Origin of the sequence: Pannonibacter sp. I15F10I1, assembly GCF_900185665.1 — a bacterium.
Classification (GTDB): domain Bacteria; phylum Pseudomonadota; class Alphaproteobacteria; order Rhizobiales; family Stappiaceae; genus Pannonibacter; species Pannonibacter indicus.
In genome coordinates, this window is the sequence record NZ_FYAN01000029.1 from 225,786 (window position 1) to 420,047 (window position 194,262).

Annotated in this window: 183 protein-coding genes, 2 tRNA genes and 1 pseudogene (1 of these 186 cut by a window edge); 91 read left to right on the forward strand and 95 right to left on the reverse strand. The window is 63.5% G+C overall.

Annotation, left to right across the window (positions count from 1 at the left end):
* Both IF10I1_RS21875 and IF10I1_RS21880 read left to right on the forward strand, forming a co-directional pair.
* Positions 1–210: the 3' end of an ABC transporter substrate-binding protein gene (locus tag IF10I1_RS21875; RefSeq protein ID WP_186392126.1), read on the forward strand. It extends 708 nt beyond the left edge of the window; 210 of the gene's 918 nt are visible here — the last part of the coding sequence; its start codon lies off the left edge, out of view; the stop codon is at positions 208–210.
* Between the two features lie 3 nt (positions 211–213).
* Positions 214–1,257 (forward strand): LLM class flavin-dependent oxidoreductase, encoded by a 1,044-nt coding sequence (locus tag IF10I1_RS21880; RefSeq protein ID WP_186424659.1) that lies wholly within the window; start codon positions 214–216, stop codon positions 1,255–1,257.
* Positions 1,258–1,327: 70 nt separating this feature from the next.
* Here the strand turns inward: IF10I1_RS21880 and IF10I1_RS21885 are convergent, their stop codons facing one another.
* From IF10I1_RS21885 to IF10I1_RS21925, 9 genes are all read right to left on the reverse strand, one after another.
* Positions 1,328–2,491: an iron-containing alcohol dehydrogenase gene (locus IF10I1_RS21885; protein ID WP_186392128.1), complete on the reverse strand. Its 1,164-nt coding sequence runs from the start codon at positions 2,489–2,491 to the stop codon at positions 1,328–1,330.
* A gap of 261 nt (positions 2,492–2,752) precedes the next feature.
* Entirely contained in the window at positions 2,753–4,141 is a 1,389-nt protein-coding gene (locus IF10I1_RS21890) for an aldehyde dehydrogenase family protein (RefSeq protein ID WP_186392129.1), read from the reverse strand.
* 37 nt (positions 4,142–4,178) lie between these two features.
* A complete protein-coding gene (locus IF10I1_RS21895) occupies positions 4,179–4,595 on the reverse strand; it encodes a type II toxin-antitoxin system VapC family toxin (protein WP_019963315.1) in 417 nt (138 codons plus the stop codon).
* The gene (locus tag IF10I1_RS21900; protein ID WP_122519317.1) at positions 4,588–4,977 is read right to left on the reverse strand and encodes a hypothetical protein; all 390 of its coding nucleotides are present in this window, start codon (positions 4,975–4,977) and stop codon (positions 4,588–4,590) included. The genes IF10I1_RS21895 and IF10I1_RS21900 overlap by 8 nt, the downstream gene beginning before the upstream one ends.
* Positions 4,978–5,066: 89 nt before the next feature.
* Complete coding sequence (locus IF10I1_RS21905; protein ID WP_186424660.1) at positions 5,067–6,434, reverse strand: glutamine synthetase family protein; 1,368 nt, start codon at positions 6,432–6,434, stop codon at positions 5,067–5,069.
* 113 nt (positions 6,435–6,547) lie between these two features.
* Positions 6,548–7,597: a TRAP transporter substrate-binding protein gene (dctP, locus tag IF10I1_RS21910; protein WP_019963318.1), complete on the reverse strand. Its 1,050-nt coding sequence runs from the start codon at positions 7,595–7,597 to the stop codon at positions 6,548–6,550.
* 214 nt (positions 7,598–7,811) lie between these two features.
* On the reverse strand, positions 7,812–9,149 hold the full coding sequence (locus IF10I1_RS21915; RefSeq protein WP_186392131.1) for a TRAP transporter large permease subunit: 1,338 nt from the start codon (positions 9,147–9,149) through the stop codon (positions 7,812–7,814).
* Positions 9,149–9,745 carry a TRAP transporter small permease subunit gene (locus IF10I1_RS21920; RefSeq protein WP_186392132.1) on the reverse strand — a complete coding sequence of 199 codons (597 nt, stop codon included), beginning with the start codon at positions 9,743–9,745 and terminating at the stop codon, positions 9,149–9,151. The genes IF10I1_RS21915 and IF10I1_RS21920 overlap by 1 nt, the downstream gene beginning before the upstream one ends.
* Positions 9,738–10,544 (reverse strand): N-formylglutamate amidohydrolase, encoded by an 807-nt coding sequence (locus IF10I1_RS21925; RefSeq protein ID WP_186392133.1) that lies wholly within the window; start codon positions 10,542–10,544, stop codon positions 9,738–9,740. Before IF10I1_RS21925 ends, IF10I1_RS21920 begins: the two co-directional genes overlap by 8 nt.
* Before the next feature lie 184 nt (positions 10,545–10,728).
* Between IF10I1_RS21925 and IF10I1_RS21930 the strand changes: the two genes are divergently transcribed.
* Positions 10,729–11,586, forward strand: a complete 858-nt coding sequence (locus IF10I1_RS21930) for a MurR/RpiR family transcriptional regulator (RefSeq protein ID WP_186392134.1) — start codon at positions 10,729–10,731, stop codon at positions 11,584–11,586.
* A gap of 327 nt (positions 11,587–11,913) precedes the next feature.
* On the opposite strand, the gene choV is transcribed toward IF10I1_RS21930, so the two are convergent.
* The 3 genes from choV to IF10I1_RS21945 all read right to left on the reverse strand — a co-directional run bounded on the left by choV (position 11,914) and on the right by IF10I1_RS21945 (position 14,920).
* A complete protein-coding gene (gene choV / locus IF10I1_RS21935; RefSeq protein ID WP_122519312.1) occupies positions 11,914–12,945 on the reverse strand; it encodes a choline ABC transporter ATP-binding protein in 1,032 nt (343 codons plus the stop codon).
* Positions 12,938–13,798 carry a choline ABC transporter permease subunit gene (choW, locus tag IF10I1_RS21940; RefSeq protein ID WP_026355441.1) on the reverse strand — a complete coding sequence of 287 codons (861 nt, stop codon included), beginning with the start codon at positions 13,796–13,798 and terminating at the stop codon, positions 12,938–12,940. Before choW ends, choV begins: the two co-directional genes overlap by 8 nt.
* A 165-nt stretch (positions 13,799–13,963) precedes the next feature.
* Positions 13,964–14,920 (reverse strand): choline ABC transporter substrate-binding protein, encoded by a 957-nt coding sequence (locus IF10I1_RS21945; RefSeq protein WP_186392135.1) that lies wholly within the window; start codon positions 14,918–14,920, stop codon positions 13,964–13,966.
* 242 nt (positions 14,921–15,162) lie between these two features.
* Here IF10I1_RS21945 and betI point away from each other — a divergent pair, with 242 nt between their 5' ends.
* From betI to IF10I1_RS21990, 9 genes are all read left to right on the forward strand, one after another.
* Positions 15,163–15,774 carry a transcriptional regulator BetI gene (betI, locus tag IF10I1_RS21950; protein WP_186392136.1) on the forward strand — a complete coding sequence of 204 codons (612 nt, stop codon included), beginning with the start codon at positions 15,163–15,165 and terminating at the stop codon, positions 15,772–15,774.
* Positions 15,771–17,429: a choline dehydrogenase gene (gene betA / locus IF10I1_RS21955; RefSeq protein WP_208977309.1), complete on the forward strand. Its 1,659-nt coding sequence runs from the start codon at positions 15,771–15,773 to the stop codon at positions 17,427–17,429. The genes betI and betA overlap by 4 nt, the downstream gene beginning before the upstream one ends.
* A gap of 63 nt (positions 17,430–17,492) precedes the next feature.
* A complete protein-coding gene (gene betB, locus IF10I1_RS21960) occupies positions 17,493–18,956 on the forward strand; it encodes a betaine-aldehyde dehydrogenase (RefSeq protein WP_186392137.1) in 1,464 nt (487 codons plus the stop codon).
* A 451-nt stretch (positions 18,957–19,407) separates the two neighbouring features.
* Positions 19,408–19,920: a GrpB family protein gene (locus IF10I1_RS21965; protein WP_186392240.1), complete on the forward strand. Its 513-nt coding sequence runs from the start codon at positions 19,408–19,410 to the stop codon at positions 19,918–19,920.
* A gap of 207 nt (positions 19,921–20,127) precedes the next feature.
* Positions 20,128–21,312, forward strand: coding sequence for an NAD(P)/FAD-dependent oxidoreductase (locus tag IF10I1_RS21970; RefSeq protein WP_186392138.1), 1,185 nt, complete (start codon positions 20,128–20,130; stop codon positions 21,310–21,312).
* 76 nt (positions 21,313–21,388) lie between these two features.
* On the forward strand, positions 21,389–22,450 hold the full coding sequence (locus tag IF10I1_RS21975; RefSeq protein WP_082205850.1) for a LacI family DNA-binding transcriptional regulator: 1,062 nt from the start codon (positions 21,389–21,391) through the stop codon (positions 22,448–22,450).
* Between the two features lie 94 nt (positions 22,451–22,544).
* On the forward strand, positions 22,545–23,003 hold the full coding sequence (locus IF10I1_RS21980; protein ID WP_082205851.1) for an Rrf2 family transcriptional regulator: 459 nt from the start codon (positions 22,545–22,547) through the stop codon (positions 23,001–23,003).
* 461 nt (positions 23,004–23,464) lie between these two features.
* Entirely contained in the window at positions 23,465–23,686 is a 222-nt protein-coding gene (hemP, locus tag IF10I1_RS21985; protein ID WP_244274454.1) for a hemin uptake protein HemP, read from the forward strand.
* Positions 23,687–23,806: 120 nt separating this feature from the next.
* Positions 23,807–24,154 carry a DMT family protein gene (locus tag IF10I1_RS21990; RefSeq protein ID WP_050472133.1) on the forward strand — a complete coding sequence of 116 codons (348 nt, stop codon included), beginning with the start codon at positions 23,807–23,809 and terminating at the stop codon, positions 24,152–24,154.
* Between the two features lie 298 nt (positions 24,155–24,452).
* Here the strand turns inward: IF10I1_RS21990 and IF10I1_RS21995 are convergent, their stop codons facing one another.
* From IF10I1_RS21995 to kynB, 6 genes are all read right to left on the reverse strand, one after another.
* On the reverse strand, positions 24,453–25,658 hold the full coding sequence (locus IF10I1_RS21995; RefSeq protein ID WP_186392139.1) for an ABC transporter substrate-binding protein: 1,206 nt from the start codon (positions 25,656–25,658) through the stop codon (positions 24,453–24,455).
* Between the two features lie 63 nt (positions 25,659–25,721).
* On the reverse strand, positions 25,722–26,687 hold the full coding sequence (locus IF10I1_RS22000) for a branched-chain amino acid ABC transporter permease (RefSeq protein WP_050472135.1): 966 nt from the start codon (positions 26,685–26,687) through the stop codon (positions 25,722–25,724).
* Positions 26,688–26,702: 15 nt separating this feature from the next.
* Entirely contained in the window at positions 26,703–27,575 is an 873-nt protein-coding gene (locus IF10I1_RS22005) for a branched-chain amino acid ABC transporter permease (RefSeq protein WP_186392140.1), read from the reverse strand.
* Between the two features lie 12 nt (positions 27,576–27,587).
* Positions 27,588–28,295 (reverse strand): ABC transporter ATP-binding protein, encoded by a 708-nt coding sequence (locus tag IF10I1_RS22010; RefSeq protein ID WP_019963338.1) that lies wholly within the window; start codon positions 28,293–28,295, stop codon positions 27,588–27,590.
* Entirely contained in the window at positions 28,292–29,062 is a 771-nt protein-coding gene (locus IF10I1_RS22015) for an ABC transporter ATP-binding protein (RefSeq protein WP_050472138.1), read from the reverse strand. Before IF10I1_RS22015 ends, IF10I1_RS22010 begins: the two co-directional genes overlap by 4 nt.
* A gap of 70 nt (positions 29,063–29,132) precedes the next feature.
* A complete protein-coding gene (kynB, locus tag IF10I1_RS22020) occupies positions 29,133–29,768 on the reverse strand; it encodes an arylformamidase (RefSeq protein ID WP_186392141.1) in 636 nt (211 codons plus the stop codon).
* Positions 29,769–30,459: 691 nt separating this feature from the next.
* Here kynB and IF10I1_RS22025 point away from each other — a divergent pair.
* Entirely contained in the window at positions 30,460–32,553 is a 2,094-nt protein-coding gene (locus IF10I1_RS22025; protein WP_186392142.1) for a bifunctional diguanylate cyclase/phosphodiesterase, read from the forward strand.
* Positions 32,554–32,595: 42 nt separating this feature from the next.
* Here IF10I1_RS22025 and kynA read toward each other — a convergent pair whose 3' ends face one another.
* Together kynA and kynU are read right to left on the reverse strand one after the other, a co-directional pair.
* Positions 32,596–33,438, reverse strand: coding sequence for a tryptophan 2,3-dioxygenase (gene kynA / locus IF10I1_RS22030; RefSeq protein ID WP_186392143.1), 843 nt, complete (start codon positions 33,436–33,438; stop codon positions 32,596–32,598).
* Between the two features lies 1 nt (position 33,439).
* A complete protein-coding gene (gene kynU, locus IF10I1_RS22035; protein ID WP_186392144.1) occupies positions 33,440–34,669 on the reverse strand; it encodes a kynureninase in 1,230 nt (409 codons plus the stop codon).
* Positions 34,670–34,845: 176 nt separating this feature from the next.
* Between kynU and IF10I1_RS22040 the strand changes: the two genes are divergently transcribed.
* Positions 34,846–35,544, forward strand: coding sequence for a GntR family transcriptional regulator (locus IF10I1_RS22040; RefSeq protein ID WP_186392145.1), 699 nt, complete (start codon positions 34,846–34,848; stop codon positions 35,542–35,544).
* A 238-nt stretch (positions 35,545–35,782) separates the two neighbouring features.
* Entirely contained in the window at positions 35,783–36,187 is a 405-nt protein-coding gene (locus tag IF10I1_RS22045; RefSeq protein ID WP_186392146.1) for an MAPEG family protein, read from the forward strand.
* Positions 36,188–36,267: 80 nt separating this feature from the next.
* Here IF10I1_RS22045 and IF10I1_RS22050 read toward each other — a convergent pair whose 3' ends face one another.
* The 4 genes from IF10I1_RS22050 to IF10I1_RS22065 all read right to left on the reverse strand — a co-directional run bounded on the left by IF10I1_RS22050 (position 36,268) and on the right by IF10I1_RS22065 (position 39,746).
* Entirely contained in the window at positions 36,268–37,350 is a 1,083-nt protein-coding gene (locus tag IF10I1_RS22050; RefSeq protein WP_186392147.1) for a TRAP transporter substrate-binding protein, read from the reverse strand.
* Positions 37,351–37,490: 140 nt separating this feature from the next.
* Positions 37,491–38,108 carry a GntR family transcriptional regulator gene (locus IF10I1_RS22055; RefSeq protein WP_026355445.1) on the reverse strand — a complete coding sequence of 206 codons (618 nt, stop codon included), beginning with the start codon at positions 38,106–38,108 and terminating at the stop codon, positions 37,491–37,493.
* 81 nt (positions 38,109–38,189) lie between these two features.
* Complete coding sequence (locus tag IF10I1_RS22060; RefSeq protein WP_186392148.1) at positions 38,190–39,263, reverse strand: anhydro-N-acetylmuramic acid kinase; 1,074 nt, start codon at positions 39,261–39,263, stop codon at positions 38,190–38,192.
* A 66-nt stretch (positions 39,264–39,329) separates the two neighbouring features.
* Positions 39,330–39,746 carry a globin family protein gene (locus tag IF10I1_RS22065; RefSeq protein ID WP_186392149.1) on the reverse strand — a complete coding sequence of 139 codons (417 nt, stop codon included), beginning with the start codon at positions 39,744–39,746 and terminating at the stop codon, positions 39,330–39,332.
* 423 nt (positions 39,747–40,169) lie between these two features.
* Here IF10I1_RS22065 and IF10I1_RS22070 point away from each other — a divergent pair, with 423 nt between their 5' ends.
* Complete coding sequence (locus IF10I1_RS22070; protein WP_186424661.1) at positions 40,170–41,594, forward strand: pyridoxal-dependent decarboxylase; 1,425 nt, start codon at positions 40,170–40,172, stop codon at positions 41,592–41,594.
* An 87-nt stretch (positions 41,595–41,681) separates the two neighbouring features.
* On the opposite strand, the gene IF10I1_RS22075 is transcribed toward IF10I1_RS22070, so the two are convergent.
* The 3 genes from IF10I1_RS22075 to IF10I1_RS22085 form a co-directional block, all read right to left on the reverse strand.
* On the reverse strand, positions 41,682–41,975 hold the full coding sequence (locus tag IF10I1_RS22075) for an addiction module antidote protein (protein ID WP_186392151.1): 294 nt from the start codon (positions 41,973–41,975) through the stop codon (positions 41,682–41,684).
* A 2-nt stretch (positions 41,976–41,977) separates the two neighbouring features.
* A complete protein-coding gene (locus IF10I1_RS22080) occupies positions 41,978–42,259 on the reverse strand; it encodes a type II toxin-antitoxin system RelE/ParE family toxin (protein ID WP_186424662.1) in 282 nt (93 codons plus the stop codon).
* Between the two features lie 77 nt (positions 42,260–42,336).
* On the reverse strand, positions 42,337–43,236 hold the full coding sequence (locus IF10I1_RS22085; RefSeq protein WP_050472156.1) for a LysR family transcriptional regulator: 900 nt from the start codon (positions 43,234–43,236) through the stop codon (positions 42,337–42,339).
* A 288-nt stretch (positions 43,237–43,524) separates the two neighbouring features.
* On the opposite strand from IF10I1_RS22085, the gene IF10I1_RS22090 reads away from it, so the two are divergent.
* The 8 genes from IF10I1_RS22090 (at position 43,525) to IF10I1_RS22125 (ending at position 51,835) form a co-directional block, all read left to right on the forward strand.
* A complete protein-coding gene (locus IF10I1_RS22090) occupies positions 43,525–44,322 on the forward strand; it encodes a 5-oxoprolinase subunit PxpA (RefSeq protein ID WP_186392152.1) in 798 nt (265 codons plus the stop codon).
* The gene (locus IF10I1_RS22095; RefSeq protein WP_050472158.1) at positions 44,319–44,561 is read left to right on the forward strand and encodes an acetyl-CoA carboxylase; all 243 of its coding nucleotides are present in this window, start codon (positions 44,319–44,321) and stop codon (positions 44,559–44,561) included. Before IF10I1_RS22090 ends, IF10I1_RS22095 begins: the two co-directional genes overlap by 4 nt.
* Entirely contained in the window at positions 44,558–45,940 is a 1,383-nt protein-coding gene (locus IF10I1_RS22100) for an acetyl-CoA carboxylase biotin carboxylase subunit (protein ID WP_186392153.1), read from the forward strand. The genes IF10I1_RS22095 and IF10I1_RS22100 overlap by 4 nt, the downstream gene beginning before the upstream one ends.
* Positions 45,940–46,815, forward strand: a complete 876-nt coding sequence (locus IF10I1_RS22105; RefSeq protein ID WP_050472160.1) for an allophanate hydrolase subunit 1 — start codon at positions 45,940–45,942, stop codon at positions 46,813–46,815. Before IF10I1_RS22100 ends, IF10I1_RS22105 begins: the two co-directional genes overlap by 1 nt.
* Positions 46,805–47,773 carry a biotin-dependent carboxyltransferase family protein gene (locus IF10I1_RS22110; RefSeq protein WP_186392154.1) on the forward strand — a complete coding sequence of 323 codons (969 nt, stop codon included), beginning with the start codon at positions 46,805–46,807 and terminating at the stop codon, positions 47,771–47,773. The genes IF10I1_RS22105 and IF10I1_RS22110 overlap by 11 nt, the downstream gene beginning before the upstream one ends.
* 48 nt (positions 47,774–47,821) lie before the next feature.
* Positions 47,822–48,895 (forward strand): TMAO reductase system periplasmic protein TorT, encoded by a 1,074-nt coding sequence (torT, locus tag IF10I1_RS22115; protein WP_186392155.1) that lies wholly within the window; start codon positions 47,822–47,824, stop codon positions 48,893–48,895.
* A 388-nt stretch (positions 48,896–49,283) separates the two neighbouring features.
* Positions 49,284–50,801: a sugar ABC transporter ATP-binding protein gene (locus IF10I1_RS22120; protein WP_186392156.1), complete on the forward strand. Its 1,518-nt coding sequence runs from the start codon at positions 49,284–49,286 to the stop codon at positions 50,799–50,801.
* A gap of 23 nt (positions 50,802–50,824) precedes the next feature.
* On the forward strand, positions 50,825–51,835 hold the full coding sequence (locus tag IF10I1_RS22125; protein ID WP_123195580.1) for an ABC transporter permease: 1,011 nt from the start codon (positions 50,825–50,827) through the stop codon (positions 51,833–51,835).
* Between the two features lie 83 nt (positions 51,836–51,918).
* Here IF10I1_RS22125 and IF10I1_RS22130 read toward each other — a convergent pair whose 3' ends face one another.
* Positions 51,919–52,737, reverse strand: a complete 819-nt coding sequence (locus IF10I1_RS22130) for a MerR family transcriptional regulator (RefSeq protein WP_186392157.1) — start codon at positions 52,735–52,737, stop codon at positions 51,919–51,921.
* Positions 52,738–52,988: 251 nt separating this feature from the next.
* Between IF10I1_RS22130 and IF10I1_RS22135 the strand changes: the two genes are divergently transcribed.
* Both IF10I1_RS22135 and IF10I1_RS22140 read left to right on the forward strand, forming a co-directional pair.
* Positions 52,989–54,266 (forward strand): 4-aminobutyrate--2-oxoglutarate transaminase, encoded by a 1,278-nt coding sequence (locus IF10I1_RS22135; protein ID WP_122521079.1) that lies wholly within the window; start codon positions 52,989–52,991, stop codon positions 54,264–54,266.
* A gap of 3 nt (positions 54,267–54,269) precedes the next feature.
* Positions 54,270–55,748, forward strand: coding sequence for an NAD-dependent succinate-semialdehyde dehydrogenase (locus IF10I1_RS22140; protein ID WP_186392158.1), 1,479 nt, complete (start codon positions 54,270–54,272; stop codon positions 55,746–55,748).
* A gap of 146 nt (positions 55,749–55,894) precedes the next feature.
* Here IF10I1_RS22140 and IF10I1_RS22145 read toward each other — a convergent pair whose 3' ends face one another.
* Positions 55,895–56,113, reverse strand: a complete 219-nt coding sequence (locus IF10I1_RS22145; RefSeq protein ID WP_050472167.1) for a helix-turn-helix transcriptional regulator — start codon at positions 56,111–56,113, stop codon at positions 55,895–55,897.
* Positions 56,114–56,123: 10 nt separating this feature from the next.
* Positions 56,124–56,825, reverse strand: a complete 702-nt coding sequence (locus IF10I1_RS22150; RefSeq protein ID WP_186392159.1) for a DUF2975 domain-containing protein — start codon at positions 56,823–56,825, stop codon at positions 56,124–56,126.
* Positions 56,826–57,321: 496 nt separating this feature from the next.
* On the opposite strand from IF10I1_RS22150, the gene IF10I1_RS22155 reads away from it, so the two are divergent.
* Together IF10I1_RS22155 and mgtE are read left to right on the forward strand one after the other, a co-directional pair.
* Positions 57,322–58,026 carry an outer membrane protein gene (locus IF10I1_RS22155; RefSeq protein ID WP_186392160.1) on the forward strand — a complete coding sequence of 235 codons (705 nt, stop codon included), beginning with the start codon at positions 57,322–57,324 and terminating at the stop codon, positions 58,024–58,026.
* Between the two features lie 839 nt (positions 58,027–58,865).
* Positions 58,866–60,245 carry a magnesium transporter gene (gene mgtE, locus IF10I1_RS22160; protein WP_186392161.1) on the forward strand — a complete coding sequence of 460 codons (1,380 nt, stop codon included), beginning with the start codon at positions 58,866–58,868 and terminating at the stop codon, positions 60,243–60,245.
* A gap of 135 nt (positions 60,246–60,380) precedes the next feature.
* On the opposite strand, the gene IF10I1_RS22165 is transcribed toward mgtE, so the two are convergent.
* The 4 genes from IF10I1_RS22165 to dctP (IF10I1_RS22180) form a co-directional block, all read right to left on the reverse strand.
* Positions 60,381–61,214 (reverse strand): shikimate dehydrogenase, encoded by an 834-nt coding sequence (locus IF10I1_RS22165; RefSeq protein WP_186392162.1) that lies wholly within the window; start codon positions 61,212–61,214, stop codon positions 60,381–60,383.
* Positions 61,215–61,393: 179 nt separating this feature from the next.
* Positions 61,394–62,689, reverse strand: a complete 1,296-nt coding sequence (locus IF10I1_RS22170; RefSeq protein ID WP_186392163.1) for a TRAP transporter large permease — start codon at positions 62,687–62,689, stop codon at positions 61,394–61,396.
* On the reverse strand, positions 62,686–63,252 hold the full coding sequence (locus tag IF10I1_RS22175; RefSeq protein WP_094462430.1) for a TRAP transporter small permease: 567 nt from the start codon (positions 63,250–63,252) through the stop codon (positions 62,686–62,688). The genes IF10I1_RS22170 and IF10I1_RS22175 overlap by 4 nt, the downstream gene beginning before the upstream one ends.
* A gap of 209 nt (positions 63,253–63,461) precedes the next feature.
* Positions 63,462–64,463 (reverse strand): TRAP transporter substrate-binding protein DctP, encoded by a 1,002-nt coding sequence (dctP, locus tag IF10I1_RS22180; protein WP_186392164.1) that lies wholly within the window; start codon positions 64,461–64,463, stop codon positions 63,462–63,464.
* Between the two features lie 178 nt (positions 64,464–64,641).
* Here dctP (IF10I1_RS22180) and IF10I1_RS22185 point away from each other — a divergent pair, with 178 nt between their 5' ends.
* The 10 genes and pseudogenes from IF10I1_RS22185 to IF10I1_RS23190 form a co-directional block, all read left to right on the forward strand.
* Complete coding sequence (locus IF10I1_RS22185) at positions 64,642–65,346, forward strand: GntR family transcriptional regulator (protein ID WP_186392165.1); 705 nt, start codon at positions 64,642–64,644, stop codon at positions 65,344–65,346.
* Complete coding sequence (locus IF10I1_RS22190; protein ID WP_186392166.1) at positions 65,343–66,140, forward strand: sugar phosphate isomerase/epimerase; 798 nt, start codon at positions 65,343–65,345, stop codon at positions 66,138–66,140. The genes IF10I1_RS22185 and IF10I1_RS22190 overlap by 4 nt, the downstream gene beginning before the upstream one ends.
* Complete coding sequence (gene aroQ / locus IF10I1_RS22195; RefSeq protein ID WP_186392167.1) at positions 66,137–66,580, forward strand: type II 3-dehydroquinate dehydratase; 444 nt, start codon at positions 66,137–66,139, stop codon at positions 66,578–66,580. The genes IF10I1_RS22190 and aroQ overlap by 4 nt, the downstream gene beginning before the upstream one ends.
* A 65-nt stretch (positions 66,581–66,645) precedes the next feature.
* The gene (locus IF10I1_RS22200) at positions 66,646–67,539 is read left to right on the forward strand and encodes a dioxygenase (RefSeq protein ID WP_186392168.1); all 894 of its coding nucleotides are present in this window, start codon (positions 66,646–66,648) and stop codon (positions 67,537–67,539) included.
* Positions 67,540–67,546: 7 nt separating this feature from the next.
* Positions 67,547–68,329: a 2-oxo-hept-4-ene-1,7-dioate hydratase gene (gene hpaH / locus IF10I1_RS22205; RefSeq protein WP_186392241.1), complete on the forward strand. Its 783-nt coding sequence runs from the start codon at positions 67,547–67,549 to the stop codon at positions 68,327–68,329.
* 49 nt (positions 68,330–68,378) lie between these two features.
* Positions 68,379–69,140, forward strand: coding sequence for an HpcH/HpaI aldolase/citrate lyase family protein (locus IF10I1_RS22210; protein ID WP_186392169.1), 762 nt, complete (start codon positions 68,379–68,381; stop codon positions 69,138–69,140).
* 15 nt (positions 69,141–69,155) lie between these two features.
* Positions 69,156–69,551 (forward strand): magnesium transporter, encoded by a 396-nt coding sequence (locus IF10I1_RS23050; protein ID WP_244284657.1) that lies wholly within the window; start codon positions 69,156–69,158, stop codon positions 69,549–69,551.
* Between the two features lie 50 nt (positions 69,552–69,601).
* On the forward strand, positions 69,602–70,498 hold the full coding sequence (locus IF10I1_RS22220) for an AraC family transcriptional regulator (RefSeq protein WP_371341516.1): 897 nt from the start codon (positions 69,602–69,604) through the stop codon (positions 70,496–70,498).
* 117 nt (positions 70,499–70,615) lie between these two features.
* The gene (locus IF10I1_RS22225) at positions 70,616–71,365 is read left to right on the forward strand and encodes an SDR family oxidoreductase (RefSeq protein ID WP_186392171.1); all 750 of its coding nucleotides are present in this window, start codon (positions 70,616–70,618) and stop codon (positions 71,363–71,365) included.
* 268 nt (positions 71,366–71,633) lie between these two features.
* Positions 71,634–71,918: pseudogene (locus IF10I1_RS23190) on the forward strand (transposase); the annotation flags it as partial.
* 596 nt (positions 71,919–72,514) lie between these two features.
* Here IF10I1_RS23190 and IF10I1_RS22235 read toward each other — a convergent pair.
* Together IF10I1_RS22235 and IF10I1_RS22240 are read right to left on the reverse strand one after the other, a co-directional pair.
* Positions 72,515–73,399 (reverse strand): NAD(P)H-binding protein, encoded by an 885-nt coding sequence (locus IF10I1_RS22235; protein WP_186392172.1) that lies wholly within the window; start codon positions 73,397–73,399, stop codon positions 72,515–72,517.
* Positions 73,400–73,401: 2 nt separating this feature from the next.
* Positions 73,402–73,866 carry a nuclear transport factor 2 family protein gene (locus IF10I1_RS22240; protein WP_058897994.1) on the reverse strand — a complete coding sequence of 155 codons (465 nt, stop codon included), beginning with the start codon at positions 73,864–73,866 and terminating at the stop codon, positions 73,402–73,404.
* A gap of 166 nt (positions 73,867–74,032) precedes the next feature.
* On the opposite strand from IF10I1_RS22240, the gene IF10I1_RS22245 reads away from it, so the two are divergent.
* Positions 74,033–74,638 (forward strand): TetR/AcrR family transcriptional regulator, encoded by a 606-nt coding sequence (locus IF10I1_RS22245; RefSeq protein ID WP_082675857.1) that lies wholly within the window; start codon positions 74,033–74,035, stop codon positions 74,636–74,638.
* Between the two features lie 80 nt (positions 74,639–74,718).
* Here the strand turns inward: IF10I1_RS22245 and IF10I1_RS22895 are convergent, their stop codons facing one another.
* The 4 genes from IF10I1_RS22895 to IF10I1_RS22260 form a co-directional block, all read right to left on the reverse strand.
* Positions 74,719–75,411 (reverse strand): acyl-CoA dehydrogenase, encoded by a 693-nt coding sequence (locus tag IF10I1_RS22895; protein ID WP_208977312.1) that lies wholly within the window; start codon positions 75,409–75,411, stop codon positions 74,719–74,721.
* Entirely contained in the window at positions 75,380–75,811 is a 432-nt protein-coding gene (locus IF10I1_RS22900) for a hypothetical protein (RefSeq protein WP_208981062.1), read from the reverse strand. Before IF10I1_RS22900 ends, IF10I1_RS22895 begins: the two co-directional genes overlap by 32 nt.
* A 235-nt stretch (positions 75,812–76,046) precedes the next feature.
* Positions 76,047–76,123, reverse strand: a tRNA-Arg gene (locus tag IF10I1_RS22255).
* A gap of 481 nt (positions 76,124–76,604) precedes the next feature.
* Positions 76,605–77,999 carry a HAMP domain-containing sensor histidine kinase gene (locus IF10I1_RS22260; RefSeq protein ID WP_208977314.1) on the reverse strand — a complete coding sequence of 465 codons (1,395 nt, stop codon included), beginning with the start codon at positions 77,997–77,999 and terminating at the stop codon, positions 76,605–76,607.
* A gap of 512 nt (positions 78,000–78,511) precedes the next feature.
* Between IF10I1_RS22260 and rpmH the strand changes: the two genes are divergently transcribed.
* From rpmH to IF10I1_RS22295, 7 genes are all read left to right on the forward strand, one after another.
* The gene (gene rpmH / locus IF10I1_RS22265; protein ID WP_026355454.1) at positions 78,512–78,646 is read left to right on the forward strand and encodes a 50S ribosomal protein L34; all 135 of its coding nucleotides are present in this window, start codon (positions 78,512–78,514) and stop codon (positions 78,644–78,646) included.
* Between the two features lie 65 nt (positions 78,647–78,711).
* On the forward strand, positions 78,712–79,143 hold the full coding sequence (rnpA, locus tag IF10I1_RS22270) for a ribonuclease P protein component (protein ID WP_019963379.1): 432 nt from the start codon (positions 78,712–78,714) through the stop codon (positions 79,141–79,143).
* A gap of 9 nt (positions 79,144–79,152) precedes the next feature.
* Positions 79,153–80,964: a membrane protein insertase YidC gene (gene yidC / locus IF10I1_RS22275; RefSeq protein ID WP_186392173.1), complete on the forward strand. Its 1,812-nt coding sequence runs from the start codon at positions 79,153–79,155 to the stop codon at positions 80,962–80,964.
* Positions 80,965–81,078: 114 nt separating this feature from the next.
* Entirely contained in the window at positions 81,079–81,720 is a 642-nt protein-coding gene (yihA, locus tag IF10I1_RS22280) for a ribosome biogenesis GTP-binding protein YihA/YsxC (RefSeq protein WP_058898013.1), read from the forward strand.
* 157 nt (positions 81,721–81,877) lie between these two features.
* Positions 81,878–82,765 carry an acetylglutamate kinase gene (gene argB / locus IF10I1_RS22285; RefSeq protein ID WP_019963382.1) on the forward strand — a complete coding sequence of 296 codons (888 nt, stop codon included), beginning with the start codon at positions 81,878–81,880 and terminating at the stop codon, positions 82,763–82,765.
* Positions 82,762–83,508 carry a pyrimidine 5'-nucleotidase gene (locus tag IF10I1_RS22290; protein WP_186392174.1) on the forward strand — a complete coding sequence of 249 codons (747 nt, stop codon included), beginning with the start codon at positions 82,762–82,764 and terminating at the stop codon, positions 83,506–83,508. Before argB ends, IF10I1_RS22290 begins: the two co-directional genes overlap by 4 nt.
* Positions 83,509–83,600: 92 nt before the next feature.
* Entirely contained in the window at positions 83,601–84,476 is an 876-nt protein-coding gene (locus IF10I1_RS22295; RefSeq protein ID WP_186392175.1) for a LysR substrate-binding domain-containing protein, read from the forward strand.
* A 3-nt stretch (positions 84,477–84,479) separates the two neighbouring features.
* On the opposite strand, the gene IF10I1_RS22300 is transcribed toward IF10I1_RS22295, so the two are convergent.
* On the reverse strand, positions 84,480–85,385 hold the full coding sequence (locus IF10I1_RS22300; RefSeq protein WP_186392176.1) for a DMT family transporter: 906 nt from the start codon (positions 85,383–85,385) through the stop codon (positions 84,480–84,482).
* Between the two features lie 175 nt (positions 85,386–85,560).
* Between IF10I1_RS22300 and dapD the strand changes: the two genes are divergently transcribed.
* Complete coding sequence (dapD, locus tag IF10I1_RS22305) at positions 85,561–86,409, forward strand: 2,3,4,5-tetrahydropyridine-2,6-dicarboxylate N-succinyltransferase (protein WP_186392177.1); 849 nt, start codon at positions 85,561–85,563, stop codon at positions 86,407–86,409.
* Positions 86,410–86,541: 132 nt separating this feature from the next.
* Here the strand turns inward: dapD and IF10I1_RS22310 are convergent, their stop codons facing one another.
* The 3 genes from IF10I1_RS22310 to IF10I1_RS22320 all read right to left on the reverse strand — a co-directional run bounded on the left by IF10I1_RS22310 (position 86,542) and on the right by IF10I1_RS22320 (position 88,985).
* Positions 86,542–87,216 (reverse strand): class I SAM-dependent methyltransferase, encoded by a 675-nt coding sequence (locus tag IF10I1_RS22310; protein ID WP_186392178.1) that lies wholly within the window; start codon positions 87,214–87,216, stop codon positions 86,542–86,544.
* A gap of 125 nt (positions 87,217–87,341) precedes the next feature.
* Positions 87,342–88,511 carry a succinyl-diaminopimelate desuccinylase gene (gene dapE, locus IF10I1_RS22315; protein WP_186392179.1) on the reverse strand — a complete coding sequence of 390 codons (1,170 nt, stop codon included), beginning with the start codon at positions 88,509–88,511 and terminating at the stop codon, positions 87,342–87,344.
* A gap of 48 nt (positions 88,512–88,559) precedes the next feature.
* The gene (locus IF10I1_RS22320) at positions 88,560–88,985 is read right to left on the reverse strand and encodes a DUF805 domain-containing protein (RefSeq protein ID WP_050472190.1); all 426 of its coding nucleotides are present in this window, start codon (positions 88,983–88,985) and stop codon (positions 88,560–88,562) included.
* A gap of 305 nt (positions 88,986–89,290) precedes the next feature.
* On the opposite strand from IF10I1_RS22320, the gene IF10I1_RS22325 reads away from it, so the two are divergent.
* The gene (locus IF10I1_RS22325; protein ID WP_050472191.1) at positions 89,291–90,100 is read left to right on the forward strand and encodes a DUF2189 domain-containing protein; all 810 of its coding nucleotides are present in this window, start codon (positions 89,291–89,293) and stop codon (positions 90,098–90,100) included.
* Between the two features lie 496 nt (positions 90,101–90,596).
* On the opposite strand, the gene truA is transcribed toward IF10I1_RS22325, so the two are convergent.
* From truA to def, 4 genes are all read right to left on the reverse strand, one after another.
* A complete protein-coding gene (gene truA, locus IF10I1_RS22330; protein ID WP_186392180.1) occupies positions 90,597–91,421 on the reverse strand; it encodes a tRNA pseudouridine(38-40) synthase TruA in 825 nt (274 codons plus the stop codon).
* A gap of 22 nt (positions 91,422–91,443) precedes the next feature.
* On the reverse strand, positions 91,444–91,977 hold the full coding sequence (locus IF10I1_RS22335; protein ID WP_186392181.1) for a GNAT family N-acetyltransferase: 534 nt from the start codon (positions 91,975–91,977) through the stop codon (positions 91,444–91,446).
* 34 nt (positions 91,978–92,011) lie between these two features.
* Positions 92,012–92,950, reverse strand: a complete 939-nt coding sequence (gene fmt, locus IF10I1_RS22340) for a methionyl-tRNA formyltransferase (protein WP_186392182.1) — start codon at positions 92,948–92,950, stop codon at positions 92,012–92,014.
* Positions 92,951–93,027: 77 nt separating this feature from the next.
* Complete coding sequence (gene def, locus IF10I1_RS22345; protein WP_050472276.1) at positions 93,028–93,546, reverse strand: peptide deformylase; 519 nt, start codon at positions 93,544–93,546, stop codon at positions 93,028–93,030.
* A 151-nt stretch (positions 93,547–93,697) separates the two neighbouring features.
* On the opposite strand from def, the gene IF10I1_RS22350 reads away from it, so the two are divergent.
* Positions 93,698–94,882 (forward strand): DNA recombination protein RmuC, encoded by a 1,185-nt coding sequence (locus IF10I1_RS22350; protein WP_186392183.1) that lies wholly within the window; start codon positions 93,698–93,700, stop codon positions 94,880–94,882.
* Positions 94,883–94,973: 91 nt separating this feature from the next.
* Here IF10I1_RS22350 and IF10I1_RS22355 read toward each other — a convergent pair whose 3' ends face one another.
* From IF10I1_RS22355 to IF10I1_RS22370, 4 genes are all read right to left on the reverse strand, one after another.
* Positions 94,974–96,005, reverse strand: a complete 1,032-nt coding sequence (locus tag IF10I1_RS22355) for an IS110 family transposase (RefSeq protein ID WP_244293802.1) — start codon at positions 96,003–96,005, stop codon at positions 94,974–94,976.
* Between the two features lie 261 nt (positions 96,006–96,266).
* Positions 96,267–97,142 carry an NlpC/P60 family protein gene (locus IF10I1_RS22360; protein WP_123193515.1) on the reverse strand — a complete coding sequence of 292 codons (876 nt, stop codon included), beginning with the start codon at positions 97,140–97,142 and terminating at the stop codon, positions 96,267–96,269.
* 33 nt (positions 97,143–97,175) lie between these two features.
* Positions 97,176–97,526 carry a MarR family transcriptional regulator gene (locus IF10I1_RS22365; RefSeq protein ID WP_019963398.1) on the reverse strand — a complete coding sequence of 117 codons (351 nt, stop codon included), beginning with the start codon at positions 97,524–97,526 and terminating at the stop codon, positions 97,176–97,178.
* A 62-nt stretch (positions 97,527–97,588) separates the two neighbouring features.
* Complete coding sequence (locus IF10I1_RS22370; RefSeq protein WP_186392184.1) at positions 97,589–98,986, reverse strand: M17 family metallopeptidase; 1,398 nt, start codon at positions 98,984–98,986, stop codon at positions 97,589–97,591.
* A 205-nt stretch (positions 98,987–99,191) separates the two neighbouring features.
* Here IF10I1_RS22370 and IF10I1_RS22375 point away from each other — a divergent pair, with 205 nt between their 5' ends.
* The gene (locus IF10I1_RS22375; protein ID WP_244284659.1) at positions 99,192–100,001 is read left to right on the forward strand and encodes a tetratricopeptide repeat protein; all 810 of its coding nucleotides are present in this window, start codon (positions 99,192–99,194) and stop codon (positions 99,999–100,001) included.
* A 27-nt stretch (positions 100,002–100,028) separates the two neighbouring features.
* Here IF10I1_RS22375 and IF10I1_RS22380 read toward each other — a convergent pair whose 3' ends face one another.
* The 9 genes from IF10I1_RS22380 to IF10I1_RS22420 all read right to left on the reverse strand — a co-directional run bounded on the left by IF10I1_RS22380 (position 100,029) and on the right by IF10I1_RS22420 (position 109,049).
* On the reverse strand, positions 100,029–101,009 hold the full coding sequence (locus IF10I1_RS22380; RefSeq protein WP_050472198.1) for a type II secretion system F family protein: 981 nt from the start codon (positions 101,007–101,009) through the stop codon (positions 100,029–100,031).
* Between the two features lie 9 nt (positions 101,010–101,018).
* Positions 101,019–102,065 (reverse strand): type II secretion system F family protein, encoded by a 1,047-nt coding sequence (locus IF10I1_RS22385; RefSeq protein ID WP_186424663.1) that lies wholly within the window; start codon positions 102,063–102,065, stop codon positions 101,019–101,021.
* Positions 102,065–103,555, reverse strand: a complete 1,491-nt coding sequence (locus IF10I1_RS22390; protein ID WP_050472200.1) for a CpaF family protein — start codon at positions 103,553–103,555, stop codon at positions 102,065–102,067. Before IF10I1_RS22390 ends, IF10I1_RS22385 begins: the two co-directional genes overlap by 1 nt.
* A 136-nt stretch (positions 103,556–103,691) precedes the next feature.
* A complete protein-coding gene (locus IF10I1_RS22395; protein WP_050472201.1) occupies positions 103,692–104,984 on the reverse strand; it encodes a CpaE family protein in 1,293 nt (430 codons plus the stop codon).
* A gap of 21 nt (positions 104,985–105,005) precedes the next feature.
* On the reverse strand, positions 105,006–105,692 hold the full coding sequence (locus IF10I1_RS22400) for a CpaD family pilus assembly protein (RefSeq protein ID WP_208977315.1): 687 nt from the start codon (positions 105,690–105,692) through the stop codon (positions 105,006–105,008).
* 22 nt (positions 105,693–105,714) lie between these two features.
* On the reverse strand, positions 105,715–107,145 hold the full coding sequence (locus IF10I1_RS22405) for a type II and III secretion system protein family protein (RefSeq protein WP_208977316.1): 1,431 nt from the start codon (positions 107,143–107,145) through the stop codon (positions 105,715–105,717).
* Positions 107,146–107,194: 49 nt separating this feature from the next.
* Positions 107,195–107,977, reverse strand: a complete 783-nt coding sequence (cpaB, locus tag IF10I1_RS22410; protein WP_186415280.1) for a Flp pilus assembly protein CpaB — start codon at positions 107,975–107,977, stop codon at positions 107,195–107,197.
* 247 nt (positions 107,978–108,224) lie between these two features.
* Complete coding sequence (locus IF10I1_RS22415) at positions 108,225–108,740, reverse strand: prepilin peptidase (protein ID WP_186415281.1); 516 nt, start codon at positions 108,738–108,740, stop codon at positions 108,225–108,227.
* Positions 108,741–108,869: 129 nt separating this feature from the next.
* The gene (locus IF10I1_RS22420; protein ID WP_055454915.1) at positions 108,870–109,049 is read right to left on the reverse strand and encodes a Flp family type IVb pilin; all 180 of its coding nucleotides are present in this window, start codon (positions 109,047–109,049) and stop codon (positions 108,870–108,872) included.
* A 333-nt stretch (positions 109,050–109,382) separates the two neighbouring features.
* Here IF10I1_RS22420 and IF10I1_RS22425 point away from each other — a divergent pair, with 333 nt between their 5' ends.
* The 5 genes from IF10I1_RS22425 (at position 109,383) to IF10I1_RS22445 (ending at position 113,864) form a co-directional block, all read left to right on the forward strand.
* A complete protein-coding gene (locus IF10I1_RS22425) occupies positions 109,383–109,868 on the forward strand; it encodes a pilus assembly protein N-terminal domain-containing protein (RefSeq protein WP_055454914.1) in 486 nt (161 codons plus the stop codon).
* A 155-nt stretch (positions 109,869–110,023) separates the two neighbouring features.
* Positions 110,024–110,536, forward strand: coding sequence for a TadE/TadG family type IV pilus assembly protein (locus IF10I1_RS22430; protein WP_208975571.1), 513 nt, complete (start codon positions 110,024–110,026; stop codon positions 110,534–110,536).
* The gene (locus IF10I1_RS22435) at positions 110,530–111,135 is read left to right on the forward strand and encodes a TadE/TadG family type IV pilus assembly protein (RefSeq protein WP_055454913.1); all 606 of its coding nucleotides are present in this window, start codon (positions 110,530–110,532) and stop codon (positions 111,133–111,135) included. Before IF10I1_RS22430 ends, IF10I1_RS22435 begins: the two co-directional genes overlap by 7 nt.
* A 120-nt stretch (positions 111,136–111,255) precedes the next feature.
* Positions 111,256–112,668, forward strand: coding sequence for a bifunctional enoyl-CoA hydratase/phosphate acetyltransferase (locus tag IF10I1_RS22440; RefSeq protein ID WP_186424686.1), 1,413 nt, complete (start codon positions 111,256–111,258; stop codon positions 112,666–112,668).
* The gene (locus tag IF10I1_RS22445; RefSeq protein WP_186424664.1) at positions 112,665–113,864 is read left to right on the forward strand and encodes an acetate/propionate family kinase; all 1,200 of its coding nucleotides are present in this window, start codon (positions 112,665–112,667) and stop codon (positions 113,862–113,864) included. Before IF10I1_RS22440 ends, IF10I1_RS22445 begins: the two co-directional genes overlap by 4 nt.
* A gap of 12 nt (positions 113,865–113,876) precedes the next feature.
* On the opposite strand, the gene IF10I1_RS22450 is transcribed toward IF10I1_RS22445, so the two are convergent.
* The 7 genes from IF10I1_RS22450 to IF10I1_RS22480 all read right to left on the reverse strand — a co-directional run bounded on the left by IF10I1_RS22450 (position 113,877) and on the right by IF10I1_RS22480 (position 122,027).
* On the reverse strand, positions 113,877–114,953 hold the full coding sequence (locus tag IF10I1_RS22450) for a phosphate/phosphite/phosphonate ABC transporter substrate-binding protein (protein ID WP_208994301.1): 1,077 nt from the start codon (positions 114,951–114,953) through the stop codon (positions 113,877–113,879).
* Positions 114,883–115,743 carry a DUF1186 domain-containing protein gene (locus IF10I1_RS22455; protein WP_186424665.1) on the reverse strand — a complete coding sequence of 287 codons (861 nt, stop codon included), beginning with the start codon at positions 115,741–115,743 and terminating at the stop codon, positions 114,883–114,885. Before IF10I1_RS22455 ends, IF10I1_RS22450 begins: the two co-directional genes overlap by 71 nt.
* A gap of 73 nt (positions 115,744–115,816) precedes the next feature.
* Complete coding sequence (hrpB, locus tag IF10I1_RS22460) at positions 115,817–118,315, reverse strand: ATP-dependent helicase HrpB (RefSeq protein WP_244293799.1); 2,499 nt, start codon at positions 118,313–118,315, stop codon at positions 115,817–115,819.
* Between the two features lie 419 nt (positions 118,316–118,734).
* Complete coding sequence (locus tag IF10I1_RS22465) at positions 118,735–119,763, reverse strand: ROK family protein (RefSeq protein WP_186424666.1); 1,029 nt, start codon at positions 119,761–119,763, stop codon at positions 118,735–118,737.
* Positions 119,760–120,203: a methylglyoxal synthase gene (locus IF10I1_RS22470; protein ID WP_186424667.1), complete on the reverse strand. Its 444-nt coding sequence runs from the start codon at positions 120,201–120,203 to the stop codon at positions 119,760–119,762. The genes IF10I1_RS22465 and IF10I1_RS22470 overlap by 4 nt, the downstream gene beginning before the upstream one ends.
* A gap of 129 nt (positions 120,204–120,332) precedes the next feature.
* Entirely contained in the window at positions 120,333–121,205 is an 873-nt protein-coding gene (locus tag IF10I1_RS22475; protein WP_186424668.1) for a DUF1194 domain-containing protein, read from the reverse strand.
* A gap of 132 nt (positions 121,206–121,337) precedes the next feature.
* Complete coding sequence (locus IF10I1_RS22480; protein ID WP_208994303.1) at positions 121,338–122,027, reverse strand: DUF1194 domain-containing protein; 690 nt, start codon at positions 122,025–122,027, stop codon at positions 121,338–121,340.
* Between the two features lie 31 nt (positions 122,028–122,058).
* Here IF10I1_RS22480 and IF10I1_RS22905 point away from each other — a divergent pair, with 31 nt between their 5' ends.
* The 12 genes from IF10I1_RS22905 (at position 122,059) to IF10I1_RS22535 (ending at position 134,684) form a co-directional block, all read left to right on the forward strand.
* Positions 122,059–122,625 (forward strand): hypothetical protein, encoded by a 567-nt coding sequence (locus tag IF10I1_RS22905; RefSeq protein ID WP_208994304.1) that lies wholly within the window; start codon positions 122,059–122,061, stop codon positions 122,623–122,625.
* A gap of 69 nt (positions 122,626–122,694) precedes the next feature.
* On the forward strand, positions 122,695–123,705 hold the full coding sequence (locus IF10I1_RS22485) for a sugar-binding transcriptional regulator (RefSeq protein WP_186392195.1): 1,011 nt from the start codon (positions 122,695–122,697) through the stop codon (positions 123,703–123,705).
* A 61-nt stretch (positions 123,706–123,766) separates the two neighbouring features.
* Positions 123,767–124,747 carry a BMP family protein gene (locus tag IF10I1_RS22490; protein ID WP_186424689.1) on the forward strand — a complete coding sequence of 327 codons (981 nt, stop codon included), beginning with the start codon at positions 123,767–123,769 and terminating at the stop codon, positions 124,745–124,747.
* Positions 124,748–124,881: 134 nt separating this feature from the next.
* A complete protein-coding gene (locus tag IF10I1_RS22495; protein WP_186424670.1) occupies positions 124,882–126,435 on the forward strand; it encodes an ABC transporter ATP-binding protein in 1,554 nt (517 codons plus the stop codon).
* Positions 126,432–127,547 carry an ABC transporter permease gene (locus IF10I1_RS22500; RefSeq protein ID WP_186424671.1) on the forward strand — a complete coding sequence of 372 codons (1,116 nt, stop codon included), beginning with the start codon at positions 126,432–126,434 and terminating at the stop codon, positions 127,545–127,547. Before IF10I1_RS22495 ends, IF10I1_RS22500 begins: the two co-directional genes overlap by 4 nt.
* Before the next feature lie 14 nt (positions 127,548–127,561).
* Complete coding sequence (locus tag IF10I1_RS22505) at positions 127,562–128,530, forward strand: ABC transporter permease (protein ID WP_186424672.1); 969 nt, start codon at positions 127,562–127,564, stop codon at positions 128,528–128,530.
* A complete protein-coding gene (gene cdd, locus IF10I1_RS22510) occupies positions 128,527–128,916 on the forward strand; it encodes a cytidine deaminase (protein ID WP_186424673.1) in 390 nt (129 codons plus the stop codon). Before IF10I1_RS22505 ends, cdd begins: the two co-directional genes overlap by 4 nt.
* A 46-nt stretch (positions 128,917–128,962) precedes the next feature.
* The gene (locus tag IF10I1_RS22515) at positions 128,963–129,775 is read left to right on the forward strand and encodes a purine-nucleoside phosphorylase (protein ID WP_050472219.1); all 813 of its coding nucleotides are present in this window, start codon (positions 128,963–128,965) and stop codon (positions 129,773–129,775) included.
* Positions 129,768–130,553, forward strand: a complete 786-nt coding sequence (deoC, locus tag IF10I1_RS22520; protein ID WP_186424674.1) for a deoxyribose-phosphate aldolase — start codon at positions 129,768–129,770, stop codon at positions 130,551–130,553. Before IF10I1_RS22515 ends, deoC begins: the two co-directional genes overlap by 8 nt.
* 1 nt (position 130,554) lies before the next feature.
* Positions 130,555–131,871: a thymidine phosphorylase gene (gene deoA / locus IF10I1_RS22525; RefSeq protein ID WP_186424675.1), complete on the forward strand. Its 1,317-nt coding sequence runs from the start codon at positions 130,555–130,557 to the stop codon at positions 131,869–131,871.
* A 454-nt stretch (positions 131,872–132,325) separates the two neighbouring features.
* A complete protein-coding gene (locus IF10I1_RS22530; RefSeq protein ID WP_186424676.1) occupies positions 132,326–133,552 on the forward strand; it encodes a phosphopentomutase in 1,227 nt (408 codons plus the stop codon).
* A gap of 136 nt (positions 133,553–133,688) precedes the next feature.
* Positions 133,689–134,684 carry an adenosine deaminase gene (locus tag IF10I1_RS22535; RefSeq protein ID WP_186424677.1) on the forward strand — a complete coding sequence of 332 codons (996 nt, stop codon included), beginning with the start codon at positions 133,689–133,691 and terminating at the stop codon, positions 134,682–134,684.
* Positions 134,685–134,736: 52 nt separating this feature from the next.
* Here the strand turns inward: IF10I1_RS22535 and IF10I1_RS22540 are convergent, their stop codons facing one another.
* Positions 134,737–135,999 (reverse strand): MFS transporter, encoded by a 1,263-nt coding sequence (locus tag IF10I1_RS22540; protein WP_186424678.1) that lies wholly within the window; start codon positions 135,997–135,999, stop codon positions 134,737–134,739.
* Positions 136,000–136,253: 254 nt separating this feature from the next.
* Here IF10I1_RS22540 and IF10I1_RS22545 point away from each other — a divergent pair, with 254 nt between their 5' ends.
* The 9 genes from IF10I1_RS22545 to IF10I1_RS22585 all read left to right on the forward strand — a co-directional run bounded on the left by IF10I1_RS22545 (position 136,254) and on the right by IF10I1_RS22585 (position 145,658).
* Positions 136,254–137,477 carry a DUF1688 family protein gene (locus IF10I1_RS22545; RefSeq protein WP_186424679.1) on the forward strand — a complete coding sequence of 408 codons (1,224 nt, stop codon included), beginning with the start codon at positions 136,254–136,256 and terminating at the stop codon, positions 137,475–137,477.
* A gap of 81 nt (positions 137,478–137,558) precedes the next feature.
* Positions 137,559–138,188 (forward strand): uracil phosphoribosyltransferase, encoded by a 630-nt coding sequence (gene upp, locus IF10I1_RS22550; RefSeq protein WP_050472227.1) that lies wholly within the window; start codon positions 137,559–137,561, stop codon positions 138,186–138,188.
* Positions 138,189–138,215: 27 nt separating this feature from the next.
* Positions 138,216–139,190 carry a ribokinase gene (locus IF10I1_RS22555; RefSeq protein WP_186424680.1) on the forward strand — a complete coding sequence of 325 codons (975 nt, stop codon included), beginning with the start codon at positions 138,216–138,218 and terminating at the stop codon, positions 139,188–139,190.
* A 558-nt stretch (positions 139,191–139,748) separates the two neighbouring features.
* The gene (locus IF10I1_RS22560; RefSeq protein WP_208994306.1) at positions 139,749–140,246 is read left to right on the forward strand and encodes a TIGR02281 family clan AA aspartic protease; all 498 of its coding nucleotides are present in this window, start codon (positions 139,749–139,751) and stop codon (positions 140,244–140,246) included.
* Positions 140,247–140,313: 67 nt separating this feature from the next.
* A complete protein-coding gene (locus IF10I1_RS22565; RefSeq protein ID WP_186424682.1) occupies positions 140,314–141,813 on the forward strand; it encodes a phosphomannomutase/phosphoglucomutase in 1,500 nt (499 codons plus the stop codon).
* Between the two features lie 26 nt (positions 141,814–141,839).
* Positions 141,840–142,844 carry an aldose epimerase family protein gene (locus tag IF10I1_RS22570; protein WP_186424683.1) on the forward strand — a complete coding sequence of 335 codons (1,005 nt, stop codon included), beginning with the start codon at positions 141,840–141,842 and terminating at the stop codon, positions 142,842–142,844.
* Positions 142,845–142,854: 10 nt separating this feature from the next.
* Positions 142,855–143,886 carry a histone deacetylase family protein gene (locus IF10I1_RS22575; RefSeq protein WP_186392203.1) on the forward strand — a complete coding sequence of 344 codons (1,032 nt, stop codon included), beginning with the start codon at positions 142,855–142,857 and terminating at the stop codon, positions 143,884–143,886.
* A 116-nt stretch (positions 143,887–144,002) separates the two neighbouring features.
* Positions 144,003–144,800, forward strand: a complete 798-nt coding sequence (locus IF10I1_RS22580; protein ID WP_186392204.1) for a hypothetical protein — start codon at positions 144,003–144,005, stop codon at positions 144,798–144,800.
* A 60-nt stretch (positions 144,801–144,860) separates the two neighbouring features.
* The gene (locus tag IF10I1_RS22585; protein ID WP_186392205.1) at positions 144,861–145,658 is read left to right on the forward strand and encodes a hypothetical protein; all 798 of its coding nucleotides are present in this window, start codon (positions 144,861–144,863) and stop codon (positions 145,656–145,658) included.
* A 95-nt stretch (positions 145,659–145,753) separates the two neighbouring features.
* On the opposite strand, the gene IF10I1_RS22590 is transcribed toward IF10I1_RS22585, so the two are convergent.
* The 4 genes from IF10I1_RS22590 to putA all read right to left on the reverse strand — a co-directional run bounded on the left by IF10I1_RS22590 (position 145,754) and on the right by putA (position 149,944).
* Entirely contained in the window at positions 145,754–146,044 is a 291-nt protein-coding gene (locus IF10I1_RS22590; protein ID WP_122519229.1) for a type II toxin-antitoxin system RelE/ParE family toxin, read from the reverse strand.
* 3 nt (positions 146,045–146,047) lie between these two features.
* Positions 146,048–146,311: a type II toxin-antitoxin system ParD family antitoxin gene (locus IF10I1_RS22595; RefSeq protein ID WP_186392206.1), complete on the reverse strand. Its 264-nt coding sequence runs from the start codon at positions 146,309–146,311 to the stop codon at positions 146,048–146,050.
* An 87-nt stretch (positions 146,312–146,398) separates the two neighbouring features.
* The gene (locus IF10I1_RS22600; RefSeq protein ID WP_186392207.1) at positions 146,399–146,662 is read right to left on the reverse strand and encodes a type II toxin-antitoxin system RelB/DinJ family antitoxin; all 264 of its coding nucleotides are present in this window, start codon (positions 146,660–146,662) and stop codon (positions 146,399–146,401) included.
* A gap of 150 nt (positions 146,663–146,812) precedes the next feature.
* Positions 146,813–149,944: a bifunctional proline dehydrogenase/L-glutamate gamma-semialdehyde dehydrogenase PutA gene (gene putA, locus IF10I1_RS22605; RefSeq protein ID WP_186392208.1), complete on the reverse strand. Its 3,132-nt coding sequence runs from the start codon at positions 149,942–149,944 to the stop codon at positions 146,813–146,815.
* A gap of 123 nt (positions 149,945–150,067) precedes the next feature.
* Here putA and IF10I1_RS22610 point away from each other — a divergent pair, with 123 nt between their 5' ends.
* On the forward strand, positions 150,068–150,538 hold the full coding sequence (locus IF10I1_RS22610) for an Lrp/AsnC ligand binding domain-containing protein (RefSeq protein ID WP_019963446.1): 471 nt from the start codon (positions 150,068–150,070) through the stop codon (positions 150,536–150,538).
* A 180-nt stretch (positions 150,539–150,718) separates the two neighbouring features.
* Here IF10I1_RS22610 and IF10I1_RS22615 read toward each other — a convergent pair whose 3' ends face one another.
* The 7 genes from IF10I1_RS22615 to IF10I1_RS22645 all read right to left on the reverse strand — a co-directional run bounded on the left by IF10I1_RS22615 (position 150,719) and on the right by IF10I1_RS22645 (position 157,999).
* Positions 150,719–150,919: a cold-shock protein gene (locus IF10I1_RS22615; protein WP_019963447.1), complete on the reverse strand. Its 201-nt coding sequence runs from the start codon at positions 150,917–150,919 to the stop codon at positions 150,719–150,721.
* 243 nt (positions 150,920–151,162) lie between these two features.
* Positions 151,163–152,368, reverse strand: coding sequence for a bifunctional diguanylate cyclase/phosphodiesterase (locus IF10I1_RS22620; protein WP_208977321.1), 1,206 nt, complete (start codon positions 152,366–152,368; stop codon positions 151,163–151,165).
* Between the two features lie 407 nt (positions 152,369–152,775).
* On the reverse strand, positions 152,776–154,461 hold the full coding sequence (locus tag IF10I1_RS22625) for a methyl-accepting chemotaxis protein (RefSeq protein ID WP_186415283.1): 1,686 nt from the start codon (positions 154,459–154,461) through the stop codon (positions 152,776–152,778).
* A gap of 13 nt (positions 154,462–154,474) precedes the next feature.
* Complete coding sequence (locus tag IF10I1_RS22630; protein ID WP_244284661.1) at positions 154,475–154,978, reverse strand: hypothetical protein; 504 nt, start codon at positions 154,976–154,978, stop codon at positions 154,475–154,477.
* Positions 154,979–155,277: 299 nt separating this feature from the next.
* Entirely contained in the window at positions 155,278–156,132 is an 855-nt protein-coding gene (locus tag IF10I1_RS22635) for an SDR family oxidoreductase (RefSeq protein ID WP_186392212.1), read from the reverse strand.
* Between the two features lie 17 nt (positions 156,133–156,149).
* Positions 156,150–156,983 (reverse strand): RNA methyltransferase, encoded by an 834-nt coding sequence (locus IF10I1_RS22640; protein ID WP_186392213.1) that lies wholly within the window; start codon positions 156,981–156,983, stop codon positions 156,150–156,152.
* The gene (locus tag IF10I1_RS22645) at positions 156,980–157,999 is read right to left on the reverse strand and encodes a class I SAM-dependent methyltransferase (RefSeq protein WP_244284662.1); all 1,020 of its coding nucleotides are present in this window, start codon (positions 157,997–157,999) and stop codon (positions 156,980–156,982) included. Before IF10I1_RS22645 ends, IF10I1_RS22640 begins: the two co-directional genes overlap by 4 nt.
* A 236-nt stretch (positions 158,000–158,235) precedes the next feature.
* Here IF10I1_RS22645 and IF10I1_RS22650 point away from each other — a divergent pair, with 236 nt between their 5' ends.
* The 5 genes from IF10I1_RS22650 to IF10I1_RS22670 all read left to right on the forward strand — a co-directional run bounded on the left by IF10I1_RS22650 (position 158,236) and on the right by IF10I1_RS22670 (position 164,281).
* Entirely contained in the window at positions 158,236–159,204 is a 969-nt protein-coding gene (locus tag IF10I1_RS22650; RefSeq protein ID WP_208977324.1) for a GAF domain-containing protein, read from the forward strand.
* A gap of 373 nt (positions 159,205–159,577) precedes the next feature.
* A complete protein-coding gene (locus IF10I1_RS22655; RefSeq protein ID WP_058898053.1) occupies positions 159,578–160,279 on the forward strand; it encodes a carbon monoxide dehydrogenase subunit G in 702 nt (233 codons plus the stop codon).
* Between the two features lie 67 nt (positions 160,280–160,346).
* Positions 160,347–160,835 carry a (2Fe-2S)-binding protein gene (locus IF10I1_RS22660; protein WP_050474565.1) on the forward strand — a complete coding sequence of 163 codons (489 nt, stop codon included), beginning with the start codon at positions 160,347–160,349 and terminating at the stop codon, positions 160,833–160,835.
* 198 nt (positions 160,836–161,033) lie between these two features.
* Positions 161,034–163,397, forward strand: a complete 2,364-nt coding sequence (locus tag IF10I1_RS22665; RefSeq protein ID WP_186392215.1) for a xanthine dehydrogenase family protein molybdopterin-binding subunit — start codon at positions 161,034–161,036, stop codon at positions 163,395–163,397.
* 86 nt (positions 163,398–163,483) lie between these two features.
* Positions 163,484–164,281, forward strand: coding sequence for a xanthine dehydrogenase family protein subunit M (locus tag IF10I1_RS22670; RefSeq protein WP_186392216.1), 798 nt, complete (start codon positions 163,484–163,486; stop codon positions 164,279–164,281).
* A 297-nt stretch (positions 164,282–164,578) separates the two neighbouring features.
* Here the strand turns inward: IF10I1_RS22670 and IF10I1_RS22675 are convergent, their stop codons facing one another.
* From IF10I1_RS22675 to IF10I1_RS22685, 3 genes are all read right to left on the reverse strand, one after another.
* A complete protein-coding gene (locus tag IF10I1_RS22675; RefSeq protein ID WP_186392217.1) occupies positions 164,579–167,014 on the reverse strand; it encodes a methyl-accepting chemotaxis protein in 2,436 nt (811 codons plus the stop codon).
* A 427-nt stretch (positions 167,015–167,441) separates the two neighbouring features.
* Positions 167,442–168,527 carry an ATP-binding protein gene (locus IF10I1_RS22680; RefSeq protein ID WP_186392218.1) on the reverse strand — a complete coding sequence of 362 codons (1,086 nt, stop codon included), beginning with the start codon at positions 168,525–168,527 and terminating at the stop codon, positions 167,442–167,444.
* Between the two features lie 4 nt (positions 168,528–168,531).
* Complete coding sequence (locus tag IF10I1_RS22685) at positions 168,532–169,215, reverse strand: response regulator (RefSeq protein ID WP_058898058.1); 684 nt, start codon at positions 169,213–169,215, stop codon at positions 168,532–168,534.
* A gap of 167 nt (positions 169,216–169,382) precedes the next feature.
* Between IF10I1_RS22685 and IF10I1_RS22690 the strand changes: the two genes are divergently transcribed.
* Entirely contained in the window at positions 169,383–170,570 is a 1,188-nt protein-coding gene (locus IF10I1_RS22690; RefSeq protein ID WP_208977325.1) for an efflux RND transporter periplasmic adaptor subunit, read from the forward strand.
* Positions 170,571–170,581: 11 nt separating this feature from the next.
* Positions 170,582–173,680 carry a multidrug efflux RND transporter permease subunit gene (locus IF10I1_RS22695; RefSeq protein WP_186392220.1) on the forward strand — a complete coding sequence of 1,033 codons (3,099 nt, stop codon included), beginning with the start codon at positions 170,582–170,584 and terminating at the stop codon, positions 173,678–173,680.
* A gap of 57 nt (positions 173,681–173,737) precedes the next feature.
* On the opposite strand, the gene IF10I1_RS22700 is transcribed toward IF10I1_RS22695, so the two are convergent.
* Positions 173,738–175,453, reverse strand: coding sequence for a methyl-accepting chemotaxis protein (locus tag IF10I1_RS22700; protein WP_186392221.1), 1,716 nt, complete (start codon positions 175,451–175,453; stop codon positions 173,738–173,740).
* 199 nt (positions 175,454–175,652) lie between these two features.
* Positions 175,653–176,417, reverse strand: coding sequence for an SDR family NAD(P)-dependent oxidoreductase (locus IF10I1_RS22705; RefSeq protein WP_186392222.1), 765 nt, complete (start codon positions 176,415–176,417; stop codon positions 175,653–175,655).
* Between the two features lie 141 nt (positions 176,418–176,558).
* On the opposite strand from IF10I1_RS22705, the gene IF10I1_RS22710 reads away from it, so the two are divergent.
* The 5 genes from IF10I1_RS22710 to pheT all read left to right on the forward strand — a co-directional run bounded on the left by IF10I1_RS22710 (position 176,559) and on the right by pheT (position 182,658).
* Positions 176,559–176,795, forward strand: a complete 237-nt coding sequence (locus IF10I1_RS22710; RefSeq protein WP_019963466.1) for a bacterioferritin-associated ferredoxin — start codon at positions 176,559–176,561, stop codon at positions 176,793–176,795.
* A 32-nt stretch (positions 176,796–176,827) separates the two neighbouring features.
* Positions 176,828–177,313 (forward strand): bacterioferritin, encoded by a 486-nt coding sequence (gene bfr / locus IF10I1_RS22715; protein ID WP_019963467.1) that lies wholly within the window; start codon positions 176,828–176,830, stop codon positions 177,311–177,313.
* Between the two features lie 188 nt (positions 177,314–177,501).
* Positions 177,502–178,539: a M42 family metallopeptidase gene (locus IF10I1_RS22720; protein ID WP_186392223.1), complete on the forward strand. Its 1,038-nt coding sequence runs from the start codon at positions 177,502–177,504 to the stop codon at positions 178,537–178,539.
* Positions 178,540–179,085: 546 nt separating this feature from the next.
* Positions 179,086–180,168, forward strand: a complete 1,083-nt coding sequence (gene pheS, locus IF10I1_RS22725) for a phenylalanine--tRNA ligase subunit alpha (RefSeq protein WP_186392224.1) — start codon at positions 179,086–179,088, stop codon at positions 180,166–180,168.
* Between the two features lie 72 nt (positions 180,169–180,240).
* Positions 180,241–182,658 (forward strand): phenylalanine--tRNA ligase subunit beta, encoded by a 2,418-nt coding sequence (gene pheT / locus IF10I1_RS22730; protein ID WP_186392225.1) that lies wholly within the window; start codon positions 180,241–180,243, stop codon positions 182,656–182,658.
* Between the two features lie 91 nt (positions 182,659–182,749).
* Here pheT and IF10I1_RS22735 read toward each other — a convergent pair whose 3' ends face one another.
* The 3 genes from IF10I1_RS22735 to IF10I1_RS22745 all read right to left on the reverse strand — a co-directional run bounded on the left by IF10I1_RS22735 (position 182,750) and on the right by IF10I1_RS22745 (position 185,780).
* On the reverse strand, positions 182,750–183,508 hold the full coding sequence (locus tag IF10I1_RS22735; protein WP_122519207.1) for an ABC transporter ATP-binding protein: 759 nt from the start codon (positions 183,506–183,508) through the stop codon (positions 182,750–182,752).
* Positions 183,502–184,569 (reverse strand): iron ABC transporter permease, encoded by a 1,068-nt coding sequence (locus IF10I1_RS22740; RefSeq protein WP_186392226.1) that lies wholly within the window; start codon positions 184,567–184,569, stop codon positions 183,502–183,504. Before IF10I1_RS22740 ends, IF10I1_RS22735 begins: the two co-directional genes overlap by 7 nt.
* 77 nt (positions 184,570–184,646) lie before the next feature.
* Positions 184,647–185,780 carry an ABC transporter substrate-binding protein gene (locus IF10I1_RS22745; RefSeq protein ID WP_186415296.1) on the reverse strand — a complete coding sequence of 378 codons (1,134 nt, stop codon included), beginning with the start codon at positions 185,778–185,780 and terminating at the stop codon, positions 184,647–184,649.
* Positions 185,781–185,899: 119 nt separating this feature from the next.
* Between IF10I1_RS22745 and IF10I1_RS22750 the strand changes: the two genes are divergently transcribed.
* The gene (locus IF10I1_RS22750) at positions 185,900–186,709 is read left to right on the forward strand and encodes a class I SAM-dependent methyltransferase (RefSeq protein WP_186392227.1); all 810 of its coding nucleotides are present in this window, start codon (positions 185,900–185,902) and stop codon (positions 186,707–186,709) included.
* Between the two features lie 64 nt (positions 186,710–186,773).
* Here IF10I1_RS22750 and pabB read toward each other — a convergent pair whose 3' ends face one another.
* From pabB to IF10I1_RS22780, 6 genes are all read right to left on the reverse strand, one after another.
* Positions 186,774–188,564 (reverse strand): aminodeoxychorismate synthase component I, encoded by a 1,791-nt coding sequence (gene pabB, locus IF10I1_RS22755; RefSeq protein ID WP_186392228.1) that lies wholly within the window; start codon positions 188,562–188,564, stop codon positions 186,774–186,776.
* A gap of 138 nt (positions 188,565–188,702) precedes the next feature.
* Positions 188,703–189,677, reverse strand: a complete 975-nt coding sequence (locus tag IF10I1_RS22760) for a zinc metalloprotease HtpX (protein WP_186392229.1) — start codon at positions 189,675–189,677, stop codon at positions 188,703–188,705.
* Between the two features lie 70 nt (positions 189,678–189,747).
* Positions 189,748–191,262, reverse strand: a complete 1,515-nt coding sequence (locus tag IF10I1_RS22765; RefSeq protein ID WP_186392230.1) for a methyl-accepting chemotaxis protein — start codon at positions 191,260–191,262, stop codon at positions 189,748–189,750.
* 242 nt (positions 191,263–191,504) lie between these two features.
* Entirely contained in the window at positions 191,505–192,149 is a 645-nt protein-coding gene (locus IF10I1_RS22770) for a hypothetical protein (protein ID WP_186392231.1), read from the reverse strand.
* Positions 192,149–192,835, reverse strand: a complete 687-nt coding sequence (msrA, locus tag IF10I1_RS22775) for a peptide-methionine (S)-S-oxide reductase MsrA (RefSeq protein WP_186392232.1) — start codon at positions 192,833–192,835, stop codon at positions 192,149–192,151. The genes IF10I1_RS22770 and msrA overlap by 1 nt, the downstream gene beginning before the upstream one ends.
* A 64-nt stretch (positions 192,836–192,899) precedes the next feature.
* Entirely contained in the window at positions 192,900–193,220 is a 321-nt protein-coding gene (locus tag IF10I1_RS22780) for a hypothetical protein (protein WP_058898081.1), read from the reverse strand.
* Between the two features lie 357 nt (positions 193,221–193,577).
* On the opposite strand from IF10I1_RS22780, the gene IF10I1_RS22785 reads away from it, so the two are divergent.
* Positions 193,578–193,667 (forward strand) — tRNA-Ser (locus IF10I1_RS22785).
* A gap of 212 nt (positions 193,668–193,879) precedes the next feature.
* Here the strand turns inward: IF10I1_RS22785 and IF10I1_RS22790 are convergent.
* The gene (locus tag IF10I1_RS22790) at positions 193,880–194,146 is read right to left on the reverse strand and encodes a recombinase family protein (protein ID WP_371328549.1); all 267 of its coding nucleotides are present in this window, start codon (positions 194,144–194,146) and stop codon (positions 193,880–193,882) included.
* Between the last annotated feature and the right edge of the window lie 116 nt (positions 194,147–194,262).

The following is a 194,262-nucleotide window of genomic DNA, read 5'->3' on the forward strand; positions in this document are numbered from 1 at the left end:
GAAGTTGGAACCTTGAGTGCAGGCTGGCCGGAACGGTCGGATGTGGCTGTCGTCACCAGAAAGGGCTCGGGTCTGGCTGAGCCGGTATCACAGGTTCTCAATGCCTCGATCGAAGACGGCAGCCTTGCAAAGGTCCTGGCCCGCTGGGGACTTGAAGATGAGATCCTGCCTCGCTCAGAGGTCAATCCTCGCGGCCTGCCGAAGTATTGAGCCATGAGCTTTCATCATTTCGCCTTCCTCACCCCCGGCAACTTCAGCGCGGCAGCGCCCGGTGCGGGGCTTGAGGAGACGCTCAGGCTGATCACGGAAGGTGAGAACCTGGGCTTCGACAGTGCATGGGTGCGCCAGCGTCATCTGGAACGCGGCATCTCCTCGGCCGCCACCTTTCTGGCCGCAGCCAGCCAGCGCACCTCCCGCATTGGGCTGGGGACGGCTGTCATCCAACTCGGCTATGAAAACCCGTTCCGCCTCGCGGAGGATCTGGCAACCGTCGAGGCTTTGTCAGGCGGAAGACTCAACGCAGGTTTCAGCGACGGTCCGGCCCCCTTCGCCAGCCTGCTAGGGGATGTACTCCCCCCGCTTTTCGCCCCCGATGAACCATATGGCCGGGCTGAGCGGCTCCGGCATGCACTTTCAAGCCCGGTTCTGGCCAATGAGCCCCTTGCCGGAAATGCCGCCGGCCCGCAGCTTCCACGCCTGCATCCGCATGTGCCAGCTCTGCTCGACAGGCTCTGGTATGGCGCCGGGTCGCAGCGGTCAGCCACCTGGGCGGGACGCAGCGGCTTTCATCTGCTGACCGGGAACGTCATCACGGCGGAAGCCAGCGAGGATTTTCTGGCCGAGCAGATCAGGCTTGTCGGAACGTTCCGCCAATCCCTGCCTCGCGCACAAACTGGTACAGGGCGTGTGGCAGTTGGCCGTGTCATCCTTCCGCTGGATGGGGCCGGGCCGGAAAGGCGTGAAAAATTCAAGGGCTTTGCCGCATCCCGGCTGGAGCGCACCCGCCAGCCCAATGGGCCGCGCCGCACCATGTTCCTGCCGGACATCGCCGGAACGCTTGACGAAATCGCCAAGGCGCTGCGGGAAGACCCGGTCCTGCAAATCACCGGGGAACTCAGGCTCGAACTCCCTTATGAGTTTGGCATCGAGGACTACCGGCACATCCTGCAGCGCTTTGCAGAAATTGTTCCGGACCTGCGGGCGCCCTCCAGCCCCGGCCAGCCTGCTCCGGTGCTTGCTGCACACCCGGCAGTCTGAGCCCAACAGCAAAAGGCGCAGCCCTCACGGGCCGCGCCTTCCGTCAGTTCACTTCTGCTTCACAACCAGATCACAGCTCGCCGGAGAGGGCTGCATCGAAGATGGCAAGCGCTGCGTCGCGGGTGAGTTCCACCGGGTTGCCGCCTGCGGTCGGATCGACGATGGCCATGTCCGCGATCAGGTCACGCTTGGCGCCATCGACACCGAGGCCGCCGATGGTGTGGGGCACGCCGAGATCGGCACGCATCTTCAGGATATGCTCAAGGAAGCCGTCGAAGCCGCCCTTGATCCCGCAGAACCCGGCCAGACGCTCGATCTTGGCCTCGATGGCGGAGCGGTTGAACTTCAGCACATAGGGCATGAAGACCGCATTGGTCATGCCGTGGTGCGTGTCATAAAGCGCGCCGACCGGATGGGACAGGGCGTGGATGGCGCCAAGGCCCTTCTGGAAGGCCACCGCGCCCATGGCACCGGCGCTCATCATGTGGCCGCGTGCCACCAGATCCTGCCCATTGGCAGCAACCAGCGGCAGGTTTTCCAGCGCAAGACGGGCGCCTTCCACGGCGATGCCTTCCGACATCGGGTGATAGAAGGGCGAGCACAGGGCCTCAAGGCAATGGGCCAGCGCGTCCATACCGGTGCCGACGGTGATCATGCGCGGCATGCCGGTGGTCAGTTCCGGATCGCAGATGACGTAAGACGGCAGCATCTTCGGGTGGAAGATCACCTTCTTGGTGTGGGTCTCCTCATTGGTGACCACACCGGCGCGGCCGACTTCCGAGCCCGTGCCAGCCGTGGTCGGCACGGCAACAATCGGAGCAATACCGGCTGGGTCGGCGCGGGTGTACCAGTCGCCGATATCCTCGAAGTCCCAGATCGGGCGGGTCTGGCCGGACATGAAGGCAATCAGCTTGCCCGCATCAAGGCCCGAGCCGCCGCCCACGGCGACGACGCCGTCATGGCCGCCTGCCTTGTAGGCGGCAACGCCTGCGGAAATGTTGCTGTCGACCGGGTTGGGCTTCACGTCCGAGAAGACGGCAGCCTCGATGCCATCGGCCTTGAGCAGGTCGAGCATGGCTGTGGTCATCGGCAGCTTGGCAAGGCCGGGGTCGGTGACCAGCAGCGGGCGCTTCATGCCCGCAAGCTTCACGACGGCGGCCAGCTCCTTGATGCGCCCAGCACCAAAGCGCACGGCAGTCGGATAGGACCAGTTGACAGAGGGAACGGTGGTCATGGTTCAGGCTTTCAGATTGAAGGTCTCGAAATCAGTCCGCAGAACGTCCCCCTCCCCCTTGAGGGGAGGGGTTAGGAGTGGGGGTATCGGCCTTCCGGTTCAACCGGAAGGCCATTTCTGCTGCGGCGCTGATACCCCCCTCTGTCTGCTCACGCAGACATCTCCCCCTCAAGGGGGGAGAGGGGCGCTGCGGCAAGATCGAAGGCATCTGCAACACTGCGTACCTTCAAATCATTGTCCAGCCAGCGCCGCAAATCCGGTTCAGTGTTCCTTGCGCAGGTGGAAGGACTTGGGCCGCGTCAGGTTGGCGAAGCCCACCTGCGACAGGGCAGCGCCCTTGCCGGTGTCCTTCACGCCGGTCCAGACAAGGCCGGGGTCCACATAGTCGCAGCGGTTCATGAAGACGGTGCCGGTGTCGATCTCGCCGCCGATCCGCTCGGCCGCGTCGAGGTCTTCCGTCCAGATCGAGGCGGTGAGGCCATAGGGGCTGTCGTTCATCAGCTGGATGGCTTCCGCATCGTCCTTCACCTTCATGATGCCGACGACCGGGCCGAAGCTTTCCTCGCGCATCACCGACATCTGGTGATTGACATTGGTCAGCACCTGCGGGGCGAGGTAGGGCGTTCCGGCCTTGTCCATCGGGAAGGCGGACGTGTCGATATGGGCCTTGGCGCCCTTGCGCAGCGCCTCTTCCGTCTGCTCGCGCACCCAGGTGGCAAAGCGCGTCTGCGCCATGGGGCCGATGGTGGTTTCCGCATCGAGCGGATTGCCGAGCTTGTACTGCTTGGTCAGGTCGACAAAACCGTCCACGAAGGCGTCGTAGCGGCTCTCATGCACATAGATGCGCTCGATGCCGCAGCAGCACTGGCCGGAGTTGAAGAAGGCGCCATCCACCAGATTGGCGACGGCATAGTCGAGGTCGGCATCGGCCATGACATAGGCCGGGTCCTTGCCGCCCAGCTCCAGCCCCATGGTGGCGAATGTGCCGGCCAGAGCCTTCTCAATGGCCTTGCCGCCTGCAACCGAGCCGGTGAAGTTGACGTGGTCAACAAGACCGGAGCCGAGCAGCCTTTCCGTGCCCTCGTGGGTCATGACGATATTCTGGAACACGCCCTCCGGCAGCCCGGCCTTCTTGAAGGCCTCGGCAAAGCGCTCGCCCACCAGCAGGGTCTGGGCGGCGTGTTTCAGCAGCACCACATTGCCTGCCATCAGTGCCGGGAAGATGGTGTTTCCGGCCGTCAGGAACGGATAGTTCCACGGCGCAATGACCATGACGAGGCCCAGCGGCTCCATCTTGAGGTAGCGCTTGAAACCGGGGCGCTCCGGCGGAACGATATTGGCCAGTGCATCCTTGGCGATGCTGGCCATGTAGCGGGCGCGCTCTTCCACGCCGCCCTTCTCGCCGCCGAAACGCACCGGACGGCCCATCTGCCAGGCCAGTTCCGGCACGATTTCCTCATTCATCGCCAGAAGCGCCTCAAGCGCCTTCAGGCACAGGCCGATGCGCGTTTCCAGCGGCGTTGCCGCCCAGCCCGGCTGTGCTGCCTTCGCCGCCGTGACCGCCCGGTCAACCGCCGTGGCGTCTGCAGCAGCCCTTTCGGCGTAAACCGATCCATCGACCGGCGATATCAGCTTGATTGTTTCGGTCATGTTCTTCTTCCAGTTGGCAAAAGCCGTTGTGCCCGCATCAGCAGGCAAGTGTCCTGACATGGCCCGCCTCGCCATAAGCGAGGATGGCACGATCCCGTGTGACGATGGTGAGATCGTGTTCACGGGCTGTTGCAATCAGAATTCTGTCCATCGGATCGTTGTGGACCGGCTCCGGCAGATAGGAGGAGGCGATCAGAATGCCCGCCGTCACCTCTTCCACCTGAATGCCTGCCACATCGACAAATTCCTCAAACCAGCGTAGCGGCGGCTTGGTCGATGCCAGCCGCCCCTTGGCCACAAGCACGCCAAGCTCCCACGCCGACATGACAGACAGGCGAAGGGGATGCTTCGCCGTATCCACCGCGCCAATGGCCTTCATCGCCGCATCAGAGACCGGAGCCCCCTGCGACAGCCAGATCATGGCGCATGTGTCGAGCAGCAGCGGCTCAGACATCCTCGTAGACCTTCCCCCACTCCCCGTCGGCAGGCTGCACCAGATCGTCCTCCGACAGCACCGTCAGCGTTCCCTTCATGCAGCCGAAGATGCTGGCCGCCGGACGGACCGCCTTCACTGTCTGCACGGTTTGATCCTTATGCGCCTTGCGGAAAGTCAGCCTTTCCGCCGCCAGATCCACATTGGCCGTCACATAGCCGGCATCGAGCCATGCTTTTGTAATAACACTGTTGCTTGGGTTGTTGCTCCACCAGGCCCGGTGCTTGCGCGCCGAGGCCGGCAGGCTGCCGTCGATCAACCTTTCGATTTCCGAAAAGGTCATCGAGAGAGTCTCGAACTTTCCGGACTTCAAATAGGTTCCAAGCGGATCATACTTGTGCATCGCCAAGCTCCTTCGCACGCTGTGCATCATCTGTCACAATCGTACGGGAAAACAACACACTCATCAACAGTGCATATAGTGTACCTATTTCAGCACCTCTCAAACCCGCGGGCCAGTTCGTAATCCGTGACAACGCGGTCGAATTCTTCCTGCTCCCATTCCCCGGCGCGGGCGTAATGCTCGACAACGCCGTCCCCGAAAGCCTCGCGCAGCATCTTCGACTTGCGCAGGGTCTCCGTCGCATCGCGCAGGGTGCGGGGGATCTGCTTGGCCTTCTGCGCCTGATAGATGTCGCCGGTCATCGGCGGGGCAAGCTCCAGCTTTTCCTCGATGCCGCGAATACCGGCTGCGATCTGGGCTGCAAGGGCCAGATAGGGGTTGAGGTCCGAGCCGCCAATACGGCATTCCACGCGCACGCCCTTCGAGCCCTCGCCGCAGAGGCGGAAGCCAGCCGTGCGGTTGTCGATGGACCAGACCGTGCGGGTGGGTGCGAAGGTGCCGCGCTGGAAGCGCTTGTAGCTGTTCACATAGGGCGCCAGGAAATAAGTGTAGTCGCCCGCATATTTGATGAGGCCCGCCATGTAGTGCTTCATCAGCGCCGACATGCCGAGGCTGTCCGAAGCATCGAAGAAGGCCGGCTTGCCGTCCAGCGTCCACAGCGACTGGTGGATATGGGCGGAAGAGCCCGTGCGGTCCTTGTGCCACTTCGGCAGGAACGTGACGCCATGGCCCTTCTGCCAGGCAATTTCCTTCACCGCATGCTTTGCGATGGTGTGATAGTCGGCGCAGAGCATGGCGGGCGCGTAGCGGATGTTCAGCTCCTCCTGCCCGGCCTCGGCCTCGCCCTTGGTGTTTTCCACCGGGATGCCCGCGTTGTAGAGATGGTTGCGCACCGGGCGCATCACATGCTCTTCCTTGGTGGTGGCGAGGATGTGGTAATCCTCGTTATAGGCGGAGATCGGCTCCAGATCGCGGAAGCCGGACTTGCGGATCTCGTCGAAGCTCTTCTCGAACAGGAAGAACTCCAGCTCCGTCGCCATCATCGCCTGAAAGCCCATCTCCTTCAGCCGGGCGACCTGCCCCTTCAGCAGGGCGCGGGGCGAATGCGGCACGCCGGCGTGGGTGTGGTGATCCTGCACGTCGCACAGCACCATCACCGTGCCCTCCAGCCAGCCGAGGCGGCGGATGGTGGACAGGTCCGGTTTCATCACATAGTCGCCATAGCCGCGCGACCAGCTGGTCGAGGCATAGCCTTCGACCGTGTACATTTCGAGATCCGTTGCCAGCAGATAGTTGCAGCAATGGGTCTCGTCATAGGCGCTGTCGATGAAGTGGCGCGCGTGGAAGCGCTTGCCCATCAGGCGGCCCTGCATGTCGATGATACAGGCCAGAACCGTGTCGACCGTACCTTCCTGAACGGCCTGTTTCAGGGCGTCGAATGTCATGTTGGCAGCCATCTGGAGATCGTTCCGTTCATTCTTGAAAGTGACCGGGCGGCGCAGCCTCCCGCGCCGCCGTTGATCGCAGGCAGCGGCGTGAAGTTCCACGCCGCCGCAAGCCTTGCGCCGGATCAGCCGTAACGGTACGGACGGCCAGCCTTGGCCATGGCGGCGTTGTATTTCTTGATGATCTCGACCACCTTGGCCTTGGTCTCGGACTCGGCGGCAATCTCGTCCCAGAACTTGCCCGCAGCGGCTTCCACCGTCGCCCATTCCTCGTCCGGAATGGAGGTCAGCTGCAGCTTGGTGCCGTTGACGCGCAGGTCCGCCTCGCCGCCCCAGTACCACCACTGGCGGTAGAGATGGGAGGAGTCCATGGCGAGCTGCAGCATGATCTTCAGGTGATCCGGCAGCTCGTTCCAGCGGTCCATGTTGGCGAAGAAGTGGCCGATCCAGGCGCCCGAGATGTTGTTGGTGAGGAAGTACTTGGTCACATCCGCCCAGCCGACGGTGTAATCCTCGGTGATGCCGGACCAGGCGATGCCGTCAAGCTCACCGGTCTGCACCGCCGTCTGAATGTCTTCCCACGGCAGGGTGACCGGCACGACGCCGAACTGCGACAGGAAGCGGCCGGCGGTCGGGAAGGTGAAGATGCGCTTGCCCTTGAGATCGGCCAGGGAGTTGATCGGGTCCTTGGTGGCGAAGTGGCACGGGTCCCAGGCACCGGCGGAAATGTGCTTCACGCCGACGCGCGCATATTCCTCTTCCCAGATTTCCTTGAGGCCATACTGGTTGAACAGCACCGGCACATCGAGCGAGTAGCGCGTGGCGAAGGGGAAGTAGCCGCCGAAAACGGTCACCTCGGTGGGCGAGGCCATGGAGTCATCGTCCGACTGCACCGCATCGATGGTGCCGCGCTGCATGGCGCGGAACAGTTCGGAGGTCGGCACCAACTGGTCGGCGTAGAACAGCTCGATTTCCATCTGGCCGTTGGCCGCCGCATTGAAGGCATCGATGGCCGGCTTGATCACATGCTCGCCAAGGGCAGGCCCGGCATAGGTCTGCAGGCGCCACTTGATCGGCGCCTGGGCGAGAACCGCCGGAGCGGCCAGCGTGGTGGCGCCTGCTGCAACCGTTGCACCAAGGCCCGCATTCTTCAGGAATTCACGTCTGCTGGTCATGTCTGCTAACTCCCCTGTTGGTCATGATCATGGTGTCCCGGACAGCTGCCTTTGCGGCCTTATTATTGCCTGTCCGGCTTCCCCGAAGTGACGGCCTTGCGGATTGCCCCGTGCGCCCGTCCGGTTTCAGTCCTCCCCGTCCGCCTTGCCCCGCGCCAAAAATGCGGGAGAAGCGGATTGCCTTGCCTGCACGCGGGCACCCTGCCCGCACGCCCTATCCGTAGACCTGCTGCGGCAGCCAGAGCGCCACCTGCGGAAACAGCATGATGATAACGAGCGCCAGGATCATCACCAGAACAAAGGGGACGATGGAGGCGTAAATGTCGCTGAGCCTGATCTCCGGCGGCGCCATGGCGCGCATCAGGAACAGGTTGTAGCCGAAGGGCGGCGTCATGTAGGCGATCTGCGTGGTGATCGTGTAGAGCACGCCGTACCAGATCAGCACCTGATCGGGCGGCAGGCCGAGGTCGAGCTTGGCCACCAGCGGCACATAAAGCGGCGCGACGATCACCAGCATGGCCGTGTCATCCAGGAACGTGCCCATGACGAGGAAGGACACCTGCATCAGGATCAGGATGGTCCAGGGGTTGAGCCCCAGTTCCACCGTGAAGAAGCTCTCGATCGCCTTCACCGCCCCGAGCCCGTCGAACACGGCGCCGAAGCCGAGAGCGGCAAGGATGATCCACATGAACATGCAGGAGATCAGCAGCGTCTGGCGCACGCAGGACTGGAAGATCTGCCGCGTCATGCGCCGCTTGACAAGCGCCACGGCAAGCGCCGCAATCGCGCCGATGGCCGAGCTTTCAACAAGGCTGGTCCAGCCCTTGACGAAGGGCACCATCATGACGAGGAAAATGCCGATGGGCAAAAGGCCGGCGGAGAGCAGCCGCAGCTTTTCCCCCATGGGGATGTTGCGCTCTTCCACCGGCAGCGCCGGCCCGAGCCTCGGCTGCAGGGCGCAGCGCACCGCCACATAGAGGATGAACATGGCGGCCATCATCAGCCCCGGCAGGACGCCGGCCAGCCACAGCTGGCCCACAGGTGCGCGGGCGATCATGGCATAGAGCACCAGCACCACAGACGGCGGCACGAGGATGCCGAGAGACGATCCGGCCTGAATGACGCCAGTGACCATGCGCTTGTCATAGCCGCGCCGCAGCAGCTCCGGCAGGGCGATGGTGGCGCCGATGGCCATGCCCGCGACGGAGAGCCCGTTCATGGCCGAGACCAGCACCATGAGGAGGATCGTGCCGATGGCAAGGCCGCCACTGACCGGCCCCATCCACACATGGAACATGCGGTAGAGGTCTTCGGCGATCTTCGATTCCGACAGCACATAGCCCATGAAGATGAACATCGGCAGGGTGAGCAGCGGATACCAGGCCATCAGCTTCATGGCCTGCGCAAAGGGAATGTCGTAGGAGCCCGTGCCCCACAGGGCCAGCGAGGCGATGGTGGCAATGCCGCCGATGGCCCCGAAGACGCGCTGCCCGGTGAGGAGCATCAGCATCATCGAGGAGAACATCAGGATGGCGATCATCTCGTAGGACATCAGATTTTCTCCCCACGGATGCGCGCAACGTCCTTCAGGAACTCGGAGAAGGCCTGCAGCAGCATGAGCAGGAAACCGAAGCACATGACGAATTTGATCGGCCAGAGCTCAGGCCGCCAGGCGCTGCGGCTGCGCTCCAGAAAGCCCAGTACCTTTCCGGCTGCCTCGCTGCCGCCGGTGACATAGGCGTAGATCAGATCGCCAAAGAAATGGAACGGCTGGGTGCCGAAATAGCCGAGCGAATAGGCCGCAGAGCCCATGGCGCCATAGAACAGAACACCGAGATAGAAGATCAGCAGGAAGACGGTGAAGGCGTCGAACCAGGCCTTCTTCTTCAGGGACCAATCCGCATAGAAAAGATCCATCCGCACGCTGCCGCCCGCCTGCATGGCATAGGGACCGCCGAGAACATAATAGGCGACCATGGCGAATTGCGCCGCTTCCAGAGTCCAGAGCGAAGGCTGGAAGAACGTCTTGGAGATGGACGACCACAACAGGATCGCCATCAGAATGAACAGCCCGTACATGACGAGCCGCCCAAGCCCCCGATTGAAGCCATCCACCCAGCGGATATAGGCAAGGGCCGCTCTAGGCATTGCCGCTCCCCTTGCCGCCGGACAGGCCAATCCGGGCACGGGCGGCCTCCAGAATGCGGGCGAGCCTTGCGCCCCATTCCCGTTCCTGCTCTGCCGTCACCAGCTCGTTGTTGCGCACCTCGATCATGACACAGGCCCGGCCCTGGGATTCGCCATGCCGGTTCACCGTGTAATAGACGCCATCGCCGGGCAAGTATGGCTCGTTGTCGCCCACCGTCAGCCCGCCTTCGGCTTCCAGTTCCCGGATCAGAAAATCGGCAAGCCGCCGGTCTTCCGCAGCGATGATGCCGATTTCCCACGGGCGGCTGACGCCCTTGTAGACCGGGGTGTAGGTGTGCACCGACACAACGATGCTGGCCTGTCCGCGGGCATCCCGTTCAGCGAGCACGGCTTCCGCCGCCGCATGGAACGGAGCATGCGCCAGTGCGATGCGTTTCTGCTTTTCTTCGTCCGTCAGATTTTCGTTGCCGGGAATGCGGGTCGTCTCGCTGACGGCCGGGATCAGGTCATGGGCATCATGCTGGCGGTTGCAATCGATGATGAGACGCGACACCAGCGGATAGATCAGCGGCGCATCCAGCAGGCGCGCCATCTCGCGCGCAGTGCCCAGTGCGCCGGGGTCCCAGGCGATATGCGCAACACGGGCTTCCGCGCTGAGGCCAAGGTCGCCATACTCCGGCGGGATCACGTTGGAGGCGTGATCGACAAGCAGGACAAAATCGCTCTGCCCCTGGCGGTTCTCGATGGAAATGGCCGCACCTGTGCCGTGCTCCGGCTGCGGTTCCCCTGCCTGCCCCATAGCTGCTCCCGATACCTCTGGCGGCCGGATCTGCGCTTGTATTTTTTGTTACAGATTTGCGAAGTCCGGCTGTCTGTGTATGATTTGATACACAGTTTGAAGCCGTGTCAAACACAAAACGAAGGCACCTGCCCAACATGTGCCACCTGCCTTCTCAAGCGGCAGACAGAACCGGGAGCAGCCCATGGAACGCGCACTGACCGAGGAAATCCGGGAGCGGCTGGACGAGTTCACCACCACCGAACGGCGGGCGGCGGTGGCGCTGCTGGCCAATTACCCAATGCTGGGTCTGGAGACGGTCGCCCAGTTCGCGGAAGCCGCCGGTGTCAGTTCGCCGACGATCCTGCGTTTTGTCGCAAGGCTTGGCTTTCCGGGCTTTGCCGATTTTCAGAAGCGGCTGCGCGCAGAGCTTGAGAACCAGCTGAAGTCACCCCTTGCCCGCGACCCGGCGCTGCCGGAAGCAGGCTCGGGCTGCGGCAATGCCTTTGCCGACAAGCTGGTCGAGAACCTGCGCGAGACATTCCTGCATCTGCCGCAAAAGGACATTGAAGCCTTCGTCCGGCTGCTCGCCGACGAAAAACGGACGGTTCACATCATCGGCGGGCGCTTCACCGATGCGCTCGCCCGTTACATGGCCGCGCATCTGCGCATCGTACGCCCCGGCGTGCAGCATGTGGCGGGGCAGCAGGGCAACTGGCTGGACCAGCTCATCGGCATGGGACCGAAGGATGTACTGGTCGTCTTTGACATCCGCCGCTATCAGGCCGAAATCATCCGCTTTGCCGAAGCCGCCGCGCGGCAGGGGGTGACCGTGGGCCTGATCACCGACAGCTGGATGTCTCCCATCGCCCGCATTGCCGCCCACGTGCTTCCTGCCCGCGTTGCAGTTCCCTCGCCGTGGGATTCCTCCACCGCGCTGATGGCCATCGCCGAGGCGCTGATTGCCGGTGTGACGCAGGAAAACTGGGCCCGCAGCGAGCAGCGCATGAAAGCCCTCGAAGCCCTCCGCCACACCCGCGACCCGGAGCGCCCGGCGGATTGAGACGATTGTGGCGGAGGAGACCTTTCCCCTGCACTATCCGTATCCGTCATGCCATTGCCCTGACAATGGCATCCATGCCGTAGCCCCACCGCAGGTCACGGCCGCGAGAGGACTGGAAGAAGGACTGCGATCTGGTCATTCGAGCAAGGCGTTTCAGCCCCCCTCCCCCTCGTGGGGAGGGGGAGGGGGGCGGAGGCGTCCAGCCAGAAAGCAAGGGCATCAGTGCGGGCAATGTCCGGACCTGATGCGTCAACCTAACAGCTCTAACCTATGCTATCCGTCATGCCACTGCTCTGACACTCGCATCCCAGCAGAGGCCGCCTCCCCTCATCCCATCGCCGCCAGCAGTTCCCCCTCGCGGATGAGCCCGGCGGGGACGCCGCCGTCGAGCACGACGACAGGGCCTGCCGACTGGCGCTTGAGGGCGATGACCTCGCGCAAGGGCGTGGCAAGATCGCAGCGGGAGCAGTCGTCTGCGGCAGCGGCCTGCGCCTCCACCGGCACCATCACATCCTGCGCCCGCAGCACGTTGAGCGGGTTCATGTGGGCGACGAAATCCGCCACATAGGGCGTTGCCGGAGAGCGGACGATCTCCTGTGGCGTGCCGAGCTGGATGATCCTCCCGCCTTCCATGATGGCAATGCGCGAGCCGATCTTGGCCGCTTCATCGAGGTCATGGCTGACGAAGATGATGGTGCGGTGAAGCTTGCTCTGCAGCTCCAGCAGCTCATCCTGCAGCCGGTCACGGATCAGCGGGTCCAGCGCCGAGAAGGGCTCGTCCATCAGCAGGATCGGCGCATCGGTGGCAAAGGCGCGGGCAAGGCCGACGCGCTGCTGCATGCCGCCGGACAGCTCGTGCACCTGCTTGCCGCCAACGCCTGCAAGGCCGACCAGCTCCAGCTGTTCGGCCACCTTGCGCCGCCGCTCGGCCACCGGCATGCCTGCGACCTCAAGCCCGAAGCCGACATTCTCCGCCACCGTACGCCAGGGCAGCAGGGCGAATTGCTGGAACACCATGGCCACCCGGCTGCGGCGCAGGCGGCGCAGCCGCTCCGGGCCGCAGGTGGCCGGATTGACCAGCCCGTCCTCGTCCCGCACCAGCGCCTCGCCCCGGATGACCGGGTTGAGCCCGTTGACGGCGCGCAGCAGCGTGGACTTGCCCGAGCCGGACAGGCCCATCAGCACGATCACCTCGCCCGGCATGATGTCGAACGTGGCACCGGCAACGCCCAGCGTCTGGCCGGTTTCTTTCTGGATTTCGGTGCGGGTGCGGCCCGCATCGATCAGCGGCAGGGCGGACTTGGGGTCCGAGCCGAAGACGATATCCACATTGCGGAAGGAAACGGCAGCTTCAGTCATTCGCGCCTCCCTTGCGGGTCTTGCCCGAACGGCCCTTGAAGAAACGGTCGAGCACGATGGCAACCAGAACGATGGCCACACCCACCTCGAAGCCCATGGCGATGTTGACCGAATTGAGCGCCCGCAGCGTCGGCACGCCGAGGCCGTTGGCCCCCACCAGCGCTGCAATCACCACCATCGACAGGGACAGCATGATCGTCTGCGTCAGCCCGGCCATGATCTGCGGCAGGGCATAGGGAAGCTCCACCTTCCACAAAAGCTGCCAGCGGGTGGTGCCGAAGGCCTCGCCCGCCTCGATCAGCTGCGTGGGCGTCGAGGACACACCCAGCTGGGTCAGGCGGATCGGTGCAGGCAGCGCGAAGATCACCGTGGCAATCAGGCCCGGCACCATGCCGAGGCCGAAGAGAATGAGTGCGGGAATGAGATAGACGAAGGTCGGAATCGTCTGCATCAGATCCAGCACCGGCTGGAGGAAGGCATAGAAGCGCGGATTATGCGCAGCCACGACACCAATCGGCACGCCAACAGCCATGCAGATTGCAGTCGAGCCAAGCACCAGCGCCAGCGTATCCATCGTGGCCGTCCAGTAGCCCTGATTGATGATCAGCAGCAGCGAGCCCAGCACCAGCAGCGGAAAGCCGATGTTGCGGCGGACCACATAGGCCAGAACGGTCACGACCGCGACGACCGTCAGCGGATGCGGCGTCTTCAGCACCCACAGCAGGCTGCCGATAAAGGCTTCGATTGTGTAGGAAATGGCATCAAAGACCATGTAGGCATTGGTGGTCAGCCAGTCGACCACCGATCTTGCCCAGGGGCCTATGGGAAGCTTGTGGCTGGTCAGCCACTCCACCGCCTGGGCTGGCCATGAACCGGCAGCCTGTGCAGCGGTGGCTAGAGAGAGACCGGGAAAAGACAATATGCACCCCCTTCCGGCCGGGGCGGGGCGCCCGGCCGATCTCGTGGTATCCTGCAGGGAGCCGGCCACGGGCCAGCTCACCGGAGTGTACGGGTGGGTTCAGAGGCCGAGGGCCTGCTTCACAGCCGGAATGGCTTCACCGCCGTCGCGGGTGGTCACGCCCTCAAGCCAGCCTTCGAAGCTGGCCGGATTGGCCTTGAGCCATTCGGCGGCCACCTTGGCGGGATCGGCGTTGTCGTTCAGGATCGCGCCCATGATCTCATTTTCCATCTCGAGGGTGAATTCGAGATTGGTCAGCAGCTTGCCCACATTGGCACATTCGGCAACATAGCCCTGGCGCACATTGGTGTAGACGGTGGCGCCGCCATAATCGGGGCCGAAGACGTCATCGCCGCCATCCAGATAGGCGATTTCGAAACTGGAATTCATCGGGTGCGGCGCCCAGCCGAGGAAAACCACATCCTGCTTCCGGTTGGTGGCCCGGGCGACCTGCGCCAGCATGCCCTGCTCGGAGCTTTCCACCACCTCGAAATCCTTCAGGCCGAACTCATCCTGGTCGATCATGCCGATGATGAGACGGTTTCCGTCGTTTCCAGGCTCGATGCCGTAGATTTTGCCGTTCAGACTGTCCTTGAACTTGGCAATGTCGTCAAAGCTCTTGAGGCCCTTGTCGTAGGTGTATTGCGGCACGGCGAGCGTGTATTTGGCGCCTTCCAGATTGGCGCGGACCGTCTCGACCGACCCATCCTCGCGGTAGGGCGCGATGTCCGCCTCCATGGTGGGCATCCAGTTGCCCAGGAAGACGTCGATGTCCTTGTTCTTGAGCGAGGCGTAGGTGACCGGGACGGAGAGGATCTTGATATCCGTCTCATAGCCCAGCCCCTGAAGAAGCGTGGTGGTGACGGCGGTTGTCGCGGTGATGTCGGTCCAGCCCACATCCGAGAACCGGACCATCTTGCAGCTTTCAGGTTCCAGCGCCAGGGCGCTGCCCGTCAAGGTCACGGCAAGGGCAAAACCCGCTGCCGGCCCGGCGATGAAAGTGGATATACGCTTCATCCGGTTCTTTCTCCTGCTTTCGCGTTGACGCCCTGTAATAACAGGACTCGTCCCCGGTGTTCACGCCCAAATGAACCCGGCAGGACCCCTTATGCAATGGGGAACCTTTTCTACGACCGTCTTTGCGGTGCGGTTTGCCCCTCTGGATTTTGCTACTGAAACATTTTGCCGCAGGCTTGGCAAGTTTTGATTGATTGATCGATCAATTAAAAATATCCATAGGGTGAGGAAAGGAGTGCCTGATGCCGAAAATCGGGATGGAAGCGGAACGCCGCCGCACCCTTATCGAAGCAACCGTGGATGCGATTCACGAGACAGGCTTCTGCGACGTGACGATTGCGCAGATCGCCCGCCGTGCCGGTGTGTCCGGCGGTCTGGCGCACCACTATTTTGGCTCGAAGGATCAATTGCTTGCGGCCACCATGCGGCACCTGCTGCATGAGCTGGGTCAGGGCATCCGCGCGCGCCTTGCCGCAGCCTCGACCCCGCGCGAACGGATTTCGGCGATCATCGCCGGAAATTTCGACCCCGAGCAGTTCCGCGAGGCGGTGATTGCGGCCTGGCTGTCGTTCTACGCGCAGGCCCAGACGGCCGAATCCAATCAGCGCCTGCTGCGCATCTATGCCGCGCGCCTCACCTCCAACCTGACCTTCAGCCTCAAGGCCTTCCTGCCGGAAAAGGACGCGGCCGAGGTCGCCGAAGGCACTGCATCCATGATCGACGGCGTGTGGATCCGTCAGGCCCTGAGCCGGAAAACGCCGGACCGGGAAGCCGCCATCCGCATGGTCGAGGACTATGTGGAAGCACAGATCCGCATGCGCAAATCCGGAGCCGGGAACGAGGTGCAGCCATGAGCGGATATGACTTCATCATCGTGGGGGCCGGGTCTGCGGGCTGTGCCATGGCCGCGCGCCTGTCGGAAGATCCTGCAAACCGCGTGCTGGTGCTGGAATTCGGCGGCACGGATGCCGGGCCCTTCATCCAGATGCCGGCGGCCCTCTCCTATCCCATGAACATGCGCCGCTATGACTGGGGCTTTGCCAGCGAGCCGGAGCCGCATCTGGGCGGGCGGGTGCTGGCGACCCCACGCGGCAAGGTGATCGGCGGCTCGTCCTCCATCAACGGCATGGTCTATGTGCGCGGCCACGCGCGGGACTTCGACACCTGGGAGGACATGGGCGCCAGTGGCTGGGGCTACCGGCATGTGCTGCCCTATTTCCAGCGGATGGAGAATGCCAAGGCCGGTGACGAGAGCTGGCGCGGGCGCAGCGGCCCCCTGCATGTGCAGCGCGGGCCCAAGCACAATCCGCTGTTCAATGCCTTCATCGAGGCCGGGCGGCAGGCCGGTTACGAGACCACCGCCGACTACAATGGTGAGAAACAGGAAGGCTTCGGCGACATGGAGATGACCGTCTACAAGGGTCAGCGCTGGTCCGCCGCCAATGCCTATCTGAAGCCCGCCCTCAAGCGCGGCAATGTGGAGCTGATCACCGGCGCCCTCGTGCGCCGCGTCATCATCGAAAACGGCCGCGCCACCGGCGTTGAGTACCAGCGCGGCAGCGGCGCGCCGCAGGTGGCCCATGCCCGGCGCGAGGTGATCATCTCCGCCTCCTCGATCAACTCGCCCAAGCTGCTGATGCACTCCGGCATTGGCCCGGCGCAGCATCTGAAGGACCACGGCATCGAAGTCGTGGCGGACCGGCCCGGCGTCGGCGCCAACCTGCAGGACCATCTGGAGCTTTACCTGCAGCAGGCCTGCACCCAGCCGATCACGCTCTACAAGCACTGGAACCTTGTCTCCAAGGCCCTGATCGGGGCGCAGTGGCTGTTCACCGGCACGGGGCTTGGCGCTTCCAACCAGTTCGAGGCCTGCGCCTTCATCCGCTCGAAGGCCGGCATCGACTATCCGGACATCCAGTTCCACTTCATCCCCTTTGCCGTGCGCTATGACGGCAAGGCAGCGGCGGAGGGGCACGGGTTCCAGGCCCATGTGGGACCGATGCGCTCCAAGTCTCGCGGCGAGGTGCGGCTCAGAAGCGCTGATCCGCTGGACAAGCCGTCGATCCGCTTCAACTACATGTCCCATGCCGATGACTGGGCCGATTTCCGCGCCTGCATCCGCCTGACGCGGGAAATCTTCGGGCAGGAGGCTTTCACCCCCTTCCGGGGCAAGGAAATCCAGCCTGGCAGCCATCTGCAGAGCGACGCGGAGCTGGACGGCTTCATCCGCGAACATGCGGAAAGCGCCTATCACCCCTGCGGCACCTGCCGCATGGGGGCCAAGGACGATCCCATGGCCGTGGTGGACCCCGAATGCCGGGTGATCGGCGTCGAGGGCTTGCGGGTAGCGGACAGTTCCATCTTCCCGCAGGTGACCAACGGCAATCTCAATGCGCCCTCGATCATGGTGGGCGAGAAGGCCTCGGACCATATCCTCGGCCGCACGCCCCTGCCCGCCTCCAATCAGGAGCCGTGGATCCATCCGGACTGGCAAAACAGCCAGCGTTGAGCCAAAAGACCGAACAGGAGCGTGCCCGCAGCGGCACCCAGTCAACAGAACGGAACGAAGCCCATGCGCGCGCAACCCGCAGCTTCCCACTATATCGGCGGCGCCTATGTGGAGAGCCCCGAAGGCCCCGCATTCGACAGCATCTACCCGGCCACCGGCGAAGTGATCGCCCGGCTGCATGGCGCAGATGACGCCACCATCGAGGTGGCCATTGCCGCCGCCCGCGAAGGGCAGAAGCTCTGGGCCGCAATGCCTGCCACGGAGCGCGGCCGGGTGCTGCGCCGGGCAGCGGACATCCTGCGCCAGCAAAACCGGGACCTGAGCGAGCTTGAAACGCTGGACACCGGCAAGCCCTTGCAGGAAACGCTCATCGCCGATGCGGCCTCCGGCGCCGACTGCCTCGAGTATTTCGGCAATCTCGCTGCCACGCTGACCGGCGAGCACATCGATCTGGGCGGCTCCTTCGCCTACACCCGGCGCGAGCCGCTGGGCATCTGCGTGGGCATCGGCGCCTGGAACTATCCGATCCAGATCGCCTGCTGGAAAGCCGCTCCCGCCCTTGCCTGCGGCAATGCCATGATCTTCAAGCCCTCCGAAGTGACGCCGCTCTCCGCCCTGAAGCTGGCTGAAGCGCTCACCGAAGCTGGCGTTCCTGCCGGTGTCTTCAACGTGGTGCAGGGCGCGGGCGAAGTGGGGGCAAAGCTCGTCTCCCATCCGGCTGTGGCCAAGGTCTCCGTCACCGGCTCCGTGCCGACGGGCCGCAAGGTCGCGGGCCTTGCGGGGGCGAACCTCAAGCATCTGACGCTGGAACTGGGCGGCAAGTCGCCGCTGATCCTGTTCGACGATTCCGATCTCGAAAGCGCCGTCTCGGCGGCGATCAACGCCAATTTCTACTCCACCGGCCAGGTCTGCTCCAACGGCACCCGCGTCTTCGTGCAGAAGGGCCTGAAGGAGACCTTCCTGAAGCGCCTTGCCGAGCGCACCGCCAATGCGGTGATGGGCGACCCGCTGGACGAGGCCGTCAACCTCGGCCCGCTCGTGTCAAAGGCGCAATATGACAAGGTGCTGGGCTACATGAAGCTGGGCCAGGACGAAGGCGCAAGGCTCGTCTGCGGCGGCAAGGCGGCGCAGGTGCCGCAGTTCCCGCGAGGCCTGTTCGTCGAACCGACCGTCTTTGCCGATGTTAAGGACAGCATGCGCATTGCCCGGGAGGAAATCTTCGGCCCCGTGATGTGCGTGCTCGACTTCGACACGGAGGAAGAAGTCATCACCCGCGCCAACGCCACCGAATTCGGCCTCGGCGCCGGCGTCTTCACCCGCGACATCCAGCGCGCCCACCGCGTCATCGGCCAGCTTCAGGCGGGCACCTGCTGGATCAACACCTACAACCTCACCCCCATCCAGATGCCCTTCGGCGGCTTCAAATCCTCCGGCATCGGCCGCGAAAACGGCCACGCCGCCATTGCCCATTACAGCCAGATCAAAAGCGTCTACGTGGAAATGGGACGGACTGAGGCGGCTTATTGAGGGGGGACCTCGTAAGGTCTCGGGGACACACATCGTACAGGAAGAGGCCACAAGCGTTTCTTTGACGCCGGAAGACCAGCAGTTTCAGAGATTTGCTTCTCTGGCGAGGCCTCTCGTTTCCCCTCCCCCTTGAGGGGAGGGGGTAGGGGTGGGGGTCTTCACGCAGGAGCGCAGCTTGACTGGCACTCGTCTCTGCCCCTCAAGCTTGAAATACAAATATTCCGTGTTTTCAGTCCATTACCCCCACCCCTCACCCCTCCCCTCAAGGGGGAGGGGGATAGATAGGCCTTGCCGGGTAAACAACGGCAGCCACGAGGGGGACGGGAGCGGAGAGGCCGTGGCACAATGGGGTAAGATGCAAGGCGTTTATGACGGCAATTACCGGCCACAAGGAGGACATGGACCAGATGAATCGGTTAACGTCAGTTATTCCGATACTGGCGGTACGCTCATGCCCACCCTAGTCGAGATCTGCGCTTACGATCCAAACTGGCCGAGTGAATTCTCCGCTACTGAAGTCCTTTTGAGGACGAGGCTGGCAAAATATGTTGTTTCCATCGACCACATCGGCAGCACTTCCGTGCCAAATCTGGCCGCGAAGCCGGTCATTGACATCGATATCACTGTATCGAGCTTGGCTGACATTCCTGACGCTAGCGCGAAGCTGATAAAAGTCGGCTTTGAGCCTCGTGGAAACCGGTATGATGACGATATGTGGGCCTTCCTGTGGAAGCAGCGCACGCCCCAGATCAGGGCCTATCTTTGCCCGCCCTCAAACCGGACTCACGAGCGCAGGATACTGTTCCGGGACTATCTGCGGCAGCATGACGAGGCGGCTGCCGCATATGCTGCTTTGAAACGCCGGCTTGCAGATCAATTTCCGTACGACGGCGACCGGTACACGTCAGAAAAGAGCGCGTTCATCTCGGAGATCGTAGAACGGGCCCTGAAGGATGGGGCATGACAGGTGCTGCCAACCGCAGCCCTTGCACATTTACCCGGCCGGATAATTCCACGTGACGTTTTTGCTGCATTTGGTGCGTTAGCGCCGGGCGGCGGTGCGTAGCCATTTCGAAGATGTGAGCCTGCATCACGAATTGAGGGTCCGGGAGACATCTACGGTATCATCCCCCCGCTAGCCGTCCCACCGGCAAAGCCCTATAAGCAGCCCATGACCGATATTGATGTTCTTGTGCTCGGCGCCGGGGCGGCCGGGTTGATGTGTGCGATTGAGGCGGGAAAGCGGGGGCTTTCCGTGCTGGTGATCGACCATGCCAAACGCCCGGCGGAGAAGATCCGCATTTCCGGCGGCGGGCGGTGCAATTTCACCAACCTGCACACCACGCCGGCCAATTTCCTGTCGCAGAACCCGCGCTTCTGCGTTTCGGCGCTGAAACGCTATACGCCGCAGCATTTCCTCAAGCTGGTGGAGGCGCACCGCATTCCCTGGCATGAGAAGACGCTGGGCCAGCTGTTCTGCGACAACGCCGCTATGGACATCATCCACATGCTGCTGCGCGAGGCGGAGGCGGCGGGAGTGAAGCTGTGGATGGAGACGTCCTTCACCGCCGTCAGCAAGCCGGATGACCGGTTTTCCGTTGCCACCTCCCGCGGCGCCCTGCGCGCCCAGGCGCTGGTGGTGGCGACCGGCGGGCCGTCGATCCCGAAGATGGGGGCCACTGGCATCGGCTACGAGATTGCCAAGCAGTTCGGCCTTGCCGTGGTTCCGCCCCGCCCCGCGCTGGTGCCGCTGACCTTTTCGGACGACAACAAGATCCTCTGCACCAAGCTTGCGGGTGTCTCGGTGGATGCGGTCGTCAGCTTCGGCAAGACGCGCTTCCGCGAAGGCCTGCTCTTCACGCACCGGGGGCTTTCCGGCCCGTCGGTCCTGCAGATCTCGTCCTACTGGCGCGAGGGCCAGCCGATTACCGTCGACCTGCTGCCGCAGACCGATGTGTTTGCCGCGCTGAAGGCGGGCAAGACCAGCCATGGCAAGCAGGATGTGCGCACCGCGCTGGCCGGACTTTTGCCCAAGCGGCTGGCGGAAGAGCTGAGCGCCGCCCATGGCTTTGGCGGACGGCTGGCCGACCAGCCCGACAAGGTGCTGCAGAAGATGGGCAGCGCCATCAACAGCTGGCAGCTGTTGCCTGCAGGCACCGAAGGCTACCGCACGGCGGAGGTGACATTGGGCGGCGTGGACACCACCGCCCTCTCCTCCCGCTCCATGGAGGCCAACGATGTGCCGGGGCTTTATTTCATCGGCGAGGTGGTGGATGTGACCGGCCATCTCGGCGGCTTCAATTTCCAGTGGGCCTGGGCCTCGGGCCATGCGGCAGGACAGGCCATCCTCGGCTGAAAGCAGCACTTGCTGCATTGCACAAAATTGCTGACAAGCCCGATGCGGCCGCTATAGTCGGGGCAGCTGGGGAGTGATGATGCAGCGTGTGACCATTCATGATGTGGCGGCGCGGGCCGGAGTGAGCCTTGCCACCGTCGACAGGGTGCTGAACGGCAGGCCGGGTGTGCGGGCCGCAACGGTGGAGCGGGTTGAAACGGCCGTGCGGGACCTGGGCTATACGCCCGATGTCCATGCCGCCAACCTGGCCAAACGCCGCCGCTACCGGCTGCATTTCCTCATTCCCCAGAGCACCAACGCCTTCATGGAAGACCTGAAGCGCGAGGCGGAACAGGTGGCGCTGCGTGTTGCGGGCGAGCGGGTGGTGATGACCATCACCCCCATCGACGCCTTTGACAGCCATTCGGTCGCCGGAACACTGGCCGTACTCGACAAGAGCATCTGCGACGGGGTGGCCGTGGTTGCACCCAGCTCGCCGGAAGTGCGTGCCGCCATCGACCGGCTGGCCATGCGGGACGTGCCTGTGGTCACCCTCATCTCCGATCATCCGGCCTCGGCGCGCGCGCATTTTGCCGGCATCGACAATGTGGCGGCGGGGCGCTCTGCCGGGCAGCTGCTCGCCCGGTTCATTGCCGGAAACCGCCCCGGCTCCACGGCCAAGGTCGGCTTCATCGCGGGCTCGCTGGGCCTGCGCGACCATGCGGAGCGCCACGGCAGCTGCCTTGAGGTGCTGGAAGAGCTTCAGCCCGGATTGCAGGCGCTGAAAGTGCGCGAGGGCCGCGATGACAATGAGCGCACCCGTGACATCACCCTGCGCCTGCTCGACGAGCATCCGGACCTCGAAGGGCTCTACAATGCGGGCGGCGGCAACCGGGGTGTCATTTCGGCGCTGGAGGAACGCGGCGTGGCGCGGCAGGTGACCTTCATCGCCCATGAACTGACGCCCTATACCCGCCGGGCGCTGCTCGACGGCACCATTGATGCGCTGATCGCCCAGAACCCCGGCCACGAGATCCGCAGCGCAGTCCGGGTGCTGAAGGCGCTGATTGACGGCACGCCGGTGATCGCGGAACAGGAGCGGATCGGCATCGACATCTTCTTGCCGGGTAATCTGCCCCCGGAGGAGGCAAAAACCTGACGTATCGGCAACAAGTCCGTAAGCCGCAGAATACTGCGATCCTTACGCGTTTACCCCATTGACGGTTGCCCCTCTTGAGGACATATTAAAACCTATGCGTCTTACTCAACAAACCAACTATGCCGTTCGCACGCTGATGTACTGCGCAGCGAACCCGGACCGTCCCAGCAAGGTGGCAGAGATTGCCGCCAGCTTCGGCATGTCCGAAACGCACCTGTTCAAGATCATGAAGATCCTGGTGGATGCGGACCTCATCAAGACCCTTCGCGGCCGCAATGGCGGGATCGTTCTGGCGAGACCCGCCGACCAGATCACGCTGGGCGAGGTTGTGCGGGTTGCCGAAGAATCCTTCTATCTGGCGGAATGCTTCAACTCCGGCCGGAAGGATTGCCCGATCCTGACGACCTGCGGCTTCAACGGCGTGCTGCACGAAGCGCTGGAGGCCTTCATGGACGTGCTGGACAGCAAGACCATCGAAGACATCTCCGAGAACCGCACGGATCTGCGCCAGCTGCTGAACATCGGCGAAATTTCTCTCGCCGCCGCCAGCTGACCGGTTCCCCGCGACGGCAGGCCGCAAGGCGATTGCATTGAGACGCCGGTCCTGACAGGTCCGGCGTTTTTTCTTGGGCAGCAACGGTCAGGCGCTCATGCCGCGACAACCGGAGGGTTGCGCTCAGGTGACTGGCTGTTCCGGAAAATCTGTTCGGGGAAATCTGTTCGGGGAGAGATTGCCTCAAAGGGCAGAATCGGGCCCGCAGGCCTCCCCGCTTGAAGCGGGGAACGCCGGGCTGGCTTGCTGTCTGAGGGAGAGGAGAAAACAGCTGGCTTGCCAGGCATTTTGACTGAAGGTCAGCCTCCTGAGGGCATGTGGTTCGAAGGACGCGATTTCCGAAGCACCGCCGCTCAGGCCTTGTCTTGATAGCTTATTATGAGTATTACAGTCAAGTTAAATGTTGCGGGTGCACCGCACATTGGAACTTGTCCAAACTGTTGAGCTGTCGAGGTAATTTCATGCGCCACGTTCCCCCCTCCCACGCCGTGCCCAGCCAGAACAGCCTGCGCCAGGAAAAGCTGAGCCTTCCGGGCATGCGCAAGAGCGCTGCGGCAGACCATAACGGCATGCTGGACAGCACCTCCCTGTTCAAGGGCTCGCGCGAAGTGCGCATCCGGCACAATGACGAGACCTACCGGCTGACGATCACCAAGCTCGGCAAGCTGATTCTGACAAAATGACGCAGGGAGGGGTCACGAAGGCCTTGCGCGCGCCGCAAACTGCGCGCAAGTGAAGGCGTCTGGTCACGCGGCAGGAATCATGCCCGGCCAGCGCCTTTTCTTGCCGGAGTGCATCCTGACATGGCTTCCCTTCCCGTTCCGCTGGTGACCATCGGTCTCCTGCTGGCCTCCAATATCTTCATGACTTTCGCCTGGTATGGCCATCTGAAGTTCAAGAGCACCGCGCTCTGGATCGTCATCATGGTCAGCTGGGGCATCGCCTTTTTCGAATATTGCCTGCAGGTTCCTGCCAACCGTATCGGCTACGGCTATTTCAATGCTGCCGAATTGAAGACCATTCAGGAAGTCCTGACGCTGACGGTCTTCGTGCTCTTCTCCGTTTTCTATCTGGGCGAGCCGCTGCGCTTCAATCACCTGATCGGCTTCTCGCTGATCGCCGTTGGCGCTGGCTTCATCTTCCGCGGCTGATCACCACCGCATCCAAACAAAAACCGGCAGTCGTCAAAAACGCAGCCATAGCCTTTCCGTCGTCATCCCGGACGCAGCGAAGCGGAGATCCGGGACCGGTGAGCCACGGTCTTGCGGCTCTAGCTCTTGGGACAACCAACTTACACCCCGGCTCACCGGTCCCGGCTCGCGCTACGCTTGGCCGGGATGACGACGGAGAGTGAACAGATCTTCAAACGAAAACCGGCAGCATTTGGGGCCGCCGGTCTCGCATGATCGCATGTCCCGGGTACCGGCCCGCAACGGGGCCGGAACCATGTCACTTCATTTCGGTCAGGACTTCGAAGCCGTTGGCGCCGACCTTGAACAGGGAGTACGCGCCCGGAACGTCACCGGCCTCGTCGAAGGAATGCTCGCCTGCAGCGCCCTGATAGTCGATGGCCTTGCCTTCGGCGATCAGCGCCTTGGCCTTCGCCCATTCGCCCGGCAGGATCGGCTCGCCGCCTTCAGCACCGGCCACCTGACGGATGGCAGCTGCCACCTTGGTCTTGTCGCCGCCTGCCTTTTCGATGGCCAAGGCCATCAGGAAAGCTGCGTCATAAGAGGTGGTGACGAAGATCGCATCCGGATCGCCACCCTTGGCCTTGAATGCCGCATTGAAGGCTTCGAGGGCTGCCGATTGCTCGCCGACCGGAGAAGACGCTACGAAGGTGGTGAGGTTGTCTGCGCCCAGCTCGCGGATCGGAGCGTCGGACTTCATGCCGTCACCGCCGACGAACTTCTCGAAGAAGCCGTTCTCCAGCGCTTCGCGCAGCATGGTCAGGCCGCTGCCATCACCATAGTCGAAGATGACGAGCGTGTCGGCACCGCCCTTGGCGAGTTCAGCGAGGTTCGAGCGGTAGGAGGCGCGCTCGCCTTCATGGGCGGCAAAACCGGCGATCTCTCCGCCGATCTCTTCATATTCAGCCTTGAAGGCATTGGCGAGGCCGGAGCCATAGTCATTATTGAGGTAGGCGACAGCCACCTTGCCATAGCCCTGCTCCTTCAGGGTACGGGCAAGAGCACGGCCCTGGAAGTCGTCGGACGGCACGGTGCGGAACACGGTGTCATTGTCCTTCAGGCTGGTGATTTCCGGCGAGGTGCCCGACGGGGTGATCAGCGCGATGCCGGCCGGGATGGTGACCGAGTTGGCAGCGGCAATCACGGCGCCCGAGCAATGCGGGCCGACGATGCCGACAACGCCGTCGATGTTCACGGCCTTGGTGGCGGCGTCCGTGCCGTTCTGCGGGTTGCAGGCGCTGTCGCCGATGACCGGCACGAGCTTTTCACCGGCCAGAATGCCGCCCTGCTCGTTCACTTCGGCAATCGCCATCTGGGCCGAATCAATCATGGCCGGAGCCATGGCCGCAATCGGGCCGGAAATGCCGCCGAGCAGGCCAATCTTCACATCTGCCTCGGCCGGAACGCTGGCCAGAGCAGTCGCGGCCAGGAGCGAACCTGCCAGAGCGAGAAGCTTATGCGTCATTTCATTACCTCCACAAAGCGGGGGCTTTTGCCCCTCATTGCAAACTTCAGTCCCGCGGCCAGGTCAGGCACCAGTCCCCTGCTTCTGCGGCCTGGGCGGGTTTTCCGGAAGGGTTTCCGGCAACAGCCCCTCGGAGCGGAAGCGCAGGACCAGCTGCAGCATCAACCCGATGAGGAAGACGCGGATGTACTTGGCCTTGACCGCATATTCATGCGGCAGGCGGTCCGTTGCAATCTCTGAAACGGACCAGATGATCCATACAATCGCCGCACCCAGGATTGCTCCCCTGTTATTGCCCGACCCGCCGAGGATCAGCATGATCCAGACGAGGAAGGTGGCAATCATCGGGTCGATGGCTTCCGGGGTGATGGCGCGGTTGAAATGGGCGAAGAGCGCCCCGCCAAGACCCATCAGCGCCGCGCCGAAGATGAAGGACTGCAGGCGGCGGTAGGCAATGTCCTTGCCCATGGCGGTGGCGGCCAGCTCGTTGTCACGGATGGCGCGCATCATGCGGCCCCAGGGCGAATTGATCTGCCGCTGGATCAGCATGTAGGCAATGCCCAGCACCACGATGACAATGGCGAGATAGGCCATCTGCGACTGCACATAGGGCAGATCGCCGAAGGGGCGCGGAATGCGCGTGATGCCGCGTGCGCCGCCCGTCAATGCATCTTCGGACTTGATGACGAGGCGGATGATCTCGGCAATGCCGATGGTGGCGATGGCGAGATAGTCGGAGCGGAAGCGCAGACAGATCTTGCCGATCGGCCAGGCGATGGCGCCTGCCATCAGCATGGCTCCTGCCCACCCGGCAAGAACCGGCAGATCAAAACCGCCAAGCCGGCCAGCCACATGCGGGCTCGTCAGGATCGCCGAGGTGTAGGCCCCGACGGCAAAGAAGCCCGCGATACCGGCATTGAACAGGCCGGTGAAGCCCCACTGAATGTTCAGCCCCAGCGCCAGAAGCGCGTAGATGCCGATGAAGACGCCCATGAACAGGGCGTAGTTTGCAAGGCCAATGAGTTCCATTGCGCAATCTCCCCGTCAGAGCACCTTGCCGCGCAGAAGCCCGGTGGGCCGCACCAGCAGCATGAACAGCAGAATCGCGAAGGCCATTGCCGCCTTGTATTCACTGGGAATGAACACCACGGAGACCTCTTCGGCGATGCCCACAATGAGGCCGCCCAGCACGGCACCTTCCACGCGGCCGACGCCGCCTAGAATGGCAGCCGCGAACATCGGCAGCAGCATGGACCAGCCCATCATCGGCTTCAGCTCGGTGTTGAGCCCCAGGAACACGCCGGCCGCCGCGCACAGGCCGCCCGCGATCATCCATGTCAGCATGACGACCTTGCGGTTGTCGATGCCCGACAGCAGCGCCAGGTTGGGATTGTCCGACATGGCGCGCATGGCCTTGCCCCACTTGGAGCGGGACAGGAACAGCTGCAGGCCGGCCACCAGCGCCAGCATGGCGATGAGGGTGTAGATCTCCCGGTCGCGCACCCGGATGCCGAAGTAGTTCTCCGGCCGCACCAGCCCGCGGGAATAGGTCTGGGTATCGACACCCCAGACCACCTGCACCACGGCGCGGATCATCAGGGCCGCACCCAGCGTTGCCATCACGGTGATGATCTTGGGCCGGTTGCGCAGGTGCTCGTAGAACACCTTGTCGAGCCCCACCGCCACGCCCGCTGTCGCCAGGATGGCAAAGGGCAGCGCCGCCAGAGGCGGAATGCCAAGGGCCGTCACCAGCGCCAGCGCCAGGAAGGCACCGAGCGTTGCCAGATCACCATGGGCCAGATGCGCAAAGCGCAGGATCCCAAACACCAGCGTGATGCCGACGGCACCCAGCGCATAGATGGAGCCCATGACGAGCCCCGGCACGATGTAGAAATTGATGAAATCCAGAAAGGTCATCTTGTCTCAGCCTCACCCGCCCAGGAACATTTCTGCGACCTCGCGGTCGGCGAGAAGCGCCTGCCCCGTGCCTTCGTGCCGGTTGGCACCTGCCGCCAGCACATAGGCCCGGTCGGCAAAGGCAAGGGCCTGCTTGGCATGCTGCTCCACCAGCAGGATGGCGACGCCCGTATCGCGGACATCGCGGCTGATCTGGAAGATCTGCTCCATGTATTTCGGCGAAAGGCCCGCCGTCGGCTCGTCCAGCAGCAGGAGCTTGGGGTCGAGCATCAGGGCCCGGCCCATGGCCACCATCTGCCGCTGCCCGCCGGAGAGATTGCCCGCCGGCGTCTTGCGGCGCGCCTTCAAGTCAGGGAACAGCGTGTATACCCGGTCAAAGGCGGCCGAGAGATCGCCCTTGCGCAGGAAGGCACCCATTTCGAGATTCTCGTGGATGCTCATTTCGCGGAAGATATTGTCCACCTGCGGCACGTAGCAGATGCCGCGCTGGACGATCTGGTTCGGCGCCCAGTTGGTGATGTCGGTGCCGTCGAAGGTGATGGAGCCGCCGCGAATGGTGAGAAGGCCGAAGATGGCCTTCATCGCGGTGGATTTGCCCGCCCCGTTGGGGCCGACGATGACCACGATCTCGCGGTCATTCACCGTCATCGACACCTGATTGAGAATGTTGGTCTCGCCATAGCCCCCGGTGAGGGACTGCATCGTCAGGAGCGCGCTCATGCTGCATCTCCCTGCGTTTCACCGAGATAGGCTTCGAGCACCCTTGGATCGGAACGCACGGTCTGGAAGTCCCCGGCAATCAGCACCTTGCCCTCGGCCATGCAGACGACCGGATGGCAGAGCTTCTCGATCATCTCCATGTCATGCTCGATGAGGATGAAGGTGTAGCCGCGCTCCCGGTTGAGGATCTGGATCTTTTCTTCCAGCTTGCGCAGGAGGGTGCGGTTGACGCCGGCCGCAGGCTCGTCCAGCAGCACCAGCTTCGCATCCGTCATCATGGTGCGGCCCAGTTCCAGCAGCTTCTTCTGGCCGCCGGAGAGATTGCCGGCCCGCTCGCCCGCCACATGGGTGAGTTCGAGGAAGTCCAGCGTTTCCCAGGCCCGGCGGACCACCTCCGCCTCTGTGCTGGCCACCTTGCCCCAGTTGAACCAGTTGGCCAGCAGGTTCTCGCCCGGCTGGGCCGGGGCCACCATCATCAGATTTTCCAGCGCCGTCAGCCGGTGAAACTCGTGCGGGATCTGGAAGGTGCGCACCAGTCCCTTGTGGAACAGCTTGTTGGCCGGCAGGCCGGTCACATCCTCACCGCAGAAGCGGATCTTGCCCGCCACCGGAGGAAATGCACCTGCAATGAGATTGAAAAGCGTCGTCTTGCCAGCGCCATTGGGTCCGATCAGGCCTGTGATCGTGCCTTCCTTCACCTGGAAGGTACAGTGATCAACAGCCGTGAAGCCGCCAAACTGCATGACAAGCTGGTCGAGTTCCAGCATCTGATTTTCCCCGCCGCTGCGATTGACAGCGCCCTTATTGTTTCTTTTTGCGCCCGGTGTCAGATTTCCCTCAGTCCCTCGCAAGCGTGCGCAGGACAGCCCTGACAGGCGCCGCATCCAGTCCTTCTAGCCGGATGGGCAGAGCAATCAACTCATAATCCCCCGGTTCGACGCCCGCCAGTACCAGATTTTCCAGAATTCGCATGTCATGGCGAAACACGGTCATGTGAGAGGGAAGATCCTTGGACGTGTCCGGATCAACCGACGGCACATCGACACCCACCAGCCGCACGCCCCGGGAGGCCAGCAGTTCGACCGTCTCCGGCGCCAGAGTGCGGAAGCCTTCCGGCCACACATCCGGATCAAGGCTCTCTTCGCAGCGCAGGAGCACCCGTTGCGGCACGTCCGTCAGCGCTGCTTCAATATCCTGCGGCTCGACGAGGGGGCCAGCACCTCTTGCGTCGATCACCCGGGCCGGACCGATGTAGTCCTCCAGCGCCAGCTGATCGATCGTGGCGCCCTCTTTCGCATAGTGCAGCGGCGCGTCCGCATGGGCGCCGCAATGCACGGACATGGAGAAAGCCGCCACATTGACCGGGCAGCCGGGACCAATGGAGAAGGTCTGCCGCAGCTCGAAGCGCGCGTCACCCGGAAAGACGGCAGAACTGGACCGAAGCGGCGGGGTTATGTCGATAAGACGGGACAAAGCGAACTCCGGTTACAGCCAGCAATACCAACTCTCACTGGGCCTCACTCATTGAAAGCCGGTCAAGCCGGTGCGGCGCCGGAGCAATCAAGGCGGGATGCGCCAGCATCCCGAAGCCTTGGCCTGACAACGCCCGATGAAGCGCGGAAGCAGTCTGCCGATGAGATTACTTTAAATTTAAAATATATCAAGAGCGCCTTTTCGCCTCCCCTGACAAGGCCGAACCAGCTGGCTGGCCGGAGACGCTTTCCCGGATACCAAAACTGCACGCCTTATAACCACTTGGATTCAACCAGAGATAAATACAACGGCATCTGCTGCCCTGAACAGACAAGATGTGAAATGAAATTCTAAGTATTTTCAATCTCTTCCATATTCCGGCTGTCCGTACCTATTTACCATAACCATCCACCTGAGCGGCGTTAAAACCTGAAAGCGGCATAGTCTCAAACGAATTTGGCAACGCGCATGCATTAAAATTTACTTATTCGTAACTATCCCGATTAAGGCTTGGAAAACACATTCAATGAATACTGATACATGAGAATGCGATTAGAGATTGAAAGAGGCTTGGCATTTCTTTGGATTCTTCGAAGTCTGTCAAGCTTCACGATATCAACGCCAGATCGTCATTGTAGATATATATGCTGATTTTCGAAAATTGACCCCAAGGATATACGGCACCAGTTAAATGAAGTCAGTGACGGACGATATCTTCCAGATTTGCGAGGTGGAAGCAGGAGAGCTGCTTGCCCAGCTCGGCCGTATCTCGACCGCACTCTGGATCTATGACTTTGATCTGAAGCGTATCCTGTGGGCCAATGCCGGTGGCCTCGATGTGTGGGGAGCTTCGAGCATCGAACACCTGCGCTCCCGTGACCTCGGCTCCGATATGTCCCGGGCGGTCGCCGAACGGCTGAACCAGTACAAGGCCGACTTCCAGCGGAGCGATACGCGTTTTGCCGAAACCTGGACACTTTACCCTCTTGGGGAACCCAAAACGCTGCAGGTGATATTCCGGGGAATCCGCCTGAAGGACGGGCGCACCGGCATGCTGTGCGAAGGCATCGTCAACCACGAAATCAGGCCGGAGACCCTGCGCAGTGCTGAAGCGCTGCTGCATACGCCGGTCATGATCTCCCTGTTCTCGCGCAATGGCGCGCCGCTCTACCGCAATCCAGCCTCACGCGCATCGCAGATCGAAGCCGATCTCACCCTCCAGAACCGGCTTGTCGACGGAACCATCGCTGAGGCCCTGATGGGAGCCCTCGACTACGGCTCGGATTGCAAGGTCGTGGCCCAGACCCGCACCACACATGGCATCCGCTGGCACGAGATTACAGCCAGAACCTGCCGCGATGCGGTCACCGGCGTGCAGGCCTATCTGGTCAGCGAGATTGATGTCACCGAGCTGAAGGAAACCCAGGAACGGGCCAGATTCCTGGCGGACCACGACTTCCTGACCGGATTGCCGAACCGGCTCTATCTTCAGTCTCAACTCCCGGCCATGATCAATGCGTCCCTGACCGAAGGCCGGAGCCTCTACCTCTATTTCATCGATCTCAATGGCTTCAAGGCCATCAACGATACCCTTGGCCATGTCACCGGCGATCTGCTGCTGAGTGCAGCCGCGGCGCGGCTGTCCGGCTTTGCGGGTGACAAAGGTACGGTGGCACGGCTCGGCGGCGATGAGTTCATTGTCTGCATTCCTGACCGGATGAACGGCCTCAACCCGCAGGACTTCGGCCGGCAGCTGCTGGATCTGTTCATCGAGCCCATGGACATTGGCGGTCAGATGCTGCAGGTCACCGCCGCCGCAGGGATGAGCGTCTGCCCGGACGACGGCAAGGACATGGACACCCTGATGCGTCATGGCGACCTTGCGCTTTACGAGGCGCGGGGCGGGCGGGCCAACAAGGTCACCCCGTTCTCCATGGACCTGCGCCAGCGCCTTGATGAACGTGTGGCGCTGGAACAGGACCTCTGGCGGGCGCTGGAGAACAACGAGTTCCTCCTGCATTTCCAGCCGCGCGTCTGCGTCAAGACCGGCGCGATCCTTTCGGCCGAAGCCCTGATCCGGTGGCAGCATCCCAGGCGCGGCCTGTTGAGCCCCGGCAGCTTCATCCCGGCCTGCGAAGAGACCGGCATGATCGTGGAGGTGGGCGAATGGGTCTACCGGCAAGTGGCGCTGCACCAGAGGCATCTGCAAGACGCTGGCATTGACATCAGCCTGTCGCTGAACCTGTCCGTGCGCCAATTCCAGGATCAGGAGCTGATCGAAAAGCTTCTGCTGCTGCCGCAGGAGACCGGCTGCGATCCGCGCAAGATCGGCTTCGAGATCACCGAATCCATGCTTCTGGGCGACAGTCCGTCCGTCCGCTTCTCCCTGTCACGCCTGAAGAAGTGCGGCTACAATATCCTGATCGATGATTTCGGCACCGGCTATTCCAACCTTGCCTATTTGCAGAACTATCCGATTGACGTGCTGAAGATCGACCGCACCTTCATCAATGACCTGAAGACGGCAGCTCCGATCACCCGGCTGATCATCTCCCTCGGCAATGTGCTGAATGTGCGGATCGTGGCGGAAGGCGTCGAGACGGCCGAACAGCTTGAGTGGCTGCGGGCCAATGGCTGCGACGAGTATCAGGGCTTCCACTTCAGCCGCCCGGTCCCCTTTGCGGATCTTATCCTGCAGTGTGAAGAGGATCAGGAGCGGCGGCGCAACCAGTCCAAGGTGTTGAAAGTGCGCAAGCCCCGGCAGGCCATCCCCCGCCGGGCCTGATCCGGTCCCGATGAGACTGGCTCACCGGGACCTGCGGTGAGGTCACAGATCGGCGCGCAGATCCCACAGTTCGGGGAAAAGCACCACCTCCAGCATGCGCCGCAGATAGACCACGCCGCTGGTGCCGCCGGTGCCGCGCTTGAAGCCGATCACCCGCTCCACCGTGGTCACATGGTTGAAGCGCCAGCGCCGGAAGTAATCCTCGAAATCCACCAGCTTCTCGGCCAGCTCATAGAGCGTCCAGTAGCGCGCCGGGTCCCGGTAGACCTCGATCCAGGCGGCCCGCACCGTCTCATCCGCCGCATAGGGCTGCGACACATCCCGGTTCAGCATCGCTTCCGAAATCTCGAAGCCGGAGCGGGCCAGCAGGCGGATCGCCTCATCGTAGAGGCTGGTTTCCTGGCGGATGCCCTCCAGCCAGCCGTGAACCTCCGGCACATGCTCGTGCGGGCGCATCATGGCCGCATTCTTGTTGCCGGCCATGAACTCGATCGCCCGGTACTGGAACGACTGGAAGCCGGAAGACTGGCCGAGCGCCGCGCGGAAGGTGGTGTAGTCGCTGGGCGTCATCGTGCGCAGCACATCCCAGGCCGAATTCAGCTGCTCGAAAATCCGCGCCACGCGGGTGAGCAGCTTGAAGGCCGGCTGAGCGTTGCCGCTGGCGATATGGGCCTTGGCTGAAGCCAGTTCATGCAGCGCCAGTTTCATCCACAATTCGGATGTCTGGTGCTGGATGATGAACAGCAACTCGTCATCGGCCTTGGACAGAGGCGCCTGTGCCGTCAGGATCTTGTCCAGCGACAGGTAGTCGCCATAGGACATGCGCCCGTCAAAACGCATCTGCGCGCCGTCTTCCGAGGGATCATAGGGGGTCTTGGCGGTCATCTCAGGTCACCTTGGCGCGGGTCTTGAACTGCGGTGCATCCCAGCTGCGGGTAGCGAGAATGTCCGCCAGAATATCGACAGCCTTCACCACATCGCCGTGAGAGAGATAGAGCGGGGTAAAGCCGAAGCGGACGATGTCCGGTGCGCGGAAATCGCCGATGACGCCGCGTGCGATCAGTGCCTGCATCAGGGCATAGCCCTCGGCAAAGCGGAAGGAGACCTGGCTGCCGCGCTCATCCGCATTGCGCGGGCTCGCCAGTTCCAGACCCTCGCAGCGGCTTTCCACCTCCTTGATGAACAGTTCGCACAGGGAAACGGATTTGGCCCGCAGCACGTCCATATCTACATCGTCAAACACATCCAGCGCCGCATCCAGGGCGGAGAGCGACAGGATCGGCGGCGTGCCGACGCGGAACTGGTCGACGCCCCTGGCGCCGCGGTAATCGAGATCAAAGGCAAACGGCGCATCGTGGCCCATCCAGCCGTTCAGCGGCTGGCGGGCAACGGCCTGGTGCCGCTCTGCCACATAAAGGAAAGCCGGAGCACCGGGGCCGCCGTTCAGATACTTGTAGCCGCAGCCGATGGCAAAATCGGCGCCGCAGGCATCCAGCTCCACCTTGAAGGCACCGGCGGAATGGGCGAGATCCCAGATAGCAAGAGCTCCAGCCTCATGGGCAAGGCGGGTCAGCGCCGCCATGTCATGACGGCGGCCCGTACGGTAGTCGACCTGGGTGATCATCATCACCGCGACCTCGTCCGTGATGGCATCCGCAACCTCTTCCGGCTCGACAAGACGCAGCTCATGACCAGCACCCAGCAGGTCCCGCAGGCCCTGCGCCATGTAAAGATCGGTCGGGAAATTGCCCGTGTCGGAGAAGATCACCTTGCGCTCCGGGCGCAGGGCAAGGGCAGCCGAGAGCACCTTGAACAGGTTGATCGACGTGCTGTCACCGGCAATCACCGTGCCGGGCGCGGCGCCCACCAGACGGCCGATCCGGTCACCCACACGGCGTGGCAGATCCACCCAGTCATGCTCGTTCCAGGCGCGGATGAGGCTCTCGCCCCACTGCTTGCTCACCACATCGGCCACCCGCTGCGGCACATGGGCGGGCAACGTGCCAAGGGAGTTGCCATCCAGATAGATGACGCCCTCGGGCAGGGCAAAGGCGGCACGCTTGGGCCCAAGCGGATCGCCCTGATCAAGCGGATGAACGCTGGATGTTCCGGACATGAAATCTCCCTCAGTCGGTCTTGCCGCGCCCTCTGGGCGCACTGCCGCAGCAACGGCTGCCTCATGCGGTCACGCTAACAGCGGACCTGCACGCTCGCAAGGATTATATATAATTTGACAGGTCATATATTCCTGCTCAGATGCACGGGAAATCTCAACCGGGACCACCGAGCGGAATGCCGAAGACGGAAGACGCCTACAACGCCCTGCGCAGTGCCATTCTGGAATGCACCCTGCCTCCGGATGCGCCGCTGACAGTTTCCCTGTTGAAGGAGCGGTTCGGCTTTGGCTGGACGCCGCTGCGCGAGGCGTTGTCGCGGCTGGAGGCAGAGCGGCTGGTGGTGCTGATGCCAAATCGCGGCTACAGGGTCTGCGGCGTCTCGGCGGAAAGCCTGCGCGATCTTCAGGACGCGCGGCTTGCCATAGAGCCAAGGCTTTTCATCCGCTCCATTGCCGAGGGCGGGGAAGAGTGGGAAGGGCGTGTGGTCGCGGCCCATCACCAGCTGGCTTCAACGCCCGTGCCGGTGCCGCATGCGGCGCGCGATGCCATCCACCTGTGGGAGCGGCGGCACGATGCCTTTCACGCAGCCCTTCTCTCGGGCACGCAGGCCCCCTGGCTGCAGCTTTTTGCCAGCCAGGTAAATGACCAGCTCCGGCGCCACCAGCGGCATATGCTCAGCTCTCTGGAGGTGCGCGCCCGCATGGATGACGATCCGCAAGGGCGGCTGCGGGAGACCTATGAGAAAACGCTTGGCCTTGGCCCGCACACGGAGCTGATGCAGGCCGCTCTCGACCGCGACGCGGACCGCGCTTCCCGCCTTCTGACGGATCATATCGGCTTTTCGCTCGCGGTTTTTGAGGCTTTGTGGTCCTGAGGCCCTGACATTGCTCCGTGTGCGTGGCACTTCTTGCTGAATTGAACCTTCGCGGTGCCGCCGGACGCAGCCAGACAATGGGACGCAGCATCACACTGGCACGCCCGAAAATACAAAGAGACCTCGACCGGAGGCCTCGCCGTGAATATTGTCGAATGTTGAAACCCTGACGGGAGACGGGAGCTTGCTCGCGTCAGCAGGAGAGCGGGCCACTGCGGCCCGCAGCGGGAGAACCATCTTGCAGCAGACAGCACTTCTTCTCAGCGCCACCCCCATCTATGCCGGGATTCTGGGGCTGGTCTATCTCTTCCTGAGTTTTCGCGTCGTCAGCCGCCGCAAGAGCCTGCAGCTGGCGCTGGGTGATGGCGGCGACGCCGAACTGCTGCGCCGTCAGCGCGTGCACGGCAACTTTGCCGAATATGTGCCGCTGGTGCTGATCCTGATCCTCATGTGCGAATTGCAGGGGGCACCGGTTCTGCTCGTGCATGCCCTCGGTCTTGCTTTCACGACCGGCCGCATATCGCACGCCTATGGCGTTTCCCAGCCGAAGGAGCAGCTGATCTTCCGGATGACCGGCATGATCCTCACCTTTGCCACGCTCGCCATCTCTGCGGTCACGGGCATCGTGCTGGCGGTGGTGTGAATCAGGTCCCGGCGGGAAGACCAATCGCCCGTCAAAAAGCAAAGCCCGGATAGCCTGCAAGCTGTCCGGGCTTTTTCATGTCACACGCCCCAGACGGCGGCGCGGTCGTGGTACATGCGCTCTTCCATGGCCTTGGTGTAGGACGCGCATTCCTTGATGTAGGCGATGTAGGAGGCGTGCACTTTTTCGGCTACGGCATCCCCTTGCGGATAGGCCTCCAGCACCTCGCGCGAGGCCTTGCCCAGCGCCGCCACCACATCATCCGGGAAGGCCGAGACCTTGGCGCCCTTGCTGACGAGATCGGCCAGAACGCGGGTGTTGTTGTAGCGGAACTCGGCAATCGTATCCTCGCCCTGCGCCTGTGCGGCGCTGGCGAAGATGGCCTGCAGCGACGGGGACATGTTGCCCCAGACATTCTGGTTCACGATCATCTCCAGCGCCGCGCCCGGCTCGTGGAAGGCCGGCAGGTAGTAGTAGGGCGCGATCTTGTAGAGCCCCAGCGCCACATCGTTCCACGGGCCTACGAACTCGGCCGCATCGACAACGCCGGACTGAAGAGCCGGATAGATTTCCGGCGGCGGGGTCAGCACGGTGACGACGCCCAGCTTGCGCATCACATCGCCGCCAAGACCGGCAATGCGCATCTTGAGGCCTGCCAGATCATCCAGCTTGGTGACCGGGTTCTTGAACCAGCCGCCAGCCTGCGCACCCGATCCGCCCGCATAGAACGGCTTCACGCCGAACGGGGCATAGGCCTCGTCCCACAGCGCCTGACCGCCGCCATAAGCGATCCAGCCCGACAGTTCGGACTGTTCCAGACCGTAAGGCACGGTCGTGTAGTACATGGCCGCGCGCACCTTGCCCGCATGGTAATAGGACGCCGTATGGCCCATGTCGGCTGCACCGCTCGACACCGCGCCGAACACCTCGAAGGGAGGCACCAGTTCACCGCCGCCGTAATAGGTGATCTTCACCTTGCCATCGCTCATCGCCTCGATGCGCTTGGCAAGCTTTTCAGCCCCGGTGCCAACACCGGGGAAGCCGCGCGGGAAGCCGCCCACGAGCTTGAGGTTCAGCGTTGCCTGCGCAAGGGCGGGCGCTGCAAGGGCAGGCGCGGCCGCAGCCGCAAGCGCACCCGTTTTCAGAAAATCACGGCGTTTCATTGATTGACCTCCCGGCGGGCTTCGAGCCCGAAGCAGAATTTCCACCTGTGATCGTAGACCGCATCAAGGCCGCTTGACCAGATGGAAACTGTTGTTTTTGCCCGTTCTTTCCGGGTGGGTAAGACCAGCGGATGCGGGCTTCAGTTCTGCTTCAGGCGGGTCTTCTGGGCGTGTTCGATATGACGGCGGGCAGCCGTCTCTGCGGCATCGAGATCGCGTGAGGCAATGGCCCGCACGATGGCGGCATGCTCTTCAATGGCCGTCTCGCGCCGCTCGGGTGTGTCCAGCGTCGTGCCGGCCATCAGGATCATCGACAGGCGCAGATGGTCGATCTGGCCGACGAGATAGCGGTTGTGGGAGGCGAGATAAATGCGCCGGTGAAACTCCCTGTTGGAGCGCACCATGGACTTTTCGTCCGCCACCCGCTGCCGGTCCGCCTCGACCAGTTCGGTCAGGATCTCGATTTCGGCGTTGGACGCATGCTGGGCAGCCAGGCGGGCGGCTGTGCCTTCCAGCACCTCGCGCATGTAATAGACCTCGGAAATCTGCCGGTGATCCAGCGTCGGGATGACCATGCCCCGGTTCGGCTCGTGAATGGCGAGGCCTTGCGCCTCCAGCCGCTTCAGGCCTTCGCGGATCGGTGTGCGGCTGACGCCGAAAATCTCGGCGAGCTCTGCCTCACGCAGGCGGTCGCCCGGCTTCAGCGTGCGGTCCTCGATGGCCTCCACCAGCCGGCGGTAGATTTCGGCCCCGTTCAGCCGCTCGTCGTGCCGCTCGCGGTTTCCGAAGACCTCGTCTTCGTCAATGGGTCTGCTCTTGTCCATGTATCTTCAGGCGCCTCAGGCTGAGGGGCGGTAGAGGCGTCCGCCGATCACCGGCTCGCGCGCCCCCGTCGTATGCGGATAGCTGGTAGGAAGACCTGCCATGAACCGCGCGCCAAGGAAAGCCATTGCCTGCGCTTCCAGGGCATCGCCGTCGATGCCATGCACATCCGAGCTGACCACATCCGCATCCAGCCGCTGCGCCAGCTCCGCCATGATCGTCTGGTTGCGCCGCCCGCCGCCGCAGACGATCCAGCTTTTCGGCGTGCGCGGCAGAAGGGCGGCGGACCGGGCCACAGCCTCCGCCGTGATGGCTGCGAGTGTTGCCGCGCCATCCAGCCACGACAGGCCCTCCACCCATTTCAGCGAAAAGGCATTACGGTCCAGCGACTTGGGGGCAGGCTGGGCGAAATAGGGATGGCGCAGGGCGATTTCCACCCGTGAGGCTTCCACATGCCCTGCCCCGGACCAACGTCCGTCCCGGTCGAAATCACCGAGGCCGGACTGGCGGATCCAATCATCCAGCAGCGCATTGCCTGGCCCGATGTCAAAGGCCATCAGATGCTCGCCGTCGATATAGGTGAGATTGGACACCCCGCCGATGTTGAGGAAGCACAGCGGCTGCTTCAGGCCTGCGGCCAGCGCCCGGTGATAGACCGGCACCAGCGGCGCGCCCTGCCCGCCCGCTTCCATATCCGCCTGCCGCACATCACCCACGACCGGCAGCCCCAGCACATCCGCCAGCTTCTGCGGGTTGCCGAGCTGCACGGTCTCGCCAGCGGCGGGATCATGCCAGACCGTCTGGCCGTGGAAGACGACGAGATCCGGCTTGCGCTCCAGCCGTGCCAGAAAGGCGGCAATGGCCACGGCGTGATCGCGGGTGACGGCTTCGGCCAGACCCGGCCAAAGATCCCTGCGCCTGGGCCCTGCAGCGATGGTGGCCAGAATGGCCGCGCGGGTCTCGGGAGCATAGGCTTCGGTTTCTGCTGGCCCTGCCGACAGCAGCCGTTCCCCGTCTGTCGTGATCAGGGCCATGTCGATACCATCGGCGGAGGTGCCGCTGATCGTGCCAAGCACTGTAATCGGATCCATGGCTGAAACTCCGGTTTGCCGGCGCGGGCGCGGCACTCCCGGCAAGCTGCCGTTCTGCGCGCCTGCTCAGGCTGCGCGGTATTCCGCGCTCGCAATCATGATGTCGGACAGCGTTGCATAGGCTGCCATCCATGCCGAGCGTACCTCAGGTGTAAAGGCTTCGCCAAGGTGGCTCTCGAGTGTCCACAGCAGGGCATCGCCAGCGGCATGATAATGGGCGGCACTGACGCCATAGGTCACATGGCGCTTGGCGAGGGTTTCCAGCTCCGGCAGAAGCATCTGCAGGTTGGACAGCATGCTCACAACCGCCGATAGCGCCTCAAGAAGCCGCAGTTCCTGTGCGGGAAGCGGGCTGCGGAACAACGGGCGCAAGGAAGGAGACAATTCGAAAAGGCGGCCGTAAAAGCCGGAGATGACGGCAGTCCCTTGCGGGCGCAGCCGGTCGAAGCTTGCTTGCACAAGTTGGATCTGCTCAGGCGTCACCTCGACCCCTCCACTGAACCACATCTGCGGTTGGCACAGGCACCGCCCGTAGGAGCGGAGGCGCTGTGATGTAATGATATTACTGCATTATCAATAATAAATATCTCATCGGGAGACAAGCAGTACCAGCGTGAAATGAAGTGTCCGGCGTGAAAAACTATTTCAAACTCATTTTATCATGCCGCGCCAAAGATGGCGTGATCTGACAGGCGCAAGAAGGGGAGTACCTTCGGACTTCCATGGCGGCAGGCAGAGGCCGCGCAACATATGCCTGAACGGCACATGAGCGCTCCTCATACCGGGCACCTTGCGCGCGAACTGCAAATTCAGAGCAGACATTTCCGCACACGATCCTCTTGCAGCTTGTTGGTCCGCAGGACTGGCGCTAACAGTTTCGCCTTACGTCTTTGCAGGGAGGCATATATGGACGGCGAAGAATTCCGCCACTGGTCGCGGCGCGCAGCCGATTGGGGTGCTGACTACAGGGCAGGCCTCAGGGATCGTCCGGTGCGGGCCCAGACAGCCCCCGGCGAAATTGCCGCCCGCATTGCTGCCAGCCCGCCGGAAGAGCCGGAGGCCATGGAGGCGATCTTCCAGAGCTTCGAGGCCGATATCCTGCCCGGCATGACCCACTGGCAGCATCCGCGCTTCTTCGCCTATTTCCCGGCCAATGCCGCGCCGGTCTCCGTTGTTGCCGAGTATCTCGTCAGCGCGATGGCGGCGCAATGCATGCTGTGGCAGACCTCACCGGCGGCAACCGAGCTGGAAGGCCGGGTGACGGACTGGTTCCGTCAGGCGATTGGCCTTCCTGCAGATTTTTCCGGAACGCTGCAGGATACGGCCTCCTCTGCCACGCTGGCTGCCGTTCTGACCCTGCGCGAGCGCGCCCTTGGCTGGCAAGGCAACAGCAAAGGCCTCTCCGGTCAGCCGCGCCTCAGGGTCTATTGCTCGGGCGAGGTGCACACCTCCATCGACCGGGCGATCTGGTTTGCAGGTCTTGGCGCGGACAATCTGGTGCGCATTCCCATCGAAGGGCCGGGGCGGGCGATGAACCCGAAGGCGCTGCAAGCCGCCATCACCGCCGACCGTGAGGCCGGATATCTGCCGGCCGGCATCATCGCCTGCGTGGGCGGCACGGGATGCGGCGGCACGGACGATATCCGCGCCGTGGTGGAGATTGCCGCCCGCGAGGACCTCTACATGCATGTCGATGCGGCATGGGCTGGGTCTGCCATGATCTGCCCGGAATTCCGCGAGTTGTGGGATGGCATTGAGGGCGCAGACAGCATCGTCATCAATCCGCACAAGTGGCTGGGTGCCCAGTTCGATTGCACGGTGCAGTTCCTGCGCGATCCTTCCCAGCAGGTGCGCGCCCTTGCCATCCGGCCGGAGTATCTGAAGACATCCGGTCAGGACGAAATCACCAATTATTCCGAGTGGTCCGTGGTGCTGGGCCGGCGTTTCCGGGCACTGAAGCTCTGGTTCCTGATGCGCGCCCATGGCCTCACCGGCCTGCGTGAAATGATCCGCAATCACGTGGCCTGGTCGGTGGAACTGGCACAGAAACTCGGCGGCGAGCCGGATTTCGAGATCATCACCGATCCCATGCTCTCGCTCTTCACCTTCCGTTACCGCCCGGAACATCTCTCCGGCGATGAGGAGGCCATTGCGGCCGCCAACCGGGCGCTGCTGGAGGCCATCAATGCGGACGGGCGGATCTACCTCACCCAGACGCTGGTAGACGGCCGCTTCGTCCTGCGCTTCCAGGCCGGCCAGTTCGAAACCACCCGCGATGACGTGATGCTGGCCTTTGATGTGATCACCGGCCTTGCGCGCAAAGACGGGTAGTCAGCCATATGCGGCAGTCAGGCTTCATCTGGCCTGCCTGCCGGTTCCGCTACAAGGATACGGCGGAGGCCAAGACTGCAATTTAAGTCAGGAAGCCGGCGTAATCTCAGCAGACAGCTTCATCCCCAAAGCCCGCATCACTCCCAGCAGGGTTGTCAGGCGGGGGTCTCCCTCTTCACTCAGGGACTTGTAAAGCGCGACACGGGTTACACCGGCCTCGCGGGCGACTTCAGTCATGCCGCGCGCCCGGGCAATAATCCCGAGGGCGGAAGCGATAGCGGCGGCATCTCCGCTTCCCAAGGCTTCGTTCAGCAACTCCGCCTGATCAACCGGATCTGTCAGGTGCCCGGCGGCATCGAACGGAAAGGTTTCAAGTGCCATGGTCATTCCTCCAGATCCGCAGCCATCATCTTAGCCTTGCGGATATCGCGGGCTTGGCTGCCTTTGTCTCCCCCGCACAGCAGGATGATCACCACAGCACCCTTGCGGACGAAATAAACGCGATAGCCCGGGCCATAATCGATACGAAGCTCGCCTATGCCATCGAAGAATTTTACATCGCCCAATAAACCACTTTGCACGGTGGCAATCCGGCTTCGGGCGCGCAAGTCTTTCAGCTCAGCAAACCAGCCGCGAAAGACGGCTGTCTGGCGGACTTCGATCATGCGAGGAATATAGTGCCAGCGGCCGGTGGGTGTAAATTATAATTTACACCCACCCTTACCAGCCTTCTGGTGCCCCCTCACCCCGGCAGGTGGAAAGTCTGGCGGAAATAGCGGCGGATGGCGGCCATGGCGGGGGTGAATTCGGCGTTCTTGCGCCAGGCAAGGCCGACATCCATGGAAGGCACGGGATCGCGCAGGTTGATGGTCTCAATGCGGCGGCCCTCCAGCGACCAAGGGCGGTGCACCATGTCGGAGAGGATGGCGACGCCCTGATCATTGGCGACGAGCGAGCGCACCGCTTCCACCGACGAGGTGCGCAAGGTGATATGCGGCTGATAGCCGGACTGGCTCCAGTATTTCAGCGAGCTATGCGAGGCCTCATCCACCGTCAGCATGATGTAGGGCTCTTCCGCCACTTCCCTGAGGCCGACTGAGGGCGCGGACAGCAACCGGTGCTGGCCCGGCACCCAGAGGCGGCGGGCCGAACTCATCAGCTTTTCCGTGGTCAGTTCCGGATTGAGAATGTTAGAGGTCAGCAGCACGGCAATGTCATGCCGGTTGGTCAGAAGCCCCTCCTCGATGGACTCCCGGTTCATCTCCAGCAGCTGAATATCCAGCCCCGGCAGGCGGCGGCGGATCCGCTCGATATGCAGGGGCAGGAAATAGCCCATGACCGTGTAGGTGGCAGCCACCGTCAGCCGCCCGGTCAGCTCGCTGCCCGTCAGCGACAGATGCGTTGCCTCCTCCACCTTGCGCAGGATCTCATAGGCGTGGGAGAGGAACTGCCGCCCGGCCTCCGTCAGCTCCATGCCGTGGGACACGCGCTCGAACAGCGGCGAGCCGACAATCTGCTCCAGCTCCTTGATCGCCGTCGTCACCGCCGACTGGGAGATCGACAGATGAATGGCGGCCTGCGACACCTGCCCCTGCTCCGCCGTCGCCACAAAGTAGCGGATCTGCCTCAGGCTGATCGACATGATTGCACCCCTCCCGTATTTTCCAATCAGAGCCCATCTGATTTTCAGATGGGGCCGCCTTCATCTTGAGCAGCGAGCTGTCAAATTCTGCTCATGATCCGGCATCTTGTTGATTTTTATTCTTTAATTCCCCAGATGCCTGGACATCACTATTCTTCTTTTCAGATAGAGAAACGCAAAACATAAAAATTTTCAAACGCTCTTTTTTCGCCTAGCGTCATCTATGACGAAAACAGAGGCACCCCACTTCCCTGCTCAAAAGGCAGGCAGGCGGTGAAAGGGCGGACATTGGCACTCGAAGCTGTCGACATCAATTGTGATCTGGGAGAGGGCTTCGGCCGCTGGCGCATCGGCGATACCGAGGATGCCGCGCTGATGGGCCTGATCAGCTCGGCCAACATTGCCACCGGCTTTCATGCAGGCGATCCTAACCTGATGGACCGCACCGTGCGCATGGCCGTGGAACATGGCGTCGGCATCGGCGCGCACCCCGGCTACAACGACCTCAAGGGCTTTGGCCGCCGCCGGATCGACGGCACGGCGCGCGAGCTGCTGAACGACATCATCTATCAGGTCGGCGCGCTGCGCGAGTTCGCCCGCCGCCATGGTGCCAGCCTGCAGCATGTGAAGCCGCATGGCGCGCTCTACATGGAGATGGCGGTCAACACCGAACTCTCCCAGCTGTTCATGACCTACATGCAGACCGTGGCGCCGAACGCCTTTGTCTTCTGTATGTCGGGCTCGGCCACCGAAACCGCTGCGCTTGAGGCGGGCCAGCCGGTGATCCGCGAGTTCTATGCCGACCGGGACTATGACAACAGCGGCTCCATCGTCTTCACCCGCGATGTCGGCCGGCCCGACCCGGAAGCCATTGCCCGCAAGGTGGTGCGTGCCTGCAAGGAGGGCGTAGTGACGACCGTCACCGGCACCGACATCAAGGTGCCGTTCGAATCCATCTGCTTCCATTCCGACACGCTGGGCGCGCAGGAGATCGGCCTGGCCATGCGCGAGGGCCTGAAGGCCGCCGGCATCAAGATCATTCCCGTCTCTGAACTCGCAAAAGAAACCTTCCGGAGAAGCGCATGAGCAAGATCGAGATCAGATCGCCCCTTCCGGGCATCTTCTACCGCAAGCCCTCCCCCGATGCGGCAGCTTTCACGCAGGATGGCGCCAGCGTTGGCGAGGCGGATGTGATCGGCCTCATCGAGGTGATGAAGACCTTCCACGAGATCCCGGCAGGCCTGTCCGGCAGCAACATCACCTTCCATGTGGAAGATGCCGAGCCGGTCATGGCGGGGCAGGTTCTGGCCGAGGTTGAGGCATGATGATCCGCTCCCTCCTTGTGGCCAACCGGGGCGAGATCGCCGTCAGGATCGTCAAGGCGGCCAAGGCCATGGGCCTGCGCACCGTGCAGGTCCATTCCGCTGCCGATGCGGACATGCTGGCGGTGAAGCTTGCGGATGAAGCCGTCGATATCGGCCCGCCGTCTGCCGCAAAGTCCTATCTCAACATCGAGCGTGTGGTGACCGCCGCCAAGGAGGCCGGCGTTGATGCGATCCATCCGGGTTACGGCTTCCTGTCCGAGAATGCCGCCTTTGCGCAGGCCGTCACCGATGCGGGGCTGATCTTCATCGGCCCCAGCGCCGAAGCCATCAGCCTGCTTGGCGACAAGGTGAAGGCGCGCGAGGTGGCTGCGGCTGCCGGTGTGCCCACCGTTCCGGGCAGCGACGGGCTGATTGCGGATATCGAGGCCGCCCGTGCCGTCACCGCCCGCACCGGCTTTCCGGTGATGATCAAGGCCGCAGCAGGCGGCGGCGGGCGCGGCATCCGCATTGCCGCCAGCATGGAAGAGTTCGAGCGTCAGTTTCCGCTGGCCTCTGCCGAGGCCAAGGCCGCCTTCGGCGATGGCGGGCTTTACATCGAGAAGGTGATCGAGCGCGCCCGGCATGTGGAAGTGCAGATCCTGGGCGACGGGGTGGACGCAATTCACCTGTTCGAACGCGAGTGCTCGTTGCAGCGCCGCCGCCAGAAGGTCTGGGAGGAAGCCCCCTCCTGCAGCCTGCCGGCTGATATCCGCGATGCCCTGTGCGCCAGTGCTGTCGCGCTCGCAAAATCGGTTGGCTACAAGGGCGCGGGCACAGTCGAGTATCTCTATGACGAGGATGCAGGCGCCTTCTATTTCATCGAGGTGAACACCCGCATTCAGGTGGAGCACCCGGTGACCGAGATGATCACCGGCGTTGATCTGGTGCAGGAGATGATCCGCATTGCGGGCGGCGGAAAGCTGAGCCTGCGGCAGGAGGACATCCGCCTGTCGGGCCATGCCATCGAATGCCGCATCAATGCGGAAGACCCGGCCCGCAATTTCGTCCCCGGCCCCGGCACCATCTCCAGCCTGAGCGTGCCGGAGGGCGAGGGCATCCGCTTCGACACCATGCTCTACGAGGGCTACACGGTGCCGCCCTTCTACGATTCCCTGCTCGGCAAGCTGATCGTGCATAGCACGGACCGGGCGGCCTGCATGACCCGGCTGGAACAGGCCCTCAAGGACCTGAAGATCGGCGGGCTGGCCACCACCGTGCCGCTGCATCTGGCCCTGTGCCGCGATGACAGCGTGCAGACGGGCGCCGTTCACACACGTTTCCTGGAACCCTGGCTCGAAGAGAGCTTCCAGCCGGATGCCGGACTTGAGGAGGTTGCGTAATGGCGATGCGTTACACATTCGGCGGTGACGAGCACCTCTTCGTGGAATGCAGCGAAGACATGTCCCTCGATGCCTTCTTCCAATCCCTGTCCATGACCAATGGCATCCGCGATGCGGGCATCAGCGGCGTCACGGAAATCTGCCCGGCCAATGCCTCGTTTCAGGTGAAGTTCAATCCGGATGTGATCCATCCGGACGATCTCATGCGCGAGGTGAAGGCCATCGAGGCGGCGGCTGCCAAAGCCGAACCGGTGATCCGCACCCGCATCGTCGAGATCCCGGTGTTCTACAACGATCCCTGGACACATGAGACGCTGATGCGTTTCCGCGAGCGCCATCAGGACCCCTCGGGCACCGACCTCGACTATGCCGCCCGGATCAACGGCTATGACACGGTGAGCGATTTTATCACCGCCCATTCCGGCTCGCCCTGGTTCGTCTCCATGGTCGGCTTCGTCTCGGGCCTGCCCTTCATGTACCAGATGGTGGAGCGGCAGCGGCAGATCGAGGTGCCGAAATACCTGCGCCCGCGCACGGACACGCCCCGGCTGACCGTGGGCCATGGCGGCTGCTTCGGCTGCATCTATTCGGTGCGCGGTGCAGGCGGCTACCAGATGTTCGGCATCACACCCATGCCGATCTATGACCCGGCGCAGGAGACGAGCTACCTCAAGGACTTCATGGTGTTCTTCCGCCCGGGCGACATCGTCAAGTTCAAGCCGGTGGACCGGGATGGCTATGACACGGCGGTGGAAGAGGTGGCCAAGGGGCACTTCACCCCGCCGGTCCGCGAGGTGAGCTTCGACCTCACCGAATTCAGCAAGGACATCGACGGCTACAACCAGAAACTGGAGGGCGTCCTCTATGGCGATTAAGGTTCTCCATCCCGGCCTTGCCACCACGGTTCAGGACCTCGGCCGCCCCGGATATTTCCATCTCGGCATTCCCATTGGCGGGGCCATGGACCGGCTGGCCATGCGAGCGGCCAACCTGCTGGTGGGCAACGACGAGGGGGCTGCCGGTCTTGAGGCAGTGTTCATCGGCCCCAAGCTGGAGTTCACCCGCGATGTGACCGTTGCCGTCACCGGTGCGGACATGCCAGTGAAGCTCGACGGCGAGGCCCGGCCCGGCTGGACCGCCTTTGCGGTGAAGGCCGGACAGGTGCTCAGCTTCGACTTCCTGAAATCCGGCGCCCGCATCTGCATTGCCGTTTCGGGCGGCATCGACGTGCCACTGGCGCTTGGCAGCCGCTCGACCTATGCCATCGGCGCCCTCGGCGGCTTCAATGGCCGGGCGATTGCCGCCGGTGACGAGCTGCCGGTGGGAGACGCCGGTGCCAGCACGGACGGGCGGACCATTCCGGAAGACCTGCGCCGCAAGCCGGGCACCCCGGCACAGCTGCGCGTGCTGCCGGGGCTCTACTGGCACCGCATCACGGAAGAGGCGCAGCACGCCTTCTTTGCCGATGAGTGGAAGGTGGCACCGGAAGCCGACCGCATGGGCTACCGCTTCCGCGGCGGACGCCCGCTTGATTTCGTACCGCGCCAGCCGCCCTTCGGCGCAGGCTCGGACCCCTCCAACATCGTCGACAGCTGCTACCCCTATGGCTCCATTCAGGTGCCCAGCGGCAGCGAGCCGATCATCCTGCACCGCGATGCGGTGTCGGGCGGCGGCTACTTCATGGTGGGCACGGTGATTTCGGCGGACATGGACCTTATCGGCCAGCTGCAGCCGAACACCCCCACCCGCTTTGTCCAGGTGGACATGGAGGGCGCCCTGAAAGCCCGCAGGGAACGGGCAGAGCTGATCGGCCGCATCAGGGCGCTTTTCTGACTTCGCATAACAAAAACAAAACGCAACCTTTCAACCGGGGAAGACAACATGACACGCACTGCCTTCAAGGGGCTTTCGGCCTCAATGATCCTGCTTGCCTCGATGGCCCCGTCTCTGGCGGAGACCTGGTATCCCTATGATGCCACCGAGATCACCCCTGCCTTCTCGGCGGACGGCACGCCCTCTGACGTGCAATACACGCCGCTCGAAAAGGCCAGCCAGCCTTACAAGATCTGCGTCTCCTTCCCGCACATGAAGGATGCCTACTGGCTGGGCGTGGACTATGGCGTTGCCGAACAGGCCAGAGACCTCGGCGTCAAGATGACGCTCGTGGAAGCGGGCGGCTACACCGAGCTCGCCAAGCAGATCTCGCAGATCGAGGATTGCGTCGCCGGCGGAGCGCAGGCGGTGGTGATCGGTGCCATCTCCTATGACGGGCTCAACAATCTCGTTTCGGAACTGGCGGCGAAGAACATTCCCGTCATCGATGTCGTCAACGGCATGTCCTCGCCCAAGCTGACGGCCAAATCCCTCGTTTCCTTCTACACCATGGGCTTCGAGACCGGAAAATACCTTGCCGCCAAGCATCCGAAGGGCAGCGATCCGGTGAAGGTAGGCTGGTTCCCCGGTCCTGCGGGCGCCGGCTGGGTGGAAGCCGCCAACAAGGGCTTCATGGACGCGGTGAAAGACTCGGGCCTCACCATTCTGGACCCCAAATATGGCGACACCGGCAAGGAAGCCCAGCTGAAACTGGTGGAGGACGTGCTGCAGGCCGAACCGGACGTGCGCTACATCGCCGGAACCGCCGTCACCGCCGAAGCCGCACAGGGCCTCATCCGCGAGCGCGGGCTGCAGGGCAAGGTGGACCTTCTCGCCTTCTACATGACGCCGGGCGTCTATGAGGGCATCAAGCGCGGCTTCATCGCCGCCGCCCCCGCCGACTCCATGGTCATTCAGGGCCGCATCGCCATCGACCAGGCCATCCGCGCCCTCGAAGGCAAGGAGCTGATCCAGCACGTGGGCCCGAAGATCTTCGTCGTGGACGAGGACAACATCGCCACCGTCTCCAAGACCAGCATCCTACCCCCGGACGGCTTCAAGCCGGTGTTTACGGTGGAGTGATGCGGATGGTGAGGCGCCATTAGTGACATAGCGCCTCACCTCCCCTCAATGATCAGCGGATTCATACATCAGGTTCGAACTCCGCCCGCAATGACGCATTTGCTTTCCGGGAAGACGCCAGCCGCCCCCCTCCCCCTGGTGGGGAGGGGTGAGGGGTGGGGGGGGCTCTGAGCCTGCAACTACTTGAAAGATAGATACTTTCTTCAGAGGGCTAACAGGTGTTCGGGATCATTCGTCTCTGTACCCGGTGGAGACGCTCTCCCCCCCACCCCTTACCCCTCCCCACGAGGGGGAGGGGGGCGGAGAAGCCCCGCCGGGGAAACAGGTTCCGCCACTGCCGCAACAGCCCGGAAGACACCACAGGCACAGTCCTGAAGGAGAATGGCAGATGTCCGTGAACCGGAAGCCGCTCGTCGAGATGACCGGGATTGCCAAGCATTATCCCGGTGTGAAGGCCCTTGATGGCGTGAATTTCACGCTGGAAGCGGGGGAAGTGCATGTGCTGTTCGGCGAGAACGGCGCGGGCAAGTCCACGCTCATCTCGATCCTTGCGGGCGTGAACCAGCCCAGCGCCGGAGAGATCCGCATTGACGGGGAGCCGGTGCATTTTGCAGGCGTGCGCGATGCACAGGCCGCCGGTGTCGGCGCGGTGTTTCAGGAATTTTCGCTCGTGCCCACCATGACGGTGGCCGAGAACATCTATCTGGGCGATGAGCCCCGGCGCGGCCCCTTCATCGACCGGCGTGCGATGGTGCGCGAAGCCCGCGCCCTCTTCACCCGCCTCGGCTTCGATGTGGACGTGAGCCGCCGTGTGCTGTCGCTCTCGCGCGCCGAGCAGCAGATGGTTGAGATCGCGAAGGCGCTGCACCGCAAGGCGCGCATTCTCATTCTGGACGAGCCCACCGCCTCCCTGACGGAGCGCGAGACGGAACGGCTCTTTGCCTTCATCCGCTCCGCCGTGACCGAAGGCGTGGGTGTCGTCTACATCTCCCATCGCATCCAGGAATTTCAGGCCATCGCCAGCCGCATCACCGTGCTGCGCGACGGGCGGCTGATCGGCACGGTGGACGCAAAGGGCATCAGCGAAAAGGCGCTGGTGGAGATGATGACGGGCCGCCCGGTGGACGAGATCTATCCCGCCATTGACCGCGCCGCCGCGCCTGAACCCGTGCTCACCATCCGCGGCCTTCATGCCTGGGGTGTTGAGGGCGTGGATCTTGATATCCGCGCAGGCGAGGTGCTGGGCGTCGCCGGGCTGGTCGGTTCAGGCAAGTCCCGCTGCTTCCGCGCCATGCTGGGCCTCAACCGCATCGAGGCGGGCGAGGTGCGGCTGAAGGGCCGGGACGTGACGGGGCAGCCGGTGCGCCGCCTGCTGCGCGAAGGCATCTTCTACCTGCCCTCGGACCGCAAGAGCGAAGGCCTGGTGCTGGGCGCCACCACCCGCGACAACCTGAAACTGGCGCTGATGGACCGGGCGGACATGCGCAGCGCCGCCGGTCTGCTCTCCCCCTCGCGCCTGTCGGCGGAGGCAGGCCGCATTGGCCGCAAGGTGGATCTGGCGGATGCCTATATGGGCCGCATGGCCTCCAGCCTCTCCGGCGGCAACCAGCAGAAGATCCTCTTCGGAAAGGGCTTTGCCGAAGACCGGGAGATCTACATCTTCGACGAGCCGACCGTCGGCGTCGACATGGGCACGCGCGCCGCGCTCTACCGCATCATCAAGCAGGTGGCGGAAGCGGGAAAGGCGGTCGTCGTCATCTCCTCCGACCTGCATGAAGTGATGCATCTCGCCCACCGGCTCATCGTCTTCTCGCAAGGGCGCATCTCCGCCGAATTTGATCAGACCCAGATTTCCGAAGAGGCGGTTCTGCGCGCCTTCTTCAGCAACGAAAGGCATGCCGCATGACGCTCGACGCCGGGACCGCCCCCATGGCGGCCAGAACGCTGCCCAGCCGCGCAGGCTCGCTTGCGCGGGAAACCTTCCTGCGCACCGGGGTTCTGCCCCTGTTCATGACCGCTGCCGTGGTGATCTTCACCCTCGCCTCGCCGCAGTTCCTGACGCTTGGCAACCTGACCAACGTCGCCCGCCAGTCGGTCTATCTGATCCTTGTGTCGCTGGGGCAGATGACGGTGCTCATCACCGGCGGCTTTGACCTTGCGGTCGGCACCGCCATCGCCATGACATCCGTGGTCTCGGCCATGATGATGGTGCATCTGGCCGGCATCTTCCCCGATGCCGGCTGGCTGGTGATCCTGCCCGGCCTTCTCGCCGGCCTTGCTGCTGCGCTGGCCATTGGCGCCGTCAACGGCTTTGGCGTCGCAAAATTCGGCGTCTCGCCCTTCATCATGACGCTGGGCGTTCAATCGGCCGGAGCGGGCGCCGCCCTGTTTCTGACCGGCGGCGTTCCGGTCGGCAACCTGCCCTATGAGTTCGGCGACCTCTTCGGCTTCGGCCGGGTGGCGGGCGTTCCCGTGCCGGTGCTGGTGGCACTCGTTGCCATTGCGGTGATGTGGGTGCTGATGAACCGCACCCGCACGGGCGCGCGCATCTATGCCATCGGCGGCAACATCAAGGCGGCGCAGCTGTCCGGCATCAACACGGCGCGTACGCTCTTCATCGCCTATCTCATCTGCGCCGCCCTTGCCTCCATTGCCGGCATCCTGCTGACGGCCCGGGTGGAAAGCGGCGAGACCAATCTGGGCGGGACGATTGCCATGGAATCCATCGCCGCCTGCGTCATCGCCGGGGTGTCGCTGCGCGGCGGCATCGGCCGGGTGGAGAATGTGGTGCTGGGCGCCTTTTTCATCGTGCTGGTGCAGAACGGCATGAACATCATGCAGATCGGCTCCTACATGCAGATGGTCCTGCTGGGCGGGCTGCTCATCCTTGCCGTGGTGGCGGACCAGTACCGCTACCGCATGCTGACCGGCGGGCGGTAACACCCGTTCGGGAAGGGAGGGGGCGGCACCACCCACCACCACACTGGCCGCTCCCTCCCGGCCTCCCTGTTGATTGATCTGCCTTAGAACGACGCCGGAGTGTTGACCCACAGGAGCACGGTTTCGCCGCCGCTGAGATTGCGCCAGGAATGCGGGCGGCGGCTTTCAAAGTAGAAGGAATCGCCCGCCTGCAAGGTGATGAAGCGGTCCTGTTCCAGAATGATTTCCAGCGCCCCGGACAGCACATGGACGAATTCCTCGCCCTCATGCGCATAGGCGCCTTCGCTCGACGCGCCGGGGGCGAGCACGAAGCGGTGGCACTCCATCTGGAACGGCCCTTCCGCCAGCACCTGCACCACCACACCGGAGGCCGTCGGTGGCCAGCTGGCCCAGGTGCCGCTGCGCACCAGTGACTCGCCCGTGCTGTTGCCTTCAGTGCCCGTAAGAGCTGCCAGCGTGGTGCCGAAATGCCCGGCCAGATCGCGCAGCGCCTTCAGCGACAGCCCCTGCGAGGTGCGCTCGAAGGTGGACAGCACCGAAGACGACACGCCAATGGCCGCGCTGACCTGCCCGAGCGTCTGCCCGGCCTCGCGCCGCAGATGCCTGAACTTCGGCCCCAGTTGCGGCACAGCGGCACGGCGGGCGGCCTTGCGCTGCCGGGATGGCTTGCCAACTGTTTCCGCCAGCCCCTCGCGGATGGCTGCCGGATTGATCCCCTTTTCCTGCCGCAGCCAGCTGATCTTCTTCAGCTGCTCCACATGCGCCTCGCTGTAGAGCCGCTGGCCCTTGTCCGTGCGCAGCGGCTCGATCAGGCCCTGGCTCTCCCACAGCCGCAGCGTGGAGGCGGACACACCGGCCATGCGTGCCGCTTCGGCGATCTTGAAACGCACCGGTTCTGTCATGGCCTTGCGCCGCTCCGCTGTTCCGAATCTTCAAGACACTCATACCAACTCTCGATGGGCTTGACTCATCGAGAGTTGGTCAAGCCCGTGCGGCGCCTGAGCCTTGTCAAGGCGTGATGCGTCAGCATCTCAGAGCCTTGGTATAAAAAGTGGCACAGGCGGGATTGCAACTCTACAGAAAAAATGTAGAGTTTTATTCCGGTGAAGCGGGCCGGCAGTTTTCATGAGGTCCGCCCTGTCTGGAGATGAAGATGCAGAATTCTCAGATCGCGGCCCGGCGGGCTGCTGCCATTTCGCGCGGCGTCGGCGTGACGACGCAGGTCTATGCCCACAAGGCCGAGAATGCCGAGATCTGGGATGTGGAAGGCCGCCGCTACATCGACTTTGCGGCCGGCATTGCCGTGGTCAACACCGGCCACCGGCACCCAAAGGTGATCGAGGCCGTGAAGGCGCAGCTCGACAGCTTCACCCACACCTGCCACCAGGTCGTGCCTTACGAGAACTACGTGGCACTGGCCGAAAAGCTGAATGCCGCCGTGCCCGGCGACTTTGCCAAAAAGACCATCTTCGTCACCACCGGCGCCGAGGCGGTGGAAAATGCCGTCAAGATCGCCCGTGCCGCCACGAACCGGCCTGCCGTCATCGCCTTCACCGGCGCCTTCCATGGCCGCACCTTCATGGGCATGACGCTGACCGGCAAGGTGCAGCCCTACAAGGCCGGTTTCGGCGCCATGATGCCGGACGTGTTCCACGTGCCCTTCCCCGTCGAGCTGCATGGCGTTTCCGTCGAGGATTCGCTCTCCGTGCTCGACAAGCTGTTCAAGGCCGATGTGGACCCGGCGCGCGTTGCCGCTTTCATCGTCGAGCCCGTGCAGGGCGAGGGCGGCTTCTATGAAGTACCGCGCGCCTTCATGGAGAAGCTGCAGGAGATCGCCCGCAAGCACGGCATCCTGCTGATCGCCGACGAAGTGCAGACCGGCTTTGCCCGCACCGGCAAACTCTTCGCCATGGAGCATTACGGCGTGGTGCCGGACATCACCACCATGGCCAAGGGCCTTGGCGGCGGTTTCCCGATTGCCGCCGTCACCGGCCGCGCCGAGATCATGGATGCCCCTGCCCCCGGCGGCCTTGGCGGCACCTATGGCGGCAACCCGATTGGCGTTGCCGCAGGTCTTGCCGTGCTCGAAGTGATCGAGGAAGAGGGCCTGTGCGAACGCGCCGTCAGCCTTGGCAACCGGCTGAAGCAGCGCCTCTCCGGCCTTGCCGCCAGCATTCCGCAGATCGCCGATGTGCGCGGCCCCGGCTTCATGAATGCGGTGGAGTTCAACATTCCGGGAACCTCGACACCGGACGCAGAGTTCACCAACCGGGTGCGCGAAAAGGCACTGGAGCGCGGCTTGATCCTGCTCACCTGCGGCGTCTACGGTAATGTCATCCGTTTCCTTGCGCCCGTCACCATTCCCGATGATGTGTTCAGCGAGGCGCTGGACATTCTCGAAGCCGCGCTTCTCAGCGCGAAGGAAGGCTGAACCATGACGATTTCCACCTCTCTCCTGTCCCGCCTGAAGGACGCTTCGCTCGTCACTGACAAGGCCTATATCAACGGCTCCTGGCGCTCGGCCAGCGAAAGCGGCGCCACCTTCGAGGTCACCAATCCGGCCAATGGCGAGGTCATCGCCACCCTGCCGGACATGGGCCGCGAGGAAACCGCGCAGGCCATCGACGCCGCCCATGCTGCGCAGGCTGCCTGGGCCGCCCGCACGGGCAAGGACCGCGCGGCCGTGCTGCGCAAGCTCTTCGACCTGATGGTGGCCAATGCCGATGATCTTGCCACCATCCTGACCATGGAAATGGGCAAGCCGCTGGCCGAGGCGCGCGGCGAAATCCTCTATGGCGCCTCCTACATGGAGTGGTTCGCCGAAGAGGCCAAGCGCGTCTATGGCGACACCATCCCCGGCCACCAGCCGGACAAGCGCATCATCATCATCCGCCAGCCGGTGGGTGTGGTGGCGGCCATCACCCCGTGGAACTTCCCCAATGCCATGCTGGCGCGCAAGCTCGCCCCGGCACTGGCAGCTGGCTGTGCCATGGTCTCCAAGCCTGCCGCCGAAACGCCGCTCTCCGCCCTGGCCCTCGCCGTTCTGGCCGAGCGCGCGGGCCTGCCCGCCGGGCTCTACAACGTGATCCTGGGCACCGATGCGCCCGCCATCGGGCAGGAATTCACCAGCAACGCCAAGGTGCGCAAGCTCACCTTCACCGGCTCCACCGAGGTCGGCCGCATCCTGATGCGTCAGGGCGCGGACAACATCATGAAGCTGGGGCTGGAGCTGGGCGGCAACGCGCCCTTCATCGTCTTCGAGGACGCCGACCTGGATGCCGCAGTCGAAGGCGCCATGGTCTCGAAGTACCGCAACAACGGCCAGACCTGCGTCTGCGCCAACCGCATCTATGTGCATGCGGATGTCTATGATGCCTTCGCCGAAAAGCTCGCGGCCAAAGTTTCGGCCATGAAGGTGGGCGACGGTTTCGAGGACGGGGTGAATGCCGGTCCGCTGATCGACGATGCTGCCCTTGCCAAGGTCAACGATCACATCGCCGACGCCACCTCCAAGGGCGCCAAGGTGATGCTGGGCGGCACGGCCCACACGCGCGGCGGCCTGTTCTTCGAGCCGACGGTGCTGACGGACGTGACCCCGGCCATGAAGATCGCCCGCGAGGAGACCTTCGGCCCCGTCGCGCCCCTCTTCCGCTTCAAGACCGAGGCGGACGTGATCGCCATGGCCAACAACACGGAATTCGGCCTCGCCTCCTATTTCTACTCGCGCGATGTGTCGAAGATCTTCCGCGTCGCCGAAGCGCTGGAATACGGCATGGTCGGCATCAACACCGGCCTCATCTCCACCGAAGTCGCCCCCTTCGGCGGCATCAAGCAGTCCGGCCAGGGCCGCGAAGGCTCGCGCTATGGCCTCGAGGACTACACCGAGATGAAATACCTCTGCCTCAGCATCTGAGGACAGGAACAGACGGAAGCACAAATCCCCCGGGGCGGGCACGCTCCGGGGGATTGTGTTTTTCCGGGCGGTTTAAGTCCGGATGCTCCCTGTTCAGCCCCCTCGGCGGGGGCACTGTCGATGAAAACGGGGCCACCGAAAGTGCTCTAGCTTGAGCTCTCGCCGCTCCGGTAGATCAGAATGTCGCCGGGCTGACATTCCAGCACCTCGCAGATCCGCTCCAGAGTTTCGAAACGGACACCCTTGACCTTGCCGGACTTGAGCAGGGACACGTTCTGCTCGGTGATGCCGATCTTCTCGGCCAGTTCCTTTGACCGCATCTTGCGGCGGGCGAGCATGACGTCGAGTTCTATGATGATGGGCATACCGGAAGCCTCAGACGAACTGCTGGTTTTCTTCATGCGCGAGGGCAGCCTCGCGCATCACCCATCCGAGCAGAAGCACAAGCGCGCCCAGAACCAGGAACAGGATCTGCCCGGCTTCCAGCGAGAGTGAAATCTGTTTCTCGCCTTCCGGCAGGTCAAAGGTCATCAACACCGAACTGACTGGATCGAAAACGAAATCCATCGCCCCGAGGACGAGCAGCCACCTGCCGCTCTGCACGATAATGGACAAGGTGCGGCTTGAGAAAAAGTCCAGCTCGGCAAGACGGGCGAAGAGCTGGCGCAGCTTCCACAGCAGCATCAGCACAGCTTCAATGAGGATGACCAGCAACAGCGTGATGCCGATGCGCTGAGGCAGGCTGATCTCAAGAATGACGCGTGAAACGCCGCCGATATCGACCGTTTCCTCCGGGCCGTATCCCAGCAGCCCCGGCGCCAGCAGCACCACGCAGACCAGCATGCCGAACAGGGCGGTGATAGACGCGAGACCGGTCAGAAGCCACTTCATGCCTCCGGAAAAAGACTGGATGCGATGCAGGCGGTGCGCCTGATCGTCACTGGTCCTGAACAGGGAATGAAAGATGCCGGATGCCATGGGAAACGTCCTGATAGGGGCTACTGGGTTCAGTAGTACCGCCCATGCCGGCACCCCGCAATGAGAAAACAATGCGATTGACAAAAAAATATAATTCATTCATTTGAAAATTATCGCATAACGATAAAAAATTGATCTGATCCGTAGTCCCGGTCAGGGAATTCGACTGCCACCCGGCAGCCCGCCGGCCGGATGATGATCGCCTGGAGCAGAGCCCCATGAGTCTTTCCGCTGTTCCCACCGAGCGCCCCTGCGGCCGCCGCGCTCTATACGCCATCGCCGCTGCGCTTCTGTCGATTGGACTGTTCACCGCGGCAGTTTTGGCTGCTGGTCCCCACAGAACGCTGCCGGAAACGGCACACGAGGGTGCCGGATGCCCTGAGATCTGCCCCGGCGGCTTGTGCCGGATCCGTCTTTAAGGGCGCCTGCCAACGAAAATCCAAAATAATGCTGTTGACAAAAAAATTAGAATTATGAATCTAAAAATTATCGTCTAACAGCAATTTTTCACGCAGAAGGCGATATGATTGAAGTCACCCTTCCGCCGCCGGTGAAACTGCCGGCGTTGCGGCGATCAACCGGAGCAGAACTCTCCATGCGTTTTTCCTTTGTTTCCCCGAACCGCTCTGCCGCCCGCACCGGAGTGCGCGGCTTTGCCGCGGCGATTGTCTGCTCGGCTGCATTGCCAGCCTTCGCCGCCGATATGCCCGGCAGCCTGCCGGACTATGAGAACGTCAGCTCGCATGAGCGCAAAAAGCCGCTGTTTGCCGGCAGCTACATGGGCCTTGAGGCCGGTGTGTCCGGCAATACCGACAGGAGCAAGGGCAGCGGCAAGAAGTCCTCGTCGCGGATGGAAGCGGCCTTTGGTCTGTTCGGCGGCTACAACTGGCAGATGGGCAGCGCCATCGCCGGTGTCGAAGGTTCGGCCACCTATCTCGGCAACAAGAAGACAGCGGCGGGAACCGGTGCGCTCAGCGGCGTACGCTCCCATTCGCCCTGGGCGGCGGACATCAAGGGCCGCGTCGGCATGCCGGTGGGCCAGTTCATGCCCTATCTGTCGGCCGGTGTTGCCCTGACGCAGCACACCCATCAGATGCAGGGCTTCAAGGACAAGAAGTCTGTTGCCGTAAGGCCGGTGGTCGGTGGCGGTCTGGAAATGGCCATGACTGACAACATGCGCCTGCGCGCCGACTACACGCTGACGATGGGCAGCAACAAGAAGCAGTCCTTCGGCTCCACCACCTTCAAGGAAAGCTCCACCAATCACCGTCTGATGTTTGGCGCCTCCTACGCCTTCTGATCCCCTCTGGAAGGTAAAAGACGCGCCAGACCGGGCCGCCGCTCCTGCGGCGGCCCGTTGTTTTTGCTGCGATTTTCTGCAGACGCCAGCAGCCCGCCGCAGGTCTTTGGTGCGGTCAGCGCCATTTTTCCCTTGATCTCAACAAACCATCGGCCTATCTGCCTTTCGTCCGCACTGGTGCAGCTGCGGGCCTATCTGACAATCGAGAGAACCATGGACGGCTATTCTAGTCGTGGCGTCCTGAAGCGGGCGCCACTCCAGACAGAACAGATCGCTCCCGGCAAGGGCCGGGTGACCGGCGGCGTCCACGCCTGAGGGCGGCCCCGTTCACCTCTTCCCCCGCCGTGAGGGGTCGCAGGAGGTGAACAATGAACAAGCTCATCTTGTTTCCGCAGGCTGGCCGGCTTCCGCTGGAGCGTGCGATTTTCCCAGCAGCAAAGGCACAGGCCAGCCATTTCCGGCCTGACGTGCGGCAAGGTGCACGGCCTCTCTCCGGCCGCCAGCTGATCTGCCGCTGGTCTGTCCCCCATTCAAACGGCAAGCTCTGCTGCCGCTGGACCACCGAGGACCCGGCGGCAGACGACGGCGCAAGCATGCAATCTGCACGATTGCCGCTTGCACTGCGCCAGCCTCGCCTTACCGGCTGCCTGCGGGCAGCCTGAACCCAGACCGGAGCACTCCCATGGACGACCGACCTAGACGTTGGGCCGCGCGGCATTCGTGCCCCGTGGCCATGCCCCTCAAGCCCATTCCAACTGCCCGCCGGCGTCTGATCCTGCCACCTCGTTGATGGCGGGTCCTCCGCCGGTGGCCGCCTGACCATCGACGGAGTAATGACCATGACCACCCTCATCACTGCCGCTGCCTTCCGCAGCTTCCTTGACCGCAAGGACACCGGCTCCATCAAGGCCGCGCTTGCCGACCGGCATCCGGCAGACATCGCCGCTGTGACCGCAAGCCTCACCCCGGAGGAGATCACGCAGATCCTGCTGCTTCTGCCCGAACGGCGCGAGGCGGAGGTTTTCGGCTATTTCGAGCCCGCCATCCAGGTGGCGGTTGCCGGTCAGCTGAGCCGGTCCGGTCTGGCCCGGCTTGTCACGGCCATGTCGCATGACGAGCGCGCCGACCTTTTCAACCGGCTGACGCCAGATCAGCAGCAGGCGCTGCTGCCCGGGATCGCCCATGCCGAGCGCGAGGATATCCGCAAGCTGGCCTCCTATCCCGAAGGCACGGCCGGCTCGATCATGACCTCCGACTATGCAACGCTGACGCCGGATCTCACCGTCCGCGAGGCCATCGACCGGCTGCGGCAGGAGGCGCCCGACCGGGAGACAATCTACGAAGCCTATGTGGTCGATGATCAGCGTCGGCTGACCGGTGTCGTGTCCCTGCGCGATCTGCTCCTCGCCCGCGACGAGGTGCAGGTGTCCGGCATCATGCGCAAGGGGGTGATCTTCGCCCATGTGCAGGACAAGCGCGACAGCGTGGTGCAGAAGATTGCCGATTACGACCTGCTGGCGCTGCCCATTGTCAATGGCGGCGATGCACTGGCCGGCATTGTCACCGTCGATGACGCCATGGATGCCGCCGAAGCCCAGCGCGGGCGCCGGGTGCTGCAGTTCGGCGGCAACGTCGCTCCCGGCGGCGGTCCTGACCTCGATCTCAGGGCCTCCAGCTTTCTGGAGATGTTCAAGGTCCGCTCTTTCTGGCTGATCATGCTGACTGTCTTTGGCGTGATCACCAGCACCTTCGTCGCCGCTCAGGAGGAGATCCTGAGCCAGGCCATCGTTCTGGCAGCCTTCATCGCCCCGATCGTCGACATGGGCGGCAATACGGGCAGCCAGTCCGCAACGCTGGTCATCCGCGCCATGGCGCTTGGCGACCTCAAGCTGCGCTGGCGGGACATCTGGTTCGTGATCAAGCGCGAAATCCCCGTGGCGCTGACGCTCGGCGTTGTCATTGCCCTGCTTGAGGCCGTGCTGGCCTATTTCAGCAAGGGCGTGGGAGGCGATGTGCTGCTGGTGGTTGGCCTGTCCATGGCCGCCTGCACCGTGCTGGGCGGGCTGATCGGCGCGCTCCTGCCGTTTGCCGCACGCCGCATCGGCACGGATCCGGCCACGCTGAGCTCGCCGATGATCACCTCGATCATGGATCTGCTCGGCGTCTTCATCTACTTCGGCCTCGCCTATGCCTTCCTCGGGCATCTGCTGGCCGGCTGACGGGCAAGGGATCTGGCTGCAGGCTGACGGCTGCAGCCAGTGCTTGCGTTTCGAACAGCGGCCATGCTGCGGCGAGCCGCTACCGGTTTTGAAGAGCACGGCCCCAGCGGCGTGCCGGCCAGCCCGATGCGGCGCTCAATAGGCGATCCTGGCGACGGCGCGCAGTTCGTCCGCCGTTGCAGAACGGAAGCCGAAGAACTCAAGATAGGCCGGGATCTGCTCGAAAAGCATGTCCGTGCCAACCTGAAACTGGCAGCCGCGCTCGCGGGCCGCGGCAAGGAACGGGGTGATCTCGGTTTTCATCACCACCTCGCCGACAAAGGCCGACGGGTCGATGCGAGACACATCCACCGGCAGCGGATCTCCCTCTTTCATGCCGAGCGGCGTCGCATTGACCACCAGATCGTATCCGGCCGGATCGTTCGAGCCGGTGTTGACGGCAAGGCCGGGGTAGGCCTGCCGCAGACGCGTCGCCAGCCCCAGCATCGACGGCTCAAAACCGTCGAACAGGGACAGCTGGGCAACACCCGCCTTGGCCAGGGACGCCGCGATCGCCGATCCAACGCCGCCGGAGCCCACGACCAGAGCCGTTTTGCCCGAAAGCTCCCGGCCTTTGCGCAGCACACCCCGGACAAAGCCTTCCCCGTCGAACATGTCGCCCACCAGCCTGCCATCGGGATCCAGCCGGATCGCATTGCACGCCCCGGCGACCTGTGCCGTCGTTGACGCCTCGTCAAGCAGCGCCATCGTCGTGACCTTGTGGGGCATGGTCACCAGAGCCCCGTGAATGTTCGACAGGCGGAAGACAAGCCTCAGGAATTCGCTGTAGTCCTCCGCCTTGCAGCCCATCGGAACCACGACGGCATCAATGCCATGCTTCTCGAAAAACGGGTTGTAGATCATGGGAGCCCGGAAGGAACCGGTCGGGTATCCGAGATGGACGATCAGTTTGGTATTGCCCGAGATCACGTTTCACCTTTGTGTTTCGCCATAACCCTGGAGCACTCTCGTTAAAAGCTGCGCCGCCGGAAGTGCTCTATCTCTTTGTTCTCCCGCAATTGCGGGGGGCTAATACCAAGGCGCTGAGATGCTGACGCATCACGCCTTGAAATTGCTCAGGCGCCGCACCGGCTTATACCTGACACATTCTAGCCCTCGTAACCCGTCAGGCGCGGCAGGAAGAGAACGATGTCGGGGATCAGTATCATCGCCAGAAGCGCGGCGAGGAGAACCACCAGAAACGGCACCACGTCACGAATGATGTCGCGCAGCGGAATGCCCGTGACCGCATTGATGACAAACAGCAGGATCCCATAAGGCGGTGTGATCAGGCCGATCATGCAGTTCACGACGATCACGACCCCGAAATGCACCAGATCGATCCCCAGAAGGTTGCAGGCCGGAATGAACAGGGGAACGATAACCAGGATGATCGTGGTGGCGTCCAGCAGACAGCCCAGCACGAGCACCAGCGCGCTCACCGCCAGCAGGAATGTCAAGGGTGAGACGTCGACGTCCACGAGGTGGGCGGCCAGTGCTGCGGGAATGTTCTCCGATGCGACGATATAGTTCAGGATCAAGGCGCCGCCGATGACGATGCCGACAGCCGCCGACGACCGCGCACTTTCCACCAGGATCATGTACAGCGTCTTCATCCGCAGCGAGCGGTAGAAGACGGCCGACAGCAGCAGCGCATAGGCGGCGGCAACGGCTGCGGCCTCGGTTGGTGTCGTGACACCGCCATAGATCCCGTAAAGGAGGATCGCCGGCATCAGCAAGGCGGGAAAGGCCCGGCCCGTCACTCTCGGCAGATCACGGAACGGCACCGGTGCCTCGGTGGCGAAACCACGGCGGTGCGAGATCCAGGAATTCATCGCCATCAGCACGGCGCCCATGAGCAATCCGGGCAGAATGCCGCCGAGAAACAACGCTCCGACGGAGGCATTCGAGACCAGCGCGTACAGCACCATCGGGATGGAGGGCGGAATGATCGGGCCGATTGTGGCCGAGGCGGCTGTGATGGCTGCGGCATAGCCTGCAGGAAAGCGGCCATCCTTACGCATCATGCCGATGATGATCTTGCCGATGCCTGCCGCATCGGCCACCGCCGATCCGGACATTCCGGAGAATATCAGCGACGCCATGACGTTGACATGGCCCAGCCCTCCCTTGAAGCGGCCGACGGTGGCGATGCAGAAGTTCAGCAGCCGGTCCGAAATCGTCCCCGCATTCATGATGTTCGCGGCGACAATGAAGAGCGGCACGGCGAGCAGCAGGAAGCTCTGGTAGATGCCGTCCGTCAGTGTCTTGCCGACGATGCCGATGGAAGCTCCCGCCGCCAGCATGTAGGCCATCGAGGCCACGATGATCGCATAGGCGATCGGGATGCCGATCCCGGACAGGAGAAAGAGGGCACCCACCATGATCAAGAGTTCGAAACTCATTGTTTCTTCTCCGCGCGAACCGGCTCTTCATAGGGAGGCATGTGAAGCTCACGATCAGCGCCGTGGCGGACGCAGTCCCAGGCGCGCAGGACATAGCGCAGACCAACTGCCGCGAGGAAGACGAAGTAGATCGAGTACACAGGCAGCATCTTCACCGGCAGGGTCGCCGAGGATTTCAGCCGCAACAGCTTCATCCGGTCATAGGTTGGCCCGATCGAAGACCAGAGAGCTGCGGCGATGATCAGCGCGCCGGTGACCGCCAGAACCGTGCGGGTTTTCCGGCCCGCCATATTGTAGATGATGTCGAAAGTGACGTGGTCACTATCCCGGACGACGAAGGCAATCCCCCAGAAGATCGTCCAGAGCCAGAGCACGAGGATGAACTCGACGGTCCAGCCGAAGGAAGAAGCATCAATGGCATTGCCAAAGGTCGAGACGAACCATTGCGAGCCAACCGCGTAGCGCACGAAAATCTGCAAGATGAACGTGCCGAAAATGGCGGCCATCATCAGCGCGGAAACTCCTTCGGCTATGTTACGGAGTGTGCTGATCACAGCCTTCATTGCGCCCCCTCCTGCTACCAAGGCCATGAGATGCTGCCGCATCAGCCTTGAAACCGCTCATGCGCCGCACGGGCATGAGCAACGCTGAATGAGTCAAACCTTGCTCTTCTGAGCCGGCATCACGCGGCGGTCAGCATGACGCGCGCGGCTTGCTCCGGTTCCGGAACCACCGGCGCAGCGCAGGACGCGTTGCGCCGGTTTCAGGCGGCTCAGTTGCCGAGAGCGTTGACAGCGTCCAGGACGCCTTCCGGCCAGTTGGCGGCAAAGACACTGCTCAGATAGGCCAATTGCACCGCGCTGCGGAATGCGGCGACATCGGGCTCGTAGATATCCATCCCCTTGTCCTTGAGGAAGGTCACCAGCTCTTCTTCCTTGGCAAGCTGTGCAGCCCGGCCACTGGCGGCAGCAGCAACGGCAGCCGCTGTGACCGCTGCCTGCTGTTCCGCAGTCATGCCGTTGTAAACTTCTGCCGAGATGGCAATGAAGTTCCAGTCCACCAGGTGGGATGTCAGAACGATCTGCTTGGTGACCTCGTAGAACTTCGCGTCAACCACGGTTGGCAGCGGGTTGTCCTGCCCGTCAACGGCGCCGGTCTGCAGTGCAGTATAGACCTCGGTGAAGGCCATTGGGACCGGGTTTACACCAAGCGCGCGGCCAAGGAATTGCCACGCATCAGAGCCCGGCATCCGCAGGTTGACGCCAGCCAGTTCGGCTGGGGTCTTCACGTCAATTTCCGAACGGGGCTGGCGCAGGTTCACCTGGCGGCGCCCGAGATACATCGGCGCCAGCAGCCGGATTCCAAGCTCGCTCTCGACCTTCTGCTTGAAAGGATCCATCAGCGGATCGTTGAAGACCCGGACCTGATGTTCTGCGCTCTGCAGCACATACCCGGCAGCGAAGATGGACCATTCGGGAAAGAACGCTGCCAGTTCCTGAGCGGATGTGATCGACATTTCGAGATCGCCGACGGCAATCGCCTCGAGTTCCGCCCCTTGTGCAAACAAAGTGCCGTTCCAGTGCGGCTCAAAGGCCGCAAAACCGGCAACGGCCGGACCGAAGACATTGATCATCGCGACAGCGCGCTGGTCAGTCTCCGAGTTTACAGCGGAAAGCCGAAGCCGGATCTTGTCCTGGGCGAATGCACCGGTGGCGCTGACAGCGAGCACCGTGGCGGCCGCAAGAAGGGCGCGGCGAGTGATGGCAAAAAACATTCTGATCCTCCCTCGGGTCAACGGCCCCGCTCACTCCTTAAGCGGACGAACCCATGAAAGGTTTCGTATCACCGTAGATCGATACGATCAATTAAAATCGATTTTCTAGCCAATTATAGTTTTTCTCTTTACAGCCTTTTCCGGCCGCGATATCGTCGCCCTGATGAGGAACACACCCATGCCAGTCTTGGATTTCAACGTAAAATCAACGGGTAAGCCCACCATCGCCGGGCAGATCGAGGCGCAGCTGCGCCACGACATCCTGCATGGCATTCTGGCTCCGGGCGCCAAATTGAATCTCGACAAGCTCCGGATTGCGATGGGCGTTGGGTTGTCTCCCCTGCGCGAGGCCGTCACCCGGCTTGTCACGGAAGGGCTGATCGAAGCCGAGGCGCAACGCGGCTATACCGTCACGCCGATCTCGCTCGCCAATCTCGACGAGGTCTGCGCCTTGCGGCTCGAACTTGAGCCTTACGCCCTGCGGAAATCCATCGAAAAGGGCGGTCTCGACTGGGAGGCCGCCGTCATGGGCGCCCTGTACCGTTTGAACAAGACCAGCCGGATCCCCGGCGACCCGGACAGCCTTGCCAATTGGGAGGCTGCAAACAACGCCTTTCACCTGACCCTGATCGAGTGCTGCGGCATGCCGCTGCTGATCAAGATGTACAAGTCGCTTGTCAGCATGAATGACCGTTACAGGCACATCTACCTGAAGGCGGTTGCGGTTCAGCGCGACGTGATCGATGAACACACCGCCATTGCGGAGGCTGCCGTCGAACGGCGCGCGGACGATGCCTCCGCCTTGCTGATCAGGCACATCGAGCGCTCAACCAACAACCTGCGGCGCCTTATCTCCGACGAACTGCCGGCGGTTCCGCTATGACGCGCCCGATCGGTCTGGGACATTTCACCTTTCTCGACCTGCCGCCAGCCGAACTGGTCCGGCTGGCACGGCGGTCCGGATTCGGTTTCGTCGGCCTGCGTTTCCACCCGGTCACTCCCGGAGCGCTGAACTGGCTGCCCGATGCGCCCGGTCTGCGCGAACTGGCGCGCGTCATGGAGGGCGAGGGCATCGGCCTCTACGACATCGAGACGGTCGTCATCGATGAGACGCTTGAGCCGGAGAGCCTGGTTCCGGCGATGGAGGCCGCCAAGGCACTCGGAGCCAAGCGCGTCAATGTTTGCGCGGATGTCTTTCCCGCACTTGCGGAGACCTTCGCAAGGATAAGCGCACTGGCCACCGCTCGCGGGCTGGGTCTTGACCTTGAATGCATGGCGTGGCGCGGGATCAATACGCCGCGCGCCTGTCTTGATCTGATTGCGGCCTCAGGCGCCACCGGTGCGGCCTATCTGGCCGATGCATTGCACCATTCGCGCTGCGGCGGCGTCCCCACGGACATTGCCGCCATGCCGGCAGGCATGGTTGTTTCCGCCCAGCTTTGCGACGCCCCTGCCACCGCCCCGTCCGGCAACAGCGCGCTTCTGGCTGAAGCACGCGGCGGGCGCCTTCTCCCGGGCGAGGGCGGGCTGGATCTCGCCGGGTTCGCACGGGCACTGCCGGCGGCGGCGGCCGTCTCCGTCGAAATCCCTTCTGCCAGCGATGCCCGCCCGCCGCTTGAGCGCGCCCGCGCCATCTTTTCCGCGGCCTCTGCCCTTTTCGCACCGGAGACAGCATGAAGACCATCCTTGTCCTTAACGGTCCCAACCTGAACCTTCTCGGCAAGCGCCAGCCCGAGATCTACGGGCGCGAGACGCTCGATGATGTCGAACGCCTGTGCAATGCCACCTGTGCGGACGGGTTTCGCATCCGTCTGCTTCAGTCCAACCACGAGGGCCAGCTGATCGACTGGATTCACGAAGCCCGTGAGACAACCTGCGGGCTGGTCTTCAATCCTGCCGCGTTCACGCATACCTCGATCGCGATTCTGGATGCGCTCAACACCTACGAGCCGCCGGTGATCGAGGTCCACATCAGCCAGGTGCACAAGCGCGAGGCCTTCCGGCACCACTCCTATGTGTCGCTTCGCGCCGATGGGGTGATCGCAGGCCTCGGCCTTGAAGGCTACGCCGCCGGTGTGCGCCGGATCTGCCAACTCGCGTCCAGCCAGCCGCAGTGACAGCGGCGCGCCAGCCCCGGCTCTGACCCGCGAAACCGCACAGCCATCGAGAAGGAGGGCTCCGGATGACCATCATCCACAATCAGCAGGACGTGACGCCCGCCGTCCTGAAGGTCATGGATCAGACCAGCGATCCGCGCCTGCGCGAGATCATGGTGAGCCTGATCAAGCATCTGCACGGCTTTATCCGCGACGTCCGCCTGACCGAAACCGAGTTTCAGCAGGCGACCCGGATCCTCAACACGATGGGTCAGCAGAGCAACGACAAGCACAATGAATTCGTGCTCATGGCCGGGTCGCTTGGCGTGTCGTCCCTGGTCTGCCTGCTCAACAACGGGGACAATGGCACAACGGAAACCACCCAGTCCCTGTTGGGCCCGTTCTGGCGTATGAACCATCCTGTTACGGAGAATGGCGGCTCGATCCTCCGGTCCGAAACCCCCGGCCCACGGCTCTACGGCACGTTCACCTTCCTGGACCAGAACGGCGCTCCTGTCGAAGGGCTGGAGGTGGACATATGGCATGCCTCGCCCGTGGGCCTTTACGAGAACCAGGACGAAAGCCAGGCCGACTTCAATCTGCGCGGCAAGTTCATCACCGGAGCGGACGGAACCGTGCGGTTCCGGTCGGTCAAGCCCATCGGCTATCCGATCCCGACCGGAACGACGGTCGGCATGCTGCTGGCGGCACAGAACCGCCATCCATACCGCCCGGCGCATGTGCATGTCCTGGCCCACAAGGAAGGGTTCAAGACGTTGATCAACCAGACCTATGTCGATGAAACCAGCTATCTGACCTCGGATGTCCAGTTCGGGGTGACGGCCGCGCTGATTGGCAAGCTCGAGAAGCACACCGGCCCGCATCCCGAGGATGGCGAGGTGGGCGAATGGTACACGCTCGAACACACGCTGACGCTCGAGCCGGGCGTCTCGAAACTCCCCATCCCCCCAATCAAGTGAGCCGATGATGTTGACTGAACAGCAGCGCCAGGATGCCGCCGACGCGATCCTGCAGGCAGAACGGACCCGCCAGGTCTGTCCGCAGCCATCCAAGACATGGCCCGGCATGACCCTTGAGGACGCCTATGACGTCCAGCGCCGCTGGGCGGAGGCGCGCATTGCAGGCGGGGCGAAGATTGCCGGCCGCAAGATCGGTCTCACCAGCCGCGCCATGCAGCAGGCCTCAAGGATGACCGAACCGGACTACGGCGTGATTCTGGACGACGCGCTGTTCTATGACGGCGCGCGGATCAAGGCCGGCACGTTCATTAAACCACGGCTCGAAGTCGAACTCGCCTTCATCATGGGCGAGGATCTGCGTGGGGCCGGGTGCCAGGTGCATGACGTGCTCCGGGCAACGGAATTCGTTCAGCCTGCCCTGGAGATCATCGACTACCGCACCGAAGTGCCGCGCCAGATCGTCGACACCATCGCCGACAATGCCGCTTTCGGCGCGATCGTTCTGGGCGGGCGCACCATTCGCCCGTTCGACACCGATCTGCGCTGGATCGGCGCCACCCTGTCACAGAATGGCGTGATCGAAGAGACAGGCGTCTCGGCCGGGGTCATGGGGCACCCGGCCGCCGGTCTGGCGTGGCTGGTCAACAAGCTGGCGCCGCTCGGCGGCGGCTTGAAGAAGGGCGATATCGTGCTGGGAGGATCCTTTACCCGCCCCGTCGATATTTCCTCCGGCGACGTGATCTTCGCCGACTTCGGGCATCTGGGCTCACTGGGCGTCCGGTTCGAGTGACCGGCCTGCCTGTGTCCCCACGCTCACTTCAACCCGCCGGGAGATGGTCATGAATTTGCCTGCCAACGCTTTCAAGGCCGCGCTGCGCGCCGGACAGATCCAGACCGGCCTCTGGATTTCGCTGTCTGATCCGGCGGTGGCCGAGCTTCTGGCCGGTTGCGGCTATGACTGGATGATGTTCGACACGGAACATTCCACGGCGGGCCCGAACGAAGTGATCAGCTTTCTGCGCACGGTGGCTCCCTACCCGGTCAGCGCGGTCGTGCGGCCCGGCTGGAACAATCCGGTCGAGATCAAGAAGCTTCTCGATGCCGGGGCGCAGACCCTGCTGATCCCCTATATCCAGTCTGCGGAAGAAGCCCGGCAGGCGGTGGCGGCAGTGACCTATCCGCCCAAGGGCGTGCGGGGCGTCTCCGGCATTACCCGCGCCACCCGCTACGGCGCCGTTGCCAACTATGCCACACGCGCCAATGAGGAAATCTGCCTGCTGGTCCAGGTCGAAACCCGCGAGGCGCTGTCGCAGCTCAAAGAGATCGTACAGGTGCCGGGCGTCGACGGCGTGTTCTTCGGTCCAGCCGATCTTGCGGCCAGTTTCGGCCATCCCGGCCAGCCCTCGCACCCCGAGGTCAGACAGGCCATTCTTGACGGAATCGGCGTGCTGCGCGGCCTTGGCGTGCCGGCGGGCATTCTGTCACTCGATCAGGATTTTCTGCGCGAGGCCAGGGCCGCAGGCGCCCTGTTCATCGCGGTTGACACCGACAGCGGCCTGCTGCGCCTCGCCGCCCTCGCACGCCGCGCCGGCTGGTCCTGATTCCGGCGCTGGAACGTGTCCGCCTGGCGCATGGCCGCCTGCACCGTGCTGGGTGGGTTGATCGGCGCGCTCCTGCCGTTTGCCGCACGCCGCATCGGCACGGATCCGGCCACGCTGAGCCCGCCGATGATTACCTCGATCATGGATCTGCTCGGCGTCCTCATCTACTTCGGCCTCGTCTATGCCCTCCTCGGGCATATGCTGGTTGGGTCATGGGCCTGCAAGACAACGGCTGCGGACAGCGCGCGCGTTCCGGACACCTGGCTCTTTGGGACAGGCCGGAGCACGGGCGCTGAAAATGGGCAAGGCGGTAAAATCTTCTTCCCTTACGAGACGAGCATGTCCGCCTATCGCAGGGTCAGATCGGACGTTCCATCAGGCACTGGACTCGACCTCCTGGACGATCCATAATTCTCTTCCAGAATAAACTACGGACCGTCCAAGTGGACCCGCTCAGCGATGTGATAGCCTTGCTTCGGCCGAACACGGCCATCTCCAAGCCCATCTCAGGCCGGGGTGCTTGGGCCGTGCGTTACGCCGCTCATGATGCCCCCGGGTTCACGATCGTCCTGAACGGCGAATGTTGGGTCACGTTCGAGGATGAGCCCCCAATGAAGCTGGAAACGGGAGCCTTTTTGCTACTGCCCACCACGCCAGCCTTCACGCTGAGCAGCCAACCCGGCATGGAGGGAGCGCTGCGTGACCCGATGGATGCCCCCGTCCGCCACGGCGAACAGGAAGGCGAAGCGGATTTCAGGGCGCTGGGTGGAACCTTTCGCATCGAGACTGCGAATGCGCCGCTGCTGCTCGCCCTGCTGCCGCGCATGATCCATGTGCCGCCGTCCGAAGGCCGATCGGCACGGCTCGGCCTGCTGATCGATCTCATTGCGGAGGAATGCCGCAGCGAAGAGCCGGGCAAGGACATGATCCTCCAGCGCATGCTCGAGGTTCTTCTCATCGAGGCGCTTCGCTCGCACGGTACGGCGATGGATGAGAACCGGACCGGTCTGCTTCATGGCATGCGCGATCCTGTGCTGGCGCGCGTGCTTGCTGTCATGCATGCTGATGTGCGTGCCGGCTGGACGGTAGCAAGTCTTGCCCGCATTGCCGGGCAGTCGCGTTCAACCTTTGCTGCGCGCTTTGGCGCCGTTCTTGGCTGCGGGCCGATCGAATATCTGGCCCGCTGGCGGATGGCTCTTGCGAAAGACGCACTGCTGCGCGGCGCAAAGACGCTCGACCGGATTGCCGATGAGATCGGCTATGAATCTGTCAGCGCTTTCAGCACTGCCTTTCGCAAGCGGCTCGGCTGTCCGCCGGGGCAATTCGCCAGGATCAACGGCAGTAGCAATGACGCCTGAAGCCAAAAGCATGCAGCTTCAATATGGACGATTGAGCAATATTTATGGACTTTGGATTATTTATCGTCTCTCGGACTAAAGTTATCAAGGAACCATCCGAAACGAATGGAGGTTCCCATGCAAACGATCCTGATTACCGGTACATCCTCGGGTTACGGCCTGGAAACGGCGCGCCACTTCCTCGACAAGGGGTGGACTGTCATCGCCACGATGCGCCGCCCTGACGCCAGCCTTTTTCCTGCTTCGCCGCTGTTGCGTCTCCTGCCGCTCGATGTGACAAGCGATGAAAGCATCGCGGAAACCATCGCCGCCGCCGGCCCTATCGACGTGTTGGTCAACAATGCCGACATCGGTGTGGTCGGCGCATTCGAGGCGACGCCCATGGCACATGTCCGCAAGGTCTTCGCTACCAACACGTTCGGTGTGATGGCGATGTGCCAGGCGGTCATTCCGCAGATGCGCGAACGCCGCTCCGGTGTGATCGTCAACGTGACATCGAGCGTGACGCTGGCCGCCATGCCACTTGCTGCGGCCTACACCGCCAGCAAGCAGGCCATCGAGGGCTTCACCGGATCGCTCGCGCATGAGCTTGGCTGCTTCAATGTCCGGGCGAAGCTGGTGGAACCAGGTTATGCCCCGACGACGCGCTTTGCACAGAATACGGATGTGCGGATCGAGGATCTGATCCCGCCAGCCTATGCCGGTTTTGCAACACCCATCTTCGAGGCTTACGCCTATCCCGCCATGACGACCAAGGAAGAGGATGTGGCCCGGGCAGTCTGGAATGCCGTCTACGACACATCAGGCCGCCAACAGTTTCCGGCCGGTGCCGACGCGGTTGCGCTCTACGAAGCCCGGCAAGGGTGAGGCCGAAGGCCCAATCACAATCCGGCATCGGCCCACCGGCCGGTGCCACTTGTTTTTCGATAGTTCTCAACATCCGGGGCGTGCGAACTTTTTCCCGCCGGATGCCGCCGTTTTTATGTTCTGAGCAAGCAAGTATGGATATGAAGATCGGCCCCGGCACACGATAGGCAATTACTTTCGCATGATATCGTGCAATCGGTGAGAAAATGGCGCGCCGAACCGCGCCGGGTTTGCTGGAGGCTCCAACTCTTGAGTAGGATGGAGCATCATGAGCAAAACCACGAACAAGTTTTCCTCTGAGGTGCGCGCGCGGGCCGTGCGGCTGGTCCTCGACAACGAGGCCCAACATCTGTCGCGCTGGCAGGCGGTAATGTCGATCGCGGCGAAGATCGGCTGCACGCCCCAGACGCTGAACGACTGGGTGAAGAAGGCCGAGGTCGACAGTGGCCGGCGCGCGGGCATTCCGGCCGAGATGGCCGAGAAGATGAAGGCGCTGAAGAACCCGATCCGACGCGAGTTCCACCTCTTCCTGCTGCTCTCAGGACACCGACCCGATGCAATCAAGAGAGCACGTGTCGAGCACGTCGACTTCCGAACCCGGATCCTTCACGTGCCCAAGCCGAAGGGAGGTGAAGCGAAGGCATTCGATATTCCCCTCTCGCGGGCAATGGTCCTCTGCCTGATACGCGGACTTCGCATAGGAAGGGTGATGCACCCCGCGCAATCACGCGAATGGTTGTTCCCGGCAGAGAGCGAAAGCGGCCATATCACCGAGCGCAAGGAAAAGCGTCACGATTTGCCCAAGTGGGGCAACGATCTGCGTCAGACCTACCGCACCGTGGCCCAGGCAGCAGGCATTCCGGAACTGGCCGTTCACCTGTTGATGAACCACTCGATCCCAGGCGTGAATGCGGGAGACATCACCCGCAACAAGCTGCTGAGCGATCACTTGCGCCTCCAACAGGAAGCGATTTCAAGGAGAATACTGGAGGCGGCAGTGACCTCGCCGAATGGAAGCAATGCTGGTCAGTCTCATTGGTGTGCAATCCCGAGCAGACGAATAGTAGCTGACCTGACCGAAGCCTCGCGAGCAGCGAACTGACGGGAAGACTGGGGACGCGGGTTTGCTTGGAAAACTGCATAGCGCGCCTATCGCGCCCATCCGGAGATGTTACCGCATCCGTGGTTCTGCCGGCTCCAATAAGCCTTGTTGGCCTGCGCGAAATTCTCAAAAGAACGGGCAGGTCGGCCCGTGAGCGTTGCAACGGCGTCAGTGGTTCGCGCCTCACTCCCTCCAGCAAGGAAGTTATCTAGTTGGGCCAGTATTTCGGAATAGCCATCGTCCAAGCCGAACTCGATAAACTTTTGGGCAAGTTCTACTGGATCGAGCCGAAGGTGTCGAATGGGCCGTCCCGCGTGCTTTGAGATGATTTCCGCCATCTCGTCATATGTATGGACGGTCGGGCCGGTCAGGATGGCGTCGCCGTTCAGCGGCCGCCCGGCGCACAGACAGACGGCGCCCGCCTCGCCGATATCCTCTGCCCCGACAAAGGCGATGCCGGCGTCACCAGTGGCTGAATATATGCTGTCCCGGACCCTGATCGTGTCGCCATGATGGCCTAGCGTAAAATTCTCGAAGAACCAAGACGGCCGTATCACCGCCCATTCAGGTGCATTGTCGGCTAGAAATCGGTGCACGCCGCCGAGCACCGGCCCGTCGATTGGGATGGCGGAGGAACTCAAGAGCACAAAGCGTCTGACGCCGCTCTCTATGGCTAGCGAAATGAAGGAGGACATCGATGGCAGTGGATCTGGAACGCCTGCCGGAGCGACCAAGTATACAGCGTCAATGCCCGCCAAAGCGGTCTCGAAGCTACCCTGGTCCATCCAGTCGAAGCGGACTCCATTGGGGATCTTCGGCGGCTTGCGAGACGCGATCGTATGCGCCACGCCGCGACGCCGCAAGCCTTCGACAACGTGGCGGCCGGTTTTGCCGGTGCCGCCCGTGACGAGTACGTTGGTAGCGCCGACCATGCTCAGTTCTCCCCTGCATTGAATGCCGCGATGAAGGACTGCGCATTGCCGAAGGTTTCGATAGCCACGAGCGGATTCCAAAAATCTCGGTAGAGCAGGATTTCTCCGGCATCATTGATTCGCATGAACCCCACATAGTGCTGGTTGTAGGGGCGGTTAGTAGAGAGAGAAGTAGCTTCCAACTTGAGTTCAGCAAATCCCTCGGTGCCGACATCGTTTTGGACCAGGCCAATAATAGTGATCCCCTTAACGTCAAACCGCTCTGGAAAACTGCTCATATATTCGGCGATGGCCTTCTTTCCTACGATGCTTTTCTTGTAACCGGGCGGGGCATAAGGGTGCTCGAACACACCCTCGGCCGCCCACAGGTCGACCCAGGCTGCGATGTCTTTGGCGACAATAGCCTCGGTGTAGCGCTTCACAAGCAGAGACAAATCGTTGCGCCTGCCAATCTCAATGGTGCTCATGCCGGTACCTCCTGATTTGCTCGGCAGAAATTTCAAGGGAGACCTTCGACGACGAGACTGATTCCGAATAGGAACATGACGTGCCGGAACGTCGTTACGATATGATGCGACGTCACTAGCTGTTCTATCGGTGGAATGCAAATGCAATTTGTCATATGAGTGCGTGATGAAACACAAACCCACTTCCACTCGACGACCGGCCGGTGCCGCCCTCCTGCAGGAGAACTTGACAAACGCACTGATGCGCTCGGCACTGATCGAACTGGCCCGCCATGGCTATGCCAATCTTACGCTAGGCGCCGTTGCGCGGCGCGCCAAGGTGGGCAAACCGGCGCTCTATCGCCGCTGGGGCAACAAGGCGGAACTGATGGCCGACCTCCTGCTCCATTTCGGAATCCCGATCATCACGATCGAGGATCTGGGCTCTTTGGAGAGTGAACTCGAGGAGTATGCACTGCGCACCTTGGCGATGCTGAAACGGCCGCTGGCGCGAGCGATTCTGCCTGATCTTTATGGCGAGCTGGCGCGCAATTCCGCGCTGAGCGACCATATTAGGGTACATTTCCAGGAGCCGAAGCGTTTTCAGGCACTGCACATTATCGACCGCGCAATCGCCCGCATGGAGATTCACAGTACGGTCGACCGCTCGCTCGCGCTCGATTTGATGGCGGGGCCGCTCTACTGGCGCCTGATGATCACCAAGGATACGGTCGAAACGGACTTTGCGGCGAAGTTCGCAAGGGCGATCGTTGGTGCGCTGAAGGCCTGCTAGGGTTGATTTCCAGCTGACCATGACGGTTGATCGCGGTCAGCGGAATGTGTTGAGCAGCCAAACGAAGCATCCGGAGCATTTTAGCATGCGAATATGGATGGCGGGGCAGAAAGACAAGTGTCATTGAGGGACGCACATAGTTCCAGCTTGGCTTTCGCCAGGGGTAGCTCATATCGGCTGAAATAGCGGTACGCAGCGAGCTTGCCCTCATAGAAGGTTCGATCTTGAGAGGTATGGTCTTCGTTCGCCAAGGTACAGGCCGCCACCTCGGCCTGGCGCAGCCACATCCACGCAATGACGATGTGGCCGAATGCGTCGAGAAAGATTGTCGCATTTGCCGTTCGCCGGGCGACGCCGGCGGAGTTGAGCAGCACCGTCGTCGTCTCGGTAAGCAAGTCGAGGATTTGAGAAAGACGCGAGCAGTCCTCATCGAGATCCCCCACGCCAGAAACGCGCTCAACTGTCGAACGCACCAAATCGACGAAGCGAAAAAGCGTAGCGCCACCGTCTCGCCCGATCTTCCTTTCCACCAGATCAAGACCCTGGATGCCGTAAGTCCCTTCGTGGATGTGGTTGAGCCTGTTGTCGCGATAGAGGCGCTCGACTGGATAGTCCCGGGTGTAGCCGCAGCCTCTGAAAATCTGGATGGCCCATTTGTTGCCTTCCAGGCAGTGCTCCGACGGCCAGGATTTTACGACGGGCGTCAGCAGCCCAAGCAATTCCCCGAGCCAGCGCTTCTCGTCAGACTCTTCCTGGACCGCAAGTTCGTCCACCAGGGTGGCGCAGTAGAGAGACACAGAGAGACTGGGCGTCTTCCACCGCGGCCTTCTGCGCCATCAGCATCCGCCTGACGTCAGCATGTTCCACGAGCGGGACCTGCGGACTCGAGGGGTCCCTCCGGACGAAGCCACGTCCCTGCGTGCGGGTTTGAGCATATCCCGCCGAATATAGATAGGCGCCGAGCGCAGCCATCGTGGAGGCGTGTCCAACAGCGGTGCGTACCTCGTTCATCATGTGGAACATATGCTCGATGCCGCGATGCGGCTCGCCGATGAGATAGCCGATGCAATCGCCCGTCTCGGCGAAGTTCAGCAGGCAATTCGTCGTACCGCGTTGGCCCATCTTGTGGTTTAGGGCCGCCAACGCGTTCATGTCGACGGCTCGGCGGACCATGCCATGCTGCGTCGCAGAAAACGCCCCTAAGGGCGTTTACTAACTTAATGATTTTCTTTGAGAATTTTGGAGCGAGTGAAGGGATTCGAACCCTCGACACCAGCCTTGGGAAGGCTGATGGCCGGTCCCTGCCGCGATCGAGGCGTACCTTCCCATTGATGAACGACTCCAGTTCGATTTCGCATACTAACTTCGAAATTAGTATGCGGATATCAACTAAGCCTTTGAAATTGAATGGCGCGCCCGAAAGGATTCGAACCTCTGACCCCCAGATTCGTAGTCTGGTGCTCTATCCAGCTGAGCTACGGGCGCGCAGTGCCTGTGTGAGGCAGTGTCTGGTTGCTGGACTTGCGGATATACCTGCAAGGAAACCAAACAGCTGTTCGTTCACCGCGTTGCCGCGGCGGCTGCGAACGAGGGGGTATCTACCGGCCTCCCGGACGGATTGCAAGGGGCGTTTTCGAGTTTTTTTATCCGGCGCTGAAAAACCGCAGACTCCTGCGGCGAAAACTTTGCAGAAAGCCTGTGCACGGCGGTGGATAACATATCCGGCAAAGGGCCCCGCCCCCACGCCGCATCAAACGCCTTCAGAACTGACTTGAACTGTGGGCGGGAGGAGCCCCTGTGCCCGCCAGCCAAGGCTCTGCCGGATAATAAGGACGGCGAAAACACCGTTCCACTGCACGCCGCCTCTCATACCAAGGCTTTTGATGCCGACGCATTACGCGCTGAAAAGACTCTGCGCCGCACGGGCTTGAGAAGCTCCCGGTCTGTCAGGCTCACCGGCAGCCGCTCACGCCTCCGGCGCGGCGCGCTGGGGCAGCTGGATGCAGAAGGTGGTGCCGGGCCCGGTGTCTTCCAGCACGAGGCGGCCGCCGTGGGCGCGGACGATTTCAAGGGCGATGGCAAGGCCAAGGCCGGTGCCGCCGTTCTTTGCCCCGCTCTGGAAGGCCCGGAACAGGCCGGCACGCACGGCAGGGGGAATGCCGGGCCCGGTATCCCGGACGCGGATGAGGCATTCGCCTTCAATCAGCGCCGCTTCAATGGTCAGACGGCAGACATGGGCGGCGTCCGCACCGGCTTCCATCGCCTGCACGGCATTGCGGCACAGGTTCACCAGCACCCGGAACAGCTGCTCCGGATCTGCCTCCAGCTCGAAGCCTTCGGCCACGCGGCTCTCGAATTCGATGCCCGGATGCTCGGCAAGCGCCAGCAGTTCGGCCACGTCGCTCACCACCCGCTCGAGGCGGATCAGGCGGCGGCGCGGCGGCTCTTCCCGCGCCTTGCCATAGGCCATCACGGCCTGGGTGTAGCCGACCGCACGGTCGAGCGTCGCCAGGATCTTCGGCACCAGCCGCTTCACGGTCGGATCGGGCACATGCTCGATACGCTCCATGAACAGCTGCGCCGAGGCCAGAAGGTTGCGCAGGTCATGGTTGATCTTGGACACGGCAAGGCCAAGGTCGGCGAGCCTCTGCTTCTGGTGCAGGGCGCGGGAAAGGCCCCGCTGCATGTCAGCCAGCCGCTTTTCCGCATCGCCGATCTCGTCGTCACGTCCGCCCGGCACAATGATGCGCGCCGTATCCTCGGGATCTTCGGCAAAGCGGGCCATGGACGCCGACAGGCGCTGCAGCGGGCGCACGAACATCCAGCGCAGCGCCAGATAGACGAGGCTGGCCGTGATCACCGAGATGATCAGCGTCAGCCCGAGAATGCGGCCCGAGAAGGCCAGCATGTCCTTGCGCAGCATGGCGACCGGAAGCACGATATCCACCTTCTGCACGTCATCCCCGGCGCTGGAGCCCATCGGCAGCGGCTGGCTGACGCGCATCAGGCCGGAGCCATCGGAAAACAGCACCTCGACACTGTCGCGGATGGCACTCCAGGGCGTCTCTTCCTCCATGTCGATGACATAGCGGATCTCCTCCGGCAGGCCGCTCATGGCGATCAGGCTGCGGCGGCCCTTGTGGGTGAGAGAGATGGCGACGGCCCCCGTCACCCGCATCAGCTCTTCCTGCAGGCGCGGGGCGATGGTGTTGGTCTCGGACAGGACGGCGGCGGCCACACCGGCGGTGGTGAGCTTGTCCTTCAGCCATGTGCTGCGGAAATTGGCGACTGACGGCACATAGACGAAGACTTCCGACAGCATGACGAAAAGCACTGTCAGAAGCAGAAGTTTGCCGGACAAGCCGGCAGAGCGGCGCCGCACAGCCCCCCCTGCGGGAACAGGAGCAGGCGGAACGGCAGGCAGCCCTTCACCGGGGGGCGGAGTGGCCCCTCCGGACGCCGTGGGCGGCTGTTCGTGCTTCATCACTCTGCTCCAGCGCCCCTCATCCGCCCCAAGCACCTGCTTCTGCTTTATAACCCGGCGCAGGCGTCATGTCAGCCACCCCGCCAGCAAGCCGTTGCGCAGTGGCGATTCCCCCGGCCTGCGGACAGGTGCAGGGTAGCACGGACCCGGCGGAACCTGAGCCAGCTGTGCAAATCCTGCCTCCTGCGGCCTGCAGGCAGGGCAAAGCCATGCAATGGCGCGGGAAAAGGCGGTTCTGCGTTGACTCACCGCCAGAGCCCTCGTATAAGCGCGCTCGACTCGGACCGGCATCCGGCCTGTCTCATGGAGCAGGCTTGCCTTGTGGCGGCAGGATGCATCCAGCCTCAAGTTTCAAATAAAAGGGCCGCGCGACGGCGCGGAATAGAAAAATGAAGCGTACGTATCAACCCAGCCGCCTCGTCCGCAAGCGCCGTCATGGCTTCCGCGCACGCATGGCGACCAAGAATGGCCGTCTGGTCCTGTCCCGCCGCCGGGCAAAGGGCCGCAAGAGCCTGAGCGCCTGATAGCGCCCTGCAGCGGCGCTTTGGACCACCCTTTCGAGGCTCTGGATTTCAGAACGCCGCAGCACATGAAAACTCTTAAAAAGCGCTCCGAGTTTCTGGCCGTCGCCAAAGGTGGACGGACAGACCGGCGCGCTTTTGCGTTACAGGGCCTGAAACGCGCGGATGAAGGCCCCGCCCGCGTCGGCTACACGGTGACCAAAAAGACCGGCAACGCGGTCGAGCGGAACCGGATCAAGAGACGGCTGCGCGCGGCTGTTGCGCAACTTGAGGACGAGACCGTACCATCCGGTGCGGATTTTGTGATCATCGGACGCCGCGCCGCGCTGAATCAGCCCTTTGCAGATCTGGTCAGAGAGCTTAACTCAGGGCTCAAGCCTGCTCTGGAGCGCAAGGGCAACGGATCATGGCAGGGCCGCCGTGACAACCGCAAGCCAAAGGCAGGCGGGCAGGCACAAGGCAAGGAACCCGCACAGGGGTCAGGACAGAGACAGGGGTAACCGCAGCTCATGGCTGACAACCGCAACACATTCATCGCCATCGCGCTGTCGCTGGTGGTCCTTCTCGGGTGGCAGTATTTTGTCGCCCGGCCGCAGCTGGAGCAGGCTCAGCAGGCCGCGCAGCAGCAGGCCGAGGCACAGCAGGCCGGCACTCCGGCGCCCGGCGCAACGCCCGGCGCCGCATCCGGCACGGCTGGCGTCCCCGGCTCCGCAGGTGAAGCCACCGGCCCCCTCAGCCGCGAGCAGGCAATTGCGGCGGCTCCGCGCGTTTCCATCGAAACACCGCGCCTGAGCGGCTCCATCAGCCTGACCGGCGCCCGGGTCGATGACCTGCGCCTGAAGGACTACCGCGAGACGGTCGACAAGGACAGCCCGCTCATCACCCTGTTCTCGCCCAAGGGCACGCAGGGTGCCTTCTATGCCGACAATGGCTGGGTGGCTGAACCGGGCGCACAGGTGAAGCTGCCGGGTGCAGATACGGTGTGGACCGTTGCGGGCGAAAGCAATCTGACCCCCGGCACGCCGGTCACCCTGACCTGGGACAATGGCGAAGGCGCCGTGTTCAGCCGCACCTTCTCCATCGACGAGAACTACATGTTCAAGGTCACCCAGTCGGTGACCAACAACACGGGCGCTGACCTGACGCTCTATCCCTACAGCCTGATTGTCCGCAACGGCACGCCGCACACCGAAGGCTTCTACATTCTGCATGAAGGCCTGATCGGTGTGACCGGTGACGAGGGTCTGCAGGAAATCAAGTACAAGACCCTCGCCGAAGACGGCAAGACGATGCCGGCCAAGGCAAACCGGGGCTGGGTTGGCTTCACCGACAAGTACTGGGCTGCAACGGTTGCGCCGGAGCCGGGCACCAGCTTCCAGCCGAGCTTCAGCTACAACAAGGCCACCGACAATTTCCAGGCCGATTACCTGGGCGACGCGGTTTCCATTGCAGCCGGCAGCACGCAGGAAGCAAGCACCTATCTGTTTGCAGGTGCCAAGGAAACCAAGCTGCTGGCCTCCTATGAGGAGAGCATCGGCATCGACCGCTTCGACCTGCTGATCGACTGGGGCTGGTTCTACTTCCTGACCAAGCCGATGTTCTATGTCATCGACTGGCTGTTCCATCTGGTCGGCAACTTCGGCATCGCCATCCTGCTGGTGACGGTTCTGGTCAAGGCGATCTTCTTCCCGCTGGCCAACAAGTCCTATGTCTCCATGAGCAAGATGAAGCTCGTGCAGCCGCAGATGATGGACATCCGCGAGAAATACAAGGACGACAAGGCCAAGCAGCAGCAGGCGCTGATGGAGCTGTACAAGACCGAGAAGATCAACCCGCTGGCGGGCTGCCTTCCGGTTCTGATCCAGATCCCGGTGTTCTTCGCGCTTTACAAGGTGCTGTTCGTCACCATCGAAATGCGCCATGCGCCGTTCTTTGGCTGGATTCAGGACCTTTCCGCGCCGGATCCGACGACGATCTTCAACCTGTTCGGCCTGATCGATTGGACCCCGCCGCACCTGCTCATGCTGGGCATCTGGCCGATCATCATGGGCATCACCATGTTCCTGCAGATGAAGATGAACCCGGCGCCGACCGATCCGGCCCAGCAGATCGTCTTCACCTGGATGCCGGTGCTCTTCACCTTCATGCTGGCCTCCTTCCCGGCAGGTCTGGTCATCTACTGGGCCTGGAACAACAGCCTGTCGATCACCCAGCAGTACATCATCATGCGCCGCCAGGGCGTGAAGGTGGAACTGTGGGGTAACCTCAGGGAGACGTTCAAGCGCAAGAAGGGCGCGCCCGAGGCGGAAAAGAAGAGCTGATCCGGCCTTCTCCAGCACCAAAGACCGAAGGGCCTGCCACACGGCAGGCCCTTCTGTTTGCCACATGCTCAACCTGCGCTCGACGGCGCGGCCGCAGCCAGCTAAAAGCACATCATGACCGACTTGCCCGAATATACCGACGAACAGCTTGAAGCCGGCCGGCTGATGTTCAACCGCCCCTGGACCTTCCAGACCAGCGTTGCCGACATGCGCCAGCTTCCGGCCTCGCGCGGCACGGAAATCGCCTTTGCCGGGCGCTCGAATGTGGGCAAGTCCAGCCTCATCAACGCGCTGACCGGCCGCAAGGGCCTTGCCCGCACATCCAACACGCCCGGCCGCACGCAGATGCTGAACTTCTTCGGCGCCGAGGGCGCCAGCGTCACCGTGGTGGACATGCCCGGCTATGGCTATGCCCAGGCACCGAAGGACATGGTGGATGCCTGGACGAAGCTGGTGTTCTCGTACCTGCGCGGACGGCCGAACCTGCGCCGCGTCTTCCTCCTGATCGACAGCCGCCACGGCATCAAGGAGAATGACCTTGAGACCATGCAGCTGCTGGACAAGGCGGCCGTCGTCTATCAGGTGGTTCTCACCAAGGCCGACAAGATCAAACCCGGCCAGCTGGCCACGCTGATGACGGCAACGGCCGAGATCCTGCGCAAGCGGCCGGCGGCACACCCGGTGCTCATCCCCACCTCCTCCGAGAAGGGTCTGGGCATCGACCTGTTGCGTGCGGAAATCTGCGCACTGCCCTGAGGCGCGCCGGAGCCGGGACTGGATTGAAGCTTTCGTGTCCGGTCACGCGATCCGTTGAGATACCCGGCCAAACCGGTTATAGACGCTGCAAGCCCTTGCTTCTGATCAAGGGCCTCCGCGCCCTTTCCCGCCACCGCAGCAGCGAGTGTTCCCGCACATGAGCACCCCGGACTTCAGCAACAACGCCCATATCATCGCCCAGGCCCTGCCCTACATGCAGCGCTATGACAAGCGGCGTGTCGTGGTGAAGTACGGCGGCCATGCCATGGGCGATGCGGATCTGGGCAAGGCCTTTGCCGCCGACATCACCCTGCTGCGCCAGTCCGGCGTGCATCCGGTTGTCGTCCATGGCGGCGGCCCGCAGATCGGCAACATGCTGAAGCGCCTGAACATCGTCAGCGAGTTCCGCGGCGGCCTGCGTGTCACCGACAAGGCAACCGTCGAGATCGTCGAGATGGTGCTGGCCGGTTCGATCAACAAGGAAATCGTCCAGCTGATCAATGCCGAGGGCGGCCGTGCGGTCGGCCTGTGCGGCAAGGACGGCAATCTGGTGACCGCCACCAAGCTGACCCGCACGGAAAAGGACCCCGATTCCAACATCGAGAAGATCCTCGATCTCGGTTTCGTCGGCGAGCCTGCACACGTCAATCCGGTGATGCTGGACCTGATGCTGAAGGAAGACCTGATCCCCGTGGTGGCCCCCGTGGCCCCCGGCGCGGATGGCGAGACCTACAACATCAACGCCGATACATTTGCTGGCGCCATCGCCGGTGCGCTGCATGCCTCGCGCCTGCTGTTCCTGACCGACGTGCCGGGCGTGCTCGACAAGGAAGGCAAGCTGATCAAGAACCTCACCGTCGCCCATGCGCGTGAGCTGATCGCCGACGGCACCATTTCCGGCGGCATGATCCCGAAGGTGGAAACCTGCATCGAGGCGCTGGACCGCGGCGTCGAGGGTGTGGTCATCCTTGATGGCAAGGTGAAGCATGCCGTCCTGCTGGAACTCTTCACCGACCGGGGCGCCGGGACCCTGATCAGCAAGTGACAGACACCATCCCCACACCGGACGAGGGCCAGGGCGCCCACCGTCATGATCTTCGGGCTTTCACCGGTGTGGAGGCCTGGGTCTTTGATCTGGACAACACGCTCTATCCGGCGGAAATCGATCTGTTCTCGCAGATCGACGTCCGCATCTCCGACTACATCGCGAAGCTGCTGGACATCGGCAGGGATGCCGCGCGGGCGAAGCAGAAGGAGTTCTACCGCGACTACGGCACCACGCTGCGCGGGCTGATGATGCAGCACAAGATCGATCCGGATGACTTCCTCGCCTATGTGCATGACATCGACTACTCGCCGGTGAAGCCGGACCCTGCTCTCGGCGCGGCCATCAGCCGTCTGCCGGGCCGCAAGTTCATCTTCACCAATGGCGACCGGCCCCATGCGGAGCGCACCGCTGCCGCGCTCGGCATCAGCGATCATTTCGAGGACATCTTCGACATCGTCGCCGCAGGCCTGCTGCCGAAGCCGAATCTTGAGACCTACCAGACCTTCATCGCCAAGACGGGCGTCTCGCCCGCCAGAGCGGCCATGTTCGAAGATCTGCCGCGCAATCTGCTGGTGCCGCACAAGCTCGGCATGCGCACGGCCCTGATCGTGCCGAAGGTCACGCGCGAAGTCTTCCGCGAGGAGTGGGAGATGGAAGGCCACGACGCTCCGCACATTGACTTCGTCACCGGCAATCTTGCCGGCTTCCTCGAAGGGGTTCTGGGCGCAATTGAAGCGTGAGGCACTGGACCGGGGGAGCTTCGCCGGTTTATTGATGTAAACTCAATAATCCCGCGAGCCGCCCCGGCCTGCCGAACCCATCGTGTGAACCCATGGTCTCCCTGCGCGCCCTGCATGCCTTTGCTCTTCTTGCCCGCAATGGCCGCGCCGCGCAGGCCGCGGATGACCTTGGTATTTCGCCTTCCGCCCTGTCACATCTCCTGCGCAAGCTGGAAAGCGAGCTGGGTGCCACGCTGGTGCTGCGCGACGGGCGCGGCCTGTCTCTCACCGAAGAGGGCAAGCGGCTGGCCGCCGGACTGGGCGATGCCTTTGAGCGGATCGAATCTGCCGTGGACGGGTTCCGCCGCCGGGGCCGGACGGAGCTGCGCATCAGCACCGTCTCCACCTTTGCCACCCGCTGGCTGATCCCGCGCCTGCCGCAGTTTCAGACCGCGCAGCCCGATGTGGAGCTGCTGCTTTCCGCTTCCACCCGCGTCGTTGACCTCGACCGGGAGAATTACGACTGCGCCATCCGGCTTGGCCGGGGTGACTGGCCGGGCATCGACGCAACGCTGCTGTGGCGCGAGCATCTGGCCGTCGCCATGGCCCCGCGCCTGATGCGCGAAGACGCTGGCCCGGACGCCGCCCTGCCCGGCCTCAAGCTGCTGCACAGCGCCTCCCGGCGTGACGACTGGTCCCGCTGGCTGGCCCATGCCGGGCTGAAGCTGCCCGACGCCAGCTCCGGCATGGTGCTGGAGAGCCGGGATCTTGCCATTCAGGCTGCCATCGCGGGCATGGGTGCCATCGTCATCGACCGGCGCTTCGTCATGCTGGAGCTGGCGGCCGGGCATCTCGTCATGCCCGACTGGCCGGTGCTGCAGCTGGACAGCGGCTACTGGTTCGTCCGCTCCCCCAACCGCCCGCTCTCCCGCCCCATCTCCGGCTTCCGCGACTGGCTGATCGGCACGTCTGCGGCGGATGCCGGGTAGTGATCAGGTACCGGACAGCAGCACCAGAATGGCGGCGACGATCAGCACGCAGCCGGTGATCTCGCGGCCATTGATGCGCTCCTTGAAGAAAAACCAGGAGGCGATGAGGGTGAAGACCAGTTCCACCTGCGCCAATGCCCGCACATAGGCAACCTGCTGAAGCGTCATGGCGGTGAACCAGCCCGCAGATCCTGCAACGCCGGCAAGCCCCACCCATACCGCCTGCCGCCAGTGGCGGATGGAGGCGGCCAGCTGGTCCGGCTCGCGCCAGACCATGTAGAGCCCCATGGCCACCGTCTGCATCAGGGTGACAACCGCAAGGCTGTAGGCGGCCTGCATCAGATAGCCGGGCCCCTCCAGCGAGAGCGAAGCCATGCGGTAGAGCGCCGCCGAGCCCCCGAAGAAGGCAGCCGAAGCCAGCCCGATCAGCGCCGGACGCCCGGCGAGCGAAGCCACAATCGCCCGGCCCGTCAGCGGCACCCGCGCCATGGAAATGAGGATCACGCCCGCAACGCCGATGCCGATGGCCGTTGCCGTCAGTCCGGTTACGTGCTCGCCAAGGATGACCACGCCGAAGATCGCCGCCTGCACCGGTTCCGTCTTGGAATAGGCCGTGCCGACCGCGAAATTGCGGAAGGAGAAGAGGTGGACGAGCAGAAAGGTCGCGATGATCTGGGCAAGGCCGCCGAGAGCCGCCGCCAGAAGGAAGCGGCCATTCATGTCCGGAAAAGGCATGCCGAAGGCCAGATGCAGCACCAGCACATAGGCAAGGGCAAAGGGAAAGCCATAGGCGAATCGCACCAGCGTCGCCCCGCTGGTGCCAAGGCGGCCCTTCAGGTGCTTCTGCAGCGCCGAACGCAGGTTCTGGCAGAAGGCGGCAAAGAGAGTGATGGGAATCCAGAGTTCCATGAGAGGCGGCCTGCGGGCTTGAGAAGATGCGGGAGAAACCGTCCTCAATGTCGCCTGTTTGCGGCCTTTGCGCAGTTGAGCGCTTCTCAAGCCGCATGAACCATTGACTCAAGCCCCGCACCCGCCTTTTATCCGGCGAACCCTAACCGACCCCTTTGCGGAGCCGATCATTTCCATGTCGACCGATCTCGTGAAACTTGCCGCCACCATTGACGCCGCCTTTGAAGACCGCGCCAATATCGACACGCACACGACGGGTGACGTGCGTCAGGCCGTTGACACTGCCCTGAACCTGCTGGATCGCGGGCAGCTGCGCGTCGCCGAGAAGCAGGACGGCGGCTGGATCGTGAACCAGTGGGCCAAGAAGGCCGTGCTGCTCTCCTTCCGCCTCAACCCGATGGACGTCATCAAGGGCGGCCCCGGTGATGCGACCTGGTGGGACAAGGTGCCGTCCAAATTTGACGGCTGGCGCGGTGTGGACTTCGAGGAAGCCGGCTTCCGCGCTGTTCCGGGTGCCATCGTCCGCCGCTCGGCCTTCATCGGCAAGGGCGTGGTGCTGATGCCGTCCTTCGTCAACCTCGGCGCCCATGTGGGTGAAGGCACGATGGTGGACACCTGGGCCACCGTCGGCTCCTGCGCCCAGATCGGCAAGCATGTGCACCTGTCCGGCGGCGTCGGTATCGGCGGCGTGCTGGAGCCGCTGCAGGCAGGCCCCGTGATCATCGAGGACAACTGCTTCATCGGCGCCCGCTCGGAAGTCGTGGAAGGCGTGATCGTGCGTGAGGGCGCGGTGCTGTCCATGGGCGTCTTCATCGGCGCTTCCACCAAGATCATCGACCGCGCCACCGGCGAAGTCTTCATCGGTGAGGTTCCGGCCTATTCCGTCGTGGTGCCCGGCTCGATGCCCGGCAAGCCGCTGCCGGACGGCACCCCCGGCCCGAGCCTCTATTGCGCCGTGATCGTCAAGCGCGTCGACGCCCAGACCCGAGCCAAGACCGCCATCAACGAGCTGCTGCGCGACTGATACCCGGTCCCGTGCGGCGTTCGAGCCGTTTGAAGGCGTGATGCGTCAGCATCGAAAGCCTTTGACCGCACACGCAAACAAAAAGCCCCCGCCGGAGAATGCTCTGGCGGGGGCTTCTTGTTTCCGGCGTTCTCAGCGCAGCGGCATATGCCGCACGGCGGTGAAGGACTTGGTGAGGCCGAAGAACTTTTCCTTCTCCATCACCGCATCGGGGAAGAGATAGCGCATCTGGCGCAGGTCCAGCATGCGGGCGTCTTCCAGCGAGGCCATGGCCTCGTCGAGATTCGCGGCCTTCGGATAGAAGCCCGTGGTCCGGGCCAGATGAATGCGGTAACGCAGCGGGTCCGGCAGCCAGTGCAGGAACAGGCTGCGGGCATGCGGCTCAATCGGGAAGGAGAAGCTGGGCGTCTGGATCGCATAGCTGCGCGCCACCCGGCCCGCCTCCCGCGCAAAGGCCTTCTTGTTGCTCCAGGAGCCCACATGCTCGATGACCGAGTTGGAAAAGGCGAGGTCATAGGCCCCGTCCGCCACCCCGGCCAGGTCACAGGCATTGCCCTGCGTCATGCGCACGTTGGGCATGTCAGTGGTGTTGGGATCGCTGTCCGGAAACAGGTTGACGCAATCGACCGAGAGATTGGCGAAGTCGAGCTCGCTCTTCCACACATCCCAGAAGCCGCGCGTGCCTCCCAGATCGATGATCCGGCAGTGGCCTTTCGCGGCGATATAATCATCAATGATGCGGGCAAGCGACTGCACACGCTTCTTGCGGAACGAGTTCTGCGTGGAAACCGGCGATACATCGAGCAACGGACAACTCCCGGATCTGGGCACAGCAAAGGCTCTGCAGTCCCGGCCGGTGCCGGGACCCAATGACCGGGACTATGACAGGCTACTGATAATTGCCGATTAACGCGGGGGAAGAATGCCTTGCCTCAGCCAGCAAAATAGCTGTCGAGGAAGCGGCGGTAGACGGCGGCGAGCTGGTCGAGGTCGGCGACCGGGGTGCATTCGTCCACCTTGTGCATGGTCTGGCCGACAAGGCCGAATTCCACCACCGGGCAGTAGCTCTTGATGAAACGGGCATCCGAAGTGCCGCCGTTGGTGGACAGATCCGGGCGGCGGCCCGTCACCGCTTCCACCGCGTCCGCCAGCGCCGTGATCAACGCATCATCGCGGGTGAGGAAGGATTCGCCCGCATCGCGGCGGAAGTCGAGGCTGTAGCGCAGGCCGGGACGGGCAGCAGCTGCCAGTGTGTCCTGCAGCTTCGCCTTCAGTGCCTCCAGCGTCCACTCATCGTTGAAGCGGATGTTGAAGCGCCCCTCGGCGCGGGCCGGGATGACGTTGAAGGCCGGATTGCCCACATGCAGGTTGACGATCTCGAGGTTCGACGGCTCGAACCGCTCGTTGCCTTCATCCAGCACCAGCGCATCCAGCGCGCTCATCAGCGCCAGCAGGCCGGGGATGGGGTTGTCGGCGAGTTGCGGATAGGCGGCATGGCCTTGGGTGCCTTCCACCGTGACGATGCCGGAGAGATAGCCGCGCCGGCCGATCTTGATGGCATCCCCCAGCGCTGCCGGATTGGTCGGCTCACCGACGATGCAGGCATCAAACACGTGCCCCTGCTCCTTCGCCCAGGCGAGAAGCTTCGACGTGCCGTTCACCGCCGGGCCCTCCTCGTCACCGGTGATGAGGAAGGAAATGGTGCCGCCGAACGCCTTGCCGCGCGCTTCAATGAAGGCAAGAGCAGCGGCTGCGAAGGAGGCGATGCCGCCCTTCATGTCCACCGCGCCGCGCCCGTAGAGCACGCCGTCGCGGATCTCGCCGCCGAAGGGATCATGCTGCCAGTCACTTTCCGCACCTGCCGGCACCACATCCGTGTGGCCGGCAAAGACGAAATGCGGCGCGCCGCTGCCGATGGTGGCAAAGAGATTTTCCACGTCCGGCGTATCCGTGTCGGAGAAGGTGACGCGGGAGACGGTGAAGCCTGCCTCACCCAGCAGCCGCTCCAGAAACGCCAGCGCACCGCCTTCGGCGGGCGTGACGGAGGGGCAGCGGATGAGATCGCGGGCGATGGCGGCGGCGGGAGACAGAGCTTGGGTCATGGTAGAAGTCCTAGCCCCGCTTGGGGGCATGGGTCAATGCGTGCCGCTTCAGCGGCGGCGGTAATAGCTGTCGGGCTGCGGGCCGTAGCGGTTCGGGCCTTCGGCACTGGGCAGGAAGCCAAGCGTCAGCACCGCGAAGAAATTGATCACCGGCACGAAGGCCACCAGCGCAAAGAAGCCGGGCAGCCCCACATCCTGCAGCCGCTTGATCAGCAGCGCCATCTCGAACCAGGTGACCACGACGAACAGCACCGGAAACAGCGGATTGGAGCCCATGAAGTCGCCGAAGGTGAGCGAGGCGAGGTCCACATCGCCCGGCAGCGACTTCATCCACATGTTGGCGGCGATGGCAATGATCACCCAGTTGAAGGCAAGCCCGTACCAATAGACCTTGCGCGACAGGCGGCCAATCGGGCTGAGCAGCAGCCAGCGGATGCCGGGGCTCAGTTGGGCAGGGGGAAGTCCGGAAACCATTGTTGCTCCAGCGGGTGAGGACAGGTCCTGACGTGGCAGGTACTGCGGCCTGCGGCGGGGATCAAGCAAAAGCAGCACCGCAACGCATATGTAATACCACCTCTCGCTGAGCTTGCCTCATCGAGAGGTGGTTAAGCCTGTGCGGCGCTTGAGCAATTTCAAGGCGTGATGCGTGAGCATCAAAAGCCTTGGTATAAGTGCAGATTAAAAAATTTTGGCCCCTCCTACCGGAAAATACGATTGGCGGCTTGCGGTTTTCACGCCACTCTTCTTCGCAAACCATGCAATCGAGGGAGGAGATGGGTATGGAGGAAACGGGTAACGCCGCCCCGCAGGGAACAGCCTCACACAGGCCAGATCCCAAGGTGCGCAAGATCAGCACCGCCGACATCATCACCGCCCTTGGCAAGGGCCTGCGCGATTTCCGGCGGGCTCCGCAATTCGGCCTGTTCTTCGGCGGCATCTATGCCCTCGGCGGCATCCTCGTGCTGCTGACGGCCTCGGCCCTGCACATGAGCTATCTCAGCTATCCGCTGGCGGCTGGCTTTGCCCTCGTCGGGCCGTTCATTGCCTGCGGCCTTTATGAGGTGAGCCGGCGGCTGGAGCAGAACGAGCCGCTCACCTGGGGCGGCGTGCTCGGCGTCATCTGGGCCCAGCGCAGCCGGGAAATCGGCTGGATGGCCTTTGCCGTGCTGTTCGTGCTGATCATGTGGATGTATCAGGTGCGCCTGCTGCTGGCGTTGTTCCTCGGCTTCCAGTCCTTCGCCAGCTTCCCCGAATTCATCGACACGGTGATCTCGACGCCGGAAGGGCTGATGTTCCTGCTCACCGGCCACATTGTCGGCGCCATCCTGTCGCTGCTGCTGTTCTCGCTGACGGTGATCTCCTTCCCGCTGCTGCTCGACCGGGACCGGGATTTCATCACCGCCATGATCACCAGCGTGCGCACCGTCGCCACCTCGCCCCTGCCGATGATCGGCTGGGGCATCGCGGTGACGCTGACGCTGATCGTCTCGATGGTGCCCTCCTTCATGGGCCTCATCTTCACCCTCCCCATTCTCGGCCACACGACCTGGCACATCTACAGGATCGCGGTGGAGCCGGAGGCGGGATGAGGGGAAAGCGAGGGTTCGCCGTGTGTTGAGGGGGCTCAGGCGTCCTACCGGGTTCACACATCAGGTTCTGACGTCGACCGCAGTGATGCAACAGCTTTCCGGCAGGATGACTCCGCCCCCCTCCCCCTCGTGGGAGGGGTAAGGGGTGGGGGGCTCTGAGCCTGCAAGGAGTTGAAAAGACGAACTTTTCCTGAAGAAGCTGGCGAGGAGAGACTGTCTGTAATCAATGGATACCCTGCCAGCCGGAAAGGCTATCCCCCCCACCCCTAACCCCTCCCCACCAGGGGGAGGGGGGCTGAAACGCTGTGCCGGAATGACCAGAAGGCAGGCTTTCCTCAAACCATGACCGGGAAGCCGGACTGGCAGTTCGATGTAAAAACGCCCCTCTTGCGGGGAGGAAGGCTGAAACTCTCTGTTGCAAACTCACTCGTAACCGCAAGAAACCATCTGCAGCCGTCATCTGAACCTCACAGCAAAAGCCGATCAAAGCCCTCCGTCAAACTTCCCCGTCATCCCCGTCATCCTCCACCACCGCAGAGCGGGCGTGCCATTCGGCGTGGGAGGCGATGTCGGTGGCGGCGGGGCGGTAGTCGACGCGGGTGAGATAGAGCCCGTCCGGCGGCGCGACGGGGCCGCAGGCCTTGCGGTCGCGGGCGGCAAGGGCCTCGCGCACGGTGTCTGCCGTCCAGCGCCCTTCCCCCACCAGCCGCAGGGTGCCCACCATGGAGCGCACCTGATTGTGCAGGAAGGAGCGGGAGGAGCATTCCGCAATCACGAAGTCTCCGTCCCGGCGGACGCTGAAGGTCTCCAGCGTCTTTTCCGGGCTCTTCGCCTGACAGCGGGTGTGGCGGAAGGTGGTGAAGTCGTGGTGGCCGATGAAGACCTGGCTGGCCTCGTGCATGGCCTCCACATCCAGCGGCTGCTTCACGTGCCAGGCCAGCCCCTTTTCGAAGGTCAGCGGCGGCAGGCGGTTGAGGATGCGGTAGCGGTAGGCGCGGCGGATGGCAGAAAAGCGGGCGTCGAAGCCCTCATGCATCTTCTCGCAGGCGAGAATGGCAACCGGGTCAGGCTGGCAATGGAAGTTCATCGCCCCCATCACGGTTTCGGCCGGCCAGTCCTTTTCCAGATCCACATGCGCCACCTGCCCGGTGGCATGAACGCCCGTATCGGTGCGCCCGGCGCCGCCGATGGCGACCTCCTCACCGCTGAAGGCCTTGACGGCACGCTCCAGCACGGCCTGCACGGAAGGGCCATTGGCCTGCCGCTGCCAGCCGCAGAAGGGACGGCCGTCATATTCGATGGTCAGCTTGTAGCGGGGCATCGGCCTACTCGAATTCCCTGATCTATTCGAATTCCTGGAAGGGCGTGGCGAAGCTCACTTCCACCGGCAAATACTCGCGCCCGGCCTCCGTCAGCGCCAGCGCCATGAAGGCAGCCCCCGCATAGGGCGCCTGCACCTGCTTTGCCAGGTCCGCATCAAACCCGAAGCGCGGGTAATAGGCGGGCGGGCCCAGCACCAGAACGAGATCCTCGCCCTGCGACCGCAGTTCCTCGAGCCCGGCCGTGATCAGCGCCGAGCCGATCCCAAGCTTCTGAAGCTCGGGCAGCACGGAGACGGGCGCAAGGCAGGAGATCTGCAGCCGGTGGCCGGCGCCTGCCCCGGTTACCCGGCTGAAGGCGACATGGCCGAGAAGCCGTCCGTCATCCCCTTGCGCCACCAGTTCCACCAGCAGCGCCCCGCAGTGGCGCAGATTATACACCAGCCGGACTTCAGATTGCTGATTGAAGGCGGCGGTGATGACACCAGCCACCTCCTTCTCATCACTTGCGGTGACAGGACGGACCGTGAAGGCGGGGCTGTTCTGCGCTGCAGTCATCACCAGATGCTCCCTCAATCTCAACAAGTGCCGCTCAGCCAACCCGCTCGCCAGCGGCAAGCTTGGCACCGCGCTGGAACTCTTCACCGCCCATCGGCTTCTTGCCGGCACGCTGCACGTTGACGAGGCGCACCGCGCCCTCGCCGCAGGCGATCACCGGCGCACCGTCCACGGACAGCACCTCGCCCGGTGCGCCCTGCCCTTCGGCCAGCGCAGAGCGCAGAACCTTCACCCGCTCGGCCGTGCCGGCAATCACCGGCTCGCACCAGGCGCCGGGGAAGGGCGAGAGACCGCGAATGTGATTGTGGACCTCGCGGGCAGGCCGCGTCCAGTCGATCCGTGTTTCCGCCTTGCTGAGCTTCCTGGCGTAGGTCACGCCCTCTTCCACCTGCGGCACCTGCGCAAGCGCATTGCGCGACAGGGCGGCGAGCGCCCGCACGATCAGATCCCCGCCCAGCGCCGACAGACGGTCATGCAGGTCGCCTGCGGTCATGTCCGGGGTAATCGCAACGGTCTCGGACATGCAGACCGGGCCGGTGTCCAGCCCCTCTTCCATGCGCATCACCTGAACGGCGGTTTCCGTGTCGCCCGCCATGATCGCCCGGTTGATCGGGGCAGCCCCGCGCCAGCGCGGCAGAATGGAGGCGTGGAGATTGAGGCAGCCCTCGCGCGGGGCATCCAGAATGGCCTTCGGCAGCAGCAGGCCATAGGCAACGACCACGGCCACATCCGCATCATGCCCGGCAAAGACGCCCTGCTCGTCGGCGCCCTTGAGGCTGAGCGGGGTGAAGACCGGAATGCCCAGCGCCTCCGCCGCCTCATGCACGGGCGATTTCTTCAGCTCCATGCCGCGGCCTGCGGGGCGCGGCGGCTGACTGTAGCAGGCCACCACGTCATGCCCCTGCCCCACGATTTCCATGAGGGCCGGCACGGAGAAATCGGGCGTACCCATGAAGACGATGCGAAGTGTCATGCGCTGCTTCCGAAAATCTGGGCGGGGCCGCGATGGCCCGGAAAATGCGAACGGCCCACGATGGGCCGTCTGCCGTGTCAGGACTTGCCCGTGGTGCGGGCCTGTTTCTGGAACTTCTTCACCACCCGGTCGCGCTTCAGCTTCGACAGGTAGTCGATGAAGAGCTTGCCGTTGAGATGGTCCAGCTCGTGCTGGATGCAGGTGGCCAGCAGCCCGTCAGCCAGAAGCTCCTGCTGCGCGCCTTCCCGGTTCTGGAAGGTCACGCGCACGGAGGCCGGGCGCTCCACGTCATCATAATATTCGGGGATCGACAGGCAGCCCTCCTGATAGACCGACAGTTCCGGCGAGGACCAGACGATTTCCGGGTTGATGAAGACCATGGGCGCCTTCGGCTGGTCTTCCTTGGCCACGTCCAGCACGAAGATGCGCTGCAGCACCCCGATCTGGCTGGCGGCAAGGCCGATGCCCGGCGCGTCATACATGGTGTCCAGCATGTCGTCGGCCAGCTGGCGGATGTCATCGCCAACGGCGGCAACAGGCGCGCAGACCTGCCGCAGCACGGGATCGGGAAGGGTGATGATGGTGCGTTTCGTCATGTGATCCAGATAGGCAAAGGCGGTTAGCCGGTCAACGCGTTTCCGCAAGCTTTCGCATGCCGGAGCACCAGCTTTTGGTCTTCTGTGGCCTGCGCCGCGCCTGTGCAAGGCAGAGTCTGCGCCCAAGGCCGAATCGTTCTATGTTTGTTTCATGCAAGACACAGTTTTCACCTTCGGCACCCGACCTGTCAGCCTGCTGGAAGCCAGCGTTCTCGCCGCGCTGCTTTTGCTGGCTTTTATCACCCTTCTGGTGGTCAGCGCCCTGCGCCAGATCAAGGCACGGGCCACGAGCGAGGCCATTGCGGCGGACCGGATCGAGGATCTGGAGGAGCATCTGGCCCGGATGCTGCGCTCGCAGGGGGAAATCACCGGACGCATGCAGACCATGGCCGAGGTGTTCTCCAGCCGGCAGGGCGACATGATGCGCGCCGTCAACGAGCGGCTGGATGGCATGGGCCACAAGCTGGGCCTCTCCATGGCCGACACCACCCGCCAGACCCATGACGGCCTGCGCCAGCTGCACGAGCGGCTGGCGGTGATCGACCGGGCGCAGAAGACCATCACCGACCTGTCCGGTCAGGTCGGCCAGCTGCAGGCGATCCTTGCCAACAAGCAAACGCGCGGTGCCTTCGGGCAAGGGCGGATGGAAGCCATCATTCAGGACCAGTTGCCGCCGTCCGGTTACAGCTTTCAGGCCACACTCAGCAGCGGCTCACGGCCCGACTGTCTGGTGCACATGCCCAACGGCGCGCCGCCGCTGGCCATCGACGCCAAGTTTCCGCTGGAGGCCTTCAACCTCCTGCGCAAGGCCCAGTCGGAGGAGGAGCTGAAGCAGGCGCAGGCACAGTTCCGGCGCGACTTTACCAAGCATATCCTGGACATCCGGGAGCGCTACCTCATCCCCGGCGAAACGCAGGACACCGCCTTCCTCTTCGTGCCATCGGAAAGCGTCTTTGCGGAGCTCAACGAGAATTTCGAGGATCTGGTGCAGAAGGCCCACCGCGCCCGCGTGGTCATCGTCTCGCCGTCGCTGCTGATGCTGTCCATTCAGGTCATTCAGGCGGTGCTGCGCGATGCGCGCATGCGCGAGCAGGCCCATCTCATTCAGGCCGAAGTCGCCCATCTCACCGCCGATATCGCCCGCCTCAACGACCGCACCGGCAAGCTGCAGGCGCATTTTGCGCAGGCGAGCAAGGACATCGACCAGATCCTCATCTCCACCGACAAGATCTCCAAACGCGGCCGCAGGATCGAGGATCTGGATCTTGGCGAAGTGCGTGGGGAGGCAATGTCTTCTTCAGGAGAGCGTGTGCGGCTGATGGCGGGGGAGGAGTAGGAAGGGCTCCACTCGCCGGAAATAGCTGGTTCCAGGCCGGAAACTGGCTCTGAGTCACCCCGGCCAAGCGCAGCGTGAGCCGGCAACTGTTTCATTGATGTCTGAATGTGGCGTTCTCCCGGAGCATGGCATTGAGGATTGTGAGGAGTTTGCGTGCGGTCGCGATGATTGCGATTTTCCTGACTTTGGATGCGCTGGTGATGCGGTCTGCGAAGGCTTTCAGCGTTGGATTGATGCGGGCCGCCCTCAAGGCTGCCATGAACAGGGCCCGTCTGACACGGGCTCTTCCGCCCGAGATACAGCGTATTCCCTTCAGTTTGCCCGAGTCGTGATTGAAGGGGGCCAGCCCTGCCAGCGCCGCCAGACGCTTGGGATTGGAGTTGCCCAGTTCCGGCATGAGCGCGAGAAGGATCTGCGCCGTCACTGGCCCAACGCCAGGTGCACTCGCCAGAATGCGGGCCTGATCCCTCAGGGCGTCATTCTCCTGTATCTGGCGCTCGATCTCGGCCTCGATCCTCGCAACAGCCCGGCTGAGATGGCAGATTGTCTCCTCCAGATCCTGGCGCAGGAAAGGATCCGTCAGCTCGCAAAGGCGGGTTTTTTCGCAGGCCCGCATGGCGACCAGCTGGTCCCTTCGCGCCGCCAGCCCTGCCAGACGCGCCCTGTGAGGACAAGGAGCGGGATCCGGATCCGGGCGCAGGCGCTCGCCCATGTCTGCCAGAATGATTGCATCCAAGGCATCCGTCTTGGCCTTGCGTCCGCGTGCCTGTGCATAGCGGCGGACCATGGTCGGGTTCAGCCGTGCACAGGCGATACCCGCCTCATGCAAGCTTGTACGCAGCACACTGTCGTAGGTGCCAGTGGCCTCGAAGAGCACAAAGGCGTTTTGCCCTTGCAAGGAGCTCACAAACACACTGATTGCTTCGGCGGTGTTATCCAGATGCTGAACGCGGCCCGTACGCGGATCGAAAACATCCAGCCAGCACTTGGAAACATCGCATCCGATGTAGTGATGAGATATGCTCATGATGCCTGTCCCTGTGGTGCGAGGTCTGTTGTGAGCAGCCTCATGCAACTGTTCAGGTTGATCTGAGAAAGCGGGACGGGGCCAAAGCCGGCTCACGGTCTTCAAGACCAGGGGTCTAACGGCCTCCGTCCCGCAATCACAATGACAGACTTTCGATACACAGGGGCCTACTCGCTCCCAGAGAGATGCCGGTGTCCGGAGCTGCGCGGCAGACACCAGCCCGGTACACGCTTCTCCGCCGGGCTTCGGGGTTTCACCGCTCTGCGAGCGAGTGGTCCCCGGGTCTGCGCTTCGCTCCGCCCGGGGTGACCGCCTGAGTGAACTGGAAGGCAGCGCACCCCCGCAATCTCCATTCCCTCAAAGCCGCCGGATCGAGGTCAGCGCGCCGTATTCCTTGGCGCCGATGCGGGCAAGGGCGGCGTCGAGGGGTTCCTGCGAAACGGTCATGGTGTAACCGTTGGCATGGGTGAGGACGGTGGGGCTGCTGAGCACACCAACGTGACCGCGCCAGAACAGAAGATCTCCCCGCCGCAGATCCTGCGGCAGCGGGCCGCCTTCCGCGAAATCCAGAGGCACACCGGCTTCGGCTTCCTGCATGTCGCTGTCGCGCGGCAGGACATGGCCGGCAAAAGACGCGCAAAGCTGGATCAGCGCCGAACAGTCGAGCCCCAGCGAGGATTTGCCACCCCACAGATAGGGCGTGCCCAGAAGGCTTTCGGCAATCGCCACCCAATCGGGCTCAATCGTGCCCACCGGTACCAGATGACCGGCCACCACAGCCGAACCGTCAGACAAAAGCGCATAGGCAAGGCCGCGCGTTTCCGCCTGCCCAAGGACACGCACCTTCGCACCGAGAGACAGATGCCCAAGAGCCGGAAGCCGCAGGTCTGCGCCCGGATAGCGGAAGGTGCGCAGCGCCCGCACCACATGGGTGGCCTCTTCCACCGGCGCCAGCGCATCGGAAGGAAGCCAGCCGACGTAGCCGTCACCGTCCAGCTGGCCCCAGGCCCAGCCCTCGGATGTGGTTTCATAGACCATGACCGTTTCGCCATGGAGCGCCTGTGTGTCCAGCCCGCAATCGGGGCGCGGCTCCTTGCGCAGCGCCACCACATCCGCCGCAATGCGCATGCGTTCGCCATCAGCAAAGCGGCGCGGGCTGACCTGGCCCTCATAGGCGCGGGCGGCAAGATCCGGGCGCACGGGATGGCGGCGGCGGTCGAGCGTGTCAGACATGGAGGGCCCTCAAAGCAAATCGAAGCAGGAAGATCAGCGCGGCAGTTCCTTGGCCTTTTCGGACACCAGATCGCCCAGCCGGTCAAGATAAAGCGCGCCGTCCACAGTGCGGGTGATGATGACATTGCGCTTGTCGGCCTCGTCGCGCTTGCGCGAGAGAAGCCGCATGCTGCCCAGCGTGTCCAGCGCCCGGGTGATGGCGGGCTTGGTCACGTTCAGCTTTGCCGCCAGCCCGCGCACGGTATGCGGCGGCGGCTCCAGATAGACCGTGAGCAGGATCGTCATCTGGCGGGCGGAGAGATCCTGCTCCCCGTCGCGCACCAGTTCCAGATTGACTTCGTGCCACAGCCTGAGCGCCTGCGAGGCGCGGATCTCCACTGCCATATGCGGCGCTTCCCCGAATCCCGTTCAGATCCGGAGAAGAGCACAAAATCGTTTCGGATGCGTTATTTCTTTCCGCCGTAGCGTGCCTCCAGCAGGGAGAACAGCGCCCGGATCGCCTGTGCCTCGCCGCCATAGGGCTTGCCGGGCCGCTCGATCGGTGTCCAGGCGAAGATGTCGAAATGCGCCCAGGCCTTGGCTTTTGCAACGAAGCGGGACAGGAACAGCGCCGCCGTCACCGACCCGGCAAAGCCGCCGCCGGACTGGTTGACGTTGTTCATGTCGGCAGTCTTGCTGTCGAGATACTTCATGTAGGGCTGCCACAGCGGCAGGCGCCACAGCGGATCATTGACCTTTTCCGCGTGGGCCGCGACTTCGCCCGCCAGAGCTTCGTCAGCGGTGTAGAAGGGCGGCAGATCCGGGCCGAGGGCGACACGTGCCGCACCGGTCAGCGTTGCCATGTCGATCAGCAGATCCGGCTCTTCCTCATCGGCCAGCGTCAGCGCATCGGCCAGCACCAGGCGGCCTTCGGCATCCGTGTTGCCGATCTCGATGGTCAGGCCCCTGCGGCTGGGCAGGATGTCGCCGGGACGGAAGGAATTGCCCGAGACGGCATTTTCCACCGCCGGAATGAGCACGCGCAGGCGCACCGGCAGGCGCGCGTCCATGATCAGCGAAGCAAGGCCGAGCACATTGGCCGCACCGCCCATGTCCTTCTTCATCAGCAGCATGGAACTGGACGGCTTGATGTCGAGGCCGCCGGTGTCGAACACCACGCCCTTGCCCACCAGCGTGATCTTCGGATGGCTTTCCTCGCCCCAGCTGCAATCGATGAGGCGCGGCGCCCGCGGGCTGGCGCGGCCCACCGCATGGATCATCGGAAAGCCCTCCTCCAGCAGTGCATCCCCGCTGATGACGCGCGACGCCCCGTCATGGGCGCTGAACAGGGCGCGGGCAGCGCCTTCCAGCTCGTCCGGCCCCATGTCATTTGCAGGCGTATTGACCAGATCACGCGCCAGCGACACGGCGCGCACGATCCGGGCCACACGGCTCAGCACCGCCTCATCGGCAATGCGGAAACGCGGCAAAGGCTTGGGCACTTCAGAGCGGTACCGGGCGAACTGGTAGGCGGTCAGGCCGATCGCGACAAGCGCCGTCTCCGCATCCGGAAAACCTTCGGCCAACACGTAATCCCCTTCCGGCAGGGCATTTGCCAGTGCGCCCGGCGCAAAGGGATCGATCAGGCCAGTGTCACCAAAGCCGAAGAGGACCGCAGCCTGGGTGCCATCCGTGGCCGGAACCAGCAGGATGGATCCGGCAGATGCCTTGTAACCCTGCAGGCTGGCCCATGCCTCCGCCGTCCCGCCAATCCGGGCCAGAACATCGGGCAAGGTGGCCGGAGTTACGGCCTCGACAGGCACGGGCGTCAGGCTCGCATCGCTTGGCAGAAGAGCATGGGGCATGTTCATTTCCTTCCAATGTTCCTCAGGATTAGCACAAGTGGTAATGCTCCGGGCCGATTAATGCAATCACGTGCAAATGCTTCCAGACATTAAGCTTTCGCAATCTGCGGCAGGTTAACCATGCATTAGGGTTAACAAGCTATTTCTGTCATCTGGTCAAATCGGCAGACCTCGCCGCAAGAGCAGGTTGCACAGGGAGCTGGTCATGGAACAGGCTGGGAAACTCCGGACAGGGTATCGCGCCGCAAAGGCTGGCCGCATTGCCATGGCCGCGCTCGCCGTGGTCCTGGCCGCGGGCTGCAACTCCACCCGGCAGCAGACCGGCACGAATTCCACGGCCGCAGCACGCGCCTTCGTGCAGCCAGGGTCCGCTGAAGCGATGCGCGAAGTCTCGGCCTGGGCCAGCGCCTATCAGCGCAGCCCGGACGACCGGCAGGTGATCATCGGCTATGCCAATGCCCTGCGCCGCAACGGGCAGATCGAGCAATCCATGGCCGTGCTGCGCAATGCCATCATCAAGCATGGCTCGGACCGGGACATCGCTTCGGCCTATGGCAAGATCCTCGCCATGAACGGCAACCTGCAGGAAGCGCTGAATGTGCTGCAGAATGCCCAGACCCCGGCCACGCCTGACTGGCGCCTGCTTTCGGCGGAAGGCGCGGTGCATGACCAGATGGGCAATCCGCAGCGGGCACGGGCACTCTACAATCAGGCGCTGAAGATCGTGCCGGAAGAGCCGACCGTGCTCAACAATCTGGGTCTTTCCTTCCTTCTGGCCGGTCAGGCACCGGACGCGGAATATTATCTGCGCCGTGCTGCCGCGAGCCCGCGTGCCGACAGCCGCATCCGCCAGAACCTTGCGCTGGCGCTGGGTTTGCAGGGAAAATTCGCCGAGGCCCAGCAGGTGGCGCTCAATGAGCTGGACCCGCAGCAGGCAGAGGCCAACATCGCCTATCTGCGCGCCGTCCTCGCTGCCCAGAGCCCGCGGCAGGGCAAGCCCCAGAGACAGGGCTGAGCGGCAAGGCTGAGCGGCACTGCAATCTCAGCGGAAGGTTGCCATCACCTGCATGACCGCAGGCCCCATGATCACGGCAAACAGAACCGGCAGAAAGAAGATGATCATCGGCACGGTCAGCTTCGGCGGCAGGGAGGCTGCCCGCTTCTCAGCCTCCTGCATGCGCTGTTCGCGCACATCATCGGACATGACCCGCAAGGCCTGACCAACCGGCGTGCCGTAACGCTCGGCCTGAATGAGCGCCATGGTGACGTTCTTCACCGCCGGAACGCCTGTGCGGGCCGCCAGATTGAGATAGGCCTGCCGCCGCTCCTGCAGGAACGACAGTTCGGCATTGGTGAGGGTCAGTTCTTCGGCAAGCGGCACCGACTGGACCCCGATCTCCTCTGCCACCCGGCGGAAAGCCGCCTCGATGGACATGCCGGATTCCACGCAGATGAGCATCAGATCCAGCGCATCCGGCCAGGCACGGCGGATGGACAGCTGCCGTTTGGAGATGACATTCTGCACATAGAGATTGGGGAGAAAGGCGCCGACCCCGCCGGCAAAGAGCGCAATGCACAGTTTGGTCAAGGGCGGAAGAGAGGGCGGCATGACCGCAAAGCCGTAAAAAAGCACCAGCACGAAGAGCACCAGCGGCACCACAAGCCTGGACAGCACGAAGGTATAAAGCGGCGCAGGCCCCCGGAAACCAGCCATGCGCAGCTTGTTGTTCGTCTGCTCGTCGGCAAAGGCCGTCTTGAGGTTGAGCCTGTCCACCAGATTGCGGACCCGGTCCTTCGGCTGATTGCGCAAGGAAACCCGGGCCTCGGCCTTCTCGGTGGCAAGGCGGGCTCTTTCACGGGCGCGCATCTTCTCACGCTCGAGCGCAACCGACTTCATCCGGCTCTTCAGGCCATCGCGCTCCAGCACCGGCAGGACCAAGGCAAACACCGTCCCTGCGACCGCAACCATCGTGAGCGCGGCGATGAGAAACTGGGAGTCGAGGAAGAAGCCGAAAAACGTCATGTCTTCCTCCTAGAAATCGAAATTGATCATTTTGCGCATGACGAGCACTCCGATGAGCATCCAGACAGCACTGCCTGCAAGAATGTAATGCCCCCCTGTCGTGGTGAAGAGAAGAATGATGTATTTTGGAGCAACCGTATAAAGGATCAGCGTAACGATAATCGGCAAAGAACCGATAATGGCCGCGGAGGATTTCGCCTCCGCGCTAAGAGCCTTGATCTTGCCTTTCAGCGTCTTGCGGCTGCGCAGAACCTTGGCGAGATTGCTGAGTGCCTCAGACAGGCCGCCACCGGCCTGCTGCTGAATGGCAACGACGATCGCAAAGAAGTTGGCTTCCGGCAGAGGAATACGGTCCGGCATACGGGCAACGGCATCCGTCAGGGATATGCCCATGACCTGGGCCTCGACGATCTTGCGGAACTCGGTCGCCACCGGTTCCCGCGATTCCGCAGCCACGATGCGGATGCAGTCCGTCAACGGAAGCCCGGCCCGGACGCCGCGCACAATAATGTCCACGGCGTTGGGCAACTCGTCGATGAAATTGTTCAGGCGCCGTTTGCGCCGCATGTTGAGATAGAAGCGCGGCACGCCCAGAGCGCCGACAAAGCCGAGAGCCAGGGCGATCAGCAGCGATCCACCCGAGATGATCAGCCCCAGGAACAGCAAGACTGCGGCGCATGCGGCGCTGAAATACAGGAAATGCTTGCGCTCCCAGTCGAGCCCCGCCTGTTCCATCCGCGCGGCAAGCGTCAGGCTGCTGGCTTTCTTCTGCCGCGCCTTCTGCTTGTCCTCAAACTCCTTGAGCTGGTCCTGCACCGATTTGCGGCGGCGGTCCGCGTCGCGCTGCGGACGGCGGTCCGCGTCGCGCTGCGGACGGCGGTCGGCAGCAATCACGTCCCGCGCCGCGATGGTCTGAAGGCGCTCCTTGCTCTTGCGCGATCCGTTGAGCAGCGGCTCCAGCAGCACATAGAGGATGCCGCCGATGCTGAAGGCAACCAGCAGCGCTGCCGCCAGATTGGCCGTCTCCGGGCTCAGGGTGATGCCAAAGATCTCCATCAGCCCATCTCCGGCGCTTCGGAGGCATCAAGTGCCGCAGCCAGCCGCTGTTCCTCGCCGTAATAACGGGCACGGTCCCAGAACCGCGGACGGCCAATGCCAGTGGACCGGTGGCGGCCGAGAATGCGGCCCTGCGCATCTTCGCCCAGGATGTCGTACAGGAAGATGTCCTGCGTGATGATCACATCGCCTTCCATGCCCATCACCTCGGTGACGTGGGTGATGCGGCGGGACCCGTCACGCAGGCGCGCGGCCTGCACGACCACGTCGACGGAGGATACGATCATCTCGCGCAGGGTTTTGGAGGGCAGCGAGAAGCCGCCCATGGTGATCATCGACTCAAGACGCGACAGGGCTTCACGCGGCGAGTTGGCGTGCAGCGTGCCCATCGAGCCGTCATGACCGGTGTTCATGGCCTGCAGCAGATCGAAAGCCTCCGGTCCGCGCACTTCGCCGACGATGATGCGTTCCGGGCGCATGCGCAGGCAGTTCTTGACGAGATCACGCATGGTGACTTCGCCTTCCCCTTCAAGGTTCGGCGGCCGGGTTTCAAGCCGCACCACATGGGGCTGCTGCAGCTGCAGTTCGGCCGAGTCTTCGCATGTGATGATGCGTTCGGACGTGTCGATATAGGCGGTGAGACAGTTCAGCAGCGTCGTCTTGCCCGAGCCCGTGCCCCCCGAGACCAGCACGTTGCAGCGCGAGCGGCCGATGATCTGCAGCACCACAGCGCCTTCCGCCGAGATCGAGCCGTAGCGGACAAGCTGGTCGAGCGTCAGCTTGTCACGCTTGAACTTGCGGATGGTGAGAGCCGGCCCGTCAATGGCAAGCGGCGGCGCAATGACGTTGACACGCGAACCGTCCGGCAGGCGGGCGTCGCAGATCGGGCTCGATTCATCGACGCGGCGGCCCACCTGGCTGACGATCCGCTGGCAGATGTTCATCAGCTGCGCATTGTCGCGGAAGGCAATGCCCGTCTTCTGCATCTTGCCGCCCGTTTCGATGTAGACCGTATGGGCGCCATTGACCATGATGTCGGCAATGTCGTCGCGTGCCAGCAGCGGCTCCAGCGGCCCGTAGCCCAGAACGTCGTTGCAGATGTCCTCCAGCAGGTCTTCCTGCTCGGAAATGGACATGACCACGTTCTTCAGCGCGATGATGTCATTCACCACATCGCGGATTTCATCGCGCGCATCTTCCGGCCCGAGGCGGCTCAGCTGCGACAGGTCGATCGCCTCGACGAGTGCGCTGAAAATCGCTGCCTTCGTGGCGTAATATTCCGGTGAGCGCTTGCGCAGGCGGTCCTCTGCCGGCGGCTCTGCTGGCGGAGGAGAGGCCTGCGCAGCAGGTCTTGCAGCCGCAGCAGGAACATCCCGCAGATCATTGATCAGCTGAGCAGCCTGATCCGGCGCACGCGAAGCCGGTGCCGCCGGACGGATCTGACCGCCCTGCTCCGTTCCGCTTGTTGGGGTACCGCGCCTGCCAAACATCTGCAGCTCTTGCTCCTGATACCAAGGCCCTGAGATGCTGACGCATCTCGCCTTGAATGTGCTCATGCGCCGCAAGGGCTTGACCATCTCTCAAAGAGCCAGGCTCATCGACAGATGGTGTAAGGCCTTCAGGCCATTACTTGCCCTTCCTGAGCAGATCCATAAGGGCCGCCACCGGCGAGCGCCGGCCCCGTTTGATTTCACCTCGGCCCGATACGGTATGGGCGATCTGCGAAATCAGGTCATTCACCGCGTGGCGGGAATCCAGTTCACCAATCATCTGCCCGTTGTTGGCCGCGGTTCCGAACAGATGCGGATCAAAGGGAATGGCTGCCAGAACCGGGAGATTGAGCGCCTTGGCAAATTCTTCCGGCTTGATTTCAGGCCGCTTCGGCATGCCGACCCGGTTCAGCACCAGATGGGGCGGATGGTCGTTGGGACGCATCTGCCGCAGCGTATCGACCAGGTTCTTGGCATTCCGCAGGTTTGCCAGGTCCGGTTCGGCCACCATCACAACATCGTCGGAAATCTGCAGCAGATGACGGACCCAGTTGTTCCAGGCATGGGGCAGATCCAGCACGATGGCAGGCGTGCCCTGCCGCATCACATCCACCAGCGGATCAAACGAGGTCTCTGAGTAGTCGTAGCCGCGTTCCAGCGATGCGGGTGCCGCCAGCAGGCTGAGGTGATCCGTGCAGCGCGACAGGATGCGGTCAAGAAAGGTCTCATCCAGCCGCTCTGGCGCGGAGACGGCTTCATAGACCCCCTGGAGCGGGTCCTGATTGTAGTCAAGACCGGCCGTTCCAAACGGCAGGTCGAGGTCAGCCAGCACAACTTCGCTTCCAAAGGAGCGCGCGAGATTCCAGGCGACGTTATGGGACAGTGTCGAGGATCCGCATCCACCCTTGACGCCGAAAAAGGCCATGGTCCGGCCCAGCGGTTCGGACTGGGGATCGCTGTAGAGCGCACCAGCCGCGCCGATGATCTGCAGGATCGTAACGGGCGCCACGAGATACTCGCTGACACCGCGCTGGATCAGGTCACGGTAGAGCGCCACATCATTGATGTGCCCGATGACGATCACCTTGGTGCCGGTGTCACAATACTCGGCCAGCCGGTCCAGATCCGCGACAAGGCTCTGCTGGCTCGCACCGCATTCGATGATGATCAGATTTGGCGTCGGAGCCTGTGAAAAATGCTCGATTGCCGCCTGGATGCCACCCATGTGCACCTTCAGGTGCGCCTTGGTCATGCGGCGGTCTTCACCGGCAGCCTCGATGGTGCGCGCCGTCTCCGCGTCCATGCAGAAGGCCTGCACGGAAATGCGCGGCACCGGACGGATATCCGGCACAGGCTTGTAGGAAGCCTCGCCGGCATAGCCGTCTTCAGGTTCCTGCATGACCCAATTCTGGCCGCTTGCATTGCTCATGCCGCCCTCCTCGCCATGCCCTCAGTTTTTGCCCACGCCGGAGACATTGGCACCGGTACCTTCCTTGTATTCCGCCGCCGTCTGCTCGCCCTTGCGGTATTTCTCGAGCACGGCTCCGCGCCTGTTCTGATCCGAAGCCCCAATCGCGCGCGGGCCCATGAGGTCCGCCGGATTGGCGACCATGGCGGCAAGATTGGACTGCGTTGCGCAGCCGAAATCGTAATAGTCGTTGTTGGGACCGATGGTGCTGGCGATATTGTCCGGCCAGGTACCACAGGGACCGGTGGACGCCTTCACCCGGGCGTAGGACAAGCGGACCGGGGTCGAGATCCGCGCGTCTGCGACGCCATAGCTGCGGACCTGCACGTTCCGCTGCGCCACACCGCCCTGGACAAGCGCTGCCCGGATTTGCGGCACCACGGTGCTTGCCGCAATCTCATTGGCCGAGCCGGATGGCACCAGCACTTCGACCGTTGACGCGCCTGACGCGCGCGCTTCGGCACCATACTGGGCGATGCGGGCAGAGTAATCACGGCCAAGATTGCGGGTTGAGGCCGCCAGCGGAATGTCGAGAACCTCCGCCTGCTCGGTGATCATGATCGGATGCCTGACCCGGTAGTCGTTGGATGCCATGACAGTGGGCGTGGGCTGGGTCTGGCAGCCGGCCAGAACCGCTGCGGCACAAACGAGAAAGGCAGCTTTTCCCATCAAGGTGCGCTTGGCTTGTTCCCTATTCATAGATGAACCCCACCTGACCCTGATAGCTGCCCGGCACCGGAGCACCGGCCGTGTTGAACACCCGGTTCAGCTGATTGAAGAAAATGGTTTCGCCATCCGACGGCGGCGCAAAGTTGCTGTCCGGCCGGGCAAGCGCGCTCTGCGCCACCGGCTTGACAACATAAGGGGTCACGAAAACCACCATCTCCGTCTGCTGGCGGAGAAAATCGCGGCTCTTGAACAATGCGCCCAGCACCGGAAGCTGCATGAGGCCGGGCACGCCGCTCACCGTCTGCCGGTAGCTTTCCTTCAGCAGGCCTGCCATCACCAGCGTACCGCCTGAGGGGAGCTCCACCGTTGATTCCGCCCGGCGCACCTTGATCGCCGGGATCGTGATGCCGCCGGTCGTCACTGCCCCTTCATCCGAAAGCTCGCTCACTTCCGTCTTGATCCGGAGGCTCACATTGCCTTCGTTCAGCACAACGGGAGTGAAGTCGAGACCCACACCGAATTGCTTGAATTCGACGCCGAGCTTGTCGTTGTCGTAGCTCACCGGAATGGGAAACTCGCCGCCGGCAATGAAGCTGGCGTTTTCACCGGAAATGGCGGTCAGCGTCGGTTCGGCCAGAGTGCGGATGACACCGTCACGCTGCAAGGCCCGGATCTGCGCGGCAAAACTGTTGCCTCCGGAGGAGAAAGAACCCAGAAGGCTGCCCTGCGACGTAATTCCGGTATTGACGGGGAAGCTGGCCGCATTGGCGATGCCAAGCCCGAAGCTGCCGCTCGACAGCGTTCCGGACATGGTGACGCCAAGCTGCTTGATGACCGAGCGGTCCACTTCCGCCACGGTTACCTTGAGCTGGATCTGATCCTTGCCGCCGACGGAGATCATGTTCAGAACCGGCTGACTGGAGGAGCTTCCCCCCTCCCCATTGCCCTGTCCCAGAAAACGGCTGGCCAGATCGGCAGCCTTCTGGGCATCCGCCGTGCTCGGCGCCGTGCCGGAAAGCACCACGCTGCCATTGAGCGAATCTGCGCGAATGTCGGTGTTCGGCATCAGCTTGCGGATGATGGCATTCAGGTCCGACGTGTCCGGCTCAACCCGCACGCTGAAGCTCGCAATCTCGCGGCCAGTGGTACCGAAAAGCACCACGCTTGCCTGGCCTGCCCTGTTGCCCACCACATAGATGCGGTTGCGGCTGCGCACCGTCGCATTGGCGATCTCGGGCTCCGACACCAGCACATCAGCCACATCTTCGGCGACATCAACCACCACGGAGCGGCCAAGGCCGACACGCAGGATACGCTCGCCGGCCCTTTCGCCGGCAGCAATGCTGACAGATTTCGGGAACCCTTGAGCAACGGCGGGCGCCGGAGTGCCAAGGAAGGCACCAAAAGCCAGTTGTCCCGCCATCAGCATGATGGCCAGCCATCTGCCTGTCATGGCCTTTTCCTTCCCGTTTGCTGTCCCGCCATCAACACGCATCGCGGCCTCACTGTCCTGCGCCGTTGCTGGAGACGCCGTAGCGCACAAAATTGACGCTGCCCCTGTCCCTGCGCGATGCGCTGTCTGCGGCATCGTCAGCAGAATCCTCGGCACTGCGCAGTGTCAGCGAGATTTTGCCAAGCTGCTGAGCCTGGGCCACCACCTCGGCCTGTTCGGGGGAAAGCTCCAGCGTGGCCGTGCGGTCCGGCTGCAGAGACTTGCCTTCCCGCTCTCCGGCAATGACTGCGTCGATGGCAAGCACTCTCACATTCTGCAGTATCGTCTCGGCAACGGCGCTCGTGACGCTGCCTTGCACAGTTCTGGTGAGGATCACGTCAACCTTGTTACCCGGCAGAATGAAACCACCGGCCATCGTCTCGGTTTCGACCGAGACGGCAATGGCGCGCATGCCTTTGGGCAGAACGGAGGCCATGTAGCCATTGGCTGCGGTGATCAGGCGCTGCTCACGCAGCGGCTCGCCGTTATACAGCGGTGCCTTGGCAATCTGCCCCGCCATAGAACTTTCTGCCTCAGGCTGCTGGTCGCGGGTGATGGCACCGGCCGGCACCACATCGCGCGGCCAGTCGGTCCATTTCAGATCATGGGAGTGCACCAGTTCGCCCGGCTTCACGTCGCGCGTGACGATAAGGACGGGCACCGTTGGCTGTGTGGCGATCTCTGCCTGAACCGGTGCGGGCTGTTCGGGAGCACGCGACGACATCACCATGCGCGCCGCGAGAAGTCCCGCGCCGATCGCGATGCCGAGCACCAGAAGCCTTGCATGTTTCATCGCAACTCATCCACCAACACAAGCCAGCCCTTTGCAGGCTCGCTGTTAATGTGGCAGGCAATTCGTCAAAACATAGTTAACCAAGGGTGAGGAATGTTGGTTAACCTGTTTTAACGCCTTACGAACTTCCTCAACGTGGCGCAGAAGAAGTATATTCAGGCAAACAAGGGCTATAGCCAGCGTGTTATACCAAGGCCCTGAAATGCGGGACGCAACATGCCTTGAATTTGCCCGGACGCCGCACGGGTTAGTGCCAGCTGCCGAGCAAGGTGAACCAATGACTGGAGGGGTAAACGTGCAGCGCGGCCGCTGCGAGGGCTATTCCGTAGGGAATACCGGACTTCTGGTCAAGCAGCCGGGCTGACCAGGCATGACGTCCCAGCATTTCAGGGACGAAGGGCATCAGGCGCAGCTGCAAGAGGCCCAGCGTGAGGACCATGCCATAAATTGCGGTGAGAAGCACAAACTCGGTCAAGGACTGGCCAAGTCCGAACCACAGAGCAGCGGCAGCTGCGAATTTGGCGTCACCGCCACCCATCCAGCCCATGGCGAACATCGCAAAACAGGCGGACAGCACGAGCGCACCTGCGGCGAGATGCAGACCGAATACAGAAACAGGCATGCCCGTCGCGGCCGCCAGGATGCAGAAGGCACCGGCGAGCAGGAGAGACACCCTGTTGGGGATCGTCATGGTCAACAGATCAGACGAGGCAGCAAAGGCGGCCAGAACCGGAAAGACGACGAGAAGGGCTGCTTCAATCATCCTGTTCCTCCGGGTTCAAGGATTAACAGCAAGGCACTGACATATTCGAGTGCCAGATGGGCCTGACACTCCAGCTGACGCATGCCCCGCCCCGTCCAGAAACCAGGGCATGCGCAAAACTGATGTGGATCAGCTGCCCTTGGCAGTCGTCAGAGCGGTGTTGATCTTGGTGAACACCGCGGTCAGCGAGCCGCCCATCGTCGACAGGATCGTCACGATCACGACAGACACGAGACCTGCGATCAGGCCATACTCGATGGCGGTTGCGCCGGATTCATCCTTGGCGAAACGTGCGAAAAGCTTCTTCATCTGGTTTGCTCCATAGTCACATGATTGACAACTCCGCCCGCCAGCCTTGTTCCCGGCCGATCGAACTTGAGCTGACGCTACGACCGCCACGTTTCCATCTAGTTAAAATTATCCGCGTTTATCAGAAACCATCCTGACGTTACTTTCTTGGTTAATGAGAGGATGCCTATATAGGTAAACTTTTCCTATAACTTTCCAAATAACCAAAAGTATCGATACCTGATCAGAGAACTTTAAAGATTAGAAACTGCAGCTTCGCATTAGGATTTCATTCACCAAAAAACGTCATGATTGGCGAGATTCATGAGCTTCACGGCCCTGACGGAGTGAGACATGCCGCGCATTCCCCATTCGCTCATACCGCTGGCTGGACTGGCCGTTCTGCTGCCGGTGGCGCTGGCTGCCGCTGAGGGCGTCTCCGTTCCTGTGGATCAGTCGAAGGTCTTCCGGATCGAGCAGCCGGCAAGCACCGTCATCGTAGGCAATCCTGTCTTTGCGGCTGTCACAATGCATGACCGCTATACGGTTGTTGTCACCGGCAAGTCAGCCGGCACCACCAACCTGATCATACTGGACGCCAATTCCGAGCCGATCATCGATGAGCCGCTCACCGTAACCGCCGGATCGCAAAACACGGTCACAGTGATGCGCAAAGACACGCGCTACAGCTACAGCTGTGCGCCGGACTGTGACGCGATACCGTTGCCCGGTGATGGCAAGGATGTGTTCACGACAACTGCCGAGCAAATCAACCAGCGCGACCAGATGGCACTGCAGGCAGCGGGCAAGGCGAGCGCAGGTCAGCCTGTTCAGCGCTAGAGCAATTTCAGCAAAACCGGGAACCGGTTTTGCGTCGGGACTTGCTTGAAACCAAATGGATAGAACACGTCCGGCAGCGTCGCTTTCATCGAAAGGCTCTAGGCAGGGGAATGCAGAAGGTGCAGCAGGAAAGCCAGCGCAAACAGAGACGAGGCTTGTTCCGCGCGTTCCGGCGCGACCGTTCAGGCGCTACGGCGATTGAGTTTGCCATCGTTGCCCTGCCGTTCCTTGCCATCATCTTTGCCATCATCGAGTTTGGCCTTGCCTTCTTCGTCAACCGGATTCTGGATAACTCGGTGGCTGATGCAACCCGGCTGATCAAGACCGGTCAGGCACAGCAGCAAGGGCTTAACGAGGCACAGTTCAGGGCTGCGGTCTGCACACAGCTGACAACAGCCCTTTGCAATGAAAGCCGGCTTGAAATTGACGTACGGGTCTTCAACAGTTTCTCGCAGATCTCCCTGCCGGATCTTGTCGATGCAGACGGTAACTCGACCGGCCGGTCGAGCTATGCCACCGGCAAAGGCGGACAGATTGTCGTCGCGCGGGTGATTTACCGGTGGCCGATGTTCACCTCGCTGCTGCGGACGAATGCCGGAGACACCGGCAACATGGAACGCCTGCTGATCTCCACCGCCGTCTTCCGGAACGAGCCCTTCCCATGGTGAGCCTCCGCATCCTGCTTGCCCCGCTGCGCAAGGCCCTGGCCGCGTACGGATTTCCAACCCGCCGCCTGATCCGCGACAGGGGAGGTGTGGCCGCTGTCGAGTTTGCTCTCATCCTGCCGCTTCTTCTGATTGTGATGATCGGCACGGCAGAAACCACGTCCGCGCTCAACTACAAGCGCAAGATCTCACAAGTCGCCTTTTCGATGGCCGATCTTGTGTCGCAATCGTCCAGCCTCTCCTCCGGCGACATATCCGACATCATGGTGGCGGCCAGAGCCATCATGGAGCCCTTCCCATCCGATGGCCTCACTGTGGTCATTGCCAGCGTAAGCTTTGATTCCAATAGCAAGGCAAGTGTGGACTGGAGCGTGAACCAGACCGGCGGCACCCCCTGGAGCAAGGGCTCCGTTCCTCCGGTCACCTTCCCTGCGGGAACAGCAAGACCGGGCACCAGCGTCATCATTGGCCGCGCCAGCAACACCTACGTCCCCCTGTTCGCCAGCATGGTGCAGAGCATTTTCCCGCGTGCTGCGGAGATCTTCATGGAAGACACCTACTTCCTGCTGCCCCGGCTGAGCGACAAGGTGACATTTAATTAGAGTGCCGGAATTTTCGTCAGGCGCCTTTGAGCTGTGTCATGGGCAGCTGTCATCATCGCTGCGAAAAGCCATGCAATGCTGTCAGATACGGCAGGCACAGGCAAGACCGAGGCAGAGCGCATGGCGAGCAACCGCACTTACGACCAGATCACGATTGGCGAAACAGCAACCGTTTCAAGAACCTGCACTGCCAACGACCTCTATATCTTCGCTCACGCCTCCGGCAACACCAACCCGCTGCACCTGCCGAAAGCAGAAGGCAGCCAGCGCACCGGCGAGCCGCCCTTCGCGCCCTCCATGTGGATCGGCGCGCTTGTTTCCGCCGTTCTTGGCAACATCCTCCCCGGCCCCGGCACCATCTACCGCAGCCAGACATTTTCCTTCCATGGCCGCGTCCTTCTCGGCGACACGCTGAACGTCAGCGTGCAGGTTCTTGCCAAGGAGGCGGACCGGATCGTGCGGCTTGCAACACGCGTGACGCGCGCCGATGGTTCGCCGGTGGCTGACGGCATCGCCATCGTCACCGCGCCCGATGAACAGATCACCTTTGACACGGCGGACCTGCCTTCGCTGCTGCTGGAGCGGCACCGGCATTTCGACCGGTTCATCAGCTGTGCCCGGCGTCTGCCGCCGCTGGTGACGGCCGTGATTGCCCCGGAAGACGCCAACTCGCTGGGCGGCGCCCTGCTGGCTGCCAACGAAGGCCTGATCCGCCCCATCCTGATCGGCGACCGGGCGAAGATCGAAAAGACGGCCCAGTCGCTGAAGGCCCCGCTGGAGGCTTTCGAGATTGAGCACGTTCCCGATGAGGCTGATGCCGCCGCACGCGGCGTTGCCATGGTGCATGAGGGCCGTGTCTCGGCCGTCATGAAGGGGCACCTGCACACCGACCTTCTGCTGAAACACGTGGTCAAGCGCGACGGCGGCCTGCGCACACGGCGGCGCATCAGCCATGTCTTCGTCATGGATGTACCCGGCCACCCCACCCCGGTCCTCATCTCCGATGCGGCGATCAACATCGCGCCGGATCTGGAAACCAAGGTCGACATCATCCAGAACGCCATCAATGTTGGCCTTGCCATCGGCCTGGACGAGCCGAAGGTGGGCATTCTCTCGGCCATCGAGACGGTGAACCCGGCCATAGCCTCCAGCCTTGACGCGGCGGTCCTGTCCAAGATGGCCGAGCGCGGCCAGATCACCGGCGGCCTCGTGGACGGGCCGCTGGCCATGGACAATGCCATCGACCTGCAGGCCGCCCGCACCAAGGGCATCAATTCGCTGGTGGCGGGCCGGGCAGAGGTGCTGATCGTGCCGAACCTTGAGGCCGGCAACATGCTGGCCAAGGAACTGACCTTCCTCGCCCATGCCGAGACCGCCGGGCTCGTCGCCGGGGCCAAGGTGCCGGTGATCCTGACCAGCCGCGCCGATGATGACCGCGCCCGCCTTGCCTCCTGTGCGCTTGCCCTGCTCTATCAGCACTGGCTGACCACGGGCACCCCGGCTGTGACCGGTGACATGGATCCCGCCGAATGAGCGGCGCGCAGATGGATCAGGCGGTGCTGGTGCTGAATGCCGGCTCCTCATCGCTGAAATTCAACCTCTACCAGGGCACGGCAGAGCTTCTGAAAGGCCAGGTCGAGGGCATCGGCAGCACGGCCATGCGGCTGAAGGCGCAGCGGCCCTCCGATGGCACGCGGCTGGACGCGACACTGGAGGCCCCTGCCGGGGCGGCATCAGCAACCGGGCACGAAGCAGCCCTTGCTGCGGTTCTGGGCCTGATCCGTGAGGCCTTCGAGGGCCTTCGGATTTCAGCGGCAGGGCACCGGGTGGTGCATGGCGGCATCGGCTTCGAGGCCCCAGCCGTCATTGATGACAGCGTGATGGCGGAACTGGAGCGTCTGGTTCCCCTCGCCCCGCTGCACCAGCCGCATAATCTGGCCGGTATCCGCGCCGCGCAGAAGGCTTTCCCCAAAGCCCTGCAGGTCGCCTGTTTCGACACAGCCTTCCACCGCAATCACCCTTGGGTGAATGACGCCTTCGCCCTGCCGCTCCCGCTCTATGACGAGGGCGTGCGGCGCTATGGCTTCCACGGCCTGTCCTATGAATACATCACGCAGCATCTGGCGGAGACGGCGCCGGAAGCTGCGAAGGGCCGGCTGATCGTCGCCCATCTCGGCAATGGCGCTTCCATGTGCGCCATTGAGAATGGCCGCAGCATCGGCTCGACCATGGGCTTCACCGCACTCGACGGCCTGCCCATGGGCACCCGCTGCGGTCAGCTGGACCCGGGCGTGCTGCTCTATCTGATGCAGGAAAAGGGCATGACGGCAGAGGCGATATCAGATCTGCTCTACAAGCAGTCCGGCCTCAAGGGGCTGTCGGGCCTCAGCCAGGACATGCGCGAGCTGGAAGCCGCCGGAACGGAAGCGGCCCGCAAGGCCATCGACTATTTCACCTTCCGCGTCCGCCGCGAAATCGGTGCCATGGCCGCCATTCTCGATGGGGTGGACACCATCGTCTTCACCGGCGGCATCGGCGAGCATGCGGTCAACGTCCGCCAGGCGGTCTGCGCCCCGCTCGGCTGGCTGGGTGCCTGCCTTGATGAAGACGCCAACCGCAGCAGCGCCCGCATCATCTCCAGTCCCGCCTCCCGCGTCACCCTCATGGTGGTCCCCACCAACGAGGAAGAAATGATCCGGCGGCATACGGTGACGGCGCTGGGGGCATAAGCAGCAGCCCCATCACGGCGGCGGGAGGTCTCCTTCCCCGCCGTCTTCGGGCAAGGGCGCGGGGGCGGCGGTCTGCTGGTCCGCAAGCTCCTTCAGCATCGCCTGCCATTGCGGCTCCAGCGGCAGCATCACGGCGGAGAAGTCTTCCGGCAGCACCGGCACGAAGCCGCCGCCGAAGTCCGGCTCGATGGCGAAATAGGCGCCCGGCGCTTCGTCCTGAAGGGCGGAGAGCATCTGCCGCAGCCGGTCTTTCAGCTCGGGCGCCACATCGGAGCGCACCACATGCACGGCAAAGGGAATGCGCGGCGACTGCCAGACGACCGTCAGCCTGCCCACATCCAGCCGCATCCTGTCATAGGCCTGAAGCAGGGTGCCGGAGCTGTAGCCGATGTCTGCCTCGCCCAGCAATGTGGACCAGCCCAGCGCGGCTTCGGCCAGACCATCATAGAGCGCGGCAAGCCCCTCCTCAGGGCCGGAAACTGCAACAAGCGCGGAGAAAAACTGGCGCGGATCGCGTCCTGAAACAGCAAGACCGGCCAGCGGCACACGGAAGGCTGCCGTGGAGCGGGCCGGGCCAATGGCCAGCCGCTTCCCCGCCAGCGCCTCCAGAGAGGGTATTTCCCCGGCCTTGGCCACCAGAATGGCGTGAAAGCCGTCTGCACCGTCTCCGTCCCGTGGCGCGGCCAGTGGCTCGACACAGGCGCAGGCCTTGCGTGCAGCCGCATAGGCCGTGGCAGACAGGCGGCCGTACTGCACATGACCAGCGATGAGGGCGTCCGTCAGTTCGCCCAAGGTGTCCATGAGAAACAAGTCGGCCGGAAGGCCCAGCCGGTATTCCAGCTCGTCGCGGAAGGGTTCGGCTTCTGACCGGGCATCATCGCGCCCGGCCGTGACCACGCCAATGCGAAAGCGGCTGCCCATGTCCTGCGCCAGTGCCTGCCCTGCGGCCAGCGGGGCAAGCACCGCGAGGCAGCAGACGGCAAGGCAGTAGATGGCAGGGACCGGCAGCCAGCCGCCGTCAGTTCGGCAGATAGGGCTCTTCGTCCTCGGCAGCTTCCAGGAAGGGCACATCCATCCACTCGTCTTCATCGCCATCCCAGGACCATTCGCCCAGAAGCTCGACCGTATCCTCGAAGGGGAAATAGCGGTTCGACGCCATCCAGAGCTCGCGGGATTCCTCGTTTTCTTCCGACAGGCTGGCCGCTTCCAGATGAAGCGCGAAGTCTTCCGGATCCACCGGACGGAAGCCGCCCTCGTCCATCATGATCGAGCCATCGGTGAACAGCTTTGCGATCGGTTCTTCCAGTTCCTCGAAGCCGAGGTCACCGGCGGCACCGATGTAGCTGCCCCAAAGATAGCTGTCCGGCGCCGGGCGCACGGTCTTCGGGAAGGCCTTCAGCACGGAGAGGGCATGCTCGCGCGGCACTTCGCCGGAGAGCACACCATAGACCCAGGCCACCATCATGGCATCGCGTGCGTAATCGTCGGCGTTGCGGTCAGAGAACCCTTCCTCGAAGACGCTGTAGCCGCCCGGATTGAGGGCGATCAGGATCGGCCCCATGGTTTCGATCAGGCAGTCACCGAACAGGGCTTCAAGATCCTGATCCGTGCTGCGCAGCAGGCGCATCACGGGCTGGAAGGCCGCGGTGACCTTGAGGTCGGCCAGGATGTGCAGCGCGAGGAAGCAGGCGTCGCCCTTTTCGTCGAGCTGGCTGAGCTCACCCGTGCCGCCGGCCACGCGGTCTTCCAGAATGGCCATCAACGCCGGAACGGAGGCGGACGGAGTGGACAGGCACTCGCGGACGTCGGCCTCCGGGAAGCCCTCGCCTGCAGTGAAACGGGCGATGATGTCCTTGGGGTCAAAGGCGGCGGCGGTCATGGCAGATACTCTCTTGAAACTGAAGTTGACGCAGATCTACCACGAAGGCACATGTTAAGCGACCGATAACCTTTCAAGTTCCCCGTGGTTTGGCGCGTCTTGTCGCCTCTGCGGAGGCAGGGTCATCCGGCCAGGGGTGGCGCGGATAGCGGCCCTTCATCTCCGTCTTCACATCCGCCCAGGAACCGGCCCAGAAGCCCGGCAGGTCCCTCGTGATCTGAATGGGCCGGTGGGCGGGCGACAGAAGTTCCAGCGTCAGCGGAATGCGGCCATCGGCGACCGACGGATGCCGGGCGAGGCCGAATAGCTCCTGCACGCGGATGGAAATGGAGGGGCCGCTCTCTGCCCCATAATCAATCGGCACATGCGAGCCGGTGGGCGCGGTGAAATGCGATGGCGCCAGCCGGTCAATCTCCGCAGCGCCGCCATAGCCTAGAAGACCTGAGAGCGCATTGCCCAGGCAGGCGGCATCCACGTCCGAAACACGGGTGAAGCCCGCCATATAGGGCAGAAGCCAGTCTTCCAGCGTCTCCTGAAGGGCGGCATCGGACAGGTCCGGCAGATGCTCTGCCCCTGCGGCCCGCACGAAACCGGCACGGGCGCGCAGGCGCAGCTGATCATTGGTCCAGGGCAGACGGGCAACCCCGCGCCGGGCAATTTCCCCCAGCAGCGCCTTTGCCACCATCGCCGCATCCGGGTTGGCGATCTGCCGGGAGGCCAGTTCCAGCGCTCCCAGCCGGACCACACGGCGCGCCCGCACCAGACCGGAAGGCTCCAGCCGCACGTCATCGGTTTCAGTGATATCTGCGGCAAACATCGTCTCGATGGCCTCAAGCCCGAGGGGCGCTGCCAGCATGATGCGGCCCGACTGGGCCTTGCCCTGAATACCGGCAATGGCAAGGAAGGGCTCACCGGCCAGCGCATGCTCTTCCGGCAGTTCTGCTCCGCGCCCGTTGGCGAGGCGGAAGCGGCCGCGCTGGCCCCGGCCCTGCGCCACCCGCTCGGGAAAGGCCAGTGCCAGCACTTCGCCGGCCAGTTCCGGCGCGCCGCCATCGCTGTCCTGCTCCGTCTTCGCACCGCCTTCGGCCGCCATCTTCTGCCAGCGGGCAGCGAGTGCACGGGCATCGCGGCTGCGCGGATCACTGTCCCGGCGCAGGCGTCTCACCCTCTCCCGCAGATCCACATCCATGCCGCCAAGTCCGGGCTCGGACAGGATCGCCGCCACCTCCCCCGCCAGCCGTCCAAGACCCAGCGCTTCCGCTTCCACGATCATATGTGCAAGGCGCGGCTCGATGGGCAGGCGCGCAAGGCGCTGGCCGTGCGGCGTCAGGCGGCCTTCGCCGTCCAGCGCATGAAGCTGCGTCAGCAGGCTGCGCGCTTCTGCCCAGGCGCCGGAGGGCGGGGCATCAGGAAAAGACAGCGTGGCCGGGTCTGCCGTGCCCCAGGCCGCCAGATCCAGCACCAGCGACGACAGATCTGCTTCCAGAATCTGCGGCCGTTCGGCCGGCATCAGCGCCTGTGTCTGCGCTTCGTCCCAGAGCCGGTAGCAGACGCCCGGCTCCGTCCGGCCAGCACGGCCCCGGCGCTGGTCTGCCGTGGCCCGTGACACGCGCACGGTTTCCAGCCGCGTCAGCCCCGTCTGCGGCTCATAGCGCGGCACGCGGGAGAGGCCGCTGTCGATCACCGTCCGCACGCCTTCGATGGTGAGCGATGTCTGGGCGATGGAGGTGGCCAGCACCACCTTGCGCTCGCCCTCCTTCGCCGGGCGGATGGCGGCATCCTGTGCCTTGCCGTCCAGCGCACCATAGAGCGGGGCGATGCGCACAGTAGCAGGCACCTGCCCCTCCAGCGCCTCGGCCACACGGCGGATTTCGCCCTGTCCGGGCAGAAACACCAGCAGCGAGCCATGCTCCTCGGCCAGCGCCTTGCGCACAGCCCGCACCACCTGCGGCTCGATCCGCTCTTCCGCCTTGCGGCCCAGATAGCGGGTTTGAACGGGGAAGCTGCGGCCCTTGCTCTCGATGACCGGCGCACCGCCGAGCAGCCTTGCGACGCTGGCGGCATCCAGCGTCGCCGACATGGGCACCAGCCTCAGGTCATCACGCAGCGCACCCTGCACATCAAGCGCCAGCGCAAGACCGAGATCACCTTCCAGCGAGCGCTCATGAAACTCGTCAAACAGCACGCAGGCGACACCGGCCAGTTCCGGGTCATCCAGAATCATGCGGGTAAAGACGCCCTCGGTGATCACCTCGATGCGGGTGCGGGCGCTGACGCGGCTTTCCATGCGCACCCGGTAACCAACAGTGCCGCCCACCTCCTCGCCAAGGCTTTCGGCCATGCGCCGGGCAGCGGCACGGGCGGCAAGGCGGCGCGGCTCCAGCAGGAGAATGCGGCCATCACCGCGCCAGAGCGCGTCCAGCAGCGCCAGCGGCACACGGGTGGTCTTGCCAGCACCGGGCTCTGCCACCAGCACCGCATTGCTGCCCGCCGCAAGCGCCGCCAGCAACTCCGGCAGCGCCGCATCAATCGGCAGGGGCGGTGACCGCCAGGTATCCACTCTCTCAGCCACGCGGGCCTCTCCTGCTGCCTGCCCCGGTCATCTGAAGGCAGTGTTCGTTGCGGATGGAATCCCGCAGTACTGCATCTGAACTGTGGCAGGGCGCCTCCGCCCCCCTCCCACTGGTGGGGAGGGGTAAGGGGTGGGGGGCTCTGCGCTGGCAAGGGCTTGAAAAGCCGAATTTTTTCTCAAAAGGCTGGAGAGGAGAGACTGTATGTGAGCCATCGACACTCTGCCAGCCGGAAAGGCCTTCCCCCCACCCCTAACCCCTCCCCACGGGGGGGAGGGGAGCTGATACGCCGTGCCGGAATGCCCAGGACCTACGCTTTCATCAGACCTTAGCCCGGAACCCCACCGGAGTCCGTTGTAGACACTGCCCCCTATTGGGAAGGAAGCGGAGAGGTCCCCCAGAGATCAAACCGCCCAAACCCTCACCCCTGCGAAGTCCAGTGGCGGCCCTTGGTGCCGACGGCGAAGCGGTCCGGGGTGCGGGCGTAGGCGGCAAGTCCGTCCACCGCCGGGTTGGGGTGATGGATCAGGAACACCGGGATCGAGGCCATCAGCTTGGCATGGGGAGCCTTGGCTTCGAAAGCCGCACGGAAGCCGCCCTTGCGCAGGAACGGCGCAATGTGGGACGACACGCCGCCCGCGATATAGACACCGCCGCGCGCCAGCACCGAAAGCGCGAAATCCCCTGCCACACGGCCAAGGCAGCGGGCGAAGATCTCCAGCGTCTCCACTGCCACCGGGTCCCCGGCATTGGCCGCCTGCGTGATGTCCGCCGCAGACGTGAAATGCGGCTCCGCCTTGCGGGCGCGGGCAACAGCTCCGGCAAGGCGCGGCAGGCCGGTGCCGCTCAGCACTTCCTCGGCGCCGATGCGCCCGCCGTTGCGCGGGATATGCGGCCAGATCTCGTAGTCTTCCGGCGTCACGGGCCCCAGTTCCACGTGGCCCCCTTCACCGGGCACCGGCACCCAGGTGTCTGCCGCATAGATCATCGCCGCCGCACCCAGGCCGGTACCGGGGCCGACCACGAACTTGGAGGCACCCGCCAGAGGCTCGCCGCCGCCGATCTGCTCGATATCCTCACCGGACAGGCCGGGCAGCGCCAGCGCCTGCGCCTCGAAGTCGTTGAGGATCACCACGTCCCTGAGGCCAAGGCCGGCGATCATCTGCAGCGGCTCCACCACCCACTTGGCATTGGTCAGGGGAATGCGGTCACCGGTGACGGGACCGGCCACGGCGATGACGGCCGAGCGCGGCGCCGGCACATCCTGCCCCGCAAGGCAGGCGCCGATGGCCGCGTTGATATCCGGATGGGCCGCCGTTGGCTGGGACGGCAGCTTGATGGCAGGTGCGTCTTCATCCAGCACAAGGGCAAAGCGGGCATTGGTGCCGCCCACGTCCCCGACCAGAACAGGGAAAGCGAACGGGCGCTGGCGGGTCTCAGTCAGGCTCATGTGCGCGGGCCGGCCACTTCAGGCGTATCGGAAGAGCTGCGCAGGCCGGTCAGGCGGGCCGAGCGCAGCAGGATTTCGGCGGTCGAAAGGTTGAGCGCCATGGGGATGTCGTAGACCAGCGCCAGGCGCAGCAAGGCCTTCACATCCACATCATGCGGCATGGGCGACAGCGGGTCGGCAAAGAAGATGAGCCCGTGCAGACGGCCTTCGGCGATCATGGCGCCGATCTGCTGATCACCGCCCAGCGGCCCGCTCTTCAGCGGCGTGAGGTCGAGGCTGGGGCAAGCCGCCTTGATGCGCCCGCCCGTGGTGCCCGTGCCGACCAGCCGGAAGGCCGCCAGCTTTTCCTCATTGCGCTGCGCGAAGGCAACCATGGCGTCTTTCTTGGCGTCATGGGCCACAAGGGCCAGCACCGGACGTTCCGCCTCCATCCGCATCATCTCCCGCAAGCTCATACCGGCGCAGAAGCGCCATCAAAATCACGGCAACAGCTTTAGCGCCTTGCGCGGGAAACGCAAAGCGCGAGCTGACGCCCGGTCACAGGAAGATGCCGCAAGGATCGGAGCTGATTATGGCTCCTCGTAGATGAACCGCCGCTGCTGCCAGCGCCGCTCGCCTTCGAGGCAGAAGGGATCGATGCCATCGGCCACCCGGATCAGCCGGGCCTCATCCGGTGCTTCGGGCCGGGGCAAAACCGGCATGGCGATTTCCAGCACCAGCTTGCGGCGCACGGCTTCGGCAAACCGCTCCGCGCCGCGCACCGGCACGATGAAGGAGCCTGGGCCGCCGATGACGCAGGTTTCGTAGTAGCGGTCAAGGTCTGCCATATCGAACCAGCCCGGCCGCACATCCTTCAGCTGCAACGGCAGGCCGTTGATGACGATGCCCTGCGCCACCACCTGGTCGCGGGCGGCGGGCGCATAGGTGCCCTGATTGTTCGGCCCGTCTCCGGAGATGTCGATGACCTTGCGCGCGGCACTGTAGGGCAGCGTTTCGAACTGCTGCGCTGAAAACAGCAGCGCATCGCCGATGGCGGTGCGGTAGGCGCGGCTGATGGGGGCTTCGCCCAGCGCATCGGCAAATTGCTGCGCGCTGGCTTCGTCCGAAATCACATGCCAGTCAATCAGGACCGAGCGGGACAAGCTGCCTGCCCATTCCACATAGATGACAGCAATGCTGCCGGTCAGGCCAGTGCGTATGGCCTCCAGCACATCCGGCGAGGTAATCGCCTGCATGTAGCCCTGCCGCTGCAGCCGCTGTTCGTCGATGTCCATGGAATAGGAAATGTCGACCGCCAGAACGAGGGCCACATCCACTTCCTGCGGCAGCCTCTGCTGGGCATCTGCCCTGCCCGTCACGGCCGCCAGGGCCAGCAGCACCAGCGCCGCGCGGAAACCTCCGGCGCACGAGCGCAACCATCGCAGAATGTTGAAGGGCGTCATGCCGGACCTCCCCTTGCTCCGGCAGCGCCAATACACCGCCGGACACAGAAGAGCTTGTCAGCCTTGCCGCCTAAAACCCAATCGCATCTTCGTGAGCGGCGGCAAGCCACCGCCTCACTGGCCGCCACTCCTCTAGTCAAACAGATTGCAGCTGACGGACTTGCGGCCTGCGGCCGGGATGATCAGAGGCTGATCATCCATCAGCCCGGCAATTTCCAGCACCAGCTTCATCCGCACAGCCTCGGCGAAAGCCTCCTTTGAGCGCACCGGAATGGCAAAAGCCCCCGGCCCGCCAATGACGCAATCCTCGTAGTAGTGATCGAGATGCAGCATGGCCTGCCAGGCGGAGGTTTCCGATTTCATCATCAGCGGCAGGCCGTTGATGGTGACGCCCGCAGCAATGACCTTGTCGCGCATCTGAGTGACAGTGCCGCCCTGATTGTTGGGCCCGTCACCGGAAATGTCGATCACCTTCCTGAGGCCCTCAAATTCATTGGAAGCGATCATGTCCGCCGATTTTTCCAGCGCGGCAAAGATGGACGTTCTCTGGACCTGCCGCAGGGGGGCTTCGGCGATCCGGGCGGCGAAGGCCGCTGCTGTGGCCTCGTCCTGAATGATGGACCATTCGGCCACCATGAAGTGCTCGCCCACCCCTCCCCATTCGAAGTAAGTGATGGCAATCCGCCCGGTGGGGCCGTCCTGAATGGCGGCCAGAACCTCGCGCGAGGTCAGGGCGGAGACATATCCGGCCCTCTGAACCTCCTGCTCGTCCCGGTCCATTGACTGGGAGATGTCAACGGCCAGCACCAGCTCGACATCCACTTCGGCATCAGCCGGGTAGGCGGTGGATAAGATGCCCGAGAGTGAGCGCTCAGCGAAAGCTGTTATTGAAGTAAATGCCAAGATGGCAAGACTGCCAATGGCGGCACAGCAGACGTCACGTCCGGTTTTGCACAGTGTGAGACGCATGGTGTTCTCCATGTCTTGGCCGAAGCCGGTTTCCCACACCTCCCTCTCTACTTTTGTTGTTGCGGCTAAACAGACGGTTAATCCGAGAATCTCAGCAATGTGCCGATATTTTCAGAGCCTTGAACACGCGCCGGATAGAATTGTTCCAAGCAAGCACTATGCCACAGGTAAGGCGGCGAAAATTGTGCCAGCAAATCAAAAGACGCACAGAATGCACCCGCGTGAACCACTCGGCAAAATTTGCCCAGCAACCGGCAGATATTGCCGTATCAGCGCAGCAGCCGGGCAATTCCTGCCTAATGCCCATGCAAACTGCATCACACGGCAGCACCCGCACAGCCATCCATATACCAAACGGAAAAGCTCAAGATTCAGCCGGAAAACACGCCAAATCCGCTTGACGGCGGGCAAGCAGGCAGGCATCTTTCCTGAAAGAATTCACAGCGGCTGAAGAAAATTTCAGCCAACCAGAGGCTCAAGATCCGGGCGAAAGACCTGGGCGCAGCAGACGGGGCAATCCGTGCAGGACGAGGACTGGACCACCTACCTCTCGATCCGCGCCGCGTGGCTCTCCTTCGTCGGGGGCAGCACGCAGGGTGAGATTGCCGCACGTCTTGGCGTGTCACCGGCCAAGGTCCACCGTCTTATTGCCCACGCCCAGAAGGAAGGCCTTGTCCGCTTCCAGATCGAGGGCCGCCCGATTGAATGCCTCGAGCTGGAAGACGAACTGACCCGGCATTTTGCCCTGACCAGCTGCATCATCGCGCCGGACCTTGGCGGCGGTGACCAGACGACGGCCATCCGCGCCGTTGCCTCCGTCGCGGGCCCCTTCCTGTCCAACCTGCTCTCGGGGCCGGAGATCCGTCAGCTCGGCGTCGGCATGGGCCGGACGCTGAAGGCTTCGGTTGCGGCCATGCCGCGCCTTTCACGGCCGGACCTTGCCATCATCTCCATCTCCGGCTCGCTGATGCGCAAGCTTTCGGCCAACCCCTTCGATATCGTGCAGCCGCTGATCGAGCGCACGGGCGGGGAAGGCTACTATCTGCCGGTGCCCTATTTTGCCGAAAGCCTGGAGGAGCGTGACATGTTCCTCGGCCAGCGCAGCGTGCAGGATCTTCTGGCGCGCGCGCGGCGCTCGGATGCCTTTGTCGTTGGCATCGGCTCCATCGATGACGACGGTCATCTGGTGCAGCGCGGCATCATACAGAAGGAAGATCAGGACGGCCTGATGCGCAGCAGTGCGGTCAGCGACCTGATGGGGCGGTTTGTCACAATCGAGGGCGCGCAAGTGCCCGTAAGTCTTGGCGAGTGCGCCGTGGGCCTTCACTACGAGGAAGTCCGCGGCTCTCGTGTCATTGCACTGGTGGGCGGGGAGAGCAAGGCAGACGCCACGCTCGCAGCGCTGCGCACCGGTGTCATCACCGACCTGATCGCGGATGAGACCCTGGCAAGGGCTCTGAAGCAGCGGCTCGGATCGAGCGGCCCTGTGACGGCAGCCCTGCTGCCCCGCAGTGCCCAAGAGGGGAAGTAAACCGGGACCAGCCATGGTGGCCGGGTCCAGTGCCGGAGGATGTAACGTGAAGAAGTTCCTGATGACGGGCGCCGCCATTGCAGGCGTCATGATGGCCAGCACCGCCTTTGCAGCGGATTTCCAGCCGGCAGTCGTCTATGACCTTGGCGGCAAGTTCGACAAGTCGTTCAACGAGTCCGCTTATACGGGCGCCGAGAAGTTCAAGAAGGACACGGGCGTCGAATACCGCGACTTCGAGATCCAGAACGACAGCCAGCGCGAGCAGGCCCTGCGCAACTTCGCCCGCCGCGGCATGAGCCCGATCGTCGCCATCGGCTTCTCCCATGCCAATGCCGTCGAGAAGGTCGCCAAGGAATTCCCGGACATCCAGTTCGCCATCATCGACATGGTCGTGGACCTGCCGAACGTCCGCTCCATCGTCTTCAAGGAGCATGAAGGCTCCTACCTCGTCGGCCTGCTGGCAGCCAAGGCTTCGCAGACCGGCAAGGTCGGCTTCGTCGGCGGCATGGACATCGACCTGATCCACAAGTTCGCCTGCGGCTACAAGCAGGGCGTGATGGCCACCAACCCGCAGGCCGAAGTCTTCCAGAACATGACCGGCACCACCGGCGCTGCCTGGAATGACCCGGTGAAGGGCGGCGAGCTGGCCAAGTCCCAGTTCGACCGTGGTGCAGACGTTGTCTATCACGCAGCCGGCGCCACCGGCATCGGCGTGCTGCAGGCGGCCGCTGACGCGGGCAAGCTCGGCATCGGCGTCGACAGCAACCAGAACGCACTGCATCCGGGCAAGGTTCTGACCTCCATGCTGAAGCGCGTGGACGTTGCCGTGGACAAGACCTTCACCGACGCCAAGAACGGCCAGTGGACCAGCGGCATCGAGGTTCTGGGCCTTGCCGAAGGCGGCGTGGATTACGCTCTTGATGACAACAACGCCCAGCTGATCACCGCAGACATGAAGGCTGCTGCTGAACAGGCCAAGGCCGACATCATCTCGGGCAAGATCGCCGTCCACGACTACATGACGGACAAGACCTGCCCGTAACACCCTGAGGGACTGCGGCCCTTGCCCTGCGCCGGAAGGCCGGGGCAAGGGCTCTTTCCTTGTGACGCCGGGCCATGCGCCCGGCCCCTTCACCGACTGACGCCGGCCCTGTGGCCAGACGCGCGGGAGCATCCATGACCGCCGCCATCGAGCTTCGCAAGATCAACAAGTCCTTCGGGCCTGTGCATGCCAACAAGAACATCGATCTTGTGGTGGGCAAGGGATCGATCCACGGCATCATCGGCGAGAACGGTGCCGGCAAGTCGACACTGATGTCGATCCTCTACGGCTTCTACAATGCCGACAGCGGCGACATTCTGGTGGATGGCAAGACCGTGACCATCCGCGATTCCCGCCATGCCATCGGCCTTGGCATCGGCATGGTGCATCAGCACTTCATGCTGGTGGATCCCTTCACCGTGCTGGAAAACGTCATGCTGGGCGCCGAGGGCGGCAGCCTGCTGGCAGGCGGCGCGGGCAAGGTGCGGGCGGAACTTCTCCGGCTTGAGCGCGAATATGACCTGAAGATCGATCCGGATGCGGTTGTCGGCGACCTGCCGGTTGGCCTGCAGCAGCGCGTCGAGATCCTGAAGGCGCTCTGCCGTGGCGCCGAAGTGCTGATCCTGGACGAGCCCACCGGGGTGCTGACCCCGGCCGAGGCCGACCATCTGTTTGAAATTCTGAAAGTCCTGAAGGCCCAGGGCAAGACGGTTCTGCTCATCACACACAAGCTGCGCGAGATCATGGCCATTACCGATACGGTGTCCGTCATGCGCCGAGGCGAAATGGTGGCGACCCGCAAGACGGCAGACACCTCCATGGAGGAACTGGCCGAGCTGATGGTGGGCCGCAGCGTGCTGCTGAAGGTCAACAAGCAGGCCGCCAAGCCCGGCGAGCGGGTGCTGGCCGTCGAAAACCTCACCGTCACCGACAGCCGGGGCGTCGATGTGGTGAAGGACGTGTCCTTCGAGATCCGCGCCGGCGAGATCGTCGGCATTGCCGGTGTCTCGGGCAACGGCCAGTCGGAGCTGCTGGAAACGCTGGCGGGCATCCGCCGTGCCCGCAAGGGCCGCATGTGGCTGAATGGCGAGACCATCGACCTTGCGGCCAACCCGAAAAACCCGGCGGAAATCCGTGCCATGAGCATGGGCCATGTGCCCGAGGACCGGCACCGGATGGGGCTTGTCACGTCCTTTGCCGAATATGAGAACGCCATTCTCGGCTATCACAACGATCCGGCCTATTCGAAAGGCCCGCTGCTGGACATGCGGGCCATCCGCAAGGCGGCCGAGGCGGAAATCGCCAAATACGACATCCGCCCGCCCAACCCTTTGCTGAAAACGGCCAATTTCTCCGGCGGCAATCAGCAGAAAGTGGTTCTTGCCCGCGAGATCGAGCGGGACCCGAATGTGCTGCTGGTCGGCCAGCCGACGCGCGGCGTCGATATCGGCGCCATCGAATTCATTCACAAGCGGCTGATCGAGCTGCGCGATGCCGGCAAGGGCCTGCTGCTCGTCTCCGTGGAGCTGGACGAGATCCGCTCCCTCTCCGACCGCATCCTGGTCATGTTCGACGGCCGCCTTGTCGGCGAGCGCGGGCCGGATGCCACCGAAAACGAATGCGGCCTGCTGATGGCCGGTGTCACGGATGACGTGCCCGCCCGCGCCGCGCATGGAGGCAGAGCATGAGTGCCGGTTCGCTGCCGCGCTGGATCGACTTCGGCCTGATCCCGCTTCTCAATCTCACTGCTGCCTTCCTCGTCTCCGGCCTTGTGGTGCTGCTGATCGGCGAGAACCCGCTGGATGCGGTTCAAGTGCTGATCTGGGGCTCAATCGGCTATGGCGAGGGCATCGGCTTCACCCTGTTCTATGCCACGAACTTCATCTTCACCGGTCTTGCGGTGGCCGTGGCCTTCCATGCGGGGCTCTTCAACATCGGCGGCGAGGGTCAGGCCTATCTCGGCGGCCTCGGTGCTGCCCTTGCCTGCCTTGCGCTGGATCACTATGCGCCCTGGTGGATCACGGTTCCGGTTGCCGTGCTGGCGGCGGCCTTCTTTGGCGCGGCCTGGGCATCGATCCCCGCTTGGCTGCAGGCCAAGCGCGGCAGCCACATCGTCATCACCACCATCATGTTCAACTTTATCGGCACGGCGCTGATGGGCTATCTGCTGGTGAAGGTGATCAACAAGTCCGGCTCCATGCAGCCGGAGACCCGCACCTTCGCCGAAGGCGGACAGCTGCCGCTTCTGGGTGAGTTCTTCGGCACCAGTTTCTTCGGCTCGTCGCAGGTCAACCTTGCAGTCTTTCTGGCGGTGGCAGCGCTGGTGCTGGTGTGGCTGCTGATCTGGCGCACGCGGCTCGGCTATGAAATCCGCACCTTCGGCGCCAATCCCGCTGCTGCCGTGTATGCGGGCATTTCGCCGGTGCGCATCACCATCATCACGATGCTGATTTCCGGCGGGCTCGCCGGGCTGATGGCCATCAACGAGCTTGTCGGCTCGCAGCACCGGCTGCTGATCGAATATGTCGCCGGCTACGGCTTTGTCGGCATCGCCGTGGCGCTGATGGGCCGGGCGCATCCGGTGGGCATCATGCTGGCAGCCATCCTGTTCGGCATGCTCTACCAGGGCGGGGCAGAACTCGCCTTTGAAATGCCGGCCATCACCCGTGACATGATCGTGGTCATCCAGGGCCTCGTCATCCTGTTCGCCGGGGCGCTGGAATACATGTTCCGCCCGGCGCTGGTGCGTCTGTTCAGCTTCTCCGCCAAGCCGGCCGCTGCTGCCGGCAAGACGGCCTGACGGGAGAACGAGCCATGTTCGAGACCCTGATCCTCATCCTCGACTCCACCGTCCGCCTGTCCGCGCCGCTGCTGCTGGCCTGCCTTGCCGGACTTTATTCGGAACGCTCGGGCATCGTCGACATCGGCCTTGAGGGCAAGATGCTGGGCGCCGCCTTTGGCGCAGCCTCCGTTGCCTTCATCACCGGCAATGCCTGGGCCGGGCTTGGCGCGGGCATTGTTGTCGCGGTCGGCCTCGCGCTGCTGCACGGCTTCGCCTCGATCACCAACCGGGGCAACCAGATCGTCTCCGGCGTTGCCATCAACTTCCTGGCGGCCGGGCTGACGGCCCTTCTGGGGCAGGCCTGGTTCAATCAGGGCGGACGCACGCCGTCCCTGTCTGGCGGCGGGCGTTTTCTGGAGATCGAGCTGCCCTTAGCCACCGCCGTCAAGGACGTGCCCATCATCGGCTATATCTATTTCGAGCTGATTTCGGGCCACAACATCCTCGTCTACATCGCCTTCCTTGCCGTTCCGGCCACATGGTGGGTGCTCTACCGCACCCGCTTCGGCCTGCGTCTGCGCGCCGTTGGCGAAAACCCGGCGGCGGTGGATACGGCAGGCATCTCCGTCACCTTCCTGCGCTACCGGGCAGTGGTCATGTGCGGCATTCTCTGCGGTCTGGCAGGCAGCTATCTGGCGATTGCCCAGTCCTCCGGCTTCATCAAGGACATGACCGCCGGGCGCGGCTACATCGCGCTGGCGGCCCTGATCTTTGCCAAGTGGAAGCCGGTGAACGCCCTCTATGCCTGCCTCCTGTTCGGCTTCCTCGATGCCATGGCCATCCGGCTTCAGGGCCAGCAGGTCCCGGGCATCGGTGAGGTGCCGGTGCAGGTGTTCCAGGCCCTTCCCTATATTCTCACAGTCATCCTGCTGGCGGGCTTCATCGGCAAGGCCATTCCGCCCAAGGCCAGCGGCATCCCCTATCTGAAGGAGCGCACATGAGCGCGGTGGACAAGCTCTTCGAGGCGGCAAAGGCCGCCCGCGAAAACGCCTATGCCCGGTACTCGAACTTCAAGGTCGGCGCGGCGATCCTTGCCGCCGACGGCAAGATCTATCCGGGCTGCAACGTGGAAAATGCCGCCTATCCGCAGGGCGTCTGCGCCGAAGCCGGTGCCATCTCCGCCATGGTTCTGGCCGGTCAGCAGCAGATCGAGGAAGTGGTCGTCATCGCCGACGCCGCCCTTTGCACACCCTGCGGCGGCTGCCGGCAGAAGCTGAAGGAATTCGCGGCCGGTTCCGTCAAGGTCCATATCGCCAATCTCGACGGCATCCGCCGCACCTTCACCATGGATGAATTGCTGCCTGCCGGTTTCCAGCTTCTCGACTGAAGCGGACCCTCAAGGCTGAGACAGAACAACACAAGGGACGAACGCCATGAGCAGCTATGGCAATGACTGCGCGGAAATCGTCCGCGCCGCCCGCCCGGGCAGCTATCGCATCGGCATGATCCTGGGCTCCGGGCTCGGTGAACTGGCGGGCGAGATGGAGAATGCGGTGCGCATTCCCTACAGCAAGCTTCCGGGCTTTCCGGTTTCCACCGTCTCCTCCCATGGCAGCGAGCTGGTGGCAGGCGAGCTGGAAGGCGTGCCGGTGGTGATCCTCTCGGGCCGCGCCCACTATTATGAGAGCGGCAATCCCTCCATCATGCGCACGCCGGTCGAGACGCTGAAGGCGCTCGGCTGCGAGATCCTGCTGGCGACCAACGCCGCCGGGTCCCTGCGCGAGGAGGTGCAGCCCGGCAGCCCGATGCTGATCACCGATCATATCAACTGGTCCGGCCTCAACCCGCTGATCGGGGAGGAAGACGAAAAGCGCTTCCTCGACATGACCGCCGCCTACGACAAGGACCTGCAGGCTGCCATGCACCGCGCCGCCAAGGCCGATGGCCATGCGCTGGCGGAGGGCGTCTACATGTGGTTCTCCGGCCCGTCCTTCGAGACACCGGCAGAGATCCGCATGGCGCGCATTCTGGGCGCTGATGCCGTCGGCATGTCCACCGTGCCGGAGGTGATCCTTGCAAGGTTCCTCGGCATGCGCGTGGCCGCCATGTCGATCATCACCAATCTGGGCGCAGGCATGCAGGCCCATGGCCTGTCCCACGACGAGACCAAGTCCGTCGCCAAACTCGGCCTAGCGCGCATGAAGAAGCTTGTGCGCGGCTTCGTGAAGGAGGTTTCCCATGGCTGATGCAGCCAGCAAGGCGGAACTCGCCGCCCGGGCTCTCGCCCTTGTCGATCTGACGAACCTGAATGACGGCTGCACCGCCGCCGACATCGATGCGCTCTGCGCCCGCGCCGTGACCGGGCATGGCCATGTGGCCGCCGTCTGCGTCTATCCCGCCTTCGTGGCGCAGGCGAAGGCGAAACTGGCCGGTACGCCGGTAAAGGTCGCAACCGTCGTCAACTTCCCCGCAGGCGGTGTGGACACCCGCGCCGTGGTGGAAGAGACAGCCAAGGCCATTGCCGATGGCGCGGACGAGATCGACCTCGTGATGCCCTACCGCGCCTTCATGGAAGGCCGCAGGGGCTTTGCCGAAGAGATGATCATCCGCGTCAAGGCCGCCATTCCGGCCCCGGCCCAGCTGAAGGTCATTCTGGAAACCGGCGAGATCGGCGATCCGCTGCTGATCCATCAGGCCTCTCTCGTCGCCATTGCAGCCGGTGCCGATTTCATCAAGACCTCCACCGGCAAGGTGAAGGTCAACGCGACGCTGGAAGCTGCCGAAATCATGCTGACGGTGATTGATGAAGTGCGCACCGAACAGCCGGGCCGTCAGGTGGGCTTCAAGCCCGCAGGCGGCATCCGCACGCTGGACGAGGCTGCAGCCTATCTGGCGCTGGCCGACCGGATTCTGGGCCCCAACTGGGTCTCCTCGGCCACATTCCGCTTCGGCGCCAGCGGGCTGCTGGATGCACTGATTGACGTGATCAAGGGCGGCGCAGGCAGCGCACGCGAAGGATACTGACATGCTGGCACAGGAACTCATCCGCAAGAAGCGTGACGGCGGCCAGCTGACGCGGGAAGAAATCGCCTTCTTCGTCAAGGGCCTTGCCGATGGCAGCGTCAGCGAGGGGCAGGTCTCGGCGCTGGCCATGGCCATCTTCTTCCGCCGCCTGACCATTGACGAGCGCGTCTCCCTGACGCTGGCCATGCGTGACAGCGGCACCGTGCTGGACTGGTCCGATGTGGACGCACCGGTGCTGGACAAGCACTCGACCGGCGGCGTTGGCGACAACGTCTCGCTGATGCTGGCCCCTGCCCTTGCCGCCTGCGGCGCGGCCGTGCCGATGATCTCCGGACGCGGCCTTGGCCACACCGGCGGCACGCTCGACAAGTTCGACAGCATCCCCGGCTACAAGACCCAGCCGGACAATGCCCTGTTCCGCAAGGTGGTGAAGGAAGTGGGCTGCGCCGTCATCGGCCAGACCAGCGACCTTGCCCCGGCGGACAAGCGCTTCTACGCCATCCGCGATGTGACGGGCACGGTGGAGAGCATCGATCTCATCACCGCCTCGATCCTGTCCAAGAAGCTGGCGGCGGGGCTTCAGGGCCTCGTGCTCGACGTGAAGTGGGGCACGGGCGCCTTCATGCAGAGCTTCGAGGAGGCCAAGGCGCTCGCCGAAAGCCTCGTGCGTGTGGCCAATGGCTCCGGCCTCAAGACCACCGCCCTGCTGACGGATATGAACGAGTCCCTTGCCTCTGCCGCCGGCAATGCGGTGGAAATGCAGAATGCCGTGGACTTCCTGAAGGGCACCTCCATCGACAGCCGCCTGTGGGACGTGACCGTGGCGCAGGGCGGCGAGCTGCTGGCGACCGGCGGCATTGCCGAAAGCGCCCAGGAAGGCTGCAATCTGATGCGCGCCGCCTTTGAAAGCGGGCGCGCGGCGGAGAAATTCGCCGAGATGGTCACCGCCCTCGGCGGCCCGGCGGACTTCATGGAAAAGAGCGAGCTCTATCTCGCCAAGGCGCCCGTCATTGCTCCGGTCTATGCGAAGGAGCCGGGCGTGGTCACCGGCGTTGACGCCCGCGCCATCGGCGTTGCCGTGGTGGAACTGGGCGGCGGACGCCGTGTCGCGGCCGATGTGATTGATCCGTCGGTCGGCTTCACGGAACTGGCCGGCATCGGTCACCGGGTGGATGCGGATGCGCCGCTCGCCATCGTCCATGCCGCCACCGAAGACGCCGCCCGCCGCGCAACCGAGGCCCTCAACGCCGCCTATCGCACCGGCGATGCCGGCAGCGTCGAGGACCACCCGATCGTGGCTGCCCGTATTGCACCGTGAGGGGCGATACAAAGCATGAATGAAATCGCCCCGTGAGGGGCATGAACATGGGATCGCGCCGTGAGGTGCGGTGTCAGTGGACGATCCGGACCGGTTCGCCTGAGGTGTTCAACCGTGGCCGCAGCGCCCCTCTCCCCCCTTGAGGGGGAGATGTCTGCGTCAGCAGACAGAGGGGGGGTGTCAGCGCCACCACACATGACAGCCTCCAGGCCAGGCTGGAGAGGCTGCATACCCCCCTCTGCCCCCTTCCGGGGGCATCTCCCCCTCAAGGGGGGAGAGGAACCGGAGCCGGATCGGGAGCAAAGTCCCCCTCCCCCGCGTGGGGAGGGATTTGGGGGGCTGGGCTGGGCGGGTCTGATCAGGCCACCTCCTTCCGGCCAAACGACAAGCAGCCGCAAGAGCTGCCGTGAAATGAGATGAGAGGCTTTGGCCTCGGGACAAAAGGAAACAGAGCATGCCTCGCGCCATTCTCGTTGTGCTCGACAGTTTTGGCATCGGCGGTGCGCAGGATGCCGCCCGCTTCGGCGATGAGGGCTCCGACACGCTGGGCCATATCGCGCAGCGCTGTGCGGCCGGAGAAGGTGACAAGCCGGGCCTGCGCAGCGGGCCTCTGCATCTGCCCAACATGAACCGCCTCGGCCTTGGCGCCGCCGCCACGCTGTCCACCGGCAAGACCCTGCCCGGCCTTGCGCCGGACCCGGCGCCCACCGGCCTGTGGGGCTATGCGGCAGAAGTCTCCAACGGCAAGGACACCCCGTCCGGCCACTGGGAAATTGCGGGCGTGCCGGTTGAGTTCGACTGGGGCTATTTCCCGGCCACCATCCCCACCTTCCCGGCGGAGATGATCGCCGCGATTGTTGCTGAGACGGGCATTCCCGGCATCATCGGCGACAAGCATGCTTCCGGCACGGAGGTCATTGCGGAGCTGGGCGAGGAGCACCTGCGCACCGGCAAGCCGATCTTCTACACCTCGGCGGATTCCGTCGTGCAGATCGCCGCCCATGAAGAGGCCTTCGGCCTCGAAAGGCTCTATGCCCTGTGCGAGGTGACCCGTAGGCATGCGGACCCTTACAACATCGGCCGCGTCATCGCCCGCCCGTTCACCGGCACAAGCGCTGCGGATTTCGTGCGCACCGCCAACCGGCGTGACTATTCGGTGCTGCCGCCCGAGCCCACCCTTCTGGACAGGCTGACCGCCGAAGGGCGTACAGTCATCGGTGTGGGCAAAATTTCCGACATCTTCGCCCATCAGGGCGTCACCAAGGTGCTGAAGGGCGCCGGCAACGGCCAGCTTCTCGACAAGACGCTGGAAGCCATGGACATGGCGCAGGACGGCGATCTCGTCTTCACCAACCTGATCGACTTCGATTCCCTTTATGGCCACCGCCGTGATGTGCCGGGCTATGCGGCAGCGCTGGAAGAGTTCGACCGGCGCCTGCCGGAGCTGATGGCGAAGCTCAAGGACGGCGACCTGCTGCTGCTGACTGCCGACCATGGCTGCGACCCCACATGGCGCGGCACGGACCACACGCGCGAGCATGTGCCGGTTCTGGGCTTTGCTCCTGGCATCGCTGGCCGCAGCATCGGCGGGCGCAGCACCTATGCGGATATCGGCGAGACCATCGCGGAGCATCTGGGCATTGCCGCCGGGCGTCATGGCCGCAGCTTCCTGAGCGCCTGACTTTCCACCGGGAAGCGGCCTCCATGCGCCGCTTCTTCTTGACGCAGCGTGCGGCGGCGGGAACAACTTTGTCAGTGATTGAGCCGGGTCATGAAATGGACCCGGCAGGCAGCTTTCAGGGAAGGACGGGCGGCCCATGGCAGTGCAGGAGCAGGTGCTCAAGGCGGAATTGCACTGCCATATCGAAGGGGCAGCCCCGCCCGCGCTGGTTCAGAAGATCGCAAAGCGCGAGGAGATCGACGTTTCCTCGATCATCGACGCCAAGGGCCAGTACCGCTGGAGCGACTTCACCACCTTCCTGTCGGCCTATGACCTCGCCAGTTCCGTCTTCCGCCGCCCCGGCGATTATGCGCAGCTGAGCGAAACCTATTTCCGCATGCTGGCCGCCGAAGGAGCCATCTACGGCGAAATCTTCATTTCCCCCGACCATGCCACATCGGCGGGCCTCTCCTACCGGTCCTATGTGGAAGGACTGGCGGCAGGCCTTGAGCGGGCCAAGGCGGAGACCGGCATCGAAGGCCGGATGATCGCCGTCGGCGTGCGCCACTTCGGCGCAGCCTCGGTGGAGCGGGTGGCGAAAGAGGTCGTCTCCAATCCGCATCCGCTGGTCACCGGTTTCGGCCTTGCAGGCGACGAGCGCGAGGGCCATCCGGCCAATTTCGCCCGTGCCTTCCGCATGGCGGGCGAGGCCGGGCTGGGCCTGACCGCCCATGCGGGCGAATTCGGCGGGCCGGAGAGCATCAGCGCGGCTCTCGACTTCCTGCGCGTGCGGCGCATCGGCCATGGGGTGCGCGCCATCGAAAGCCCGGCACTGGTGGACCGGCTGGCGGCAGAGCGGATCGTGCTGGAGGTCTGCCCCGGCTCGAATGCGGCGCTGGGGCTTTATCCGGTGCTGCGCTTCCACCCGGTCAACCTGCTGCGCCGGGCGGGCGTGCGCATCACCCTCAACTCCGATGATCCTCCCTTCTTCCGCACCACGCTGGGGCGGGAATACAGCCAGACGGCCAAGACCTTCAACTGGACCCAGGAAGACCTGCGTGTCTTCACCCGCACCGCCATCGAAGCCGCCTTCTGCGACAAGGCAACGAAGGAACGGCTGCTGGCCAAAGTGGACAACCAGAAGCTCGGCTGAGTGGTTGCGGGCATGGGGTATGTCTGCCGGACATCAAACCGCTGGCAAACCCTCAGGCCGCAGCTTCCTTTTTCTGCTGCTCTTCGTCCGAGCGCGGGTCCATGGCGGCGGTTTCCGGGGTGGAGAGCCGCCCCGTGGTGAGCACCGGAACGAAGTCCGACTTCTCGGCGACACTGAGGCTTGCCCGCTGGGTCATGCGCCAGAGGGTGAAGAGCACCATCAGCAGATGCGCGCCCGCCGTCACATGGAACAGGGCCGACGGCGAGGTGGCCGACATGAGCGCGGCCGCCGCGATGGGGCCGATCATGGTGCCGACGCCATAGAGCATCAGCAGCCCGCCGCTGGTCTTGAGAAACTCCCCCGGCGCCGCATGGTCATTGGCATGGGCGACGATGACCGGATACATGGAATAGATCATGCCGCCGAAGAGCGAGACAAAGATGATCACCGTGGTGCTGCCGGGCGCGGAGAGCAGCGACAGAACAATTTCCACGACCATGGCGACCAGACCCATGCCAATCAGCACGAGGCGGCGGTCGATCCGGTCTGACACCATGCCCACCGGCACCTGAATGAGGGCGCCGATCAGCAGCGACAGCGACATCATGATGGCGACATCGCCCACCTCAAGGCCGATGCGCCGCCCGTAGACCGCGCCCAGCGTGCCGAAGGCGCCGTTGGAAATGCCGGTGAGGACAACGGCGACCACGGCAACCGGCGAATTCTTCCAGAGCTTGCGCGGGTCCAGTCTTGCCTGCGTCAGCGGCGTGGGGGTTGCGGCAGTGGAAAGGGCCGTGGGCAGCAGCGACAGGGAATAGATGATGGAGCCCACCACGAAGAAGACAAAGCCGGTGGGATCACCAAGCGTCAGCAGCATCTGGCCGATCGTGGTCGAGCCCAGGTTGATCATGGTGTAGATGCCGAAGACCCGCCCGCGCGTCTTGTTGTTGGCGCGCTCGTTGAGCCAGCTTTCCACGATCATGGCGCCGCCTGCGAAGCAGAAGCCGGTGAGCGCGCGCAGCGGAATCCAGACTTCCGGCATCATGAACAACAGGTTCAGCAGCATGGAGATGGCAGCAATGGAAGCCATCACGCCAAAGGTGCGGATATGGCCGACGCGCTTCACGATCATCGGCACCAGCAGGCAGCCGGCGATGTAGCCCGCCGCCCAGCCCGCGCCCAGCATGCCCAGAGACGTGTCGGAGAAGCCTTCGGCAAGACCACGCACGGGCAGAAGCAGGCCGTGCAGCCCGCCCGCCATCAGCAAGAGGCCGGAACCGAGAAGGAGGGCGGCGATGGAAAGCACGGTCGACATGAAGAAATCCGGACAGCAGCAGTGGTCTTTTTGTGGCCTCAGCAGCGCATTTGGCGTGAGGAGCGTGGCTCATGCTGCCCGAGACAGAGGTCAGACGACAAGACAAGCTTGTCCCGGATCGTGCATGAGGCTGGTTTATCAACCGTTCATGATTTCACGGCAGCAACATGGCAGCCCCTCCCCTCTAATCTGGCATGACCTGAAGGCCCAACGTCTGTAAGACCAGAGCGTTCCATCGAAAGGACGCAAAGCCGATGACAACGCCCGCCGCCCCCGAAACCCCCTCCGAGGCCATCAGCCTGCTTACCGCGCAAGCCTTGCGCGAAGGTGCCGCCCGCCTGCTGGATCTCGCCAGACAGACTGCGCTTGCCGGCATCCGTCTGGATGAGGGCAAGCTGGAGCCACTGGCTCAGCAGGTGGCTTCGATCCTGCGCGCTGCGGCGCCGGAAGCCGGGCTGGCCCCGCACACCCTGTGGCGGCTGGCAGAGGCAGGCGGAGAAGACCGCTGGGGCATGATTGCCGGTGCGCGTGCCTTTCCCGATGTGCGGATGATGGGCCGTGCCGCCTTTGATGCGGCCATCACCGCGGTGCTGATGACCCCGCCTGCGGATCCAGGCTGGCAGTTCGATGATCCTTTCACCGGAGAGAGGCTTGCAGGCGCTGAAGGCATGACGGCAGCCACCCTGTCCGCTTTCGCCAGCGGGCTTTTCTCCGCCGTGCCCGCCGATCCCATCCGCGCCGATGCCCATGCGCTGATCCGGGTGGAAACGGAAGAGCTTGCCCGCGCCCTGCAGGTGGATGAGCGCCATGCGGCCACTCTCGCTGCCCGCCTGCACCGGCTGGGGGAACTTGCAGGCATGCGGCCCGATCTCTTTGCCCGCGATGACGAGCCACGGCCCGGAGGGCTGTTCGACGTGCTGTTCGATGAGGGGCAGGAAGACGGCAGCCTGAGCCTTGCGCGGATTTTCGCGCTCGTGCTGGAAGGGCTGGTGCCGCTGTGGGAGGGCTCCGAAAGCCTCAACGGCGTGCCGCTGGGCGATACGGTCCGCGTGCCGGCGCTCGAAGGCCGCATGGCTGGCGAGCCTCTGCTGCCGCTGCATGAACGGGCAAGATATCTGGCGCTCTCCCTCATCGAGCCGCTGGCCTGGGCCGGCATTGCGCCGCTGGACCTTGATGCCCTTGGCGGGCCCACGGACACAGCGCATGTGCAGCTGTTGCTGGCAGGGGGTGTTGTTTCCTTCGCCCTGCATGACGGCGATGCCCGGGTGCAGGCGGCCATGCTGCGCGGGCTCACCGGAGCGCTGACCCTTGAGCTGGCAAACAAGGTCCGGGACATTCTGGAAACGGGAGCCGGAGACCTGCCGCTGACCTGCATCGAGGAAGCGGGCACCTTGCCGCTTGCTGCCATGCTTTTGCGGGAAAACCCGGCAGCTGTTGAGGACTTCGGCAAAATTGCCGCCGCCGGGACTGTTTTTTGAGCGCTCTTCGGTGCATAGGAAAAGACAGAGACATCAGAAGACACACCGGCGGAAAGCCGCAAGAACAGGAGACAGGCAGACATGTCCGGAGCCATCGTAGTTGATCATCCGCTGGTCCAGCACAAGCTCACGATCATGCGCAACAAGGCCACCTCCACCCAGGGCTTCCGCCGCCTGCTGCGCGAGATCTCGACCCTGCTGTGCTATGAGGTGACCCGCGACCTGCCGCTGACGCAGATCACCATCGAAACCCCGATCTGCGAGATGCAGGCCCCGACGCTGGCGGGCAAGAAGCTCGTCTTTGCCTCGATCCTGCGCGCCGGCAACGGCCTGCTGGAAGGCATGCTGGATCTGGTGCCCTCCGCCCGCGTTGCCCATGTCGGCCTCTACCGCGACCCGGAAACCCTGACGCCGGTGGAATACTACTTCAAGGCCCCGGAAGATCTGGGCGAGCGCCTCGTGATCGTCGTCGACCCGATGCTGGCCACCGCCAATTCGGCCATCGCGGCCGTCGAGAAGCTGAAAGCCCGCGGCGCCAACAACATCCGCTTCCTCTGCCTGCTGGCAGCCCCGGAAGGCGTTGCCAAGTTCATCGCCGCCCATCCGGATGTGCCGGTCTACACCGCCTCCATCGATGCCAAGCTGAACGACCATGGCTACATCGTCCCCGGCCTTGGCGATGCGGGCGACCGCATGTACGGCACGAAGTAAGACAGACACCGGCAGGAGCAGCCCCGCATGATCACCGTCTTCGGGTCCATCAATCTTGATCTCGTGGCGGCGGTCGAGCGCCTGCCCCTGCCGGGTGAAACGGCAGCCGGGCCGGACCATCAGAACTTTCCCGGCGGCAAGGGCGCCAACCAGGCGCTGGCCGCCCGCCGCGCCGGAGCGGACGTGGCCATGACCGCCGCGGTGGGAACGGATGTCTTCGCCGCCCCGGCCCTTGCCAATCTGGAAGCCGCTGGCGTTGATCTGTCCGGCGTGCGCCGCCTCGATGGGGCGACCGGCATTGCCATGATCGGCGTCGAGGCCAGCGGCGAGAACCTCATCATCGTCGCCAGCGGCGTCAACGCCCGCGTGTCTGCCGGCTGGCTCAAGGGCAAGCTGCCTCAAGGCTCCCTCCTGCTGATGCAGATGGAAACGCCTGCCGCTGAAATCCGCGCCGCCATCGCCGCCGCACGCGAGGCTGGCGCAACGGTGATCCTCAACACCGCCCCAGCCGGAGACCCTGCCGTCAGCGAGCTGGCCAGCCTCAGCGATATCGTCATCGCCAATGAGAGCGAGGCGATGGAGATTGCCGGAAAGCTCGGCCTGCCGGGCGAGCCGGAAGCCTTTGTGCGCACCGTCGCCGAAGGCCGCCTTGGCTCTGCGCGGCTCGCAGTGGTGACGCTGGGCGCCAAGGGCGTCATCGCCCATGACGGCACGGCGCTTTACAGCGTGCCCACGCCGAAGGTGCGTGTGGTGGACACCACCGGCGCAGGAGATGCCTTCTGCGGCGCCTTTGCCGCGGCGCTTGACCGGGGCGATGAACTGGGCGCGGCGCTCGCCTTCGGCGTTGCCGCCGGAAGCCTTGCCTGCACCGCCAATGGCGCGCAGGGCAGCGCCCCCGATGCCGCCGCAATCCGCCAGCTCGCCGCAACGCTTCCCATCACCCGCAGCCTATTGCATGCAAACACTGCATCTGAAGCCGAAGATGGCTTGGGAAAAGCCTGAAGTCCGGTCACTCTGGCACGGTCTTTCAGCCCCCCTCCCCCTGGTGGGCTACCGAATTCACACATCAGGCTCAGACAACGCCCGCAGTGATGCATCTTTTCTGTGGTAGAGCCTGTCCGCCCCCCTCCCCCTGGTGGGGAGGGGTAAGGGGTGGGGGGCTCTGAGCCGGAAACGATATGAAAAACAGATAGATGCCTGAAAAGGTCTCACAAGGAGCAGCTGTCCGAAATCAATGGACACTCCGCCAGACGGAGAGGCCTTTCCCCCCACCCCTCACCCCTCCCCACGAGGGGGAGGGGGGCTGAAACGCCGTGCCAGAGTGACCAGACTTCACGCTTTCCCTGATCTGTATTCTGCTTCGGGCATGATGTGTGCATGCAGTAGCCCTCGTGGGGAGAGGGGGGCGGCAGGCGCCCTCCCGAAATACAAACGCCTCACTGCCGGCAATGTCCGGATCTGATGTGAATCCGATAGCTCCCGCAGCTGATCCCGTTCACCGGATGCTAAGCCGGATGTGACAAGGATCTCCCGTCCATCCTCCGTGTGTCCGGCAAGGTCATGCTGCGTTATCTCGTCGTCCTCGTTCTGCTTGCAGCTCTGGTGCCTTTCGTGCCGGGGCTGGTGGAGCGCTGGACGCAAGCGCAAGACCCTTCCCCCGCAGCAGAGCAAGCCGCTCAGGCCACAGGCGGCAGCCTGAAACTGAAGGCGGAGCCAAACGGGCATTTCATCGCGGGAACCCGCATCAATGGCCGGACGTTGAAGATGATGGTGGACACGGGCGCAACGCTCGTCGCCTTGCCCCAGTCTGACGCCCGCCGCGCCGGGATAAGGCCGGAAGACAAGGACTTCACCGCCCGGGTCAACACCGCCAACGGCATCATCGCCGCTGCGCCGGTGAAGATCGAAACCCTGGAGCTGGGCCCTCTTTATCTTCGGGATGTGGATGCAGTGGTCATTCCCGATGCCTCATTGTCGACACCACTGCTTGGCATGTCAGCGCTGCGCCGGTTCAAACGATTTGACATTTCTGGTGACACGATGCTTCTGGTTCAATAATGTCCAGCCGCTCGGACATCCCTCATTTCGTTAGTCTTTTCCGGCACAAGCTTTTGCGAGGTTCATCATGTTTCCCAAACCCGAAGCATTTCTGAAGTCGAATACCTACGCCTACGAATCCAAGCCGATGGTCAAGCCCACCGGCTTCCGCGAGTATGACGCGCGCTGGCTGTTCGAGAAGGAAATCAACCTGATGGGCATGCAGGCCCTCGGCATGGGGATCGGCACCCTGATGCATGAGCGCGGCATCCGTCCGGATATCGTCGTCGGCCATGACTTCCGCGGCTATTCCGCCTCCATCAAGATGGCGGTCATCAACGGCCTGATGGCTGTGGGCATCAACGTTCATGACATCGGCCTTGCCCTGTCGCCGATGGCCTATTTCGCCCAGTTCGCGCTGGACGTGTCGGCCGTTGCCATGATCACCGCCTCGCACAATGACAATGGCTGGACCGGCGTGAAGATGGGCGTCAACCGCCCGCTGACCTTCGGCCCGGAAGAAATGGGCCGCCTGAAAGACATCGTGCTGAACTCCGCCTTTGTCGCCAAGGGTTCCGGTTCCTACCGCTATGTCGACAATTTCGCGGACGTCTACATCAAGGACCTGACGGACCGTGCCAAGCTGAAGCGCCCGATCAAGGTCGTGGCGGCCTGCGGCAACGGCACGGCCGGTGCCTTTGCCCCGCGCGTTCTGGAAATGCTGGGCGCGGAAGTCATTCCGCTCGACGCCGAACTCGACCACACCTTCCCGAACTACAATCCGAACCCCGAAGACATGAAGATGCTTCATGCCCTGCGCGACAAGGTTCTGGAAACCGGTGCGGACGTTGGCCTCGGCTTTGACGGCGACGGCGACCGCTGTGGCGTGGTGGACAACGAGGGTGAAGAGATCTTCGCCGACAAGGTGGGCGTGATGCTCGCCCGAGACATTTCCTCGCTTTACCCGAACTCCAAGTTCGTGGTGGACGTGAAGTCCACTGGCCTGTTCCACACCGATCCGGTGCTGAAGGCCAATGGCGCGGTGACCGATTACTTCAAGACCGGCCACTCCTACATCAAGCGCCGCGTGACGGAACTGGGCGCCATCGTCGGCTTTGAAAAGTCCGGCCACTACTTCTTCAACGCGCCGATCGGCCGCGGCTATGACGACGGCCTCGTCTCGGCCATCGCCATCCTCGACATGATGGACCGCAACCCGGACAAGTCCATGGCCGACCTGCGCCGCGCCCTGCCGAAGACCTGGGGCTCGCCCACCATGGCGCCGCATTGCGAGGACGAGATCAAATACGGCATCGTCGACAAGGTGGTTGCCCGCTTCCAGGCCATGCAGGCCGCAGGTGAGAAGGTGGCCGGACAGGCCATCACCGATCTCATCACCGTCAACGGCGTGCGCGTCGTCACGGAAGACGGAACCTGGGGCCTCGTCCGCGCCTCTTCCAACAAGCCCGAGCTTGTGGTGGTGGTGGAGAGCCCCGCCTCCGAAGCCCGCCTGCACGAGATGTTCAAGGCCGTGGATGCGGTGCTGCGCGAGAACCCGGAAGTGGGCGCCTACAACCAGACCCTCTGATCCTGACCTGAACGGACGGCAACAACATGATCCGGCCCTTTGGCACCCTTCCCGGCGGTGAAACCGTCAATGAAGTCACGCTGAGGGCCGGTTCCCTCGAAGCTGCCGTCCTGACCTATGGCGCAACCCTCCGGGACCTGCGCCTTCATGGCCGCCCGCTGGTCCTCGGGCTCAACACGCTTGAGGACTATCAGGCCCACGGCGCCTATTTCGGCGGCACCTGCGGGCGCTATGCCAACCGCATTGCCGCTGGCCGCTTCACGCTGGATGGCGTGTCCCATCAGGTCACCTGCAACGAGAAAGGCCGCAATCATCTGCATGGCGGCCAGTGCGGCTACGACAAGAAGCTGTGGCAGATCGCCGAACTCTCCGCCTCCAGCCTGCTTCTGACGCTGACCTCGCCCGATGGCGAGGAAGGCTATCCGGGCAATGTGGACCTGCGCTGCCGCTACACGCTGCTGGAGAACGGCACGCTGCGCCTTGAGATGAGCGCGGTGACCGATCAGCCAACGCTGGTCAACCTTGCCCATCACAGCTATTTCAATCTCGACAGTTCCACCGATATCAGCGGCCACCGGCTGCAGATCCTTGCAGACCGCTATCTGCCGGTCGATTCAGACTGCATCCCCACCGGCGGGATCCTGCCCGTCGCGGGCACCGCCTTTGACTTCCGCACCAAGCGGCCGGTCCGCCAGACCGGCGCGGACCATGCGCGGGTGCTCTACGACCATAACTTCTGCGTGGCGGACACACCCTCGGAAACCTTGCGCCTTGCCGCCGTGCTGGAAGGCGAAACCTCGGGCGTTTCCATGGAGCTCTGGACCACTGAACCGGGCGTCCAGTTCTATGATGCCTCAGGCCTTGGCCTGCCTTACGAGGGGCTGGAAGGGCGCCGCTATGGCCAGCATGCCGGGCTTTGCCTCGAGCCGCAGCGCTGGCCGGACAGCCCTAACCATACGGAGTTTGCGGGGGCTGTTCTGCGGCCCGGAACAACCTATAGTCAGGTGACCGAGTTCCGCTTCCAGCCGTGAGCCGCACCGCATGAAGACCGTTTTTTCGCCCGTCCAGCTGACCCATGACCCGAAGATGGAAATCTCGGACGGGAAGCTGAAACCCGCCGTGGAAATTCCCAGCCGGGCGGAGATGGTGCGCAGCGAAATCCTGGCCCGCAAGATCGGCCCTCTGTGGACGCCGCAGGACTTTGGCCGCGCCCCGCTGGAGCGGGTGCACACGGGCGAATATCTCGACTTCCTTGAAAGCTTCTGGAGCCGCTGGACCGGTGCCGGGCGGCAGGGCGAGGCCTTCCCCTTCGTCTGGCCCGTGCGCCAGCTGCGCGCCGCCCCCACGCCCAGCCACATCGACGGGCTGCTGGGCCGCTTCTCCTTTGATGCGGGCACGCCGCTGGGCGAGCACACCTGGGCCGCAGCCACGGCCAGCGCAAATTCCGCACTGACCGCCGCCCGCTTCCTGCGCGAAGGCGACCGCTCCGCCTTCGCCCTCTGCCGCCCGCCGGGGCACCATGCGGCAGCCGATTACTTCGGCGGCTATTGTTTCCTCAACAATGCCGCCATCGCCGCCCAGTGGCTGCGCGATCAGGGCACCGCGCGCGTCGCCATCCTTGACGTGGACTATCACCACGGCAACGGCACGCAGGCGATTTTCTACGAGCGCGCCGACGTGATGTTCCTGTCCATCCACGCCGACCCCAAGGAAGAATACCCCTATTTCCTCGGCCATGCGGACGAGACGGGCGAAAAGGCCGGCAAGGGCTTCACCCACAACTGGCCGCTGCCGCCCGGCACCGATTGGGCCCGTTACGCCCAAGCGCTGGAAGAAGCCTGCCGCTGGCTGACGGTCTATTCCCCGGACGTGCTGATCGTCTCGCTCGGTCTCGACACCTACGAAAACGACCCGATCTCCCAGTTCCGCTTCGTGCCGGAAGACTTCCTGCGCCTCGGCGCCAGGCTCGCCCGCCTCGGCAAGCCCACCCTCTTCGTCATGGAAGGCGGCTACGCCGTCGACGCCCTCGGCTCCAACTGCGTCAACGTGCTGGAAGGATTTCTCGGGGGGTGAGGGGGAACTCTGCGGCCCGCGCCTTCCCGGTAAATGTTAAGCAGCTGTTAACTTTTGCCGCCCCAATATGCAACCTGTGATTACGATTCTCCCCAACACCTCACCAAGGTGATACCATGACACAGATTGCTTCCGGTCTCCCGCGTTCGGGGTCTGATCTGCTGAGTTCGCTGCGCAAGTCCGGCGCGGCGGAGGCGGAAGGGCGGCAGCCGGGCGGGCGCTCTGGCACAGAACAGGCTGGCGGCGCCGCCGGCAACCCGGCCGCCATTGTCGACCTGTCACGGCAGGCACAGGAAGCCCTGTCCCGGATGGGCTCCGACAAGGAAGTGGCCGACAAGCTGCAGGAAATCCTCACGGCACAGAAGGGCGGCACCGCCTCCAGAGCCGGAGAGGCAGGCAAGGCCCTCTTCACCCAGGCTCCGGACCCCAGCAAGACGGATGGCTCCTTCGAACCGCTGAAGGTTCTCAAGGACGCAGCCGCTGGCGGCTTCAAGGGTTTCGACTTCGAGCACTTGATCGAGCAACACAGAATTGCCGAGAGAGACGGTTTTAGCATTATCGGGCCGGCCGCCTCCGAACAGGAACAGCTCGTTCAGGATTTTCTCTTTTCCTTGGCCGGAGACGCGGCCCAACTGGAACGGGAAGGCAAGACCGAAGAGCTGCAGAAATTGCGTGATGCGGTGGCCAATGGCACACTCAGGATTGAAGACCCGGCCGAGGTTGAAGGCCTCAATCTCTCTTACACCGTGAAAATATCCCAGAACGAGTTCGGCATATCTGAAAAATGGACGCTTGAGAGGCAGTCCACCGGGGCAGTGAAGGAGGCCCTGGACAAGGGACTGGCAAAGGTGACCGCCCATGCCGACCTTGGGGCCTTTTTTGCCGACTGGAGCGGCGGCGGACAGAAGACCTGAACACCGCTGCTGCCTGCCTGATCCGGCAAGCCGCGCTGCCCCTCTCAACAAGGTGATGCCATGACACAGATTGCTTCCGGTCTCCCGCGTTCGGGGTCTGATCTGCTGAGTTCGCTGCGCAAGCCCGGCGCGGCGGAGGCGGAAGGGCGGCAGCCGGGCGGGCGCTCTGGCACAGAACAGGCTGGCGGCGCCGCCGGCAACCCGGCCGCCATTGTCGACCTGTCACGGCAGGCACAGGAAGCCCTGTCCCGGATGGGCTCCGACAAGGAAGTGGCCGACAAGCTGCAGGAAATCCTCACGGCACAGAAGGGCGGCACCGCCTCCAGAACCGGAGAGGCAGGCAAAGCCCTCTTCACCCAGGCTCCGGGCTCCGGCAAGACGGATGGTTCCTTCGAACCGCTGAAGGTTCTCAAGGACGCAGCCGCTGGCGGTTTCAAGGGTTACGACTTCGAGCACTTGATCGAGCAACACAGGATTGTCCATAGAGGTGGCATTGGCGGGACAGATCCCACCGACTCCGAACAGGTGATGTTGATTCAGGGTTTTCTCTTTGACCTGGCCGGAGACGCGGCCCAACTGGAACGGGAAGGCAAGACCGAAGAGCTGCAGAAACTGCGTGATGCGGTGGCCAATGGCACGCTCAGGATTGAAGACCCGGCCGAGGTTGAAGGCCTCAATCTCTCCTACACCTCAATAACATCCCAGAATGAGTTCGGCAGATCGACAAAATGGACGCTTGAGATGCAGTCCACCGGGGCGGTGAAGGAGGCCCTGGACAATGGACTGGCAGGGGTGACCCCATTTGGCCACCTTGGGGTCTTCTTTTCTGACTGGAGCGGCGGCGGACAGAAGACCTGAACACCGGTGTTGCCTGCCTGATCCGGCAAGCCGCGCAAAGGTCGGTGCGCCGCAGGGGGGTGAGGGGGCGGCTGAAAATGGCAGGCCCTGAGGGCTCAACCCAGCAGGTCCGGCAGATCTCGCATGGCGTGGAGAACCCGCACAACCCGTACCTCCTCACCAGCATCGAGGAAGAAAATCAGATAGCGCCCATGCCGGGCTGAACGCAGTCCCTTGCACAGATCGTCCCGGGCAGGGAAACTTTCCGGACGTTCAGCAGCCTGAAGCATCCTGGCCTCGATTTCGGCCACAAAGGACAGGGCTCGGGCAGGATTGTCCTGGGCGATGAAGTCACCAATCTCGATCAGATCGGCCATGGCGGCTGGCAGGATGATCAGCCGCGCCATGGATCAGGGCTTCACCGCATATCTTGCACGGAGTTCTGCGAACACCTGGTCCGCCGGGATGCCCGGCCCGCTGTCCAGCCCCGCCTTGATCGCCTCCCGCAAGGCCTCCAGGTCCTGCCGCTCCGTGTCCCGGCTACGGGTCCAGGCACGAAGAGCCTCCCGGACCACTTCGCTGGCCGAGGCATATTCGCCCGACGCTACCGTCTGACGCAATGTCTCGGCCATTTCGGCCGGCACGGTGATCGTCATTCGTTCGACAGCGCCCATGACGGAACCTCCTGCAGCATGATCATACTTCATCATACTTATGATGCAGATTGGCGCAATGCCAGAGGGGATGCAGGCCGCAATCACTCAATCATCCGCATGCAGGTCCGCCATCAGATCCTCCACGCTGGCGAACTTCTTGCCCTTGCCGCTTTCAATCTCGGCTATGGCTATACGGGTCTCGGCATTTGGAATCTTAACGGCAAATGGGAGCCGCTGTTCATCAGCGATCCGGATCATCAGCAGCCGGATCGCATCCGAAACAGAAAGCCCCATTGCTTCCAGAGCAGCGGTTGCCCGTTCCTTTGTGTCCCTGTCGATGCGAGCACGTACGACCGAATCTGAGTGCATGTCTCCCCCCCTTCATGTAGCTCCAATGTAGCTACATTTTCTTCTCCTTTCCAGTCTGATGTCCAGCGTGCTTTTGAACGCTGTCCTATCAACGAAAGAGAGAAACTGGTGTCTGACTGACAGTCCGGAAGAAATACAGCCCCTCCCCCCCTACTCCCCCGAATGGGCCAGCAGGCTGGCGTTGCCGCCGGAGGCGGCGGTGTTGAGGGAGATGACCTGTTCGAGGGCGAAGCGCTGCAGATAGGCCGGGCCGCCGGCCTTGGGGCCAGTGCCGGAGAGGCCCGCGCCGCCGAAGGGCTGGGTGCCGACGACAGCGCCGATGATGTTGCGGTTGACGTAGACATTGCCCACCGGCAGCCGGTCCACCACCTGCTTCACCGTGGCGTCGATGCGGGAATGGACGCCGAGCGTCAGGCCGTAGCCGGAGGCGGCGATCTTTTCCAGCATGGCGCCGAAGTCCTTTGCCTTGTAGCGCACCACATGCAGCACCGGGCCGAAGACTTCGCGCGTCAGGTCCTCGGGACGTTCCAGCTCGATGATCTGCGGGGCCACATAGGTGCCGCCCGCGAGGGTCACGTCCGGCTCCTTGCCGGAGAATTTCAGCCGCCCGGCCGATTCCATCACCCGCACATGGGTGAGGATGTTGTCCCGCGCTTCGCGGTCGATCACCGGGCCGATATCGGTTTCAGCAAGGCGTGGGTCGCCAAGAGTAAGCTCGCGCGCCGAACCTTCGATCATCTCCAGAAGGTGATCCGCAACGTCCTCCTGCAGGAACAAGAGCCGCAGGGCCGAGCAGCGCTGCCCGGCGGAGCGGAAGGCGGAGGTGACCACATCATCGCAGACCTGTTCCGGCAGGGCGGTGGCATCCACCAGCATGGCATTGATGCCGCCGGTTTCCGCAATCAGCGGCACGATGGGCCCGCGACGGGCGGCAAGGGCGCTGTTGATGGCCCAGGCCGTTTCCGTTGAGCCCGTGAAGGCAACGCCCGCCACCTTCGGATGGGACGTCAGCGCCGCACCGACTGCGCCGTCGCCCGGCACATAGAGCAGCGCGGTTTCCGGCACACCGGCGGCATGGAACAGGCGCACCGCCTCATGGGCAATCAGCGGCGTCTGTTCGGCGGGCTTGGCCACCACCGCATTGCCGGCGACAAGCGCGGCTGCCACCTGCCCGAGGAAGATGGCGAGCGGGAAGTTCCAGGGCGAAATGCAGACGAAGACGCCGCGCCCGCGCAGGCGGTAACGGTTTTCCTCGCCCGTCGGGCCGGGCATCAGACGGCCTTCGCCGAAGAGCCCGCGTGCTTCAGCGGCATAATAGCGGCAGAAATCTACCGCCTCGCGGATTTCGGCAATGCCATCAGTCAGCGTCTTGCCGGCTTCGGCCGCCAGCAGCGCCATCAGCCGGTCGCGGTTTTCTTCCATCAGATCCGCCATCCGGTCGAGGGCAGCGGCGCGGTCTTCCACCGGCGTGCGGGACCAGCTCTCAAAGCCCCTGGCCGCAACCTCCATGGCCGCTGCTGCCAGCTTCGCGTCAGCCTCGGCCACTTCACCGGCCACAAGGCTGCCGTCGATGGGCGACAGCAGGGCACGCGGGCGGATGGCCCCCTCATGGCCCGGCACCAGCGGACGGGCGGTGACGGCCGGGAAGCTCTGGCGCGCCATGCCGGAAAGCAGCGCGTTTCGCTCGGCTTCGACGCCCAGCTCCAGCCCGGCCGCATTGCGGCGGGTGGGGGCGTAGAGATCTGCAGGCAGCGCGATGGAGCGGTTTCGGGCGCGCTCGCCCCCTTCGAGCAATTCTGCAGGGCGCTTCAGCAGCTCTGCTGCGGGAATGCTGGCATCCCCGACGATGGAGACGAAGGAGGAATTGGCGCCGTTTTCCAGCAGGCGGCGCACCAGATAGGCCAAGAGGTCCTTGTGACCGCCGACGGGCGCATAGATGCGGCAGGGATAGCCATCGCGCTCCACCACGGCCTTGTAGAGGCTTTCGCCCATGCCATGCAGGCGCTGGAACTCGAAGCCTTCCGGCTTGCCCGCCATCTCCTGGATCTGGGCGACAGTGAGCGCATTGTGGGTGGCGAACTGCGGATAGATGACATCGCGCGCGGCCAGCAGACGGCGGGCGCAGGCGAGATAGGACAGGTCCGTCGCGGCCTTGCGGCTGAAGACGGGATAGTCTGCGAGCCCCCGCTCCTGCGCCCGCTTGATCTCCGTATCCCAATAGGCGCCCTTGACGAGCCGCACCATCAGGCGCCGGTTGTGAAGGCGCGCCAGATCAATAAGCCAGCTAATGACCTCCTGTCCGCGCTTCTGATAGGCCTGCACCGCAAGGCCGAAACCATTCCAGCCCTCCAGCACCGGATCGGCCACGATCCGGGCGATGAGGTCCAGCGACAGTTCCAGCCGGTCGGCCTCTTCCGCGTCGATGGTGAAGTTGAGATCATGGGCGCGGGCCATGCGGGCAAGGTCCAGCACGCGGGGCAGCAGTTCGGCCATCACCCGCTCTTCCTTCACCGCCTCATAGCGCGGATGCAGTGCCGACAGCTTGACGGAAATGCCCGGCCGGTCCGGCAGGGGACGGGACCCGGCGGCCTTGCCGATGGCCTCGATGGCGGCGGCATAGGAGCGGAAGTAGCGTTCCGCATCGGCCTGCGTGCGCGCACCCTCGCCCAGCATGTCATAGGAGAAGCGGTAGCCCTTCGGCTCCAGAGCCTTGGCCCGCTTCAGAGCATCCTCGATGGTTTCGCCCAGCACGAACTGGTGGCCGAGAAGGCGCATGGCCTGCCGCGTTGCCGTGCGCACGGCCGGCATGCCGATGCGGCGCACAAGGCTGGTGAGGATGCTGTCCGGCGTGTCGCCCGGATGCAGCAGCCGCGAGGTGACGCCGAGCGCCCAGGAGGAAGCGGACACAAGCCAGGTGTCGGACTTGCGCCCTTCCCCCTCGCCGAATTTGGCGGCGGCCAGCTTGTCCTCGATCAGTTTGTCGGCGGTGGCCGCATCCGGCACGCGCAGCAGCGCCTCGGCCAGCACCATCATGGCAAGGCCCTCGCGGGTGGTCAGGCCGAACTCCCGCATGAAGTCTTCGACGCCGCCAAGGCCCGAACGGGCGCCGCGCATGTCTTCGATATAGGCTGTAGCCTTGGCGTCGATCCGCGCTTCCGCATCAGCGGCAAGGCGGGTTTCCGCCAGCATGCGGCGCACCAGTGCGCCATCATCGGGGGCGAACTCCGCGCGGAAAGGGGAAGCGGTGAGAGCGGGGGCAAGCGGGGCAGACGCAGGCTTCAAGATCGGATCTCCGGCAGGCGCAGGGCGCAACAGGGCTTTCCGCCAGATTACCCGCAATCTCGCTTTGGTTTTCGCCAAAGACAGGCTATGAAACCTGATATTTTCTGGAAATGAGGCCTCTTGATGGAGAATATTCCGGACCTTGACCGGATCGACCGCAAAATCCTGGGCGCGCTGCAGGAGGATGGGCGGATCACCAACACGGATCTGGCCGAGAAGATCGGCCTGTCCGCCACCGCCACGTCCGAGCGGATGAAACGGCTGATCCGCGAGGGCTACATCCTGCGCTTCACCGCAGAGCTGAACCCGCAGAAGCTCAATCTCGGGCTGCTGGTGTTCGTGGAGGTGAAACTGGACAAGACGACGGCGGACGTGTTCGACGCCTTTGCGTCAGCGGTGGCCCGCTCGGCCGAAGTGCTGGAATGCCACATGGTCGCAGGCGGCTTTGATTATCTCATCAAAAGCCGCGTGCGCGACATGACCCACTACCGGCAGTTTCTGGCAGAGGTGATCCTGAACCTGCCGGGCGTACGTGAAACGCATACCTACGCGGTGATGGAGGATGTCAAGGACACCCACGTTCTGCCGATTTGAGAGGGAGAGGTTTGGCGGCGGCCGGTGAGACCGTCGGGGGAGCCTTGCGCGTTTCTGATGGTAATCCTGCAGGCATTTCCGGGCGAACGTTGCATCAGTCCGTCTTCCAGAAACGTCATCCATCCACAGGCAGAAACGCGAGGGCAAGGAACAAGCTGCAAGCCGCAGGAATGCGGCAGCTTACAGCACTTTCACATGTTCGGCCATGCTGCGGCCGGCGCGGAAGGCCATGTCGAAGGCAACAAGCTGGCCTTCATGCAGGCTGCCGATGCCGGAACGGCGCAGGCTCGCCAGATCAACGAGGACGTCGTCCCCTTCCTGAGGTTCGATCGCACCAATTCCCCGGTGCATGTCGAACCACTTTACATTTCCGTGGTCCATTTTTTCTTCTTTCTTTACGTCACATCATAGGTCATCGGCCAGCTCTATAGCTGGCTTTTTCGACGGCTCGATGACAGTTGTCATTGGAGGATCGCCACCTCTTGTCAGGAATGACTGGTGGCTGCCTTGTGTCAGCTTCACACTTGCGTGGTTAACAGAAGCCTAACGGCCTCTTCTCCGCATCCTCTAGCAGGCTGCGGCATTGCTGCACGGCTACACAGATGGGCCCTGGGAAGAGCAATGTCAAGTGGTGGCGAGTTCAGCCGCGCGCATAGGTGCAAAATCCGGAGCGGTTGCGCGCAGACCGGCGGGGCCTTGCTCGATGAAATCCGCAAGACTGGCTGCGGAAACCGGGCGGCTGAACAGATAGCCCTGGAAACTGGAACATCCGGCCGCCTGCAGCAGGTCAAACTGCGCCTGCGTTTCCACGCCTTCGGCAATGATCTCCAGCCCCAGGCTCTGGCCAAGCTGAAGGATGGTGCTGACAATCGCCAGGTTGCGGTCATCGTTCAGGAGGTCACGGACGAAGGACTGGTCGATCTTCAGCTGGTCAAACGGCAGCTGCTTCAGGGAGCTGAGCGAGGAGTAGCCGGTGCCGAAGTCATCCAGCGACCAGCTGATGCCCTGCTCCTTGAGGGCCTGCATCTTGCTGCCGACAATTTCCGCATCCTCGGCAAGGGCGCTTTCTGTCAGTTCCAGCTTCAAAAGCTCCGGGCGTGCGCCACTCAGCCGCACGATGCTGCGCACCTGCTCGACGAAATCCGGCTGGCGGAACTGGGATGCGCTGACATTGACGGACACGGTCAGTTGCGCCGTCAGCGGCGAAGCAGCCCAGGCGGCGAGCTGGGCGCAGGCCGTGCGCAGCACCCATTCCCCAATGGGAATGATCAGCCCGGTTTCCTCGGCCAGCGGAATGAAGGCTCCGGGTGAGATATTTCCCTTTTTGCCATGCTTCCAGCGCAGCAGCGCCTCGGCGCCCAGTGTCCGGCCACTTGCGTCCACCTGAGGCTGATACTGGAGATAGAACTCCCCCCTGGCGATTGCCTTGCGGATCTCGCCTTCCATGGCGTGGCGGGCGCTCACACTGGTCTGCAATGCGATGACGACAATGCATAGTCCCACAATGCCGGTGATGGTGTGCAGCCCGATGACAACAGGCAGACCGGCGACCGGACTGACGAATTCGTGCGGGGGCAGCGGCGCCAGACCCAGCGAGACGATCAGAAACGACAACACGCCGAAGAGCGGCAGCAGCACCCGCAGATAGACCCCCTCATGGCTGAAAACCAGAAAGGTGGCTGCGACAATGGGAAACAGATTGAAATGTACAGCCCGGCCCAGCCCTTCCGGCGGCACATCAAAGAAGCATCCAATCAGAGTGGTCAGCAGCCCCGCATGCGAGAGGACGATAGCTGCCTCCCTGAGCCGGTAGCGCCATGCCAGGAACATCGTGACCGCGCCTGATAAGGCGGCTAAAAAAGTCCAGAACGAGTGGAACAGAACTCCGTAACCGGCATAAAAAGCCGACCACGCGGCGCTGATGGCAAGAGTGATCGCCCCTCCATATAAAATCAGCGTGCGGACACGCAGATTATAACGGCCGGAGGATGTCCACCCCGAAACATCCGCCTGGGAAAGACCCATTCCTCGACTAGATTTGTTTAGAATTTTACTCAATTTTATGGATCGTCACGGCTAATCACAAGGTGAACCTGTCAATTTTACGCGCATAGATATTACAATTTTCAATTAAAAGGCAATCAACATTGATTGCCCTGCACCAAGTGAAAAACTCCGGTGCCCAAATGAAAGGGACCGGGCCTCCCGGCCCGGTCCTGATCTGCTTCATCCTGGCCTCAGGCAACGCGCACCTGATTGAGGAAGTCCGTCATCGCCTGACGCATGCGGGCCGACCGGTCATGCAGCTCCTCGATGGCCTGGCGCATGTCTTCACTGATGACCCCCGTCTGCTGTGCCGAGTTGCTCACAGTACCGATGGAGTCCGTCACGCCATGGGTGCTGCTGGCGGCTTGCGAGACGTTGCGGGCGATCTCGTTGGTGGCGGCATTCTGCTGCTCGGTCGCCGCAGCCATGGCCGTGGTACGTTCGGAAATCAGCTTCACCATTTCAGCCACGGCAGCCGTCGCCTCAATGGACTCGGATGCTGCCACGCGCATCTCGGAGATCTGGCTGTCGATTTCTTCCGTCGCCTTGGCGGTCTGCTCCGCCAGCGCCTTCACTTCGCTGGCGACGACGGCAAATCCGCGGCCCGCCTCACCGGCGCGCGCTGCCTCGATGGTGGCATTCAGGGCCAGCAGGTTGGTCTGGTTGGCAATGTCATTGATGAGACGCGTCACATCGCCGATGCGGACCACCACATCCTGCAGTTTGCCGACCGCCTGATTGGAGCGGTCCACCTCGGTCTCGGCCTTGGCGGCCACCTTCGAGGCGGAGTGGACCTGCTCGTTGATCTCGGCGATGGAGGCGGAAAGTTCCTCCGTGGCGCTGGCAACCGTGTTGACGTTGTTCGTCGTGTGCTGGGACGCCTCGGCGACGGAAGAAGCCTGGCGGTTGGTCTCGCTGGCGATGGTCGCCAGAGAGGAGGCCGTGCCCTTGAGGTTCGTCAGCCCGCCGATCATCTCGTCGGAGATGGTGAGGACGGCCGTCTCGAATGAACTGGCGACTTCATCCATGCCACGCTTGCGCGCTGCTTCAGCCTCGGTACGCTGACGCTCGCCAGCCGCTTCGAGCTCACGGGTCCGCAGCATGTTCTCGCGGAAAACTTCCATGGCACTGGCCATGTCGCCAATCTCGTCGCGCCGGCCGCCCAGGTTCGCCTGTGCGTTCAGATCCCCATCGGCAAGACGCCCGAGCACGCCGGACAGGGTCTTCAACGGCTGCGAAACCAGCCGGAAGTTCAGGAACCCGAAAAGCATGGCAAAGAGCAGCATCAGGCCCGCGCTGCCCAGTGCGATTGTGCGGGCATCGGACAGGGCTTCCTTCTCGACTTCTGCGAGCTGCTCGATCTTCGCGTCGATTGTCTCTTCCAGCGCCCGGATGGCCTCAGTGGCCTTGGCCTGAAGCGCATTGCCTTCACCCGACAGTTCCATCGCCCGGGCAAGATCCACTGTCTCGGGCGTACGCATGTTCTGGATCTGCGCATCGACAAACTGCACCTGCCAGGCATTCAGCGTCGTTGCAATTTCTGACACCAGACCGGCATCGGATGGGGAGACATCCGCCACACTGCTGCCAAGCGTGGCGAGCAGCCCCTTGACCTCCTCTCCCATCGCCTGGGCCCGGGCAAGCGCTTCACGGTCTCCCGTCAGCAGGAAGACTTTCAGCTCAAGGTTCTCCTGAATCACGGAGACCTCAAGATCGTCGATCTGCGTGGCAACCAGATAGTGCTGTGACATGGCAGTCACCGCGTCGGCGGCAGCGACGGTCTTGTAATAGGTGGTCAGACCCGCCGCGACGCTGATCAGCGACAACCCGGCGAAGGCGGCAATGCCCTTCTGGGCAACAGACAGATTCTTGAGCATCTTTGGCCTCCCGTCAGCTTCCGGCGCCTGAACGGCGCTCAAGCTCGGTCAGGTTGATTTCGATGGTGGCAGCACCGATGGGATTTCCGCTTTCGGGATCGGCGATCGTGATGTTCAGCTGGGAGAGCCAGACCTTCAGGTCTTCATCCCATTCGGCCTTGTCGATGAAGACGGCATCGGCGCCGAAGGGGAATGTCTTCTGGAACTTGGCCTCATCGCCTTGCCAGTAGTCACTGGTGATGCTGCTCTGGCCGACATTCAACCCATTGGCATCCATCACGAAAATCTCGGCATAGAGGCCCAGGCTTCCCGCCTGCATGCGCAAAAGATAGGTGGACAGCGGGGCAGACAGGGTGGCCGCGATCAGGGGCTTGTCGCTCGCCTTGCGCTCATCCACCCACTGTTTGTCCAGAGCATCGATCTCCGCTTGCGAGATCCTGCCGCGCTTGCCGTTCTGCGCCTTGATCGACAGAGGCACAATGGGATTGCCCAGTTCCGCGCGTATGCTCTCAATCACGGCCGGGGTGATCAGGGACGCAGGATCGGGAGCGGATGGCTGGGCCAAAGCAGCGGAGTGCAACCCCATTGCAAGCAAACCAAGAATCGAAGCGGCGCAGACATTCTTCATGATGAGCCTCGTGCTTTTTACATGCACAAGGCTGAAATAAGCCAGTTAAGAATGAATGAAACTGCGCAATTAAAGGTCACATCGACCAAATTAAGAGCATATCCGGTCAAGAATATTCAATCTGAAGTCAATCCGCCGGAAATTCTTTGCAATTTCTGAGGGTTGTATATTGACAGATATAACAGTGTTTAATTCTCCATTAATTGGTCCAGCGACTCCCGGTAGTTTGCGTATGAAAATTCAAATCCCAATTCTCTTTTGATCCGCGCATTTGAGACACGCTTGTTCTCCCCGTAAAAGGAGCGTGCCATCGGCGAAAGTTCCGCCGTCTCGAAATCTTGTTCCGGAGGCGGTTGCATCCCCAAAATCCGGGCGGCATAGGTCACGACATCCTGCGGCGGTGCAGGCTCATCATCGGTTACATTGTAAATCCGGGTTTTCGGCTCTGCGAGGGACGCTTCCAACGCGCCGGCAATATCCTCGACCCGGATGCGGTTGAACACCTGACCCGGCTTGACCAGGCGCCGCGCCGTGCCATTGCGCAGGTTGACGAGCGCATTGCGGCCCGGTCCATAGATGCCGGACAGACGGAAGATCTGCACCGGCAGATCCTCCTTCGCGGCAAACTCCAGCCAGGCGGTTTCAGCCTCCACCCGCTGCACCGAGCGGCGCGACACCGGGCGGCAGGGCGTATCTTCATCCACCCAGGCGCCGTCATGATCGCCATAGACGCCGACGGTGGAGAGATAGCCAATCCACTGCGGGCGCCCAGCGGCAACATCCGCGCCGTGGTGTATCAGCACCGGATCGCCTGCCTCATCGGGCGCGATGGATTGGAGCACGTGGGTCGCGCCGGCCAGAGCTTCAAGAATGCCCTTGCCCGGCTGCGTGCCGTCAAAGAGGAAGGGCTCGACACCCAGCGCCTTCAGCTGCTCCGCCTTGGCCCCGGAGCGCGTGGTGCCGCCGATCCAACTGCAGCGGTGCCGGATGCGCTCCACGAAAGCCTTCGAGGAATAGCCAACTCCGAAGATGAACAGGCGCATGGGCTTCTCCCTGATGCTCAGAGACTCAGTTTCTTGCGGCGGATTTCGTAAAGCGTGATGCCGGTGGCCACCGCCAGATTGAGGCTATCCGCCTGCCCGGCCTGCGGAATGCGCACCAGCGTCTTGCAGGCAGCAGCCAGATCATCGGAGAGGCCTTGCTGCTCGTTGCCCATGACGAGGAGGGCAGGCTCGCGGTAGTCCACCGTGCGGTAGTCGACGGAACCGGCAAGGTGGGTGCCCGCCACCGTGCCCGGCCACTTCGCCATCACCGCCTTGAAGGCGTCCGCTGAGGTCTTGACCAGCGGCACGTGGAAGAGCGAGCCCATGGTGGCGCGCACCGCTTCCACCGCGAAGGGATCGGTGCAGTCGCCGATGAGGATCACGCCAGAAGCCCCCACTGCGTCGGCCGTGCGGATGATCGTGCCCAGATTGCCCGGATCGCGCACCCGGTCGAGAGCGATCCAGACGGTAGACTGGGCCGGGTCGATGCGCTCCAGCGGCGTCAGCTGCTGCTCGTAAACGCCAACCACCATCTGCGGGTTTTCCTTGCGGGTGATCGCCTCCAGAATGGGCGTGTTCACCTCCAGGATCAGTGCGCCGCGCGACTTGGCCGTAGCGGCTGCCTTCTGCGCAATCGGGTTGTCCCGCGCTTCCGGACCCAGCGCCAGATAACGCACGGTCCAGCCCGCATCGAGCGCATCCGTCGCCAGCTTCAGCCCTTCCGCCACGAAGAGGCCGGACTGCGTGCGGTGCTTGCGCAACGCGACGAGGCCCTTGATCTCCTTGATGATCGGGTTGGAATGGCTGGTGATCTGCTTCACCGCCCCCATGCGGGGTCTTTGCTCGCTCATGCGCCGCTCCAGCGGGAAAAGAGGGATGTGGACAGGCAGCGCTCGCCCTTTTCCTCACGGATGACAAGTTCGCCGGATTCCAGCAGGCCGCCCTGCTTCGACAGGGTTTCGGCCATCAGTTCATGCACCGACAGGAATGAGGCACGGATGGCATAGGCCGTCAGGATCATGAAGAGCGCGTTGGGAGACAGCAGCTGGCGCAGCATGTCCAGCATCTCCGGCAGGTTGACGAAAAGGTCCCACACCTCGCCCTTCGGGCCGCGGCCATATTTCGGCGGATCGAGGATGATGCCGTCATAGGTGCTGCCGCGCCGCACTTCGCGAGCGACGAACTTGCTGGCGTCTTCGAGGATCCAGCGGATGGGCAGATCGCCGAGGCCGGACAGGTCCTGATTTTCGCGGGCGTAGGCGATCGCCTTCTTGGAGGCGTCCACATGGGTGACATGGGCGCCAGCGGCAGCGGGCAGCAGCGAGGCAAGGCCGGTGTAGCCGAAGAGGTTCAGCACCTTGACCTGACGGCCGGGTTCGGCGGCGCGCGCCTCGCGGACTTTCTCCATCACCCAGTCCCAGTGCGGGGCCTGCTCGGGGAACACACCCACATGGCGGAAGGACATGAAGCGGCCGAGATAGCGCGCCGGGCCATAGGCCATTTCCCAGGTCTCGGGCACACTGCCGGCAAACTTCCAGCGGCCGGGGCCTTCCTCGTCCACATCACCGGTGAAGACCGCATCGGCCCGGTCCCAGACCGACTGCTTCAGCCGCGGCAGGCCCATGGCCTGCGGTTCGGGCCGGACCACCGTGAAGCGGCCATAGCGCTCCAGCTTCTGCCCGCGCCCCATATCCAGCAGCGCATAATCCTTCCACCCGGCGGTTTCCAGGATCACCGGCCAGCGGGCCGCAGGCGGCAGGCCCGGACGGGTGGCAGCAGAAGCGGCCGCTCCGCGCTCGGGCAGGGAGGCATGGCCGGTTTCAGCGGCGGCGGCGGGCTTTTGCGGGATCTGAGGGGCCTGGGCCACGGGCAAAACTTTCCGGAAATCTCGATAAGAAGGTGCTGCTTCAGCCATTAGGGCGGAGCGGGCCTGCGGTCAATCGGCTAGCCGGTTTTATGCTCCCCGCGAAAACTGCCCTAGGGGACACAGCTTTCTGGGCTTGCAATTGAAATTTCTACAGAAATTACTTTGACAAGCTGGTGCGAATTTGGTCGGCTGTACCCGTACAGGGTGAGTGATGCATCATGTATTGGGGGAATTAGATGCTGCCAGGTTCTCATGATGCGACGCGCAAGCACGCAGACCGGGTGCGGGAGACCGTCGAGAACAACGGCTGCGCAGCTCATTCTCTGGTGGCGGCCTCCTGGCGCCGTTCGATGCTGTATCATGGCCTTGATCCCAATCTGGACCGGCCTGCGGTGCGGGTGGAAGAACATGCCCTTGCACAAGCGCGCGACCGGATGGGGTCCCTGCTCGAAATCGCTGTTCCTGCCCTCGACAGGCTGAATGCAACGCTTGCCCCAAGCGGCTGCAGCATCCTGCTGAGTGACAAGGATGGCCTTGTGCTGGAAACCCGCGAGGCGGCGGGAGATCAGAGCGAATTTGCCCGCTGGGGCCTGACGGCGGGCGGCGTGTGGAGCGAGGCGCAGCAGGGCACCAACGGCATCGGCACCTGCGCCATCGAGAAACGCCCGGTGATCGTGCATCAGGATCAGCATTTCCGGGTCATCAACACGGAAATAAGCTGCATTGCCGCCCCGATCTTCGATCACACGGGGCAACTGGCGGCGGTGCTGGACATTTCGAGCTGCCGCCGGGATTTCTCCCTCGCATTTGCCCAGGTGCTGGCCATGGTGGTGAACGAAAGTGCGCGTGCGGTGGAAAGCGACCTTTTTCGCGCCGCTTTTCCGGAGTGCCGCATCGTCGTTGCCAAGGGGCATGGACAGGGCGGCGTGTCTCTTCTGGCGCTGGCCCCGGATGATGTGATCGCCGGCGCAACGCGCCATGCCCGCAAGATGCTGGGCCTGACCGACGCCATCATTGCCTCTGCCCCCGGCGCAGCCACCCATCTCGGCACGGCGGCGGAGGAAGATCCACGTGCGGCAGAAAAAGCCGCCCTGCGGCGCGCCCTTGCCAGGGCAAAAGGCAATGTCTCGGCCGCCGCCCGGGACCTCGGCATCAGCCGGGCCACCATGTACCGCAAGATGAGCCAGTTCGGCCTCGACGGCTGATCCCCCTACCTGTCTCAAATCTGCGACAGATCAGGCCAGATTTATTGCCGCACAGGTCTTTTCCCTTACGCAGGAGCAGCGCACACTCCAGATCCTTGCCGGGCAGGACGCAGCCCGGCAGCTCTGGGAGGGGCGCAAGGCGCCGATGGGTGGACAAGGCGCGCGACGGTGACATCTGCCAGGCTCTGGCTGCAATCTTTCTTCTTTTTCTCCATGGGCTTGCCAGCTGCCTTCCAGTCCGGCACCCTTGGGAGGACGCAAGACAAGAGCCATATGGGACGGGCAGGCTGTGGACGGCAAGCGGACGGTGAGCCGCTACAGGCACCAGAGCCGCAGCAAACCTGCGCCCGAGGAGAGAGAGGCACGACACACAATGGACATGACAGGGGAATACCGCATCCCGGCACCGCGAACCGATGTCTGGAATGCCCTGAACGATCCGGACGTGCTGAAAGCATGCATTCCCGGCTGCGAGAGCCTGGAGATGACCTCGCCGACGGAAATGACGGCCGCCGTCACCGCCAAGATCGGCCCCGTGAAGGCAAAATTCCAGGGCGCGGTCACGCTTGAAAATCTCAACCCGCCGGAAAGCTACACCATCGCCGGAGAAGGCAAGGGTGGCGTTGCGGGTTTTGCAAAGGGTTCCGCCGATGTGCACCTTGCCGAAGACGGCGGGGACACCATTCTCACCTACACCGTAAAGGCACAGGTGGGCGGCAAGCTGGCCCAGCTGGGCAGCCGCCTGATCGACAGCACCGCCCGCAAGATGGCCGACGAGTTCTTCGGCAATTTCTCGCAGATGGTTGCCGGAAACGCGGCTGCCACCGGAACGGCCGAAGACGGCGAGCCGGACGCAGGCACGCTGGAAGAAGCCCGCTCGATTGCGATGGAACAGGCGGGCGACGCCGTTGTCCATGCGGTTGAGGACGTGGAGAAAACGATCGGACACGCCGTGCATGAGGCTGAGGAGACAGTCGAAGCTGCGGCGGTGAAGGGAAGTTTTGGCGGGCCGGTGGTATGGGGTCTCGCCGCACTGGCGGCGATCATCGTCATCCTCGCCATCATGAGCAGGTAAGGAGCAGAATATCTTTTAGCCCGCTGGTGACGCGACCAGAGAGCGGGACCAATTGAGGGAGGTGTGAATGGCAAAAGTGTCAATGACCGTGAACGGCAAGAAGGTCTCGGCCGCTGTCGAGGACCGGACCCTGCTCGTTCACTACCTGCGCGAGGCGCAGGGCCTGACCGGCACCCATGTGGGCTGCGACACGTCTCAGTGCGGGGCCTGCGTGGTGCATGTGAACGGCAAGGCCGTGAAGTCCTGCACCATGCTGGCCGCACAGGCGGAAGGGGCCACGGTGACCACCATCGAAGGCCTTGCCAATGGTGCGGAGCTGCATCCCGTGCAGGCGGCCTTCCGCGAGCATCATGGCCTGCAGTGCGGTTTCTGCACCCCCGGCATGATCATGGCCGCCGTGGACATGATCGAGCGGCATGGCGCAAATCTGGATGAGGCCACCATCCGCCACGAGCTGGAAGGCAACATCTGCCGCTGCACCGGCTATCACAACATCGTCAAGGCCATCAAGGCGGCCGCCGACCAGATGGCCGGCCTGCGGGCCGCCGCAGAATAGATCCAGGCCCGCGCGGCGCTTGAGCCTTTCAAGGCGCCGCAGAGCATCCCCATCCGTGCGGACGCGAAACCTGCACGGCACATGACAAGCCGGAGGGCTGGACAAGATGCCGTGAGGAGGCGGCGTCCGGCACTGCGGAACAAGGAAACGGCCTGCGGGCAAAGGCCTTGCAGGAAACCTGTCTGAGGGAGTTATGCCATGGGAGTTCAAGGCATTGGCGCACGTGCGCTGCGCAAGGAAGACAAGCGTTTCATCACCGGCAAGGGCCGGTACACTGATGACCTGACCGCGCCGCGCATGACCTATGCGGCCTTCGTGCGGTCGCCCCACGCCCACGCCCGCATCACCGGCATCGACGCCAGCGCCGCGCTGGAGATGGAAGGTGTCGAGGCGGTTCTGACCGGCGAGCAGCTGGTGGGGGATGGCGTCGGCAACCTGATCTGCGGCTGGATGATCCACTCGCGCGACGGCAGCCCGATGAAGATGGGCGCCTGGCGGGCGCTGGAGCCGGAAACCGTGCGCTATGCCGGTCAGGCGGTTGCCGTTGTCATCGCCGAAACGCTGGGCCAGGCCCGCGATGCGGCCGAGGCTGTTCTCGTGTCCTATGAGGAACTGCCGGTGGTGATCGATCCGGTCGCCGCCCTTGAACCGGGCGCGCCGCAGCTGCATCCGGAAGCGCCGGGCAACCTGATCTATGACTGGGTGATCGGCGATGAAGCGGCCACCAATGCCGCCTTCGAGAAGGCCGCCCATGTGACGCGGATGGACATCACCAACAACCGGCTGGTGCCCAACCCGATGGAGCCGCGCGCCGCGCTCGCCGACTATGACACAGCCGAAGAGCATTTCACCCTGCACACCACCTCGCAGAACCCACATGTGGCGCGTCTGGTGCTCTCCGCCTTCTACAACATCGCACCCGAGCACAAGCTGCGCGTGATCGCACCGGATGTGGGCGGCGGCTTCGGCTCCAAGATCTACATCTACCCGGAAGAGATGGTCTGCCTGTGGGCCTCCAAGCGCACGGGCCGTCCGGTGAAGTGGGTCTGCGACCGCACGGAAGCTTTCCTCACCGACGCCCATGGCCGCGACCACCGCTCCCATGCGGAGATGGCACTTGATGCCAATCACAAGGTCATCGGCCTCAGGGTCAGCACGGTGGCGAACCTTGGTGCCTATATGTCGCTGTTCTCCTCCTCCGTGCCGACCTATCTCTACGCGACGCTGCTCTCCGGCCAGTATGATATCCCGGCCATCCACTGCAACGTGAAGGCCGTCTATACCAACACCACGCCGGTCGATGCCTATCGTGGTGCAGGACGACCCGAGGCCACCTATTTGATCGAGCGCATGATGGAGACGGCAGCCCGCGAGGTCGGGCTCGACCCGGCCGAGTTCCGCCGCCGCAACTTCATCCGCAGCTTCCCGCACCAGACGCCTGTCATCATGTGCTATGACGCGGGCGACTATGACGCGACGCTGGATGCTGCGTTGAAGGCCATCGACTACGCAGGCTTCCCGGCCCGCAAGGCGGAAGCGGCCCGCAAGGGCAAGCTGCGCGGCATCGGCCTGTCCTGCTACATCGAAGCCTGCGGCATCGCCCCGTCAGCGGCTGTCGGCTCGCTGGGCGCAGGTGTCGGCCTGTGGGAATCGGCGGAAGTGCGGGTCAACCCGGTCGGCACCATCGAGGTGCTCACCGGCTCGCACAGCCACGGTCAGGGCCACGAAACCACCTTTGCCCAGCTTGTCGCCGAGCGCTTCGGCGTCGATACGGACACCGTGTCCATCGTCCATGGCGATACGGACAAGGTGCAGTTCGGCATGGGCACCTATGGCTCGCGCTCCGGCGCGGTCGGCATGTCCGCCATCGTCAAGGCGCTGGACAAGGTGGAGGCCAAGGCCAAGAAGATCGCTGCTCATCTGATGGAAGCGGCGGAAGGCGACGTGGTGTTTGAAGGCGGTGAACTGAAGGTGGCGGGTACGGACAAGTCCCTGCCGTTCTTCCAGGTGGCACTCGCCGCCTATACCGCCCACAATCTGCCGGCTGGCATGGAGCCGGGACTGAAGGAAGGGGCCTTCTACGATCCCACCAACTTCACCTTCCCGGCAGGCACCTATGTCTGCGAGGTGGAAATCGACCCGGAAACCGGCAAGACCGCCATCATCAACTTCGTAGCCGCCGATGATTTCGGCAAGATCATCAATCCGATGATCGTGGAAGGCCAGGTGCATGGCGGGTTGACGCAGGGCATCGGCCAGGCACTGCTGGAAAATGCGGCCTATGACGAGGGCGGCCAGCTTCTGACCGGCTCCTTCATGGACTATGCCATGCCGCGCGCCGATGACGTGCCGTCCTACACCTTGCTGACGACCGAGACCATCTGTCCGGGCAACCCGCTCGGCATGAAGGGCTGCGGCGAGGCCGGTGCCATCGGCTCGCCCCCGGCCGTCATCAACGCCATCACGGATGCGCTCGGCATCCGCGACCTTGCCATGCCCGCCACGCCCCAGCGGGTGTGGGAGGCGATCCGCAACGCCAGCCAGCCTCTGGCGGCTGAGTGACCTGACACAAGCGGGACCGGGCGCGCCCCATGGCTGCACCCGGCCCTGCCCTCTGCTGACGCTTTCCTTTGAGGAGAACGAACACGATGTATGAGACAAGCTATCACCGGGCCGCTTCGGTCGCAGATGCTGCCAGCCTGATCGCCAAGGCGGATGACGGCAAGCTGCTGGCCGGTGGCCAGACCCTGATCCCCACCATGAAGCAGCGCCTTGCCGCGCCGAGTGACCTCGTTGACATCGGCCAGATTGCGGAGTTGCACGGCATCACCGAAAGCGGCGGCACGCTGCGCATCGGCGCGGCCACCAGACATGCGGATGTGGCCGGTTCTGATCTCGTCCGCCGCCTGATCCCCGGCCTTGCCAGCCTTGCGGGCGGCATTGGCGATCCGCATGTGCGCCACATGGGCACGATTGGCGGCTCTGTTGCCAACAACGACCCGGCAGCAGACTATCCCTCCGCCGTGCTGGCGCTGGATGCCACCGTCCACACGGACAAGCGGGACATTGCCGCCGCAGACTTCTTCGTGGGCATGTTTGAGACGGCGCTGGAGGACGGCGAGATCATCACCGCCATCAGCTTCAAAGTTCCGGAAAAGTCGGCCTACGCCAAGTATCCGAACCCGGCCTCCCGCTATGCCATGGCCGGTGTTTTCGTCGTCCGCCACAAGGATGGCTCGGTGCGCGTCGCCGTCACCGGCGCCGGTCAGGGCGGCGTGTTCCGGGCCGATGCCATGGAAGCAGCTCTGGCTGCCAAGTGGTCGGCGGATGCGGTGGCAGGCATTGCCCTTGAGGCGGATGACATGCTCTCCGACATCCACGGCTCTGCCGAATACCGCGCAAACCTCGTTACCGTCATGGCCAAACGCGCCGTCGCTGCGGCCTGAGGGACGATCGAGGCGGGGCACTGCCCCGCTTCACATTCGTACGGAAGAGAAACGGACAGCAAGGCACACGAGGCGTCACCCCGGGCCGCACGCAGTGAGGACCCGGGGCCTACTCATTTCCAGAGCGTTGCCCGGATCTGCTGAGACTGCCTGCCTGATGGGCGGATTGCCCTGAAGCCTTACCGCGCCGTTCGACTTAGATTTCACCGCTCTGCAAGCGAGTGGACCCCGGCTCGCGCTCCGCTTGGCCGGGGCGACCTCGGAGAGTGAGGAGGCGAAGGTGCCCCTCCCCCCGTCTCACGCCGCCGCCACTTCGGCGAGGAAGCGGTCGACTTCTTCCTTCAGCATGCGCGTCTTGCTGTTCAGCTCGTCGGAGGCGTCGAGCAGAACATCGGCGGAGCTGCTGGTTTCCGCAACAGCGTTGGACAGTTCCTGGATGTTGCCGGCCACCGCCGAAGAGCTGTCCGCCACCTGGCGCACGCTGCGGGAGATGTGCGAGGTGGCCGAGTTCTGCTGGGTCATGGCCGATGCGATGGCACCGGTGTAGCTGTCCACCTCACCCATGGTTTCACTGATGCCGGTGATGGCAGCCACCGAGTCGCTGGTGGCATGCTGGATGGCATTGACCTGTGCGGCGATTTCTTCGGTTGCCTTTGAGGTCTGGTTGGCGAGTTCCTTCACCTCGGAAGCCACAACGGCAAAGCCCTTGCCGGCTTCCCCTGCCCGCGCCGCTTCGATGGTGGCGTTGAGGGCGAGCAGGTTGGTCTGGGCGGCAATGGCCTGAATGAGGGTGATCACCTCACCGATCTTGGCCGCCGCTGCCGCAAGCCCGTCCACCTTGGCACTGGTTTCCTGCGTGGCATGCGTTGCACGGCTGACCACCTGGGTGGTGCGGGAGACCTGATTGCCGATTTCCTGCACGGACATGGACAGCTCTTCCGCTGCCGCAGCCGCGCTGTCCATACCTGCCAGCGCCGCTTCCGAGGCATCGGCCGTCTGGCTGGCGCGTTCCGAGCTTTCGCGGGCGATGACGGCAAGGCGCTGTGCCGTCCTGTCCAGATTGCCGGCCGTGCTGCCGACAGATGCGATCAGGTTTTGTGCGGTTGCGCGGAAGCCGGAAATCAGCGCATCCACCTTCTGCTGGCGGGCCATGCTGACAGCCTGGCTGGCGGCCTGCTCCTGCTCGAGGCGCAGCCGCTCCAGCGCGTTGTCCTTGAACACCTGCACCGCCTGGGCCATGCCGCCGATCTCGTCGCCACGGCCGAGGCCGGGCACGTCCGCGGATGTGTCACCATCGGCCAGACGGCGCATGAAGCTGGTCATGGCCCGGATCGGGCGGGTGATCAGACGGTTGAGCCCGAAAGCGAGACCGAAGCCGAGCGCGATGGCGGCAATGACCGCCATCGCAATGGTAGTGACGGCACGCTGCCCGGCGGTGCGGTTGGCCGCAGACTGGGCCCGGGCGAGGTCGGTCGCGGTGGTCTGCAGCAAGACGCTCAACCGGTCCAGTTCCGCCCGGTTGGCCTCGAGACTGGATCTCGCCTCCCGGATGGCCGTGAAAGCGCTGGCATAATCTTCAAGTGCCTGCGGCATGGCAGAGATGGCCGTGGAAGCGGCAGGCACATAGGCCGAGGCCCCATCCAGCTGCATGGCATACATGCTCAGCATGTCGATTTCCGCTTCCACCGCGTTGGGGTCCGTATCGCCCATATCCGCAACGAAGCTGGTGGTGTCCGTCTTGACGCTGGAGATCGAGCCGGAGATTTCGAGCGCCTGCTGACCGATCCGGGTCAGGGCGGCGAGTTTCTGCTGCAGGCCGTTGGCATCATCCAGTGCCCGGTCCAGCGCGCCATAGATGGCAAAGCGGGCGTCCATGATCTGGGTGGTCAGGATGCCGATCCGGTCCGCCACTTCCTTCTTCTGGCCCATGCGGTTGAAGAGGTTGGTTTCGTCCAGCATCACCGGCAGAACTGCGTGCAGGGCGGTGGCTTGCTCAAGCAGCCCCGTCTGCACGACCTTGAACCGGGAGCCTTCAAGCTTTTCAGCCTGGCTCTTGATCGTATCGAGCGTTTCGCCAATCTGGGCCCGCAGTTCCGGCGTGACTTCGCTCAGCTTGAAATCAGCCCCCATGCCGAACATCGGCTGCAGGAAGGCCACGCGATCCTGCATGTCGCGGGCAAGATGGCCGAGCTGGCGCAGATCTTCCTGAGAAGAGGTGCTCAAGGTGGCCGCGTCCGCCGCATCGCGCTGCTGGCGCTGCAATTCGTTGGCGATGGTGCGGGTCAGGCTGTCGAGCTGCGCCGTTGCGCGCTCAATCACTTCCAGCTTGTCCTTCAGCGACTGGGTGTCCCGCTCGACAGATGAGAATGTCGCGCCAAATCCGGAGACCATGCCACGGGCAGCGGCGACATTCTGCAGAGGCTGAGGATTGCTGACGAGCGATCTGGCAAGGCCCTCCAGCGTCGCATCCAGAGACCTCAGCGCCGCCGTCACCTGAACCGCACCATCTGCATCCGGCTGCCGCAGGAAGGCCTCGCGTGCGGCCGAGAGCGCCTTCAACTCGGTGATCGTGGCCAGCGCTTCATCAGCGATCTCGCTGCGCTGCGAAAGACCCGTCAGCGTAACAATCCCGAGACCGCCGACAAGCGCAGTCAGAACCAGAATCGCACCAAACCCGCCCCAGACCTTGTACAGGAACGAGAGGTTGGTGAAGGAAAGGGATAGTCTGCCCATGATATCCGTTTGCTCCGAAGAATTTCATCTCCCGGCGCACTGGATCACATCATTGAATGAACCGGATCTTAATCCGGGGCCCGAATATCATGAAATTTATATGACATTCAAATCGTGATATACGTATTTTCATTTGAAAATACGTAGATAAAACTTAAAATTCAGATATATATCCAGAACTAGACTCAAGACTCTGAAAATTCCTCAGATCAATACAGAAAATCAGCGCCAAAACCCCAATAAAATACGCTGCGGTTTGAAACAGCGAAGCCAGACTGCACCTGCGTCAGGGACGGAACCGGTCTGGCATCAACTTAATTGATAAAAATGACAGGGCATCATTTTCAAGGCATTGGCCGCCAGATACTGCACTGCAACGTGGACCGGACCGTTGCCTCTCCGCGACGGCATCCACAACTTTGCGGCCTCACAGACCGTCTGTCGCCGCCGAAGGCTCCATCCTCACAAGAACCATCTCGAACAGCGCCCCGCCTGCGGGTGTCGTCCGGTAGCGGAGGCGGCCGCCGTGGGCCTCCACAATGGCCCGCACCACGGATAGCCCGAGGCCGCTGCCGCCAAGCTCGCGCGAGCGGACCGGATCGCCCCGGACGAAAGGCACGAAGCCACGGGCGACAATATCAGGTGGCAGCCCCGGCCCCTCGTCGGCGACGGACAAGACGATCCGGTCCTCCACCCCGGCAAGGCTGACCGTGATCCGGCCGCGCACTGCATAGCGCCGCGCATTGGTGAGCAGCGCCAGCAGCGCCTGCCGGATCCGCGTTGCATCAACGGCAACCACCAGGTCCTCCAGAGCGAGTTCCAGCCGGAAGCCGGCTGCCCGGAAGTCATGCGCAACAAGATTGGCCACGCCGGCGATTTCCCGCGCGAGGTGAACCGGCTCGATCTGCAGATCCAGATGACCGCTGCCGGCCAATGTCACCGTCCGCAGGTCTTCCACCAGACGGGCAAGCCCGTCCACCTGCTGGATCAGCCCCTGCAGCGAACGTTCATCCGGCTCGAAAACGCCATCAATCATGCCCTGCAGGCGGCCCTTCAGGATGGTCAGCGGCGTGCGCAGTTCATGCGCGATGGTGGCGTTCCACAGGGCCATTTCGGCCGCCATGTCCTGAAGGCGCTGTGCCATCGTGTTGAAGTCACCGATCAGCGCGGCTGTCTCTCCGAGCGCCTTGTCTCCGGCTGAAGCGCGTGAGGAGAGATCACCGGCAGCGATCTCACGCGCGCTGCGGGCCAGCGATTCAAGGGGGGCGAGAATCCTGCGCGACAGGCGCAGGGAAACAAAGGCTGCAATCGCAAGCGCGGGAAGAATAACACACCCGAGGATGACCAGATCGGTGACCGTGAGCCAGCTGTCCAGATCCTCAGGTGCCGGATACAGGGCAATGATGACGCTGTAGGTGAGATAGGATCCGAAGAACACCAGCAAGCCGGCCATCACCGTGATGGCCGACATGGCGATGAGGATCTGGCGGCTCAATCCGGTTCGCGGTCTCATGGCATCACGCCGACAAGCGGTAGCCGATGCCGCGCACGCCGGGCAGCAGGCCGGTGGCGCCAGCCTGTTCCAGCTTCTTGCGCAGCTTGCTGAGGTGGCTGTCCACCGTGCGGTCCAGCGCGTCGGACCCGGGCAGGCAGGCGTCCACCAGTTCGCTTCTGGTGAAGACGCGGGCGGGACTGCGGGCCATATGCGCGAGGATGCGGAACTCCGTCAGTGTCAGAGACAGCCGCACAGGCCCGGCGCCATCATCAAAGCTCACCTCGTAGGCATCAAGATCGATGGCGAGATTGCCGGCACGCAGAACACCCGCGGCCGAGGCCACGCCCGAGCGGCGAAGAACGGCCTTGGCACGGGCAACAACCTCAATCGGGTTGAAGGGCTTGACGACATAATCGTCTGCCCCGATGCGCAGGCCCTGCAGCCGGTCGATATCCTTGTCGAGCGCAGTGATCATGATGGCCGGAGTAGTGCCCCTGCGCCGCAGCTCCGCCAGCACCTCCCATCCGTCTAGCCGGGGCATGGTGACGTCGAGAAGCACGAGATCTGGCTTCAGCGCCAGATGCAGGTCAAGCGCCGTCCGGCCATCGCGCGCCTGAACGGTGCGGAAGCCCTCGCGCACGAGATAGGCATCCAGAATTGCGGAAATCTCGTCGTCGTCTTCGGCAATCAGAACAAGGGCTGTCATGGCATTCTCCTTCCGCCATTGATGCCATCAGGCATCGCTGGCGTCGAGCGCGCAGCGCCCCTCTCCATGAAACCGCAACAAAGTCTCCACACAGCGCCAACCCGGCGGACCGATAGAAGCGGCCACGCCGCCTGAAACAGGCAGCCGTATAGAGGATGACCGCGACCATGCGCCTTCGCCACAAGCTGACCTACGCATTCATCGCCGCAACAGCACTCTGCCTTGCCGCTTGCTCGGACGATACCGATGGCCAGAAAGCGGGCAGCGCCGCAGCGCAGACACCCGCCGGAGCCGCTGCCGCCGCCGTCCGCATTGCCGTACAGACGGTGCAGCCCACCCGCGTGGTGGTTTACGACGAGCTTCCCGGCCGGGTATCGGCGGTGCGCACGGCTGAAATCCGGCCTCAAGTGACCGGCATCGTGCAGAAGGTGTTCTTCACCCAAGGCTCCGATGTTGTGGCCGGTCAGCCGCTGTTTCAGATCGACCCTGCACCGTTCGCTGCCGATGTGGAAGCCGCCTTGGCCGTGCTGGACCGCGCGGAAGCTGACCTCGTCAATGCGCTTTCCAAGTATGACCGGATAACCGCATTGGCGGCGACACACACGGCCAGCACCGCAGCGCTGGGGGATGCAACAACTGAATTGGCGCGGGCGCGGGCCAATGCGGCTGAGGCCAAAGCCAACCTGAGACGCCGCAAACTCGAACTGGCCAATGCGACCATCCGCAGCCCCATCGCGGGGCGGATAGGTCAGGCCCTGATCACCGAAGGCGGCCTTGCGTCCAGCGGCACGGCAACAGCGCTGGCGACAGTCCAGCAGATCGACAGCGTCTATCTGGATGTCCGCCAGCCCTCCATGCGCCGGGAACAGCTGGAAGAGATGGACGAAAACAGGAGAGGCGAAACAGCGGACAGCCTGCCCGTCGACATTCTGACCCTGACGGGTAAGCCCTATGGCTTCAAGGGCAGGCTGCTGTTCTCTGACAGCACGGTGGATCAGGGGACGGGCAACATTGCCATGCGCCTGGAAGTACCCAACCCGGACCGCCAGCTGCTGCCGGGCATGTATCTGCGCGCCCGGGTGCCCAGCGCCATCTATCCGCAGGCTCTGACCGTGCCGCAGGAGGCCGTTCTACGGGATCCATCGGGAGAGGCGCGCCTCATCGTGCTGGAAGCCGGGAACACGGCCAGCAGCCGCCCAGTCGAACTGGGGGCGCTGACCGGAAGCCGCTACGTGATCCTGTCGGGCCTGAAAGCGGGCGAGACGGTCGTGGTGCGGGGACAGGACCGGGTTGAGTCCGGCGCGCCGCTGGACCCCGTCCCCTACCAGCCATCGGCTCCCGAACCCCACATCTGAGAAGACCGTTCATGCCGCAGTTTTTCATCGAGCGCCCGGTCTTTGCCTGGGTCATCGCCATCTTCATCGTGCTTGCCGGTATCGCTGCGATCCCGCAGCTGCCGGTTTCCCGCTTTCCGGTCATCGCACCGCCGAGCATCAGCATCACCGCCACCTACACGGGCGCAAGTCCGCGGACCATCAACGACAGCATCACGGCCCCCATCGAGCGTGAGCTGACGGCGGTGAAGAACCTGCTTTACTTCGATTCCTCGTCGGACTCCTCCGGTACGGCCACCATCAACGTCACCTTCAAGCCGGGGACGGACCCGGAACTGGCGCAGATCGATGTCCAGAACCGCCTGAAGGCCATCGAGCCGCGCCTGCCGGAACCTGTCCGCCGGGCGGGTCTGTCCGTGGAGGCTGCCACATCCGGCTTCCTGATGATTGTGTCCCTGCGCTCTGAAGGGGGAAAGACAGACCCGCTGGCGCTGGATGACTATCTCGTGCGCCAGCTGGCGCTGGAACTGAAGCAGGTGCCCGGCGTTGGCCGCGTGCAGTCCTTCGGCTCGCAAGCCGCCATGCGCGTTTGGCTTGATCCCTCCCTGCTTGCCGCCTACTCAGTCTCCATGGCCGAAATCACGCAGGCCATCCAGACGCAGAATGTCCAGGTTTCTCCCGGACGGCTGGGCGAGGCGCCCGCTCTTCCCGGTCAGGCGGTCAGCGTTCCGCTCAGCCTCGACGGGCAGCTGAAGACCCCTGAGGAATTCGCTGCCATCGTGCTGCGCTCCAATCCCGATGGCTCGAAACTGACCCTGGGCGATATCGCAAGGATCGAGATCGGTGCGCAGACCATGGGCTTCTCGATCTTCGACGGGGGAAAGCCGGCGACGGCCGCAGCCATCCAGCTTGCCCCCGGTGCCAACGCCATCAGCACTTCGGAAGGCGTGCGGGCGCGGCTTGCCGCGCTTGCCCCCTCGATGCCGGAAGGCGTTGCCTACGCGGTCTCCTACGACACGGCGCCTTTCGTGAAGCTCTCGATCACCAAGGTCGTGCAGACGCTGGCCGAAGCGATGGGGCTGGTGTTCCTCATCATGCTGCTGTTTCTTCAGAACATCCGTTACACGCTGATCCCGGCCATCGTCGCGCCCATCGCGCTGCTGGGCACCTTTGCCGTGATGTGGGCGATTGGCTATTCGATCAACGTGCTGACCATGTTCGGCATGGTGCTGGCGATCGGCATCATCGTGGATGACGCCATCGTCGTCGTCGAAAATGTCGAGCGGCTCATGGCCAGCGAAGGGCTCAGCCCGCGCGAGGCAACCCGCCGCGCCATGCGGGAGATCACCGGTGCGGTCATCGGCATCACCCTGGTGCTGACGGCCGTGTTCCTGCCCATGGGCCTTGCCAGCGGCTCCGTCGGAGCGATCTACCGGCAGTTCACGGTGTCGCTGGCGGTCTCGATCCTGTTTTCGGCCTTCCTTGCACTCAGCCTGACGCCTGCCCTCTGCGCGACGATCCTGAAGCCGGTCGCCCCGCATCACGAGCGCAAGGGCTTCTTTGCCGGGTTCAACCGGGGCTTCGACCGGCTGACGGCGCGCTACACGGTCTGGACGGGCTGGCTTGTGAACCGCACGGCCCGCGTCATGCTGATCTATGGCGCCCTCACCGGCGCTCTGGCCCTGGGATACAGCGCATTGCCGACCGCCTTTGTTCCGGAAGAGGATCAGGGAACATTCATGACCTCCTTCACGCTGCCCGCCGATGCAACATCCGAGCGGACGCGGGAGCTCGTCCAGCTCTTCGATGCACACGCGGCAACACGTCCTGATATTGCCAATAACCTGTCGGTCATGGGCTTCGGCTTTTCCGGCTCGGGTGCGAACGCGGCGATGGCCTTCACCACGCTGCGCGACTGGGACACGCGAAGCGGCAGCACCGCCGCCGAAATGGCCGCAGCCGAACAGGCGATGCAGGGCGCGGTGGAAGGCGAGGTTCTCATCATGAAACCGCCTGCCATCGAGGAACTGGGCACAACCTCGGGTGTCACCCTGCGCCTCGCCGACCGGGGCGGACGCGGCGCAGCCGCGCTGCAGGCGGCGGCGGATCAGCTCATCGGCCTCTCTGACCAGAGCAGGCTCCTGAGGAATGTCCGCGTTGATGGCCTGCCCAGCGGGCCCAGCGTGAACCTGCGCATCGACCGGCAAAAGGCCGACGCCCTCGGCGTTCCCTTTTCCGCCATCAGCGACCTGCTCGCCGCGACCATGAGCTCGACCTATGTCAACGACTTCCCGCGCGCCGGATATCTGCAGCAGGTCGTCCTGCAGGCACAGGCCAGGGACCGCATGCAGGTCGAAGACATTCTGAAACTCCATGTCCGCAACGACCGGGGCGGCATGGTGCCGCTCTCCGAAATGGTGACGCCGGAATGGTCGGTCAGCCCGCTCCAGCTCAACCGCTTCAACGGCTATCCCTCGCTCAGCATCTCCGCAGAGGCCGCGAGCGGCGTATCGAGCGGTGCGGCGATGAAGGAGATCGAGCGCCTTGCGGCACAGCTCCCGTCCGGCTTTTCGGTGGAGTGGACTGGCCAGTCCTTTCAGGAGCGCCAGTCAGGCGCACAGGCACCGCTGCTTGTCGCCCTCTCCTTCCTTGTCGTGTTCCTGGTTCTGGCTGCCCTTTACGAAAGCTGGACCATTCCGCTCTCGGTGATGCTGGTCGTGCCGCTCGGCGTGCTGGGTGCCGTGATTGCGGTGCATTTGCGGGGGTTCGATAACGATGTGTTCTTCAAGGTCGGCCTGATCACACTGATCGGCCTTTCTGCCAAGAATGCCGTGCTGATCGTGGAGTTCGCCCGCAAACTGCGCGGGGAAGGTGCAAGCCTGCATGAGGCAGCAGTCGAGGCGGCACGCCTGCGGCTGCGGCCCATCGTCATGACCTCGCTTGCCTTCACCCTCGGCATCCTGCCTCTTGTGATTGCCAAGGGACCAAGCTCCGAAACCCAGAATGCACTGGGCACCGGCCTTTTCGGCGGCATGATATCGGGCACCGTCCTGGCGGTCCTCTTCGTGCCCGTGTTCTTCGTCGTCATCATGTGTCTGGCTGGACGCAAGGTGCAGGCGGAAGCCGAATGAGAAATGCCTCCTTCCCGGACAGCTGCCATGCATGTCCGGGAAGGCGGCGGTTCGGGATCAGGCAGCGGCGACCTTCGTCAGGAAGCCTTCGATTTCCCTGCGGAGCAGGTCGGTATGGCCCGCCAGATCGGCAGAAGCGCCGAGCACGTGATCGGCGGATTCGGCCGTGTGATCGACCGTCCGGGCCAGTTCGTTCATGTTGCCCGCAACCGACTGGGTGCCGGCGGAAGCCCTCTGCACATTGCGGGAGATTTCCGAGGTCGCAGACCCCTGCTGCTCGACGGCAGAGGCAATGGCGGAGGTGTAGCTGTTGACCTCTTCCATGGTGCGGGTGATCGCGCCAATGGCATCAACCGCCTCTTCGGTGGCCGACTGAATGGCGGCAATCTGCGCGGCGATCTCTTCCGTTGCCTTGGAGGTCTGGTTGGCCAGCCCCTTCACTTCAGCCGCCACGACCGCAAAGCCCTTGCCGGCTTCGCCAGCGCGGGCGGCCTCGATCGTGGCATTCAGTGCCAGCAGGTTCGTCTGCTCGGCAATGGCCTGAATGAGTGTCACCACTTCACCGATTTTGGCTGCGGAAGCGGCAAGGCTTTCAACCTTCTGGTTGGTCACCCGGGTGCCTTCGGTCGCCTTGCCGACCACGCCTGTGGTCTGACCCACCTGACGGCGGATCTCGCCGATGGAGGCGGACAGCTCCTCGGCGGCGCTTGCCACCGTCTGGACATTGCCACTGGTTTCGTGGGTGGCAATTTCTGTGTCGCTGGCTCGCGCTGCACCGGCGCGGGCAAGGTCAGCCAGCTTGCTGGCCGTTCCCGTCAGTTCCTGCGCCGTTTCACCTGCTGCATTCAGCATGGACTGGATCTGATGGCGGAAGCTGCCGATCAGATCCTCCATCCGCTGCTGGCGGTCCAGACGCTCCTGACCGGCGCTTGCTTCAGCTTCGGCAAGGCGGCGGCGTTCGATCGAGCTCTCGCGCAAGGTGGCGACAGCCTTTGCCATCGTACCGATCTGGTCGCCCCGCTCCGTGAAGGGAACATCCGCCTCAAGATCGTCCGCCGCGATCTGGCCCGTCACTTCAGCCAGTTTCGTGACCGGCGCCAGCAGGTGCCGCGATGCGAACACGGCCACACCAACGGCCACCAGCAGAACCGGCAGCACGGCCATGGCCAGGCGGGACATCATCGTGTCGACACCGGCCATGATCTTCGTGCGCTCAACGCCCGCATAAAGGACACCCACCGGCGCGCCGCCGGAACCGATGACCGGTGCATAGATGGTGAAATAGGGCTTGCCGAGGATAACCGCCTCACCGCGATAGGTCTGCCCCTTCATCACCACCGGATAGACCGCGCCGTTCTGGCCCAGCGGGGTGCCGACCGCCCGGTTGCCATCCGCCTTGATGATGTTTGTCGTCTTGCGGATGAAGTCCCGCTGCTGCGCATCCCAGACGAAGACTGTCGCCGTCTCCCCCGTCATCCGGCCAATCGTGTCGATCATCGCATGGTCTGCGAATTCAGGAATGGCATCGGCCTGGATGCGGCTGACATTGCCATCCGCGGCCCATGTCACTTTCACGCCGGGCACATCCCGCTCCAGAATGGTGGCGGCGATGCGCAGACTGGTGTTCTGCTGCGCCACAGCGTCATCCGCCGCACCACTGACCATCACCGAGTAAACGATCGTTCCGACGACAACGAGCGAGGCGGCGACCATGAGGCAGCTGGTGACGGCAAGGGCTGCCGAGATACGCAAACGGGAGAAGGGGTTCTTCATCGGAAAAGGCCTATAGGGAGTAATACTAAGGCCACTATCCTTTATTCCATTTAACACCGCGTAAAAATCGATAACGTCTGTTTCAAAATCGCACACACGCAGAACTGAATCCACAAATGAGGAATAATCCGGGGCCTTGCGTGTTATTACGCAAACGATTCCGGAGTTTCATCATGCCGAATACGATCCGGCCTCATCTTCAGACATGCTGCCCGCCATTGATGTGGATCTCTGCACCCGTGACATAGGAGGAAGGACTGCTGCAGAGAAAGTGAATTGTATCAGCAACTTCAGCCGGCTGGCCAAGGCGGCGCAGGGGCAGGCCGTCCACCAGCTTTTCCGTTCCCGGCGACAGGATCGAGGTATCGATCTCCCCCGGCGCAATGGCGTTGACGCGGATGCCGTGCGGCCCGAAATCCGCCGCCATTTCGCGTGTCAGCGAGGCCAGCGCAGCCTTTGAAGTGGCATAGGCCGTGCCGGCAAAGGGATGCACCCTGACGCCTGCAATCGAAGTCACGTTGACGATGGAGCCCTGTGCGGCCTTCAGTTCCGGAAAAAGCCCCCGCGCCAGCGTGATGGGCGCGAAGAAGTTCACCTGGAACACCTGGTGCCACACATCAAGCGGCGTGGAGAAGGAATCCAGCCGCTGACCGCCTTGGTCCTTGGGGCTGATGCCGGCATTGTTGACCAGTGCGTCGAGACGCGAGCCATCGGCCTTCAGCCGGCTGCGGATTTCCTCGATGGCACCGGCAAGGCTCAGAGGATCTGCAAGATCCACCTCGATGTGATCCTCGGGCCCGGACGGCCAGGGGCATTTGTCCGAAAAGGGGTGGCGCGAGCAGGTGATCACCCGCCAGCCATCGGCAGAAAAGCGCTTCACCGTGGCATGGCCAATGCCACGGCTTGCCCCCGTGAGCACGAGAACCCGGCGGGCCGCGGAGGCAGATGTAACAGCTTCACTCATGATTGGCCTTTGACGGAAAGATGCACTAGATAAAGTTGACTTGGCGTGGAAACTTTAGTTTATCCCGCCGGTCGCGTGATAGCCAGATGGTCCATGAGAGGCCCATGGCAAGCTGTGCCGTAACCCAGACAAGTCCGGTTCATGATCATCTGTTCCTGCAATGTGTTGTCCGACAAGCAGCTGCGTCAGGCGGCCGAGGAGATGCGCGCAGACCCGGACGCCCGGCTGCCCACGCCCGGCGCCGTGTTCCGCAAGCTGGGCTGCCGGCCGCGCTGCGGCGGATGTTTCCCGAATGTCATTGATATCATTCACCAGAATGCGGATAAGGCTGTAACAAAAGCGGCAACGCCACTGGAAGGCGAGCCAGAAGACCGCTAAAACTGACAAGCACCACTGAGAGAGAGGCTGCCATGAAGGGCGATACCAAGGTCATCGAATATCTGAACAAGGCCCTGCGCCACGAGCTGACGGCCGTCAACCAGTACTGGCTGCATGGCCGCCTGCTGGAAGACTGGGGCTTCACCAAGCTCGCCAAGAAGGAGCGCGAGGAATCCATCGAGGAGATGCAGCACGCCGACAAGCTGATCGAGCGCATCCTCTTCCTCGAAGGCTATCCGAACCTGCAGACGCTGGACCCGCTGCGCATCGGCCAGTCCCTGAAGGAATGCGTCGAGTGCGATCTGGCCGGTGAATATTCCGCCCGCGCGCTCTACAAGGAAGCCCGCGAAGTCTGCCACGAGGCCGGTGACTATGTGACCATGGCCCTGTTCGAGCAGCTGATGGGCGACGAAGAGAGCCACATCGACTTCCTCGAAACCCAGCTGGAACTGATCGAGCGCATCGGCATCGAGCGCTACGGCCTGCTGCAGGCAGAGCCGGCGAACGCTGCCGAATAAGGCAGGCGGAACTCCGCTGCATGTTTCAACCCCGGTTCCGGCCTGCGCCGGTGCCGGGGTTTTGCTTTGAATCGGGCAGCGAAGAGACTCTGCGCCGGCCAGTCCTTCCGTCCAAAGCCAGGGACTTCCGTCTCTCTCCGGCATGACCTAATCTGAAGGCGTCAAATCACCTTCGGGAACCTCTTTCCATGAATATCGACCTGCTCCGCCGCCTTTGCGAAACTCCGGGCGTGCCCGGCCATGAGCACCGGGTCCGCTCCCTCATCGAAGCCGAGATCAAGGATCTCTTCGACGAGGTGCGCACCGATGCCATGGGCTCGCTGCTGTGCCGGCGCGATCCGCGCAAGAAGTCCAAGTCGCCGCTCAAGGTGATGCTGCTCTGCCACATGGATGAGATCGGCTTCCTCGTCTCGCACGTGACGGACAAGGGCTTCGTCCATGTGCACCCGGTCGGCGGCTTTGATCCGCGCAACCTCTTCTCCCGCCGCGTGCTGGTCTCCACCGACAAGGGCGACTTCAAGGGCGTGATGAACCCCGGCGGCAAGCCGGTGCATATCTCCTCGCCGGAAGAGCGCAAGAAGGTGCCGGAGCCGGATGAATTCGTCATCGACATGGGGCTTGGCGAGAAGACGAAGGACATCGTGCGCATCGGCGACATGGTGACCATGGACGAGCCTTTCCTCGAAATGGGCGACAGCATCGTCTCCAAGGCGCTGGACAACCGCATCGCCTGCTGGCTCGGCATCGAGGCGATCCGTGCTCTGGGCAAGGCCAAGCATGAATGCGAGATCCACGTCGCCTTCACGGCGCAGGAGGAAGTGGGCCTGCGCGGCGCCCGCACCGCCGCCTATGCCATCAAGCCGGACATCGGCCTTGGCATCGACGTGACGCTGGCCTGCGACACGCCGGGCGTGCCGGAGCAGGACCGCACCACGGTGATGGGTGGCGGCTTCGGCCTGCATGTGAAGGATGGTTCCTTCATCGCCGACCGGGCACTGGTCAGCGAGATCGAGGACCTGGCCATCAAGGAAAAGATCCCCTACCAGCGCACCATGCTGCGCTCGGGCGGTCAGGATGGCGCAGCCGCCCAGCAGGCCGCCGCCGGGGCCCGCGCCGTCGGCATCGTCGTCGGCACCCGCTACATCCACACGGTCACCGAAATGATCGCCCGCAAGGACCTGGAAGCCGCCCGCGACATCATCGCAGCTTACCTCAAGAGCATCTGATACCAAGGCTTTCGATGCTGACGCATCACGCCTTGAAATTGCTCAAGCGCTGCACAGGCTTAACCAACTCTCGATGAGCCAAGCTCATCGAGAGTTGGTATGATCCGGCACCAGCCGCAGCGGTGGCACGCTGCGACTGGTTCTTTGGCCTGCGGGCTTGCCATCGGGCGGCGGGCACGTATACTCGCGCTGCTTCCAAACCGGACTGCGGGATGAAACGGCCGTGACACTGGCACCTTGCATCGCAAACATGACTGGCACCGCGCAAGAGCTTTGCGCGCGCCGTTTTGCCGTGCGCCGTCTCCGCAACACCGCCGCGCAGGGCTCCGCCTGCGGACGATTTAGCCGCTCGGCCTGAGCCGGGCGCACGCAGCTTTTTCGCACCTGCCCAGCTTCCGGCCGCCATCAGGCCTGCTGCCCGTCACATCCCTGTGGCATGGCTGTGGCATCGCCTGCCTTTTCTGCTAAAAGACCCGCAATCCTTGCATTCGCCTCAAGCCCGTGGCCCGCTCCGGCGGCCACAGCCAACCAACGACCGAAGAGCTCATGTCCGATATCGACAGCCTGTACTCCGAGATCTCCGCAGCCATTGCTGCGGCGGCAACCGAGGCCGCCCTTGAGGAGGTGCGCATTGCCGCCCTCGGCAAGAAGGGCAGCATCTCCGAACTGATGAAGACGCTGGGCTCCATGAGCCCGGAAGAGCGCCAGAGCAAGGGCCCGGCGCTGAACAGCCTGAAGACCCGCGTCACCGACGAAATCGCCGCCCGCAAGGAGGTGCTGAAGGAAGCTGCCCTTGAGGCGCGCCTGGCCAGCGAGCGGGTGGACGTGACCCTGCCGCTGCGGGCCGCCCCTGCCGAAACGGGCCGCGTGCATCCGATCGCGCAGGTGATCGACGAACTGACCGCCATCTTCGCCGACATGGGCTTTGCCGTTGCCGAAGGCCCGGACATCGAGACGGACGAGCTGAACTTCACTGCGCTGAACTTCCCGCTCGGCCACCCGGCGCGCGACATGCACGACACGTTCTTCTTCAATCCGAAAGAAAACGGCGAACGCCTGCTGCTGCGCACCCACACCTCGCCGGTGCAGATCCGCACCATGCGCTCGCAGACCCCGCCGATCCGCGTCATCATCCCGGGCCGCACCTACCGCTGCGACAGTGACCAGACCCACACGCCGATGTTCCATCAGGTGGAAGGCCTCGTCATCGACAAGGGCAGCCACATGGGCCACCTGAAGTGGATCCTCGAAGAATTCTGCAAGGCCTTCTTCGAGGTGAACGACATCAAGATGCGCTTCCGCCCGTCGTTCTTCCCCTTCACCGAGCCGTCCATGGAAGTGGACATCCAGTGCGACCGCTCCGGCGCAGAGGTGAAGTTCGGCGAGGGCAACGACTGGCTGGAAATCCTCGGCTGCGGCATGGTGCATCCCAATGTCATCCGCAACTGCGGGCTGGATCCGGACGAGTATCAGGGCTTTGCCTGGGGCATGGGCATCGACCGCATCGCCATGCTGAAATACGGCATGCCGGACCTGCGCGCTTTCTTCGATGCCGATGTGCGCTGGCTGAAGCACTACGGCTTCCGCCCCCTCGACCTGCCGACCCTGTTCCGCGGCCTGTCGAGCTGAGACCTGATTTTCTGACTGCGCCGGGCGCCCCTTCGGGCGGCAGCCGGGCGGCAACAAGATGAGATTGCACCGATGAAATTCACCCTGTCCTGGCTCAAGGAGCATCTGGAGACCGAGGCAACGCTGGACGAGATCGTCGAGCGCCTGACCATGATCGGTCTCGAAGTCGAGGAAGTCACCGACCCGGCGGCAAAGCTCGCCCCCTTCCGCATCGCAAAGGTCGTCTCCGCCGAGCAGCACCCGAACGCGGACCGCCTGCGCGTGCTGAAGGTGGACAATGGCTCCGGCACCCTGATGCAGGTGGTTTGCGGCGCGCCCAATGCCCGCACCGGCCTTGTCGGCGTGCTGGGCCTGCCGGGCGACTATGTGCCGGGCCTCGATGTCACCCTCTCCATCGGCAAGATCCGCGACGTGGAAAGCTTCGGCATGATGTGCTCCGAGCGCGAGCTGGAGCTTTCGGAAGAGCACAACGGCATCATCGACCTGCCGGAAGATGCCCCCGTCGGCATGTCCTATGCCGATTATCTCGGCCTCAATGATCCGGTGATCGAGATCGGCCTGACGCCGAACCGTCCGGACTGCACGGGCGTCTATGGCATTGCCCGCGATCTGGCGGCGGCTGGCCTAGGCAAGCTGAAGGAGCGCAAGATCACCCCGGTGCGCGGCAGCTTCCCCTGCCCCACGAACGTGACGCTCGACTTCGGCGATACGGAAGCCCTGTGCAAGGCCTTCGGCCTGCGGCTGGTGCGCGGCGTGAAGAACGGCCCCTCGCCGAAGTGGATGCAGGACCGGCTGAAGGCCATCGGCCTGCGCCCGATCAACGCGCTGGTGGACATCACCAACTACATGACCTTCGATCAGGCCCGCCCGCTGCATGTGTTCGATGCGGCCAAGGTTGCGGGCAATCTGGTGGTGCGCCGTGCAAACGAGGGCGAGGAAATCCTCGGCCTCAATGGCAAGACCTATCAACTCGACGGCAGCATGTGTGTCATCGCCGATGACAAGGGCGTCGAGTCCCTTGGCGGCATTCTGGGCGGCGAGCATTCCGGCTGTGACGAAACCACCGTCGATGTGCTGATCGAATCGGCCCTTTGGGACGAGAACGGCATTGCCCGCACCGGCCGCAAGCTCGGCGTCAACACCGATGCGCGCTACCGCTTCGAGCGCGGCGTCGATCCGGATTTCATGATCCCCGGCCTTGAAATGGCAACGCAACTGGTGCTCGACCTGTGCGGCGGCGAGGCATCCGAACTCATCACCACCGGCACCGTGCCGGAGAACGTGCGCATCATCGAGTTCCCCTATTCGGAAGTGAAGCGGCTGACCGGACTGGAGATTTCCAAGGTGGAAATCAACATGATCCTGAAGGCTCTCGGCTTCTGGGCCACCGGCCAGGGCGATGTGGTGCGCGTTGCGCCGCCGAGCTGGCGTCCGGACATCGAAGGCAAGGCGGACCTTGCCGAGGAAGTGGTGCGCATTGTCGGCCTCGACCGTGTCGCCCCGGTGCCGCTGCCGCGCTCCGGCTCTGTCGGCGCCAAGGTTCTGACCACCGGCCAGATCCGCCGATCCCGCGCCCGCCGCACGCTGGCCGCGCGCGGCATGGACGAGGCGGTCACATGGTCCTTCATCTCCAAGGATCAGGCGGAAGCCTTCGGCGGCGGCAATCCGGCGCTGGAACTGGCCAACCCGATTTCGGCTGACCTTTCCAACATGCGCCCCAGCCTGCTGCCGGGCCTCATCGCCGCTGCCCAGCGCAATGCCGACCGCGGCTTTGCCGATGTGGCGCTGTTCGAGGTCGGTCAGGTGTTCGTGGATGACACGCCGGAAGGCCAGCGCATGGTGGCTGCCGGCATCCGCCGCGGCACCGCCAAGATGACCGGCGGCGGCCGCCACTGGACGGGCGCAGCCGGCAGCGTTGACGTGTTCGATGCCAAGGCCGACGCGGAAGCCGTGCTCGCCGCCATCGGCGCGCCGGTGGACAAGCTGCAGGTCTTCACCGATGCCCCGGGCTGGTTCCATCCGGGCCGCTCTGGCGCGCTGAAGCTGGGTCCGAAGGTGGCGCTGGCCGTGTTCGGCGAAATCCACCCGCGCACCCTCGGCCTGATGGATGCGGAAGGCCCGATGGTCGGCTTCGAGATCCATTTCGACGCCGTGCCGGAATCCAAAGCCAAGCCCACCCGCTCCAAGGGCGCGCTGGATGTGGCCGATCTGATGCCCGTGCGCCGCGACTTCGCCTTCGTGGTGAATGCGGATGTGAGCGCCGACAAGTTGCTGAAGGCGGCCAAGGGCGCTGACAAGGTGCTGATCAGCGACGTGACGCTGTTCGACATCTACGAAGGCGCAGGCGTCGGCGAAGGCAAGAAGTCGCTCGCCATCGACGTGACCTTGCAGCCCAAGGCCAAGACGCTGACGGAAGAGGAAATCGAAGCCGTGGCGAAGAAGATTGTCGCCGCCGTCGAAAAGGCCACCGGCGGCACGCTGCGCGGCTGACCGGAATAGTTCCCGAACCCAAAAGGCCCCGCCGGAGATCGCTCCGGCGGGGCCTTTGTTTTGAATTTAGCCAGCTAAATGAACCTGGTTTTCACGCCACCAGTGCCGCATCCACAATGATCTGCGGGCGGCCCTGGGTGCAGGGTTCGATCCGGGCTTCCACCTTGTAGACCTCGCGCAGCATGGCCGGAGTGATGACCTCCTGAACTGCGCCGCTGGCAACCAGCGTGCCTTTGGCAACCACCATGGCGTGGTCGCAGTAGCGCATGGCATGGTTGAGGTCATGCAGGGCAATAAGCACGGCCATGCCGTCGCGGGCAGCGAGGCTCTTCATGAACTGCAGCACCTCGATCTGGCGGAAGAGATCCAGCGCCGACGTGGGCTCATCCATCAGGAGCACGCGCGGCTTGCGAACCAGCGCCTGTGCGATGGCCACCAGCTGGCGCTGACCGCCGGAAAGCTGGCCAAGATCCCGGAACGCCAGGTCGGTAATCTTGAGCGCGTGCAGCACCCGGTCGATTTCCGCCAGTTCGCCCGCTTCCACCTTCCAGGTTCCGCCCTGCTTGGCGGCAAGAAGCACGGATTCATAGACCGTCAGCACCGCATTGGCACCCGTATCCTGCGGCATATAGCAGACCGGCTGGTCCAGATTGTCCGCACCGCTCACGTGCACCACACCCTCTCCCTTGAGGAGCCCGGCAATGCGCTTGAACAGCGTGGACTTTCCCGCCGCGTTGGGGCCGATGACGGCAGTCAGTGCGCCGCCGTTGATGTCGCCCGTGGTGATGCCGGAGAAAACGGTGGCCCGGCCGTATTTCGCGCCGAGCATCTCAAGCCTGACGCTTACCATGCCTTCCTCCGGTTGGTGAAAATGAGGGAGAAGAAGAAGGGAACGCCAACCAGCGCGGTGATCACGCCGATGGGCAGGATCGCCCCCGGCAGCAGCACCTTGGAGACGACCGAGGTGGCCGACAGCAGCAGAGCGCCGCACAGGATCGAGGCGGGCAGGAAGAAGCGCTGGTCCTCCCCCACCACCATCCGGGCGATATGCGGTCCAACCAGACCGACAAAACCGATGGTGCCCACGAAGGACACCGGGATCGCAGCCAGCAAGCTGACCAGCAACAGCGTTTCCAGCCGGAGGCGCTTGACGTTGACACCGAAGGAGGCAGCCTTGTCATCGCCAAGGCGCAGGGCCGTCAGCGCCCAGGCCTGACGGGCAAAGAGCGGCGCACAGAAAAGGAGAACAGCCCCCGTGACCGCCACCTTGCTCCAGGTGGCTTTGGTGAGCGAGCCCATGGTCCAGAAGACGACCGCCGCAAGCGCCTGCTCGGACGCAAGATACTGCATCAGCGCCAGAAGCGCATTGAAGGTGAAGACCAGCGCGATGCCGAGCAGGATGATGGTTTCCACCGTCACGCCACGCAGGTTCGAGGCACCATAGATGAACAGCGAGGCCAGCATCGCCATCAGAAAGGCGTTGATGGGCACCATGTAATGCAGCGCTGCCGGAAAGATCGCAACCCCGCCCACCAGCGCCAGCGCTGCGCCGAAACCGGCAGCGGCGGAGATGCCCAGCGTGAAGGGACTGGCCAGCGGATTGGCGAGGATCGTCTGCATCTGCGCCCCTGCCAGCGACAGGCAGCCGCCGACGGTCACCGCCATCAGCGCGATCGGCATGCGGATGTCCCAGATGACGACCCGGAGCTGATCGGACACGGTGGACGGGCTGACGATGGCGGAGATCACCTCGCCAACGGTGTAGCGGGCGGGCCCCAGGCCCATGTCGAGGGCAAGGCTGAGAAGCAGAGCGCCCAGCATGGCACCGAGAAACAGAAGGCGCCGGGCGGCAAGAGCGCGGTACTGCGCACTGCTCCCGGCCGCAAGCTCTTCATCCACCATGACTGCCATGGATGACACTCCCTCAAGAATGCGGCCCGGCGCCGCGCAGGATGCAGGGGCGCCGGGCATGAGACGGGTGCGGGCGGTTATCCGGCGGACTTCAGCGAGGCGAAGTAGCCCGGACGGTAGTCCACCGGCAGGAAGCGGTCATGCAGCTCCTTGAAGGTTGCATCCGCATCGAGATCCTTGAACAGCTCCGGATGCAGCCACTTGGCCATCTGCTGAACGGCCACGAACTGATAGGGGCTGTTGTAGAACTGGTGCCAGATGGCGTGGACATTGCCCTCCTGGACGGCCTTGATCCCGGTGAAGGCCGGGCGCTGCATCAGGTTGCCGAGCTTGCGCACGGCCTCCGTCTGGTCCGCACCCGGACCGACGCCGACCCAGCTGCCGCCCGGGACGTAAAGCTCCCAGTTGGAACCGGTGATGATGATCTGATCCGGGTTCGAGGCAATGATCTGTTCCGGATTGACGGTGCCGAAGGTGCCGGGAATGAACTCGGTGCCCATGTTCACGCCGCCGGCCAGTTCCACCATCTTGCCGAAATTCTCGTTGCCGAAGGACATGCAGCAGTCTTCGCTGTACCCCCCCGCGCGCTCGACGAAGACGAGCGGCTTTTTCAGATCAGCCGCCTTCTCCAGCGTCTCGGTGACCTTGGCGATCTGCGCCTGACGGAAGGCCACGAACTCTTCGGCACGGTCTTCCTTGCCCAGCAGCTGGCCGATGATATGCATGGAGGCATCGGTGTTCTGCATCGGCTTTTCGCGGAAGTCGATGTAGACCAGCGGAATGCCGACCTTGGCCAGCTTCTCAATGTAACCGGCCTCTTCGGTTGCCGACTTGGCTTCCGTGTTCATGATGATCACGTCGGGCTTCAGCGCCACGGCCTGTTCAATGTCGAAGGTGCCGTCCTTCATGCCGCCGAAGGTCGGGATCTTGTCCATCCCGGGGAACTTTTCGAGATAGGCGTTGTAGCCGTCGAGATCCGCCTTCTTGAAATCGTCGCGCCAGCCGGCAATGCGGCCAAACGGATCTTCCGTATCAAGAGCGGCGACGAAATAGATCTGGCGGCCTTCGCCGAGAATGACGCGTTGTGCAGGCACGGATACTTCGACTTCACGGCCTGTTACGTCGGTGATCTTGATCTTTTCGGCTGCAATGGCGCCTGAAACCAGGGCGAGCGAAGCCATCGCGGCAAAAGCCACGTTCTTGAACTGCATCACGATTGCATCTCCTGACGGAAAATATAGACGAGCACTATTTTTTATGACTTTCAAAGTCAACTTTTATCTTTTAGAAGCTTTCCAGATTGACTTTCATCCTGCAGGAACAAGCCGCGATGAACGATGCTGCCTTTCGTACGAACCATAACCTCAGAGAAGAGATCCAGGCCTACTGGTCCTTGCGGGCCGAAACCTTCGACCTGCAGCCCGGCCATGAGATTTTCTCCGAAGCGGAACGGGCCGCCTGGCACGGGCTGCTGCGCAAGCATCTGGGCGAAGGGGCAGGACGTAGAGTGCTTGACCTCGCCTGCGGAACGGCCGTCGTCTCGCATCTTCTGGATGATCTCGGCTTTTCCGTCTCCGGCATGGACTGGGCTGAACCAATGCTGGAACGGGCGCGGAAAAAAGCGCGCGAGCGCGGCCGTGCCATCCGCTTTCTCATGGGTGATGCAGAAAACACAATGGAGCCGGACGAAAGCTATGACGTGATCACCAACCGGCATCTGGTGTGGACGCTGGTGGACCCTCTGGCCTGCTTCCGGGAATGGCACAGGGTGCTGAAGCCGGGCGGCAGCCTCATCATCATCGACGGAGATTTCGTCAACCAGAGCCTGATCGCCCGGCTCGCCAGCCGCTGTGCGGCCTGGATCGCCAGCCGCACGTCCGCCCCGGATGCATCCCCCCGGAACGGTCCGGCCGGCAGTCAGATCGAAACCCACCGCAGCATCCTGTCCCGGGTGCATTTCTCGGGCGGAGCAAGGGCTGCCGAAGTGCAGCATCTGCTCCATGCTGCGGGTTTCAGCAAGATCACCATCGATACGGACATGCGCGCAATCCACCGGGCACAAAAGGCCAACTTCAGCTTTCTGAAGCGGCTGGAACGCCAAACCCAGCACCGCTACGTCATTTGCGCAAGGAAGGACTGAGACCAGGGCACCGGGATGCCGGCAGATCTCAAAGACTTGGTCTCAGGCCGGCTCCTCGAGGAGCTCAGTCCTCCGGCAGCACCAAATTCACCCGCACGAGGCCGCGCAGGGAGTTGCCTACATAGACAGGGGCGTCGGAGACAAGATCAGCGCGCGTCAGGTCGGCTTCTACGGCAAGCCTCTTGTCCAGCAGCGCCGCCCGCAGCGTGCCGGGCAGCACGCCGTGCTTCAGTGCGGGCGTCAGCAAACGCCCATTGCGGGCGATGAAGAGGTTGGTGAAGCTGCCTTCCGTCAGGAAGCCATCCTCGTTCTCAAACAGAATCTCCTTGAACCCCGCCGCCATCGCTGCCTTGAGGCTGTCGTCATAAAGCGCGCGGCGGGTGGTCTTGTGGAAGAAGAACCGGTCCTCGGCCGAAGTGCGTGCGGACGCGAGGGTGACGGGCCAAACCTCCTCCGGTGCCGTGGGCACGAAATCCGCATGGGACAGTGTCACCGCCCCATCCGCCGCCAGCAGCAGGCGCACCCGCTGCGGCCCCGTGAAGCCCCTGGCCAACGCCGCAAGCTGCGCCTCGACGCCGGCCGGATCGCAGGCAAAACCGAAATAGCGGGCGCTGTCTGTGAGCCGCGACAGATGCCGGGCAAGCAGCAGATAGCCATCCTCCGGCGTCCAGCCCAGCGTCTCGATCAGCTCGAAACTCTCATCGGGCGCGGTCAGAAAGCGCAGCTTCAGCAGGCATTCGTCATATTCGGGCGCAGCACCTGAATCGAATACCACGCCCGAGCCGATGCCCGCCTCGCCGGTGCCGTCCTCTTTCAGCACCAGCGTGCGGATGGCAACGTTGAAGCTGAAATCACCGGAGGGCGCGATGGCGCCGATGGAGCCGGTGTAAACGCCGCGCGGCCCCGTTTCCTGCGCCCGGATGATCTGCATGGCGCTGAGCTTCGGCGCGCCCGTGATGGAGCCGCAGGGAAACAGGCCTTCGATGATGGCGGGAAGCTCCATACCCGGCAACAGGCGCCCGGAGACGCCGGTGACCATCTGGTGCAGGCTGCGGTAGCGCTCCACCGCAAAGACATCATGCACGGCAACCGAGCCAGCCTCCGTCACCCGCGACAGGTCATTGCGCATGAGATCGGCGATCATGACGTTTTCCGCCCGCTGCTTCGGGTCGCTGGCGAGCCTTGCCGCAATCGCGGCATCTTCCGCAGTGTCGCGCCCGCGCGGGGCGGTGCCCTTCATCGGCCGGGTGCGCAGCGCCTCGCCCTTGCGCTCCAGAAACAGCTCCGGCGACAGGGAGAGGAGGACCCGGTCCTCCAGCTTGATGAAAGCCGCATATGGCACAGGCTGGCGGCGCAGCAGCCGGGCAAACTGCGCTTCTACCGGCCCATGATGGGCAAAGCGGGCGCGCATGGTGAGATTTGCCTGATAGATATCACCCACCGCCAGATGGTGCTGCACGGCGGCAAAAGCCTCAGCATAACGCGCCCGGTCCATGTCGTATGTGAAGCCGGAGACGCCTGCATCTGCTCCGCCAGACGCCCGTGCCAGCAGCGCAAAGACCTCTGCCAGTGCCAGCTCCTGCGGCGCATCGTAAACGCCGAACCAGGCCAGCAGCTCCCCCGTATCCTGATGGCTTGCCGCCAGCTTCGGCTCGAAGGCAAAGCCGAATTCATAGGCGAAGAACCCGGCCAGATGCGCGCCGTCCTTCCGGGCTGCTTCAAGCTGTGCCAGAAACGCCGGAACATCCTGCAGCGCGCGGCAGGCGAGCACACGGCGCGGCGCAGAGAATAACGTCGCCCTGCCCGTCTTCAACGCATCCACCAGCAGCACCGTGCCGGCGGGCAAGGGCGCCAAGAAGTGTCCGGGATCTGTCGCGTGAGTGCCGGTCAAGGGAGCATCCGTCTGGTATGGAGGCGGATACATGCCGCGCCCATCCCGCAAGGGCAAGCCCCAAAGCGGCATTCCATCCCGCTTCTGCGTCAGCTGGCTGGCTCAGTACCACACCCCAAGCCCGCGGGCGCGGAAGCGCGGCTTGCCAATGTTGGGTACGAAGGACTTTCCGGCCACCGGTGCGCCGTGATCGAAAACCAGCGGATCGCCATGGAGCTTCAGTTCGCGCAGGCGCTGCACCCGCTCCCCGGTCTTCGGGTGGCTGCGCAGGATCGACGGCTCGGGGATGCGCGCGCCCGGCAGGGCCATCGCCTCCCACATACGGCCCTGCACCCGTTCCAGCTTCAGCAGGGCAAAGGCAAGGCCGTCCGGGTCGCCGGTCAGTTCCGCCGCGCCCAGATCGGCATCAAACTCCCTTGTGCGCGACAGCGCCAGCTGCAGCAGCGTTCCCACGGTGGGCGCTGCCATCAGCAGCACAATCAGCACCCACGGCACACCGGCACCGCCCGCGATCATCGACGGGATGTGAAAGAAGAACAGGAACAGGCCGACGAAAGACATGGAGGAGGTGAGCCGCGCCACGATATCGGCCAGCGCCATCACCCGCACATCGCCGTTGCGGATGTGGCTGACCTCATGCGCCATGACGCCCGCAAATTCGCGCAAGGTGAGCCCGCGGATCAGCCCGTCCGTCACACAGACGGCCGCATCCTCCGCCCGGCCCACGGCAAAGGCATTCATCATCCGGCTTGGCACGTAATAGAGCTTCGGCACGGCCGGCAGGCCCGCCCGGCGGGCGAGCACCGTCAGCACCTGATGGCCCTCGGGAAACACATGTTCCGGCAGATGCCGCGCCTTGTAGAGCCGCAGCACCAGCGCGGGCGACACATTCATCGCCCCGTAGAGCATGAAGCCACCGCCGCCCAGCGCCCACAACACGCCGGTCTGCCCGCCCAGCACATAGGCGCAGACCACAAGCAGCATCAGACTGCCTGCGGCAAGCAATGCCGTGTGCAACCGGTTTTCAAACCCGCGCCGCCTGCGCAGCGCCGCATCAAGGACTGTGTTCTGGCTCATGAAGAATAGGTAGGCGCATCGGCTGCCAAAGTCATCCCCAGACGCCAATCACCCGCGCGGAGGCCTTGCCTCATGCGGCGAAGGCGCCGTGGGTTCTGCCGTCCTCGGTTTCCAGTGCATCGCGCAGCTTTGCCGCCTGCGCTTCCAGCTCGGCCAGTCCCTGCTGCAGCGACGAGGCGGAGGCGCCGAGGCTGGCCGTCAGCGCGAAGAGGGCCCCGGTCTCTCCGGCAAGGCGGCTGTTGCCATCCAGCACATCGCGGGCGGTTGCCTCAAGGCGGGTGGCCGTTTCTTCCTGTGCGGCGATGGCACGGGCGATCTCCGCCGTGCTTTCATCCAGCGTGCCCATGACGGACGTGATCCCGCCGATGGCCTCGACCGCGCCCTTCGTCTCCGCCGCGATGGCGTTGATCTGGGCGGTGATGTCGCTCGTGGCCTTGGCCGTCTGCGTGGCGAGATCCTTCACCTCAGAGGCGACAACGGCAAAGCCGCGCCCGGCAGCCCCCGCACGGGCTGCCTCGATGGTGGCATTGAGCGCCAGAAGATTGGTCTGCCCGGCGATGGCCTGGATCATGCCCACCACCTCGCCGATGCGGCCCACAGAACCGGCAAGGCTGGTGATGCGCTGGCTGGAGACTTCCGTGCCCCGCGCCGCCTCCGAGATGGCGCCCGAGGCCCCCGCAACCTTGCGCGCAATATCGCCGACAGAGGCCGCCAGTTCGCCCGAGGCATTGGCGATCTTCTCGATCCGGCCCGATGTGGCACTGCCGGTGCCGCCCAGCCCGGCGCTGCCTTGGGTGCCCTCTCCGATGCGCGCGGCCAGTGCTGCCGCCTGACGGCGCAGATCCGAGATCTGGCCCGAGATCAGCGCAAGGCCTGTTTCCAGCTCGGCCCGTTTCAACGCAGAGGCCGCCGCCAGCCGCGGCTCAGGAAGCAGCGCAGGAGAGGCAGAGGCGGGTAAAGGCAAGGCAGGCACGGAGGGTTCCGGCCGGCGCGCCATCGCCAGTTCCGCCTCCAGCGCACTGATATGCCGCTGAGCATCAGCCAGTTCGGCATTGTCCGCCTGCTCCAGATGCTGAAGATGCGCGAGGAAGCGGCAGAGCGCGCCCGTAAACAGGCCTACCACAGCCACATAGGCCAGCACCTGCGGCCAGCCGCTGCCTTCCGGTGGAACGGCCCAGGGGTAAAGGGCCGCTGCCAGAACATGCAGCGCAGCGCTTGCAGCGCCATAGGCCGCCGTCATGCGCCAGTCCAGCCCGGCCGCCAGCACCGCCAGCAGCAGCACACCGTAGAGCTGCGCCAGGTTCTGCCAGGCGGTGAAGGCCGGATCATCCGTGAGGGAGGCCATCAAGAGAAGCGACAGGCAGGCCATGACGACGGACGCGACCATGCGGGCCGCCGTGCCCTGCTCCGCCCGCAGCCACAGGGCCGTGGCGCAGGCCCCCAGAATGAGCGCCGCGCCCGAAACCATGGAAGCAGAGGTCTGCGGATTGAACCAGCCAGCCGCCGTCACGGCCAGAACATTGGCCCAGAGGAAGAACATCAGCAGCCTGAAGCCTGCGGCACGCAGGCTGTCGTAGCGGATCATGCCGTTCTCGCCTTCAGCGCACCCTCCGGGTTGCGCTCGCAGCAGCCGTCATCCGGCAGCGGTTTTCACAAGGTTCGGACGGGGAAAGGCTGACGGCACCGCCAGCCGGACGAAAGACACGCCCCAGCCAAAATAACGCTAGGCTGATCATGCTTAACGATGTGTGAATATAACGCAAACTGCAAGCGGACGAAGGCAGGATTTACCGGCTGGCTGCAGCGCCCGGCCTTTGTCTCATCCCCTCAAGGGCCCTGCACAGCCTCGGCCGTGGCCACGGCCTCAGCCTCAGGCAGGAGCCCGGCCCAGGCCAGCACATGCTGGATGAGCGCGATCTGCGCCTGCCGGCGCTGCCAGCGGGCTTCCGCCTCACCTTCCTGCAGCAACAGGGCATCCTGCCTTTTCGTCTCGTCAGCTGCCTTGCGCCGCAGCTTGCGCAGATAGGCCTTGCAGCGGGCCTCATCCGCCTGAAACGGCGCCAAAGACACCGCATCCCCCTCGCAGCGGCGCAGCAGCGCGTCTGCCGCCGCCGAGAGTTCGGCCAGGGCCGCAGGGTCCGGTGCCTGTTGAACGGCCAGAAGACGTGCCAGATGCTTCATGGCGCGGGAGGCGGCCTGCAGCCGGGCTGCCCGGGCCGGATAGGCTGGGCCCATGGCCTTGCGGAAGACCTTGAAGCACCAGCGCGCTTCCCTGAGTTCCCGGCGTGCGGCGGCCATGGCCTCGCGGTCCGGCTGCCCCTTCAGCGCCGCGCGCGCGGTGATCACCCCGTCAAGAATCATCGCTCGCAGAATGACGCCCGGCGGCGCGCCCTGGGGCGCTGCCAGCCCGTTCTGCGGGCTGCCGGTCAAAAGGTAAGTTCCACCTGCAACGTCCCGGGTGCGGTCCAGCATCAGGCCCCGCTCTCCTCTGCGCTTTCCGGCATGTGCGCTGCGGGCGAACAGACGACGCCCGTGCCGCGCAACCCGCAGTAGCCGTTCGGATTTTTCGCCAGATACTGCTGGTGATAGTCCTCGGCAAAATAGAACGGAACGCCGGTGGCCAGTTCCGTGGTGATGGCGCGTGTGTGCCCGGCCGCCCGCAGATCGCCCGCATAGGCCGCGCGCGAGGCCTCAGCCTCAGCCAAAGCGGCCTCATCCGGCAGATAGATCACCGAACGGTATTGCGTGCCCACATCATTGCCCTGACGCATGCCCTCGGTGGGGTCATGCCGCTCCCAGAAGAGCTTCAGCAGCGCGGCCAGCGGCAGAACCCTGGGATCATGCACCACCAGCACCACCTCCGCATGGGCCGTGCGGCCGGTGCAGACCTCGTTATAGGTCGGGTTCGGCGTGTGCCCCCCGGCATAACCGGCCGCCGTGACATGAACGCCTTCAAGGCTCCAGAAGGCCCGTTCCGCCCCCCAGAAACAGCCCATGCCGAAGCAAACGGCCTGCATCCCCTCCGGCCAGGGCGGTGTCAGCGGACGGCCCAGCACCGCATGCGGCTGCGTCAGGCGGACAGGCTCGGCCCGGCCCGGCAAGGCCTCGGCCGCCGATGGCAGAACGAATTTCCGTCTCAGCATGGTCATGAAGGACATGTCTTGCACTCCCTGTGAGACAGATGGCGGCGGCCCGGTCGAAACAGGACAGCCTTTCACGGCATCAGATGATCTCGCGGCGCGTGCGGGCGGAGCCTGCCGCCAGCAGCAGAAAGGCTGCAGGCATCGCCACCGCCCAGACCGGCAGGGACAAGACGGCGCCGATCACCCAGTCCCACGCCCAGGACCCCACATGGGTCACGACTGCCTTGCCGGCAAGGGCGAGGCTTTCGGCGGAAAACTCGGCCCAGACTTCCGCCAGCGGCGTGAAGGAGAAACCGGACGCCGCCACGGAGCGGCTTCCATCCACCACTGCCGCGACCACGGCAACACCGAGCAGAAAGAACCCGGCCAATCGCAACACCAGGCGCAAGAGGGCAAACATGCGTCCAGAGCCTCCCATTTCCACGGCCGGGCACTGCGGCCACCGGTCCGGCGCGGCCTCGCCTGATGCCCGCAGCCCAGCCTCACTGCTTTTTTCAGATTTTGCTGCAAAAGACCATCCCGCAAAGCAGATGAAGCTGCCATGGCAAAGTTTTCCCCGGCCCTGAAGGCTCTGCACCCCGCCTGAACACCTTCAAAAGACCGCAGCTTTCCGCCACTTTCTGCGGCATCCCGCGACCCTTTGCGACCCCGAAGCAGCAACGCCCTGAAAAGCCGGAAAAAATTTGCCGCCGGTCCTTGCACTCCGCGTCCATCTGGGTATATTCCGCCCACTCCAAGCGGCAAGCCCGCTGCGGACGGACAGGTGGCCGAGTGGTTGAAGGCGCACGCCTGGAACGCGTGTATACGGGAAACCGTATCGAGGGTTCGAATCCCTCTCTGTCCGCCATTTCTTCCTTTCAAAAGTCCCAGATTTCCAACGATTTCGCGCATTTCTTTGACTGCTGATGCGTGATCTGCGCATTTGCTGTGTAACAAACTGCGTAGCATCCTGGCGGAGCGGGGTATGAGGCCCGCGCGAGCACCGCGGCCTCACAATCGGGACGGTATCGGGTGCTGAAGGCGTTTGCCGATCTGGATCCGCGTCGGCTAGTCAGACATCTATCGAAATTGCCGCCTCTCATGACCCGAAGAGTACGCGGGTAGTCTGGCCGCCGCGCGTTGAATGACGGGCTTGAGGCCTCCTGGCAGCTGCTGGTGGATGAAAGCTGTGAAATTACCGCAATCGCCGCCGAGATGCTTGCCGCGCGCCTTCGCTGCCTGCGGACCAGCCTTCGTCCGCGTTGAGATCATTTCGCGCTCGTGCTCAGCGACAGCTTCAAGGATATGGACCGTCGACCGGCTCGGCTTCGGAAAAGGGGCTGACATAGATAGCTAGGAAAGGCTATTTTTGTCAGATGGTTAAGTTCAGGCGCCGGAGCAGGCTTCCGGTAAGCATTCAGGCCGAGCTTTTGAAGTATTTCTGCGCGGGCGCAACAGCCCGT

Excerpts from the sequence above, each read along its gene's own strand:
- IF10I1_RS22695 (WP_186392220.1), top strand. The coding sequence starts at position 170,582 with ATGCCGCAGTTTTTCATCGAGCGCCCGGTCTTTGCCTGGGTCATCGCC.
- IF10I1_RS22110 (WP_186392154.1), top strand. The coding sequence starts at position 46,805 with ATGGCGATTAAGGTTCTCCATCCCGGCCTTGCCACCACGGTTCAGGAC.
- IF10I1_RS22685 (WP_058898058.1), bottom strand. The coding sequence starts at position 169,215 with ATGACAGCCCTTGTTCTGATTGCCGAAGACGACGACGAGATTTCCGCA.
- IF10I1_RS22010 (WP_019963338.1), bottom strand. The coding sequence starts at position 28,295 with ATGAGCGCGCTCCTGACGATGCAGTCCCTCACCGGGGGCTATGGCGAG.
- IF10I1_RS22380 (WP_050472198.1), bottom strand. The coding sequence starts at position 101,009 with ATGACGTTTTTCGGCTTCTTCCTCGACTCCCAGTTTCTCATCGCCGCG.
- IF10I1_RS22435 (WP_055454913.1), top strand. The coding sequence starts at position 110,530 with ATGGTGAGCCTCCGCATCCTGCTTGCCCCGCTGCGCAAGGCCCTGGCC.
- IF10I1_RS21905 (WP_186424660.1), bottom strand. The coding sequence starts at position 6,434 with ATGGCTGCCAACATGACATTCGACGCCCTGAAACAGGCCGTTCAGGAA.
- truA (WP_186392180.1), bottom strand. The coding sequence starts at position 91,421 with ATGCCCCGCTACAAGCTGACCATCGAATATGACGGCCGTCCCTTCTGC.
- pheS (WP_186392224.1), top strand. The coding sequence starts at position 179,086 with ATGTCCGATATCGACAGCCTGTACTCCGAGATCTCCGCAGCCATTGCT.
- IF10I1_RS22415 (WP_186415281.1), bottom strand. The coding sequence starts at position 108,740 with ATGATTGAAGCAGCCCTTCTCGTCGTCTTTCCGGTTCTGGCCGCCTTT.
- IF10I1_RS22900 (WP_208981062.1), bottom strand. The coding sequence starts at position 75,811 with ATGGTCCGCCGAGCCGTCGACATGAACGCGTTGGCGGCCCTAAACCAC.
- IF10I1_RS22175 (WP_094462430.1), bottom strand. The coding sequence starts at position 63,252 with ATGAAGGCTGTGATCAGCACACTCCGTAACATAGCCGAAGGAGTTTCC.
- IF10I1_RS22015 (WP_050472138.1), bottom strand. The coding sequence starts at position 29,062 with ATGCTGGAACTCGACCAGCTTGTCATGCAGTTTGGCGGCTTCACGGCT.
- IF10I1_RS22050 (WP_186392147.1), bottom strand. The coding sequence starts at position 37,350 with ATGAAACGCCGTGATTTTCTGAAAACGGGTGCGCTTGCGGCTGCGGCC.
- IF10I1_RS22535 (WP_186424677.1), top strand. The coding sequence starts at position 133,689 with ATGGCAGTGCAGGAGCAGGTGCTCAAGGCGGAATTGCACTGCCATATC.
- IF10I1_RS22740 (WP_186392226.1), bottom strand. The coding sequence starts at position 184,569 with ATGGCAGTCATGGTGGATGAAGAGCTTGCGGCCGGGAGCAGTGCGCAG.
- IF10I1_RS22105 (WP_050472160.1), top strand. The coding sequence starts at position 45,940 with ATGGCGATGCGTTACACATTCGGCGGTGACGAGCACCTCTTCGTGGAA.
- fmt (WP_186392182.1), bottom strand. The coding sequence starts at position 92,950 with ATGACACTTCGCATCGTCTTCATGGGTACGCCCGATTTCTCCGTGCCG.
- IF10I1_RS22400 (WP_208977315.1), bottom strand. The coding sequence starts at position 105,692 with ATGGGAAAAGCTGCCTTTCTCGTTTGTGCCGCAGCGGTTCTGGCCGGC.
- IF10I1_RS22465 (WP_186424666.1), bottom strand. The coding sequence starts at position 119,763 with ATGAGCCTGACTGAGACCCGCCAGCGCCCGTTCGCTTTCCCTGTTCTG.
- kynA (WP_186392143.1), bottom strand. The coding sequence starts at position 33,438 with ATGACCGCCAAGACCCCCTATGATCCCTCGGAAGACGGCGCGCAGATG.
- hpaH (WP_186392241.1), top strand. The coding sequence starts at position 67,547 with ATGTTGACTGAACAGCAGCGCCAGGATGCCGCCGACGCGATCCTGCAG.
- IF10I1_RS22665 (WP_186392215.1), top strand. The coding sequence starts at position 161,034 with ATGGGAGTTCAAGGCATTGGCGCACGTGCGCTGCGCAAGGAAGACAAG.
- dapE (WP_186392179.1), bottom strand. The coding sequence starts at position 88,511 with ATGACCCAAGCTCTGTCTCCCGCCGCCGCCATCGCCCGCGATCTCATC.
- IF10I1_RS22130 (WP_186392157.1), bottom strand. The coding sequence starts at position 52,737 with ATGACAGAACCGGTGCGTTTCAAGATCGCCGAAGCGGCACGCATGGCC.
- IF10I1_RS22600 (WP_186392207.1), bottom strand. The coding sequence starts at position 146,662 with ATGCACTCAGATTCGGTCGTACGTGCTCGCATCGACAGGGACACAAAG.
- IF10I1_RS22790 (WP_371328549.1), bottom strand. The coding sequence starts at position 194,146 with ATGTCAGCCCCTTTTCCGAAGCCGAGCCGGTCGACGGTCCATATCCTT.
- betB (WP_186392137.1), top strand. The coding sequence starts at position 17,493 with ATGCGCGCGCAACCCGCAGCTTCCCACTATATCGGCGGCGCCTATGTG.
- IF10I1_RS21880 (WP_186424659.1), top strand. The coding sequence starts at position 214 with ATGAGCTTTCATCATTTCGCCTTCCTCACCCCCGGCAACTTCAGCGCG.
- IF10I1_RS22545 (WP_186424679.1), top strand. The coding sequence starts at position 136,254 with ATGACAACGCCCGCCGCCCCCGAAACCCCCTCCGAGGCCATCAGCCTG.
- IF10I1_RS22210 (WP_186392169.1), top strand. The coding sequence starts at position 68,379 with ATGAATTTGCCTGCCAACGCTTTCAAGGCCGCGCTGCGCGCCGGACAG.
- yidC (WP_186392173.1), top strand. The coding sequence starts at position 79,153 with ATGGCTGACAACCGCAACACATTCATCGCCATCGCGCTGTCGCTGGTG.
- IF10I1_RS22405 (WP_208977316.1), bottom strand. The coding sequence starts at position 107,145 with ATGACAGGCAGATGGCTGGCCATCATGCTGATGGCGGGACAACTGGCT.
- IF10I1_RS21975 (WP_082205850.1), top strand. The coding sequence starts at position 21,389 with ATGATGCAGCGTGTGACCATTCATGATGTGGCGGCGCGGGCCGGAGTG.
- IF10I1_RS21965 (WP_186392240.1), top strand. The coding sequence starts at position 19,408 with ATGCCCACCCTAGTCGAGATCTGCGCTTACGATCCAAACTGGCCGAGT.
- IF10I1_RS22440 (WP_186424686.1), top strand. The coding sequence starts at position 111,256 with ATGGCGAGCAACCGCACTTACGACCAGATCACGATTGGCGAAACAGCA.
- dapD (WP_186392177.1), top strand. The coding sequence starts at position 85,561 with ATGTCGACCGATCTCGTGAAACTTGCCGCCACCATTGACGCCGCCTTT.
- argB (WP_019963382.1), top strand. The coding sequence starts at position 81,878 with ATGAGCACCCCGGACTTCAGCAACAACGCCCATATCATCGCCCAGGCC.
- IF10I1_RS22475 (WP_186424668.1), bottom strand. The coding sequence starts at position 121,205 with ATGACGCCCTTCAACATTCTGCGATGGTTGCGCTCGTGCGCCGGAGGT.
- IF10I1_RS22650 (WP_208977324.1), top strand. The coding sequence starts at position 158,236 with ATGCTGCCAGGTTCTCATGATGCGACGCGCAAGCACGCAGACCGGGTG.
- IF10I1_RS22365 (WP_019963398.1), bottom strand. The coding sequence starts at position 97,526 with ATGGCAGTGGAGATCCGCGCCTCGCAGGCGCTCAGGCTGTGGCACGAA.
- IF10I1_RS22185 (WP_186392165.1), top strand. The coding sequence starts at position 64,642 with ATGCCAGTCTTGGATTTCAACGTAAAATCAACGGGTAAGCCCACCATC.
- IF10I1_RS22445 (WP_186424664.1), top strand. The coding sequence starts at position 112,665 with ATGAGCGGCGCGCAGATGGATCAGGCGGTGCTGGTGCTGAATGCCGGC.
- IF10I1_RS22075 (WP_186392151.1), bottom strand. The coding sequence starts at position 41,975 with ATGGCACTTGAAACCTTTCCGTTCGATGCCGCCGGGCACCTGACAGAT.
- IF10I1_RS22375 (WP_244284659.1), top strand. The coding sequence starts at position 99,192 with ATGGAACAGGCTGGGAAACTCCGGACAGGGTATCGCGCCGCAAAGGCT.
- IF10I1_RS22060 (WP_186392148.1), bottom strand. The coding sequence starts at position 39,263 with ATGGATCCGATTACAGTGCTTGGCACGATCAGCGGCACCTCCGCCGAT.
- IF10I1_RS22555 (WP_186424680.1), top strand. The coding sequence starts at position 138,216 with ATGATCACCGTCTTCGGGTCCATCAATCTTGATCTCGTGGCGGCGGTC.
- IF10I1_RS22595 (WP_186392206.1), bottom strand. The coding sequence starts at position 146,311 with ATGGGCGCTGTCGAACGAATGACGATCACCGTGCCGGCCGAAATGGCC.
- yihA (WP_058898013.1), top strand. The coding sequence starts at position 81,079 with ATGACCGACTTGCCCGAATATACCGACGAACAGCTTGAAGCCGGCCGG.
- IF10I1_RS22720 (WP_186392223.1), top strand. The coding sequence starts at position 177,502 with ATGAATATCGACCTGCTCCGCCGCCTTTGCGAAACTCCGGGCGTGCCC.
- IF10I1_RS21925 (WP_186392133.1), bottom strand. The coding sequence starts at position 10,544 with ATGGGGCAGGCAGGGGAACCGCAGCCGGAGCACGGCACAGGTGCGGCC.
- mgtE (WP_186392161.1), top strand. The coding sequence starts at position 58,866 with ATGACCACCCTCATCACTGCCGCTGCCTTCCGCAGCTTCCTTGACCGC.
- IF10I1_RS22635 (WP_186392212.1), bottom strand. The coding sequence starts at position 156,132 with ATGCGCCTGTTCATCTTCGGAGTTGGCTATTCCTCGAAGGCTTTCGTG.
- IF10I1_RS22770 (WP_186392231.1), bottom strand. The coding sequence starts at position 192,149 with ATGCTGGACCGCACCCGGGACGTTGCAGGTGGAACTTACCTTTTGACC.
- IF10I1_RS22640 (WP_186392213.1), bottom strand. The coding sequence starts at position 156,983 with ATGAGCGAGCAAAGACCCCGCATGGGGGCGGTGAAGCAGATCACCAGC.
- IF10I1_RS22350 (WP_186392183.1), top strand. The coding sequence starts at position 93,698 with ATGCAAGACACAGTTTTCACCTTCGGCACCCGACCTGTCAGCCTGCTG.
- IF10I1_RS21945 (WP_186392135.1), bottom strand. The coding sequence starts at position 14,920 with ATGAAGCGTATATCCACTTTCATCGCCGGGCCGGCAGCGGGTTTTGCC.
- IF10I1_RS22120 (WP_186392156.1), top strand. The coding sequence starts at position 49,284 with ATGTCCGTGAACCGGAAGCCGCTCGTCGAGATGACCGGGATTGCCAAG.
- deoA (WP_186424675.1), top strand. The coding sequence starts at position 130,555 with ATGCTGGCACAGGAACTCATCCGCAAGAAGCGTGACGGCGGCCAGCTG.
- IF10I1_RS22765 (WP_186392230.1), bottom strand. The coding sequence starts at position 191,262 with ATGATCCGCTACGACAGCCTGCGTGCCGCAGGCTTCAGGCTGCTGATG.
- IF10I1_RS22565 (WP_186424682.1), top strand. The coding sequence starts at position 140,314 with ATGTTTCCCAAACCCGAAGCATTTCTGAAGTCGAATACCTACGCCTAC.
- IF10I1_RS22300 (WP_186392176.1), bottom strand. The coding sequence starts at position 85,385 with ATGGAACTCTGGATTCCCATCACTCTCTTTGCCGCCTTCTGCCAGAAC.
- IF10I1_RS22240 (WP_058897994.1), bottom strand. The coding sequence starts at position 73,866 with ATGAGCACCATTGAGATTGGCAGGCGCAACGATTTGTCTCTGCTTGTG.
- IF10I1_RS22225 (WP_186392171.1), top strand. The coding sequence starts at position 70,616 with ATGCAAACGATCCTGATTACCGGTACATCCTCGGGTTACGGCCTGGAA.
- IF10I1_RS22570 (WP_186424683.1), top strand. The coding sequence starts at position 141,840 with ATGATCCGGCCCTTTGGCACCCTTCCCGGCGGTGAAACCGTCAATGAA.
- cdd (WP_186424673.1), top strand. The coding sequence starts at position 128,527 with ATGAGCGCGGTGGACAAGCTCTTCGAGGCGGCAAAGGCCGCCCGCGAA.
- IF10I1_RS22710 (WP_019963466.1), top strand. The coding sequence starts at position 176,559 with ATGATCATCTGTTCCTGCAATGTGTTGTCCGACAAGCAGCTGCGTCAG.
- IF10I1_RS22655 (WP_058898053.1), top strand. The coding sequence starts at position 159,578 with ATGGACATGACAGGGGAATACCGCATCCCGGCACCGCGAACCGATGTC.
- betA (WP_208977309.1), top strand. The coding sequence starts at position 15,771 with ATGAGCGGATATGACTTCATCATCGTGGGGGCCGGGTCTGCGGGCTGT.
- IF10I1_RS22675 (WP_186392217.1), bottom strand. The coding sequence starts at position 167,014 with ATGGGCAGACTATCCCTTTCCTTCACCAACCTCTCGTTCCTGTACAAG.
- deoC (WP_186424674.1), top strand. The coding sequence starts at position 129,768 with ATGGCTGATGCAGCCAGCAAGGCGGAACTCGCCGCCCGGGCTCTCGCC.
- IF10I1_RS22245 (WP_082675857.1), top strand. The coding sequence starts at position 74,033 with ATGAAACACAAACCCACTTCCACTCGACGACCGGCCGGTGCCGCCCTC.
- IF10I1_RS22080 (WP_186424662.1), bottom strand. The coding sequence starts at position 42,259 with ATGATCGAAGTCCGCCAGACAGCCGTCTTTCGCGGCTGGTTTGCTGAG.
- IF10I1_RS22540 (WP_186424678.1), bottom strand. The coding sequence starts at position 135,999 with ATGTCGACCGTGCTTTCCATCGCCGCCCTCCTTCTCGGTTCCGGCCTC.
- IF10I1_RS22495 (WP_186424670.1), top strand. The coding sequence starts at position 124,882 with ATGACCGCCGCCATCGAGCTTCGCAAGATCAACAAGTCCTTCGGGCCT.
- IF10I1_RS22040 (WP_186392145.1), top strand. The coding sequence starts at position 34,846 with ATGCCGAAGACGGAAGACGCCTACAACGCCCTGCGCAGTGCCATTCTG.
- IF10I1_RS22025 (WP_186392142.1), top strand. The coding sequence starts at position 30,460 with ATGAAGTCAGTGACGGACGATATCTTCCAGATTTGCGAGGTGGAAGCA.
- IF10I1_RS22515 (WP_050472219.1), top strand. The coding sequence starts at position 128,963 with ATGAGCAGCTATGGCAATGACTGCGCGGAAATCGTCCGCGCCGCCCGC.
- IF10I1_RS21930 (WP_186392134.1), top strand. The coding sequence starts at position 10,729 with ATGGAACGCGCACTGACCGAGGAAATCCGGGAGCGGCTGGACGAGTTC.
- IF10I1_RS21890 (WP_186392129.1), bottom strand. The coding sequence starts at position 4,141 with ATGACCGAAACAATCAAGCTGATATCGCCGGTCGATGGATCGGTTTAC.
- IF10I1_RS22690 (WP_208977325.1), top strand. The coding sequence starts at position 169,383 with ATGCGCCTTCGCCACAAGCTGACCTACGCATTCATCGCCGCAACAGCA.
- IF10I1_RS22320 (WP_050472190.1), bottom strand. The coding sequence starts at position 88,985 with ATGGTTTCCGGACTTCCCCCTGCCCAACTGAGCCCCGGCATCCGCTGG.
- IF10I1_RS22125 (WP_123195580.1), top strand. The coding sequence starts at position 50,825 with ATGGCGGCCAGAACGCTGCCCAGCCGCGCAGGCTCGCTTGCGCGGGAA.
- IF10I1_RS22610 (WP_019963446.1), top strand. The coding sequence starts at position 150,068 with ATGGAGAATATTCCGGACCTTGACCGGATCGACCGCAAAATCCTGGGC.
- IF10I1_RS22150 (WP_186392159.1), bottom strand. The coding sequence starts at position 56,825 with ATGAATTATATTTTTTTGTCAATCGCATTGTTTTCTCATTGCGGGGTG.
- IF10I1_RS22625 (WP_186415283.1), bottom strand. The coding sequence starts at position 154,461 with ATGCTCAAGAATCTGTCTGTTGCCCAGAAGGGCATTGCCGCCTTCGCC.
- IF10I1_RS22660 (WP_050474565.1), top strand. The coding sequence starts at position 160,347 with ATGGCAAAAGTGTCAATGACCGTGAACGGCAAGAAGGTCTCGGCCGCT.
- def (WP_050472276.1), bottom strand. The coding sequence starts at position 93,546 with ATGACGAAACGCACCATCATCACCCTTCCCGATCCCGTGCTGCGGCAG.
- IF10I1_RS22335 (WP_186392181.1), bottom strand. The coding sequence starts at position 91,977 with ATGACTGCAGCGCAGAACAGCCCCGCCTTCACGGTCCGTCCTGTCACC.
- IF10I1_RS22190 (WP_186392166.1), top strand. The coding sequence starts at position 65,343 with ATGACGCGCCCGATCGGTCTGGGACATTTCACCTTTCTCGACCTGCCG.
- IF10I1_RS22450 (WP_208994301.1), bottom strand. The coding sequence starts at position 114,953 with ATGAAGACGAGTGGATGGATGTGCCCTTCCTGGAAGCTGCCGAGGACG.
- IF10I1_RS22505 (WP_186424672.1), top strand. The coding sequence starts at position 127,562 with ATGTTCGAGACCCTGATCCTCATCCTCGACTCCACCGTCCGCCTGTCC.
- IF10I1_RS22680 (WP_186392218.1), bottom strand. The coding sequence starts at position 168,527 with ATGAGACCGCGAACCGGATTGAGCCGCCAGATCCTCATCGCCATGTCG.
- IF10I1_RS22745 (WP_186415296.1), bottom strand. The coding sequence starts at position 185,780 with ATGCAGTTCAAGAACGTGGCTTTTGCCGCGATGGCTTCGCTCGCCCTG.
- IF10I1_RS21990 (WP_050472133.1), top strand. The coding sequence starts at position 23,807 with ATGGCTTCCCTTCCCGTTCCGCTGGTGACCATCGGTCTCCTGCTGGCC.
- IF10I1_RS22750 (WP_186392227.1), top strand. The coding sequence starts at position 185,900 with ATGAACGATGCTGCCTTTCGTACGAACCATAACCTCAGAGAAGAGATC.
- IF10I1_RS22155 (WP_186392160.1), top strand. The coding sequence starts at position 57,322 with ATGCGTTTTTCCTTTGTTTCCCCGAACCGCTCTGCCGCCCGCACCGGA.
- dctP (WP_186392164.1), bottom strand. The coding sequence starts at position 64,463 with ATGTTTTTTGCCATCACTCGCCGCGCCCTTCTTGCGGCCGCCACGGTG.
- IF10I1_RS22005 (WP_186392140.1), bottom strand. The coding sequence starts at position 27,575 with ATGACCTTTCTGGATTTCATCAATTTCTACATCGTGCCGGGGCTCGTC.
- IF10I1_RS22670 (WP_186392216.1), top strand. The coding sequence starts at position 163,484 with ATGTATGAGACAAGCTATCACCGGGCCGCTTCGGTCGCAGATGCTGCC.
- torT (WP_186392155.1), top strand. The coding sequence starts at position 47,822 with ATGACACGCACTGCCTTCAAGGGGCTTTCGGCCTCAATGATCCTGCTT.
- IF10I1_RS22095 (WP_050472158.1), top strand. The coding sequence starts at position 44,319 with ATGAGCAAGATCGAGATCAGATCGCCCCTTCCGGGCATCTTCTACCGC.
- IF10I1_RS22530 (WP_186424676.1), top strand. The coding sequence starts at position 132,326 with ATGCCTCGCGCCATTCTCGTTGTGCTCGACAGTTTTGGCATCGGCGGT.
- IF10I1_RS22420 (WP_055454915.1), bottom strand. The coding sequence starts at position 109,049 with ATGAAGAAGCTTTTCGCACGTTTCGCCAAGGATGAATCCGGCGCAACC.
- bfr (WP_019963467.1), top strand. The coding sequence starts at position 176,828 with ATGAAGGGCGATACCAAGGTCATCGAATATCTGAACAAGGCCCTGCGC.
- betI (WP_186392136.1), top strand. The coding sequence starts at position 15,163 with ATGCCGAAAATCGGGATGGAAGCGGAACGCCGCCGCACCCTTATCGAA.
- IF10I1_RS22170 (WP_186392163.1), bottom strand. The coding sequence starts at position 62,689 with ATGAGTTTCGAACTCTTGATCATGGTGGGTGCCCTCTTTCTCCTGTCC.
- IF10I1_RS22140 (WP_186392158.1), top strand. The coding sequence starts at position 54,270 with ATGACGATTTCCACCTCTCTCCTGTCCCGCCTGAAGGACGCTTCGCTC.
- rnpA (WP_019963379.1), top strand. The coding sequence starts at position 78,712 with ATGAAAACTCTTAAAAAGCGCTCCGAGTTTCTGGCCGTCGCCAAAGGT.
- IF10I1_RS22390 (WP_050472200.1), bottom strand. The coding sequence starts at position 103,555 with ATGTTTGGCAGGCGCGGTACCCCAACAAGCGGAACGGAGCAGGGCGGT.
- IF10I1_RS22070 (WP_186424661.1), top strand. The coding sequence starts at position 40,170 with ATGGACGGCGAAGAATTCCGCCACTGGTCGCGGCGCGCAGCCGATTGG.
- IF10I1_RS21900 (WP_122519317.1), bottom strand. The coding sequence starts at position 4,977 with ATGCACAAGTATGATCCGCTTGGAACCTATTTGAAGTCCGGAAAGTTC.
- IF10I1_RS22615 (WP_019963447.1), bottom strand. The coding sequence starts at position 150,919 with ATGGACCACGGAAATGTAAAGTGGTTCGACATGCACCGGGGAATTGGT.
- IF10I1_RS22235 (WP_186392172.1), bottom strand. The coding sequence starts at position 73,399 with ATGGTCGGCGCTACCAACGTACTCGTCACGGGCGGCACCGGCAAAACC.
- IF10I1_RS22370 (WP_186392184.1), bottom strand. The coding sequence starts at position 98,986 with ATGCCCCATGCTCTTCTGCCAAGCGATGCGAGCCTGACGCCCGTGCCT.
- IF10I1_RS22385 (WP_186424663.1), bottom strand. The coding sequence starts at position 102,065 with ATGGAGATCTTTGGCATCACCCTGAGCCCGGAGACGGCCAATCTGGCG.
- IF10I1_RS22470 (WP_186424667.1), bottom strand. The coding sequence starts at position 120,203 with ATGATGCGGATGGAGGCGGAACGTCCGGTGCTGGCCCTTGTGGCCCAT.
- hemP (WP_244274454.1), top strand. The coding sequence starts at position 23,465 with ATGCGCCACGTTCCCCCCTCCCACGCCGTGCCCAGCCAGAACAGCCTG.
- IF10I1_RS22620 (WP_208977321.1), bottom strand. The coding sequence starts at position 152,368 with ATGTTCCTGGCATGGCGCTACCGGCTCAGGGAGGCAGCTATCGTCCTC.
- IF10I1_RS22145 (WP_050472167.1), bottom strand. The coding sequence starts at position 56,113 with ATGCCCATCATCATAGAACTCGACGTCATGCTCGCCCGCCGCAAGATG.
- IF10I1_RS22360 (WP_123193515.1), bottom strand. The coding sequence starts at position 97,142 with ATGTCTGACACGCTCGACCGCCGCCGCCATCCCGTGCGCCCGGATCTT.
- IF10I1_RS22455 (WP_186424665.1), bottom strand. The coding sequence starts at position 115,743 with ATGACCGCCGCCGCCTTTGACCCCAAGGACATCATCGCCCGTTTCACT.
- IF10I1_RS21920 (WP_186392132.1), bottom strand. The coding sequence starts at position 9,745 with ATGCCTAGAGCGGCCCTTGCCTATATCCGCTGGGTGGATGGCTTCAAT.
- IF10I1_RS22000 (WP_050472135.1), bottom strand. The coding sequence starts at position 26,687 with ATGGAACTCATTGGCCTTGCAAACTACGCCCTGTTCATGGGCGTCTTC.
- IF10I1_RS22395 (WP_050472201.1), bottom strand. The coding sequence starts at position 104,984 with ATGAGCAATGCAAGCGGCCAGAATTGGGTCATGCAGGAACCTGAAGAC.
- IF10I1_RS22580 (WP_186392204.1), top strand. The coding sequence starts at position 144,003 with ATGACACAGATTGCTTCCGGTCTCCCGCGTTCGGGGTCTGATCTGCTG.
- IF10I1_RS22585 (WP_186392205.1), top strand. The coding sequence starts at position 144,861 with ATGACACAGATTGCTTCCGGTCTCCCGCGTTCGGGGTCTGATCTGCTG.
- aroQ (WP_186392167.1), top strand. The coding sequence starts at position 66,137 with ATGAAGACCATCCTTGTCCTTAACGGTCCCAACCTGAACCTTCTCGGC.
- msrA (WP_186392232.1), bottom strand. The coding sequence starts at position 192,835 with ATGTCCTTCATGACCATGCTGAGACGGAAATTCGTTCTGCCATCGGCG.
- IF10I1_RS22905 (WP_208994304.1), top strand. The coding sequence starts at position 122,059 with ATGCCCGAGAGTGAGCGCTCAGCGAAAGCTGTTATTGAAGTAAATGCC.
- IF10I1_RS22425 (WP_055454914.1), top strand. The coding sequence starts at position 109,383 with ATGCCGCGCATTCCCCATTCGCTCATACCGCTGGCTGGACTGGCCGTT.
- IF10I1_RS22760 (WP_186392229.1), bottom strand. The coding sequence starts at position 189,677 with ATGAGCCAGAACACAGTCCTTGATGCGGCGCTGCGCAGGCGGCGCGGG.
- IF10I1_RS21995 (WP_186392139.1), bottom strand. The coding sequence starts at position 25,658 with ATGACGCATAAGCTTCTCGCTCTGGCAGGTTCGCTCCTGGCCGCGACT.
- IF10I1_RS21885 (WP_186392128.1), bottom strand. The coding sequence starts at position 2,491 with ATGACCACCGTTCCCTCTGTCAACTGGTCCTATCCGACTGCCGTGCGC.
- IF10I1_RS22325 (WP_050472191.1), top strand. The coding sequence starts at position 89,291 with ATGGAGGAAACGGGTAACGCCGCCCCGCAGGGAACAGCCTCACACAGG.
- kynU (WP_186392144.1), bottom strand. The coding sequence starts at position 34,669 with ATGTCCGGAACATCCAGCGTTCATCCGCTTGATCAGGGCGATCCGCTT.
- IF10I1_RS22590 (WP_122519229.1), bottom strand. The coding sequence starts at position 146,044 with ATGGCGCGGCTGATCATCCTGCCAGCCGCCATGGCCGATCTGATCGAG.
- IF10I1_RS22085 (WP_050472156.1), bottom strand. The coding sequence starts at position 43,236 with ATGTCGATCAGCCTGAGGCAGATCCGCTACTTTGTGGCGACGGCGGAG.
- IF10I1_RS22705 (WP_186392222.1), bottom strand. The coding sequence starts at position 176,417 with ATGAGTGAAGCTGTTACATCTGCCTCCGCGGCCCGCCGGGTTCTCGTG.
- IF10I1_RS22575 (WP_186392203.1), top strand. The coding sequence starts at position 142,855 with ATGAAGACCGTTTTTTCGCCCGTCCAGCTGACCCATGACCCGAAGATG.
- IF10I1_RS21895 (WP_019963315.1), bottom strand. The coding sequence starts at position 4,595 with ATGTCTGAGCCGCTGCTGCTCGACACATGCGCCATGATCTGGCTGTCG.
- IF10I1_RS22295 (WP_186392175.1), top strand. The coding sequence starts at position 83,601 with ATGGTCTCCCTGCGCGCCCTGCATGCCTTTGCTCTTCTTGCCCGCAAT.
- rpmH (WP_026355454.1), top strand. The coding sequence starts at position 78,512 with ATGAAGCGTACGTATCAACCCAGCCGCCTCGTCCGCAAGCGCCGTCAT.
- IF10I1_RS22200 (WP_186392168.1), top strand. The coding sequence starts at position 66,646 with ATGACCATCATCCACAATCAGCAGGACGTGACGCCCGCCGTCCTGAAG.
- IF10I1_RS22780 (WP_058898081.1), bottom strand. The coding sequence starts at position 193,220 with ATGTTTGCCCTCTTGCGCCTGGTGTTGCGATTGGCCGGGTTCTTTCTG.
- IF10I1_RS21970 (WP_186392138.1), top strand. The coding sequence starts at position 20,128 with ATGACCGATATTGATGTTCTTGTGCTCGGCGCCGGGGCGGCCGGGTTG.
- upp (WP_050472227.1), top strand. The coding sequence starts at position 137,559 with ATGTCCGGAGCCATCGTAGTTGATCATCCGCTGGTCCAGCACAAGCTC.
- IF10I1_RS22735 (WP_122519207.1), bottom strand. The coding sequence starts at position 183,508 with ATGGTAAGCGTCAGGCTTGAGATGCTCGGCGCGAAATACGGCCGGGCC.
- IF10I1_RS22500 (WP_186424671.1), top strand. The coding sequence starts at position 126,432 with ATGAGTGCCGGTTCGCTGCCGCGCTGGATCGACTTCGGCCTGATCCCG.
- dctP (WP_019963318.1), bottom strand. The coding sequence starts at position 7,597 with ATGACCAGCAGACGTGAATTCCTGAAGAATGCGGGCCTTGGTGCAACG.
- IF10I1_RS22560 (WP_208994306.1), top strand. The coding sequence starts at position 139,749 with ATGCTGCGTTATCTCGTCGTCCTCGTTCTGCTTGCAGCTCTGGTGCCT.
- IF10I1_RS21980 (WP_082205851.1), top strand. The coding sequence starts at position 22,545 with ATGCGTCTTACTCAACAAACCAACTATGCCGTTCGCACGCTGATGTAC.
- cpaB (WP_186415280.1), bottom strand. The coding sequence starts at position 107,977 with ATGAAACATGCAAGGCTTCTGGTGCTCGGCATCGCGATCGGCGCGGGA.
- IF10I1_RS22100 (WP_186392153.1), top strand. The coding sequence starts at position 44,558 with ATGATGATCCGCTCCCTCCTTGTGGCCAACCGGGGCGAGATCGCCGTC.
- pheT (WP_186392225.1), top strand. The coding sequence starts at position 180,241 with ATGAAATTCACCCTGTCCTGGCTCAAGGAGCATCTGGAGACCGAGGCA.
- choV (WP_122519312.1), bottom strand. The coding sequence starts at position 12,945 with ATGACTGAAGCTGCCGTTTCCTTCCGCAATGTGGATATCGTCTTCGGC.
- IF10I1_RS22700 (WP_186392221.1), bottom strand. The coding sequence starts at position 175,453 with ATGAAGAACCCCTTCTCCCGTTTGCGTATCTCGGCAGCCCTTGCCGTC.
- IF10I1_RS21915 (WP_186392131.1), bottom strand. The coding sequence starts at position 9,149 with ATGTCCTACGAGATGATCGCCATCCTGATGTTCTCCTCGATGATGCTG.
- IF10I1_RS22490 (WP_186424689.1), top strand. The coding sequence starts at position 123,767 with ATGACGGGCGCCGCCATTGCAGGCGTCATGATGGCCAGCACCGCCTTT.
- IF10I1_RS22135 (WP_122521079.1), top strand. The coding sequence starts at position 52,989 with ATGCAGAATTCTCAGATCGCGGCCCGGCGGGCTGCTGCCATTTCGCGC.